The sequence below is a fragment of the Klebsiella sp. JN_Kp122 genome (assembly GCF_040062085.1).
GTDB lineage: Bacteria > Pseudomonadota > Gammaproteobacteria > Enterobacterales > Enterobacteriaceae > Klebsiella > Klebsiella aerogenes.
On the sequence record NZ_JBEAHW010000045.1, the window covers coordinates 1 to 176645 of the forward strand.

General features: G+C 54.5%; 162 protein-coding genes, 1 other RNA gene, 8 pseudogenes and 1 other annotated feature. Of the genes and pseudogenes, 76 read left to right on the forward strand and 95 right to left on the reverse strand.

Annotation, left to right across the window (positions count from 1 at the left end; genetic code table 11):
* Window positions 1-272 (forward strand): molybdopterin dinucleotide binding domain-containing protein (locus ABLU78_RS19220; protein WP_348820653.1); only part of this gene is annotated, 272 nt, incomplete at its 5' end.
* A gap of 175 nt (window positions 273-447) precedes the next feature.
* Here the strand turns inward: ABLU78_RS19220 and ABLU78_RS19225 are convergent.
* The 3 genes from ABLU78_RS19225 to ABLU78_RS19235 all read right to left on the reverse strand — a co-directional run bounded on the left by ABLU78_RS19225 (window position 448) and on the right by ABLU78_RS19235 (window position 5225).
* The gene (locus ABLU78_RS19225; protein WP_015366918.1) at window positions 448-906 is read right to left on the reverse strand and encodes a (2Fe-2S)-binding protein; all 459 of its coding nucleotides are present in this window, start codon (window positions 904-906) and stop codon (window positions 448-450) included.
* A gap of 43 nt (window positions 907-949) precedes the next feature.
* Window positions 950-4165 carry a molybdopterin cofactor-binding domain-containing protein gene (locus tag ABLU78_RS19230; RefSeq protein WP_048228692.1) on the reverse strand — a complete coding sequence of 1072 codons (3216 nt, stop codon included), beginning with the start codon at window positions 4163-4165 and terminating at the stop codon, window positions 950-952.
* A gap of 289 nt (window positions 4166-4454) precedes the next feature.
* A complete protein-coding gene (locus ABLU78_RS19235; RefSeq protein WP_015705204.1) occupies window positions 4455-5225 on the reverse strand; it encodes a DeoR/GlpR family DNA-binding transcription regulator in 771 nt (256 codons plus the stop codon).
* A 92-nt stretch (window positions 5226-5317) separates the two neighbouring features.
* On the opposite strand from ABLU78_RS19235, the gene ABLU78_RS19240 reads away from it, so the two are divergent.
* The 8 genes from ABLU78_RS19240 (at window position 5318) to ABLU78_RS19275 (ending at window position 12828) form a co-directional block, all read left to right on the forward strand.
* Complete coding sequence (locus ABLU78_RS19240) at window positions 5318-5701, forward strand: glyoxalase/bleomycin resistance/extradiol dioxygenase family protein (RefSeq protein ID WP_015366921.1); 384 nt, start codon at window positions 5318-5320, stop codon at window positions 5699-5701.
* A 29-nt stretch (window positions 5702-5730) separates the two neighbouring features.
* A complete protein-coding gene (locus tag ABLU78_RS19245) occupies window positions 5731-6381 on the forward strand; it encodes a CatA-like O-acetyltransferase, family 1 (protein WP_015366922.1) in 651 nt (216 codons plus the stop codon).
* A 183-nt stretch (window positions 6382-6564) separates the two neighbouring features.
* Window positions 6565-8268 (forward strand): ABC transporter substrate-binding protein, encoded by a 1704-nt coding sequence (locus ABLU78_RS19250; protein ID WP_015705202.1) that lies wholly within the window; start codon window positions 6565-6567, stop codon window positions 8266-8268.
* Window positions 8269-8311: 43 nt separating this feature from the next.
* Window positions 8312-9268 carry an ABC transporter permease gene (locus ABLU78_RS19255; protein ID WP_047053882.1) on the forward strand — a complete coding sequence of 319 codons (957 nt, stop codon included), beginning with the start codon at window positions 8312-8314 and terminating at the stop codon, window positions 9266-9268.
* A gap of 2 nt (window positions 9269-9270) precedes the next feature.
* Complete coding sequence (gene opp4C, locus ABLU78_RS19260) at window positions 9271-10218, forward strand: oligopeptide ABC transporter permease (protein WP_047056252.1); 948 nt, start codon at window positions 9271-9273, stop codon at window positions 10216-10218.
* Window positions 10215-11195 (forward strand): ABC transporter ATP-binding protein, encoded by a 981-nt coding sequence (locus tag ABLU78_RS19265; protein ID WP_048228691.1) that lies wholly within the window; start codon window positions 10215-10217, stop codon window positions 11193-11195. Before opp4C ends, ABLU78_RS19265 begins: the two co-directional genes overlap by 4 nt.
* Window positions 11192-12160, forward strand: a complete 969-nt coding sequence (locus tag ABLU78_RS19270; protein WP_048228690.1) for an oligopeptide/dipeptide ABC transporter ATP-binding protein — start codon at window positions 11192-11194, stop codon at window positions 12158-12160. Before ABLU78_RS19265 ends, ABLU78_RS19270 begins: the two co-directional genes overlap by 4 nt.
* Before the next feature lie 122 nt (window positions 12161-12282).
* On the forward strand, window positions 12283-12828 hold the full coding sequence (locus ABLU78_RS19275; protein WP_015366928.1) for an anti-virulence regulator CigR family protein: 546 nt from the start codon (window positions 12283-12285) through the stop codon (window positions 12826-12828).
* Window positions 12829-13151: 323 nt separating this feature from the next.
* Here ABLU78_RS19275 and ABLU78_RS19280 read toward each other — a convergent pair whose 3' ends face one another.
* The gene (locus ABLU78_RS19280; protein ID WP_048228689.1) at window positions 13152-15551 is read right to left on the reverse strand and encodes a membrane-bound PQQ-dependent dehydrogenase, glucose/quinate/shikimate family; all 2400 of its coding nucleotides are present in this window, start codon (window positions 15549-15551) and stop codon (window positions 13152-13154) included.
* Window positions 15552-15871: 320 nt separating this feature from the next.
* Window positions 15872-16786: a DUF535 family protein gene (locus ABLU78_RS19285; protein ID WP_045385954.1), complete on the reverse strand. Its 915-nt coding sequence runs from the start codon at window positions 16784-16786 to the stop codon at window positions 15872-15874.
* A 314-nt stretch (window positions 16787-17100) separates the two neighbouring features.
* On the opposite strand from ABLU78_RS19285, the gene ABLU78_RS19290 reads away from it, so the two are divergent.
* Window positions 17101-17241 (forward strand): hypothetical protein, encoded by a 141-nt coding sequence (locus ABLU78_RS19290; RefSeq protein WP_015705194.1) that lies wholly within the window; start codon window positions 17101-17103, stop codon window positions 17239-17241.
* A 46-nt stretch (window positions 17242-17287) separates the two neighbouring features.
* Here ABLU78_RS19290 and ABLU78_RS19295 read toward each other — a convergent pair whose 3' ends face one another.
* Entirely contained in the window at window positions 17288-18178 is an 891-nt protein-coding gene (locus ABLU78_RS19295) for a LysR family transcriptional regulator (protein WP_048228688.1), read from the reverse strand.
* A gap of 140 nt (window positions 18179-18318) precedes the next feature.
* On the opposite strand from ABLU78_RS19295, the gene ABLU78_RS19300 reads away from it, so the two are divergent.
* Genes ABLU78_RS19300 through ABLU78_RS19325 form a run of 6 tightly spaced genes read left to right on the forward strand, consistent with a single transcriptional unit; the run spans window position 18319 to window position 24043 of the window.
* Entirely contained in the window at window positions 18319-19026 is a 708-nt protein-coding gene (locus tag ABLU78_RS19300) for a CoA transferase subunit A (protein ID WP_047053877.1), read from the forward strand.
* A gap of 2 nt (window positions 19027-19028) precedes the next feature.
* Window positions 19029-19697: a CoA transferase subunit B gene (locus tag ABLU78_RS19305; RefSeq protein ID WP_015366933.1), complete on the forward strand. Its 669-nt coding sequence runs from the start codon at window positions 19029-19031 to the stop codon at window positions 19695-19697.
* Entirely contained in the window at window positions 19694-20875 is a 1182-nt protein-coding gene (locus ABLU78_RS19310; RefSeq protein WP_015705191.1) for an acetyl-CoA C-acetyltransferase, read from the forward strand. The genes ABLU78_RS19305 and ABLU78_RS19310 overlap by 4 nt, the downstream gene beginning before the upstream one ends.
* Window positions 20876-20886: 11 nt before the next feature.
* Complete coding sequence (locus ABLU78_RS19315) at window positions 20887-21810, forward strand: 3-hydroxyacyl-CoA dehydrogenase family protein (protein WP_048228687.1); 924 nt, start codon at window positions 20887-20889, stop codon at window positions 21808-21810.
* Window positions 21811-21857: 47 nt separating this feature from the next.
* Window positions 21858-23249 (forward strand): GntP family permease, encoded by a 1392-nt coding sequence (locus ABLU78_RS19320; RefSeq protein WP_015705189.1) that lies wholly within the window; start codon window positions 21858-21860, stop codon window positions 23247-23249.
* A gap of 23 nt (window positions 23250-23272) precedes the next feature.
* Window positions 23273-24043, forward strand: coding sequence for a 3-hydroxybutyrate dehydrogenase (locus ABLU78_RS19325; RefSeq protein ID WP_015366937.1), 771 nt, complete (start codon window positions 23273-23275; stop codon window positions 24041-24043).
* 63 nt (window positions 24044-24106) lie between these two features.
* Here the strand turns inward: ABLU78_RS19325 and ABLU78_RS19330 are convergent, their stop codons facing one another.
* Window positions 24107-24979: a LysR family transcriptional regulator gene (locus ABLU78_RS19330; RefSeq protein WP_048228686.1), complete on the reverse strand. Its 873-nt coding sequence runs from the start codon at window positions 24977-24979 to the stop codon at window positions 24107-24109.
* A 106-nt stretch (window positions 24980-25085) separates the two neighbouring features.
* On the opposite strand from ABLU78_RS19330, the gene budA reads away from it, so the two are divergent.
* The 3 genes from budA to ABLU78_RS19345 are packed head-to-tail and all read left to right on the forward strand — an operon-like array spanning window position 25086 to window position 28347.
* On the forward strand, window positions 25086-25865 hold the full coding sequence (gene budA, locus ABLU78_RS19335) for an acetolactate decarboxylase (protein WP_015705188.1): 780 nt from the start codon (window positions 25086-25088) through the stop codon (window positions 25863-25865).
* Between the two features lie 9 nt (window positions 25866-25874).
* Window positions 25875-27554: an acetolactate synthase AlsS gene (gene alsS, locus ABLU78_RS19340; protein ID WP_015705187.1), complete on the forward strand. Its 1680-nt coding sequence runs from the start codon at window positions 25875-25877 to the stop codon at window positions 27552-27554.
* 22 nt (window positions 27555-27576) lie between these two features.
* Window positions 27577-28347 carry a (S)-acetoin forming diacetyl reductase gene (locus ABLU78_RS19345; RefSeq protein ID WP_015366942.1) on the forward strand — a complete coding sequence of 257 codons (771 nt, stop codon included), beginning with the start codon at window positions 27577-27579 and terminating at the stop codon, window positions 28345-28347.
* Between the two features lie 184 nt (window positions 28348-28531).
* Here the strand turns inward: ABLU78_RS19345 and ccmI are convergent, their stop codons facing one another.
* The 4 genes from ccmI to ABLU78_RS19365 all read right to left on the reverse strand — a co-directional run bounded on the left by ccmI (window position 28532) and on the right by ABLU78_RS19365 (window position 35207).
* Window positions 28532-31237 carry a c-type cytochrome biogenesis protein CcmI gene (gene ccmI, locus ABLU78_RS19350; protein WP_116328533.1) on the reverse strand — a complete coding sequence of 902 codons (2706 nt, stop codon included), beginning with the start codon at window positions 31235-31237 and terminating at the stop codon, window positions 28532-28534.
* Between the two features lie 79 nt (window positions 31238-31316).
* The gene (locus ABLU78_RS19355; RefSeq protein WP_026612333.1) at window positions 31317-32660 is read right to left on the reverse strand and encodes a cytochrome c; all 1344 of its coding nucleotides are present in this window, start codon (window positions 32658-32660) and stop codon (window positions 31317-31319) included.
* 10 nt (window positions 32661-32670) lie between these two features.
* A complete protein-coding gene (locus ABLU78_RS19360) occupies window positions 32671-34455 on the reverse strand; it encodes a GMC family oxidoreductase (RefSeq protein WP_032714351.1) in 1785 nt (594 codons plus the stop codon).
* A gap of 2 nt (window positions 34456-34457) precedes the next feature.
* Window positions 34458-35207: a gluconate 2-dehydrogenase subunit 3 family protein gene (locus tag ABLU78_RS19365; RefSeq protein ID WP_026612334.1), complete on the reverse strand. Its 750-nt coding sequence runs from the start codon at window positions 35205-35207 to the stop codon at window positions 34458-34460.
* A gap of 511 nt (window positions 35208-35718) precedes the next feature.
* On the opposite strand from ABLU78_RS19365, the pseudogene ABLU78_RS19370 reads away from it, so the two are divergent.
* Window positions 35719-36080, forward strand: a pseudogene (locus ABLU78_RS19370) (VOC family protein).
* A 7-nt stretch (window positions 36081-36087) separates the two neighbouring features.
* Here the strand turns inward: ABLU78_RS19370 and ABLU78_RS19375 are convergent.
* The 5 genes from ABLU78_RS19375 to ABLU78_RS19395 form a co-directional block, all read right to left on the reverse strand.
* Entirely contained in the window at window positions 36088-37158 is a 1071-nt protein-coding gene (locus tag ABLU78_RS19375; protein WP_032707866.1) for an ABC transporter ATP-binding protein, read from the reverse strand.
* Window positions 37151-38920, reverse strand: a complete 1770-nt coding sequence (locus ABLU78_RS19380; RefSeq protein WP_045361202.1) for an iron ABC transporter permease — start codon at window positions 38918-38920, stop codon at window positions 37151-37153. Before ABLU78_RS19380 ends, ABLU78_RS19375 begins: the two co-directional genes overlap by 8 nt.
* A 125-nt stretch (window positions 38921-39045) precedes the next feature.
* Window positions 39046-40134, reverse strand: coding sequence for an ABC transporter substrate-binding protein (locus ABLU78_RS19385; protein ID WP_032707865.1), 1089 nt, complete (start codon window positions 40132-40134; stop codon window positions 39046-39048).
* Between the two features lie 221 nt (window positions 40135-40355).
* Window positions 40356-40622, reverse strand: a complete 267-nt coding sequence (locus ABLU78_RS19390; protein ID WP_162866928.1) for a hypothetical protein — start codon at window positions 40620-40622, stop codon at window positions 40356-40358.
* Complete coding sequence (locus ABLU78_RS19395) at window positions 40600-41127, reverse strand: DUF2778 domain-containing protein (RefSeq protein WP_071596086.1); 528 nt, start codon at window positions 41125-41127, stop codon at window positions 40600-40602. The genes ABLU78_RS19390 and ABLU78_RS19395 overlap by 23 nt, the downstream gene beginning before the upstream one ends.
* Window positions 41128-41476: 349 nt before the next feature.
* Between ABLU78_RS19395 and ABLU78_RS19400 the strand changes: the two genes are divergently transcribed.
* The gene (locus ABLU78_RS19400) at window positions 41477-42568 is read left to right on the forward strand and encodes a malate/lactate/ureidoglycolate dehydrogenase (RefSeq protein WP_116328531.1); all 1092 of its coding nucleotides are present in this window, start codon (window positions 41477-41479) and stop codon (window positions 42566-42568) included.
* A gap of 244 nt (window positions 42569-42812) precedes the next feature.
* A complete protein-coding gene (gene fdhF / locus ABLU78_RS19405) occupies window positions 42813-44963 on the forward strand; it encodes a formate dehydrogenase subunit alpha (protein ID WP_015705180.1) in 2151 nt (716 codons plus the stop codon).
* A 219-nt stretch (window positions 44964-45182) separates the two neighbouring features.
* On the opposite strand, the gene ABLU78_RS19410 is transcribed toward fdhF, so the two are convergent.
* Entirely contained in the window at window positions 45183-46190 is a 1008-nt protein-coding gene (locus ABLU78_RS19410) for an AraC family transcriptional regulator (RefSeq protein ID WP_032707863.1), read from the reverse strand.
* A gap of 279 nt (window positions 46191-46469) precedes the next feature.
* Between ABLU78_RS19410 and ABLU78_RS19415 the strand changes: the two genes are divergently transcribed.
* Both ABLU78_RS19415 and ABLU78_RS19420 read left to right on the forward strand, forming a co-directional pair.
* A complete protein-coding gene (locus tag ABLU78_RS19415) occupies window positions 46470-48071 on the forward strand; it encodes an aldehyde dehydrogenase family protein (protein WP_032707862.1) in 1602 nt (533 codons plus the stop codon).
* Between the two features lie 368 nt (window positions 48072-48439).
* The gene (locus ABLU78_RS19420; protein ID WP_047036659.1) at window positions 48440-48883 is read left to right on the forward strand and encodes an acetyltransferase; all 444 of its coding nucleotides are present in this window, start codon (window positions 48440-48442) and stop codon (window positions 48881-48883) included.
* A gap of 19 nt (window positions 48884-48902) precedes the next feature.
* On the opposite strand, the gene ABLU78_RS19425 is transcribed toward ABLU78_RS19420, so the two are convergent.
* The 3 genes from ABLU78_RS19425 to ABLU78_RS19435 form a co-directional block, all read right to left on the reverse strand.
* A complete protein-coding gene (locus ABLU78_RS19425; RefSeq protein WP_048228685.1) occupies window positions 48903-49487 on the reverse strand; it encodes a helix-turn-helix domain-containing protein in 585 nt (194 codons plus the stop codon).
* Between the two features lie 322 nt (window positions 49488-49809).
* Window positions 49810-50430, reverse strand: a complete 621-nt coding sequence (locus ABLU78_RS19430; RefSeq protein WP_072001148.1) for a histidine phosphatase family protein — start codon at window positions 50428-50430, stop codon at window positions 49810-49812.
* A gap of 252 nt (window positions 50431-50682) precedes the next feature.
* On the reverse strand, window positions 50683-51231 hold the full coding sequence (locus ABLU78_RS19435; RefSeq protein WP_015705173.1) for a GNAT family N-acetyltransferase: 549 nt from the start codon (window positions 51229-51231) through the stop codon (window positions 50683-50685).
* A 339-nt stretch (window positions 51232-51570) separates the two neighbouring features.
* Here ABLU78_RS19435 and ABLU78_RS19440 point away from each other — a divergent pair, with 339 nt between their 5' ends.
* Both ABLU78_RS19440 and ABLU78_RS19445 read left to right on the forward strand, forming a co-directional pair.
* The gene (locus ABLU78_RS19440) at window positions 51571-51927 is read left to right on the forward strand and encodes an ASCH domain-containing protein (protein WP_161798772.1); all 357 of its coding nucleotides are present in this window, start codon (window positions 51571-51573) and stop codon (window positions 51925-51927) included.
* 202 nt (window positions 51928-52129) lie between these two features.
* Window positions 52130-52348, forward strand: a complete 219-nt coding sequence (locus ABLU78_RS19445) for a hypothetical protein (RefSeq protein WP_015366962.1) — start codon at window positions 52130-52132, stop codon at window positions 52346-52348.
* A 315-nt stretch (window positions 52349-52663) separates the two neighbouring features.
* On the opposite strand, the gene ABLU78_RS19450 is transcribed toward ABLU78_RS19445, so the two are convergent.
* Complete coding sequence (locus ABLU78_RS19450) at window positions 52664-53266, reverse strand: TetR/AcrR family transcriptional regulator (RefSeq protein ID WP_015705172.1); 603 nt, start codon at window positions 53264-53266, stop codon at window positions 52664-52666.
* 138 nt (window positions 53267-53404) lie between these two features.
* Here ABLU78_RS19450 and ABLU78_RS19455 point away from each other — a divergent pair, with 138 nt between their 5' ends.
* Complete coding sequence (locus tag ABLU78_RS19455) at window positions 53405-53806, forward strand: RidA family protein (RefSeq protein ID WP_015705171.1); 402 nt, start codon at window positions 53405-53407, stop codon at window positions 53804-53806.
* Between the two features lie 341 nt (window positions 53807-54147).
* Here ABLU78_RS19455 and ABLU78_RS19460 read toward each other — a convergent pair whose 3' ends face one another.
* Window positions 54148-54534 carry a nuclear transport factor 2 family protein gene (locus ABLU78_RS19460; RefSeq protein WP_170926287.1) on the reverse strand — a complete coding sequence of 129 codons (387 nt, stop codon included), beginning with the start codon at window positions 54532-54534 and terminating at the stop codon, window positions 54148-54150.
* Window positions 54535-54633: 99 nt separating this feature from the next.
* On the opposite strand from ABLU78_RS19460, the pseudogene ABLU78_RS19465 reads away from it, so the two are divergent.
* The 3 genes and pseudogenes from ABLU78_RS19465 to ABLU78_RS19475 all read left to right on the forward strand — a co-directional run.
* A pseudogene (locus ABLU78_RS19465) lies at window positions 54634-54852 on the forward strand (AraC family transcriptional regulator); the annotation flags it as partial.
* A gap of 99 nt (window positions 54853-54951) precedes the next feature.
* The gene (locus ABLU78_RS19470; protein WP_032706210.1) at window positions 54952-55404 is read left to right on the forward strand and encodes an AraC family transcriptional regulator; all 453 of its coding nucleotides are present in this window, start codon (window positions 54952-54954) and stop codon (window positions 55402-55404) included.
* Between the two features lie 728 nt (window positions 55405-56132).
* Window positions 56133-57365 (forward strand): hypothetical protein, encoded by a 1233-nt coding sequence (locus tag ABLU78_RS19475; RefSeq protein ID WP_015705169.1) that lies wholly within the window; start codon window positions 56133-56135, stop codon window positions 57363-57365.
* A gap of 41 nt (window positions 57366-57406) precedes the next feature.
* Here the strand turns inward: ABLU78_RS19475 and ABLU78_RS19480 are convergent, their stop codons facing one another.
* The 5 genes and pseudogenes from ABLU78_RS19480 to ABLU78_RS19500 all read right to left on the reverse strand — a co-directional run bounded on the left by ABLU78_RS19480 (window position 57407) and on the right by ABLU78_RS19500 (window position 61808).
* Entirely contained in the window at window positions 57407-58006 is a 600-nt protein-coding gene (locus ABLU78_RS19480) for a M13-type metalloendopeptidase (RefSeq protein ID WP_071647585.1), read from the reverse strand.
* 187 nt (window positions 58007-58193) lie between these two features.
* Window positions 58194-58421 (reverse strand): annotated as a pseudogene (locus ABLU78_RS19485) (GNAT family N-acetyltransferase); the annotation flags it as partial.
* A gap of 257 nt (window positions 58422-58678) precedes the next feature.
* Window positions 58679-59332, reverse strand: a complete 654-nt coding sequence (locus tag ABLU78_RS19490; RefSeq protein WP_015705166.1) for a LysE family translocator — start codon at window positions 59330-59332, stop codon at window positions 58679-58681.
* A gap of 204 nt (window positions 59333-59536) precedes the next feature.
* Window positions 59537-60565, reverse strand: coding sequence for an alpha/beta hydrolase (locus ABLU78_RS19495; RefSeq protein WP_045412727.1), 1029 nt, complete (start codon window positions 60563-60565; stop codon window positions 59537-59539).
* Between the two features lie 13 nt (window positions 60566-60578).
* Window positions 60579-61808 carry an MFS transporter gene (locus tag ABLU78_RS19500; RefSeq protein WP_323806312.1) on the reverse strand — a complete coding sequence of 410 codons (1230 nt, stop codon included), beginning with the start codon at window positions 61806-61808 and terminating at the stop codon, window positions 60579-60581.
* 295 nt (window positions 61809-62103) lie between these two features.
* Here ABLU78_RS19500 and ABLU78_RS19505 point away from each other — a divergent pair, with 295 nt between their 5' ends.
* From ABLU78_RS19505 to ABLU78_RS19535, 7 genes are all read left to right on the forward strand, one after another.
* Window positions 62104-63003, forward strand: a complete 900-nt coding sequence (locus ABLU78_RS19505) for a LysR family transcriptional regulator (protein ID WP_015366976.1) — start codon at window positions 62104-62106, stop codon at window positions 63001-63003.
* Window positions 63004-63042: 39 nt separating this feature from the next.
* Entirely contained in the window at window positions 63043-63732 is a 690-nt protein-coding gene (locus ABLU78_RS19510; protein WP_015705163.1) for a YafY family protein, read from the forward strand.
* A 70-nt stretch (window positions 63733-63802) separates the two neighbouring features.
* Window positions 63803-64549 carry an SDR family NAD(P)-dependent oxidoreductase gene (locus ABLU78_RS19515; protein WP_015705162.1) on the forward strand — a complete coding sequence of 249 codons (747 nt, stop codon included), beginning with the start codon at window positions 63803-63805 and terminating at the stop codon, window positions 64547-64549.
* A gap of 202 nt (window positions 64550-64751) precedes the next feature.
* On the forward strand, window positions 64752-65327 hold the full coding sequence (locus ABLU78_RS19520; protein ID WP_020079054.1) for a TetR/AcrR family transcriptional regulator: 576 nt from the start codon (window positions 64752-64754) through the stop codon (window positions 65325-65327).
* 72 nt (window positions 65328-65399) lie between these two features.
* Complete coding sequence (locus tag ABLU78_RS19525; RefSeq protein WP_020079055.1) at window positions 65400-66563, forward strand: efflux RND transporter periplasmic adaptor subunit; 1164 nt, start codon at window positions 65400-65402, stop codon at window positions 66561-66563.
* Window positions 66560-69883 carry an efflux RND transporter permease subunit gene (locus ABLU78_RS19530; protein ID WP_348820654.1) on the forward strand — a complete coding sequence of 1108 codons (3324 nt, stop codon included), beginning with the start codon at window positions 66560-66562 and terminating at the stop codon, window positions 69881-69883. Before ABLU78_RS19525 ends, ABLU78_RS19530 begins: the two co-directional genes overlap by 4 nt.
* A gap of 153 nt (window positions 69884-70036) precedes the next feature.
* Window positions 70037-70426 carry an AraC family transcriptional regulator gene (locus ABLU78_RS19535; protein WP_072032850.1) on the forward strand — a complete coding sequence of 130 codons (390 nt, stop codon included), beginning with the start codon at window positions 70037-70039 and terminating at the stop codon, window positions 70424-70426.
* 176 nt (window positions 70427-70602) lie between these two features.
* Here the strand turns inward: ABLU78_RS19535 and ABLU78_RS19540 are convergent, their stop codons facing one another.
* Both ABLU78_RS19540 and ABLU78_RS19545 read right to left on the reverse strand, forming a co-directional pair.
* Window positions 70603-71094: a DUF523 domain-containing protein gene (locus ABLU78_RS19540; protein ID WP_015705161.1), complete on the reverse strand. Its 492-nt coding sequence runs from the start codon at window positions 71092-71094 to the stop codon at window positions 70603-70605.
* A 55-nt stretch (window positions 71095-71149) separates the two neighbouring features.
* Window positions 71150-72313, reverse strand: a complete 1164-nt coding sequence (locus ABLU78_RS19545) for a M20 aminoacylase family protein (RefSeq protein ID WP_348820655.1) — start codon at window positions 72311-72313, stop codon at window positions 71150-71152.
* 257 nt (window positions 72314-72570) lie between these two features.
* On the opposite strand from ABLU78_RS19545, the gene ABLU78_RS19550 reads away from it, so the two are divergent.
* Complete coding sequence (locus ABLU78_RS19550; protein WP_026612337.1) at window positions 72571-73770, forward strand: MFS transporter; 1200 nt, start codon at window positions 72571-72573, stop codon at window positions 73768-73770.
* Between the two features lie 54 nt (window positions 73771-73824).
* Here the strand turns inward: ABLU78_RS19550 and ABLU78_RS19555 are convergent, their stop codons facing one another.
* The 8 genes and pseudogenes from ABLU78_RS19555 to ABLU78_RS19590 form a co-directional block, all read right to left on the reverse strand.
* A complete protein-coding gene (locus ABLU78_RS19555; RefSeq protein ID WP_032712613.1) occupies window positions 73825-74547 on the reverse strand; it encodes an amino acid ABC transporter ATP-binding protein in 723 nt (240 codons plus the stop codon).
* Window positions 74534-75298 carry an amino acid ABC transporter permease gene (locus tag ABLU78_RS19560; RefSeq protein WP_048228682.1) on the reverse strand — a complete coding sequence of 255 codons (765 nt, stop codon included), beginning with the start codon at window positions 75296-75298 and terminating at the stop codon, window positions 74534-74536. The genes ABLU78_RS19555 and ABLU78_RS19560 overlap by 14 nt, the downstream gene beginning before the upstream one ends.
* A gap of 62 nt (window positions 75299-75360) precedes the next feature.
* Entirely contained in the window at window positions 75361-76128 is a 768-nt protein-coding gene (locus ABLU78_RS19565; RefSeq protein ID WP_020079063.1) for a basic amino acid ABC transporter substrate-binding protein, read from the reverse strand.
* A 95-nt stretch (window positions 76129-76223) separates the two neighbouring features.
* Complete coding sequence (locus tag ABLU78_RS19570) at window positions 76224-77123, reverse strand: MurR/RpiR family transcriptional regulator (RefSeq protein WP_015705156.1); 900 nt, start codon at window positions 77121-77123, stop codon at window positions 76224-76226.
* Window positions 77120-78072: pseudogene (locus ABLU78_RS19575) on the reverse strand (iron-siderophore ABC transporter substrate-binding protein). Before ABLU78_RS19575 ends, ABLU78_RS19570 begins: the two are co-directional and overlap by 4 nt.
* Window positions 78073-78083: 11 nt before the next feature.
* Window positions 78084-79136 (reverse strand): iron ABC transporter permease, encoded by a 1053-nt coding sequence (locus ABLU78_RS19580; RefSeq protein WP_045366961.1) that lies wholly within the window; start codon window positions 79134-79136, stop codon window positions 78084-78086.
* Window positions 79133-80158: an iron ABC transporter permease gene (locus tag ABLU78_RS19585; RefSeq protein ID WP_032705702.1), complete on the reverse strand. Its 1026-nt coding sequence runs from the start codon at window positions 80156-80158 to the stop codon at window positions 79133-79135. Before ABLU78_RS19585 ends, ABLU78_RS19580 begins: the two co-directional genes overlap by 4 nt.
* Window positions 80155-80976, reverse strand: a complete 822-nt coding sequence (locus ABLU78_RS19590; protein WP_032707830.1) for an ABC transporter ATP-binding protein — start codon at window positions 80974-80976, stop codon at window positions 80155-80157. The genes ABLU78_RS19585 and ABLU78_RS19590 overlap by 4 nt, the downstream gene beginning before the upstream one ends.
* A gap of 505 nt (window positions 80977-81481) precedes the next feature.
* Here ABLU78_RS19590 and ABLU78_RS19595 point away from each other — a divergent pair.
* Window positions 81482-83554: a TonB-dependent siderophore receptor gene (locus tag ABLU78_RS19595; protein ID WP_080945094.1), complete on the forward strand. Its 2073-nt coding sequence runs from the start codon at window positions 81482-81484 to the stop codon at window positions 83552-83554.
* 95 nt (window positions 83555-83649) lie between these two features.
* Here ABLU78_RS19595 and ABLU78_RS19600 read toward each other — a convergent pair whose 3' ends face one another.
* The 7 genes and pseudogenes from ABLU78_RS19600 to ABLU78_RS19630 form a co-directional block, all read right to left on the reverse strand.
* Entirely contained in the window at window positions 83650-84426 is a 777-nt protein-coding gene (locus tag ABLU78_RS19600) for an ATP-binding cassette domain-containing protein (RefSeq protein ID WP_045361226.1), read from the reverse strand.
* Complete coding sequence (locus ABLU78_RS19605; protein WP_046884227.1) at window positions 84420-85415, reverse strand: ABC transporter permease subunit; 996 nt, start codon at window positions 85413-85415, stop codon at window positions 84420-84422. The genes ABLU78_RS19600 and ABLU78_RS19605 overlap by 7 nt, the downstream gene beginning before the upstream one ends.
* Window positions 85396-86433, reverse strand: coding sequence for an ABC transporter substrate-binding protein (locus ABLU78_RS19610; RefSeq protein WP_045385876.1), 1038 nt, complete (start codon window positions 86431-86433; stop codon window positions 85396-85398). Before ABLU78_RS19610 ends, ABLU78_RS19605 begins: the two co-directional genes overlap by 20 nt.
* Window positions 86430-87404: an ABC transporter substrate-binding protein gene (locus ABLU78_RS19615; protein ID WP_015366990.1), complete on the reverse strand. Its 975-nt coding sequence runs from the start codon at window positions 87402-87404 to the stop codon at window positions 86430-86432. The genes ABLU78_RS19610 and ABLU78_RS19615 overlap by 4 nt, the downstream gene beginning before the upstream one ends.
* A gap of 5 nt (window positions 87405-87409) precedes the next feature.
* Window positions 87410-88504 (reverse strand): acyl-CoA dehydrogenase family protein, encoded by a 1095-nt coding sequence (locus tag ABLU78_RS19620; protein WP_045385974.1) that lies wholly within the window; start codon window positions 88502-88504, stop codon window positions 87410-87412.
* A gap of 85 nt (window positions 88505-88589) precedes the next feature.
* Window positions 88590-89643, reverse strand: a pseudogene (locus ABLU78_RS19625) (LLM class flavin-dependent oxidoreductase); the annotation flags it as partial.
* Between the two features lie 144 nt (window positions 89644-89787).
* The gene (locus ABLU78_RS19630; RefSeq protein ID WP_020079075.1) at window positions 89788-90681 is read right to left on the reverse strand and encodes a LysR family transcriptional regulator; all 894 of its coding nucleotides are present in this window, start codon (window positions 90679-90681) and stop codon (window positions 89788-89790) included.
* Window positions 90682-90788: 107 nt separating this feature from the next.
* Between ABLU78_RS19630 and ABLU78_RS19635 the strand changes: the two genes are divergently transcribed.
* Both ABLU78_RS19635 and ABLU78_RS19640 read left to right on the forward strand, forming a co-directional pair.
* Window positions 90789-91394, forward strand: coding sequence for a cysteine dioxygenase (locus ABLU78_RS19635; protein WP_045385871.1), 606 nt, complete (start codon window positions 90789-90791; stop codon window positions 91392-91394).
* Window positions 91387-92967, forward strand: a complete 1581-nt coding sequence (locus tag ABLU78_RS19640) for a rhodanese homology domain-containing protein (protein ID WP_045385868.1) — start codon at window positions 91387-91389, stop codon at window positions 92965-92967. The genes ABLU78_RS19635 and ABLU78_RS19640 overlap by 8 nt, the downstream gene beginning before the upstream one ends.
* A 54-nt stretch (window positions 92968-93021) precedes the next feature.
* On the opposite strand, the gene ABLU78_RS19645 is transcribed toward ABLU78_RS19640, so the two are convergent.
* Complete coding sequence (locus tag ABLU78_RS19645; RefSeq protein ID WP_045385866.1) at window positions 93022-94425, reverse strand: DUF1996 domain-containing protein; 1404 nt, start codon at window positions 94423-94425, stop codon at window positions 93022-93024.
* Between the two features lie 80 nt (window positions 94426-94505).
* On the reverse strand, window positions 94506-95225 hold the full coding sequence (locus tag ABLU78_RS19650) for a polyphenol oxidase family protein (RefSeq protein WP_015366997.1): 720 nt from the start codon (window positions 95223-95225) through the stop codon (window positions 94506-94508).
* A gap of 136 nt (window positions 95226-95361) precedes the next feature.
* On the opposite strand from ABLU78_RS19650, the gene ABLU78_RS19655 reads away from it, so the two are divergent.
* The 3 genes from ABLU78_RS19655 to ABLU78_RS19665 are packed head-to-tail and all read left to right on the forward strand — an operon-like array spanning window position 95362 to window position 98163.
* Window positions 95362-96420 carry an ABC transporter substrate-binding protein gene (locus tag ABLU78_RS19655; protein ID WP_015366998.1) on the forward strand — a complete coding sequence of 353 codons (1059 nt, stop codon included), beginning with the start codon at window positions 95362-95364 and terminating at the stop codon, window positions 96418-96420.
* Window positions 96410-97417: an iron ABC transporter permease gene (locus ABLU78_RS19660; protein WP_048228679.1), complete on the forward strand. Its 1008-nt coding sequence runs from the start codon at window positions 96410-96412 to the stop codon at window positions 97415-97417. Before ABLU78_RS19655 ends, ABLU78_RS19660 begins: the two co-directional genes overlap by 11 nt.
* On the forward strand, window positions 97414-98163 hold the full coding sequence (locus tag ABLU78_RS19665) for an ABC transporter ATP-binding protein (protein WP_048228678.1): 750 nt from the start codon (window positions 97414-97416) through the stop codon (window positions 98161-98163). Before ABLU78_RS19660 ends, ABLU78_RS19665 begins: the two co-directional genes overlap by 4 nt.
* On the opposite strand, the gene ABLU78_RS19670 is transcribed toward ABLU78_RS19665, so the two are convergent.
* The 4 genes from ABLU78_RS19670 to ABLU78_RS19685 all read right to left on the reverse strand — a co-directional run bounded on the left by ABLU78_RS19670 (window position 98147) and on the right by ABLU78_RS19685 (window position 103047).
* Entirely contained in the window at window positions 98147-98887 is a 741-nt protein-coding gene (locus ABLU78_RS19670) for a substrate-binding domain-containing protein (protein WP_032707819.1), read from the reverse strand. The genes ABLU78_RS19665 and ABLU78_RS19670 overlap by 17 nt on opposite strands.
* 58 nt (window positions 98888-98945) lie before the next feature.
* On the reverse strand, window positions 98946-99782 hold the full coding sequence (locus ABLU78_RS19675) for a shikimate 5-dehydrogenase (RefSeq protein ID WP_015367002.1): 837 nt from the start codon (window positions 99780-99782) through the stop codon (window positions 98946-98948).
* Window positions 99783-99797: 15 nt separating this feature from the next.
* Window positions 99798-101120, reverse strand: a complete 1323-nt coding sequence (locus ABLU78_RS19680; protein WP_048228677.1) for an MFS transporter — start codon at window positions 101118-101120, stop codon at window positions 99798-99800.
* A gap of 76 nt (window positions 101121-101196) precedes the next feature.
* Window positions 101197-103047: a sugar phosphate isomerase/epimerase and 4-hydroxyphenylpyruvate domain-containing protein gene (locus tag ABLU78_RS19685; RefSeq protein WP_048228676.1), complete on the reverse strand. Its 1851-nt coding sequence runs from the start codon at window positions 103045-103047 to the stop codon at window positions 101197-101199.
* Between the two features lie 127 nt (window positions 103048-103174).
* On the opposite strand from ABLU78_RS19685, the gene ABLU78_RS19690 reads away from it, so the two are divergent.
* Window positions 103175-103813, forward strand: coding sequence for a TetR family transcriptional regulator (locus ABLU78_RS19690; RefSeq protein ID WP_015367005.1), 639 nt, complete (start codon window positions 103175-103177; stop codon window positions 103811-103813).
* 26 nt (window positions 103814-103839) lie between these two features.
* Here ABLU78_RS19690 and fumD read toward each other — a convergent pair whose 3' ends face one another.
* Together fumD and ABLU78_RS19700 are read right to left on the reverse strand one after the other, a co-directional pair.
* Complete coding sequence (fumD, locus tag ABLU78_RS19695; RefSeq protein WP_015367006.1) at window positions 103840-104052, reverse strand: fumarate hydratase FumD; 213 nt, start codon at window positions 104050-104052, stop codon at window positions 103840-103842.
* Between the two features lie 235 nt (window positions 104053-104287).
* On the reverse strand, window positions 104288-104419 hold the full coding sequence (locus tag ABLU78_RS19700; protein ID WP_161799851.1) for a hypothetical protein: 132 nt from the start codon (window positions 104417-104419) through the stop codon (window positions 104288-104290).
* A 137-nt stretch (window positions 104420-104556) separates the two neighbouring features.
* On the opposite strand from ABLU78_RS19700, the gene pykF reads away from it, so the two are divergent.
* The gene (gene pykF / locus ABLU78_RS19705) at window positions 104557-105969 is read left to right on the forward strand and encodes a pyruvate kinase PykF (RefSeq protein ID WP_015705134.1); all 1413 of its coding nucleotides are present in this window, start codon (window positions 104557-104559) and stop codon (window positions 105967-105969) included.
* Window positions 105970-106281: 312 nt separating this feature from the next.
* Window positions 106282-106518, forward strand: a complete 237-nt coding sequence (locus ABLU78_RS19710) for a major outer membrane lipoprotein (protein ID WP_002908860.1) — start codon at window positions 106282-106284, stop codon at window positions 106516-106518.
* Between the two features lie 60 nt (window positions 106519-106578).
* On the opposite strand, the gene ABLU78_RS19715 is transcribed toward ABLU78_RS19710, so the two are convergent.
* From ABLU78_RS19715 to sufA, 7 genes are all read right to left on the reverse strand, one after another.
* On the reverse strand, window positions 106579-107565 hold the full coding sequence (locus ABLU78_RS19715) for a L,D-transpeptidase family protein (RefSeq protein ID WP_020079084.1): 987 nt from the start codon (window positions 107563-107565) through the stop codon (window positions 106579-106581).
* A gap of 100 nt (window positions 107566-107665) precedes the next feature.
* Entirely contained in the window at window positions 107666-108082 is a 417-nt protein-coding gene (gene sufE / locus ABLU78_RS19720) for a cysteine desulfuration protein SufE (protein WP_048228675.1), read from the reverse strand.
* Between the two features lie 11 nt (window positions 108083-108093).
* Window positions 108094-109314 (reverse strand): cysteine desulfurase SufS, encoded by a 1221-nt coding sequence (gene sufS / locus ABLU78_RS19725; protein WP_048228674.1) that lies wholly within the window; start codon window positions 109312-109314, stop codon window positions 108094-108096.
* Entirely contained in the window at window positions 109311-110582 is a 1272-nt protein-coding gene (gene sufD, locus ABLU78_RS19730) for a Fe-S cluster assembly protein SufD (RefSeq protein WP_015367011.1), read from the reverse strand. The genes sufS and sufD overlap by 4 nt, the downstream gene beginning before the upstream one ends.
* Window positions 110557-111303 (reverse strand): Fe-S cluster assembly ATPase SufC, encoded by a 747-nt coding sequence (gene sufC / locus ABLU78_RS19735; protein ID WP_015367012.1) that lies wholly within the window; start codon window positions 111301-111303, stop codon window positions 110557-110559. Before sufC ends, sufD begins: the two co-directional genes overlap by 26 nt.
* A 16-nt stretch (window positions 111304-111319) precedes the next feature.
* Window positions 111320-112807 carry a Fe-S cluster assembly protein SufB gene (gene sufB, locus ABLU78_RS19740; protein ID WP_015705129.1) on the reverse strand — a complete coding sequence of 496 codons (1488 nt, stop codon included), beginning with the start codon at window positions 112805-112807 and terminating at the stop codon, window positions 111320-111322.
* A 2-nt stretch (window positions 112808-112809) separates the two neighbouring features.
* Window positions 112810-113187: a Fe-S cluster assembly scaffold SufA gene (sufA, locus tag ABLU78_RS19745; RefSeq protein ID WP_015367014.1), complete on the reverse strand. Its 378-nt coding sequence runs from the start codon at window positions 113185-113187 to the stop codon at window positions 112810-112812.
* Window positions 113188-113548: 361 nt separating this feature from the next.
* Between sufA and ABLU78_RS19750 the strand changes: the two genes are divergently transcribed.
* On the forward strand, window positions 113549-113950 hold the full coding sequence (locus ABLU78_RS19750) for a hypothetical protein (RefSeq protein WP_032707813.1): 402 nt from the start codon (window positions 113549-113551) through the stop codon (window positions 113948-113950).
* Between the two features lie 46 nt (window positions 113951-113996).
* Here the strand turns inward: ABLU78_RS19750 and ABLU78_RS19755 are convergent, their stop codons facing one another.
* The gene (locus tag ABLU78_RS19755; RefSeq protein ID WP_047045971.1) at window positions 113997-114794 is read right to left on the reverse strand and encodes an MBL fold metallo-hydrolase; all 798 of its coding nucleotides are present in this window, start codon (window positions 114792-114794) and stop codon (window positions 113997-113999) included.
* Between the two features lie 178 nt (window positions 114795-114972).
* On the opposite strand from ABLU78_RS19755, the gene ABLU78_RS19760 reads away from it, so the two are divergent.
* Window positions 114973-115572 (forward strand): hypothetical protein, encoded by a 600-nt coding sequence (locus tag ABLU78_RS19760; protein ID WP_046884213.1) that lies wholly within the window; start codon window positions 114973-114975, stop codon window positions 115570-115572.
* A gap of 496 nt (window positions 115573-116068) precedes the next feature.
* Here ABLU78_RS19760 and ABLU78_RS19765 read toward each other — a convergent pair whose 3' ends face one another.
* Window positions 116069-116317 (reverse strand): GlsB/YeaQ/YmgE family stress response membrane protein, encoded by a 249-nt coding sequence (locus ABLU78_RS19765; protein WP_015367020.1) that lies wholly within the window; start codon window positions 116315-116317, stop codon window positions 116069-116071.
* A gap of 168 nt (window positions 116318-116485) precedes the next feature.
* On the opposite strand from ABLU78_RS19765, the gene ABLU78_RS19770 reads away from it, so the two are divergent.
* Window positions 116486-116674 carry a YegP family protein gene (locus tag ABLU78_RS19770; RefSeq protein ID WP_015705124.1) on the forward strand — a complete coding sequence of 63 codons (189 nt, stop codon included), beginning with the start codon at window positions 116486-116488 and terminating at the stop codon, window positions 116672-116674.
* 47 nt (window positions 116675-116721) lie between these two features.
* Here the strand turns inward: ABLU78_RS19770 and menI are convergent, their stop codons facing one another.
* Together menI and ABLU78_RS19780 are read right to left on the reverse strand one after the other, a co-directional pair.
* On the reverse strand, window positions 116722-117132 hold the full coding sequence (menI, locus tag ABLU78_RS19775) for a 1,4-dihydroxy-2-naphthoyl-CoA hydrolase (RefSeq protein WP_015367022.1): 411 nt from the start codon (window positions 117130-117132) through the stop codon (window positions 116722-116724).
* Complete coding sequence (locus ABLU78_RS19780) at window positions 117129-120185, reverse strand: FAD-binding and (Fe-S)-binding domain-containing protein (RefSeq protein WP_015367023.1); 3057 nt, start codon at window positions 120183-120185, stop codon at window positions 117129-117131. Before ABLU78_RS19780 ends, menI begins: the two co-directional genes overlap by 4 nt.
* 218 nt (window positions 120186-120403) lie before the next feature.
* Here ABLU78_RS19780 and ydiK point away from each other — a divergent pair, with 218 nt between their 5' ends.
* Both ydiK and rprA read left to right on the forward strand, forming a co-directional pair.
* Window positions 120404-121528, forward strand: coding sequence for an AI-2E family transporter YdiK (gene ydiK, locus ABLU78_RS19785; RefSeq protein ID WP_015367025.1), 1125 nt, complete (start codon window positions 120404-120406; stop codon window positions 121526-121528).
* A gap of 170 nt (window positions 121529-121698) precedes the next feature.
* Window positions 121699-121806: antisense sRNA RprA (rprA, locus tag ABLU78_RS19790), an RNA gene on the forward strand.
* An 85-nt stretch (window positions 121807-121891) separates the two neighbouring features.
* On the opposite strand, the gene ppsA is transcribed toward rprA, so the two are convergent.
* Window positions 121892-124270 carry a phosphoenolpyruvate synthase gene (ppsA, locus tag ABLU78_RS19795; protein WP_015367026.1) on the reverse strand — a complete coding sequence of 793 codons (2379 nt, stop codon included), beginning with the start codon at window positions 124268-124270 and terminating at the stop codon, window positions 121892-121894.
* A 76-nt stretch (window positions 124271-124346) separates the two neighbouring features.
* On the opposite strand from ppsA, the gene ABLU78_RS19800 reads away from it, so the two are divergent.
* From ABLU78_RS19800 to hemP, 4 genes are all read left to right on the forward strand, one after another.
* Window positions 124347-124457, forward strand: coding sequence for a hypothetical protein (locus ABLU78_RS19800; protein WP_072201375.1), 111 nt, complete (start codon window positions 124347-124349; stop codon window positions 124455-124457).
* Between the two features lie 143 nt (window positions 124458-124600).
* Window positions 124601-125434, forward strand: a complete 834-nt coding sequence (locus ABLU78_RS19805) for a pyruvate, water dikinase regulatory protein (RefSeq protein WP_015367027.1) — start codon at window positions 124601-124603, stop codon at window positions 125432-125434.
* Window positions 125435-125588: 154 nt separating this feature from the next.
* Complete coding sequence (locus ABLU78_RS19810) at window positions 125589-126635, forward strand: 3-deoxy-7-phosphoheptulonate synthase (protein WP_048229279.1); 1047 nt, start codon at window positions 125589-125591, stop codon at window positions 126633-126635.
* Window positions 126636-126805: 170 nt separating this feature from the next.
* The gene (gene hemP / locus ABLU78_RS19815; protein ID WP_026612342.1) at window positions 126806-126985 is read left to right on the forward strand and encodes a hemin uptake protein HemP; all 180 of its coding nucleotides are present in this window, start codon (window positions 126806-126808) and stop codon (window positions 126983-126985) included.
* A gap of 28 nt (window positions 126986-127013) precedes the next feature.
* Here hemP and selO read toward each other — a convergent pair whose 3' ends face one another.
* The 4 genes from selO to ABLU78_RS19835 all read right to left on the reverse strand — a co-directional run bounded on the left by selO (window position 127014) and on the right by ABLU78_RS19835 (window position 130416).
* Window positions 127014-128456: a protein adenylyltransferase SelO gene (gene selO, locus ABLU78_RS19820; RefSeq protein WP_048228672.1), complete on the reverse strand. Its 1443-nt coding sequence runs from the start codon at window positions 128454-128456 to the stop codon at window positions 127014-127016.
* 113 nt (window positions 128457-128569) lie between these two features.
* On the reverse strand, window positions 128570-129034 hold the full coding sequence (locus tag ABLU78_RS19825; RefSeq protein ID WP_015367031.1) for an NlpC/P60 family protein: 465 nt from the start codon (window positions 129032-129034) through the stop codon (window positions 128570-128572).
* Between the two features lie 81 nt (window positions 129035-129115).
* Window positions 129116-129865 (reverse strand): vitamin B12 ABC transporter ATP-binding protein BtuD, encoded by a 750-nt coding sequence (btuD, locus tag ABLU78_RS19830; protein ID WP_048228671.1) that lies wholly within the window; start codon window positions 129863-129865, stop codon window positions 129116-129118.
* On the reverse strand, window positions 129865-130416 hold the full coding sequence (locus ABLU78_RS19835) for a glutathione peroxidase (RefSeq protein ID WP_015367033.1): 552 nt from the start codon (window positions 130414-130416) through the stop codon (window positions 129865-129867). Before ABLU78_RS19835 ends, btuD begins: the two co-directional genes overlap by 1 nt.
* A gap of 231 nt (window positions 130417-130647) precedes the next feature.
* Here ABLU78_RS19835 and ABLU78_RS19840 point away from each other — a divergent pair, with 231 nt between their 5' ends.
* Window positions 130648-131448, forward strand: a complete 801-nt coding sequence (locus tag ABLU78_RS19840) for a MetQ/NlpA family lipoprotein (protein ID WP_015367035.1) — start codon at window positions 130648-130650, stop codon at window positions 131446-131448.
* Window positions 131449-131484: 36 nt separating this feature from the next.
* On the opposite strand, the gene btuC is transcribed toward ABLU78_RS19840, so the two are convergent.
* Entirely contained in the window at window positions 131485-132471 is a 987-nt protein-coding gene (btuC, locus tag ABLU78_RS19845; protein WP_015367036.1) for a vitamin B12 ABC transporter permease BtuC, read from the reverse strand.
* A 127-nt stretch (window positions 132472-132598) separates the two neighbouring features.
* Complete coding sequence (locus ABLU78_RS19850) at window positions 132599-134032, reverse strand: hypothetical protein (RefSeq protein WP_015367038.1); 1434 nt, start codon at window positions 134030-134032, stop codon at window positions 132599-132601.
* Window positions 134033-134309: 277 nt separating this feature from the next.
* Between ABLU78_RS19850 and ABLU78_RS19855 the strand changes: the two genes are divergently transcribed.
* From ABLU78_RS19855 to ABLU78_RS19865, 3 genes are read left to right on the forward strand one after another with little or no spacing between them, the layout of a single operon-like run.
* Window positions 134310-135224 (forward strand): LysR family transcriptional regulator, encoded by a 915-nt coding sequence (locus ABLU78_RS19855; protein WP_015705115.1) that lies wholly within the window; start codon window positions 134310-134312, stop codon window positions 135222-135224.
* 38 nt (window positions 135225-135262) lie between these two features.
* Window positions 135263-136528, forward strand: coding sequence for a D-amino acid dehydrogenase (locus ABLU78_RS19860; RefSeq protein WP_323133888.1), 1266 nt, complete (start codon window positions 135263-135265; stop codon window positions 136526-136528).
* Window positions 136525-136878: a RidA family protein gene (locus tag ABLU78_RS19865; protein ID WP_080968042.1), complete on the forward strand. Its 354-nt coding sequence runs from the start codon at window positions 136525-136527 to the stop codon at window positions 136876-136878. Before ABLU78_RS19860 ends, ABLU78_RS19865 begins: the two co-directional genes overlap by 4 nt.
* 57 nt (window positions 136879-136935) lie before the next feature.
* Here ABLU78_RS19865 and ihfA read toward each other — a convergent pair whose 3' ends face one another.
* From ihfA to ABLU78_RS19910, 9 genes are all read right to left on the reverse strand, one after another.
* On the reverse strand, window positions 136936-137235 hold the full coding sequence (gene ihfA, locus ABLU78_RS19870; RefSeq protein ID WP_015367042.1) for an integration host factor subunit alpha: 300 nt from the start codon (window positions 137233-137235) through the stop codon (window positions 136936-136938).
* A gap of 4 nt (window positions 137236-137239) precedes the next feature.
* Window positions 137240-139627 (reverse strand): phenylalanine--tRNA ligase subunit beta, encoded by a 2388-nt coding sequence (gene pheT / locus ABLU78_RS19875; RefSeq protein WP_015705112.1) that lies wholly within the window; start codon window positions 139625-139627, stop codon window positions 137240-137242.
* Between the two features lie 15 nt (window positions 139628-139642).
* Window positions 139643-140626: a phenylalanine--tRNA ligase subunit alpha gene (gene pheS / locus ABLU78_RS19880; RefSeq protein ID WP_015367044.1), complete on the reverse strand. Its 984-nt coding sequence runs from the start codon at window positions 140624-140626 to the stop codon at window positions 139643-139645.
* 63 nt (window positions 140627-140689) lie between these two features.
* Window positions 140690-140814 (reverse strand) — a sequence feature (Phe leader region).
* The gene (pheM, locus tag ABLU78_RS19885; RefSeq protein ID WP_001386830.1) at window positions 140765-140809 is read right to left on the reverse strand and encodes a pheST operon leader peptide PheM; all 45 of its coding nucleotides are present in this window, start codon (window positions 140807-140809) and stop codon (window positions 140765-140767) included. Its footprint overlaps the feature before it by 45 nt.
* A 118-nt stretch (window positions 140815-140932) precedes the next feature.
* Entirely contained in the window at window positions 140933-141289 is a 357-nt protein-coding gene (gene rplT, locus ABLU78_RS19890; RefSeq protein ID WP_004102963.1) for a 50S ribosomal protein L20, read from the reverse strand.
* Window positions 141290-141339: 50 nt separating this feature from the next.
* Complete coding sequence (rpmI, locus tag ABLU78_RS19895) at window positions 141340-141537, reverse strand: 50S ribosomal protein L35 (protein WP_001124225.1); 198 nt, start codon at window positions 141535-141537, stop codon at window positions 141340-141342.
* A 90-nt stretch (window positions 141538-141627) separates the two neighbouring features.
* Window positions 141628-142170 (reverse strand): translation initiation factor IF-3, encoded by a 543-nt coding sequence (gene infC, locus ABLU78_RS19900; RefSeq protein WP_004189469.1) that lies wholly within the window; start codon window positions 142168-142170, stop codon window positions 141628-141630.
* Window positions 142171-142173: 3 nt separating this feature from the next.
* Window positions 142174-144102 (reverse strand): threonine--tRNA ligase, encoded by a 1929-nt coding sequence (gene thrS / locus ABLU78_RS19905; RefSeq protein ID WP_015367045.1) that lies wholly within the window; start codon window positions 144100-144102, stop codon window positions 142174-142176.
* Window positions 144103-144535: 433 nt separating this feature from the next.
* Entirely contained in the window at window positions 144536-145294 is a 759-nt protein-coding gene (locus tag ABLU78_RS19910; protein WP_015705111.1) for a YdiY family protein, read from the reverse strand.
* 357 nt (window positions 145295-145651) lie between these two features.
* On the opposite strand from ABLU78_RS19910, the gene pfkB reads away from it, so the two are divergent.
* The 3 genes from pfkB (at window position 145652) to ABLU78_RS19925 (ending at window position 147921) form a co-directional block, all read left to right on the forward strand.
* Entirely contained in the window at window positions 145652-146584 is a 933-nt protein-coding gene (pfkB, locus tag ABLU78_RS19915; protein ID WP_048228667.1) for a 6-phosphofructokinase II, read from the forward strand.
* A gap of 86 nt (window positions 146585-146670) precedes the next feature.
* A complete protein-coding gene (gene ghoS / locus ABLU78_RS19920; RefSeq protein WP_015367048.1) occupies window positions 146671-146955 on the forward strand; it encodes a type V toxin-antitoxin system endoribonuclease antitoxin GhoS in 285 nt (94 codons plus the stop codon).
* A gap of 105 nt (window positions 146956-147060) precedes the next feature.
* Window positions 147061-147921: a fructosamine kinase family protein gene (locus tag ABLU78_RS19925; protein WP_015705109.1), complete on the forward strand. Its 861-nt coding sequence runs from the start codon at window positions 147061-147063 to the stop codon at window positions 147919-147921.
* 43 nt (window positions 147922-147964) lie between these two features.
* Here the strand turns inward: ABLU78_RS19925 and tonB are convergent, their stop codons facing one another.
* On the reverse strand, window positions 147965-148705 hold the full coding sequence (gene tonB / locus ABLU78_RS19930) for a TonB system transport protein TonB (protein WP_015367050.1): 741 nt from the start codon (window positions 148703-148705) through the stop codon (window positions 147965-147967).
* Between the two features lie 210 nt (window positions 148706-148915).
* Between tonB and ABLU78_RS19935 the strand changes: the two genes are divergently transcribed.
* The gene (locus tag ABLU78_RS19935; RefSeq protein ID WP_015367051.1) at window positions 148916-149212 is read left to right on the forward strand and encodes a YciI family protein; all 297 of its coding nucleotides are present in this window, start codon (window positions 148916-148918) and stop codon (window positions 149210-149212) included.
* Between the two features lie 157 nt (window positions 149213-149369).
* Window positions 149370-149522: pseudogene (locus ABLU78_RS19940) on the forward strand (SOS response-associated peptidase); the annotation flags it as partial.
* On the opposite strand, the pseudogene ABLU78_RS19945 reads toward ABLU78_RS19940, so the two are convergent.
* Window positions 149521-149637, reverse strand: a pseudogene (locus ABLU78_RS19945) (transposase); the annotation flags it as partial. The pseudogenes ABLU78_RS19940 and ABLU78_RS19945 overlap by 2 nt on opposite strands.
* Before the next feature lie 190 nt (window positions 149638-149827).
* On the opposite strand from ABLU78_RS19945, the gene ABLU78_RS19950 reads away from it, so the two are divergent.
* Genes ABLU78_RS19950 through ABLU78_RS19960 form a run of 3 tightly spaced genes read left to right on the forward strand, consistent with a single transcriptional unit; the run spans window position 149828 to window position 152739 of the window.
* Complete coding sequence (locus tag ABLU78_RS19950; protein WP_015367055.1) at window positions 149828-150163, forward strand: SMR family transporter; 336 nt, start codon at window positions 149828-149830, stop codon at window positions 150161-150163.
* Window positions 150164-150184: 21 nt separating this feature from the next.
* Window positions 150185-151459, forward strand: coding sequence for an MASE1 domain-containing protein (locus tag ABLU78_RS19955; RefSeq protein ID WP_048228666.1), 1275 nt, complete (start codon window positions 150185-150187; stop codon window positions 151457-151459).
* A 2-nt stretch (window positions 151460-151461) separates the two neighbouring features.
* Window positions 151462-152739 (forward strand): peptidase, encoded by a 1278-nt coding sequence (locus ABLU78_RS19960; protein ID WP_032711425.1) that lies wholly within the window; start codon window positions 151462-151464, stop codon window positions 152737-152739.
* Window positions 152740-152843: 104 nt separating this feature from the next.
* Here ABLU78_RS19960 and ABLU78_RS19965 read toward each other — a convergent pair whose 3' ends face one another.
* Complete coding sequence (locus ABLU78_RS19965; protein ID WP_020079105.1) at window positions 152844-154397, reverse strand: MFS transporter; 1554 nt, start codon at window positions 154395-154397, stop codon at window positions 152844-152846.
* A 266-nt stretch (window positions 154398-154663) separates the two neighbouring features.
* Between ABLU78_RS19965 and ABLU78_RS19970 the strand changes: the two genes are divergently transcribed.
* Window positions 154664-155845 (forward strand): oligogalacturonate lyase family protein, encoded by a 1182-nt coding sequence (locus ABLU78_RS19970; protein ID WP_048228665.1) that lies wholly within the window; start codon window positions 154664-154666, stop codon window positions 155843-155845.
* Window positions 155846-155847: 2 nt separating this feature from the next.
* The gene (locus ABLU78_RS19975; RefSeq protein WP_032711423.1) at window positions 155848-156168 is read left to right on the forward strand and encodes a cupin domain-containing protein; all 321 of its coding nucleotides are present in this window, start codon (window positions 155848-155850) and stop codon (window positions 156166-156168) included.
* Window positions 156169-156394: 226 nt separating this feature from the next.
* On the opposite strand, the pseudogene ABLU78_RS19980 reads toward ABLU78_RS19975, so the two are convergent.
* Window positions 156395-156667: pseudogene (locus ABLU78_RS19980) on the reverse strand (transposase); the annotation flags it as partial.
* Window positions 156668-156751: 84 nt separating this feature from the next.
* Window positions 156752-156925 (reverse strand): YciY family protein, encoded by a 174-nt coding sequence (locus tag ABLU78_RS19985; protein WP_086538044.1) that lies wholly within the window; start codon window positions 156923-156925, stop codon window positions 156752-156754.
* A gap of 144 nt (window positions 156926-157069) precedes the next feature.
* Here ABLU78_RS19985 and cls point away from each other — a divergent pair, with 144 nt between their 5' ends.
* Both cls and ABLU78_RS19995 read left to right on the forward strand, forming a co-directional pair.
* Window positions 157070-158530 carry a cardiolipin synthase gene (gene cls, locus ABLU78_RS19990; protein WP_045374302.1) on the forward strand — a complete coding sequence of 487 codons (1461 nt, stop codon included), beginning with the start codon at window positions 157070-157072 and terminating at the stop codon, window positions 158528-158530.
* Window positions 158531-158564: 34 nt separating this feature from the next.
* Window positions 158565-158894 (forward strand): HI1450 family dsDNA-mimic protein, encoded by a 330-nt coding sequence (locus ABLU78_RS19995; protein ID WP_015367064.1) that lies wholly within the window; start codon window positions 158565-158567, stop codon window positions 158892-158894.
* A 68-nt stretch (window positions 158895-158962) separates the two neighbouring features.
* On the opposite strand, the gene ABLU78_RS20000 is transcribed toward ABLU78_RS19995, so the two are convergent.
* From ABLU78_RS20000 to ABLU78_RS20030, 7 genes are all read right to left on the reverse strand, one after another.
* A complete protein-coding gene (locus ABLU78_RS20000; RefSeq protein ID WP_020079110.1) occupies window positions 158963-159829 on the reverse strand; it encodes an ion transporter in 867 nt (288 codons plus the stop codon).
* A gap of 16 nt (window positions 159830-159845) precedes the next feature.
* A complete protein-coding gene (gene oppF / locus ABLU78_RS20005; protein ID WP_015367066.1) occupies window positions 159846-160850 on the reverse strand; it encodes a murein tripeptide/oligopeptide ABC transporter ATP-binding protein OppF in 1005 nt (334 codons plus the stop codon).
* On the reverse strand, window positions 160847-161860 hold the full coding sequence (locus tag ABLU78_RS20010) for an ABC transporter ATP-binding protein (RefSeq protein WP_015705106.1): 1014 nt from the start codon (window positions 161858-161860) through the stop codon (window positions 160847-160849). Before ABLU78_RS20010 ends, oppF begins: the two co-directional genes overlap by 4 nt.
* A gap of 11 nt (window positions 161861-161871) precedes the next feature.
* Window positions 161872-162780 (reverse strand): oligopeptide ABC transporter permease OppC, encoded by a 909-nt coding sequence (gene oppC / locus ABLU78_RS20015; RefSeq protein WP_015367068.1) that lies wholly within the window; start codon window positions 162778-162780, stop codon window positions 161872-161874.
* A 14-nt stretch (window positions 162781-162794) separates the two neighbouring features.
* Window positions 162795-163715: an oligopeptide ABC transporter permease OppB gene (gene oppB, locus ABLU78_RS20020; RefSeq protein ID WP_015367069.1), complete on the reverse strand. Its 921-nt coding sequence runs from the start codon at window positions 163713-163715 to the stop codon at window positions 162795-162797.
* An 84-nt stretch (window positions 163716-163799) separates the two neighbouring features.
* Window positions 163800-165431: an oligopeptide ABC transporter substrate-binding protein OppA gene (gene oppA / locus ABLU78_RS20025; protein WP_015367070.1), complete on the reverse strand. Its 1632-nt coding sequence runs from the start codon at window positions 165429-165431 to the stop codon at window positions 163800-163802.
* A gap of 750 nt (window positions 165432-166181) precedes the next feature.
* A complete protein-coding gene (locus tag ABLU78_RS20030; protein ID WP_015367071.1) occupies window positions 166182-166829 on the reverse strand; it encodes a YchE family NAAT transporter in 648 nt (215 codons plus the stop codon).
* Between the two features lie 478 nt (window positions 166830-167307).
* Between ABLU78_RS20030 and adhE the strand changes: the two genes are divergently transcribed.
* Window positions 167308-169986 carry a bifunctional acetaldehyde-CoA/alcohol dehydrogenase gene (adhE, locus tag ABLU78_RS20035; RefSeq protein WP_015705105.1) on the forward strand — a complete coding sequence of 893 codons (2679 nt, stop codon included), beginning with the start codon at window positions 167308-167310 and terminating at the stop codon, window positions 169984-169986.
* Between the two features lie 183 nt (window positions 169987-170169).
* On the opposite strand, the gene tdk is transcribed toward adhE, so the two are convergent.
* Window positions 170170-170790 carry a thymidine kinase gene (tdk, locus tag ABLU78_RS20040; RefSeq protein ID WP_015705104.1) on the reverse strand — a complete coding sequence of 207 codons (621 nt, stop codon included), beginning with the start codon at window positions 170788-170790 and terminating at the stop codon, window positions 170170-170172.
* Between the two features lie 549 nt (window positions 170791-171339).
* Here tdk and hns point away from each other — a divergent pair.
* Window positions 171340-171747, forward strand: a complete 408-nt coding sequence (gene hns / locus ABLU78_RS20045; protein WP_004103116.1) for a histone-like nucleoid-structuring protein H-NS — start codon at window positions 171340-171342, stop codon at window positions 171745-171747.
* Window positions 171748-171872: 125 nt separating this feature from the next.
* Here hns and galU read toward each other — a convergent pair whose 3' ends face one another.
* The 3 genes from galU to rssA all read right to left on the reverse strand — a co-directional run bounded on the left by galU (window position 171873) and on the right by rssA (window position 174976).
* Window positions 171873-172775 (reverse strand): UTP--glucose-1-phosphate uridylyltransferase GalU, encoded by a 903-nt coding sequence (galU, locus tag ABLU78_RS20050; RefSeq protein ID WP_048228664.1) that lies wholly within the window; start codon window positions 172773-172775, stop codon window positions 171873-171875.
* A 198-nt stretch (window positions 172776-172973) separates the two neighbouring features.
* Complete coding sequence (gene rssB, locus ABLU78_RS20055) at window positions 172974-173987, reverse strand: two-component system response regulator RssB (RefSeq protein WP_020079113.1); 1014 nt, start codon at window positions 173985-173987, stop codon at window positions 172974-172976.
* Window positions 173988-174076: 89 nt separating this feature from the next.
* Window positions 174077-174976, reverse strand: coding sequence for a patatin-like phospholipase RssA (gene rssA / locus ABLU78_RS20060; protein WP_015367078.1), 900 nt, complete (start codon window positions 174974-174976; stop codon window positions 174077-174079).
* Between the two features lie 110 nt (window positions 174977-175086).
* Here rssA and ABLU78_RS20065 point away from each other — a divergent pair, with 110 nt between their 5' ends.
* Both ABLU78_RS20065 and purU read left to right on the forward strand, forming a co-directional pair.
* Window positions 175087-175545 carry a YchJ family protein gene (locus tag ABLU78_RS20065; RefSeq protein ID WP_026612345.1) on the forward strand — a complete coding sequence of 153 codons (459 nt, stop codon included), beginning with the start codon at window positions 175087-175089 and terminating at the stop codon, window positions 175543-175545.
* A gap of 44 nt (window positions 175546-175589) precedes the next feature.
* Window positions 175590-176432: a formyltetrahydrofolate deformylase gene (purU, locus tag ABLU78_RS20070; RefSeq protein ID WP_015705100.1), complete on the forward strand. Its 843-nt coding sequence runs from the start codon at window positions 175590-175592 to the stop codon at window positions 176430-176432.
* Window positions 176433-176645: the final 213 nt, after the last annotated feature.

Genomic DNA, 176645 nt, shown 5'->3' on the forward strand with positions numbered 1-176645 from the left:
TGTGGGTCAATTCGCGTAAGGGCCGCATCATCACCCGCGCGCAGGTCAGCGATCGACCGAATAAAGGCGCGGTGTACATGACCTACCAGTGGTGGATCGGCGCCTGTAACGAGCTGGTGTCGGAGAACCTGAGCCCGATAACCAAAACGCCGGAGTACAAGTACTGCGCGGTTAACGTTGAGCGGATTGCCGATCAGCGCGCGGCGGAGCAGTACGTGATCGAGGAGTACAACAAACTAAAAGCCCGCCTGCGCGAAAGCGCGATGGGTTAAGGTTCGGCGGCCTTACCCGATATTCGGCCCCTCCCCGGTGGCGCTTACGCTTACCGGGGCTACCGACCGAATACCGAACCGTAGCCCGGATAAGGCGCTATGCGCCGCTATCCGGGAACCCTCCCCCGGTGGCGCTTACCGGGGCTACTAACAAAACAGAAGCCCCGTTACAAGATCACGATTTAATCGCGTGTTGAATGGAATCAATAATCGGCTGATAGCCGGTACAGCGGCACATATTGCCTTCTAATACATCCTTTATTTGCGCTTCGTCCGGATGCGGCTCTTTGGTTAATAATTCGGTGGCGCTGACCAGTACTCCCGGCGTACAGAACCCGCACTGCACGCCGCCCTTCTCAATAAATGCATCCTGTAATTTTTGCGTAATCGGATTATCGTTTAACCCTTCGAGCGTCTCGATCTCCGCTTCATCACACTGTTCGGCCAGTACCAGACAAGAACAAACGGCGTTACCGTCCATCAGCACCGTACAAGCGCCGCATTCGCCAATCGAACATCCCTCTTTGGTGGCGGTAAGATGCAATGTATCCCGCACCAGATCCAATAGGCGCATATTGCCTTCTACTTTTGCTTCCACCAGCTTGCCGTTTACCTTCACTTTAATTGTGCTCATAGCTCTATCCTGTACAGGGCGCTCTGGCGCCCTGATTGAATCATTAAATCCCTGAGGCCCGTTGCGCCTCGGCCATCATGTCGCGGAACATATTGACGAACACCGGCTGCTTATATGCCGCCGACCAGCGCTTACCAATGGCCGCATAGATAAGCTTGTCCAGCACCTCGCAGGCGCTATTAATCGTGTCGCTATTTAACGGTTTCCCTAGCAGACAGCGTTCAATATCCAGTAACCGCTGCGGCTTGCTGAACAGCGCGCCGTCCACCAGACGGCAGTAGCTCACCGTGCCATCATCAGCAAAATCGAGCAGCGCGCTCAGGCTCTGACGGGTGATGTTGAGCGCGTTGCGCCGCCCTAACTGGTGATAGAAACCTTTAGCCCGCGGGCGCACCGGCGGCGGCAGTATCACTTTGGTCAGCAGTTCATCCGGCTGGCGCTGGGTCTTGTAGCCGGACAGCAAGAACTCGGCCAGACCGAGGGTGCGTACGCCATTTAGCGAGCGCAGCTCGATGCGCGCGTCATAGAGGATGGCAGGCGGAATGGAATCGCCGCAGGGCGCGGCGTTGACGATATTGCCGCCGATGGTGGCGCGGTTGCGGATCTGGTGCGAACCGACGGTATGACAGGCCTGCACCAGCAGCGGGTAACGTTCGCGCAACAGCGGATGATCGGTAATACGGTTAAAGGTCATCGCTCCGCCAATGATGACCTCATGGCTGACCGGATCTTCGCTCACCTGCGTCAACTCCGGCAGACGGGAAATATCAACCAGCCGCATCGCGCGGGTTTGCAGACGCCCCTGCACAATTACATCGGTACCGCCGGCGATAGCCGTCACGCCCTCTTGCGCCAGCAGAGTTAACGCCTCCTGCAGGCTTTTCGCGCGAGTCACTTCCACGTCAGTGAGGCGCAGCACCTGCTTCTTGTTTTCCGCCTCCAGCATCATTTCGCTTTGGCGAACCGGCTTTTTCAGGTTGTAGCCGAGGATCACCTGTTCAAGAGTCAACGGTAATTTATTAAACCGCGTCTCGAGGGCAAAACTCACCGCGTTGTTGATAGCCGCCGCCGCCAGTTCAGTGGCTGGTTCGCCGATCCCCTTCGCCCCCAGAGGCCCGGCGATATCCGGGTTTTCTACGCCGATAATCGTCATCGGCGGAATATCTTTCATCGTCGGCAGCAGGTAGCTGTCGAAGTTTTCTGATTTGACCTGGCCATTTTCAATGTTGAAGTCTTCCAGCAGCGCGTAGCCAAAACCCTGCGCCACGCCACCGTAAACCTGACCTTCAAACCCCACCGGGTTGAGTACCCGGCCCACGTCATGGGCGGCGGTAACATGCAGCAAATCGGTTTTACCGGTGCTGGTGTTCACTCTTACCTCAGCCACCTGGCAGCCGTAAACCCAGGTAAAGTACGGGCTGCCGCAGCCTTTTTCTTCATCCCAGTGAATGGGCGGCGGCACAAACCAGCCGTATTCGGTCAGGCTGACGCTGGCCCATTTGGTTTTATTAACCGCGGTTTTGAAATCAATACGCCGTTCACTGTCCTGGACGTTGATGATAAAGCCATCCTGCCACAAGGTTTCAGCCAACTCGCGGGTGCCGATGCTGTCGCCGACGACGCTGAGAATGCGGCGTTTTATCTTGTCCGCGGCGTCAAGAATCGCCCCACCGCCGACCATAGTCCCACGAGTTGCCGCCGTCGATCCGCCGTCGCCGATAACCGAGGTCGGCGGTTCCATAAAATGCAGTTCCGATAGAGGAATACCAAAGGCTTCCGCGGCGATTAGCGACATCGCGGTTTGCAGACCCTGACCGTTTTCAGAAACCGATGTCGCCAGATTGACGCTGCCGTCCTCATTCACCTGAATGAGCGCCGTCGAGGTATCTACCCCTTCCGCGCCGATGGAACAACCACGGTAGCTCAGCGCCAGGCCAATGCCATAGCGATAAACACCGCCTTTTTGGTTCAATTCACGATAGTGCTGGCGTTTTGCCGCAAATTCCGAGGCATTCACCGCCTTACTCAGGACTTCAGTCGCCGAGACGGTGTGTTTATCAAATCGCTGCCCGGTGACCGAGATATCGCCCTGACGCAGCGCGTTCACTTCACGCACCGCCACCGGCGAGAGATTGAGCACGTCGGCAATTTCATCCATAAAGGATTCGTTGGCGTAAACCACCTGTGGTGAACCGAAACCACGCATCGCCGAGGTATAGCTGTTGTTGGTATAGACGGCTTTGACGTCGATATGCACGTTATCAATATTGTACGGCCCAGCGGCCTGCACCGAAGAACGCCAGGTGACGAACGGTGAGGACGCCGCATAGCCGCCGCTATCGGCAAGAATATCGATTTTGATCGCCAGAATACGCCCGTTGTCGTCCACCCCGGCGCGATACTTCATTTTATAGGGGTGGCGCTTACAGCTTTCGATAATGGACTGCTCGCGGGTGTAGGTAAATTTCACCGGACGACCGGTCAGGCGCGTCATCAATGCGCAACGGCAGGCCAGATGATCGATGATGTCATCTTTGCCGCCGAACGAGCCGCCCATCACCGCGCGCTTGACGTTAATCTGGCTTTGCGGGCAGCCCATAAACTTAGCCACGAAGCTGCGTACGCGGTGCGGGTTCTGAATAGAGCCGGAGATAATCAGGCTACCATCGGTAGGATCAAGCCAGGTCAGTACGACTTCCGGTTCGATGTAGGCGTGTTCCTGGAAGCCCACTTCATATTCACGTTCAATCACGTGACTGGCTTCGGCAAAGCCTTTGGCGATGTCGCCCTTAACGGTGTGGTGATGGGCGGCGATATTATCGCTGCGCTCCGGGTGAATTCGCCGGGCGTCAGGCGCCAGCGCGGCTTCTACGTCCGTTAGCGGTTCATAAGGCGTATAGCGCACATGTATTTTATCCGCCGCTTCACAGGCGGCTTCATAACTGGTTGCCGCCACCACGGCGACGACATCGCCGTGGAAGACTACCTCGTCTTTGACAATAGGCAGATAATCCTTGACGATGATCCCCACGACCGGTGTACCGGGAATATCCTGCCAGGTGGCGATTTTTACCACGCCTGCAACATTCAGCGCCTCGCTAAGATCTATCGCCTCGATTTTCCCGGCGGGTATATCCGCAAAGCGGCAAACGCCATACAGCATGTCCGGTAAGGTAATATCGTCGCCATAAACGGCCGTTCCTTTGACTTTCGCCAGTCCATCCACGCGCCGTAGCGGCGCTGAAGGTGAAGCACACATAACAGTCCCCTCAATGATTATCCGTTGCGGGCAATCCCGGGTTCGCTAAACGTCGCGCTATCCATAACCCATGGGAAAAGCCACTTCACCGATAACAAATCCAAGATTTGTGCCAGAAATCAATGAGGTGCTGCGTAAGCTTCGTTTTTGTGAGTCGCCGCGCAAAATACGGCTAAAGTGCGGAGAAAATAGCGCTACTAAGGCCGCAGCCCGCAGACCAGAAACATTTCGCCGCCATTTTTATCAAAGTGATAGCCCGGTTTTCTCAAATTAATAATTTGCCCGTGTACTAGACGGTATAGATACGGATCTCGTGTTCACGGAAAGCATCCCGGTATTTACGGCTAATGTTTTCCTCCACGACCAGCACGTCAATGGCGCTGCTTTCAGCTACCACAAAACGCGCGACGGCGGGGATTTTATCTGAGGTTAAGCCAACGATAATCTCACTGCACTGTTTGATAACCGCTTTCTTAAATTCACAATCGGCGTGATCAAAGCCGGTTAAACCTGACTCCGGAGCCATCGCGCAGCCGCCAATAAACCCCTGATCGAAGAGGATCCCCTGCACCTGGGCCACCGCCGATGCGCCGACACAACCGCCTGCCGCGCGTTGCACCAAACCTCCGAGCATCACAACCTCGTAAAGCGGTTTTTTAAGCAGAACCGCCGCGATTTCCGGAGAATTGGTAACCACGGTTAAGGCCAGTTCGCCCGGTAGCGCTTCCGCCATGGCCAGATTGGTGGTGCCGGTATCAATAAAAATACAGCCGCCCGGTTTCACTAGCTGTGCGCATTTCTGTGCGATTCTGCTCTTTGTTGCCCTGTTTTTCTCTTTACGTTCGTTGTACTCCATGGATTCCGGCAGGGTCATCACCGCGCCGCCGTAGACTTTCTTACAATATCCGTCTTTGCTCAACTCATGAAGATCGCGGCGAATAGTGTGTTCAGAGACCTGTAAGCGCTGGGCCAGATCGGCGCAGACGACCCTACCGTCCTCCTGCAGGATCTGACAAATCAGCGCTTGTCGTTGCTGAGGGAAAGCTGCATAATCGAGCACAACAACTCCTTAAAATAAACATAACGAGCAGAAAAGAGCATAATCGTTCACTTATGCGCATGCTGTCAACCCGACCCTTTACGAGGTAAACCATGAAAGTTGCCCATATCGCCCTCTGGACCCGCCATCTTGAGCAGCAAGCACGCTTTTGGGTGGAGTTTTTTGCCGGTGAAATCAACGAAAAATACCGTAGTAAAACCAATCCTGGTTTTGAATCCTACTTTGTAAAAATTGGCTCTGACGTGGCCATTGAGTTAATGACCAAACCCGGTTTACATGACTCGACCCACGATAACAACCATACGGGGTGGGTGCATCTGGCGATCGCCGTCGGCGGCACGGAACAGGTGAATGCGTTAGCCAAACGCGCTGAAATGGCGGGAATTTTAGTCTCTGCCCCACGCACCACCGGCGATGGCTATTATGAGGCGGTTATCAAAGACCCTGATGGAAACCTGGTGGAAATCGTCGCATAGTAAGGCAAATCCACATGAAGGAGTCGACCGTGGCACATTATCGCGTTATTGATAAAGCGAGCTGGCCTCGCCTGGATCACTTTACGTTCTACCGTACCTTTGCCAATCCCAGCTTCAATCTGTGCGTGCCGGTAGAAGCGCAACAGTTGTACACCTGCGCGAAAGACCGGGGCGTTTCCTTCTTTCAACTGGCGTTATTCGGCCTGTTGCGTGCGGCCAACGCCGTACCGCAGTTGAAACAGCGCCTGCGCAACGACGATATCATCGAATATGACGCCATCTCGGTGATGACGCCGATCATGACGGCCAGCGAAGGTTTTCGCCAGGTATGGTGCGATAACGCCGCTGATTTCCCCGCGTTTAGCGCCGCCGCAACGCCGCGCATTGAGGCCGCAAGAAGCACCAATCCCTCACCGCTTATTGTGGAAGAAGAAAATTTCTTTTGCGCCAGTTGCCTGCCGTGGCTGCACTTCAGCGCCATGACCCATGCGGAATACTACGTGGGCGCGGCGGTGCCCGCCCTGACGTGGGGGAAACTGAAAAATGGCATCATTCCGGTTGCCGGCCGATTTAATCACGCTTTTGTGGATGGCCTGCACGCCAGCCGTTTTTATGCCGAAGTTGAATATTATTTCGCTAACCCGCAGGCCCTGTGGCTGCCGGTTGAGGCCCGCGATTAGCTGCCGCGGCATAAAGAACAATCCACTATGACTTCCCCGAAAACCGGCATTATATTGCCGGTTTTTTGCTAATGCGAAATGGCTATAAACCATAGCGTTTCGTTGTTAGACAGTATTCAGCGCGCCTCTTATCTTCGTCATGAATTGTAAATAACAACGCAATCATTTGATGAGGTAGCACTTTTGTCCAGATTACGGCAAGGATTAAAAACCCGACAAACGCGCTTCGCGCTGGCGCTGAAAGTGGCGTTGCTCGGTAGCATGGTGGCATTTTCTTCTGTCGCCAACGCCGACGATATTCTTAAAGAAGGGATCACTCCCGCAACCGATGCCAGCCAGATCCCGGCCAGCGCCAAACTGCGTAAAGACACGGTAGTGGCCGGCATTTCCGAACCGCAGGGGATCTTTAACCCTTACTTCTTCGTCAACGGTTGGGATGAGAACGTCACCAACGTTATTTTCTCGCGCCTGATTGACTGGGACAGTCAGGGGAAGCTGGTGCCGGGGCTGGCTGAGAGCTGGACGGTGAGCGCGGATAACAAAGTCTATACCATCAAATTACGCCCAAACCTGACCTTCAGCGACGGATCGCCACTCACCGCGGAGGATGTCGCCTTTACGCTGACCGTTCTTCTCGATCCGAAATATGACGGCGATACCGATATTACTCTGGCCAATATCGCCGGCGGCGCAGAATATAAAGCCGGCAAAGCCGATAGCGTGAGCGGCCTGAAAGTTATCGATCCGCTGACCTTACAGGTTACTACCACCCAGCCGGGCGCGACAACGCTAGCGAAAATCGGCGGTCCGGTATTATCGAAAGCCTGGTACGGCAAAGGGTATCAACGCGGAAATCTGGATTATCTTCGTTCTCTGCACGGAAAACCGCTGGGTAACGGTCCTTATGTCTACGATAAATATATTCCCGGGCAGGAGATTCGCTTCCACGCCAACACGCATTTTTATCGCGGTACGCCGCCAACGCCGCGCTTTATCTATCGCGTGACCAATCCGTCTACCAATTTCCAGCTATTCCAGACCGGCGAAACCGACTACGACGCCTTCACCTCGCGTCCGGATGATATTGAGCAGCTTAAGATGCTCGGTTTTGCCAATATCAACCTGTACGGCTCCAGCGACTACAGCCAGGTGGAGTTCAACCTCCATCGCCCGGCACTGCAGGATAAAAAAGTGCGTCAGGCGCTGATTTACGGGCTTGACCGCCAGAAATTAATCGACGTGGTGTATCAGGGATACGGCAAGGTAGCCATTGAACCGATCGCGCCTATTTCCTGGGCCTTCAATGCGCAGGGCGTCAACCCCTACCATTACGATCCGGTGCAAGCGAAAAAACTGCTCGATGAAGCGGGCTGGCTGCCTGGCGCCGATGGCATCCGCGTGAAAGACGGTAAGCGGCTGGAATTGACCCTACTGGCGAGCAAAAAAGTCATTAACGATGCGCTGATCCCAATTGCCAAAGAGAACTGGCGGCAGATAGGCGTGCTGCTGAAACCGCAGGTGGTTGATTTCAACGCGCTGATGGCGCAGCGCAAAGCGGGTAATTACGATTTGGCGTCGTTCAGCACCAGCACTCTCAACGATCCGCATGACGGCGTGTGGGACTTCTACAGCAGCGAAGCCAAAGAGTCGGGCTACCACAACGCTGAAGTCGATAAGCTTATCAATGCGGGCAACGCAGTGCTGGATGTCGAACAACGCAAGCCTATCTATCACCAGCTGTATCAGGTGCTGGCCGAGGATCCGCCGGTTATCCTGCTGGGATACCGGGAGATTCTTTCCGCCAGCAGCGCCCGGGTGACCGGCTTTAAGCCGGATATCTATAACGGCCTCACCGGCAGTTTGCCGGACGTGAAAATCGTGAAGTAAATCCCCCAGCCGCCGGCCTCCCGGCGGCTGATGTGAGAATGTTATGAAAAATTTCATCCTGAGGCGCCTATTGCAAACGCTGCCGATGCTGCTGCTGGCCTCCTTTATCATTTTTATGCTCTTTGCTAAAACTCCCGGCGATTTTATCGATGGCAACATCACCTTGACGGCCGCCCGCGCCGCCGAACTGAAGGCGATATACGGTCTCGACCAGCCGCTCTTCACCCGCTACCTTCACTGGCTGGGACAACTACTGCGCGGGGATTTAGGCTTCTCGCTGCAATACCAGATCCCGGTCAGCCAGTTACTGAACCAGTACATCTGGAACTCCTTCCTGCTGGCAAGCGTGGCGCTGGTCTTCTACTGGGGTATCGGCCTGACGGTTGGCGTTGTCTCCGCGCTCAGACCTAATTCATGGTTCGATCATCTGGTGAGTATCGCGGTGTTTGCCGCCATGTCCTTTCCCACCTTTTTCCTCTGCCTGCTGCTGATTAAGTGGTTTGCCGTCGACCTGCACTGGCTGCCGGTAGGCGGGATGACCAATACCGGCAGCGACGATAACGGCTGGCAGTATGTGCTGCAGGTCGCCGCCCATCTGGTACTGCCGGTACTGGCGCTGGTGATGCTGCAGGCCGGCAGCCTGACGCGCTATTTTCGCGCCAGCATGCTTGACGTGGTGAAGATGGATTTCATTCGTACCGCCCGAGCTAAAGGGCTGCGAGAACGCACGGTTATCATGAAACACGCGCTGCGCAATGCGCTACTGCCGGTCATCACCCTGCTTGGCTTCGAACTGCCGGGATTGTTCTCTGGCGCCATCATTACCGAAAAAGTATTTAACTGGCCGGGTGCCGGGCACATTCATATCGATTCGCTGGCCGCTCGCGATTATCCGGTATTGATGGGGTTTACCCTGTTTCTGGCGGTGCTGACGATCATCGGTAATTTACTGGCCGATGTGCTCTACGCGTGGGCCGATCCGCGCATTCGAGTGAGGTAATGATGATAACTTCCCTGTTTGGTTACCGTCGCCGCCTGCGCCAGGCGACAATCCCCGCGCTTGCGCAAATAACCCCCTCTCCATGGCGTCAGGCATGGCGCCAGCTGCGCCGCAACCGGATGGCGATGCTGTGTTTAATCCTGCTTGCGGTGATGGCCACGTGGTGCGTACTCGGACCGATGTGGTCGCCGTGGAAAGATGACGCCACCGATGCGCTGATGATCAACAAACCACCCGGCGCCGAACACTGGTTAGGTACCGATTTTCTTGGCCGCGATATCTATACGCGTTTACTGCTGGCCGGGCGCATTTCACTGATAATCGGCCTGCTGACCATGCTGCTGTCGGTGACGCTTGGCTATCTACTGGGTGCGCTGTCGGGCTATGTCGGCGGACTCACCGATAAACTGATTATGCGGCTGGCCGATCTGGTGATGACGATCCCCAGTTTGCCTTTATTAATCGTCGCCGGCGCGATGCTCTCCGAGCTCGATTTTTCGCCGGATTCCCGCATCTGGATGGTGGTGATTATGCTCAGCCTGCTGGAGTGGCCAAAGCTGGCGCGGCTGGTGCGCGGGCAGTGCCTGTCGCTACGCGAGCGCGATTTTATGCTGGCGACGCAGGTTCTGGGACTGTCGGCGCGCCGCCGCCTGTTTGGCCACCTACTGCCCAATACCATCCCGATTCTGGTGGTGATGGCGACAATGGCGGTCGCTAACGCCATTCTGAGCGAATCGGCGCTGAGCTACCTTGGCCTTGGCGTAGTACCGCCGACGCCGTCGTGGGGCAATATGATGGATGCCGCCAACAGCCTGATTGATTTTCAGCGGCGACCCTGGCTATGGATGCCTCCTGGGATTGCCATCTTTATTACCGTCATTGCTATCAACGTGCTGGGCGACGGCCTGCGCGACGCGATGGACCCGAAAATGAAACAGAGGCTGAAATGAGCACGCCATTAATTTCTTTTAAGCAACTTTCGGTCTCTTTCGCTGCTGAAGGGAGCCGGGTGCGCGCGGTACAGGAAGTCTCTTTTTCGATTCAGGCCGGGCAAACGGTAGGTATCGTCGGTGAGTCCGGCTGCGGCAAAAGCGTGACCGCCATGTCGCTAATGGGCCTATTGCCTCCCCAGGCCGCACGCATTGACGGCGGCGAGATCCTTTTCGAAGGACGCGATCTGCTCAAGCTGAAAGCGCGTCACATGGCCGACCTGCGCGGCAACCAGTTGGCGATGATCTTCCAGGAGCCGATGTCGGCGCTCAACCCGGTACTGACCATAGGCGAACAGCTCTGCGAGCCGCTCATCCGCCACCGCGGCGACTCGCCGAAAGCCGCCTGGCAGCGTGCAATACACCTGTTGAACGAGGTGGGACTGGCGCGCAGCGAAAGCCTGATGGCGTACTATCCACACCAGCTTTCCGGCGGCATGCTACAGCGGGTAATGATCGCCATGGCGCTGAGCTGCGGGCCGCAATTATTGATAGCGGATGAACCAACTACCGCGCTGGATGTCACCGTGCAGGCGCAGATCCTGCGTCTGATACGTGACCGCGCGCGCGAAAGCCAGATGGCGATGCTGCTGATCACCCACGATCTGGGGGTGATCGCGCAGATGGCCGAAAGGGTCGTCGTAATGTATGCCGGGCGGATTGTCGAACAGGGAACCACCGTCGAGGTGCTGCGCCAGCCCCAGCACCCCTATACCCGCGGACTTATCGCCTCGCGTCCGGTGCCGGGCACGCGCCGCCGGCGGCTTTACTCCATTCCCGGTCAGGTGCCGGATCTCGCGCAACTGCCTGCGGGCTGCGCGTTTGCCGATCGCTGCCAACAGGCAACAGCACGCTGCCGTCAGGACATCCCGCCACTTTTAGGGTCCTCGCATCAGGCAGCCTGTTTTTATAGTCAATTCGCGGAGTCGATGGCATGAACCAGCCCTATTTGATTGAAGTTAATGGCTTGAAAAAGTATTTCCCGCTGCGCGACGGCCTGTTCGGCCAGCAGACCGGCGAACTGCGCGCGGTCGATGACGTCAGTTTTAATATCCGTCCGGGAACGATTTTCGGTCTCGTCGGAGAATCCGGTAGTGGTAAAACCACCGTTGGCCGCACCTTGCTTGGATTGTATGAAAAGACCGCTGGCAGCATTAAATTCCGCGGTCAGGAGTTATTCGAACTGTCAGCGGCGGCAATGCAGGCCCTACGACCGAAAATTCAACTGGTGTTTCAGGATCCCTATAGTTCACTGAACCCACGCATTCGCATCGGCGAGGCGATTGGCGAGGCGATGCTGCAGCATAAACTATGCACGCGCGCTGAACTCTATGAGAAAGTCATTGCGGTGATGAAGATATGCGGGCTGGCGCCTCAGCATTACCACCGTTTTCCGCATGAATTTTCCGGTGGTCAGCGGCAGCGCATCGGCATCGCCCGCGCGCTGATTCTTAATCCGGACTTTATCGTCGCCGATGAACCCATTTCCGCACTCGATGTGTCGATTCAGGCGCAGATTATCAATCTATTTGCCGACCTGCGCGACGAGCGTGGCGTCACCTTTCTATTCATCTCCCATGACCTCGGAGTCGTGGAGCATTTGTGCGACGACGTGGCGGTGATGTACCTCGGCCAACTGGTGGAAACCGCCAGCCGCGATGCGCTGTTTAGCCGCCCTCTTCATCCCTATACCCAGGCGCTGCTGGCCGCGGTACCCACACTCGATCCCGAAAGCGAACCGCAGGCGGTCGTCCAGGGGGAAATCCCGGATCCGTCGCGCCCGCCTGAGGGCTGCCGGTTTTCGTCACGCTGCCCGCAGGCAAGTGACCACTGCCGCCGTCAGGCGCCGACGCTTCGTGAAATTTCGCCTGGACACCTGGTCGCCTGTCATTGGGCAGGATAACGATGATCAGAAAAGGCGAGGCATATTTTCTGCGGAGTATAAAAATAAGAAAACATGACATTGTTAAGGTTATGCGCACGTCATATCTTCAAAGCGTGTACTTCACTTTAAGGAACACCCTTATGATTAAGCGTCGCACTCTCAAATCTGCACTTGCGGCGGTTATTTCGCTCGCCGTCCTTGCCGCGCCAGTTTATGCCAACCCTGGTAATGGCAACGGGGGTGGCGGAGGTCATGGCAATAGCGGCGGAGGTGGCAACCACGGTAATAGCGGTGGAAACCACGGCAATAGCGGTAACCATGGCAACAGCAGTGACCACAGCAACAAAGGCCAGGGAAATGATAAGTCGAAAGAGGATCACGGTAACCGTAAAAACTACGGCAAACCCGACCATGTCGACTCTGATATTAGCTTCTCGCGAGCCCGTTCTCTGGCGGTGAATTATGGTCTGGTAGGTTATCAGGCGCTACCGCCGGGTATTGCAAAAAATGTGGTTCGCGGCAAACCATTACCTCCAGGTATTGCCAAAAAAACGTTGCCGGCATCTATGATTAACGATCTGCCTTACTACCCGGGTTATGAATGGCGCGCAGTGGGCGATGATTTAGTGCTGGTTGCGTTAAGTACCGCAATCGTCACTTCCGTCATTAACGGCGTTTTTGATTAATTTTTACACCTTTCAGGCTACACGCCGAACGTCAAAAAGGCCCATCACCAGGATGGGCCTTTTTTTGCTTTATGCGACAGGGAATAATGAGGATCCAGACGGACTGGCGGAAAGCGCTAAGAATGTGCAATGGATTTTAATGATTTGAGAGTAGAGAAAACCACGGGTTCGCCGATGTCTCTGGCCTACGTCAATGCCGCAGGGCAGCGTATTGCGCAGAGTGATATTCAGAGAGTAAAAGTCCAGCATTGCCCCATGCTACCTCCCCCGGCTGTCAGCCAGGAACAGGTCCCGTTTACCGGGACCTGTTTCGTTTAGAGAGGTTATTCCTCCAGCGCGTAGGCGATGATATCGTCACCGACGTCCGGCGAGTGGCTGGCGCCGCCGGCGGAAATCAGCACGTACTCTTTGCCGGTTTTCGGCGATTTGTAGACCAGCGGCGCCGCTACCGCGCCAACCGGCAAGCGAGCGCGCCACAGCTCTTTACCGCTGGCGGAATCCAGCGCCCGCAGATAGTTATCCTGGGTACCGGCGAAGAACACCAGGCCCGAGGCGGTGGAGGTTGGGCCGCCCAGCGTCGGCATTCCCAACGGGATATGCAGATGGGTTTTCATCCCCAGCGGCCCGGTATCTTCTACCGAGCCCATCGGCACCTGCCACATGAGCTGACGGCTGTTCAGGTCAATAGCGCTCATGGTACCAAACGGCGGGGTATTACAGGGCACGCCCAGCGCGGACTGCAGGATGTCGATACGTACGCCGCCGTAAGGCCCGGCAACTTGCGGGCGAACGGTGCCCATAAAGCCAGGGACTTCGTCGGTGGAGACTTTGTATTTCGCCATCTCTTCTTTGCGCACCAGCGACATCCGCAACGGCATACGCATATCGTTGACGAACAGCGTGCCGGTACGTTCATCGATGGTGATGCCGCCCCAGTTCATGCCGCCGAGCAGGCTTGGCCACTCGATATACGGTTTCTCTGACGGCGGCGTATACATGCCAAGGTAGGTCGACTCTTTAAAATCGATACGGCACATCAGTTGGTCGAACGGCGTCACGCCCCACATTGATTTTTCGCTCAGCGGCTCGACGCCTAACTGCGGCATGCCGGTAGAGAACGGCTGGGTGGCAGACAGATGTTCGCCCTCCGCCCCCTGATGAGCGACGGGCAGTTCTTCGACGCGGGTCACCGGTTTACCAGTGCGGCGATCGAGCACGTAAATCTGTCCGGTTTTGGTGGTCTGGATCAGAACCGGGACGTCCTCGCCCTGCTCGTTTTTCATGTGGAACAGTACTGGCTGCGATGGCAGGTCGTAATCCCAGATATCGTGGTGAACGGTCTGGAAAACCCATTTTGTTTTACCGGTACTGGCATCCACCGCCACCACCGCGGAGCCATATTTCTCTTTCGCTTCATTACGATCGCCGCCCCAGTAGTCCGGCGGCCCGTTACCGGTCGGCAGATAAACCAGATTCAGCTCTTTATCAAAGCCGGGAATGGTCCACACGTTCGGCGTTTCGAGCGTATAAACGCGGCCTTTTTCCGGGTCGGTGATATTTTCCGGCTTGCCGACATCCCAGGCCCAGACGACTTTACCATCGCGTACGTCAAAAGCGCGTACGACCCCGGATGGCTCGCCGTGTACGATATCGCGTACCCAACCGCCCAGCACCGCAATATGCCCCATGATCACCGGCGTTGAAGTCGGATGGTAGCGTTTGCTGTTTTCGGTGTCGCCCATGCCCTGCTTCAGATCCACGCTGCCGTGGTCGCCGAAGTCAGCGCACAGTTCGCCGGTTTTTGCATTCAGCGCCAGCAGGCGCGCATCCACGGTCGATACCATGATCCGCTGCGGACACTGTTGCAGCGCCGGGCTCGCTTTTTCTTCCGCGCTGAGCGTATCGTCGCTCTGCACATCATAGTAACCCACGCCGCGGCAGGTCACATGTTCCGCCGTCTGCGCGTGCGGGTCAAAGCGCCAGCGCGCCTTGCCGGTATCGGCATCAATGGCGGTCACCACGTTAAGCGGCGTACAGGAATACAGCGTATCGCCAATTTGCAGCGGCGTATTTTCGTCAACGCCAATGGCCGGGCCGGTCAGGCGGCGGCCTGTGTGGTAGGTCCAGGCGACTTTCAGCTTATGAACGTTTTCCGGGGTAATATCTGTATACGGCGCAAAACGGGTGCCGGAGGCATCGCGGCCGAAGAACTCCCAGTTATCGCTTTTTGCCGCCTGCGTCGCGCTGTTGCCGCTCGCCGCTTTCACGACGCCATTATGGATGCCGCCGTGCGGGTAGAATGCCGAAACCAGCGTCGCCAGCAGCGCAATAAAGATAACCGTCGCGCTCCAGTTCGCCAGACGCACGCGAACCACCGGCATCGCCGCCGCCAGCCACAGAGCCAGCATCAGCATCAGCGCAGGAACCACCAGACGAGGGATCAAGCCCCAGTAGCTGAGCTGCACTTCATACAGCGCCCAGGCCAGCGTAAACAGAAAGGTAAGAACAGCAAGAGGAAGCGCGTATTGACTACGAGTGAAGTAACCGACGGCGATGATGAGATAAGCGAGACCGGCTAACAGATACCAGGCGCTGCCGCCGAGCGAGAGCAGCTTGCCCCCCCAGATAGTTAAGAAAATCCCAATGCCAAAACTCAGTAACACAAAAAGCAATCGGTATATGGTGAAGAAGATCCTTCGACCATGACCTTTTTGTTCGTCCATATTTCATCCCATTCGACATATGTCGATATAACCAAAGCATTTATTTTAAAGCGCCGATCGATAAGCGATGCCGTACAGCGCAGTTAACCTGTTGGTTGGACGCCCCAAACCAGGGCGAAGAACGTAAGAAAGTATATGGACATGTAAATTTTATGTAAAATTTAACCGCATAAAATGTTTAAAATATTTTAACTTATAAACTGAATTTGATAGATGAGCAGGTTGTATAGGAGAGTGGTGTTAAGCAGGAGCCGCGGGGAGAGAGATAGCATCTATCATGGGTGCCGACCCGCCGCCCCCGGCGAATCGGCAATCCAGTATTAAGGTTTGTTGGCGCTTTCACCAACGGTTATCTTCTGTAATGCGGCGATCAGATCCAACTGAGCCTGTTCTTTTAAACTTTCACGTTTAATAAACTGGCTGCGATGTTTACTTTTCACCTCTTCCAGACTTTTTTTAATCTCTTGTGCAGGTAATTTGTACCAACCACGCCGCTGCTTCTCGCCGCCGATTTCTAACCACAACTCTGAGTAACTGGCTTTCACCTTGTCGCTCTTCACATGGTAGTCGCTGTCGATGGCGTAGATCTCACGAATATTAAAGTGGCGCAATAACCCGTACAGCAGAGTGATAATCAGGTTTTTTGGCCGCGTGCCATAGAGCTCTTTGGTCAACGCCTTCACTTCATCGTTGCTAATGTCTTTACCGCCCTGAATACCGCCAATCCACGCACTACCCTGATCGGTGCAGGAAAAACAGACGCTATATACGCGTTTATTTTCAAAGAACATCTGCAGCATCAGTTCCCCCTCTTCCTGGAACGGCGAGGCCAGAAGTTTCACTTCCAGGCTGGTTCCATTCTTCAACGGGATGGTAATCATCGAGCAACCGAACGACGATACATTATACAACTGCGGTAATATTTCCGCCTGAAAGCTTTTTTCAATAAAATTCAACGCACCATGGGCAATATTCAGTTTAGCTCTTTTCGACATTCGCTTATTTAAATATGCCTTAAAAGGCTTATCTTCAAAATGTACCAGCCCCGGCGTCGCGCTGGTCAATTTTGCACATGTGTATGTCTGGCAAAGCCGTTGATATTCCTTGTACTTACCTCCTGTTAAAGGTATTTCGCGACATTTTCGCAATACCTTTTTATATTTAAGTTTTACGTGACAAATGACTTTATTATTTCTCCGCCATTCTTTGATGGCAGATGCTGTTATCGATACCATTGATCAAGGTCCATAGACTCATCCATAATCGCGGCCATATTACCATATCTGAAACGGGTCAATCGTTATTTACTGGTTCGTTGTCATTTCATTTAAGAAACAATCCGAAAATTATCACTTTATGCTTTCATATAATAAATGAATAATGTCAACTATGAATAATAGCGGTTATTGACTAATACCCCTCCACTCCGCTACCAAAAACAAGCTGACGATTAACGCTCTGTGCGATAGCTTCGGGCGCGGGGTGCAACCTTCCATCGTTTTGACCTATACTCTGCCGACAGTCAAAAAAGTAGCAAAGTGGGTAACTCATGGAAATTGATCTCGACAACCTGGTCTTTAGCGGCCTGGAAGAAGCGGAAGAGCGTAACGCTGAACGCCTGGACGAAGCGGATAAAAAAGCGCAGGCGATTGTTGCCGATGATGATTGCGGCGATGCCTGCAAAATCTAATGATTAAACCGGCTAACCAGGCCGGTTTTTTTTCGCCTGTAACTGCCTAAGCGGGCAAAAAGCCCTTTAGCGTTTCCAGCAGCGCCTGCGCCGCCTTCGACAACTGCATATGTCCGGCATGAATAACGCCAATGCACTTTTCAATCGGCGGCTCGCTTAACGGTAGACAAACCGCTCCCAGCGACTGCATCTGCGACTGGCATAACGCAGGCACCGCGCTGCCGCCCAGACCGCTGGCGACCATCCGCCCGACGGTGACCAACTGATGACTTTCCAGCGCCACGTCCAACTGGCTACCGCTACGCGCCAACTCTTCTTCCAGCATCAAACGCACCGCCGATGGCCGCTGCAGGGTTATAAAATCCAGTGTCAGCAGTTCACGCCAGCTCAACTGCTTTTTACTCGCCAAAGGCGACGTTTTCGGCACGATCGCCACAAAGCGATCCACCGCCAGCGGCGTAAACAGCAGATTGTTGCCGGGCGATGGCTCAAACGCGATCCCCATCTCCACCCGGCCTTCGCGCACCATCTCAATGACCTGCTCATTAATCACGTCATGCACCGTTACGTTGACTCCCGCATAGCGGTCGCGGAAGGCTTTTAGCACTTCCGGAAGCACGTTAGTGGCAAACGACGGCATCGCGGCGACGGAGATCTTTCCCCGCTGCAGGGTGAAACTTTGCCGCATCGCCTCTTCGGCATTATCCCAGTCCGCCAGCAGCTGGCGGGCCATCGGCAGAAAGGTTTCTCCCTCCTGGGTTAAGGTCACTTTGCGGGTGCTGCGCTGCAGCAATGCCCCGCCAAGCGCCTCTTCCAGCCCCTTGATGGTCAAACTCAGCGCCGGCTGCGACAGGTTCAGACGCTCGCTGGCGTGGGCGAAGTTAAGAGTGTGAGCTACCGCTAGAAACGCGCGTAACTGTTTGACACTCATTCTCATTTTTCTACCTGTTAACTAATTGAAAGAATTTAGTTAACGATAAATTAATAAAAAAACCAAATGAGTGGGTCACAAATTCAAAATTATCAAATCAGTCCGCGCCCTTAATGATAGAGCCATCGCAAGGCAGGAGAAAAATGATGGCAGGACTGGATAAGCGCGTCGCCAGCTATGAAGCGGCGCTGGACGGATTAACCGATGGCATGACGTTACTGGCCGGCGGCTTCGGCCTGTGCGGCATCCCGGAAAACTTAATCGCCGAGGTCAAACGCCGCCAGGTACAGGGCCTGACGGTAGTTTCTAATAACTGCGGCGTTGATGGCTTTGGTCTCGGCATGCTGCTGGAAACGCGCCAGGTACGCAAAGTCGTGGCCTCATACGTTGGCGAAAACGCCCTCTTTGAACAACTGGTACTGAGCGGCGAACTGGCGGTGGAACTGACCCCGCAAGGTACGCTTGCCGAGAAAATTCGCGCCGGCGGCGCCGGGATCCCCGGATTCTATACCGCGACCGGTTACGGCACGCCGGTAGCGGAAGGCAAAGAAGTGCGTCAGTTCGACGATAAACATTACATTCTCGAAGAAGCCATTCGCGGCGATTTCGCCCTTGTAAAGGGCTGGAAAGCCGACTGGTACGGCAACGTGGTCTACCGCCATACCGCGCAGAATTTTAACCCGTTGATGGCCACCGCCGGGCGGATCACGGTAGTGGAAGTCGAAGAAATCGTCGCGCCGGGCGAACTTCCCCCTTCCGCCATCCATACGCCCGGTATTTATGTCGACCGGCTGATCGTCGGGCAATTCGAAAAACGTATTGAACAGCGCACGCTGCGCGCCGGAGGGAACTGAATATGTTAACTCGCGAACAAATGGCGATGCGCGTCGCCCAGGAACTGCGCGACGGCGATTATGTCAATCTCGGTATCGGCATTCCCACGCTGGTCGCTAACTATATTCCTGCCGGTATTGAAGTGATGCTGCAGTCGGAAAACGGCCTGTTGGGGATGGGCGAATTTCCCGATGAGTCAACGATTGATGCCGACATGATTAACGCCGGCAAGCAGACCGTTACCGCGCAAACCGGGGCGGCTATCTTTGACTCCGCCCAGTCCTTCGCCATGATCCGCGGCGGCCACGTCGATCTCACGGTCCTCGGCGCTTTTGAAGTCGATGTCGCGGGTAATATCGCCTCGTGGATGATCCCGGGAAAAATGGTGAAAGGCATGGGCGGCGCCATGGATCTGGTGGCCGGCGCGCAAAACATCATCGTGGTGATGACGCACGCCTCGAAAAACGGCGAATCCAAACTGCTCCCGCAATGTACTCTGCCGCTCACCGGTGCAGGCTGTATTCGCCGGGTACTCACCGATCTCGCGCTACTGGAAATTAGCGACGGCGCCTTTGTTCTGCGCGAATACGCCCCCGGCGTCAGCATTGACGAAATTGCCCGTAAAACGGCCGGACGGCTGGTCATTGCCGATGACGTCCGCGAAATGCGCTTCACTAAGGAGGCAATATGAAAGAAGTCGCTATCGTCTGCGCGCTACGTACGCCAATCGGCAGTTTTCGCGGCGCCTTGTCTTCCCTTTCCGCCGTCGAGCTTGGCGCCGCCGTAGTGCGTGGTCTGCTTGAACGCACACAGCTACCGGCCAGCGCCGTTGACGAACTGATTTTTGGCCAGGTATTAACCGCCGGCTGCGGACAGAATCCGGCGCGGCAAACCGCGCTGCGCGCCGGGCTACCGGTTGAAACTCCGGCCGTTACCGTCAATCTGGTTTGCGGTTCCGGGCTGAAAGCTGTGCAACAGGCGGTACAAGCCATTCGCAGCGGCGAGGCGGAGATAGTGATAGCCGGCGGCCAGGAGAGCATGAGCAATGCTCCGTATCTGGTTCAGGGCGCGCGCGATGGCCTGCGCTTCGGCCATGCCAGCATGCAGGACAGCATGATTCAGGACGGATTATGGGATGCGTTTAACGACTATCACATGGGCATCACCGCCGAGAATCTCGCCGACGCCTTTGATATCTCCCGCCCCCAGCAGGATGCCTTCGCCGCCCTTTCGCAGCGCAAAGCCGCCGCCGCGATAGCCGCCGGGCGCTTTCAGGCTGAGATAGTGCCGCTTAGCGTCCCTCAGGGTAAAAAAGCGCCGCGCATGGTGGACGCAGACGAACAGCCGCGCCCGGAAACCAGCGAACAACAGCTGGCGCAGTTGCGCCCTGCCTTTCGCACGGAGGATGGCAGCGTCACCGCGGGCAATGCCTCTTCGCTCAACGATGGCGCGGCGGCAGTCTTATTAATGAGCGTCGATAAAGCGCGGCAGCTTGGCTTGCCGGTGCTGGCGCGAATTGTCAGCTCTGCGGTGGCCGGCGTCGATCCGTCCGTGATGGGTATCGGCCCGGTAAGTGCTTGCCGGAAGGCGCTGCAGCGCGCCGGTTGGTCGCTGGACGAGGTGGATCTCATCGAAGCCAACGAGGCCTTTGCCGTGCAGGCGCTGGCCGTTGGCAAATTGCTGGAGTGGGACAGCCAGAAAGTCAACGTCAACGGCGGCGCTATCGCGCTCGGCCATCCGATTGGCGCCTCAGGATGTCGCATTCTGGTTAGTCTGCTGCACGAGATGCAGCGCCGCGATGTCAGCAAAGGCCTGGCGACGCTTTGCGTCGGCGGCGGTCAGGGTATCGCGATGACCATCGAACGTTAACAGGAGCCACTATGTTTACACCACAACTGGCGGTACTGGGCGCCGGCCTGATGGGCGTCGGCATCGCCTGTCATTTTGCCCGCCACGGCCACACCGTACACCTCTACGACACCGACCCGGCGCGCGTTAGCGAGATTCCAGGCGTCGCCGCCGCCATTTTGCGCGAGCTCGAAGAGTGCGAGCAGTTTGATGCCGCTCAGCGTACGGCGGTGCTCTCGCGCCTCTCCGGCACCACGGCATTAGGCGATCTTGCTGACGCGACCTTGCTGATCGAAGCGATTCCGGAACGTCTGGCGCTCAAGCACGCCTTATACCGCGAACTGGAAACCTTAATAGCCGACGAAGCCATTATCGCCAGCAACACCAGCGGACTACCGCCCGATCGGTTGGCGCAGGGTATGCGGCATCCGGAACGCTTGTTAATCGCCCACTTCTGGCATCCGCCGCATTTTATCCCGCTGGTGGAAGTGGTGCCGGGCAGCGCAACCCTGCCGCATCTCGCCAACCAGGTCAGCGATTTTTTATCTTCCTGCTCGCTGGAAGCGGTAGTACTCAACCGCGCCGCGCCGGGGTTCGTCGGCAACCGACTACAGTTCGCCCTGCTGCGCGAAGCGCTGCATATCGTTAAGAGCGGCATCGCTTCGCCGGAGGTGGTCGACAAAGTGATGCGCGCCTCGCTCGGCCGCCGCTACGCGATGGTCGGGCCGCTGGAAGCCGCCGATATGACCGGTCTGGCGACCGTCCAGGATATCTGCCAACACCTGCTGCCGGAACTGGCCACAGGCAGCGACATGATGTCGCTGGTCGCCGACAAGGTTGCGCAAGGCGCTACCGGCGCCCGCAGCGGCCAAGGTTTTTATCACTGGGATGAGACCCGGCAGAAACGAATACAGTCGCGCCGTGAGCATCAGCTGCGCTACGCCCTGAAACCGTAACTTCTCGTTTTGTACCCCGACAATAACAATGATAGTGAGGAGTCGTAATGAGTGTGTTGATTGCCCTGGCCGCGTTGGCATTACTGATGCTGGCTGCGTATCGTGGATACAGCGTTATCCTGTTTGCCCCTATCGCCGCGCTTGGCGCGGTCCTGCTTACCGACCCGAGCGCGGTAGGCCCGACCTTTACCGGCCTGTTTATGGAAAAAATGGTCGGTTTCGTGAAGCTCTATTTTCCGGTATTTCTGCTCGGCGCCGTCTTTGGCAAGCTGATTGAGCTATCGGGCTTCTCGCGTTCCATCGTCGCCGCCGCGATTCAAATTCTCGGGCGTCGACATGCGATCCCGGTGATCGTGCTGGTCTGCGCCCTGCTGACCTACGGCGGTGTTTCGCTATTCGTGGTGGCATTTGCGGTCTATCCCTTTGCCGCCGAACTGTTTCGCCAAAGCGGTATCCCGAAGCGACTGATCCCGGCAACCGTCGCGCTGGGCGCATTCTCATTTACCATGGATGCCCTGCCGGGCACCCCGCAGATTCAGAACATTATCCCCACCAGCTTTTTTGGCACCAACGCCTGGGCAGCCCCCTGGCTTGGATTGATAGGTTCACTGTTTATCATCACCTTCGGTTTACTGTGGCTGGAACGACAGCGGCGGAAAGCGCTCGCGAATGGCGAGGGATACGGTACCGATCTGCAAAACGAGCCGCAGACGCCGGATAACATCAATCTGCCGCATCCGCTGATCGCCATTGCCCCGCTGCTGCTGGTTGGCCTGCTGAACCTGCTGTTTACCCGCTGGATCCCGCAATGGTACGGCGCCAGCCACGAGCTAACGCTGCCAGGGCTTGCCAAACCCATCGTCACCGAGGTCGGCAAAATCACCGCTATCTGGGCCGTCGAGGCCGCGCTGCTATCCGGTATCGTCGTGGTGCTGGTGTTCGGTTTTCGTAATATTCGCGGCCGTCTGGCGGAAGGCAGCCGTACGGCGGTCGGCGGCGCGATCCTCGCGGCGATGAATACCGCCTCGGAATATGGTTTCGGCGCGGTGATTGCCGCCCTGCCGGGTTTTCTGGTGTTGTCGAAAGCACTGACCGCCATTCCCAATCCCCTGTTAAACGAGGCGATTAGCGTAACCGTACTGGCGGGGATCACCGGCTCCGCCTCCGGCGGGATGAGCATCGCGCTGGCGGCAATGTCCGATACCTTCGTGGCCGCCGCCCACGCCGCTAATATTCCGCTTGAGGTACTCCACCGCGTCGCTTCAATGGCCAGCGGCGGCATGGATACCCTGCCGCATAACGGCGCCGTCATCACGCTGCTGGCAATCACCGGTTTAAGTCATCGCCAGGCATACGGCGGCATTTTCGCCATTACGCTTATCAAAAGCCTCGCGGTTCTGTTTGTCATTGCCGTGTTCTATTTAACCGGTATTGTCTGATGCCTGATTTAAGGAGTAACGAAATGAATTTAAACGGTAAAACAGCGCTGGTCACCGGCTCCACCAGCGGTATTGGTTTAGGCATTGCCAAAGTGCTGGCGCAGGCCGGCGCGCAGCTGGTGTTGAATGGTTTTGGCGACAGCACGAGCGCGCGAGCCGAGGTTGCCGCGCTGGGTAAAATTCCCGGCTATCACGATGCCGACCTGCGCGACGTCGGGCAAATTGAAGCGATGATGCGTTATACCGAAAGCGAATTTGGCGGCGTCGATATTGTGATTAATAACGCCGGTATCCAGCATGTGGCGCCAGTGGAGCAGTTCGCGGTGGAAAAATGGAACGATATTCTGGCGATAAATCTGTCCAGCGTCTTCCACACCAGCCGACTGGCGCTGCCGGGCATGCGCGAGCGCAACTGGGGGCGGATTATTAATATTGCCTCCGTGCATGGGTTAGTCGCCTCGAAAGAGAAATCCGCCTATGTCGCCGCCAAGCATGGGGTGATTGGCTTTAGCAAAACGCTGGCGCTGGAGACCGCGCGTACCGGCATTACCTGCAACGCGATTTGCCCTGGCTGGGTGCTGACGCCGCTGGTTCAGCAGCAGATCGATAAACGTATCGCTGAGGGAGCCGACCCGGAGCAGGCCAGAGCGCAGCTGCTGGCTGAAAAACAACCTTCCGGAGAATTCGTAACGCCGCAGCAACTGGGGGAAATGGCGCTATTTTTATGCAGCGACGCCGCCGCGCAGGTTCGCGGCGCGGCGTGGAATATGGATGGCGGCTGGGTGGCGCAGTAACGGGTAACCCAACGGAGAAAAGGTCAGCGTATCTCCGTCGGGTCGCGCTATGCCCCCCGGGAATTAGAACATCTCTAAAAATCGCTTCACCGTGCGCGAGCGCTCAAAACGCCGCCAGGCGATGGCAATATCGGTCTTGACCGGCGTCCCCTGTATCGATTGATAGCTGACGTTGGGCAGCGCGATACAGGTCATCGACTGCGGCACCAGCGCGAAACCAAATCCGGCGTTAACCATACTCAGCGACGATGAAATCTGCGACGACTGCCTGGCGCGGTTCATATCGATACCGGCGCGCAGGCAGCTATTGAACACCAGCTCATACAAACCCGGCGCCACTTCGCGCGGGAAGAGGATCGGCGCGACGTCCCGCAACTGTTCCAGCGCCAGCGTCGGTTCCGCTGACAATGGATTATCGCGCGGCAGCGCAATGACCATTGGCTCTTCATCAATGATACGCAAGTTAAACGCCTTACTGCTTTCACACGGCAATCGGACAAAGGCGATATCGATCTCCGCCTCGCTCAGCGCCGCCATCAAATTTGCCATGTTGCCCTCCCGCTGATGGAGGACGACGCCTGGGTGATCGAGCTGAAAACGGTGCAGCAAGGTGAAGATTTGTGGATGGAAAGCATCAGAACTGGTAATGCCTAACGACAGGCTGCCGTTCATTCCGCGGGCAATGCCCTTGGCCTTTTCCAGCGCCGCATCGCTCAGCGCGAGGATTTGGCAGGCATCTTCATAAAAGGACTCCCCGGCTTCGGTCAGCTCCACCCCGCGGGTTAGCCGACGCAACAGCGGAGTGCCAACCTCTCGCTCAAGCCGCTGAATTTGCTGACTTAACGGTGGCTGCGAGATACCCAGTTCTTTCGCTGCCCGGGTGAAGTGCCGCGTCCGGGCGACGGCGACAAAATAGCGTAGATAACGAAGTTCCATATCGAAAACGTCTCAAACCAGCATGGTTTCTATATTGGAACTGTGAGCTGAATCGGGTCAACCTTTATTTAACCTTTCTTATATTTGTTGAACGAGGAAGTGGCTCATGAATCATGCTTCAGATTGCACCTGTGAAGAGAGTCTGTGTGAAACGCTACGCGCGTTTTCCGCTCAGCATCCCGATAGCGTGCTGTATCAAACTTCGCTGATGAGCGCCCTGCTCAGCGGCGTCTACGAAGGTACCACCACTATTGCGGACCTGCTGAAGCACGGTGATTTCGGGCTCGGCACTTTTAATGAACTCGACGGCGAGCTGATCGCGTTTAGCAGCCAGGTTTATCAACTGCGTGCCGACGGCAGCGCGCGTAAAGCGCGTCCGGAACAGAAAACGCCGTTTGCAGTGATGACCTGGTTTCAGCCGCAGTACCGTAAAACCTTTGACCATCCGGTCAGCCGCCAGCAGCTGCATGAGGTTATTGACCAGCAAATTCCTTCCGACAATCTGTTCTGCGCGCTGCGAATCGATGGTCATTTCCGCCACGCCCATACCCGCACCGTGCCTCGTCAGACGCCGCCCTACCGGGCGATGACCGACGTGCTCGACGATCAGCCGGTTTTCCGCTTTAACCAGCGTGACGGCGTACTGGTCGGTTTTCGGACCCCCCAGCATATGCAGGGAATTAACGTCGCCGGCTATCACGAACACTTCATTACCGATGACCGCCAGGGCGGCGGCCACCTGCTGGACTACCAGCTCGACCATGGGGTATTGACCTTCGGCGAAATTCATAAGCTGATGATCGACCTTCCCGCCGACAGCGCGTTCCTGCAGGCCAATTTGCATCCCGATAATCTCGATGCCGCCATCCGTTCAGTAGAAAGTTAGGAGGTTCACATGGACAAACAGTATCCGCAGCGCCAGTGGGCGCACGGCGCCGATCTGGTCGTCAGCCAACTGGAAGCGCAAGGCGTACGGCAGGTCTTCGGGATCCCCGGCGCTAAAATCGATAAGGTTTTCGACTCGTTGCTGGACTCCTCAATCCGCATTATTCCGGTACGTCACGAGGCCAACGCCGCCTTTATGGCCGCCGCGGTCGGGCGCATTACCGGCAAAGCGGGCGTCGCGCTGGTGACCTCCGGACCCGGTTGTTCCAACCTGATAACCGGGATGGCCACCGCCAATAGCGAAGGCGACCCGGTGGTGGCGCTGGGCGGCGCGGTCAAACGCGCGGATAAAGCCAAACAGGTACACCAGAGTATGGACACGGTGGCGATGTTCAGCCCGGTCACCAAATACGCGGTAGAAGTGACCTCGCCGGATGCGCTGGCGGAAGTGGTTTCTAACGCTTTTCGCGCCGCCGAGCAGGGTCGCCCGGGCAGCGCCTTCGTCAGCCTGCCGCAGGATGTGGTCGATGGTCCGGTGACCGGCAAAGTCCTGCCCGCCAGCAGCGCGCCGCAGATGGGCGCCGCGCCTGACGAGGCAATCAATCAGGTTGCGAAGTTGATTGCCCAGGCGAAGAATCCGGTGTTCCTGCTTGGATTAATGGCCAGCCAGACGGAAAACAGCGCCGCGCTGCATCGTTTGCTGGAAACCAGCCATATTCCGGTCACCAGCACCTATCAGGCCGCCGGGGCGGTCAATCAGGATAACTTCTCGCGCTTCGCCGGGCGCGTCGGGCTGTTTAACAATCAGGCCGGTGACCGCTTATTGCAACTGGCCGACCTGGTTATCTGCATCGGCTATAGCCCGGTGGAATACGAACCGGCGATGTGGAACAGCGGCAACGCGACGCTGGTACATATCGACGTACTGCCCGCCTATGAAGAGCGTAACTACACGCCGGATGTCGAGCTGGTGGGCGACATCGCCGGCACGCTGAACAAGCTGGCGCAAAATATCGATCATCGGCTGGTGCTCTCGCCGCAGGCCGCTGAAATCCTCCACGACCGCCAGCATCAGCGCGAACTGCTTGACCGCCGCGGAGCGCAGTTGAATCAGTTTGCCCTGCACCCGCTGCGCATCGTTCGCGCCATGCAGGATATCGTCAACAGCGACGTCACGCTGACGGTCGATATGGGGAGCTTCCATATCTGGATCGCCCGCTATCTCTACAGCTTCCGCGCCCGTCAGGTGATGATCTCCAACGGTCAGCAGACCATGGGCGTCGCCCTGCCGTGGGCCATCGGGGCCTGGCTGGTCAATCCGCAGCGCAAAGTGGTCTCGGTCTCCGGCGATGGCGGTTTTCTGCAATCCAGCATGGAGCTGGAAACGGCGGTCCGCCTGAAAGCCAACATCCTGCATCTTATCTGGGTCGATAACGGCTACAACATGGTCGCCATCCAGGAAGAGAAAAAATATCAACGCCTGTCCGGCGTCGAGTTCGGTCCTATGGATTTTAAAGCCTATGCCGAATCCTTCGGCGCGAAAGGGTTTGCGGTGGAAAGCGCTGAGGCGCTGGAGCCGACGCTACGCGCGGCGATGGACGTCGACGGCCCGGCGGTGGTCGCCATCCCCGTGGATTACCGTGATAACCCGCTGCTGATGGGCCAGCTACACCTGAGTCAAATTCTTTAAGTCATCACAAAAGGAAATGGAAATGAAAAAAGTCGCACTTGTCACCGGCGCCGGTCAGGGCATTGGTAAAGCTATCGCGTTACGCCTCGTGAAGGACGGTTTTGCTGTGGCGATCGCCGATTACAATGACGTCACAGCGAAAGCCGTGGCGGATGAAATCAACCAGCACGGCGGCCGGGCAATCGCGGTCAAAGTCGATGTTTCCGACCGTGAGCAGGTGTTTGCCGCCGTCGAACAGGCGCGAAAAACGCTGGGCGGATTCAACGTTATCGTCAACAACGCCGGGGTTGCGCCATCGACGCCTATCGAATCCATTACGCCGGAGATTGTCGACAAGGTCTACAACATCAACGTTAAAGGGGTGATCTGGGGGATTCAGGCGGCAGTCGAGGCCTTTAAAAAAGAGGGTCACGGCGGCAAAATCATCAACGCCTGTTCGCAGGCCGGCCACGTCGGCAACCCGGAACTGGCGGTCTACAGCTCAAGCAAATTCGCCGTACGCGGTTTAACGCAAACCGCTGCCCGCGACCTGGCGCCGCTGGGTATTACCGTTAACGGCTACTGCCCGGGGATTGTGAAAACGCCGATGTGGGCCGAGATCGATCGTCAGGTATCCGAAGCGGCGGGTAAACCTCTGGGCTACGGAACTGCCGAATTCGCCAAACGCATCACCCTCGGCCGCCTGTCTGAGCCAGAAGATGTCGCCGCCTGCGTCTCTTATCTCGCCAGCCCGGATTCCGATTATATGACCGGTCAATCGCTGCTGATCGATGGCGGGATGGTATTCAATTAATAAAAAATAAGCTCTGACATGGTTTGCCCCTGCCTGTTCGCAGGGGCTTTTTTTCGTCTATTACGCCGTTATTTTGCCGGGTGGCGGCTACGCCTTACCCGGCCTACCGTTCGCGCGGTCACTGCCATTTGTAGCCCCGGTAAGCGACAGCGCGACCGGGGAGTAGTGCAGAAAAAGCAAATATTTACCGCGCCTGCTGCTGCGCCTGCGCCAGCTGGCGGGCAATCGCCTCGCGGCGGGCATCGCCCTCCGGCAACAACATCAGCAACTGCTGTAGCGCCGCTACCGCCTGCGGATAGTCTTCATTGCGTACCGCGCTGAGCGCCAGCATCTCCAGCACCGGCAGGTTTTTCGGCTGCCGCTGATGCAGATCGCGCAGCAACAGCTCGCCCATCCGCATCTGCGCGTTATCGCCCGCCCGCACCAGCGCGCTGGCATAATCAAAACTTGCCGCCGGGTCATCCGGCGCCAGCTTATGCGCCCGCCCGAACGCGCCGATCGCCGTCTCGCCATCGTTTAGCAGCAGACCGAGCCGCCCAAGCAGTTGCCAGCCGGCAAGATCGTCAGGGCTAGCCTGCAGATGGCTGCGCAGCCCAAGCCGCAGCTGGGCCAACTCATCCATCCGCAGCGGCGTCGCGGTCGGATCTTTCGCCTGCGCCAGCAGCGCGGGATAATGGCGCTCGCTCTGTCGCCACAGCAGCACCTGACCCACATCGCTGGTTTTCAGATAGAGCCCGCCGCTGACAAAGACCAACAATAGCGCCCCCGGTAGCAGCAACCAGCGGCTAAGCGGCCGAACGCGCGTCTGTTCCTGCGGCGAGATATCCGCCAGCAACGTACGTTGCAGCTCGACAATCATCGCCTCATTACCGTCAGTACGCTCCTGCTCCAGTTCGCGCAGTCGGGACTGGTACAGCGAGCGGTTAATGTCATTGCGATCCACTGCTGTTTTCTGTTGCCGCGACCGGCGGTAACGCGGATCGAGCATACAGCACAGCCCACCCAGCGCCATCAGTACGCCGCCGTACCAGATCCAGCGTACGAACGGTTTGTAGTACAGACGCACCGCCCAGCTGCCATCATCCAGCTCTTCGCCCAACGCGGCGTAAAGATCGCGGGTAAACCCGCCGCTGATGGCCGCTTCGGTCATCATCATCCGGCTGGCGGTGTAAAAGCGTTTTTCGGCATACAGCGTGGCTTCCGGGCGACCATTGCGGCTGACGGCAATCACGCCCTCGCCACCGCTCCAGTTCGGCCCGACGATATTACGCACGCCCTTGAAGACGAAGTGATAACGATGAATATCGAGGCTGTCGCCAGCCCGCATGCGGACATCGCGCTCAATGCTGTAGTTCTGGCTGAAGGTGATGCCAATGACAGTTACCGCCACGCCGACATGGCCGAGCACCATTCCCCACTGGCTGCGGGTTAAGGTGCGCAGGCCGCGCCAGAAGCCGTGGCGATGCGTGGCCCGTTCGTGGACTTCAATCAGCGCGAAGATAAGCACCCATAGCGCCATCATCAGGCCGATGACCGCCATCGCGGTGATGCGGTCCTGAAGAAGCCATGGTAACGCCAGTGAAAGTGACAACGTCACGACAAGTGATATCGCCAATCGTTTAAGCTGTTTACCAGGCTCATCGCGGCGCCAACGAATCAGCGGCCCCAGCCCCAGCAGCAGCGCAAACGGCGCCATCAGCGCGGTGAACATGGTATTGAAGAAAGGTTCGCCGATCGATATCGTCCCCAGCCCCAACGCTTTATGCACCAACGGCAGCAGCGTGCCTAACAGCACCACCAGCATCGCGGCCATCAGCAGAATATTGTTGCCAAGCAGGAACGACTCGCGCGACCAGAGCGTATGTTCCACTCGCGCCCGCACTCGCCCACCTTTCACCGCATACAGCAGCAGCGAGCCGCCAATCGCGAGGGTCAACAAGGCCAGTATAAACATCCCGCGCGCCGGATCGGAGGCAAAGGAGTGCACCGAAACCAGCACGCCGGAACGCACAAGGAAAGTCCCCAGCAGGCACAGCGAGAAAGCCGCCAGCGCCAGCAGCACCGTCCAGGCGCGGAAGCTGCCGCGCTTTTCGGTTACCGCCAGCGAATGCAGCAACGCGGTGCCGACCAGCCACGGCATAAACGAGGCGTTTTCCACCGGGTCCCAGAACCACCAACCGCCCCAGCCCAGTTCGTAATAGGCCCACGCCGAGCCCAGCACGATCCCAAGTGTCAGGAACATCCACGCCGCCTGCGTCCACGGGCGCGACCATCGCGCCCACGCGGTATCCAGCCGTCCCGCCAGCAGCGACGCAATCGCGAAGGCGAAGGCCACCGAGAAGCCAACGTAGCCCATGTAGAGGATCGGTGGATGAAAAATCATCCCGATATCCTGCAGCATAGGATTGAGATCGCGGCCATCTACGGGATACAGCGGCAGGCTGCGGCTGAACGGATTGGAGGTGAACAGGATAAAAAGCAGGAAACCGAAGGCGATCATTCCCATCACCGCCAGCACCCGCGCTACCGCGTCGGGCGGCATCTGGCGACTGAAGAGCGCGACGGCGAACGTCCACACGCTGAGCAGCAGCACCCACAGCAGCAAAGAGCCTTCGTGCGCTCCCCAGGTGGCCGCCACCCTGTACCACACCGGCAGCGCGCTGTTGGAGTTTTCCGCCACATAGCGCACGGTGAAATCATTGATTACAAAGGCATGCACCAGCAGCGCAAACGCGCCGATGATGCAGATAAACAGCGCGCAGGCCAGCGGCCGGGCTAATGCCATCAGCCATCGTTCCTGGCGCGCTGCGCCCCATAGCGGAAAGATACTTAGCAGCAGCGCCAGCCCTGCCGCCAGACACAGCAGGTAGTTGCCCAGTTCCGGCATCATGGCTGTGTCCCCTGTTGTTCAGGTGTCATCACGTTTTTTACCTCAGGCGGGGCGAATCCAGTGCCCCGCCCCGGCCCAGTTACTCTGCAGCAGCCGGCAGTTTCGAGACGTCGGCGTTACCTAACGCCTTCTCATCGCGAATCATCGACTTATCTTTTCGTACTTTCGCCACATCGCTGGCGCTCACCGGCGGCGCGTTGTTGCCCCAACTGGTGCGGATGAAGTTGACCACATCCGCAACCTGTTGATCGTCAAGACGCCATCCGAATGACGGCATGGTCAGGTTCGAGACCGCATCCTTCACCGCCGGCGTGGTGTTGCCAGTCAGAATGATGTGAATCAGCGAGGTCGCATCTTCGGTCTGTACCACCGGGTTGCCTTTCAACGACGGGAACGCGCGTTTATAACCGACGCCGTCGGTACGGTGGCAGGCAGCGCAGTTATCGACGTACAGCGCCGCGCCGGTTTTGCTGTCATCGCCTTTCCACAGATCTTTCGCCACGCTATCTTCCACCGGAGCTGGCGTCTGTTTACCGCCGCGCGGCGGTAACGACTTCAGATAGCGAGCAATAGCGGTGATATCGTCATTCGAGAGATACTGCAGGCTGTGCTCAACCACGTCGCTCATGCCGCCGAAGACCACGGATTTATCATTGCGCCCGGTTTTCAGGAACTCGGCCAGTTCGGCCTCGCTCCAGCTCCCCAGCCCGTCGCGATTTTCACCGCGCAGGCTGGAAGCTACCCAACCGTCAATCGGCGCATTGCTACCCGCCAGGTAATCATCGCCTTCACTTTCGCTAAGCGCTTTTTCCTGCATCGTCAGGCTACGCGGGGTGTGGCAGGCGCCGCAGTGGCCAAGGCCTTCCACCAGGTAACGGCCGCGCTCCAGTACCGGGTCCACCTGCGGATTGGCGACAAAATCGCTCGGGGACGGAGCGAAGATGCCGCGCCAGAACGCCAGCGGCCAGCGCATCGACAGCGGCCACGGAATGTCCGTATCTTTGTTAGCGACATTTACCGGCTCCACGCCGTGCATAAAGTAGGCGTACATGGCACGCATATCCGCTTCGTTGATACGGGCAAAGGAAGGATACGGCATCGCCGGATAGAGCGTTGAGCCGTCTTTACGCACGCCTTTACGCACCGCGTCGTCAAACTCTTCGAAGGTATAACCGCCAATACCGTGCGCTTTGTCCGGCGTGATGTTGGTGGAATAAATGGTGCCGATCGGCGTTTCCATCGGCAGACCGCCGGCAAAAGGTTTGCCCTCTTTACCGTTGGTGTGGCAGGCCACGCAGTCGCCGGCGCGCGCCAGATATTCGCCCTGCTTAATCAGATTGCTGTCCGCAGGCGCCTCTTCGGCGAACGCCGCGCAGCTTAACGCACCGAGAACCAGTGCCGATAACCATTGCATTTTCATGATTTGCTTTCCCTTATGCCTGCACCAATGGACCCGGATTTCTCAGGTACTGTTCGCGGATAGCCTTCGCCGACCAGTAGGCCAGCGCGGCAACGGTCCCCGTCGGGTTGTAGCCCAGCCCCTGTGGGAAAGCGGAAGCGCCGATGACGAAGACGTTATGCACGTCCCAGCTCTGCAGATAACGGTTCACCGCGCTGGTTTTCGGATCTTCGCCCATCACCGCGCCGCCGTTCATATGGGTGGTCTGGTAGCTGGTGGTGTCAAAGTGGCTATTGGCGTTTTTCGGGCTGCCGAGCATATATTTCGGCTTCATCGCTTTGGCGATCGGCGCCATCTTATCGAACATAAACTGCGCCATCTTGATGTCGTTTTCCTGCCAGTCGAAGGTCATGCGCAGCAGCGGCTGACCAAAGACGTTTTTGTAGTTCGGATCGAGATCGAGATAGTTCTGGCGATAGGACTGATGCGCGCCGTGGGCATCCATCGACAGGTGGTGGGTGTAGGTGTCGGCCACCGCCGATTTCCATTTACTGCCCCACGCAGGGGTACCCGGAGGCACCGGCACGCCGGAGATAGGCTTGGTCCCCGCCTGGTTGACCCAGAACGGCGAACCGCCGACGAAGCCCGCCGCGCCGTGATCGAAGTTATCGGCGTTGAAGTCATCGACGCCGACGCCGTTGCCGCCCGCGCCGATGAACGGGTTGGTGAAGGTATCTTTATCGAAAATGGCCTTGATAGTGGTCATGTTCTGATAGGCGAAGTTACGCCCGACCACCCCTTCGCCCGTCTCAGGATTGTACGGTTTACCGATCCCGGAAAGCAGCATCAGATGCACGTTATGGAACTGGAAGGCGCCGATAATCACCAGATCCGCCGGCTGTTCCATTTCACGGCCCTGACCGTCGACATAGGTCACACCGGTGGCGCGGGATTTATCGTCGGTCAAATTGACCTTCAGCACGTTGGCGTTGGTACGCAGTTCAAAGCGTTTTTCCTGGCGCAGCGCCGGCAGAATGTTAACGTTCGGCGAGGCTTTCGAATACATGTAGCAGGCGTAGCCGCTGCAGAAACCGCAGAAGTTACACGGCCCCATTTGTGCGCCATACGGGTTGGTATAGGAGTCGGAGGTGTTTGCGGAAGGCAGGTTATAGGGATGATAGCCCACTTCCAGCGCCGCTTTTTCAAACAGCTGCGCCGACCAGGTATTTTTCTGCGCCGGCAGCGGGAAATCGTCCGAGCGATCCGGCGCGAAGGCGTTACCGCCGCGGCCTTTACCGACAACCTTCCCTTTAACCGACCAGGCGGTACCGGAGGTGCCAAAGACTTTTTCCGCTTTATCGAAGAACGGTTCCAGTTCGTCGTAGGTGACGCCGAAATCCTGGATGATCATATCCTGGGGAATGAAGTTTTTGCCGTAACGCTCTTCATAATGGCTGCGCATACGCAGTTCGATCGGATCGACGCGGAAATGCACGCCGGACCAGTGCAGACCCGCGCCGCCAACGCCGGTTCCCGGCAGGAAGGCGGCCAGTTGGCGATAGGGTACCGCCTGCTGGCTGCTGTTGTGACGAATCGTCACCGTGCTTTTAGAGAGATCCTGGAACAGCTTGCGGCGGATGTTATAGGTCAGCTCATCGATAACCTGCGGATAAGCGCCGTCCGGCCAGGTATCGCGCATCGGGCCGCGCTCCAGCGCGACGACGTTGAGCCCCGCTTCCGTCAGCTCTTTGGCCATGATCGCGCCAACCCAGCCAAAGCCAACGATCGCCACATCGGTTTTTTTCAATACGGTCGCCATGATTACGCCCTCTCCCCATTAATTGATACCGGCGGGAAGGGATAGCGTTCGCCTCGTTCAACCCAGTCCATAAAGTCGGCGCGCGCGCCGGGAAAATTAATCAGCGTCCAGCCGACCATGCCTTTATTGCCGCCATGGATAGGGTCGCTGAAGAAGCCTTCGCGGGTGTTTTGCAACAGATAGGAGAAAAACAGCGAGGCCGGGAGCTGTTTGAACTGCGCCTTGCCGGATTCCCACAGACCGAGCGCCTCATCCTGCTGTTCGCCGCTCAGTTCAGCAAAGCTCTTGTGATACTGGTTTTGACACCACTCTTCGGCATCGGCGATACCGAGGTTATAAATCTGTTTTGGTACCAGCGGCAGCTGGTAGCCCATCTCTTTCGGCACGTCGGGGTTAAATGGCCCCTGCATATACCAGATGGAACCGGTGGCATAAGGGGTGTTAAGCTGGCGGTCGATAAACTCCGGCACACCGGCCTCTTTGGCGCCGGGACCGAGTTCATCGGCCGGGATTAAGCGAGCGACGGCGGCGTTGATAAACAGCCACTCGCGATCGTTGAAGAATTGCGGCTTCCAGTCGCTGGATGTCGCGTTGCCACCGGCTGAAGGTGCGGAGGCCGCCTGTGCCGTGGCGCTCGCCGCCACGCCAATGGCGCCCACGCTGCCGCCGCCGATGACTACCGTTGGAATCAAGGCCATTGATTTTACTAAAAAATCACGCCTTGAATTGTTGGTTTTCTCGCTCGACATAATCACATTCCTGTCAATTAAAAATACTGTTTTGTCGCTTACAAGCCCAGCAAATCCCGCTCTGGTACCGATACCATTGAACTGTTGCGAAACAGACCGTCTGGCTTTGGCCAATAAGACGTACAATAAATCGCCAATAGCGATAAGATTTATAGGGTTATCGTTTGGATATTAGACGATTCTCAACGCAACGCGGGAAAATGGCGCAAATATTCACCGGGTTGTCACGATAAGATCGGGCATTTAATAACCTGAGTGCGGTAAGTCATGCGGAAATTTCGCGCCTTTGGTTTTACCAAAGCGCCAATAAAGGGTGATATGTATCACATTTGTTATTTTTTGTTTATGGTACATGGCGGATTAAGCACCTGTAAATACTCGCTTAATGAATAATTAAACAATTCGAGCTGTTAAATTAGTTAATCACCGTTGTTAATTAAATCGATACTGGTTCCCTTATCAATTTAACGACACGGTGATGTCGTACAGATATTCCCAACCACAAGGAGAATTTATGTTCGATCATGTCAAATTTGGCGTCAGTGATTATGCCGCGAGCAAGGCATTCTTTTTACAGGCGCTGGCGCCGCTCGGCGTGACGCTGGCGGGCGAAGGCGAGCCGGCTTACGGCGCGGAGCTAGCTGGGGCAAACGATGCCTCTATCAAAGCGAAGATAAACCCGCGCCGCTGCATATCGCCTTTTGCGCCGAGAGCCGCGAGCAGGTTGATGCCTTCTGGCACGCGGCGCTGGCCGCCGGAGGCAAGGATAACGGCGCGCCGGGATTACGACCTAATTACCACGCCAATTACTACGCCGCCTTTGTCATTGCGCCAGATGGACACAATATCGAAGCGGTGTGTCATCTGGCGCCCTGAGCAAAGTTTATCGCTGCGGAAAAACCCACACATCATCCGCGGGCAGCGTCAGATGACAATGTTCGGCATCACGCAGGGCCGTGCCGTAGGCGCGAATCGCAAAGTCATCGCCCTCGGTGCGGAACAGATATTCCCACCGATCGCCGAGGTACATGCTGGTCAGCAGCGGAAGTTCCAGGCTGTTATCCTGCGGCGAGCAGTCAAGGCGCAGCCGTTCGACGCGGATCACCGCCGTCGCCGGCTGACCGACGCTGACCCCCTCGCCCGCGCGGCCCCATAGCGCCCAGCTGGCGCCTTCAACTCGCGCGCGTCCGTCCTCCAGCGCCGTCACCTTACCGTGCAGGCGGTTATTACTGCCCATAAACTCGGCGGCAAACAGGGTGGCCGGATTGCCGTACATCTCCTGCGGCGTCCCCTGCTGTTCAATCACGCCGTTGTTAAGCAACAAAATGCGATCGGAGATCGCCATCGCTTCATTCTGATCGTGGGTGACCATCAGCGCCGACAGGCCCAGCTTAATAATGAGCTCGCGCAGGAATACCCGCGCCTCTTCGCGCAGCTTGGCGTCGAGGTTAGATAGCGGCTCATCCAGCAGAATAACCGGTGGGTTATAGACCAGCGCCCGTCCTATGGCCACGCGCTGCTGCTGGCCGCCGGAAAGCTGATGCGGATGCCGATTACCGAGATGTCCCAGACCTAGCTGCTCGAGAACGCTCTGCACCCGCTGTTTAATCTCGCCGCTGGCCACCTTACGCAGTTTCAGCGGATAGGCCACGTTGTCGAATACCGTTTTATGCGGCCACAGGGCGTAGGACTGGAACACCAGCCCGAGATTACGCTCTTCCGCCGGGATCTCGCTACGCGGACTGCCGTCATAAACCACGTTATTGCCGATGGTGATCCGCCCGGCGGTCGGTTTCTCCAGCCCGGCGACCGCGCGCAACAGCGTGGTTTTCCCGCTACCTGAAGGGCCAAGCAGCGACACCACTTCCCCGCGTTTGAGCTCCATCGACACCCCTTTCAGCACCGGGTTGTCGCCATAGGTCAGATGCAGATTGTCTACCGATAACTCAATCATGTAATTTCACTCCAAAGCGCAGGGCGATACCCAGACCGACTACCACCAGCAGAATATTGATAAACGATAGCGCCGCGACGATATCAATGGCGCCCGCCGCCCACAGAGAGACCAGCATCGACCCGATCGTTTCGGTGCCTGGCGACAACAAATAAACGCCGGTTGAATATTCGCGTTCAAAGATCAGGAACATCAGCAGCCAGGAGCCGATAAGCCCGTAGCGCGCCAGCGGAACGGTGACGTGGCGGGTGATTTGCCCGCGAGAGGCGCCGGTGCTACGCGCGGCCTCCTCCAGCTCCGGCGCCACCTGCAGCAGCGTTGATGAGATAAGGCGCAGGCCGTAGGCCATCCACACCACCGTATAGGCCAACCAGACGCTGAAAATGGTGTTGCGCAGCGCGCGCAATTGCACGATAAGGTGTTCGCGCAGCCAGTCGGCGACCGGCAGCGCCGAGAGCCAGCCGTTTTTCAATGACTGATCGAGCCACATCGGCACAAACAGAAACACCCACAGAAACGCCAGACCGGCCAACAGGCCCGGCACCGCGCGCGGTACCAGCACGCTGTAGTCGAGAAAGCGCGTGACGTTATCCGGTTTACGGTGCATGGCGATACCGACAAACAGATAGCACACCACCGCCAGCGCGCCGCCGATAATCCCGATCGCCATCGAGTTGACGATCGCCCGCAGCAGATTCGGCTGCTGCCAGATGTTGCGGAAAGTCGCCAGCGACAGCTCATCCCATAATGAAACGCCAACGCCCCAATTGGAAATAAAGGCCCGTAGCGCCACACCCAGTAGCGGAACGCCGATGGTTACCGTCAGCCACGCCACCACGACCGCGCCCGCGACCCAACGCCATTTCCCCAGCGGCAAGGCGCGCGACTGCGACGCTTTACCTTTCATGGTCACGAAGCGGTTGGCGGTACGCATCAACCGGCGCTGCAACATCACCAGCGGAATGGTAATGCAGATTAACACCACCGCGACCGCCGCCATCAGATGGTAAGAAGGCGTTCCCAGTTTATTGGTCAACTTATAGAGATAGGTCGCCAGCACCATGTTGCCCTCCGGATCGCCGAGCACCAGCATCAGGCCAAAGACCTCAAGGCCGAGGAAGAACAGCAGCACGCAGGCGTAGAGAATGGACGGCCGTACCATCGGCAGGCTCACCGAGGTCATCACCTGCAGCGGCGTGGCGCCGACGGTACGCGCCGCCTCTTCCACGTCCGAACCGACGCTGCGCAGCGCCGAGGAGATATAAAGATAGGCATGCGGGACGTGCGTTAAACCGGCGATTACTACGATGCTAAACATCGAGTAGATATTCCACGGCACAAAACCAAGCCACGCTTGCGCCCACTGCGACAGGAAACCGACCGGCCCGGCGGCCACCACGTAACCAAAGCCCAGCACCATCGGCGAGACGAAAATCGGCACCAGGATCAGCGGCTCAATAAAGCGCCTGCCGGGTAAATCGGTACGTACCATTAAAAAGGCCAGAATGCCGCCCAGCGGAATCGCGATAATGACCAGACCAAAAGCGAGGATAAATCCAGAGCGTAAGGCCAGGTAAAAATCCGGGTCGGTAAAAATAAAACCGAAGGCTTCGAGGCTCCACTCTTTCGAGCGGGCAAAAAATGGTGCGGAAAGAAAACTTTGCGCCACGATAAATAATAGCGGAACGTAAATTACCAGTGCTGCTATCAATACCACCATGCCACGCGGTAGCCCTTGCCACTTTCTGCGTAAAATGTTCATCTTTAATTCCCCTGGCAAAGTGCAGAGATAAATTATCAAGAAGAGATAATGAGTACTTATTTACTGAATACTGATACGATCATTCCCCCGGATACATTCCAGGGGAAGTTTCACAGGTAATTACTTTATTTCGCAGCAGCGGCGCGCCATTGCTTAATAAATTCCAGACGCTGTTTGGGTTGCAGATATTGCAGCAGGCTTTCATCCACCGGAATCGGCTTCAGCGCATTGCCCAGTAATTTCGTCATCCCGTCGATATCATTTTTACCTTCAATGTCGTTGCGAATTGACGGGATATCGCCCTGAGAGGCAAGAATCGTTTGCCCTTTTTCCGACAGTACATAGTCGAACCACAGTTTCGCCGCATTAGGATGCCCTGCTTCCGCGGTGATAAATGAGACGCGGGACAGCACCAGCACGTAGTCTTTCGGATAGGCGATGCCTAATGACGGGTCGGTTTTAGCGCGCGCTTCGGCATAGGATCCCAGAATGTTATAGCCGATCAGGTTTTCACCGGAGGAGACGCGCTCCATCATGGTGCCGGTAGAGGACTGCACCGTCAGGCCGCCTTTGGCGATATTCGCCAGGTCGGCAAAGTAATTGCCGTCAGCCTTGCTATCCTGCACCGCCAGCATAAAACCAAGCCCCGATTTCTCGATATCGTAGGTGGTGACTTTGCCTTTAAATTTATCAGCCTGCCCGGCGATAAGTTTGGCCAATGCGGTATGTGAATCCGGCACTTCATTTTGTGGGATCAGCCGTTTGTTATAGATAAAGACCACCGGCTCATAGGTTGTGCCGTAGGCTTTTTGCTGCCAGACCGCCCATTTCGGCAGCTTGCCAACTTCTGGTGAAGCGTACTCTTGCGCATAATCGGTGGCTAATTTCAGCGCCGTGTCCATGGAAGAGCTCCACACCACGTCGCCGCTACCGCCGCCGGCGGCTTGTTCACTAATATAACGGTTGTACAGCTCGGTGCTGTTCATATCGTTATATTCAACTTTAATCCCAGGATATTGCGCTTCAAAGCCTTTAATTAACGGCCCTGCCGCTTTGGTGTCCGTTGTGGAATAAACCACGACTTTGCCCTCTTTCACCCCGGCATCAACGACTTTTTGATAATCTGCCGGGTAGCCCTGCGGCAGCTCCGCCAGCGCGGAGTACGAGAAGACTGTCGTCAGTGAAACCACTAAACCGCCGATTTTCTTATACATAAAATCAACCCTTAAGCATCAATAATTAAACACAAATTTAACATATAGTGCTACAACCCCCTCTGCAACGCTGGGGGAAGGGTTTTTATGGCTTTTGTGACAGTGGTGTAGTTTAAAAAGTGGTGTTTATGGAGTTTATTCAGCGAATAGAGAAAACAGCGAGCGAGGTCACAGATTAATGCCGCAGCGTCACGAAGCGATTACCGCCAATGGCAAAGCCTTTATTTGCATTTCTTCAGGACCATTCGAATAAAGAAAAACAGGAGCAGCGCATACAGCAGCGCCATTACCAGGATGGTAATAAAAGAAATGGGATCTGCTCCTGATTCATATGGTTGACTGAGACGGGAGTTAAACAGGCACCAGGTATGATCCATCACCCAAAGCGTGATGCCATTTAGAGGTTTACCATAGCTGCTAAGCCATAAGGCAAAAAGAAAACATACCGCAAATAGTAATGAATTCTTAATGTACTTCACAACTGGCATAGTCTCGGCTCCCCTGAACATCTACGTAACCATAAGCCAATAAACCCGATCGAGAACCCGGTACTTTCACTTTAGATGTTCTCAATAATGTTTGCCTAACAATATAAAAATCATTTCTATCCACAAATGTTATACAACCTTGCGACAGACCGCCTCCATCTGGCCTTAAAGGATGAAGTCGGAAACTACCTCTTAAGACCCCATTAATCAAAATACTATCAGTCATCGTTTGAGCGCTAAATAACCCAAACCATTCACTGTGGTCATTGCCTGTTATCAGATCCCCTACCCACGCTCTAAACTGATTAGTCCTCGACCCAACAGGCCGATCTACTATCCAATATTTCCCGACTGGTATGGCACTATTCGGTCGAAATGCACAGTTGGCAAGATTAGTATATGGATTTTGACCGCTAAAAACTCTGTAGTTACCAACGCCATAAACATGCAGGATTGCGTATCCATCTTTATCGAAATTATCGTATGTCATCCTCATTATTTGCATGTATTCCCTTATTCTATCAGGCTTGGTATTTATTACATCAACTGAACGGAATCAATACGATACCTCTTTTATCGCTCCATCACAATAAAATTGCTCAAATAAAAAACCATCACATAACGCTATTCAGAGTAATATTAAATTTACTCCTGACAATAATAAATGTACCTTTTACATATTCACCTAATATTACATTCAAAACCATTTTGCCGGGCGGTTTCGTCAAAATGAACCATGCCAATAATCTCCCTATTCAGTGAGAGATATTTATCGCCTTGATCTTCTGCGCCTTGCGGCGCAGCATGGAATGGCAAACGCAACAAAACAACAACATACATTGAGGAGACTATCCGTGCCTACAGGACATCGCTTTCGCCCCACGGAGCTGCACCACTTCGTCACCACCCTGTTCACGCAGCTGGGCAGTACGCCAACCGAAGCCGCGCTGGTCGCAGACCACCTGATCGCCGCCAACCTTGCCGGACACGATTCGCACGGCGTCGGCATGATCCCGAGTTACGTAAAATCCCATAGCGAAGGTTTTTTGCAACTTAACCGCCATGCCAGCGTGATGAAAGACGCCGGCGCCGTCGCCACCCTTGATGGCAACGCCGGTTTTGGCCAGGTCGTTGCCCATGAAGCCATGCAGTTGGGGATTGAAAAAGCCAAACAGCACGGCCTCGCCGCCGTGGCGCTGCGCAATGCTCACCATATCGGGCGCATCGGTTACTGGGCGGAACAATGCGCGGCGCAGGGGTTAATATCCATTCATTTCGTTAGCGTCGTCGGCGACCCGATGGTGGCGCCATTTCGCGGCAAAGATAGTCGCTTCGGCACTAACCCACTCTGCGTGGTCTTCCCGCGTGAAGGCCATCCGCCGCTGCTGCTCGATTACGCCACCAGCGCCATCGCTTTTGGCAAAACCCGCGTCGCATGGCATAAAGGCGAAGCGGTGCCTGCCGGCTCATTGATTGACTCTCGCGGCGAACCGACCACCGATCCGGCGGTGATGCAGACCTCGCCGCTTGGCGCCCTGCTCACTTTTACTCAACATAAAGGCTATGCCCTGGCGACGCTCTGCGAGGTGCTCGGCGGCGCGGTCTCGGGTGGGCAAACGACCCATCAGGACAGCCTGCAGGGCTGCGTCGACGCCATCTTCAACTGCATGACTACCATTATTCTCAGCCCGGAAGCCTTCGATGCGCCGCAGATGCAGCGCGAAACCGAGGCCTTTATCGACTGGTGTAAACAGTCGCCGCACGATGCCGATACACCTATTCTGGCGCCGGGTGAGTGGGAAGCGGCCAATCGTCAGCAGCGGCTGGCAAACGGTATTCCGCTCGATGCCAGTAGCTGGCAGGCGATCTGCGCCGCCGCGCGGCAGGCCGGGATGTCGCAGGAGACGTTGAATCAACTGCAGCAGAACATGGAAGTCAACGCTTAACCTCAATCCCCGCGGGGCGATCGTCAGCCACAGCGTCCCGCGTCATCGTCACTTATGACGACATCCATGATTTTCCCGCGTCTTCATCACCTTCATCCCGCGTCATCAGCGCTATCTTCACTTTGGCACGCATTATGCAATCGATTTGCATCGCACGACGATCGACGTCGCGCGTTTGCTGACGGTAGCCTGCCGGGCCCGGCGCGCTATCGCCCTATCTTCACTGTTAACAGGTCTGTTACTGATGAATAAAATTACCAGCGTGTGCCCCTATTGCGGGGCGGGTTGTAAACTCAAATTGGTTGTCGAAAATGATAAAATCATTCGCGCCGAGGCCGCCGACGGCGTCACCAATCAAAACCAGCTATGTCTGAAAGGCTACTACGGCTGGGATTTCCTCAATGACACGCAGCTTCTCACGCCTCGCCTGAAGCAGCCGATGATTCGTTATCAGAAAGGCGGCCCGTTCACTCCGGTCAGTTGGGAAGAAGCGATTCGCTACACCGCCGCTAAGCTCCGCGAGATCAAGGCCAAATATGGCCCGCGCGCCATCATGACCACCGGTTCGTCCCGCGGCACGGGGAATGAAACCAATTACGTGATGCAGAAATTCGCCCGTGCGGTACTCAATACCAATAACGTCGACTGCTGCGCCCGCGTTTGCCACGGGCCGTCGGTCGCCGGGCTGCAGGCTTCGCTCGGCAATGGCGCGATGAGCAACTCGATAAGCGATATTGAGAACTCAAAATGTCTGCTGGTCTTTGGCTATAACTGCGCCGATTCTCACCCTATCGTGGCGCGAAGGGTATTGAGAGCCCGCGACAACGGCGCGAAAATCATCGTCTGCGATCCGCGGCGCATTGAAACCGCCCGCATCGCCGACCAGCATCTGCAGCTCAACAACGGCAGCAATATGGCGCTGGTCAACGCCTTCGCCTATGTCCTGCTGGAAGAAGATCTCTACAATCACGATTACGTTGAGCGTTATACCGAAGGGCTGGAGGCCTACCGCGAGGCGGTGAAAGACTACTCTCCCGAAGCCGTGGAAGCACTGGTCGGCGTCCCGGCGCTGGCCATTCGCCGGGCGATGCGCACCTTCGCCGCCGCCCCTTCCGCCACCATTATGTGGGGAATGGGCGTAACCCAGTTCGGCCAGGCGGTTGATGTCGTCCGCGGTCTCGCCAGTCTCGCGCTGCTGACCGGCAACCTCGGGCGGGCTAACGTCGGCGTCGGCCCGGTCCGTGGACAAAATAACGTCCAGGGCGCCTGCGATATGGGGGTGTTACCCAACCAGTTCCCGGGCTATCAGGACGTCACCGACGCCGCGGTGCGCGCCAAATTCGCCAATGCCTGGGGCATCGATCCGGCGCTGATGGATACGCAAATCGGCACCCGTATCACCGAAGTCCCGCATAAAGCGCTGGCGGGAGAAATCAAAGCCTACTACATCATGGGCGAGGATCCGCTGCAAACCGAGGCCGATCTGGGTCTGGTACGCAAAGGGATGGAAGCGCTGGATTTTGTGGTAGTGCAGGATATTTTTATGACCAAAACGGCGGAAGTGGCTGACGTGCTGCTGCCGGCGACGTCCTGGGGCGAGCACGGCGGCGTCTTTACCTGCGCCGACCGCGGCTTCCAGCGTTTCGAACAGGCTATTCCGCCCACAGGTAACGTGAAACGCGATTGGGAAATTATCAGCCTGCTGGCCAGCGAGATGGGCTATCCGATGCATTACGCCAGTAACCAGCAAATCTGGGATGAAATGCGCGAACTCTGTCCGCTGTTCTACGGCGTAACCTGGGAGAAAATGGGCGACATGGGCCACGTGCAGTGGCCGTGCCCAACGCTCGATCACCCCGGTACGCCATGGTTGTATCAGGATAATCACTTTGATACTCCATCGGGCAAAGGGCAACTGTTCGCCGCGCCGTGGCGCGCGCCGGCGGAAACGCCGGACGATGATTTCCCGCTGGTGCTCTGCACGGTGCGCGAAGTCGGCCATTACTCCTGCCGTTCAATGACCGGCAACTGCGCGGCGCTGCAGTCGCTGGCGGACGAACCTGGCCGGATCCAGATGCACCCTGCCGATGCCGAGCGGGCAGGTATCGCCGATCGTCAGCTGGTATGGGTGAGTTCGCGGCGCGGCAAAGTGATGACTCGCGCCGATCTCAGCGAGCGAATCAACCCCGGCGCGGTGTATATGACCTACCAGTGGTGGGTTGGCGCCTGTAACGAGCTGACCCAGGATAATCTGGATCCTATCTCGAAAACCCCGGAAACCAAGTACTGCGCGGTGAAGGTAGAGGCTATTGCCGACCAGGACTGGGCGGAACGGTACGCGTGGACGACCTATAGCCTGATGAAGGCGCGGTTAAAGGCGGCAGCTAACGCCTGAGGGTGAATTCAGGGAGAGGCTTAGCTTCTCCCTGATATCTGACGTTGACCGGATTGACATAAAAATAGGTCTTCTTTGGCAGGCCTGCTTTATGAAAATCTGTTGTCCCGTTCAGGGATCTGCCAGCAGGGACTGAAGTATAAAGCCGCCCACCCGTCCTGGGACGCCGGCAAACAGGGCTTTCTCCTGTTCGGTAAGTTAAGACATGGTGTGTTTTCCTCAATTCAAGCGCATGGCATGACGGACGCTGTCAGGTGTTTTTCCAGTCCACCCCTGGAATGCGCGATAAAAGGAATTGGGATCTTCGAATCCAAGGAGGAAAGCGATCTCTGCGCCGGACATTGTGGTATTTGCCAGGTAGTGTCGGGCAAGGCTCTCCCGCACCATATTGACCAGGGCGCGAAAGTTTTCCCCCTCCTCCTCAAGCCGACGTTGAAGCGTACGCTTACTCAAGCCCAGTCGTTCCGCGGCCTTCTCAATGGTAGCCGCATTACCAGGCAACAGCTCCAGTAAGACAGCACGCACGCGTTCCGCCGTCGACGCCGTCGAATCAAGTTCACTGAGCCGTCGGCGAAGATCGGGTTCGAACGCGTGAAACATGCTTTCGTTGACCGTCAGGAATGGACGCAAAGCATCCACAGCGGCGAAAGCGATAACTGGATACTCTCCCTTTTGCACAGGTACGCCGAAGAAATTCTCGTAACGCCGGAGATAACGACTGGACGGAAGTTGCGGCAGGATAACGCGATGCGCCTTAATGTGCTCACGGGTAGCCAGTCTGGCTAGTCGCACGAAAAACGCAATCTCGGCCACTTGCAGCGAGTAAGGTACCTCGGTTTGTATCGACAACCAGCGAGGCGTCACGACCAGCTCGCCTGCGTCACCCGTATTGACTTCCAGGCTCATGGGCGCCACCAGTTGCTTGTATTTGGCGAGGCGCTGCAAAGCCTGTACCAGATTCGCGCTGCACAGGGCAGCGAACAGTGGTGGGTTGAAAGAATCAGCCGAGAGAATCTCGACGAGGCGTAAGGGAAACATGGCATCACTTGCCTCAGCCTCTAAAGCGCGCCAGAAACGAAAATAGTCTTCGCCAGAAAGCCCCTGTCTTGTACGGGAGAGTAAATCGTCTGGAAGGCCGGCCCGACGTAATACATGGCCAGGCTGAACACCTAAGTCCTTCAGTATTGCCAGCCAGCCAATATCCATGGGAAAAGTTTTGTTTTGCACCTTCAGAACTCCGTCACTATTGCTCTTTCAACCGACGCTCAGAGTATAGAGCAGTCGTGCGCTTAACCCCCGTCAAACCGCGCCACAATGACTGCACGTTGCGCCAATCTGTAACATCCACGACTCAACTCCCTGTGCTGGCATCTCTCGCATTAAAATTGGCGCAGATTGCCAGAGCGTTGTCGTGGCTTGCTTCCTATAGTGAGATGTAAACATCACACCAGCCAGGACACGTTCCACCTGTCCTGGCGGTCCAATCTGAACAATAGAGAAATCCCCATGAATGCTACCGAAGCTATCGACCAACTGGATCCCCAAAAATGGACCACAACATCTCCCGCAGAACGTTTGCGTCTGCTGGAGGAAATCCGTGCGAACCTGAAGAAGTACGGTGATGACCTCGCCTTCGCCGACAGCAAGATGAAGAATGGCATCCTCGGTGCGCCTCTTTTTTCATACCCAATGTCTAAGGTTGCTACCGTCGTTCCTATGGCGAGTACCGTCTCGGCAGCCATCATCCTTTATGAATCCATTCTCGACGGCAAGATGCCACAGCCGCTGAGCGTGGAAAAAGTGAGTGAGGATCTCTACGACATTTATGTCTTTCCGCAGGAGCGGAAAGACAAGTTGATGTACGCGGATCAGAAGAGTCGCATTCGTGTGAAAGGCGCACCGAAACAAATCAATCCGATGGAAAAGCCCGCGGGTATTATTGCCGTGCTGGGTGCCGGTAACTACAGCTCAGCGCTCGAGGTGTTGAAAGCGATCTTCTTCGAGAACTGTGCGGTCGTACACAAACCGCATCACCTGAACGAAGAAACCGACAGGATTTGGGCAAAGATCATGCAGCCGCTGATTGAGCGGCGCGTTCTGAGCTTCTGCGATACCGATCGGGGACATGATCTGACAGTAGACCCCCGCCTCTCCAGGATCTACTTTACTGGTGGAACCGCGACGGCCGAGGCTATCATGTCAGCGACAGAGACGCCGCTGATCTCCGAATGCGGCGGTAATAACCCATGCATCATCGTGCCGGGCGACCGGCCATGGACAAAGAAGGAAATTGAGCACCAGGCAGTGCAGATAGCCACCATGGCAAAGTTCAATGGTGGCGCGAACTGCGGTCGTCCCCAAACTCTGGTGACAAGCAAGCACTGGCCGCAGCGCAAGGAATTCCTCGACGCGCTGCGGGTCGCTATCTCGGAGACTACTCCGGCCATGGGTATGTACTACCCCGGCGCCGACAAGGTCGTGGATGGTTTTCGACAGGCCTATCCCGATGCGGAAGTACTGAGCCCCGAGGGCGGCAAGTATCCGCATTCCGATGTCATATTACTCACAGACGTCGAGCCCGGTGGCTACGCCACTTCACATGAAGCGTTCAGCCTGGTGCTCGCTGAAGTGCCGCTTGACCTGCCAGCCAATGCCGCGCACTTCCTCCCCGGCGCCGTCAAGTTCGCCAACACCCAGCTCCTGGGCACGCTCGCCAGTGCGATACTTATCGATGAGGACACCAGAAAGGCCCATCAGAAATTACTCGAGCAAGCGGTGTCTGACCTGGAATATGGTGCGGTCGCCATCAACAGCATGCCGTCCTTCATTTTTCTCAACCCCTATCTTACCTGGGGTGGAAATGAGGCAGGCAAGACGTTCGTTTCTGGTCGCGGCAACTTTGGCAACCTACTCAATTACGAGAACGTTGAGAAATCGATCATGGAGGCAAAGTTTATGTCACCAGGGCACATGCTGTACACCAACAAGCGAGCATTCGACAATATGGCTGGAAACATGGCGAATTTCGCAGTCGAGCCTACCTGGATGAACCTGACCTGTCTGATGGGGGACGCCATCCGCGATAGCTTCCGTAAAAAAGATTTCTGAGTCAGTAGAACGTATCGGCCTGAAAGGCCTTATCCATTGCCCCTTACTCGACTATCTTCTAGCGAGTCTGCTTCGTAGCCTGAGCAGTGAATGTGACCTTGAGGACATGCATAGGGTGAGCTCCACAACAATAAATCGGAACTCATCGCGGCTTTCCACAATAAATCGTGGTGCTCGAACGGCTTGTACGCCAGTTCGAGCGCTATCAGGCCAGAGCCGGTCGTGGCATTCTGCACCTGAAAGTGAGTCTAGCAACGATAGACTTGACGACACCTTCACTATTGTGAATTTAATTACACCATAGTAAATTAATGGGATTATTTTTGTAGGTAATTACCCAAAAACATGTCCATTTTAAGGAAAAAAAGATGATAAAAATCAGAATGTCACGACCTTCTGAAGCGGAAGACATCATCCAAATTTGGAAAAGTTCTGTCGATGCTACGCATGATTTTCTGTCAGCACACGACCGGCAAGAGATCGAAAAAGAGGTGGTCGGCTTTTTTTCGGAAACTCCTGTATGGGTAGCGACAAATGATGAAGACCAGCCACTCGGATTTATGTTCTTACATGATGGTCACCTGGAGGCCCTGTTCGTAGATGCTGCTGCTCGCGGGCTTGGCGTCGGAAAACAGTTGATATCCCATGCCCTTGCTCTTCATCCTGATTTAAGCGTCGACGTCAATGAACAAAACCAACAGGCTGTCGGGTTTTATCACCATATGGGCTTTCAGGTTTCAGGACGCTCCGGGCAGGATAGTCAGGGAAGACCTTATCCCCTGCTGCACCTGCGTAAAGGGAATGGCGTCTAACCGTTTAGCAGGGGAAATATCATCTGTTTTTTTGGCTAAACGCAACGATGTATGTACAGTTCTGTTCGCTATCCGGGTTAGTCATTTGGCACTCGCCTGCAAAGGTAAGAGCAAGACAATCACCCGCTTGCAAATGATGAGTCTGATGATTGATCCTAAAATCAAGGTTGCCGCTCAGCATCCAAAGTGTTTGCCCACAAAGATGCTCAATAGCGGAAGCGGGGATCGTCAGTTGACCCATTGCAGGGATTTCAACTTTTATCAGTTCCGGGCTGGCGCCCGCCGGGGACAATGTCCAACGAATAATGCCTGATTGTTCATCTGTCCAATGCTGCTGCTGGTGAGCGAAACGAACCAGCGAATTCTGATGTTGCTCAAGCTCGGCGAAAAGTTTTGATAGCGTAATATTCATGGCGTTGGCTAAACGACTAAGGATAGTCGCGCTGGGACTTGACACGCCTCGTTCAATCTTACTAATCATCGCCTGGCTCACGCCTGAGCGTTGAGCAAGTTCCGTTACCGTCCAGTTACGAGCTTTCCTGTGCTTTAGTAATAACTGTGCAATGTCGCTATCTACTATCTGATTTTTCGCTGTTTTATCCATTTCACCCTCACTTTCGCCAGCCTGATTATGCCATTACCTAAATTAGGCTGGAATCATTGATTGGGTCAGTGTGAAAAAGTCAGGTTTCAATGGATGGACAATTATCTTTAGCACCCACGTCATCAGAAGAGCATGAGTTTGCGATGCCCGCATCCGGCACAACGCGGGTAAGTTAATCCGAGTTCTTCGTTTCATAGCAACGTCCCCCCTTGATTAAGGATAGCGTTGCATCGACCCGTTGAACTCACAGCGAGGAGTGAACATTGTGCTTAAATAATGATGACTCTGGCAGGATGGGTTTTCAATGCCTGGAAGGTAGCCACTAATTCAGGTGACGTAAATGTGTAGCAATCCCCCACTTTAGGCCAATACATTTTCCATTAATCAGGTCGATAACAGAATAACTTGCATTGGGATGAGCATAGCGAGGGAAACTATCGACAGTCCCTTCTTTAAGAATTGCCAGAGTGCCCTGACTGACATGCCCGTGAGACACAATACATATTGTTTGTTGATGTGATGAGGTATCTTCCAGGTTTTGTAAAAAACGCATAACTCGCTGAGAAGCATGCGCCAGTGACTCCCCCCCTGGTGGACAATACTCTGCATCAAGCCTGAATAATGCATTTGCATAGTTTGGATGTTTTTGTCTGAGTAGTTCTAACGGCATACCTTCAAACTGACCAAAGGCCTGCTCTTTAAGGGCCGGTTCAGCCGTCAGTGAACAATGAAAGTGTTCAGCCAGGCTTTGCCCCATTTGCCAGGCACGCCCAAGCGGAGAAGCGTAAACACGCTCTATTTGATACTCACTTGCACTAAACGCTGCTAGTAGGACGGATGTTTCACGCAAACCCCGACAGGTCAAGGAGCTATCGCTGTGCCCCTGAATAATTCCTTCCCAATTCCACTCTGTTTCTGCGTGTCGAACAAGTATCAATTTCATCGTTAGCTGGCCATGCTCGTTGTTGATCAAAATGTCCCAACTGCGCGATGTCAAACACACACCGTTGAAGCAGCGGAAGGCTTTCCTGTTGTGGAAATAATGAACAAGTGTAGCTTATTGCCGTTATGCAGCGGCTCTGGGTGTGGGGCGCTGAATTTTATCCGTAGTTAACTTCCGCTTTTGGCACGGAGCGGACGTGTTAACGAAGCTGAAGGTCCGCTGGGAGCGCTTAGCGGACATGCCATCAGCTTATCAGCCACCTTTACGAGCATTCCATTCATCACGTGTGATTTCCCATAGCTCGGAATCCAGCAGACCGCTGACATATGCTTTCTTTTCAGTCCTAATGAGCCGCATGCCACTGCTTTGTGAGATACGTTTGGAGCGGTTATTGAGAGCCGCTTTCGGCGCACGCAATATAGTCTTATTTAAGGAATTGAACCAATAATCTGTAGCTGCGTTACAGGCCTCACGCATAAAACCTTTGCCCTGATGCTCCGGTGCTAACCAAAATCCTCGGTTGTTATCCTCAACATCATAAAGACAGATTAAACCTACCATGTTGTCAGGTGTTTCACGATGCCTAATAGTCCAGATCCAAGCGATTCCATTTGCTATATCAGGCAAGGCAACGTTATTGACATAATTCTCGGCGCCATTATCCGGATAGGGCCACGGTACTGATGAGACCATGTACCGAACAATCTCCCAGCGAGGATAAAGTATCTGAATTTGTGAGGCATCTTCTGAGGATAATGGTTTTAACAGTAAGCGTTCTGTATAGAGTATAGGTATTGGCATCAGCACTTTTCCTTCCTGAACTTAGTGTCTATTACTGTTTAAGCCATTAAATAGCTATCTCAATGTATCTTGATGTACAGAAAATATCCATACAATAGGAGGCGCGGTTAACAAGCAGTCAGGGGCAGTTTTTGGCACTGCGCGGATGAACCAACTGAGTTTAAGCTCCAGTCTGAGCGAAGAGCAAACCACACTATCTGAGGTAACGTATTACTGTTAATGGTGAACCCATTAACGCTAATACTATTATTACTTTTTTTCATCAACGGTTAGGCAGATGCATTAATGGTTAAGCTTAAGGAAATAGAAATGAAATATCCAGGCGCAGGGGCCTGGCAAATGGGAGACAGTCCAGAACTGGCAAGCGAGCTTGCTAACCTTATTAAAAAAGGAATCAAAACGGCCTCTTGTGGATCTTTTGCCTCTTACCAACAGGAAGAATCTGCTCCGAGGATTGGCAGCTATAACATAATTCTTGATGGACAGAATGTCCCGGTATGCGTGATCCGGCTGGTTTCGCTACAATTGGTGCGTTTTTGCGATATTAATGAGGAGTTCGCTCGCAAAGAGGGTGAAGGCGATTTAAGTCTTGAATACTGGAAGAAAGAGCATCAGCGATTTTTCATCCGTGAAGGTCATTTTTCTGAGGATATGGAGTTGATCGCAGAAGAATTCGAAGTGGTAGAGGTGCTGTAATCGGAGATAAAATTGCTGATGTTTATCTATCACCCTTTTCATAAACGTCCGCTCCTGGCACGAAGCGGTCAGCATGCAGGATCACCAGAACTGTCATGACAAAAGAAGATGTTGTCCTCTAACGAATGCAGGATTTATTCTCTGCCTTTCTTATTCGAAGTAATATAACGTGTGGTTTGATTGACATTACTGGAGGTATAACATGTTGGTTTATAATGTCTTTGGTCGATACCTTGGCATTCTGCGTAAGAATGAGTGCTGGTTGGTTTTTCGAGTAGATCTGACAGAAAGAAAGTATTCCCGTATCTATGACGTTGTTATTCCAGATGATCTGGCAGAAGATGAAATTGCAGGCTGGTTAGATGATATTTTCCATGAAGCTGCAACCGAACGTCATCCAGATGTTAAACGCATCGAATAATTAATTGATCAAATTATCAATATCCGCTTCTGGCGCGACGCGGACTGCCTGAATAGCCGTACGATCTCTATGAATGAAAGGTGGAGTTTAGCTTCTCGGGCCTGTTTATACACAATCGGGCTGGCTGTATTGTAACGTCCGAAAAATCTGGTAAAACATTGCTACACAAAATTCTTTACTATCAAGATTCGTGAAGGCCGTATTGAACCGGCCTTATGTGATTTTCAGACTGAATTACTGACCCGAGAGAATCGAAGCCGGAACAAGCGGCACGGAGCTCAACTTATTAACGAACCTTCAGGTTGAGAATGGAGGTTATGGGTGCTTGCCCTCTTCCAGCAGGCCATTTACCAGCAGGGTGAAAACCTGAATCGCTTTTGGTAAAGCATGCTGCGGATCTTCACTGGCAGCCACCCACTGAGCGGCATTCAGTGCAGCTCCATTTAGCAGCCAGGCGGTAGCATCCACATCTACCGGCTTGATTAAGCCGCGTTCAATCAGATCTGAAATGCTCTCTCGGGTGGCGTCAAGGCAGTTGTTCTGACTCGGCCATTTCGTAGGATCGCCAAGAAAAGCCGGGCCATCAAGCAGAACGATACGCCGGACTTCTTCATCCAGAGCCATTCTGATATAGGCTATCCCTTCAGCCAGAAGCTTTTGCTGGTCATCCCTGAACTGTGTCGCTGCACTCTTGGCACTTTGTGCCATTTCTGAGTCAATCTGGGCAACCACAGCGGCAAGCAACCCTTTTTTGTCCCCAAAATTATGGTACAGAGCCCCACGCGTCAGGCCAACGCTGGCAGTCAAATCATCCATTGATGCTGCTGCAAACCCTTTTTCGGCAAAGGCTTTTCGTGCGGCTGTAATCAACTTCGTGCGGGTTTCTTCCATCGTTTCGGCGCGGCGTTTGGCAGCCATGCGGACTCCTTGCAATATACGCAGCGTATGAAATTTGACATACGCCGCGTATGTGTGGTTAAGTTTACATACACTGCGTATATTAATTGATTTATTTATGTCACGCACGGCTTCACACATCCGAAAAAAGGATACGTTATGAACCAACCGAAACCTGTTTTCCCGGCGAATCGCCACGCTCTCTATGAGAAGCATGGTTATTCTGCTGCGATCCGCTCTGGTGATTTACTGTTTGTATCCGGTCAGGTGGGTAGCCGGGAAGATGGTAGTCCTGAGCCCGACTTTGCAACGCAGGTAGAACGTGCCTTTGAAAACCTCAAGGCCACTCTTACCGCCGCAGGATGTTCGTTTGAAGATCTTATCGATGTGACAACCTTTCATACCGATCCGGAGAGTCAGTTTTCAACCATTATGCAGGTGAAACAAACCGTTTTTCCGAAGCCGCCATATCCCAACTGGACAGCCGTGGGGGTTAACTGGCTGGCGGGATTTGATTTTGAGATAAAGGTTATCGCCCGGATTCCGGAACATCAGCTTTAAAAACTTCACACACAGATATCAGGAGGCCTGATATCTGTGTGTAAATCTGTTTTTGACACAAAAGTGGCTCGATAAAACCTAGGTTAAAAAGTTAAATTATTCGCCTGTATCAAGGTTAAACTGTAAAGGGTAGTCCATACAAGCCGGCTCCTTCACCTGACTGTTTCCGATACCATGTTGCCTGTGTGCCATCCTCTCCATTACCTGATATTGCTGATGCCTGGCCGCCGTTGCACATGCGTGGTTAGGAAGAATCCGTATCCATTTTAATTCAACACACTTTTGAGAGCTTGTTAAATACCTCAGGGCATGAAGCGGGCATTTTAACATTTAAAATTCTCTTACCTTACGTTACCTAAACCCCGATCGCTCTCCACACCTTGAAGCATTAGCGTCGCTTCTTCGACACGAATAAAGCGCCCGTCATCATCTGTTTCAGCGAACATATAAACTTCCATATCCACCTCTTCACCATTATGCTTGGTACACAAAACGCGATGCCTGGTGGCATAGAGATTCCCGTCACGAAGCTCATCGCAAACTTCTATTTTGCCGGATGCGATGATTTCCCGGAGTTTACGTGCATGCTGAGCAAAGCCATCCAAACCTTCCCACTCGTTATTAGTACGCTGGCGGTAAACGGGACTGAAATGACGATTGAGTATCAGGTCCAGTGGCACCTCCTGTTGATTGAGAATTTCATCCAGCACGGTAGTAATAGTCATTATTTTCATGGGTGATCCTCTGTGAAAGTGATGAATACTTTACAATCGACTGAATGGCTTAAGTACGGTATAAAAGACATAAAATACCGTAAACAAGTCAAAATGAATGATCCATTAATTACATTCGAGCCGGCCTTCGCTTCAGAGGGGCAAACTTTAGTCGTCGCGGTACGCGAGTCTGATGTAATACGGGAAACGCCAAATCACCATCACAGCTGTGGACAGCTACTCGGTTCGAGGCATGGGCTACTTACGGTCGATGCCGGAAATTGTCGCTGGGTGGTACCGGCGACACATGCCGTCTGGATACCTCCGGATGTTCCGCACGGCCTGCGCTCGCATGGCCCGTATTCAGGATGGAGTGTTTATGTATCTGCCCAAGCCTGTAGCGGACTACCTGATAAGCCTTGTGTTCTCTCAATAACAAATCTGCTGCGTGAAGCGATAACGCGAGCGGCCTCATGGAAAGATGTAAACCTTAACGCGTCCCAAAAACGTTTAGCTGGTGTCATCCTTGATGAAATTGGCTCTCTTCCTGAGGTCAACCTGGGGCTTTCAATGCCCCAGGATATCCGACTACTCAGAATTGCGCAGACACTGTCAGATAACCCGGACGACGACCGCAGGCTCGAGGAATGGGCAGTCTGGGCCGGAATGTCATCACGTACGCTTACACGGCGATTCCGTGCAGAAACCGGTTTTAGTTTTAATGAATGGCGACAGCGCATTCGGTTACTCAGGTCTCTTGAACTTCTGGCTGCGGGTAAGCCAGTGACGGCAATTGCTCTGGACCTTGGATATGATAACGTGAGTGCCTTCATTGCCCTGTTCCGACGGATATTCGGCACCACCCCGGGACGTTTTAAAATTTAAACCTCTAACTCTGCAGCCCCACACTAGATATTTAAACATGGCAGTGACATTGCAAAATCACAGCGACAGAGAATCAGGAATATTTCTGGCTCTTCTCAAAGAGTGGCAATCAGTACTGACGATACATATTCCACAGTGTCTGCATGCAGCAGGCTCTTTTTGAGAGTGAAGCTCAGGGTTTACTGCAGAATAGATAAAGTACAGTGTAAAACCCAGGCTGGCGACAGCACCGAGACGGCACATATAAAACGGAATCGCCCTATCCCTCGGCCAGCCAAACTCCGTGCCCGACTTTGTTATAGCGGACCTGTACTCAAGATGGTTCAGGATGAAATCTGAGCATGACTGCCACGATTACGTCAGTGAGTAGACTGCTTTGTCCTGCTTTTTTATGGCCTGCCAGTACGTCAGCGTAGTGTTCTTAACGTAACATCACACCTCTGTTCCACCTGGCCAATTCAGTCAACGACTACGAGGTGGCAAATAATGTTGACCGCCTGTGAGGCCGCTGCGATACATCTCCCTTGTATGCATTGACAAAAGCACATACTTGTTATATTTGCATTATTTATCATAGGTTAAATTTGAGGATTGTTCGTGATGTGATGCTCCATACATAAGCCCATAACATTATTTTTAACTGCCTACCCGAAAGGATGTATTGCCTGGCTGAAAGCTAGCACGCATCAGGTAAGCAAAGACTTGTTTAGCTTATACGGACATCAAGAATGATTCGAGCACTCATGAATGCCCTGGCAGGAAAGCCATGGCTGATGTTACTTGGTATATCTTTCATTATTTCCTCTGTCGGGAATGGCATTACCTATATTGTTGTTTTTAGCGAACTGATTCGGCTCGCTGCCCCGACAACCTCCCTTGCTTTAGCGTATGTGCTTTCAACTGTTCCTGGCTTAATCGGAAGTAAGGTTGGAGAGTATTATTGCCGTACTGGCAACCCTTTCTCCATTCTTGTCGTGGGCGAATTTTTAGGCATGGCAGGCTTGAGCGCCCCTTTTATGGCTGTGTTAAACGGCTCAATTCCTCTTTTTCTTATCGCACAAACCGTGTCAGCCTTCATCATCGGCATGACGTTCCCTGCTATGAGTAAGATATTTAAAACCGGGTTAAGTGAAAAGGAATTACCCGTTGCGACCACACTGGAAACCATTATCTTTGCATGTAATGTTATTTTTGGTGTTGGACTGGGTTTGTTACTATTGGGGCATGTTACCGTAATACACCTGCTGATCATTGACCTAGCCAGCTACGCCCTGTCAGTCATCATGCTATTGAGCGCTAAAGGCAAGTTCAGGAATATTTTCCATTATATAGAACAAAAAGATGCAGTTATAAGATGGAAAGAAATCAGTAACACTCAGAAACGAGGTATCCTGCTATTACCCCTATTGGCATTCGCAGGAGCCCCGGCGATGGCGTTACTGCCAGGGCTGGTTCCAACGAATCTTACCGGTCATGAAGCTCAAGCAACAGCTTTGGCTCTTCTTTTCTCTCGTAGTTTAGGGCAACTCATCGGCCCGTTACTGCTTAATCCTGAGCGTTTTGAGAAAAATAGTAATAATAATAGCCTGCTATTGGGATGTCTGTTTATTTTTGTGGCATGCTATGGTCTGATCCCTTTTTCAACCTCATCTTACCTGGCATTGGCACTGGTCTTTATTGCACATATTTTTTCAAATGTTGTTTTCTCGCTCGCGGTATATTCAGTATTGAAAAAATTTGATGAAAATCATGTGGCTGCTGCTATGGCTAAGAGCTACCGATGGCAGATGATGATCACTGCAATAGTCTCTATAGGTGCCGGGTATAGTTCGGATTACCTTGGGGTAATATACGCGCTTTATGCCTTCAGTGGCTCAGGCTTTTTGCTAATTGTAATCTTCTCATTTGTCGAAAAATATTTTTCTCCAAAGACACGGTCAAACAACCTCGAGCTGGAATAGTAGAAAGGCTACACAGCCTGAGGGCTGTGTAGCCTTATAAATTAAAATAATTCAATCGCCTGAATCCCCTGATTCACGCTTTCGTCTCCGGAATATCGCCTCGCAAGATAATGAAGACATCCTATTGCACGAAAGCGTGCAGGAGCATGGGGACCGCTGGTTAACAACTTACGCATGATATTTTCAGAGGCATATTCACGCCAGAGCATTAACAGACTGGTCTGGAAAGCTTCACGTAATTCACTAGTTTCTTCCTGAGACAGCCTCTGAAGCGTTTTCCAGGCAATATCGCAACCAGATAAATCAGCCAAGCATTCTCCCTTGGTCAGAAGCCCATTAATGTAGTTTCCGGGAAGGACTTCTATATTGCTGTAAAAATCAGCGATTACATTTGCTTTTTGAATAAAATTAGCTTCATCCTGTTGTGTCCATAGCATGTTTAAATTTCCATTTTCGTCAAAATAGCAACCTTCATCGTCGAGAGCATGACTTATTTCATGGGCAATAATAATTCCGATAGAGCCATAGTTATATCTGATCCCGAGGTTGCTCATAAGCAATGGTGACTGTAAGACAGCAGAGGGGAGTATGATTTCATTTTTACGTCTGTTGTAGCAAGCATTAACTTCATATCCGTACATGTCACAGAGGTGAGGGTTAAAAGGTCCATTCAGGCAATCACTTTAATGCCTGAACTTTTCCTCTTTTATTGCTAGTACTGTTTCTAGCGGGGTCGAAAATGAATGGTTACGCAGGCAAGGACGAAGCCCGACAGCAAATTAATGGTTACATATTGAACTACTACAACAGCGTCAGACCTCACCATTATGTTGCTTTTTCAAAAACAGCCCAGTATCCATAACCTAAAGCTTGCCAGTGACCTATGTAACGTAACAAGCGGGCCCATACTGCTTCTGCCGTGGGAACTTCTCCGCCATTTATCTTAACCATTTCTGGATCAGCCCAGCATGCCTGAAGAGCGGAAAAATCCTCTAACGTGAAATGTTTTAGAATTAAGCGCTCAGTCTCTAGCTGAGGTGCCTGCTGAAAAATCATTATATCCCCTTGAATAGTCAGGTTACATAGTCTGGTTTATTAGAATAAATTGCAGCCAGCCTATAGCATTAACATAAAATCAACAATGTCTTCTTCCCACAATAAATCATTTGTACGCATCACTAACGGCAATCGGTCAATATAAATGATGCTCCAGAACTAAACTGTCCGCTCCTGGTACAAAGCGAACCAACCAACTGAATTTAAAATCCTGTCTGAGCGAGAAGCGGACACAGGATTTACCGGTTCTGTATAACCTAACGGATAGATTTTGATACTATGCCGGACCCGCTAAACAACATGCGGATACCCAGGCCAATCATGACAACACCTGTAAATCGTTCCTGCCATTTGATAACGCCTGGGTGTTTACCTAGCCAGTTACCAAATGTGCCTGATGCCATCGCGACTGACCCCAGAGACACGATTCCTGCCAGCTTTTGGATACTGCCAAGGACAAGCAATTGCAGCCAAACTGGACCCGCTGCGGGATCAACAAATTGAGGAAGAAAAGCAAACATGAACAGCAGGGATTTTGGGTTAGTCAGGCTGTTCAGAGCGCCTTCCTTAACGGCATTCCAGTCAGAAATTTTTGCCGTTTTTCGCAGCCGCGTATCAGTACCTGAAGTCGCAATCATTTTTATGCCCAGCCACATCAGATAAGCCGCACCGATCCACCGTAACAGATCCAGCGCAACCGGCCAGGCATGAACAACGGTTACCAGCCCGAGGACAAGAAAAGAAACTTGCACAAAACCTGCTACAAATACATTGCCCAGGACCGTAAGCAGCGCAATACGTCTTCCCTGACCGACACCTCTGGCGATAGTCAGCATCATGTCTGGCCCAGGAGAAATCTCCAGCAGCGTCAGCGCGAGAAGGAAAGTTATAAACGTTTCGATGGAAGGCATCGTGATTGAGTCCAGAAAAATATTTCCGCTACGTTACCTCAGTCCGATTCATGCCGAAAGCGGAATATATTGCAGCGTCCGCCTTTGGCACTACACAGACATTTCATCTCTCAGTGATGCGGCAGCATTTTGTCCTTTTGAGCAAATTACGCCCCACTACCGACCCGAAGGCCGGTAGCTGTTGATACAACCTATTACCACGCGTTATTTCAGGTTGTTGCGGAAAAAGTCCGTTAGCTTGTCGAAGGGGATCACATCCGTGCGGTCATACAGATCGACGTGCCCTGCCCCCGGAACGACATACAGCTCTTTAGGTTGACCGGCGCGCTTAAAAGCGTCCTCGCTGAACTCTTTTGAATGGGCCTGGTCACCGGTAATAAAGAGCATCGGACGCGGCGAAATGGTTTCAATATCATTGAACGGGTAGAAGTTCATAAACTTACCGATACTACTCAGCATCGGTTTTGTCGTCAGTTCCTCTTTCTCGCCCTGCGGGGTATAACCGCCGCGTTCGGTGCGATAGAAATCAAAGAACTCGCGCTGAATTTCCGGCGTGGAAGCGTCCAGCTTATTCACAGTGCCCGGAATATAAGTTTTCTCTCCTCCTTTGAATTCGGCAAACCGCTGCTCAATGGCCGACTGGATAAAGGCCTTACGCTGTTCCAGCGTCTGGGAGTGGTTTAGGCCGTTACGAAATGCGGCGCCCATGTCATACATGCTGACGGTGGCGATAGCTTTCATACGCGGGTCAATTTTCGCGGCGCTGATGACAAAACTTCCGCTGCCGCAGATGCCCAGCACGCCGATATTATCTGGATCAATAAACGATTGTGTACTGAGGTAATCCACCGCCGCGCTGAAATCATCCGCGTAGATTTCCGGTGAAATCAGGTGCCCCGGCTTGCCTTCGCTTTCTCCCCAGAACGAGAGATCGATCGCCAGCGTAACAAACCCCTGCTCTGCCAGCCTCTGCGCATACAGGTTTGCGCTTTGTTCCTTGACCGCGCCCATTGGATGACCAACGACGATCGCCGGGTTTTTGGCGTTCTGATTTAACGTTTTCGGCATAAACAGATTGCCGACCACGTTCATTTGATATTGATTTTTAAAAGTGACTTTCTGCTGCGTCACTTTTTCGCTTTTATAAAAGTTATCAGCGCCTCTGGACATATCCGCAGCCGAGGCGGCAAATGCGCTGATGAACATTCCCAGGGCTAACGCAAATTTATTCATGATAGTTTCCTTGTCAGGACGAGTGTGATGAAAGACCATCGGCAGACGCGTCTGCACGTGAGGTCAGGAAAAGCAGTACGGTTGCGATAATCAACATCGCGGCGCTGGCCAGGAAGGTGCTCTTGTAGCCATGATGGTCGAACAGCACGCCCCCCACGGTGGATCCCAGCGCAATGGACAACTGCACCATCGCCACCATCAGCCCGCCGCCCGCTTCGGCATTCTGCGGGAACGTGCGTGGAACCCATGCCCACCATCCCACGGGCGCGGCAGTTGAAATAAACCCCCACAGCCCGAGCAAGGCCGTCACGATGGCCGCCTGGCTGCCAAACGCGATCAGGGCCAGCGCGACGGTCGCCATCAGCACAGGAATGGCCATTAGCGTCGGGTAGAATCCGCGCTTCAATACCCGGCCAATCAGCGTGGTGCCGATGAAACCCGCGCTCCCGATGACCAGCAGGATGAGAGTCACCGCTGAGGCGTCCACCTTCGTGACCGTCTCAAGGAAAGGCCGGATATAGGTAAAGAGCGTGAACTGCCCCATAAAGAAGATCCCCACACCGAGCATGCCCAGCATGACCACCCGACGGCGTAACAGTGCAAAGACGTTGCCGGCCCCCGCTGGCTGGCGGGTAACCTGCATGGAAGGCAGGCTGAGCAGTTGCCAGATAAACGCGACGATGGCGACGGGTAACAGGCAGAAAAAGGCTCCCCGCCAGCCGATGACGGAACCCAGCCAGCTGCCCAGAGGCGCGGCCACAACGGTTGCCAGCGCATTGCCGCTGTTAAAAATGGCCAGGGCCAGCGGAACACGGTGCACCGGCACCAGACGCATCGCTGTCGCCGCCGACATCGACCAGAACCCGCCGACCACGATGCCAATCAGGGCCCGGCCGGTCATATAGGTCAGGTAATTAGGTGCCATCGCAATGACGCCCCCCGAAAGTGCCATGATGCACGTCAGGCCAAGCAGCAGGTTTTTCCGGTTAAGCGTGCCTGCCAGTCGGGAAATAAACAGGCTAGTCACCACCGCAAACGCGCCGGAAATAGCGATCCCCTGCCCGGCCATGCCTTCGGTGACGTTTAGGGACTGCGCCATCGATGTCAGGAGGCTGACCGGCATAAACTCGGAGGCGATCAGGGCGAAGACGCACAGCGTCATAGCAAACACGCCGCCCCAGTGCGCCTGTTGTTTTTCACTTGCTCCGTTCTGGTTTTTGGTTTCAGTTTTCTGATTACGCATTTAGCCTTTCTTTTCCGTTGATAATGGAATGCCCTTCCCCTTCTGAAACGGCGACGTGGGGGATAAGCGCGTGAGTTAAAGAGAACGATGGATATGGAAGGCGCGACGGCTCAATCCGCAGCCCTGAGCCCGGCAGAGAGGAGCATCAGCAGGGACGTCTTACGGTGAGCATTTTCCATCTCGTTTAGCGTTGACTTTTTCATCGCATTATTGTTACCAATAGGCAGCGGTGAAACTAGCTAATGAATGCTTAATAGCTTTATAAGTAAAATTTATAAATAGCCCGGGAACCAATATGGCAAGACGCAACCTCAACGATTTACTCTCTTTCGTCACCGTGGCGCGGGAAGGCAGCTTCACGCGTGCCGCCGCGCAGCTTGGCGTGACCCAGCCTGCGCTGAGCCAGGCGATTTCCGGGCTGGAAGAGCGAATGCAAATCCGCCTACTGACGCGGACCACCCGCAGTGTGTCCCCGACGGCGGCCGGGGAACGCCTGTTGCAATCGGTGGGCCATCGTATTGATGAGATAGAGGCTGAGCTGGACATGCTGACTGAACTGCGGGACAAGCCTGCAGGAATCGTCCGCATCACCTGCGGGCCGAACGTGCTGAAAACGACTCTGCTGCCCAAGCTGGCGCCGCTGCTCCGCGAATATCCGGATATTCATATTGAGTTTGATGCTAATCACGGATTCCGGGATATCGTGGCGGATCGGTTTGATGCGGGCGTGCGGCTTGGCGATACGATTGATAAAGATATGATAGCGATGCCAATCGGCCCGAAACTGCGCATGGCAGCAGCCGCCTCGCCAGATTATTTCGCACGATACCCGGTGCCGAAAACGCCTCATGATCTGACGCAGCATCAGTGTATTAATATGCGCATGGTCCGCTCCGGCGGGATTTATGTCTGGGAATTCGATCACGAGGGAGGAGAGTTGAAGGTCCGGGTTAATGGACAGTTGACGTTTAACACGTCGGATCATGTTGTCGACGCCGCCCTGGCAGGGTTAGGCATCGCCTTTTTACCTGAAGAGGAATTCGGCTCACACATCAGAGAAGGTCGTCTCGTACGCGTGCTTGAGTCCTGGTGTCATCCTTTTCCGGGCTACTATCTTTATTATCCCAGCCGCAAACAGCCTTCCCCAGCCTTCTCACTCGTTGTTGATGCGCTGCGCATGAACGGGAAACTTTAGGTTTAAGATTTTTTCGCTGTATCAGAATGGACTTATCAAATGACCAGAACAGAGAGGCTTCTCGAGTTACTACAGATATTAAGAGCGCAAAGATATCCCATCACGGCATCCACGCTCTCAGAAAGATTAGGGATAAGCGTACGTTCACTTTATAGAGATATAAAAACGCTGCAGCATCAAGGGGTGCGCATTGAAGGTGGGGCCGGAATGGGTTATATCGTTAAGTCTGACTTTCATTTGCCACCCTTAAATTTTTCGCATGAAGAAATCAATGCTATTACCCTTGGGCTAAATTGGGTATCTCATAACACAGATGATGATTTCAAAAACACAGCAAGGAATGCGCTTGCTAAAATACACGCCGTCATCCCCGACGAATTAAAAAGCCTTATCGAAAGCCAATCTTATTTAATCGGCCCTTCAGAAAGTAATGAGGTCTTTTTCAAAGACATTCGCGATGCTATTAAAAAGCAAAAGAGAGTCCAAATAAAATATTGTGACAAGAAAGGCACTGACTCTTCTCGTGTTATATGGCCCATCGGATTGGCATATATGCAGTCATGTTGGCTTTTGGTCGCATGGTGTGAGATGAGAAATGATTTTCGTCATTTTAGAACTGACAAAATTGCAGAGATGGCACAACTGGACTCTATATACAGGGAAAGCCGGATGGCTTTATTGAAAAAATGGAGAATAAAAGAAGGGATCGCCGAGGAGAAAGAGTACTGACAAAAACTGTCACAGCTATTTTGTATACTCCCCCAGATGCAAGACTCAATTCTACGTCATAGGGGGAAGGATGAATTTCCAGAATAAAGTTGCTGTCATCACAGGAAGCACGACAGGGATAGGTGAGGCAGTCGCAGAGCAATTACACCAACATGGTGCTAAGGTCGTTATTGTCTCCCGCTCGCCAGAGCAGGCCATCAAAAAAGCGAAACAATTATCTTCACAGGGGCAACAGGCGCTGGGGATCGGATGCGATGTGTCGCAACCTGAACAAGTACAGAAAATGATTGCTGAAGTGATCAAACATTTCGGCAGACTTGATTATGCTGTAAATAATGCGGGCATAACAGGTGAGCATGGTAAAAATATAACAGAACAGACGGTTGAAAACTGGGACAAAGTTATTGCCACTTCATTGAGCGGCGTTTTTTACTGCCTAAAATACGAAATACCTGCAATGATGAAGTTTGGCGGCTCTATCGTTAATTTATCTGCAGTCAATGGTCTGGTTGGTATTCCAGGATTAGCGCCCTACACCGTGGCTAAACACGGTATCATCGGTTTGACCCAAACCGCAGCATTAGAGTTTGCAACGCAAGGCATTCGAATCAATGCCGTCGCTCCGGGCTATGTCCAAACGCCACGAATGAGTGAATTTCCTGACAATATCGTACGTAGTTTCGCCAATAGCCACCCTATGAAGAGGATGGCAAAAATGCGGGAAATAGCAGACTTCATACTGTTTTTGCTGTCAGAAAATGCGGCGTTCTGTACCGGCGGCGTTTATCCCATCGATGGGGGTTATTTAGCTGAGTGAACTATTCCTGAGTCCTTTTAAACTGCAAAAATTGCCTCAACCAGTGCCTTACGCGGCGTCTCACCGCTTCGCCGGACTCAATCAGGGTTAAACCGGGAGACTAACCCCGCCGCCTCCCCCGGCTTAATGATTCATCGCCACTCTTGCGTAATATTTCGCACTCCCTATAATAAAGTGATTACTTTTTTAAAAGGTGTTACCAATGGCCCGTCCCCGTAGTGAAGAAAAACAGCAGGCATTGCTACGTGCCGCCACCGAAATTTTTGCCGAGCAAGGGTTAGCAGCATCCACCGTAACGATCGCCAGAAAAGCTTCCGTTTCAGAGGGTACCCTGTTTCACTATTTTGAAAATAAAGACGCGCTGATAGGCGCGGTAGGTGACTATCTCCTTGATGAAATGGAGAATATGCTGGCTCGAAGTTTAGCGTCAGCTTCGCCGGAGACAAATAAGATTCAGATCGGCTGGAACGCTTATATTGATTGGGCACTGGAGAACCCGGAAGCCTACGCCACCAGCAACAAGTTAATGGTCTCCGGAAAGCTATCTGAGCAACAGATGGAAAGAAGTATGAGAATCGGGGAATTTACTATGCCTCAACTCGCATCGATAGAGGGGTTAGATGCCACGCAATCATCTGAGTTTCACGGAATGATTTCCACGGTCATGGCCAATGGTGTGATCGACCTGGCCGCGCAAAAACCTTACCTTACAGAGGCCTATAAGCGCGCAGGCTATGAGGCCATGCTCCGGGCTATCGAACTTGATGGCAGTGTATAACTGCCTTTTTTTCTCCTTTTAAATGAGTGCGTACTCACGCTATTAAATATATACATGCCAGGATTAACAATCATGATGCAAATGCCTCCCCCTTTCTCCCGGTCGCGGATTTTACCCGCACTCATGCTGATTCCCATGTTGATGGTGTTAACTGCATGCGATGGGTCCGCGGAGACAACTTCTCAGACGACAACTAAATCGGTCCTGACCGTAACCGTTGTGACACCCGAGAGACGCTCAGTGCCTCTCTCCATAGCCGCAAGTGGTGCCATTGCTGCATGGCAGGAAGCCATCATCAGCCCTGAAGCAAATGGCTTACGCGTGGAAAAATTACTGGCTGAAGAGGGTGATGTTGTTCGTAAAGGACAACCACTGGCGGAGTTTTCTCATGATACCGTTATGAATAATTATCTGCTGGCTATTGCGGAGCGCAACGAAGCTAATGCCCTCGCGCAGAATGCGCAGGCAGATGCTCTACGCGCTCGAAAATTACGAGGCACAGGTACGCTCAGTGAGCAGGATATCCATAAATTATTGACTCAGGAGTTGGCGACAAAAGCGCGCCTGGAGTCGGCAAAGGCACGGGTGGACGCGCAAAAAATATATCTCGACCAGACCGTGCTTAGGGCGCCTGATGACGGTGTGATTTCCAGCCGCCTGGCAAGCATCGGTTCCGTCCCGGGCCAAAATACAGAGATGTTCCGACTTATTCGACAGGGCCGATTTGAATGGCGAGCTGAATTATCTGCAGAACAGCTAGAAAAAGTCTTCCCGGGTCAGAAAGCGCAAATAACCTCCCCCGGCGGACATACATGGAACGGAGTGGTACGCCTGGCCTCCACCACTATCGATGCCTCTTCACGACGGGGAATCGCCTACGTGGATATTCTCTCTCATGAAATCAAAGACTCCAAATCCGTTCGGCCAGGTTCGTGGGTCAACGGCGAAATCGTTTTGGGTGACCACCAGCGTTGGACCGTACCGCAATCAGCCATCATTGCACGCGATGGGTACCATCAGGTATTCATTGTGAATGACAATCTGCAGGTAAAAGCGCTAAAGGTCAGCGTTGGTCGCGTACTGGACGATCGGCAAGAAATTGATTCTGGCCTAAATGGTACGGAACAAATAGTCGCGAGCGGAGGCGTATTTTTACATAGTGGCGATACCGTGCAAGTAGATGACGGTGTAACGTCTCCTGGCAGGGTCGAAGAGATTCAGGAGGCGAACCCGTGAATATTTCCACATGGTCCATTCGCAACCCTATACCTCCTATCCTGCTCTTTCTGGTCCTGAGTGTTGCGGGTTTTTATTCCTTCCGGATGATGAAGATTCAAAGCTTCCCTGATATGGACGTCCCCACCGTTACGGTCTCTGCCGCACTTCCCGGAGCCGCTCCGCCACAGCTTGAATCAGAGGTGGCGCGCAAACTGGAGGATGCTATCTCTTCGGTGCAGGGCCTGAAAGATATGCGTACCACCATCCAGGATGGTCTGGTCAATATGTCTGTTGAATTCCGGCGGGGAAAACCGGTCCAGGAAGCGGTGGATGATGTGCGCTCGGCCGTTCAGGGCATACGTACAGATTTACCGGCAGATCTTCGGGATCCGGTCGTCCGTAAGCTCAATATTACGGGAAAACCGATTCTGGCATTTACCGTCAGCTCCAGCAAGATGGATGAAAGCGAACTCTCCTGGTTTGTTGACAATACCCTTTCCCGGCGTCTTCAGGGCTTGTCGGGCGTGGGGACGGTTACCCGTGTTGGTGGCGTCGATCGTGAGATACAGATTGAGCTGGATCCGGTCAAATTGGAGGCCGCAGGTATCACAGCAGCGGAGGTTTCACGCCAGTTACGTGATGTTCAAATGGAGGCGACTGGCGGTAATGCCGAGTTTGGACATGGAAAGCAACCGCTTCGTTTTTTTGCCCGCGTCAAAAACATTAATGACTTATCAGCACTTGAACTACCGCTGCCCGGCGGGAAGCACTTTCGCCTGGACAATGTCGCCACAATCAAAGACACGATTGCAGAACGCCGCGCGCTGGCTTCGCTTGATGGTCAGAAGGTGGTTGGATTCGAAGTCACACGCGCTAAAGGCGCCGGTGAAGTAGAGGTCGGAGACAACATAGCCCAGGCATTAAGACAGATAAAAGCAGAATGGCCTGATCTGCAAATTACCCAGGTCTATGATTTTGTCCAGCCGGTTCAGGAAGAGTTTGATGCATCCATGCATATGATCTACGAGGGCGCCATACTGGCGATCCTTGTTGTATTCCTGTTTCTGCGTGACATTCGGGCGACCTTAATTTCGGCAGCCGCCCTGCCGCTGTCAATTTTACCCGCCTTTATCGGTATGGACGCGATGGGCTTCTCTCTGTCCATCGTAACTTTGCTGGCCCTGTCACTGGTAATAGGCCTTTTAGTTGATGATGCGATTGTAGAAGTTGAGAACATCGAAAGACACATTGGTATGGGTAAGCCCCCCTACCAAGCAGCAATTGATGCCGCCTCTGAAATTGGACTTGCCGTTGTTGCAACAACCTTTGCGCTGATCGCGGTCTTTCTGCCAACGGCTTTTATGCCCGGCGTTGCCGGAAAGTTCTTTCAGCAATTTGGCTGGACAGCTGCGCTGGCCGTTTTTGCCTCTCTGATAGTGGCTCGCTTGCTAACCCCGATGATGGCGGCGTATCTGATGAAGCCGCACGTGCGCCCGCAGCGGGATCCATTCTGGATGGCGGCATATCTGCATGCTTGTCACTGGACATTACGACATCGCTGGCTCACTTTGTCGCTGGCGGGAGGATTTTTTATTGGCTCATTGATGCTTATCCCTTTACTTCCTAAAGGGTTCTTCCCCGCTGACGATAATTCGCAAACCCAGGTGACGCTGGAGCTGCCTCCCGGCGCCACAATAGATCAAACACAAGCCCTGGCGGAACAGGCCAGGCATCGTCTGGGAAATCTCCGTCATATTCGTCATATCTATACAACCATTGGTGGAGGCGCGACGGGAAGCGATATCATGGCGGCCGACGGCAATAGTGATGTAAGGATGGCAACGCTTACGCTATTGCTGGATCCTCGTAAAGAACGACCAGAGAAACACATTATTGAGAACGACATTCGTGCCGCAATGGCCACATTGCCAGGGACACGTAGCAAGGTTGGTTTTGGTGCTTCTGGTGAAAAGTATCAGTTGGTGCTGGTTGGAGATGATCAACAACTGCTCTCTAAAACAGCAGAAGCGGTATTACGCGATTTGCGTCAAATTCCCGGCCTGGGAAACATCACTTCCAGCGCGGGGCTTACCCGTAATGAAATTATCCTGCGGCCCAATTTCTCCAGGGCAGCAGAGCTTGGCGTGTCAGGAGCAGCGATTGCCGATACGCTGCGTATAGCGACGGTTGGCGACTACGACCAATTTTTGTCTAAATTCAATGTTGAGCAACGCCAGATCCCCATTGTCGTCAAGTTATCAAAGGCGCTGCGTGAACATCCACAACAGCTCGAGAAGCTATTGGTCCCAGGAACCAAGGGGCCCGTGATGCTCGATCAAGTTGTCACGCTGGAACAGGGTAGCGGGCCTGCACAGATTAATCGCATCAATCGGGCACGCAGCATCTCGCTGGATGTAGAGCTTTCAGGTATGGAACTGGGAAAACTGACCGCAATGGTATCGACGCTCCCCTCTATCCAGAATTTACCGCCAGGCATACATCAACTCACTCAGGGTGATGAAGACATGATGAATGAACTTTTTGCTGGCTTCGCGACCGCCATGGTTGCCGGGATTCTGGCCATATATGTCGTACTGGTTCTCCTGTTTAAAGACTTCTTCCAGCCCATCACCATTCTGGTAGCGCTCCCGTTATCCTTGGGAGGGGCGTTTGTTGGACTGCTACTTGCAGGCCAGGCGTTTTCGATGTCCTCGCTGATTGGTTTGATCATGCTAATGGGGATCGCCACTAAGAACTCGATCCTGTTGGTTGATTATGCGATTGAATCACGTCGCGGACACGTTAGCCCGGATGGAGCCACAATCGTCAGACCTTTCAGCAGAACTGAGGCAGTGCTTGACGCCTGTCATAAACGCTCGCGCCCGGTCATCATGACAACGCTGGCAATGGGCGCAGGTATGCTTCCGGTTGCCATGGGCTTTGGCAGTGCGGATCCCAGTTTCCGCAGTCCAATGGCGGTAGCGGTTATTGGAGGGTTAATCACCTCCACCGTGTTGAGCCTATTGGTTATTCCTGTGGTCTATACCCTGATTGATGATCTTGAGAAAGGAATACGTAAGTTACCTGCGCTGGTGCGTGAGAGTAAATTGAGTTTCAGGAAGAAAGCAGGTTTTACCATGCTAGGACTGGTGCTGGTGTACTGGTTAGCTTTTCCGTTTATTCCTTTACTCAATATTCCCAATAAAATTGTTGTCGTTTCGATCGTCGCTGTAGTTGGTGAAATCCTGTTTATATTCGCCGTTACGCTTCTCGGTAAAGAATATTGGAATAAGATTAAGGCATGGCTGCGAAAGCGATTATTCAATCGAGGGAATTAATTTATCTTAAAAACCTTGGTTAGCCTTGCATCAGAATTAACTACTTATATCAATAATCATGGGGGGTAGCGATGACCTGCCCCCGCAATGATCAAATAAGGCATAGCCATTCGCCTTAACCTTTGTGAGAAAAATGGTCTCAGTGTGGTGTTTATGAATATGTTAGAGAAAATTGAAAATCCCGTTCCTTATCAGACGATAAAAGACATTGTCACCTGGATTGAAGAGGATCTTACCCGCGCCATGCCTGTCATAAAAATTTCAGAGAAATCAGGCTATTCTCCATGGTATCTACAGCGCCTCTTTAAAAAAGTGACTGGATATACACTTGTAGGTTATATTCGGGCCAGGAGAATGACCGTTGCTGCAGAATTACTCAGAAGCAGTACATTATCTATTTCCGAGATTTATCTACATGTCGGCTTTGACGATCATTCGTCTTTTTGCCGTAATTTTATGAGACATTTTGGTGTTACCCCCTCAACTTGCAGATCAAAACCTGAGAAAATATCGTCTAAAGTTATAATTCCTCCTGACCTCTAAGATAGATGACTGTTTATCCCGACTGCTTCGTAACCCAATTAATATATTCCCAAATAAAAAGACAACGGTTGCTTCGAAATATCTACACCTTATATAGGTTCATTTCATAAGGCTTTAACGTCGGCTATGTCGAGGTGTGAACCTCATACAGTTCGACGTTAACCCTGGGGAACCGCTCATTCCCGTTCTTCTATCCAGCTCACAAGCTCCGCAAACTGAGCTTCTGAAAATACCGCGATGCCATGCTCACTGAGCAGTGACGCCGCCACTCCCATACCCGATTTACGCTGATTACTGAAAGAACCATTATAGATAAACTGACTGCCGCACGTAGGACTACCATCAGTTAACAATGCGGCGGTACAACCTGCTTCTTGTGCTGCTCGCAGAGCCAGCCAGGCTCCCAGTTGATAATGCGGCGTAACATCCCTTCCCGTATTTTCAATTATTCTGGCTTGTCCACTCATTACGTCTCTCCCATCAGCCGACACGATCTCGGCAGGTGGTCGCGGAACAGGTAGCCCGGCAGCCAGCTCAGGACAGTGGATTACCAGGCGCTGCTCCCGTTGCCAGCGAGCAAGTTGATGGGTCATCTGCGCTTTCTCTTTTCCGTTATAACGGACTTTAAGGCCCATCAGGCAGGCACTGACCAATATTTTATTTATCATTTCTTTGTTGGCCCCCGGAGACCGTTCACCCGCGCTTTCCGCGGCACACGAAAACTTAGCCCTGCCCGGCAGGCAGCAGTGATTCCACCAGCGCCGTCCACAGCGCCACGCCCGGCGCCAGTAGATCGTCGTTAAAATCGTAGCTGGCATTGTGTAGCGGCCTGGAGGGCGTCTCGCCGTCTGTGCCTATCCAGAAATAGGCGCCGGGACACACTTCCAGCATGCAGGCAAAATCCTCCGACGCCATGGAAGGATTGATCTGCCAGTGCACCGCGGCTTCGCCGAGCTCGGCCTGCGCCACCTCGCGCACCTTCAGCGCCTGTTGCGCATCATTTTTGGTCACCGGATAGCCCGGATACCACGAAATCTGACCGTCAACGTCGGAAACCTGCGGCTGCGTATGCACGTACTGCTCAATCAGGTTTTTTACCCGCTCGCGCACCGTATTGCTCAGGCAGCGAAAAGTCCCGCGCAGCACCACGCGGTCCGGCAGCACGTTGATCGCCTCACCGCCGTTTATCTGGGTAATGCTGACCACTGCGGAATCCTGCGGCGACAGGCGGCGCGACGGAATCGTCTGCAGCGCCATAATCAGCTGGGCGGCGGCGACGATAGGGTCGGCGCCGCTCTCCGGCATCGCCGCATGGCAGCTTTTACCGGTGAGCGTTATCTCGAAGGCATCAAGCGAGGCCATCATTGCCCCGGGATTCACCGCCACATGCCCCAGCGGCAAGCCTGGCCAGTTGTGCAACGCGTAAATGGCGTCCATCGGGAAGCGCTCGAACAACCCCTCTTCCACCATTTTGCGCGCGCCGCCGAGGTTCTCCTCCGCGGGCTGAAAGACAAAATGCACGGTGCCGCCAAAGTTGCGGGTCTGGGCAAGGTGCGCGGCGGCAGCCAACAGCATGGCGGTGTGGCCGTCATGACCGCAGGCATGCATCACGCCAGCACGACGCGAACGATATTCCACCGTCCCCTGTTCAGCGATCGGTAGCGCATCCATATCGGCGCGCAGGCCAATCACCGGCCCCGGGCCGTTCTCAAGCGTCGCGACGACCCCGGTACCTGCCAGCCCGACATGTACCTGCAGGCCGAACGAAGCCAGTAGCCCGGCAACCCGACGCGAGGTCTCCTGCTCCTGGTACCCGAGCTCCGGATGAGCATGAAAATCGCGACGCCAGCCGATAGCTTCGGCAATCAGTGAAGACGATACCGCCATGTCCTGTTCCTTCCATTACTGAATGAGTGGTCCCCGTCCTGCTGCTTCCAGGCGGCACCCTTCGTTATATCCTTTCGCCCCCGCGGCTGACAACTTCAGCGATGATGATTTTTGTCTATTCACCAGCGGATCGTTTTATCGATATCAAAAATAGTAGCTATTCCAGCGGTGACTTCCGTCAGCTGATTAATTATCATGCAGACTGGTCGGCGTCTTGCCGGATTATCCACCTGCAACCTTCCGTTATCGGGAATACAATGTTTAACCCAGACCAGAATCGCCTGGCCCCCACGCTGGCGATGATCATGGCCGCTTCACTTGTGGGATTTATCACCGGCTATACGGTGCCATTAATCAGCCTTGAGCTGGCGCAGCAGCAAGTTGCTCCGCTTTATGTCGGCCTGCTGGCCGCGCTGCCGCCCGCTGGAATGATGCTCTCTTCTTTTCTTTCTCCCGCGCTGTGCCGTCGTTTTGAAATGGGCGCGTTGCTCAGCGTTAGCCTGATCCTGCTGGCGTTGGCGACCATCGCCTCCTGCATGACCACCGACATGACGCTGTTGCTGGTGCCGCGTCTGCTGACCGGACTCGCCTCCGGCGTCATTATCGTATTGGGGGAAAGCTGGATAACCGGCGGCGCGGCGGGCAGTAATCGCGCTACTCTCACCGGCATCTATGCCTCGGCCTTTACCGGCTGCCAGCTCGCCGGCCCGCTGCTTATCTCCGTCGGCCCCGCCTGGCAACACGCGGCGCTGATGGCCATTGTCGCCATTACCGCCGTTTGCCTGCTAATGCTGCGTCATCTGCCGCGCGGCAGTCGCGAAAGCCTTGCCGAGCGCGCCAGCTGGCGCAGCCTGGGGGCGTTTCTACCGGTGCTGGCCTCTGGGGTATTCTGCTTTGCCTTCTTCGACGCCAGTATTCTCGCGCTACTGCCGCTGTACGGCATCGATAAAGGTTTAAATGAAACGATGGCGGTACTGCTGGTCACCGTCGTCCTCACCGGCGACGCTATGTTCCAGGCGCCGCTGGGCTGGGTTGCCGACCGCTTCGGCATCCGTCGCGTGCATCTTATCTGCGCGGTTGTCTTTAGTCTGTCGCTACTGGCGCTGCCGTTTATGCTCGCCTCGCGCGTACAGCTGATGGCTATCTGCCTGCTACTCGGTGCCGCGGCGGGCGCGCTTTACACCCTGTCGCTGGTGCGGGCGGGGAAAACCTTTAGCGGGCAAAAGCTCATCATGATTAACGCCCTGTTTGGCTTTTTCTGGTCCGCCGGTAGCGTGGCCGGGCCGATTGTCAGCGGCATGCTGATCGGCGTCTCCGGCTATGACGGCTTGATCATCACCCTGTTCGCCAGCGGCGTGCTGTTCCTGCTAATCCAGTGCCTTAGCAAGAATGAAAAAACGCTGCTCGCCAATGAGCAGGAAGAAGACATGGAAGAGGCTACCGAGACCGCGCAATAGCGGAGGTTGTTGATAACGGGCAGGCGGGGATCCACCTGCCCGTTTTGCTTATGGCTACAGCACCTTACTGAGGAAGGCGGCGGTGCGCGGATTGGTCGGCGCGCTAAAGATCTGCGCCGGTTTACCCTCTTCCTGAATCACCCCCTGATCGATGAAAATCACCCGGTCGGCCACTTCGCGGGCAAAGCCCATTTCGTGGGTCACGATCACCATCGTCATCCCTTCGCTGGCGAGATTTTTCATCACTTCCAGCACATCCCCTACCAGTTCCGGATCCAGCGCTGACGTGGGCTCATCAAACAGCATGATCGATGGCTTCATTGCCAGCGCACGGGCAATCGCTACCCGCTGCTGCTGACCGCCGGAGAGGCTGGAAGGCCAGGCATCGCGCTTATCGCTGAGTCCCACCTTCGCCAACAAACCTTCCGCCAGGTCGACCGCCTGTTGGCGCGGCATGTTGTGCAAATTCATCGGCGCCATCAGCAGGTTTTCCAGCACCGTCATATGCGGGAACAGGTTAAAGCGCTGGAACACCATGCCAACGCTTTCACGCATCTTGTTGAGGTCGGTCGTCCGGTCATGGGCGGCAAAGCCGTTGACCACCACTTCGCCTTCGCTCACGGTTTCCAGCGCATTCATACAGCGCAAAAAGGTGCTTTTGCCGGAGCCGGAGGGCCCGATAATGCACACCACTTCCTGCGGTTTAATATCGCAACTGATGCCGCGCAGCACGTGGCTATCGCCAAAGCGCTTATGTAAATTATTAATGTGAATCACTTTTGCCAAACCTCTTTTCCAGACGGTTAACCAGCTGCGCCAGCAGGAAGGTAATGACCCAATAAACCAGCGAGATCGTCAGGTAGGGCTCCCAGTAGGTGGCGTACGCTCCGGAGACGGTTCGCGCCGCGTAGGCCAGATCGGCAAGCCCGATCGCCGAGGCCAGCGATGAGTCTTTAACAATAGCGATAGCGTTGTTGCCAAGCGGCGGCAGAATGCGGCGAAATGCCTGCGGCAGGATCACTTTACGCATGGTTTTCCACCACGGCATACCCAGCGCGCGCGAAGCTTCCATCTGCCCTTTATCGATAGACTGGATCCCGGCGCGGAAAATCTCCGACACGTAGGCCCCGGCATTAAGGGTAATCGCCACGATACAGGAGAGGAACGCGCCGTAGTTAGAACGCAGTTCGCGGGCGAAATCGGCGCTCATTATCCCGCTGGTGACCAGCAGGCCGTCGCGCGGGTTAATAAACAGCGGCACCAGCGCAAAGTGGACCACCATAATCTGCACAAACAGCGGCGTACCGCGGAAGGCGCTGACGTAGAAGCGCACCGGAAACTGCACCAGATAACGCAGAATATATTTCCATGGCCCGTGCTCGGCCTTCGCCATCCGCCCCAGTCCAAGCATTAACCCCCACAACGTCCCGAGGATCACGCAGATAATGGTACATTTAATCGTCATCAAGGCGCCGTCCATAAACAGCGGGCCATATTCCTCGATGATCTCCCAACGGAATCCCGTCATAGTCCTTCCCTAAAAAATACGGCCATCGCCTGAGCGACAGCCGCGGTCACTGAAAATTGGTGTTATTGCGCAGGCAGCGTCGGCACGTTGTCATCGAACCAGGTTTTATAGATTTTGGCGTAGGTGCCGTCGGCAACGATTTTCTGCAAACCGGCGTTGATTTTGCCCAGCAGTTCACTGTTACCTTTAGCGACGGCGATGCCGAAATACTGGCGCTCAAATTTAGCGTCAGGCACCAGCTTGAACTGCTTTTCCGGATGCTGCTTGATGTAGTATTTAACCACCCCGACGTCGCCTACCGCAGCGCTGACGCCGTCTTCAAACAGCTCCTGCAGCATGAGTGGCGTATTGTCGAAGCGCTTAATGGAGGTGCTGTTTTTACCCAGTTCCTGCGAAACCACAATATCGCCAGTGCTGGAGTTCACCACGCCGACTTTTTCGTTTTTCAACGCCGCCAGCGAGTTCACTTTTGAACCTTCCGGCACCACAATCGACTGCTCGGCCGGGAAGTACGGCGCGGAGAAATCCACCATCTGTTTGCGTTTATCGGTGATAGTAATACCCGAGATGATAATGTCGCGATCGCCGGTGCCCAGGGTGGCGAAAATACCCTCCCAGGGGGTGTTGACCAGTTTGACGTCAAAACCTTCGGCCCTGGCGATCGCTTTAATGATATCGATATCAAAGCCTTCCAGCTGCTTTTGGCTATTTTCGAATTCAAAGGGACGGTAGGTGCCGCCAGAACCGACGGTATAGGTTTCCGCAGCCGCCTGTCCGGCTGCCGCCAGCGCGGCCATCATGAAACACGCTTTGAGCAAATTCTTGACCATGAGATGTCCTTTTTATGCATTTATTTTGCATAAAAATACACACACTTAGCATAGCATGCAACCGGAAAGCATCGGGATAGCGAATTATCTTTTGTTCAACCGCGTTGACCACCTGATTTGCCTATGGCTCGATGCAATTCATTGATTCGCTTCATTGATTTGACCGTCTTTTGCGGCGTAGTCGAGGCAACGGACAGCACGATCATCTCAAGGCAAATCAGCACCGTACCGTGCAGCGGCACTCGCCCGTTATCGCCGCCGCGCGGAACATCAATCACCACCTGTGCCAGTTGACTGAAGCGCGAATCCAGCGCCTGGGTGAGTAATATCGTCGGGATCCCCAGCCGCTGCGCCTCGCGCAACGTGGTCATGCCCTCCCGGTGCGGTGATTTTTGCCCCATCATAATCAGCACGTCGCCGCGCTGCAGGCTAATCAACTGCTCAGCAAGACTGAAGCCGGTACGGTTGAGGGTACAGGCAGGTAAGCCAATACGATTAAACAGACGCGCGGTGTACTCGGCGAGGATCCCCGACGCCCCGATGCCAAATATCGCCACCTGACGCGCATCCCCCAGCAGCGCCACCGCCTGGGCTACCGCCGCGCGATTGTCCGCACGCGATAGCACCTCACAGGCGCGTTGATGCCCATCGAGCACAAAATCGATGCTGGAATTGACATCACAGGAGAGTGCCCCCACCGTCGAGCGCATCTTTTCCGACGAGGTCGCAGACGGCCCGAACCAGCGCGCCATGGTCTCTTTTAATTCGCGTAGCCCGGCAAAACCCAATGCCTGAATTGCCCTCACCACGGTGGCATCGGAGGTGTGAGTAGCGGTGGCGATCTCCATCGCCGTGCGTTCCAGTACCACCTCGCGATTATCATTAATGTAGTTTGCCACTTCGCGTAAACGGGGCGAAAGTTGATGCGCGCGGGCGCGAAAACGCTCGCCAAACAGATCGACTCTCCCCTTCTCTTTTTTCACTCCCGCTTTCATTTCGCCCCCGTCGGAATCGGCCGCCCGGCGATGTGCGACCGCACCTGAGCAACCATCAGCGTCAATGCGGCATACGAATTAGAAATAACCTCTTCGCGCGGCAACAAAATATAGCGGCCGGTGCGGCAGGCGCGCATAAAGTCACACCAGCCGGGCATTACCGCCTCCATGGCCTTTAGCTCATCCTGCGGCTTACCGCCGGTGTCCGAACGCCAGGTCGCGAAGACAAAATCGGCATCCAGTTCCGGTAGCTGCTCGGCGCTGACGTCGATCCGCTGGCCATCGGGGATCTTGTCGATCAACGGCGGGAAGCGGAACCCGGCGTCACGCAGAACTCGCCCCAGCGCGTGATAGGAGTAGTGTACCGTCACCTTGCCGTTATTCGCCTGTATCACCGAAACGCGGTACTGCTGCGGGTCGACCGTGGCCTTTAGCTGTTTAATTTGTTCCTGATAACGACGTTCAAGCACCGCCAGCCGCGCCTGGCTGCCGGTGAGCTGCGCCAGTTTGCGGTAAATCCGCGGCGCGCTGCCCTGCAGGTGATCGATACTGACCGTCGGCGCGATTTTCGCCAGTTGCTCCACCGAGACATGGCGGCTCGGCTCGGTAATAATCAGATCCGGCTTCGCCGCAGCCACGGCTTCAAGGTCAATATCGGCGGTGCCAATAAAGCGAATCTCGCTATTGTCGAAATCGACGCCGGTCAACTGGGCGCTGGAACGCAGGTAGTGGCTGCCGTCAGGGCGCGTGCGGCCATGGCTGGCCACCGGCGGTACCCCAAGCTCAATTAGCGGGATGGTAATATCGAGATCGTGCATCGAAACGATACGCTGCGGATGCAGCGGTACGCTCACCGTACGACCTAAATCGTCGGTGAAGGTTTGCGAATCGGCAGCCGCGGCAGCGCCCGCGCACAGCACCAGCAGAGAAACGAACCAACGCATAACAATCCTTTTTGATTTACAGGGCGTCACGGCGACGCCAAAGCAGAGCAATAAAAAATGGGCACCCCACCAGAGCAATAACAATCCCCGCCGGGATCTGCAGCGGCGCAAACGCCAGCCGCCCCAGCGTATCGGTTGCCAGCACCAGCAACGCGCCAATCAGCGCGCTGCCGCAGAGTAGCGCCACCTGACCGCCGCGCAGGACGAAACGCGCCATATGCGGCGCCATCAGGCCGACAAAACCCAGACTGCCAACGCAGGAAACGCTGGCAGAGGTCAGCAGCACGGGGGCGAAGAAACGCAGTAGCGTGAGCTGCGGCAAACGCACGCCAAGACCGATGGCGGTACTGTCACCCAGCAGCGCCACATCCGCCGCGCGGGCGGTGCAGAACAGAATCAATGCGCCAGGCAGCGCCCAGCAAAACGCCACCGCCAGCAGCGGCCAGGTCGCCGCGTGCAGGCTACCGGAGAGCCAGATCATCGCCGTCTGTACATCGCGTACGTCGGCGGTGGTCATAAAAATGCCAACCGCCGCCGCCAGCGTCCATGACACACCGATGCCAATCAGAATAAAGCGCGGACGTGAACAATCGCGCGCCAGCGCCAGCACCAACAGCGCCACCAGCACGCCGCCGAGCATTCCCGCCAGCGGCCGCCACGCCAGCCCTACGGCCGGGAAGAACAAAATTAGCGCCAGTACCACAATGCAGGCTCCCTCTTTGACGCCAATAAGGCCGGGGTCCGCCAGGCCGTTACGGGTAATGCTCTGCATCGCCGCCCCCGCCAGGCCAAGCATGGCGCCGCACAGCAGCGCCATCAAAATTCGCGGCAGGCGAATGTCAAACAGGATAAAGCGTTGCTGCTCGCCAATCTGCTCCGGCGCCAGCAGCGCACGCGCCCATGTCGAAGACGGCAGCGGGAAGCTGCCGCGGCTGAGGCTGTAGAGCCCCAGCGTCAGCAAAATGAACAGGATGAAGGCGGCAATTTTTAATGCCGCCGGACGTAACAATAGGCGGGTTGAACCCATCGCCAGAGGCCGAAATCCGGCGCGATGAACGGCGCGTTTCATTTAAAAAACCTCGCGGCAATAAAGATAAACAGCGGCGCGCCCACCAGCGCGGTCATCGCGCCGGTCGCCAGTTCCTGCGGGGCGACGATCGTACGGGCAGCGATATCCGCCAGCACCAGCACCAGCGCCCCTACCGGCGCCGCCAGCGGTAACGCCAGACGAATATCTTGCGTTATCAGACGGCGCACCACGTGTGGCACCACCAGCCCGACGAACCCTATTGGTCCGGCGACCGCCACCGCCGCGCCGCACAGCAACGCAATAGCGGCCAGCCCCAGCAGCCGGGTCTGCACCAGATTCACCCCCAACCCCAGCGCCACTTTATCGCCCAGCGCCAGCACGTTCAGACGTGGCGCGAGAAGCAGCGCCAGTCCCATGCCAGAAAGCGCCGGCACCAGCGCCGCCTGTAGAGTAGCCCAGTTCAACCCGGCCAGATCGCCGGCAAGCCAGGTGCGCATCGCCAGCAGCGTTTGTTCGTCAAGAATTAATATCGCCGCCGTCACCGCCGAGGCAAACGCCGAGATCGCCACGCCGCATAGCGTAATGCGCAGCGGCGTCGCCCCGCCGCGCCCGGCAGAGGCCAGCGCCATTACCCCGCCGAACAGTAGCGCCGCGCCACAGGCGGCGGTTAGCGGGCGAGCTGCCGGAAAATCGCCGACAGAGAGGCCCAGCGCCGAGGTCGCGACCACCGCCAACGAGGCCCCGGCGTTGAGCCCAAGGATATGCGGCTCGCCAAGCGGGTTGCGGATCACCGTCTGCAGCAGCACCCCGGCAACGCCAAGCGCCGCGCCGGTCAACAGCGCCGCTGCCAGCCGAACCAGACGTAAATCAACAATAATACGGTGATCGAAGTTCCGCGGGTCGTACTCGATCAGCGCCTGCAGGACCGTCTGCGGCGCGATCCAGCGGGCGCCTAAACCAAGATGAATCAGCGAACCGGCGATTAGCATCAGGGTTAATAGCAGCATGGCCAACCGCGGACGAGTACGACGCCGCGTGGCGTACAGCACGGCGGCGCTCATCGGGCAACGGCCTGGGGTGCGCGAAACGGCATAAAGAAAGGTTTGCCGGTTTGCGGATTGATTGACATCTGCACATCAACATCAAAGACGTTTTTAATCAGTTCGGGGCTGCAGATTTCCTGTTCTGAAATGGTCCCGGCTATCCGCCCCTTTTTGAGAAATACCAGCAGGTCGGCATAGTTCACCGCAAAGTTCAGGTCGTGAAGCACCGTCACTACCGTGCGGCCATGTTCGCGGGTCAGGCTTTGCAGCAGTTCAAGAATTTCGACCTGATAGCGCAGGTCGAGCCAGGTAGTCGGCTCATCCAGTAATATGGTTTTCGTCTGCTGGGCCAGCGCCATCGCTATCCAGCAGCGCTGACGCTGGCCGCCGGAAAGGCTATCGACCGCCAGATGGGCGAATTCGGCGGTGCCGGTTAATAGCAGCGCCTCTTCCACCGCCTGTTCATCGGCTGCAGACCACTGGCGCATCAGCCCCTGCCACGGGTAGCGCCCGCGCGATACCAGTTCGAACACCGTGAGCCCTTCCGGCGTCAGCGGCGATTGCGGCAGGATCCCCAGCTGGCGGGAAACCGTTTTGGTCGGCATGTCGTGGATGGCCTTTCCGTCCAGACGCACGCAGCCGCCGAGCGGTTTTAGCATCCGGGCGATGGTCGATAACAGCGTTGATTTGCCTGAGCCGTTAGCCCCGGCAAGCACCGTCATTTTACCGCTGGGGATCGTCAGGTTAATGTCATCGACGATAAGCGTCTGGCCATATCCGGCCGACAGGGATTCCAGGACGATCCCCTTTTCTGCAGGGTTTACCCGCTGTGGCATAACTCGCTCCTGCGCCGCAGCGTTCCGGCATCAGCCCTCGACGTTCTGCAGTCAAATCAAAATAAATCTCATTCTCTTTTGATCATGAAGGGGATGAATGTAGTAGTCAATACTGTGCTTCATGTTGCTTCCTTCACGTTGACCATCTCGTGAAGAGACAAAATGAATTTTATGAATAGTGTTTATAATCAATAAAATAATAGCATCTTACCGCCTACTACAGGCTGCGAAATCGCGCTTTTCTTCTGCGATGATTTTTTATCTTACATAACATTTACTACTACATTTCTTCGTGTTTGAATGATTCTCAATTACATATCTGAAGGCGCGTTCAGACGCTTAACAGATAGGTTTTATTTTCAGGGCAATGATTTTATTGGCTTTATCTGACCGCAAAGGCAGATTCGTTCACGAGAAACAGATAATGACTCAACCCCATGTCGCCTGCAGGACATTGCAAGGGCGCGCGCTTTTTTCGCTTCTTTTTTTAGCCTCACCGGGATTAATGGCCGCAGAAAATAACGCGGCAAAGAATACAAAGGATGTTGAGGACACTATTACCGTGGTGGCTGACGGCCGCCAGCAGAACGCCACCAGCGGTTATCAGCCGCTGAGTTCGTCCACGGCGACATTGACCTCAATGCCGCTGCTGGATATTCCGCAGGTGGTGAATACCGTCAGCGACCGGGTGCTGGAAGATCAGCACGCTACCTCGCTGGATGAAGCATTGTATAACGTCGCCAACGTAGTGCAGACCAATACCCTCGGCGGTACCCAGGATGCCTTTACCCGCCGCGGCTTCGGCGCCAATCGCGACGGTTCTATCATGACCAACGGCCTGCGTACCGTTTTGCCGCGCAGCTTTAACGCCGCTACCGAGCGGGTTGAAGTCCTGAAGGGCCCGGCCTCGACGCTGTACGGTATTCTCGACCCCGGCGGGCTGATTAACGTTGTCACCAAACGCCCCGAGCGCCAGTTCTCTGGTTCGGTTTCCGCCACCTCCAGCAGTTTTGGCGGCGGCACGGGTAGCTTCGACGTGACCGGACCGATAGAAGGAACTCGTCTGGCCTATCGACTGATCGGCGAATATCAAAATGAAGATTACTGGCGTAATTTCGGCAAGAACAAAAGCAGCTTTATCGCCCCTTCCCTGAGCTGGTTTGGCGATAGCGCGACCATTACCGCTTCGTATTCACATCGCGATTACAGCGCCCCTTTTGACCGCGGCACCATTTTCGACCTCGATACCGGCCACGCGGTCAACGTCGATCGTAAAACCCGTTTCGATGAAGCCTTTAATATCACCGATGGTTATTCCGATATTGCCCAACTGAATGCCGAGTACCGTCTTAACAGCGCCTGGACCGCGCGCTTTGATTACAGTTACAGTCAGGATCACTACAACGATAACCAGGCCAGGGTAATGGCCTATGATTCTGCGACCGGCAACCTGACTCGCCGGGTCGACGGCACGCACGGCTCGACGCAAAAGATGCATTCCACCCGCGCCGATCTACAAGGCAATGTGGTCATCGGCGGCTTTTATAATGAACTGCTGACCGGCGTCGCCTATGAGAATTACGATCTGCTGCGTACCGATATGCTGCGTTGTAAGAACGTGAAAGGCTTTAATATTTATCATCCGGTTTACGGCACTCTTGATACCTGTAATACCGTTTCCACTGCCGATAGCGATCAGCGCATCAAGCAGGAGAGCTATGCGACCTATCTCCAGGACGCCCTGTATCTGACCGACAACTGGATTGCCGTGGCCGGCGTACGCTACCAGTATTACACCCAGTACGCCGGTAAAGGCCGTCCGTTTAACGTCAATACCGATAGCCGCGATGAGAAATGGACGCCGAAGGCTGGGCTGGTTTACAAGGTAACGCCAAACGTGTCGCTGTTTGCTAACGTCGCCCAGTCGTTTATGCCGCAGTCGTCGATTGCCAGCTATATCGGCGAACTGCCGCCGGAAGAGTCCACCTCTTACGAAGTCGGCGCAAAATTCGACCTTTTAGAGGGTATTACCGCCAATATCGCGTTATTTGATATTCATAAACGTAACGTGCTGTATACCGAAAGTATTGGCGACGAGACGGTGGCGAAGACCGCGGGTAAGGTTCGCTCGCGCGGTGTGGAGGTGGATCTGGCGGGCTCGCTCACCGATAACCTCAGCGTCATCGCCAGCTACGGCTATACCGATGCCAAAGTGCTGGAAGATCCCGATTATGCCGGTAAACCGCTACCGAACGTGCCAAAACATACCGGTTCGCTGTTCCTGACCTATGACATTCATAACGTCTATAACAGCAACACCCTGACCGTTGGCGGCGGCGGCCACGCGGTCAGCAAACGTTCCGGCACCAACGGCGCGGATTATTATCTGCAGGGCTATGCGGTGGCCGACATCTTCGCGGCCTATAAAATGAAGCTGCAGTATCCGGTAACGCTACAGATGAATGTGAAGAACCTGTTCGATAAGACCTATTACACCTCGTCAATCGGCACCAATAATCTCGGCAACCAGATTGGCGACCCGCGTGAAGTGCAGTTTACGGTGAAAATGGATTTTTAAACCTTCCCCTGCCCCGGATAGTGGCGCGCTGCGCCTTATCCGGGCTACTTCTCCCCAACCCCTGCTGCGGGGAAATACCGGATAACGCATTTGGCTTACCAATCCTCTTCCTGGCCGAGGATACGCAAAATATCCTGCCGATGCTGCAATAGCAGCGGATTGTCGCGATGGCGGGGAAACGCCAGAGGAAGCGTAAATTCAGCGATAATGCGCCCCGGCCGCGGCGACATCACCAGTACTCTCTCGCAAAGCAGCAACGCTTCTTCAATATCGTGAGTGACCAGCAGGCTGGTATAACCCTGCTGCTGCCACAGCGCAATCAGCTCGCGCTGCATGCTGATGCGAGTGAGCGAATCCAGCTTACCCAGCGGCTCATCAAGCAGCAGTAAACGCGGTTCATTCAGCAACGCGCGCGCCAGTGCCGCACGCTGCGCCATCCCGCCGGAAAGCTGCCGCGGCCACGCCTCGCTAAACGCCTGCAGCCCGATGCGCGAAATCAGCGCGTCGGCCTTCGGCTCCAGCCCCTTTTTCCCCTGCGCCTGCGGCCCCAGCAGCACGTTCTGCCGCACCGTCAGCCACGGATAAAGCGTCGGGTCCTGGAAAACCAGGATCCGTTCCGGCCCCGGCCCGTCCATCGCCGCATCATCAATCTCAATATGCCCGCTTTGCTGTGGCTCCAGCCCCGCCAGCAGGCGCAGCAGCGTCGATTTACCGCATCCTGAGGGGCCAAGCAGGGCGACACTTTCTCCTGGGCGCAGCTGCAGGCTGATATTTTCCAGCACCGGCACCGTCTGTTTGCCCAACGTAAAAGCATGATGAAGATGACGTACCGCCACCGCAGCGCCGGTCGAAATTGTCTGGGCACTTACCATTGCATCCCTCCGCGCTGCCAGCTCAGCAGCCGATCGCGAATCATAAATAGCCCGCTAATCAGGCCGGAACATAACAACGCCATTACAAATAGCGCCGCGTACATATTCGGATAGGCCGCCCATCCCTGCGCCCATTGCAGATAAAAACCGATCCCGGATTTGACGCCGACCATTTCGGCGACAATCAGCACCGAAAACGACGCGCCAAGCCCCATAAATAAGCCGACAAACACGTTCGGCAGCGCGGCGGGGATCGCCACGCGCAGGATCAGAAATCGCTGGCTGGCTCCCAGCGTTCGCGCCACGTCATACCACGCTTTATCGATACCGATGACCCCGGACCAGGTCAATACCGTGACCGGGAACCAGGTGCTGAGCGCAATCAAAAACACGCTGGCGCCGAAGCTGGAAGGAAAGATAAACAGGCACAGCGGCAGCAGCGCGGTGGAAGGCACCGGCCCCAGCAGGCGTAAAATTGGATGCACCCAATAGCCAATACGCTGAGACCAGCCAATCGCCAGCCCGCTGATAAACCCGCAACTGGTGCCAAGCAGCACTCCGAGCCCGAGCAGCCCCAGCGAATGCAGCAGGCTATCAAGCAGCCGCGGCCAGTCATCGTGCAGCACTTCAATCAGCGCCTGCGGCGGAGCGAAAAACGGCACCGGCAAAAACGCCGTCTTGGCCGTCAGCCCTTCCCATATCGCGAAGAGCACCGGCAGTAGCGCCAGCCATTTTCCGGCACGCTGCAAACGCGCGCCCCGCTGGCGCCAGTAACGGTAACTCAGCGTCAGTAACAGCAGTCCGCCGCCGAGAGTGAACTGCGCCAGCGCCCACTCCTCGCTAAACGGCCAGCGCCGACCGGCATCGGGCCAGGCCTGCGTGAACAGGCCGCCCAGCAGCCATAGCGCGGCGGCAAGCCCGCCCTCCGTCCAGATCAGAGCGCCGAACCCCGGTCGGGCGAGCGCGCGGTCAGGAGAAAACGTTGACATAAATACTCTCCGCAAACTGATGAGGATCGGTTCCCGGTTTGATGACCTGAACCCGCTGCAGATCCACGGCATACTGCGTCAGCTCTTTAACAAAAGCCTCGCCCACCGCATGATGACCGTGCCCCTGGCCGTGAAGAATGCCGCTAACCTCCGCTTCGTTAGTATTTAGCGCATGGGTGAGAAAAGATTGCGCCACGCTTTCCGGATGCGCGGCGGCATAGCTGTGGGCTTCCAGAATCGCCTGGGTAAGCGCGGCCGCCGCCGGTTTATGATCGCGCGCAAGGGCACCGCTGACGCCCAGCACGCAGCAGCTGAGATTGGCATAATCGCCGGTCATATTGCTGGCGATTAGCTGATATTTCCCGGTTTCCAGCAGACGATAGCTAAAGGGCTCGCTGCCGCTAATGGCGGCGATTTCGCGCTTATCCAACGCCACGCTGAGCAGGTCTGCCGGATAGACTTTCCACTGCACATCGCTTATCGGGTCGATGCCGTGGCGTTTCAGCAAGATGGCGAAGAAGTTTTTATCCGGCCCGGCCATATCGGTAACGCCAATGGTTTGCCCTTTCAGACTCTCCAGCGCGCCAAAAGGCGAGTTTTTGGCCGTCAGCAGATTCAGGCAACCGCCGTGCGTTCCGGCGGTAAGTTTGACGTCAAAGCCCTGCTCCAGCGCCTTCAGCCAGCGTAGCGCCATGCCTACCCCGGCGTCGGCCTTGCCGGTGGCAATCGCTTCCAGCAGGACATCCGTCGAGTTACCAAAGTTAACAAACTCAACGTCGAGGTTATATTTACTAAAAATCTTCTGCTGCTCAGCGACGGCGACCGGCGCCAGGCACACTGCGCTTTTGTTAATCGCCAACTTGATTTTATAAGGCTGCGCCAGACGCAGCGCCGGATGTTCATCGCCGCTCGCCATCTCCGCCATATCGTGAGCCCATAGCGGCACATACGCCCCGGCCAGCGCCAGGCCACCGGTAAACTGTAAGAAACGACGACGGGTAAAACGTGTGGTCATCATGGCGCCGCCTCCGCATGAACCGGCGTGACCGGCACGTTAAAGCCGTGATCAAATGTCGGCGTTACATCGAGCTTTGCGCGAATGAGGCCGTTGGCAAGATAAAAGTCCGCCGTCGACTGCTGCTGGGCGACCGTCGGCGCGTCCAGCCGCTGCCACTGCGACTGGCGGTTGGCAAACTGCGCGCGGGCGATATCCGCCGGGAAACGAATGATCTCCCCCAACGTTTTGCCATAGCTATCGAGATTGGCGTAAGCCCAACGCTCGGCGCCGGCCAGTCGGGTAAGATAATCCTGAAGCGCCGCGCGCTTTTGCGGATCCTTCAGCGCATTATCGGTGGCGGCCAGAAAGGTATTACCCGGCAGCAGCCCTTTGCCGCTCACCAGAATCTGCCCTTCAGCGGTTTTCACCAGTTGCGTGGTATAGGGCTCCCAGGTCGCCCAGGCATCTACCGAACCGTTAAGCAGCGCGACTTTTGCATCCACCGGGCCAAGGAATACCCACTGTACTTCCTTCGGCGAAACACCCGCCTGCTCCAGCGCTTTCAGCGCCACAAAATGGCCAATCGATCCTTTCCCGGTGGCAATGCGTTTACCTTTTAAATCCGCAGCGCTTTTTAAAGCGCTGCCGGGAGGTACCAATACAGCGGTCCCCGCCGGGTTGCTCTTATCGACGGCAATCGCTTTTACCGGCGCGCCGTTCGCCAGCGCGAACAACAGCGGCGCATCGCCGATAATCCCCACGTCAACCGCGCCAGCGTTGAGCGCTTCAGCCAGCGGCGCGGCGGCAGGAAACTCGGCCCATTTAATATCGTAAGCGAGGTTTTGCAAGGCGTTAGCGGCCTCCAGTTGTGACCGCATGCCGCCTTTTTGATCGGCAATTCTAAGTGTGATTCTTTCCTGAGCTGCAACATAGCTGCTCAGCGTCAATAGCATTAGCGCCCCGGCTATGCGGGTAAAATGGGGTATGCGCATCTGAATTATCCTTGTTGTTGAAAAGCGTGTTTACCCGCCGCCTGCCACGCGCTGTCGTTCTGCGGCGTATGTACCCGCCCGCACAGGACGTTGCGATAGTGACGTTCCAGAGGATGTTGCCGGCTTAAACCATGATTTCCGGTGAGTTCAAGCGCCAGGTTGACCGTCTGAATGGCGTTGTCGGTGACAGTGACTTTCGCCAGATTGGCCTCAATAACGGAAAAGCCGAGCTTCGCGGCATTCTCCAGCAGCGCGCGGTTAACCAGCAGCAGCCCTTCGATCTGCCCCACTTTTTCCTGTACCCGCGGCAGGCTGGAAAGCGCTTGCCCAAGATTGCCGGGGACCCGCGCGCCGAGCCACACGACAAGCCAGTCGCGCGCCGCACGGGCCACGCTATCGTAAATCGCCGCCAGTAGCGCCGTATGACGGTTGGCAAACAGACGAAATTGTTCGGCGTCCGGCGCGGGCGGCTCGTCGGTGGGCCAAACGTCTACCGCGTGCCCGGCGGACACCTGCACGTTTTTCAGCACCACCTGGTGACTGCCGGTGGCCCGCATGCCGAGGTGATCCCAGCTTTTCACTACGCTGATGCCCTCGCTGTCGGCAGGAACCAGCCAGCTACCGACCAGCGGCGGGTTGTCGTCACTGCGCGCCCACAGCGCCAGCCAGCTCAATCCTTCGATACCGGTGGTATAAATTTTGTGGCCGTTAATCAGCCAGCCCCGACTGTTACGGCTGGCTATCGTTTGCGGCAGGCCGCCGCGCGCCGGAGAGCCCTGATCCGGTTCGACGCGCAGGCTATTGATCAACCCGCCGTTTGTGAGCGCATCATCAAATACGCGCTGGCGTAGCGGCTCTGCCCAGTGCGTATTTTCCGCCAGCCGCAGATGATGCAGATACTGCATGCAGACAATCAGCGCGGTTGCCGGTTCGCCCCAGGCGATGGCGGCGATAGCCTGTTGCAGCTCGGCTAAACTGGCACCAGGTCCGCCGTACTGCTGCGGTACGGCAAGGCTTAAAAATCCGCGTCGGCGCAGAACGTCAATATTGCGATGGGGAAAATCGCCGCTGGCATCAAGGCTGGCCGCCTCTTCCGCCATCAGTTGGCGGATCTCGGCAAGCTGCCGTGGCCAATCTGCGATTGGGCGATGACTCACGATGCACGCTCCGCCGCGGCGCGCAGCGCGGCTTTTTCGCGGGTAATCGGCAGCAGCGCTTTGCCATACTCCTGCGCATCGTTCAGCGGATCGAATCCGCGGATCAGGAAGTTACGCACGCCGAGGTCGTAGTAGTCGAGCAGCGCATCGGCAACCTGCTCCGGCGTACCGACCAGCGCGGTGGAGTTGTGGCCGCCGCCCACCAGCTGCGCGATGCCGGTCCACAGGCGTTTATCCACCACCTTGCCCTGCGCCGCCGTAGCCCGCAGACGCTGCGCGCCAACGCTATCGGGCTTGGCTTTAAAGCCCCCGTCGTTCTGCGCCGCCCGCTCGGTGGCGACATGCAGAATATGCTCGGCCTTCTCCCAGGCTTCCGCTTCGCTATCGGCGATAATCGGCCGGAACGACACGCTGAAACCGATCTCGCGCTGATGTTTTGCCGCTTCGGCCCGTACCCGCTGGATAGTTTCCGCAGTCTGCGCCAGCGACTCCCCCCATAGCGCGAAGACGTTAGCGTGTTTACCGGCAACCGTAATTGCCGCTTCCGACGAACCGCCGAAATAGAGGGGAATATGCGGTTTCTGCAGCGGGCGAATCGCTGACCAGGCCTGTTGCGCCTGATAAAAATCATTGTCGATGTCCACCGGCTGTTCGGCGGTCCAGACTTTGCGGATGGTATCGAGGAAGGCGTCGGTGCGCGCATAGCGCTGGTCGTGGTCGAGATAATCGCCGTCACGGCGCTGCTCGGCATCATTGCCGCCGCTGATGATATGTACCGCCAGCCGGCCGCCAAGCAGATGTTCAAGAGTGGCGAATTTACGCGCGGCGAGAGTTGGCGAGACAAAACCGGGGCGGTGCGCCAGCAGGAAAGCTATCTTTTGCGTCGACAACCCTGCCAGCGCGGTCACCAAAAAGCCGTCGGGTTGATCGGACCAATGCCCCACCAGCAGACGGTCAAACCCCGCGGCTTCATGTGTTTGCGCGAAGCGCACAATATAATCACGGTCAAAAATCGGCCCTACCGGGGCGATGGTTTCTGACGACAGGCGGTGGCCGATCATGCCTAGAAACTGAATGCTCATACAGAACTCCTGGTAGCAAGGTAATGAATGGGCCGCGGCGGCGGCGCGTTTTCATTACCCTATACACAGGCACTTAATGAGCGAAATGCATTTTTATCATAACTTAATATGCAGAATAAGCATTTAAAAATTTATAGATATCTTTCAGTCAGATGCGTTAAGTTGCTGCACAATTTTTCCGGCAAAAAAAGTCAGCGGCTGGCTCAGATTAGCCAGATTCTGCGCGTTTACCAGCCACAGATGCACTTGCGGCTGAAAATCCGCGAGCGCAAGCGTGGCCACTTCATCGCGCCACGGGCTGGCGGCCAGCGCGGCGCGAGGCACCAGTCCAAGCCCCAGTCCCTGCGCCACCAGGCTGATTTGCAGCTGGGCGCCGGCGGTCTCGACGTTCAGCGCAAGCCGCAGCCCCTGCGATTGCAGTTCGCGGATTAGCCCGGCCCGCAGGCCGCAGCCGTCGGGATTCAGTACCCAGCCTCGCTGCGCACAGTCGCGCAGCGCCCCGGCGTGCAGTCGCCAGCTTTTCGCCGCGATGACCACGATATCCAGCGGACACAGCAGCCTTCCGCTGTAGCCGTCAGCAAAGCGCTGCTGTTGTGGTCCCATCGCCAACACGCCATCCAGTTCGACGCTCTCCAGCCTTTTTTGCAGCAGCCCGCTCCAGCCGCAGGTCACCTGCGGTTCCAGGGCCGGAAACTGCTGGCGTAGCGCGCTCAGCGCCGGCTGGAGGGCGATTTCCGCCACGCTCTGCGGCACGCCGAGTCGCAGAACGCCCTGCGGTTCCGCCTCCGGGTCAAGCAGACCGTACAGCTTTTTGGTTTCCCGCTTAATGCTCAGGCACTGCTCATACACCCGATGCCCGGCGGCGGTGAGCGTCAGGGGCCGGGTCTGGCGCTCCAGCAGCGTCACATTGAGGGTTTGCTCCAGACGCTGAAGCCGACGGGTAATGGCCGATTGGGTAATGCCGAGATATTCCGCAGCCTGGTTAAGAGAGGAAAACTGCACGGTAGCCAGCAGGGCATCAATGTCATCGATACGCATACAATCCTTAATGTGATTTTTGCATATTAACATATGCGGAAATTGCATTTTAATTATATTAACGCCTTTGCTAGCGTAATGACCAGTCCCGACAACAGGAAACCACCATGACTGCACCGCGAGTGGAAAAATTACGCCAGTTTATTCAAGACCTTGATGCTCTGCATCGCCAGTTTACCGATGAGGCCACCCTGCTCGACGCCGTCGCCGTGCGCCTGGCTGCGCTGGTGCAAAAAGACGACTGGTTGCCGGAAGAGTACACCCTGCCGCATCCCCACCATTATCAGCAATATTTGCTGCATGCCGATTCCGGCCAACGTTTTTCGATTGTCAGCTTCGTCTGGGGGCCGGGGCAATCGACGCCGATCCACGACCATCGGGTCTGGGGAGCCATCGGTATGTTGCGCGGCGCGGAGGAGAACCAGCGCTACCGACTCGACGAACGCGGTTTACCGATCGCCAATGGTCCTGCTGAACGGCTTTCTCCCGGCAAGGTAGAAAAAGTCTCTTCCCGCGATGGCGATATTCATCGGGTGAGTAACGCGCTCGCTGACCACGTCTCAATCAGTATTCACGTCTACGGCGCTAACATCGGCAGCGTCCGGCGTGCTGTTTATACCGCGGATGGGATCGCCAAACCTTTCGTCTCCGGTTACTCCAACCGTCACTTGCCCAATATCTGGGATCTCTCAAAGGATAATGAATATGCCTGACTACAATTATCGCCAGCCAGCCGAGGTACGCCAGGCGCTAATCGATGGCGCAGAAGTGGCGCTCATCGATGTTCGCGAAGAGGCCGTATTTGCCACTAACCATCCGCTGTTTGCCGCTAATTTGCCGCTCAGCAAGCTGGAGCTTGAGATTTTTCGCCGCGTGCCGCGCCTGACGACGCCGATTACCCTCTATGATAACGGCGAAGGTCTCGCGGAGCAGGCCCTTGAACGGCTGCAACGCTGGGGCTATCAGGATGTCGCGCTACTGGCAGGCGGACTGACGGGCTGGCAGCGCAGTGGCGGCGAGCTCTTTCAGGACGTTAACTCACCGAGCAAAGCGTTCGGCGAGCTGGTAGAGAGCGAGCGCCAGACGCCCTCGTTGAGCGCCGAGGAAGTGAAGGCGCTGATCGAGGGTCCACAGCCGGTCGTGGTGGTCGATGCGCGTCGTTTTGATGAATATCAAACGATGAATATTCCCGGCAGCATCAGCGTGCCCGGCGGGGAGCTGGCGTTACGCATCGAAGGCCTGCTGCCATCGCAGCAAACGCCGGTTATCGTTAATTGCGCCGGCCGTACCCGCAGCATTATCGGCAGCCAATCGCTACGTAATGCCGGTTTAGCCAATCCGGTTTACGCGCTGCGCAACGGCACCATCGGCTGGACCTTAGCCGGACTGGAGCTCGAGCACGGCCAGCAGCGGCGCTACGACGCCGATTTCCGCGCCTCAGCGCAACGCGTGGCTGCAGTGACGCAGTTGGCCGAGCGCGCTGGCGTGGCCTTCATTGATGCCCCGACTTTAGCCCGCTGGCAACAGCAGCCGAGCCGCACCACCTATCTGTTTGATGTTCGCAGCCCCGAGGAGTATGCCGCAGGCCATCTGCCGCACAGCGTGAATGCGCCCGGCGGCCAGCTGGTGCAGGAAACCGATCATTATGCCAGCGTACGCGGAGCACGGATTGTGCTGGTCTCCGATGATGAGATACGCGCGCCGATAGCAGCGTCCTGGTTAGCGCAGATGGGCTGGGAAGTGGCGGTTTTACGCGATGTCCGCGTGGAGCAATTGAGCGAACGCGGCGTTCCGCCCGCCAGCGTACCGCCGGCGCCGCAGGCTGAGGAGATAACCCCAGCGCAGTTAGCGGAACAATTGCGTGAACCCGGCACCGTGGTACTGGATTTCACCACCAGCGCTAACTATGTCGCACGGCATATCCCCGGCGCCTGGTGGCTGGCGCGTTCACAGCTGCGTCAGGCGCTTGAGCTCATCCCTCCCGCAAAACGTTACGTTGTCACCTGCGGCAGCAGCCTGCTGGCCCGCTATGCCGTGCCTGAAGTCGCGGCATTGACCGGTAAGCCGGTACAACTATTAAGCGGCGGGACGCTGGCGTGGATTGATGCCGGGCTGGCGTTGGAACAGGGCGAGACGCATCTGGCAACGCCGCGCGGCGATCGCTATCGACGGCCTTATGAAGGAACCGATAACTCCGCTGAGGCAATGCAGGCTTATCTCGACTGGGAGTATGGCCTGGTGGAACAGTTAGCGCGCGACGGTACCCACGGCTTTAAAGTGTTGTAAGTCACAAACCCGGTGGCGACACGGCCACCGGGAATAGCTTACCTTTATTGGAAATTAAATTTCCGGGGTGGTTTTAAAGCCAACCAGCATCAGGATCGGCTGCTTCTGCGCCGCTGCGGCGTCAAACTGATAGTGGTTGCCCTGACGGTCGCCGCCGATGTACCAGGAGATCTCGGTTTTCCCTTCCGCCAGCGCCTTACGCACTGCTTTATCGATATCCACCATCCGATACTCACGAGATGAATTGAGATACAGTTGAGCATCAGAGTTGTAGCTGCAGGCCGGCCGATGCTTCCAGGTCACGCTCGCCGCGCTCCAGTCATTACTGGCCGGGTAGAAGAAGATCTGGTCCGCGCCGTTAGTTTCCACTTTGCCGCCGTACAGACGCAGGCGATATTTAAACAGCGACGCATCCTGATCTTTCGGCAGCGCCGGGATTTTAAACTTCACCAGGGTCAGGGTTTCCGGGTTGCTGGTACGGCCGCCGTTCTTCCAGTTATCGGAAATCTGCAGCGCTTCAGGCGCCCCGAAGTTAACATTCGGCTGCGCGCTCTCGACCACCGCGTTTTCTTCCGCCAGCGAGAAGCTATAAGGCACGTTGGTCCCGCAATCCATGCCTTCATTCATACAGTGTTCGGTCATGAAGTGCGCGCCCTCGACCGTCCAGCCGTTCATGAAATCAGCATGGGCGGTATAGATACTGCCCCACTTCTCTTCACGTTTATCGCCCTTCATAACCGGGTCCATCGACAACTCAATTTTTGCCGTGTCCAGTGATTTAATCTGCGGCAGCACGTAGGCGATATTCATATTAACCGTCGGGATTTTTACCGGATAGTCGGCCGGGCAGGCGCCGTTGACATCATAGGCGGCGTTGCTGTGACCGTGGCTCGGCTTCAGGTTGACGCCATCCCAGCAGTTGGGGAACTGAATACCGATATTAAACTGCACCGCGTCGCCCGCTTTACGTAGGCCGCAAACCTCACCTGCCTTGTTGCTATAGCCTTTACCGTTGGCGCACAGGAAGGTTATCCGTGAGCTCGGCGCGGAGCCGTGGTGGTCGCCAGCCAGCAGCTCTAACCCCGACGGGAAAGGATGCAGCGGATACTGTTCGACTTTGGTCGCCTGGTAATAGGTTTTCTGATAAGCCGGAGTGACAATTTGTCCATCCGGCAACTTCATTGACGGCGCCCAATAGGCGGAACTATCGGCCTTGTTATCACAGGTGGTTTCCGGCTGCGCGCGCAGGGTTTGATAAGTTGAGACCGCGTCGGTGTGGGTATTGCCGAAGAAATCATGCCACATCGCCTGGTTTGGCATACCGAACATCATAATCGCGTCGTCGCCAAGAGTGTGGCTGTAACCGCATACCGCCTGGGCTTGCGGTCCTGCATGGGCGGAAAAAGCGCTGGCGGCCAGCAGCGGGGTCAGGGCCAGTACAACTGAGTTAGCTTTCATTTTACGATCCTCCTTGTTTGAAGGACCGTAGAGATAGCAAGCGTGCGCCAATGTTACACATCAGCAAACATCATTTTATCTCATTCGCGCATAATCCATGAATACTGGAAGGTTTTCGCCGCCGGAAAATGGGTGCGCCGACGGTACGAGCCGAGCGCCTGCGGCGTGCAGTAGGTACAGCTTCCCAGCCATTCGGTATTTTCCGCCGCCACCCCGGCCTGTTGCAGCACCCGCTGCGCCAGCGCGCGGAGATCGAACCACAGATTATCGTTCCCGGTCGCCTGCGCTTGCCCGGTTTCTGGCGGGGCGAGGCGCTGATGAAACAGCTCGTCATTGTACCGTTTTGCCAGCTTGCCCGCCGGCATGGTCAACAGCAACTGATAAAACTCGGCCGAAACCTCATAGCAGCAGGCGTGAATATGCGGCCCGCAGACCACCACAACGTCTTCTATTGCCACATGATGCTGGCGAAATAGCGCCAGGCTGTTTTCGATAATGCCGCTGGCCGCTCCTCGCCAGCCGGCATGCACGCTGCAAACATAGCGCCCATCCCGCGAGGCCATTAACAGCGGTAAACAGTCGGCGGTGACGACGCCGACCTTTTGCCCACGCAGAGCCGTAAATACAGCATCGGCATGCGGCCGCTCTGCCTGCGGCCCCTGATAATGATGAACAACATTGCCGTGCACCAGCTTAACCGGCGCCATTTCGCTGTACGGAAAAGCGGCGGTTTCGTGCACATCGAGAAAAGCGTAACGAATACCGGGGATATCACTTAATAAGCGGGATGGATAAGACATAACGGCGCATGAATGGATTGGTGGTGGATTTACCGTAGGTCAAAGCCGCTCGATACGCAAGATGTGGATGCTTTGTTCCCGGTATCGCTATATAATTTAATATATATCGCTTATTCTTATCCAACCGGGTTAATCCATGTCACCACACCGTTTACTTTTGGCGCTAACGTTGTTCAGCGCCAGCCTGTTCACCAGCCAGGCCTTTGCCGACCGCACCGTCACCGACCAACTGGGCCGCCAGGTTACGCTGCCGGACCACATCACCCGCGCGGTCGTCCTGCAGCACCAGACGCTAAATCTCCTGGTCCAGTTGAATGCCGGCGACGATATCGTCGGCGTGTTAAGCAGCTGGAAAAAACAGCTCGGGCCGCAGTTTGTCCGCTTTATGCCCGCTATTGAAAATCTGCCGACGCCGGGCGATTTAACTCAGGTCAATATCGAAAGCCTGCTGGCGCTGCATCCGCAGGTGGTGTTCGTCGCCAATTACGCGCCGCAGGCGATGATCCAGCAGATCCAAAACGCCGGGGTTCCGGTCGTTGCGATATCCCTGCGTCAGGACGCGGCGGGCGAGAAAAACAAAATGAACCCGACAATGGCCAATGAAGAGCAGGCCTATAACGACGGGCTTAAACAGGGGATCCGCCTGATTGGCGAAGTCGTCGAACGCCAAAACCAGGCCGAAGCGCTGATTGATTACACCTTTGCGGCGCGAGCAGAAGCTAACGCTCCGGTCGCCGGTATCCCTGACAGCCAGCGGGTGCGCGTGTACATGGCCAATCCAGATCTCAACACTTACGGCTCCGGCAAATATACCGGTCTGATGATGAAGCATGCCGGGGCGCTGAACGTTGCGGCCGCGACGGTTAAGGGTGCCCGTCAGGTCTCGCTGGAACAGGTTCTGCAGTGGAACCCTGAGGTGATCTTCGTCCAGGACCGCTATCCGCAGGTGGTCAAACAGATTGAAAACGACCCGCAATGGCAAGCGATAGACGCGGTGAAAAACCACCGGGTATGGCTGATGCCGGAATACGCCAAGGCCTGGGGCTACCCAATGCCGGAAGCGCTGGCGATAGGCGAACTGTGGATGGCAAAAAAGCTCTATCCTTCCCGCTACCGGAACGTCGATGTCGATGCGAAAGCGCAGGATTACTATCAACGCTTCTACCGCGTGAAATGGACGCCGAATGCGCAGTAACCTTCACTGGGCCCTGCTGCACGGCGGACTGGCGGCGGCGACGTTGTTTATCGCTATCGTTTCGCTATGCCTGGGGCAGTACCACCTCAGCCTGAATGAGGTCTTTCATGAGCTTACGCATGGCGCGCCCGATAGCGGCATCGCCGGGCAGATAGTCTGGTCAGTCAGGCTTCCCAGGGTAGTGATGGCGCTGCTGGCCGGCGGCTCGCTGGGGCTATGCGGCGCGACTTTACAAGGCGTATTCCACAACCCGCTGGTCGACCCGCATATCATCGGCGTGACCTCCGGCTCCGCCTTCGGCGGCACGCTGGCGATCCTGCTGGGTTTTGACATCATATCGATGATGGGGTGTACCTTCTTCTTCGGCCTCGCCGCGCTGGTGTTGGTTTATCTGATTGCCAGGCTGCAAGGGCGTGAAAACACGCTAGCGCTGATCCTTTCCGGCATTATTCTCAGCGGTTTCTTTGCCGCGCTGGTCAGCCTGATGCAGTACCTTGCCGACACGGAAGAAACCCTGCCGAATATCGTTTTCTGGCTGCTCGGCAGCTTTGCCACCGCTAACTGGCATAAAGTGCTGTCCATGGCGCTGCCGGTCGCCGTCGCCGCCGTTATCCTGCTTAAGCTGCGCTGGCGTATCAACCTGCTGGCGCTGGATGATAAAGATGCGCGCGGTCTTGGCGTTTCGGTGACCACATTGCGCCGCGGAGTGTTGGTTTGCTGCGCGGTGCTGGTCGCCGCCCAGGTCGCGGTCAGCGGCAGCATCGCCTGGGTTGGGCTGGTGATTCCGCACCTGGCGCGCCTGCTGGTTGGCGCCGATCACCGCCGACTGCTGCCAACGGCATTCTGGCTCGGCGGCGCGTTTATGGTGGTGGTGGACGACCTGGCGCGCACCTTAACCCAGGCGGAGATTCCGATTGGCATTATTACCGCCCTGCTCGGCGCGCCGCTGTTTACCCTTTTACTCATTCGGTCCCAACGCCGCGGAGTGGCCCAATGAACATTTCATTATCACTGGACGCCCTGCGCTATGGCCATCGTCAGCCGCTCTTCTCCCCACTATCAATGCAGTGCCGTCACGGGCAAATCTGGGCGATACTGGGCGCCAATGGTCGCGGCAAAAGCACGCTAATGGATACCCTGACCGGCGTTCTGCCGCCGCTCGGCGGAAAGTTTAGCGTAGAAGGCGGCATCGCCATCGTGCCGCAGTCGTTTCGTCCGGCATTCGGCTGGCAGGTACGCGATGTAGTACTGATGGGGCGCGCCCGCCACGTCGATCTGTTCGCGCAGCCGGGGCCGGAAGATGAACGGGAGGTTCAACAGGCGCTGGCGCAGTTGGGGATCGCCGCGCTGGCCAATCGGCTTTTTCGCGCCCTGTCCGGCGGACAGCAGCAGTTGGCGCTCATTGCCCGCGCGCTGGTCAGTGAGAGTCAGAATATCCTGTTAGACGAACCCTGCTCAGCGCTGGATCTGGCCAATCAACAGATTGTGTTACAGCTGATTAGCGACCTTGCTCATCGGCAGAAGCGCACCGTGATGTTCACCACCCATGATCCGACTCACGCCCTGCAGGTCGCCAGCCATACCCTGCTGCTGTTGCCCGGCGGCGAATGGCTGGCGGGAGAGTCGTTCGCGGTGCTCAGCGAGACAAACCTGCGGCGCGCCTACGGGCTACCGGTCCACAAAATCGATCATCCCGGTAGCGAGGTGCCGTTACTGGCGCCTCAGTTTACGATCCATCGTTAACGGCCAAAAAACCTGCCGCGCGCAGAAAATTCTGCCCTTCCTCAGCGGTAATAAAGCGCCGTAGCTGCCGCGCGGCGGCGCTCTCCTCAATTTCTGCCAGCTGATATTCGCAGCGAATATTCCACGGCTCGGGAATGAGTAACGTGCGAAACTGCGCGCTCTCCGTCATCTGAACCGCATAGTGGGCGTAGCCGATAAACAGATCGGCAAAGTCTTCGCCAATTAGCCATGCCCCTGCGGTAGCGCCCGACGGTACAGTGAGCGACGCCCGACCGCCGACCAGCTGCTGCGCCCGGGCCATCAACGTCCGTCCGAGGCCCGGATAGCTGGCCTCAAGACGGGCAAAAAGCTGCCAGGTGTAATCACCGGAAGGATCGCAGCCCGGTGTCGAGGTCGCCAGCCGCAGCCGAGAATCGTGCAGTAACGCCAGCCAGTCAGCGCGATCGGTATCAGGCGTGCGGCGCACGGTCAGCATCAGTCGGTTAGCGGCAAACGAACAGCATTTTATCGCAAGCCCGGCTTGCAGCAGCGCCTGAGGGTGTTCGGTATTCGCACAGGCGAACAGCGAGCAGCGTTCGCCGCCTTCAATGCGTTCGCGCAGCAGGCCGGCCGGGCCAAACTGCGCCTCGACCTGAATGCCGCTAAGCTGCTGAAATCGCGCCAGCAGCGGGAGGAAAGCGCTTTTCAGGCTTCCCGCCGCCAGCAGCGTCAATGAAGGGGTCATCACACGAATCGCTATAAAGATGAAAATATAGCGCCAGGATAACGCCATTTTTGTTGATTCAGTAGCGAATTTCCGCCCGTTCGCGCAGCTGTTCCGGCGTCGCCACCGGCAGCTGGAAGAACTCGAGATAGGCCGGAATCATTTCGAACAGCATATCGGTACCGCGCTGAATCGGACACCCCAGCGCCTGCGCCGCCCGCAGTAGCGGAGTATATTCAACGCTCATCACCACCTCGCCGACCCAGGTACGCGGCGACAGGCGCGAAACGTCCAGCGGTAGCGGATCATCCGCTTTCATGCCCAGCGGCGTGGCGTTGACCACCAGATCCTGCGCGGCGGGATCGCGCTGCATCAGAACGATCTCCAGACGCGGATAGTGCTGATGCAGCCGTTGCGCCAGCGCCTCGGCGGCGGATAAAGAGGTATCGAACAGCGTCAAGGTACTGACCCCTGCGGCCGCCAGCGATGCGGCAATCGCCGAGCCGACGCCGCCGCAGCCGAACACCTGCGCCCGCGCTCCTTGTGGTTGAAAGCCCTTGCGCTTAATCCCCAGCACAAAGCCTTCGCCATCGAACATATCGCCGCGCAGGCTGCCGTCGGCTTCGCGGCGGATGGCATTGCAGGCGCCGGCGATTGCCGCCGTCGGGCTCAGTTGGTCTACCAGCCCGCAGGTAGCCATTTTATGCGGCATGGTGACCAGCGCGCCGACGATGTTAGTCATGGAAAACAGCGCTGGCACCAGCGCCGCGTAATCCTCCGGCTTCACCCCCATCGGCACCACTTTGACGTCCGCCTCGCAATGGGCCAGCCATGGGTTATAAATCATCGGCGCTTTAAAACTGGCGGTCGGATAACCAAGATGCGCTATCAGCCGCGTATGACCACTAATGATCATGCCCTACTCCTGTTGTTACTGCGAAAGTTCGATGCGTTTGACATCGCCAAGGATAAACAGATAGGCCACTACGCCAAGCAGCGCCGCGCCGCCGATATAGACCAGCGCGTAGAAAAAACTACCGGAAGCGGCAACGATAAAACCGATAATCAGCGGCGTGAGGATCCCCGCCAGATTGGTGCAGAAATTAAAGATGCCGGCGGTTATCCCGCCCATCCCCTGCGGCGCGATATCGGAGATTAGCGTCCAGCCAAGGCCAACCATACCCTGACCGAAAAAGGCAAAAGACATCATCAGGATCACCGCCAGGTCGCTCGGCAGCCAGTTGGCGGAAATAATGCTGCTGGCCATCATCAGTCCGACGACGATAGGCAGCTTACGCGCCAGATTGGCCGAACCGGTGGCTTTCAACAGCTTGTCGGAGAGCCAGCCGCCAAACAGCACGCCACCCGCCGCGGCGAGAAACGGCAAGATGGCGAAGAAGCCTACTTTCAACCACGCCATGTGGCGCTCGGTCGCCAGGTACGTTGGAAACCAGGTCAGAAAGAAGACCAGCACGGTATTACCGGCGAATTGACCGACGCTGGCGCCAATCACCTGTCGTTTTGCCAACAGCTGGCGCACCAGCGGCCAGCTAAAAGCGTTTTGCTGCTGCTGCGCGCTAGCCAGTCCGCCGCCACGAAGAATATGTTCGCGTTCACTGTCGCTCAGGCGGCTGTCCTGATGGGGTTCGCGGTAGCAACGCCACCAGACCAGCGCGAACAGGATGCCAACAACCCCGACGCTGATAAACAGCGCGCGCCAGCCGAAGCTGCCCATAATCCAGAACAGCAGCGGCGAGAAACAGGCCAGCCCGAGATATTCACCGACGGTGTAGACCGCCGTGGCCTTCGCGCGCTCCTGCTGTGGAAACCAGGTACTCACTACCCTGCTGTTGACCGGAAAACAGGGCGCTTCACTGACGCCAAGCCCGAAGCGACACAGCAACAGCGTTTTCAAGCCAATCGCCATACCGTGAAATAAGGTGAACAGCGACCACAGCGCCAATGAGAGGAAATAGGTCACCTTATTGCCGAAACGATCGAGGAAAATACCGCCGGGGATTTGCGCCAGCGCGTAGGTCCAGGCAAAGGCCGAAAAGACAATTCCCATGATGGCGGCATCAATGCCGAGCTCGGCGGTCAGTTTCGGCGCGGCGATACCGAGCACCGTGCGGTCGAGATAGTTAATCATCGTGCCGACGGCCAGCAGCGCCAGGATCCCGATACGCCGCCGGGAGCGAGGCGCGGTGGTCGCGCTATCCGCCGCCGTCGCCTGGTTATGGCTATAAGAGTTCATAGTCGTTTCCTGTCTTGAGTACAGATGAATGTTGTTATTGTGTTTGCGATGTTGTGTGGTGAACCATTTGCTACGTTTAACTGTACTGCATCGCCGAAAGGCGGACGGCGGCATTTACCGCGCCGTACTGGGCGTAACCGTCGCGCCGTTCGGTCAATTCGAAGAAGAAACGCCCCGCCGCGAATGGACGGGTATAAAGGTGGAGGAATTCGCCGCCGCGGGTATCACGGTCGTAGAGAATTTGCAGGCGTTGCAGCGTCTCTACCTGCGACTCTCCACCGAAGCGCGCCAGCAGATCCTCATAGTAATTCGCCGGGATCGGTAGCGCGTTCAGCGCGGCCTGCGGCAGATTTTCGAGCGTTGCGGGTAAATCGCGGCAGGCAAAAGCGGCGTGCTGTAGCCCGGCGCCCTGATAACAGGCGACCGAACGCGCTATCTGCGTGGCTCGACTTTGCGAAATATTCAGCGCCAGACGGATATTGCCCTGCGGGCTATGAACCGCCAGGCTGCGCACCAGGCCGTATGGGTCGGGCAACGTCTGTTCGTGTTCGAGACTGAAGCCGAAAACCGTACGGAAAAAGATAATCCAGTTGTCGCGGCTATCGGCCTCCATGCCTAACGCCAGATGGTCAATACCGCAGTAGTCGTCGCGCGGCGCGTCTGCCTGCAAATGAAAATCGCGGGCGTAGATGTCGTCACCGGTTTCAACCAGGTAGATCAGGCTGCCATCCGGGGCGCAAACCGCCGGGATCGAACTCTCATTAGGACCGGCATCCCCCTGCCAGGTGGCATAACCGTAGGCGCGGGCGCGCTCCACAACCGGTGCGCTGTGGCTCACCCGCAGCGCCATTGCGCACAACGAGATGCCGTGACGCTGATGAAAATGGTCGGCCCAGCTGTGCGGCTGCGCGTTAACAATCACCCGCGCCTCGCCATTACGCCAGAGCGCAACCTGCTTGGAACGATGCTTGCCCTGAAGCTTAAAGCCCAACTGCGTCAGGCGCTGGCCAAGCGCGACAGACTCCGCCGGACTGGCGGCGAACTCAATAAACTCCAGACCGTCATAGTGCGGTAGCGCAGGTGGCGAAAATAACGCCGCGTCGCTATCCGCAAGCTGCCGACGGGTCTGCTCTTCGAGCCACAGCAACGAACGATAGCCATCTTTCGCCGTGGCACCCGTGGGCGAGGCGCGAAAGCCGTCATTGAAAATCTCCAGCGACCAGGGTCCGCGATAGCCGCAGCGGGTCAGTTCACAGGCGAAATCCACCAGCGGCAGTTGTCCCTGGCCAGGGAAGCAGCGGAAATGACGGCTCCATTCGAGGACATCCATCTTCATCAACGGCGCGTCGGCCAGCTGCAGGAAGGTGATTTTCTCAACCGGCACCTCGGCAAGGCCTTGTAGATCATCACCGAGCGACAGAATATGGAAACTATCAAGAACGATGCCCATCGCCGGGCTGTTAACCCGCTGCACCCGTTCCCATGCCTGACGCCAGCGGTTAACGTGAGTACCCCACGCCAGCGCTTCGTAGCCAATGACAACCCCCTCCTGCTCGGCGAGATCGGCCAGCGCGCGCAGGTCGGCGACCTGCAGTTCGATATCGGCCGAACAGTCCGGCTGGACGTTGCTACAGAGCAGCATGGTGTCGCAACCCAGTTCATGCATCAGGGCGAATTTCCGCTTCGCCCGCTGCAGGTTAGCGGCAAACTGCGCGCGGCTGGCGCCCTCGAAATCGCGAAAGGGTTGAAAAAGGGTGATTTTTAGCCCTAATTCAGCGGCAAGGTTGCGAATATCGCGCGGCGTGCCCGTATAATAGAGCAGATCGTTTTCAAAGATTTCAACGCCCTGATAACCGGCCGCGGCGATAGCGTGCAGCTTTTCGGGTAAAGTTCCGGATATCGAGACGGTAGCGATGGAACGCAACATAAGAGTCCTCGGGTCATCATTCGACATGAGCACTGACTATGTATCATTTGGTTCACAGGCGCCAGATTTGGTTGCTAAATTGTGATCATTATGTGTATTTTTTGTCTCCATAGAAAAAGGAGTCGTTATGTCCCTCGTTGCTCATGATGAAGCACAATCCCTGAAAGAGCGCATCTTTGCCGCCGCCATCACCGTGTTTGCCGAATATGGCCTCCCCGGCGCGCGTATGGAGCAGATCGCCATCGAGGCGCAAACCACCAAGCGCATGGTGGTCTACTACTTCAAGAGCAAAGAGCAGCTGTACCAGGCGGTACTGCAACATGTGTATGCGCGGATCCGTGAAACGGAACAACAGCTGGGGCTGGAGCACCTGCCGCCGGTCGAGGCGCTGGTGCAATTGGTGAAATGGAGCGTGCGCTATCACGCCACTCACGCCGACTACATGCGAGTTATCTGTATGGAAAACATGCAGCGCGGCAAGTGGTTGAAGGGTTCCGGGGAGCTGAAACCGCTGAACCGTACCGCGCTGTCGATTATCGAAGATATTCTGCAACGCGGCCAGCAACAGGGGATTTTCCAGGCCGGTCTGCAGGCGCGCGACGTGCATCGGCTGATCAGTAGTTTTAGCTTCTATCAGGTATCGAATTTTTATACTTTTAGCAGCCTGTATCTCGACGATCCGCTGCCTGAAATCGACGACGAAGCAATGGTTTCACACCACTGCGAGATTGCGGTAAAAGCGGTGATTCGGTTCGTTATCTCTTAAGCATTACTTATGTCGGGGCGCGGGGTTTAGTGCCCCGACAACGCGTGAATCACCCTTTCCATCGCCTCGCGGGTGAGCGCTGAACGTTCAATTTTGCTATTTGCCAGCGCGGTGCGTACGACACCGGCAATAACAATATGTTTCGGCTCCTGACCAAGATCGCGCATTTCCAATACCACCTTACCCACTACGCGGCACATTTCCTGATAGAGTTCGTCGTCTTTCGCTTTATTTCCCATTATTAAGACTCGTAAATTATCATTATCAATCAATTCATTATTGATACGATTTTATAATAAAGCAAACTGCGCTATTTTTTTTCACTCAATGAAGCGTTTTACTGCCTTTAATAGGTTTGTAAATGTGATAAAACACCGTTTAATCTGATCCGCTGCGGCAAAAGTCTGTTGCAGCTTCGCGAGCGAATCGTGTGAATTTTGTTACATTAATCACACTAAAAATGAAACGCCGTTTTTATTTTCCTTTTTCGTTTCGGCAGCGTATAATGCGCCTCGATTCTTTCTTGAATGGTTTCAGCGCATTGGACTGCACAAAAAAACGTACAAAACATTGCCACTTTTCATGGGCTGAACCGCCAGCACACATTCTTCTGCACGCTCTTTTGTTGTCACCTATCCTTAGAGCGTGGCATTGCAACTTTCGTAACACAGGTTTGACTCCGCGGCAGTGCGCCCCCGGAGCGAGATTTCCATATCCTTCACAACTTAAAGACTAAGACTGTCATGAAAAAGACCAAAATTGTTTGCACCATCGGTCCGAAAACCGAATCCGAAGAGATGTTGACCAAAATGCTGGACGCGGGCATGAACGTCATGCGTCTGAACTTCTCTCACGGCGACTATGCGGAACACGGTCAGCGCATCCAGAACCTGCGCAATGTGATGAACAAAACCGGTAAGAAAGCCGCAATCCTGCTGGACACCAAAGGGCCGGAAATCCGCACCATCAAGCTGGAAGGCGGTAACGACGTCTCCCTGAAAGCGGGCCAGACCTTTACCTTTACCACTGACAAGTCCGTGGTCGGCAACAATGAAATCGTTGCGGTGACCTACGAAGGCTTCACCACCGACCTGAGCGTCGGCAACACCGTACTGGTCGACGATGGTCTGATCGGCATGGAAGTGACCGCGATCGAAGGTAACAAAGTTATCTGTAAAGTGCTGAACAACGGCGACCTCGGCGAGAACAAAGGCGTTAACCTGCCGGGCGTCTCTATCGCTCTGCCGGCGCTGGCTGAAAAAGACAAGCAGGACCTGATCTTCGGTTGTGAGCAAGGCGTTGATTTCGTAGCCGCTTCCTTTATCCGTAAGCGTTCTGACGTGGTTGAAATCCGCGAGCACCTGAAGGCGCACGGCGGCGAAAACATCCAGATCATCTCTAAAATCGAAAACCAGGAAGGCCTGAACAACTTCGACGAAATCCTCGAAGCATCCGACGGCATCATGGTTGCGCGCGGTGATATGGGCGTTGAAATCCCGGTTGAAGAAGTTATCTTCGCACAGAAGATGATCATCGAAAAATGTATCCGCGCGCGCAAAGTCGTTATCACCGCGACCCAGATGCTGGATTCCATGATCAAAAACCCGCGTCCGACCCGCGCTGAAGCAGGCGACGTCGCTAACGCCATCCTCGACGGCACCGACGCCGTAATGCTGTCCGGCGAATCCGCGAAAGGTAAATACCCGCTGGAAGCCGTTACCATTATGGCGACCATCTGCGAGCGTACCGACCGCGTGATGACCAGCCGTCTGGATTACAACAACGACAACCGTAAACTGCGTATTACCGAAGCGGTTTGCCGCGGCGCTGTTGAAACCGCTGAAAAACTGGAAGCGCCGCTGATTGTCGTCGCTACCCAGGGCGGTAAATCCGCGCGCGCCGTGCGTAAATACTTCCCGGACGCCACTATCCTGGCGCTGACCACCAACGAAACTACCGCTCGTCAGTTAGTCCTGAGCAAAGGCGTAGTACCGCAGCTGGTGAAAGAGATCGCCTCTACTGATGATTTCTACCACCTGGGTAAAGAGCTGGCGCTGCAGAGCGGCCTGGCGCGTAAAGGGGACGTGGTTGTGATGGTTTCCGGCGCGCTGGTTCCAAGCGGCACCACTAACACCGCCTCCGTGCACGTGCTGTAATAATTTACAGGTTATTTTATCTTTTTTTAAAGCGCTCCAGTCGGGGCGCTTTTTTTTATTCATTCACTAGCTGTTCTTAATAAAAATGCAAATCGGATTTTACTATTTAATAAGAGATTATCTAAGATGAATCCGATGGAAGCCTTCTGTTTTCACAGCGCTTTTTAAACTAGATCTACGAATTCGATGCTTCTTTGAGCGAACGATCAAAAATAAGTGCATTCGGGTAAAAAAAATATTCTCATCCCAAAAAAGTTTGTGTAATACTTGTAACGCTACATGGAGATTAACTCAATCTAGAGGGTATTAATAATGAATCGTACTAAACTGGTACTGGGCGCGGTAATCCTGGGTTCTACTCTGCTGGCTGGTTGCTCCAGCAATGCTAAAATCGATCAGCTGTCTTCTGACGTTCAGACTCTGAACGCTAAAGTTGACCAGCTGAGCAACGACGTGAACGCAATGCGTTCTGACGTTCAGGCTGCTAAAGACGACGCAGCTCGCGCTAACCAGCGTCTGGACAACCAGGCTCACTCTTACCGTAAGTAAGAGTTCTGGTAATAAAAATGGCGCACATTGTGCGCCATTTTTTTTGCCTGTTGTTTTACCCTACTGCGTCAGTTTAGTGTCATTCTGCTGGCTGTTCTGTGCCGACAGCTCGGTCGTCGCGCTGCCCGCCCCTTCAGAAACCACCACCGGATAGCCCGCTCTTCGCGACAGCGCTTTTTTCAGTTGCAGGTCATCCACCGCTTTATCGTCAGAAAAGGCGTGAAACGCGGCAGGAAGCGTGTAAGAGATTGTCCGGGTATTTTCCCCTTCAGTTTGCGAAAGCGGCCTGTGGACCTCTACATAGCGTTTACCATCGGGTTCTACCGCGAACTTCACCGGCTGATTGATAATCCGTACCGGCGTGCCGGCGCGCACCTGGCTGAACAGCGCCTTGATGTCGTCAGCGTTCATTCGCATACAGCCGGAACTCACCCGTAGCCCGACGCTATCAGGCGCATTAGTGCCGTGGATCAGATACTCGCCGTTACCGTAGGCCAGTCGCAGCGCGTAGCGGCCTAATGGGTTATTGGGCCCGGCGGGGATCACCGGCGGCAGCTTAATGCCCTTCTCCAGCGAGCGCGCGCGAATACCGGCAGTCGGCGTCCAGGTCGGGTTAGGGATTTTCTGCCCGACGCGGGTGGTCATCTCCGGCGTTTCCAGCCCCAACTGGCCAATGCCGAGCGGATAAACCTGCACCTGATTTTGCCCCGGCGGGAAATAGTACAGCCGCAGCTCGGCCAGGTTGACGACAATGCCTTCACGCGGGACATCCGGCAGCAGCATCTGCGATGGGATTAAGACCCGTGTGCCCGGCTTCGGCTGCACCGGCGCAATCGTATCGTTGGCTTCAAGAATCAGCATCGCCGCCGTGTCGAAATGGCGGGCGATAGCCTGCAGGTTGCGATCCCCTTCCTGTACCGTCCAGTATTGGTTTTGGCCAATCAAACGGCTGTTGGCCGGGGGAAGCGGATAATCGACAGCCCAGGCGCCGTGCTGCGCGCTCAGAGCTGCGAGAAGGGTCATTGCGATGAGAGACGCGCGTTTCATACTGAGATTCCTTCTTTCGCTGATAAAACGCCAGGATCTGCGCGGCGACGAAAGCGTTCGCCTTCGTCGCACGTAACAGAATGAAATCTACCTGTTTATTCTAGCTAAGATTTGCGGCTTTCGCGCGAATTGCGCGGATCATCGCTTCAAGGCCCTGCGAGCGGGAGGGGGTAAGATGTTGGGTCAACGCCATTTTTTCAAACCACGGGCGTACATCGAATTCGCTAATATCCTGCGCGGTCATGCGGTCATAAAGGATGAATACTACCGAAATCAGCCCTTTGACGATGGCCGCATCGCTATCGCCGCGTAGGGTAATCACGCCGGATGGCTCCTGCTCCATCACGATCCACACCTGGCTTTGGCAGCCCTGAATAATATTCTGCGCGATGTGTTCTTCCGCGCTGAGCGGCGCCAGGCGTTGGCCGAGTTCAATGATGTAGAGATACTTCTCTTCCCAGTTAGCGCAGCGAGAAAAGTTGCGCAGCAATTTGTCTTTGTCTGGTAATGCCGCCATAGTCGCGTCCTTTAACCCAGTAATTTGTGGATCCGCTGCAGCCCGGCCACCAGCCGATCCACCTCTTCCATCGTATTGTACATCGCCAGCGACGCCCGGCACATCGCCGGAACCTGATAGAACGCCATCAGCGGCATCGCGCAATGGTGTCCGGTACGCACCGCAATACCGTAGTTATCGAGAAAACTGCCGACATCGTAGGCATGATGTTTCCCGAGGTTAAAAGCGATAACGCCCAAACGATGTTGCGGGCCGTAAAGCGTCAAATCCGGCACCTTTTTCAGCTCCTCGAGAGCATAGCGCATCAGCGTCTGCTCATATTCGCCGATCTGCTCAAGCCCAATCTCGCTGACGTAGTCCAACGCGGCGCCGAGGCCAATAATTCCACCGGTATTCGGCGTGCCGGCTTCAAAGCGCCACGGCGCTTTCGCCCAGGTGGTGCCATCCCTCAGGCTGACGGTGGCAATCATCGACCCGCCGCCTTCCCACGGCGGCATCTCCTGCAGCAACGCTTCTTTGGCGTACAGCACGCCGATCCCGGTCGGCCCGTACAGCTTATGCGCCGAGAAGACGTAAAAATCGCAATCCAGCGCCTGCACATCCACCGGGTGATGCATCACCGCCTGCGCGCCATCCACCAGCACCTTCGCGCCATGCTGATGCGCCAGCGGGATCAGCGCCGATAGCGGGTTTTCTGTCCCCAGTACGTTCGACACCTGGGTTATCGCCAGCAGCCGGGTGCGGTCGTCAAATAGACCGGGAATAACATCGAGTTGTAGGGTACCGTCCTGGTTGAGCGGGATCACTCTTAGCTCGGCGCCGACGCGGGCACAGAGCATCTGCCACGGCACGATATTGGCGTGGTGTTCCATTTCGCTGACGATAATATTATCGCCGGCCCCGACGTTAGCCCCGCCCCAGCTATTGGCTACCAGATTGATGCCTTCGGTGGTACCTCGTACGAACACCAGCTCTTCCGGCGAGCGGGCATTAAGAAAAGCGGCCGCCTGCTGGCGTACCTGCTCCATCCGCGCCGTCGCTTCGGCGCTCAGGGTATGGATACCACGATGGACGGCAGCGTAACCATGGCGATAAAACTCGGCTTCGGCGTTAATCACCGCTTCCGGTTTCTGCGCGCTGGCGGCGCTATCGAGATAAACCAATGGTTGGCCGTTAACCTCTCGGCTCAACACCGGGAAATCGGCGCGCAGGCGTTCTACTGAAAATGTCATGCATCCCCTCCCGGCAGGCGCTTGCCAATGCGCGCCAACACCTGTTGTTTCAGCGCGTCATCGCTAATGGCTTCAGTAAGTTCGGCGGCGAAGGCGTAAAGGATCATCTGCTGCGCCGCCTGTTGTTCGATGCCGCGCGAGCGCAGATAGAACAGCTGTTCGTCATCGATACGACCGACGGTGGCGCCGTGGCTGCATTTGACGTCGTCCGCGTAAATTTCCAGCTGCGGTTTGGTATCGACTTCCGCCAGCCTTCCCAACAACAGATTGTTATTGGTCATCTGACCATCGGTTTTCAGCGCGTGTTTCGCGACGTTAATCAGGCCATTAAATACCGCCCGCCCCTTATCGCTGACGATGGTTTTGTGTAGTTGACGGCTGTTGCAGTAGCCAACGCGGTGATCGAGCCAGGTACGGCTGTCGCAGACCTCGTTTTTCACCGGCATCGCCAGCGAGTTAATGCGCAGATTGCTGTTTTCACCGGCCAGACGGGTACTGGTATGGTGTCGTAACACCGCGCCGCCCAGCAGGAAGCTGCTGCTGAATGCCGAAGCATCGCGGCCAAGCAGCAGATCGTTATGGGCGAAGTGGTAGCTTTGCCCATTTTCAAACGCCAGCTTGATATGCTGCAGATGGGCGTTGTCGGCGACAGACATCGTCAGGCGTCCGCCGGTGAAATGCCGCTGCTCATCAAGGCTAATATAGTGTTCGATGATGGTCGCCTGCGCCCCGCTCTCCAGCGCCAGATGATGGCGATAGTGAGCGGTATTAAGCTCGTCGCCGGCCAGTCCACTGGTAATGTGCATCAGCAGCAGCGGTTTCTCCGGGCGCTGATTGCGCTTCACGTCGATGCGGGTTACCGTCTGCGCCAGACTTTCGGTGAGATGAAGAAACACTTCCGGCTGTACCGCATCCGGCAGATGCTGGCGCTGGTTATCAACGCTAACGTCAAAACCGCTAGCGGTGAGATCGTCGCTGAGCGCCGGGCTGAAGCGGCCATCAATAAACACCATCCGCCAGGCGTCGAGGTTGAGCGCCAGCGCGTCGCGCTGCGCCACGCTGAGTGTAGCCGGCGTCGCAACAAACGTGCCGCTTAGCAGCGCGTCCAGCGGTGTATATTTCCAGTTTTCATGTTTGCGCGTCGGCAACCCCAGGCGCAACAGCTGTTGCAAATGCTGATTGGCCTGCGGCGTGCGTTCTTCGCCCTGTGCTTCAAACAGATGATGCCACTGCTGCAGCGCGTTACTGCTGTTCGGTAAGCCAGCCATAGCCCTGCTCCTCCAGTTGTTTAACCAGAGTGAAATCGCCCGACTTGACGATTCGCCCCTGATACAGCACGTGGACATAATCCGGTTTGATGTAATCAAGGATACGCTGATAGTGGGTGACGATAATAAAGGCGCGTTTGCCGTCACGCAGTGAGTTAACCCCCTCCGAGACAATCTTCAGGGCATCAATATCCAGCCCGGAATCCGATTCATCGAGGATACACAGCTCGGGCTCAAGCACCGCCATTTGCAGAATATCGTTGCGTTTTTTCTCGCCGCCGGAGAAACCAACGTTCACCGAACGAGTTAGCAGATCTTCCGGCATCTTCAGCAGTTTGATCTTCTCTTCCATTAAATCCTGGAAATCGAAACGATCCAGCGCCTCCAGGCCGCGATAGGCGCGTACGGCGTTGAGCGCGGTTTGCAGGAAAAACTGATTACTGACGCCTGGAATTTCCACCGGATACTGAAAAGCCATAAAAATGCCCTCCCCGGCGCGATCCTCCGGGGCGAGTTCGAGCAGGTCTTTGCCCTTAAACTCGACGCTGCCGCCGGTGACTTCGTAATCCTCCCGTCCGGCGAGGGTAGCCGAGAGCGTACTTTTCCCTGAGCCGTTAGGGCCCATGATCGCGTGGACTTCGCCGGGGCGCACCTCAAGGTTCAGCCCGCGCAGGATCTCTTTGTCTTCTACGGCGACTTGCAAATCTTTAATACTTAACATCTTTTTTCCTTAATTATCAGCCGACGCTATGTTCAAGGCTAATAGCCAGCAATTTTTGCGCTTCGACGGCGAACTCCAGCGGCAATTCTGAGAACACGTCTTTACAGAATCCATTGACGATCATTGAGATCGCATCATCTTCGCTAATACCCCGCTGCAGGCAGTAAAACAGCTGGTCTTCACCAATCCGCGAGGTGGTGGCTTCGTGTTCCAGCTGGGCGCTGTTATTGCGGCATTCGACATACGGGAAGGTATGCGCCCCGCAGTCCGGGCCGATCAGCATCGAATCGCACTGGGTGAAGTTCCGGGCGTTCGTCGCGGTCGGCATAATTTTGACCAGTCCGCGATAGCTATTCTGGCTGTGTCCGGCGGAGATCCCTTTCGAGATGATGGTCGAACGGGTGTTCTTGCCGATATGGATCATTTTGGTCCCGGTATCCGCCTGCTGATGGCCGCTGGTCAACGCCACCGAGAAGAATTCGCCGATCGAGTTATCGCCGCGCAGAATGCAGCTCGGGTATTTCCATGTTATAGCCGAACCGGTTTCCGACTGGGTCCACGACATCTTGCTGTTTTCGCCTTCGCACAGCGCGCGCTTGGTGACGAAGTTAAGGATGCCGCCGGTATTGTTGTCGCCGGGGAACCAGTTCTGCACGGTGGAGTACTTCACTTCCGCATCTTTATGAATGATGACTTCAACCACCGCCGCATGCAGCTGATAGCTGTCGCGTACCGGCGCCGAGCAGCCTTCGATATAGCTCACGTAGCTACCCTCGTCGGCGACCAGAATCGTACGTTCAAACTGGCCGGTTTTCTCGGCGTTGATGCGGAAATAGGTCGACAGCTCCATCGGACAGCGCACACCTTTCGGCACGTAGATAAAGGTGCCATCGGAAGCGACCGCGGCGTTCAGCGCAGCGAAGAAGTTGTCGTTGCCCGGCACTACGGTACCGAGATACTTTTTCACCAGTTCCGGATGATCGTGAATCGCTTCGCCAAAGGAGCAGAAGATGATCCCCTGCTCCGCCAGCTTCTCGCGATAGGTGGTTGCCACCGATACCGAGTCGAAAATGGCGTCCACCGCGACTTCTTTGCCTTCGCGTACCGGTACCCCGAGCAGGTTAAAGGCTTCCTCGACTTCATTTGTCAGGAAGGTGTTTGCCCCGGTCTGTTGCACCGCGCCGGGCTCCGAGGCGCAGGTCTCGTCGCAGTTGCCGCAGGATGGCGCCGAGTAGTAGCTGTAATCCTGATAATTAAGCTTATCGTAATGCGCTTTCAGCCAGTGCGGCTCCTCCATCTCCTGCCAGGCCTTAAAGGCGTTGAGACGAAATTCGAGCATCCACTCCGGTTCATTACGACGAGCGGAAATCGCGCGTACCACCTCTTCATTAATGCCTTTGGCCAGCTCATCGGTTTGTAGCTGGGTAAAAAAGCCTTCTTTATAGTTGAGCGGGCCGCCGGTCCAGCTTTTGACATCGTCAGTTGCTTCAGTATTTCGAGACATAGTTACTCCGCCTGAACCCCGAAGCTTTCGCCGCAGCCGCATTCGTGCTGCGCTTTCGGGTTATGAAACTTGAATATTTCATTTAAGCCTTCGCGAACATAATCCAGTTCGGTACCGTCAATGAACGGCATCGCCTGCAGCGGCGCAAACAGCTTGGCACCGTCGCGTTCAAACAGCAGATCGTCGTCCGCCGGCTCGGCAATCATTTCCAGCACGTAGCCAAAACCGGCGCAGCCGCTGGTTTTAATCCCCAGGCGCAGTCCCTGTTTGTCCGGCTGTTTGTGCATCAGATCGCGAATATGGGCCGCCGCAGCGGGGGTCATCGTTAGCCCCTGCCAGTTGAAATCGTCAGGATTAAAGGTGTTTGTTTGTAGTTCCATCGCTCTACCTCATCGAGTGCCGCCATCGGGCCATACCCTCATGTTAGTGATAATGATTATCACTTCAACCCTGCCGGAGCAGGGGTATTCGGCCATTTCGCCCGTTTCTGCGCTTTTCTATAAGCATAGACCCTGGTGAAGGGGTTATCAGGAAGCAATTCTTATATTTAATAGATTGATAAATAATAAGTTATTGAGAATAAGAGCACAGGCGAAGCGGCAATGGAAAAGATGTATCGAAAATACCGATTTATGCGATAGAGACCGGAAATGGCACTTTTCGTCAGGGTTGGGGATATGAAGGGGGTTAATCTACCGCAGAAAATCACAGGATAAGCAGGTCGTTCATAAAGGAACTCTAATGACGAAGGTCACGAAATTTAGTTCGCTCGCGGTTTTGGCTGTCGTGTTGTGCGGGATATATAAAACCGCGTCGATTGCCATGGCGGCTAGCGCCGATTACTCGCGCGCGGACTGGCTCACCTTCTATCTGATTGCACCGAGCGAAGTTAAACATGCCCCCCTCATCAATGACAGCACGCCGATTCACTTCAGGGCTGCTGATGGCGCCTCCCCCCAGATAGACGAGATTGAATACGCCAGGGATACGGACGAAAACATCTTGTCTGAATACCTACGCGCTTTAGGTTATCGCCAGGAAAAAGATCCGGTATTCGGCACCCGCTGGTCTTTGCAAGGCACCGATAAAAGCGCCTATATTGCTGCGACTGAAAATTCAATCAGGCTGACGTTTACGGATTGAAATACCTGAGACAACGGATAGCAGCTGGCGTTGTCGAACTCCCATCTTACTTTCGCAAACAAGCAACATACTTTTCCCCGCTGCGACGGACGATCTCCCCGGCGTTATTCAGAATCTCCCGCCCCTCGAACGCGCCGTAGATTTGGCTGAATTTCACGCCAGCAAGGCGATGAATGATATCAGTAACCGTTGATGACGGCAGCGGTAGCATATTGGGATAGCTCCACATGAAAGAAACGGCGTTTGCTCCGGGCGCCACCTGGACAATATCGCCGGATAATAGCAGGCCGTCGCCCTGCGCCCAGTGCAGGACGCAGCCACCAGCAAAATGCCCCCCCAGGCGAATCAGACTGGCATCGGCCGTCAGTTGCAGGCTATCGCCCTCCCAAAAGGTAATCCACGGGCTGTCGCGCATGACCCACTGGCGGTCATCCCCGTGCAGATAGATTGGCGCCTTGAACTCCGCCGCCCAATCCTGCATACAACTGTAGTAATGCGGATGCGAGATAGCGATGGCTTTCAGCCCACCCAGCGCGGAAACCAGCGTTTTTGTCGCCTCATCGAGGTTGGCGATGCAGTCCCATAGAATATTGCCCTGCGGCGTACGCAGCAGAAATGCCCGCTGATTAATGGCAAAGCCAGGAATAGTGCGAATGCTAAAAAGCGCGCTGTTATGCTGTTGCCACTTATTGCTGTGCGATGCGGTGAGCTTATTTAATGCAATCCACTGCTGGCCGCCCACCGGAATAAATTGCCGCTCGTCTTCGCATATCGGGCAATGTTGCGGAGGGTTTTCGCTAAATTTATATGAGGTACCACAAGCTTTGCATAGCGTAATCGTCATCTCTTTCTCTCTATTCCAGCATCCGATAACAAGCATGGCACAGCTTATTTTAGCGGTGTGGCAGATTGTGCAGAGCGCAAAAACCTACCTGCTTTGGTAGCGTTCTGTGTTTTTTATCGTTTGTCATAACGGGCATAATCAACCGGCACCAGTAGATGAACGATCGCCGGGAAAAAGGATGCGCAAATTTACAGCACTAATATTAATGGGGTTACTTACCGGCTGCTCGGTTAACGCGCCGCAAAGCGCGCAATACAATGCCGAGTACTCCCAGCGCCAGGATATACGCACGCAGAACGTATATCGATTTAAGATCAAACCGCTGCAACCCAGCGGCGGAAAATATTGGGGTGCGGATAATTTAACGCAGGTTTTTTACGTCAGTGATAAAAATGCCGCAGCCATTGAATTACGTTTCAATTTCCCCACCGCCACGCTGCAGGCTTCATCGTTAGACGAGCAAGGGAAAGTAGTAAGTACTCAAACGTTCGCCTTGTTAGCCGAATCCGCGACGCCGCCATCGGGTTCGGACACGAAGTATTTATATCTGACGAAAAGTGGCGAGTTACTTAGCAAATGGAAAAACTGTACTCCGGATATGAGCGTGGGTTGTAGTTGGGGGGGACATCAAATATTTATCACCCACAGCGCCGATCTGGCAGTGCAGTATGCAACCGGTGGCGCGGGTTTAGCTTTTCTGCTGATTCCATTTTACAATTCCGAAGCCCGGCTACAGATTTTCGCCAAAGCGCCAATCGGCGCAGCTGGCGACGAATAGAACGATTCAATTTTGTGATGCGATCGGTTAATTCTTAAAAACAGGGTTGGTTTAGGCAGCGTTTACTCATGTACAATTCGCGTCGTTTGTAAATGTTTACCGATGCAAAGTCGGATTATGGTTTACGGGAGCGAGTGTCGTACAGGATGATTGATATCAGTATTATGTCGATGTGCATGGTAGTGCTGCTGGTGATGAGCGTGTTGCTGGAGTAACCCTCCCCCTACTGTTTTTGTCAGCTTATGTAACCCCGGGATTAAACATAAAATTACCTCGCTGCTTCTCCAGCCGGGAAGCAGTCAGGCTGCGCCTTACCATCCTGCAAAACGGAGTTTACGCCCTTTGTCAGGAGGCAGCCGAAAAAATTTGCCAAAATGGGTTCGCCCGCGGGTATCCAGCGGGCTTTTTTTTGTTTACGAGCGTCTGTCGCGGGCATAAAAAAACCGCCGTGGTGAACGGCGGTTTACTGTTTCAGAGTGAATATGCGCTCGGCGTATTAACTCTTCACTTTACGGTAGATAAACAGCACAACGATTGCGCCAATCACCGCCACAACAAAGCTGCCGAAGTTAAAACCGTCAACCTTGCCAAAGCCGAATAACGTACTGATCCAGCCACCGACTACCGCACCGATAATACCGAGGATCACGGTGACAATAAACCCACCGCCGTCTTTGCCCGGCATAATCCACTTAGCCAAAATACCAGCGATCAGACCAAAAATGATCCAGGAAATGATACCCATGGTTAACTCCATCCTCTTTGTTACCGTGAAAGTATTTCGTAATTAAAATAGTAGCATAATTACAACGAATGATTTAACAAATATATATTTATTAGATGATTGCTTGCCGTTTCGCTAGCCCTGGTCTACAGATTATTCAGTGCTCGTTAATAACGAAAGGGGTGAAGAATGGGGTATTACGTACTGAAAAAGTCTGATAAGAGCGTCCCACAGCCGTGGTATTTTCTGCTGAAGGCGGACAACCATGAGACCATCGCCACCAGTGAGATGTACTCATCGAAAGATGCGGCCAAAAAGGGCATCGCCTCGGTACAGAAAAACGGTGTCAGCGAGGTCATTAAGGACGAAACGCAATAAACAAGAAGGGGATGCAAGTGCATCCCCTTAAATTATTCTGCCGACCGCTACACCACGGCGGTGGTCAGTCGTGATGAGCAGCACAAACGCCCCTGCTCATCGGAGATATCGATTTGCCACACCTGATGGCGCGACCCCACATGTAGCGCGGTACAAACCCCACGCACCCGCCCGCTGCGTACCGAACGAATATGGTTGGCATTCACTTCCAGGCCGACCACTTTCTGTTCCCCTTCGGTACACAGATAGCCCGCGACCGAACCCAGCGTTTCAGCAAGAACCACCGATGCGCCGCCGTGGAGCAGGCCAAATGGCTGATGTGTGCGGTGATCCACCGGCATCGTCGCTTCAATGGCGTTATCGCTGATGGCCACAAAGTGAATATCCAGCAGGCCAACCATGTTCCCCTCGCCCATCGCGTTAAGCTGCGCTAGCGAAGCCTGACGTTTCCAAATCATCCGATAATCTCCAGCAGAGCCTGCAGCGGGTGACGCACTCCGCTGCCTTCGATACGCTTCACCTGACTGCGGCAGGAATAACCGGTAGCCAGACAGCGGCTGCGCGGTAAACGCGCCATCGCCTGCTGCCAGGAAAGCGCGTAAATCGCCAGCGAGTTGGCATGGTTTTTCACTTCATGACCATAGGTACCGGCCATACCGCAGCAACCCGTACTGATGTACTCCATTTTCGCCCCAAAACGGGCAAATATTTCCGCCCACTGTTTGGGCGCGGCCGGTAGCGCCGTCACTTCCGTACAGTGGCCAAACAGATACCAGGGTTCGCCGCTATTGTCCTGGCCGGCCGATGGCGCTATCGCCTGGGTCAGCCACTCATGCGCCAGCATCACGCGAAAATCGCCGCGTTTCTCGCCCAGCGTCTGGTTATATTCATCGCGATAGCAGAGCACCAGCGCGGGGTCGACGCCAACCATCGGTATATCCAGCCGCGCTACGCGGTTGAGAAAATCAGCGGTTTTCTGCGCGGTACGCGCAAAGCGCGTCAGGAACCCCTTGATATGCTGCGCTTTACCGTTCGGCGAGAACGGCAACAGCACCGGCTGATAGCCAATTTTTTCAATCAGGCGGACAAAGTCAGCCACCACCTGCGCTTCGTAATAGCTGGTAAACGGATCCTGTACCACCAGCACCTTCTTCGCACGCTGTTCGACGCTCATCGCCTCCAGATCCTCAAGCGTGGTATTGGCGGAACGATGGCCTGCCAGCTGCTGCTTGAGCGACGGCACGGAGAGCAACGGTAGATCGACCATACCGATATGTTTTTCCGACAGCTTGCGCATCCACGGCTGATTGATAAAGAAGTTGAATGTTTTTGGCGCCTGGGCCATCAGCGGCGCGTAGGACTCGACCGTCGCAACCAGATGGTCGCGTACCGGACGCAGGTAGCGGCTGTGATAAAGCTGCAGGAAGCGGGAACGGAATTCCGGCACGTCAATCTTAATCGGACACTGGGTTGAACAGGCCTTACAGGCCAGACAGCCGGACATGGCCTCTTTCACTTCATGTGAGAAATCATATTCGCCTTTACGCGCATGCCAGCTGTTGCGGGTACGCTCGATCAGGGCGCGCAGGCTTACACCTTTCTCCGGGAGTTCTTGCTCCAGTTTGTTCGGGTCTATCCCGCGGTCGGCCAGCAGGCGTAACCATTCGCGCACCAGCGTCGCGCGGCCTTTCGGCGAATGGATGCGCTGATTGCTGACCTTCATTGACGGACACATCGGGCTTTTTACATCGAAGTTAAAGCACAGACCGTTGCCGTTACACTCCATCGCGCCGCGCCAGGCGCTACGCACGGCGATGGGAATTTGGCGATCGTAGGTGCCGCGTTTCACCGCATCGACTTTCATCATCGGCGCGTCAACGCCTTCGGGCGGGCAAATTTTCCCCGGATTCAATCGGTTATCCGGATCAAAAGCGGCTTTCACTTTACGCAGTTCGCTATATAACTCCTCGCCAAAGAAGGCCGGACTGTACTCGGCGCGGAAACCTTTACCGTGTTCGCCCCACAGCAGACCGCCATATTTGGCCGTCAACGCCACCACCTCGTCGGAGATCTGCTTCATCAGCACCTCCTGCTGCGGATCGCACATGTCCAACGCCGGACGAACGTGCAGCACGCCGGCGTCGACGTGTCCAAACATGCCGTAGCTCAGACCATGTCCGTCGAGTAAAGCACGAAACTCGGTGATGTAATCCGCCAGATGCTCCGGTGGCACGCAGGTATCTTCTGCAAAAGGAATCGGTTTAGCGGCGCCTTTAGCATTGCCCAGTAGACCTACCGCCTTTTTACGCATGGCATAGATGCGCTCGACACCATCGAGTTCATGACAGACCTGCCAGCCAATCACCCCGGCGGCGCCCTGCGCCATCAGCTCATCAAGACGCTGACACAGGGTGGTTACCTGGCCATCTATTAATTCAGCATCATCACCGGCAAACTCAACGATATTGAGCCCCAGCATCTCTTTTTCCGGCACATCGGCGATCAGTTCGCTCACCGAGTGCCAGACGATATCTTCGCGCGCCAGATTAAGGACCTTCGAATCGACGGTCTCCACCGACAGCGCCTTTGCTTCAACCATGAAGGGGGCGTTACGCAGCGCCGAATCAAAAGAGTCATATTTGACGTTGACCAACCGGCGTACCTTCGGCAGACGCGTAATATCGAGCCGCGCTTCGGTAATAAATGCCAACGTGCCTTCGGAGCCGGTCAGAATGCGCGTCAGGTCGAACTCGCTCATCTCATCATTGAACACGTGACGCAAATCGTAGCCGGTCAGGAAGCGGTTCAGTTTTGGGAATTTATCGATGATCAGCTGACGCTGCGCTTTGCAGCGCTGATAGACGGTACGGTAGATGCGGCCAATCGCTGACTGCTCGCGCCCCAGCGTTTCCGCCAGCGCGGCGGGAATGGGTAAGGTATCAAGGATATCGCCACCCATGAGCACCGAGCGCACCCCAAGCACATGATCGGAGGTTTTACCGTAGACCAATGACCCCTGTCCGGAGGCATCGGTATTGATCATACCGCCGAGCGTCGCGCGGTTACTGGTCGACAGTTCAGGGGCAAAGAAATAGCCGTAGGGCTTAAGAAACTGGTTAAGCTGGTCTTTGATTACCCCGGCTTCGACCCGCACCCATCCCTCTTCGGGGTTGATTTCGATAATACGGTTCATATAGCGCGACATATCGACGATAATCCCCGCGTTCAGCGCTTGACCATTGGTGCCGGTACCACCGCCGCGTGGGGTAAAAATCAGCGATTTAAAGCGTGGCTCCGCCGCCAGTCGCGCCAGTAAAGCGACGTCTGCGGTGGAACGGGGAAACAGAATGGCGTCCGGCAACAGCTGATAGACGCTGTTATCGGTCGCCATGGTGAGCCGGTCGGCATAGCTGGTGGCGGTATCGCCGGTGAAACCTTGTTGCTCCAGTACTTGCAAAAAATTCAGCACCAGCTGAACGACGCCCGGCGCTTGAGAAATCTGTGGGATCATGACGCTTGACCCTGCCTGAATATGTTGTGTTTAGAAGATGTAATAATGTGCAAATTAAACGTTTGCGTGGCGCACTCAACTTTTTATCACATTTTTTTCATATCCGCCCACGAGATTTACGGGCAAAATCAGGCGCGCGAAATTATTGATATTATTATCTGTACATGGAATTACGCTGCGTCAGCATTGAGACGCGACTGGAAAGGTAAATTTTCTCTATGATTAACCAACATCAGCCCCGGGACATACCGCAAATTCTGCTGTCGGTGCTGTTTTTGTCCCTGATAATTATTTCCTGCCTGTGGGTTGTGCAACCATTTATTCTCTCTTTTGCCTGGGCCGGTACCGTGGTCATCGCCACCTGGCCGGTGCTGCTGCGTCTGCAAAAGCTGCTGTTTGGCAAGCGCTCGCTGGCGGTGCTGGTGATGACGCTGCTGCTGTTTTTGCTGTTCGTTATTCCTATCGCCTTATTGGTGAATAGCCTGGTCGATAATAGCGCCCCGCTGATCAAAATCGTCAGCACCGGCCAGGTAACGCTGCCGGATTTCGCCTGGCTGAACTCGATTCCGCTGATCGGCGATAAACTCTATTCCGCCTGGCATAGCCTGCTGGAGATGGGCGGCGCGGCGATTATGGCTAAGGTTCGCCCTTATATTGGCGCCACCACCACCTGGTTTGTCGGCCAGGCGGCGCACATTGGTAAACTTCTGGTTTACTGCGGACTGATGCTGTTGTTCAGCGCCCTGCTTTACTGGCGCGGCGAGCGCGTCGCCTATGGTTTCCGCTACTTCGCAACCCGTCTGGCCTCGAAGCGTGGCGATGCCGCGGTGGTCCTCGCCGGACAGGCGGTACGCGCCGTAGCGCTGGGCGTGGTTGTCACCGCGCTGGCGCAGGCGGTGCTCGGCGGTATCGGGCTGGCGATAAGCGGCGTGCCTTATGCCGCGCTGTTGACCGTGGTGATGATTTTCACCTGTCTGGTACAGCTGGGGCCGCTTATCGTGCTGGTCCCCTCAATTATCTGGCTATACTGGACCGGCGATACGACCTGGGGCACGGTGCTGCTGGTGTGGAGCTGCGTGGTGGGTACGATGGATAACGTGATTCGCCCGGTATTGATTCGCATGGGCGCCGACCTGCCGATGATTCTGATCCTCTCCGGCGTTATCGGCGGCCTGATCGCCTTCGGGATGATTGGCCTGTTTATCGGTCCGGTGCTGCTGGCCGTCTCCTGGCGTCTTTACGACGCCTGGGTGCAGGAAGTGCCGCCACCGCCGCTGGACCCGGATCTGGTTCTGGCGGAGCTCGCCGAGCTTAATGCCAGCCATAACAAAAGCGAAAAGTAACCGAAAGGCGGGGAAACCCGCCTTAAACTTAAGCTAAATTTATCAATCCCCCGCCACTTCCGGCATATTCATGTTCCAGCTCGATATTTACCTCTCATATTCTTCACACTGATTTAACTATTGAGAAGAATCCGATCGACGCCAACAGCCCTGATGCCTACTATTAGCCCACGGTTATAGATCAAGATATTGATTTATAAGCATGGAAATCCCCTGAGTGAAACAACGAATTGCTGTGTGTAGTCTTTGCCCATCTCCCACGATGGGCTTTTTTTTACGTCAAAACCAACCATCGCGAAACGTTGCTGAAGGCAAAAAAAATCCCCGGCATCTCTGCCAGGGATTGGGCTATCCGCGTTGAACTTATTTATTCAGTTCAGCCAGACCTAACCAGGTTTGCACCACGGTATCCGGGTTCAGGGACAGGCTATCGATCCCCTCTTCCATCAGCCAGGCGGCAAAGTCTTCGTGGTCGGACGGACCCTGGCCGCAGATGCCCACGTATTTGCCCTGTTTTTTCGCCGCGCGGATGGCCATCGACAGCAGCGCTTTCACCGCGTCGTTGCGTTCATCAAACAGCTCAGACACGACGCCGGAGTCGCGATCGAGGCCCAGCGCCAGCTGCGTCATGTCGTTCGAGCCAATCGAGAAGCCATCGAAGTACTCGAGGAACTGCTCCGCCAGCAGCGCGTTCGACGGGATTTCACACATCATGATGATCTTCAACCCGTTCTCGCCGCGCTTCAGTCCCTGACGTTCCAGCTCTTCGACCACTGCTTTCGCCTGCGCCACGGTACGTACGAATGGCACCATCACTTCCACGTTGGTCAGGCCCATGTCGTTACGCACGCGTTTCATGGCTTCACACTCCAGCGCGAAGCAATCGCGGAAGCTTTCTGAAACGTAGCGTCCGGCGCCGCGGAATCCGAGCATCGGGTTCTCTTCTTCCGGCTCGTAACGCTCGCCGCCCACCAGGTTGGCGTACTCGTTAGATTTGAAGTCGGACAAACGCACGATCACCCGTTTCGGGTAGAAGGCGGCGCCAAGGGTAGCGATCCCTTCGGTCAGGCGGCCAACGTAAAACTCTCTCGGTGAGTCGTAGCCTTTCATCAGCTCGCGGATTTCGTTCTGCAGGCCCGGCTCCTGGTCGTCAAACTCCAGCAGCGCGCGCGGGTGAACGCCAATCATGCGGTTGATGATGAATTCCAGACGCGCCAGGCCCACGCCTTCATTCGGCAGGCAGGCGAAGTCAAAGGCGCGATCCGGGTTGCCGACGTTCATCATCACTTTCAGCGGCAGATTCGGCATCTCGCCAACGCTTGAGCTCTTCACGCTGAAGTCCAGTAGCTCCGCGTAGACATAGCCGGTGTCGCCTTCAGCGCAGGAAACGGTGACGTTCTGGTTTTCCTGGATGCGATCGGTCGCATCGCCGCAGCCGACCACCGCCGGGATGCCCAGCTCACGGGCGATAATCGCCGCGTGGCAGGTACGCCCGCCGCGGTTGGTGACGATTGCCGAGGCTTTCTTCATGATCGGTTCCCAATCCGGGTCGGTCATGTCGGTGACCAGCACGTCGCCAGGCTCAATGCGGTTCATCTCACTGATATCGTGAATAACCTTGACCGGGCCGGCGCCGATACGGTGGCCGATAGCTCGACCTTCGGCAATGATCTGCCCCTGGGCATGCAGCGTATAACGCTCCATCACCTGACCGCGCGAACGAACCGTTTCCGGGCGCGCCTGGACGATAAACAGCTTACCGGTATGGCCATCTTTCGCCCACTCGATATCCATCGGGCGACCGTAGTGCTTCTCGATCTGCACCGCCTGCTTCGCCAGCTCTTCCACTTCCTCGTTGGTTAACGAGAAAACATCGCGCTGCGCCTGCGGCACATCTTCGATGCGCACCTGCTTGCCGTGTTCCTGAGTCGGCGCATAAACCATACGGATTTTTTTCGACCCCATGGTACGGCGCACGATAGCCGGACGATTAGCCGCCAGGGTCGGTTTATGGACGTAAAATTCGTCCGGGTTCACCGCGCCCTGCACCACCATCTCGCCTAGCCCCCACGCCGAGGTGATAAACACCACCTGGTCGAAACCGGACTCGGTATCGATGGAGAACATCACACCGGAGGAGGCCAGGTCGGAGCGCACCATCCTCTGCACCCCGGCGGATAGCGCCACGCCGCGGTGATCGTAACCCTGATGCACGCGATAGGAGATCGCGCGATCGTTAAACAGTGAAGCGAATACGTGCTTCACGGCAACGAGCACGGCGTCAAAGCCCTGCACGTTGAGGAATGTCTCTTGCTGACCGGCGAAGGAAGCATCCGGCATATCTTCCGCCGTCGCGGAAGAGCGCACGGCAAACGAGGCCTCGGCGTCATCGGCGGACAGCAGGTCATAAGCTTCGCGAATCGCGTTTTCCAGTTCGCTCTGGAAGGGGGTGTCGATGATCCACTGACGGATCTGCGCGCCCGCTTTCGCTAATGCGGAAACGTCGTCAATGTCGGTTTCATCCAGCAGTGCATAAATGCGCTGGTTAACACCGCTTTGGTCCAGGAACTGATCGAAAGCATCAGCGGTGGTGGCGAACCCGTTTGGTACGGAGACACCCATACCGGACAGGTTAGTAATCATTTCACCAAGGGAGGCATTTTTGCCCCCAACTCTGTCTACATCATTCATGCCGAGTTGGTTATACCAAAGCACCAGCGGTGACGAGCCATTGTTGGACATCGAGACAATCCTTTTGTGATTTAATACAAATTATAGAAAACACACGATCGACTACGGTATTCATCCTGACATATTTATGCCGCTGAAAAAAACGGTGAATCGTTCAAGCAAATTAATTTTCTGTTTTTCGGATTGTTTTCCAGAATTGTCTAACTCTATGATTAAAATGAAATCTATTGATATTTGATACAAATAATGGGCAAAATCAGAAACTGGACCTGCCATTTCATTAAAAACAAAAATAGCGTTTCATTTTTTTAAGTGAGACAAAGGTTAAAGCTCTGTGCTTAAATTTACTCTGCTTTTAGATAATTATACCGGATGGTCAAAATGGACAGTGCTGTAGATCGCCACGTATTTTATATTTCTGACGGTACCGCTATTACGGCGGAAGTTTTAGGCCATGCGGTAATGTCGCAATTCCCGGTGGCTATCAGTAGCGTAACCCTGCCGTTCGTCGAAAACGTCAGTCGCGCCCGGGCGGTTAAAGAGCAAATCGATGCCATTTTTCAACAAACCGGCATCCGGCCGCTGGTCTTCTATTCCATCGTTATCCCCGAAATTCGCGACATTATTTTGCAAAGCGAGGGGTTTTGTCAGGATATCGTGCAGGCGCTGGTAGCCCCGCTGCAACAAGAGTTACATCTGGATCCCACGCCGGTGGCTCACCGCACCCACGGCCTGAATCCCGGTAACCTGATTAAATACGATGCGCGTATCGCCGCCATCGATTACACGCTTGCCCACGATGATGGCATCTCGCTGCGCAATCTCGATCAGGCGCAGGTGATCCTGCTCGGCGTTTCGCGCTGCGGCAAAACGCCGACCAGCCTGTATCTGGCCATGCAATACGGTATTCGCGCCGCTAACTACCCTTTTATCGCCGACGATATGGATAATCTGGTTCTCCCGGCCTCGTTAAAGCCGCTGCAGCACAAGATGTTCGGCCTGACGATTAACCCGGAGCGACTGGCGGCAATCCGCGAAGAGCGCCGGGAAAATAGCCGCTACGCCTCGTTGCGCCAGTGCCGCATGGAAGTGACCGAAGTCGAAGCGTTGTACCGCAAAAATAAGATCCCCTGCCTCAACAGTACCAACTATTCGGTAGAGGAAATTGCCACCAAAATCATGGATATCATGGGGCTGAATCGCAGGATGTACTAATACACTAGTACATAATTGAAAATTTGTTTATGCTATCGCTCGTGGCCTATACAGGATCATGCCCTGCTCTTGCAATAAGCAGGGATTGGTTTATCGTGATGCGCATCACTTCCCGGCATTTTCGCCGCGGAAGAAACAGATTTTTGAGACCCCAATGAATAAAACAGACGAATTGCGTACCGCGCGCATTGAAAGCCTGGTAACGCCCGCGGAACTGGCGCAGCGCCATCCCGTGTCGGCCGAGGTTGCCGCCCACGTCTCCACCTCCCGTCGGCGGATTGAAAAAATCCTCAACGGCGAAGACCGCCGCCTGCTGGTAATTATCGGCCCCTGCTCCATTCACGACCCTGAAGCGGCGCTGGAATATGCGCGCCGCCTGCAGGGCATGCGCGAACGTTACCAGCCGCAGCTGGAAATTGTCATGCGCACCTATTTCGAAAAACCGCGCACTGTCGTGGGCTGGAAAGGTCTTATTTCCGACCCCGATCTCAACGGCAGCTACCGGGTCAATCACGGTATCGAACTGGCGCGTCGTCTGCTGCTGCAGATCAACGAGCTGGGTATCCCAACCGCCACCGAATTCCTGGATATGGTGACCGGGCAGTTTATCGCCGATCTGATTAGCTGGGGCGCCATCGGCGCGCGCACCACCGAAAGCCAAATCCACCGCGAGATGGCCTCGGCGCTCTCCTGCCCGGTTGGTTTTAAAAACGGAACCGACGGCAACACCCGTATCGCGGTCGACGCGATACGCGCCTCGCGCGCCAGCCATATGTTCCTGTCACCGGATAAACAGGGCCAGATGACCATCTACCAGACCAGCGGTAACCCGTACGGCCATATCATTATGCGCGGCGGTAAACGGCCAAATTATCATGCTGCGGATATCGCCGCCGCCGGCGAAGCGCTACGCGAATTCGATCTCCCTGAGCAACTGGTCGTCGACTTTAGCCACGGCAACTGTCAGAAGCAGCATCGCCGTCAACTGGAAGTGTGCGCCAATATCTGCCAGCAGATCCGCGAGGGCTCCACCGCCATTGCCGGGATCATGGCGGAGAGCTTCCTCGCCGAAGGGACGCAAAAAGTGATCCCCGGTCAGCCGCTGATCTGGGGCCAGTCGATTACCGACCCGTGCCTGAGCTGGGAAGATAGCGAAAAAATGCTCGCTGAACTGGCTGCAGCCACCGCTACACGGTTGTAATCCCTCCCCCCGCCGCGCTCGCGGCGGGATTTCACAGCTAGCCGTTCATCCTCTGCGCAATAACTACCTGAAATGGTAAGCAACAACAAAAAAGGCTTGCCGTGAAAATTAACATTACTGATAATGATTATCATTGTTGCTTTTATTTTTATTTTGGTGCTATGACGCGTATGGATAACACTGCCACAGCTGAGAAAACGAAAGACAATGCTCCCTATCCCCTTGCCAGCGATCGCCAAATCAGCAGCCGGACGCTGTTGGGTGCGGAAGGTCGCGTGGTGATCGAACATGACGGCCAGCGCTATCTGTTGCGCCAGACCCACGCCGGTAAGCTAATTTTGACCAAATAAAACCCCGCGCGATGGCGAGGCTTTACGGTTAGCTGGAGCAGCTCACTTCCAGATGTTTACCCCAGTCAGGCGGGCGGCTGGCATAATCATCTGTACGATCGGCAAACGGCTGCGCAAGGGCTTCATGCAGACGTTCCAACTCGCCCATGTCGCCATCTTCGGCTTTTTCTATCGCCCGCTGCGCCAGCCAGTTGCGTAGCACCACCGCCGGGTTGACGCCCTGCATCCGCAACTGGCGTTCGCTATCGTCGATCTGTTCATCGCGCAGCCGCGCCCGGTAGTCGGCAAACCAGCTATCAAACGCCGCGCGGTCGATAAATTCATCGCGCAGCGGCGATGCCGCGCTGTGCTGCTCGCTTTGGCTCAGCATCCGGAAGGTACGGGTGTAGTCACTCCCTTCACGCTCCATCAGGCTGAACAGTCCATCAAGCAGTGTGTTATCGCCGGTTTGCTGAGTATAGAAGCCGAGTTTGTCGCGCATGCGGCGGCCGTAGGCGGTCAATAAGGCATGCTGATAGTCATCCAGCGCCGCGTTCAGCGCGTCGGCGCTGATAAACGGCGAGAGCGACTGGGCCAGACGCTGCAGGTTCCACAACCCTACCGCCGGTTGGTTATCAAAGCTATAACGCCCCTGATAATCAGAGTGGTTGCAGATAAACCCGGGCTGGAAATCATCGAGGAAGCCATACGGACCATAATCCATGGTAAGGCCAAGAATCGACATATTGTCGGTATTCATCACCCCGTGGGCAAAGCCAACAGTCTGCCAGCTGGCGATCATTTCCGCGGTACGCGTGACAACGTCACGGAACCAAAGAATATACTTATCCGCCTCCTGCTGCAGCTGCGGCCAGTGGTGTTCAATCACATAATCTGCCAGCTGCTGCACTTTTTCCGCTTCGCGACGATAGTAAAAATGTTCGAAATGACCGAAGCGGACGTGGCTTTCGGCGATGCGCATCAGCATGGTGCCGCGTTCTTCGCGTTCGCGGTAAACCGGCGTGTCGCTGGTCACCATCGCCAGCGCGCGGGTGGTTGGGATCCCCAGCGCATGCATTGCTTCGCTGGCAAGGCTTTCGCGGATAGTCGAGCGCAGTACCGCCCGGCCATCGCCCATTCTCGAATAGGGCGTCAGACCGGCGCCTTTAAGATGCCAGTCAAAACGTTGACCATCCGGCAACTGCTGCTCGCCAAGCAAAATGCCGCGCCCGTCGCCAAGCTGACCGGCCCAGGCGCCAAATTGATGGCCGCTATAGACCTGCGCCAGCGGCGACATCCCTGGCAGCACCGCTTCGCCTCCCCAGACGCCCGCCCCATGTTGCGGATTAAATAACGTCTCCGGGACGCCCAGCGTTTGCGCCAGAGCGGTGTTGCGCCAGATGAGACGCGCGTTATCCAGCGGCGTGGGCGCCAGTGAAGTGTAAAAACCCGGCAGCCGATCGCGCCAGTGAGTAGTAAAAGACAGGGTCATGGTTCCTCCTGCCGCCAGTGTAGTGCCTTCAACAGGGGATTAACACGGGCGAACTGCAGGGTTATGGCAATTAAAAAAGGGAGCTCTCGCTCCCTTTTCTCGCCAGATGCGGGTTAAATGCGCCTCGCCTGCCAGAATTTCTTATTCCAGTAGACGTTGTCCAGCGACGAGCGGGTTACGCCCTGACTGGTGGAGGCGTGAATAAATTGATTGTCGGTATCATAGATACCGACGTGCAGGCCGCTTTCGCCGGAGCCGGTTTTGAAAAACACCAGGTCGCCGGGCAACAGATCGCTTTTATCAATACGGGTGCCGATTTCCGCCTGCTCGCGAGTTTCCCGCGGCAGCTGCATGGCGAATTTGTCACGGAACGTGCGTACCACAAAGCCCGAGCAGTCGACGCCGCGTGGCGTCATGCCGCCATAGCGGTACGGCGCGCCGCGCCAGTTGCGCAATTGCTCATTGAGATTGGCTACCACGGTAATGGAATCAGCCAGCCGTGGATTCGGCGGCGGCGCGCGGTGGCTGCTACAGCCTGCCAGCACCATCGCCGCAATAAGAATGAACCACACACGCATCTCAGACGATTCCTCTGTTCCCTGTCCTGTTATTGCAATAATTTAGCCTGTTTAGCGGCTTACAGGCAAGATCCTTACCCGCTACTGTGACGCCACGAGCATAAGATGACCCGCGACTTCCACCCGCTGGAAAGCGATATGATAAGCGGCGGTCAAATTCTCTTCACTTAACACCTCATACGTTTCCCCGCAGGCAATCATCTGCCCCTCACAAATGAGCCACGCCCTCTGCGCATGACGTAATGTATGGTTGAGATCGTGGCTGCTCATCACGATAGCGATCCCCAGCGCGCACAGCGACGCCAGCACGTTATCCAGCGCCGCCTGCTGCGCCACATCAAGGCTGTTCATTGGTTCATCCAATAACAACAGTTGCCCGGCTGGATTCGCGCGCCGGTGAATCTGCAGGATCACCGCCGCCAGACGCACCCGCTGCCACTCGCCGCCGGAGATCTGGTTGACCTGGCGCCCCAGCTTATCGCTTAAGCCCAGTTGCCCGGCAATCTCGTTGAGCAAATCCTGCGGGGCGCTATCCTGCATATGTAACGACAGATAGTGCCACACCGGCATCGCGAAGGGCGGGAGCTGCTGCTGGCTCAGATAGGCGCGATGGCGGGCAAGCTCCGCTGCGGGCCACTGAGCCAGCGCCCGCTGGTTAAGCGTAATCAAACCGGGACCGCTGGTCAGCCCGGCCATGCGCGCCAGCAGGGTACTTTTGCCGGCGCCATTCGGCCCCACCAGATGGACTATCTCTCCGGGCCGCACGTCAGCGGTAAACGGCGACAGCCGCCCCGCTTCCGCTACATCCTGTAGCTGCATCAAAAACGGCATTATTGCGCCAGCGCTCCTTTTACCGCAGCCAGCAGTTGCGGATCGTCCGGCGTCATATCCGGCGAGAAACGCTGAATGACCTGGCCATCGCGGCCAACGAGGAATTTTTCAAAGTTCCACAGGATGTCATCAACGTACAACGGCGCTCGGCCTTTACTGGCCATCCGCTCATAAAACCCGCTCCCTTCCGGCGCGACGGCCTTCGGGGCAGCGGCAATCAATTTTTGATACAGCGGCGCGCGATGTTCGCCGTTGACGTCAATTTTACTGAATAGCGGGAAGGTGACGCCGTAGGTCATGCTGCAGAACGTTTTAATCTCTTCTTCGCTGCCCGGCTCCTGGCCGAGAAACTGGTTACAAGGGAAGCCAAGGACGCTAAATCCCTGCGGGGCAAACTCTTCTTGCAGCGCTTCCAGTTGCTCATACTGCGGCGTGAGGCCGCATTTTGAGGCCACGTTGACGATCAGCAGCACCTTTCCGGCGTACGCTGCCAGGGTGGTTTTCTCGCCATCGATGGTCGTCACTTCGGTATTAAGAATGTCGTGTTGCATAGCCTTCCCTCAGTCAATAATGCAGGTTAAAGAGATCCCTATCTACTGTAGCGGATTCAACGCGCTTGATTCTACTTTGATTCGCGGGCAAATGTCGCTTGATGTGACAGCGCTGCGCTTGCCGACGGCAACATGAATTCCTCTCAATATCCGCAGCGGACAAATCAGTGTACAGTGTGAAAAGTATGTAATAGTGTTTCGTTACTTGTTAATTTAAGAGAGTTTTTAGAGATGAAGAAGTTGTTAAGCTCGGTGTTAATAGCCACATCGGTGGCGCTGTTATCCGCCTGCTCTCCGGACGATAACAATAAGGTTAAAGTCGCGATCAATACCGGCCCGGATGAAGCTATCTGGAAAGTCGTAGAGCAGGTAGCAAAAGATAAATATAACCTCGACGTTGAGGTTATCTCTTTCAATGATTACGTCCTGCCGAATGAAGCGTTAAATAATAAGGATGTCGACGCTAACGCTTTCCAGACGCTGCCCTATCTCGAAGCGCAGTCGAAAGAGCGCGGCTATAAATTCGCCATCGTCGGTAAAACATTCGTCTTCCCGATTGCCGCCTATTCGCGCAAAATCAAAAATATCAGTGAACTGCCTGACGGCGCGACCGTCTCTATCTCTAACGAAACCACCACGCTTGGTCGCAGCCTGCTGCTGTTACAGGCGCAAGGATTAATCAAGTTGAAAGACGGCGTAGGCTATCTGCCCACTACGCTGGATATCATTGATAACCCGAAACACCTGAAGATTGTTGAAGTCGATACTCCGCAGCTGACCCGTACGCTCGACGATCCGAACGTTACGCTTGCCATCATCAACACTAATTTCTCGGCGCAGGTCGGTTTATCCGCCGCCCGCGATGGCCTGTTTATGGAAGGCCCGGATTCACCTTATGTCAATGCGATTGTGGCGCGCGAAGATAATAAAGACAGCAAGAAAATTCAGGAGCTGAAAGAGGCCTTCCAGACCAGGGAAGTCGCCGATAAAGCGCAGGAAGTCTATAAAGGCGATGCCATCAAAGGCTGGTAAGCGTCCCCCGACGCCGTCCATGCTGACGGCGTCTCCCTACCCCCGTCGCCCTGAACGCAGCAGCAACCAGATGAACACCGGCGCCCCCAGCGTCGCCGTCACCACGCCGATCGGTAATTCCGCCGCCGATAACGCCAACCGGGCGATGATATCGGCGCCGAGCAGCGCGCTGGCGCCCGCTAACAGGCAGGCGGGAAGCAGCACCCGATGATCGCTCAGGCCGCACAGGCGCAAAATATGCGGGATCACCAGACCAATAAAGCCAATCGCCCCCGCCAGCGCCACGCTGACGCCGACCAGCCAGCCGGTGGCCACCACCAGTAATTTCCGCCATAGCCACAGCGGCAGGCCGAGCTGACGCGCCGAGACTTCGCCCAACGCCAATAAATTCAGCGGCTGCGACTGCCAGCATACCCACAGCAGAACCGGTAGCAGCGCCAGCATCAGCCACAGTTGCTGCCAGTCGACACCGCCAAAACCGCCCATCATCCAGTACATCAGCTGGCGCAGGTCAAAAGAGGTTGAGAAATAGACCGCCCAGGTCATCAACGCGCTACAAATAATACCGAGCGCGACGCCCGCCAGCAGCAGACGGCTGGTGGACAGGTGACGCCGGGCGAAACGGAGCAGAATAAAGGTAATCAGCAGCGCGCCGGCAATGGCGCACAGCCCCAGCGCCCACATGGGTAACACGCCGTGTCCTAACAGCACGGCGGCAATCAGCCCAACGCCCGCGCCGTTAGAGACGCCCAACAGTCCCGGTTCCGCCAGCGGGTTTTCAAACAGCGCCTGCATGATCGCGCCGGAAAGCGCCAGCGCCGCCCCCACTAACAGCACCGCCAGCGTGCGGGGCAGACGGATTTGCCAGATAAACAGCTCGCCTTTGGCGCTAAACCACTCCTGCGGCGGGATCCATTGGTCGCCGGCGCACAGGCTAATAGTCAATGTGACGAGCAGGATCAGCGTTAAGGCGGTTAGCCAACGACGGTTATGGCGCTGTTGAATATCGGCAAAGGTCTGCATAAGTCCCGGAGGCAAATGAGCGAGGTGATTGATTTTACGGTGACGATGGCGGGGAGAAAAGGAAAAACTCAGAGTCATCACCACGCTGGCGCCAGCGCTCCTCGTGACGCCAGCGTGGGAATGGAATTTACACCAATACCTGGAACAGTAACGCGAAGAGAATGATATTCGCCACCACAATCGCCCAGCCGTTATACAGCATGTATTTCAGGTGGGTAGACTGCGCCAGCCCCATTTGACCAAACATATCCGAAGAGGGGAATGGGCCAAACCAGTCGACCTGCGAAGAGGCCAGTAACACCGCGGTAGTCCCCTGCGGCGGCACGCCGGCGGCCATTAGCATCGGGCCGAAAATTTTGTGGGTGAAGGTCATCTGCGCCACCGCCGCCCCCGGTACGTGGCCAATAATATTGAAAGCGAAGATGCAAAAGCACAGCCAGGCAGGCGAAATACCTTCCAGCAGTGGCTGGGTATAGTCGAGCAGCCCCTGATAGGCATGAAGGCCATCCATCAGCTCCAGGATCGGGTTATACAGCCAGTAGAGGATAAACATCCACACCAGACGGCCACAACCGTGGTACAGCGCCTGCAGGATCTGCGTCGGACGCAGGCCGCCCACCAGCCCGGTAATCAAGGCCACCAGCAGCATCACGATAATCGCAAAGCTGAATCCGGCTTTGATCACCACGCCAATGACCGCCATCACGATAATCGTTGCCGCGAAGGCCAACGCGCTGAGCTTACGCCGACGCAGCTGCGCGGCGCTCAGTGCTTCTGTTGGCTTCTCCGTGAGATCGACTTCATAGCGCAGTTTTCCTTCGGTCATCTTCTGGATCCGCCCCGCCATCACCCAGCCGGCCAGCAACGTCACCGCACTCATCGGCAGCCCCACGTACAGCAGATAATCCGGATAGCTTAATCCGCCGAGGCTCAGGATAGTCACGGTGCTGGGGGTAAACGGCCCGGTAAACAATCCCACGGATCCGGCGGTCATCATCAGCGCGGCCACCGTCGGCGGAGTCAGGCGTACCGCTGCCGCCACCGGGATGATCACCGCGACAATAATCGCGTTACCACCAGCCATCGTCCCCAGCGAGCCGCAGATTAAAATCGAGGACACCACAATGCCAAACTTCACTCGGGTCTGGCTGGACAGGCCGATGCGGTGAACCACAAATTTCACTAACTCAACCGCGGCGCCGGTACGGGTGGCGACTTCGCCCACCCCGGCGCCGAGCATAATAATCAGCCCGACGGTGGCGATAAATGAACCGGTGGATTTCGCCAACATGGTGCCCATTTCCGGCAACCCGGTGGAGGTCATAATCATGGCGATAATAATTGAAGAAATCACCGCCAACACAATATCGACGCCGACTAGCGACAGCACCGCTAACGCCACTAATGGCGTAAAGCCCAACAGGCCGAGTTCATTACTCGGGCGGCCATGGCACCACCACGCGGTCAACACAAACAGCACCAATAACAGGCCAATAATAACGTTTTTTCTTGTGATATTTCGTCTGGCGAGCGTATTGCCAGCGAGCGTTGAGTCACTCATATAACTCCTTAAAGCCATTAGAACCGACCGCGATTGCAGGTTGGCGTATTCGGGCCTGCTCAGAAAATATCCCCCCTCGTTATCATTATTGGCTTCATGGCCTGAGGGTTTGTAGGGTACAAAGGGAATGGTTCTGAGAACGTAAAAGACCGCCTGAAGACGGTACCAGCAGCACAATATGTAACCGGAGCGCTGATTGGCGATTAAATTTATGTTAATTTAGTGTTAGTAGAAAATGACTTTTTATCGGCAAGCTATAACCCTGAGTTAACTGTTCATGAAACTGCGCCATCTGGAAATCTTCTACGCCGTGATGACTTGCGGCTCTCTTTCACGTGCGGCGGAATCGCTGAATATCTCCCAGCCGGCCGCCAGTAAAGCGTTAAAAAACGCCGAGCTTAAGCTCGGTTTTAAGCTGTTTCAGCGGGTACGGGGCAAGCTGCTGCCAAGTAGCGAAGCGCTCACACTTTTTGAAAAAGCGCAGAGCATTTATCAGGATCTCGATAACCTGCGCCTGCTGGCCGATAATCTGGCCCGCGACCCGCGCGCCAAGATCACCTTAGGCTGTTTACCAAGCCTTGGATTAAGCCTGGTGCCGGAGCTGGTGACCGATTTTTATCAACAAAACAGTAATCTGGTGATGACCTTAACCACCGAGCATACTGAGACGCTGGTCAAGAAATTGGATCTGCGCGAAATAGATTTAGCGCTGACGCTGCAGCCGGTCCAGCAGGGGGAGATCATCACCACCCTGATTGCCGAAGTGCCGCTGGTCTATATCGACCGCGACTACCGACAAGGCGCGGTGGACATCAAAGAGATCGATCAGCAGCGCTGGATCTCGCCGGGGCCGCATTCGCTCTCTGCCGCCATCGCCACCCGCCGTGATTTTTCCACTACCCGGCTTAATGTACAGACCTACTACATGGCCACCGAGTTCGTGAAGCGCGGTATCGGCTGCAGCATCACCGATATCTTCTCGGCGCGACATAATCTGTCGCCGGAGATGATTCACCCGATTACGCCGCCAATGAAAATCAACCTTTGCCTGCTGCGTCGCGCCGATGTTTCGCTCAGCCCAATCACACAGAAATTTGTCGATTTTCTGTGTAAACAGCTGCGTCAACAGCTCAAAGAAATTAACCTGCAGTTATACCCTGACCATAAAAAGTCAATTGCGCCGCTGGGGTAAATGCTTTGACATAACCGCAAGATATTTATCAGCGGTGGATATATCAGGTTATGAAAAAACGCATTGTGATTATCGGCGGCGGCGTGGTAGGGCTGGCCACCGCCTGGGTATTAATTAAGAGCGGACACCAGGTGCAGCTACTGGAGCGCAACGCCGAGCCGGGCAGCGCCACAAGTTTCGCCAACGGCGGGCAATTAAGCTACCGCTACGTGGCGCCGCTTCCCGACCGTGGCGTCCCCCTGCAGGGGATTAAATGGATGGGCAAAGCCGATTCGCCGCTGAATATGCGCCTGCAAATGTCTTTCCAGCAGTGGCGCTGGCTGTTGCAGTTCCTGCGCGCCTGCAATAGCCAAAGCAACAAAATTAACGGCGATCATATTTTACGCTTATCCCTGCTCAGCCGTCAGGTTATGCAGTCGTGGCTTGATGAAGATAATCTTGCTGATTTTCACTGGCGGCGTAGCGGTAAACTCATTATCCATCGCCGGGAGTACGACTTTCATAAAGCGGCGAAAGGGATTAATCCCCAGTATCAGCATGCCCTGAGCGCCGAAGCCTGCCTGCAGCTGGAACCGGCGCTGAAACACATCAGCCATTCGCTACAAGGCGGGATTTATTCACCGGGAGATGAAACGGCAGACTGCCATAAATTCTGTCTCGCCCTGCTCGACAAACTCAATGCCAGTAGCAACTTCAGCCTGCTCACCCACTGCGAGGTGCTGCGACTCAATAAGCGCGACGGGCGCATCAGTTCGCTTGAGACCAGCCGCGGTACAATAACCGGCGATGATTATGTCGTCGCCGCCGGCAACGGTAGCGGCCCACTGCTGGGTCATCTGGGCGTGCGCGTGCCGCTGTGCGCGCTGAAGGGATACAGCCTGACCCTTCCCTACCCTAAAGAGGCCGGAATCGCGCCGGATATCAGCGTGACCGACTACGGACACAAAATCGTTTACGCCCGCCTGGGCGATCGGTTACGCATCGCGGCGATGGTGGATATCGGCTACGACGGTGAAGAAATACGGGATAGCCGCGTTCAGGCGCTGAAAAATATCGTCGCGAACAGCTTCCCCGATCTGCAGGGGCTGGATGAGGCTGAAGCCTGGACCGGTATGCGCCCGTCGACGCCAGCGGGCCCACCGATGCTGGGGCGCGCCGGATACCAGAATCTGTGGATGAATCTCGGCCAGGGTAGCCTTGGTTTTACGCTCGCGGCCGGCAGCGCCGTGATACTGGGAGCACTCCTCGATGGCGAAGCGCCGGCAATTTCTTTAGATGGTCTGACATGGAAACAATCCGCATGACAATTATTCGTAATAATCCGCAACCCCGACTTACCGCCAGCGTCGAGTACGGCAACCTGGTGTTTCTCTCCGGCCAAACGCCGAAAAGCAGCGCTGATGATATTGCGCTGCAAACCCGCGAAGTACTGGAGAAGATCGACGCCCTGCTGGTCGCCGCCGGTAGCGACAAGCAGCACATCCTTTCCGCACAGATCTGGCTTAAAGATATCTCACGCGATTTTGCCGCGTTTAATGAGGTCTGGGTGGCGTGGATGCCGGAAGGCCATAGCCCGGCGCGGGCGGCCGTTCAGGCCGAGATGGCGCGGCCCGACATCCTGGTGGAAATCATGGTCACCGCCGTAAAAGCGTAAGATAAAACAGGTAAGAAAAAAGGCCGCATAGCGGCCTTTTTAATTAGTCAGTCCAGATTATTTCTCTCTGGGTGAAGCGTTTTCGACACGGCTTTTTAACTTCTGTCCGGGTCTGAAGGTCACCACACGCCGGGCTGTAATGGGAATATCTTCCCCCGTTTTCGGGTTACGTCCCGGGCGTTGGTTCTTATCACGCAAATCGAAGTTGCCAAACCCGGAGAGTTTTACCTGTTCTCCGTTTTCCAGAGCACGACGGATCTCTTCGAAAAACAACTCTACCAGTTCTTTGGCATCCCGCTTGCTAAGCCCAAGCTTATCAAACAGATATTCTGACATTTCAGCTTTTGTAAGCGCCATAGGTTCAATCCCTCAATGATGCCTGGAATCGCTCTCTTAATGCCTCTACACATTTGGCAACGGTAGCGGCAATCTCCTCTTCTTCGAGTGTACGGCTGGTATCCTGAAGGATCAGGCTAATCGCAAGGCTCTTAAAGCCTTCCGCCACACCCTTACCACGGTACACGTCAAATAAGTTTACGCCAACTACCTGATTTACGCCAACTTTCTTACATTCGGCCAAAACATCAGCTGCAGGGACGTTTTCCGCGACCAGTACCGCGATATCGCGACGGTTTGCCGGGAAGCGAGAAATTTCGCGCGCCTGAGGCACCACGCGGTCTGCAAGCTTGTTCCACTCGATTTCGAACACCAGAGTGCGGCCGTTGAGATCCAGTTTACGTTCCAGTTCCGGATGAACAACCCCAATGAAACCAATGCGTTCACCTTTCAGATAAATCGCCGCGGATTGTCCCGGATGCAGTGCGGTAGCCGCTTCTGCGCGGAATTCGATATCGGCTAATTTACCGGTCAGATCAAGAACAGATTCCAGATCGCCTTTTAAATCATAGAAATCGACGGTTTCTTTTGCCAGGTTCCAGTGTTCTTCGTAGCGGTTACCGCTAATCACCCCGGCCAGCATCACATCCTGACGAATGCCCAGCGGCGCCTGAGTATCCGGCACGAAGCGCAGACCGCTCTCAAAGATGCGCACGCGGCTCTGTTGACGGTTCTGGTTGTAGACGACGGTGCCCAACAGGCCGGTCCACAGCGACAGGCGCATCGCCGACATTTCGCTGGAGATCGGGCTTGGCAGAATCAGCGCCTCTTCACCGGCGTGGATTAGCTGCTGTACTTTCGGGTCAACGAAGCTGTAGGTAATCACTTCCTGATAACCTTTGTCGTTCAGCAGCGTTTTCACGCGCTTCAGCGACAGATCCGCTTCACGGTGGGTTCCCATAATCAGACCCGCCTGTACCGGCTCGTCAGGAATGTTGTTGTAGCCGTAGACGCGGGCCACTTCTTCAACCAGGTCTTCTTCGATCTCCATATCGAAACGCCAGCTTGGCGCAACGGCCTGCCACTGGTCCTGACCAACGGTCACTTCGCAACCCAGGCGCTGCAGAATGTCGCTAACCTGCGCGTCATCGATATGATGGCCGATCAGGCGATCCAGCTTGCTGCGGCGCAGGGTGATGGTGGCGCGTTTTGGCAGCGTCTCTTCGTTGGTTACATCGATAATCGGGCCGGCTTCACCGCCGCACAGGTCGATCAGCAGACGGGTCGCACGCTCCAGCGCTTTATACTGCAGTGCTGGATCGACGCCGCGCTCGTAGCGATGGGATGCATCGGTGTGCAGGCCATGACGGCGCGCGCGACCGGTGATAGACAGTGGGCTGAAGAACGCGCATTCCAACAGTACGTTCTGGGTTTCATCGTTAACGCCGGAATGTTCGCCGCCGAAGATACCACCCATCGCCAGCGCTTTCTTATGGTCAGCAATAACCAGCGTATCGCTATCGAGCTTAGCTTCAGAGCCGTCCAGCAGCACCAGCGTTTCGCCCTCTTTCGCCATCCGCACCACGATACCGCCTTCAATGCGGTCGCGGTCAAAGGCATGCATCGGCTGGCCCAGTTCGAGCAGCACGTAGTTGGTCACGTCAACCACCGCATCGATGGAACGGATACCGCAGCGGCGCAGTTTCTCTTTCATCCACAGCGGGGTCGGCGCTTTGACGTTGATGCCTTTCACCACGCGGCCCAGATAACGCGGGCACGCCTGCGGCGCCTCAACCTGAATCGGCAGCACGTCGTCAATGGTCGCGGCAACCGGAGTGATTTCCGGCGCGTTCAGCGGCGCTTTGTTCAGCACAGCGACATCGCGCGCCACGCCGATGATACCCAGGCAGTCGGCGCGGTTTGGCGTAACGCTGATTTCGATGGTGTTGTCGTCAAGCTTGAGGTATTCGCGAATGTCGGTACCAATCGGCGCATCGGCCGGCAGTTCGATGATACCGCTATGATCGTCGGAAATACCCAGCTCGGAGAAAGAGCACAACATCCCTTCTGACGGTTCACCGCGCAGTTTCGCCGCTTTAATTTTAAAATCGCCCGGCAGTACGGCGCCAATGGTCGCGACGGCCACCTTCAGGCCCTGACGGCAGTTTGGCGCGCCGCAGACGATGTCCAGCAGACGCTCGCCGCCGACATTGACTTTAGTAACGCGCAGTTTGTCAGCATTCGGATGCTGGCCGCACTCGACCACTTCACCGACGACCACGCCGTTGAAGCTACCGGCCACCGGCTCAACGCCGTCAACTTCCAGGCCCGCCATCGTAATCTGATCGGACAGCGCTTCGCTGTCGATCGCCGGGTTAACCCATTCGCGTAACCACAGTTCACTGAATTTCATTGTTCTGTCCTGCCCTTATTTAAACTGTTTGAGGAAACGCAGATCGTTTTCGAAGAATGCGCGCAAATCGGTCACGCCATAACGCAGCATGGTCAGACGCTCCATGCCCATGCCGAAGGCGAAGCCGGAGTAAACTTCCGGATCGATGCCGACGTTACGCAGTACGTTCGGGTGCACCATGCCGCAGCCCAGTACTTCCAGCCATTTACCGTTTTTACCCATCACGTCAACTTCTGCAGACGGCTCGGTGAACGGGAAGTAGGACGGACGGAAGCGTACCTGCAGATCTTCTTCGAAGAAGTTATTCAGGAAATCGTGCAGGGTACCTTTCAGATTGGTGAAGCTGATGTTCTTATCAACAATCAGACCTTCCATCTGATGGAACATCGGGGTGTGGGTCTGATCGTAATCGTTACGATAGACGCGGCCCGGCGCGATAATACGAATTGGCGGCTGCTGGTTTTCCATGGTGCGGATCTGCACGCCAGAAGTCTGAGTACGCAGCAGACGGGTCGCATCGAACCAGAAGGTATCATGGTCGGCGCGAGCCGGATGGTGACCCGGAATGTTCAGCGCATCGAAGTTATGATAGTCATCTTCGATTTCCGGGCCAGTCGCCACGGTAAAGCCGAGTTCGCCGAAGAAGTTTTCGATACGGTCGATGGTGCGGGTAACCGGATGTAAACCACCGTTTTCGATACGGCGACCCGGCAGCGAGACGTCGATGGTCTCTGCCGCCAGACGGGCATTGAGCGCGGCGCCTTCCAGCTCAGCCTTACGCGCGTTCAGCGCCTGCTGCACCTGCTCTTTCGCTTCGTTAATGACCGCACCCGCTGCCGGGCGCTCTTCCGGCGGCAACTCACGCAGGGTGGTCATTTGCAGGGTCAGATGCCCTTTTTTACCCAGATATTCAACGCGGACGTTGTCCAGCGCGGCAACATCTGATGCCTCGTTAATGGCTGCCTTGGCACTGGCAACCAGCTCTGCGAGATGTGACATGGTTTTCCTCATTATGTCGGTGCAGACACCGGTTTTAGTGAAATAAATATCCCGAATCTATATACGAAAAAAGCCTCCACAGGGGAGGCTTTCTGGCGCTGTTTTCCGTTTCTTCTTTCACGCGCTAGCCTCCTGAGTTCAGGTGCTAAAGTAAAAAAAGAAGCGGAAAATAGCAGCATTCATGCTTGCATTACCTTGTCTGGTAAGAAATGTCAGACCTGTATTGAAAAGCCTGCACGGATAAAAGTCAATGTATTGATAGTGTTGAAACGAAAAGAGGGAGACAAGCTCCCTCTTTCAACTGGCTTATGCCAGAGCTGCTTTCGCTTTTTCGACCAGAGCGGTGAACGCTAATTTGTCGAATACGGCGATGTCAGCCAGGATCTTACGGTCGATTTCAACAGAGGCTTTTTTCAGGCCGTTGATGAATTTGCTGTAAGAAATACCGTTCTGACGTGCTGCTGCGTTGATACGCGCAATCCACAGTTGGCGGAACTGACGCTTTTTCTGACGACGGTCACGATAAGCGTACTGACCAGCTTTGATAACAGCCTGGAAGGCAACGCGGTATACGCGAGAACGCGCACCGTAGTAACCTTTAGCTTGTTTCAAAATTTTCTTGTGACGTGCACGGGCAACTACACCACGTTTTACGCGAGCCATATGTGCTCTCCTGTATCTATTCTAATTAAAAAGTTAAAAGGGTTAACGACTTATGCGTACGGCAGGCACGCGATTACCAGGCCCAGATCGCCTTTGGAAACCATGGCTTTCGGACGCAGGTGACGTTTACGCTTGGTAGCTTTTTTGGTCAGAATGTGACGCAGGTTAGCGTGCTTGTGCTTAAAACCACCTTTACCGGTTTTTTTGAAGCGCTTTGCAGCACCGCGTACGGTCTTAATTTTTGGCATTTTAATAACTTCCACTTCGCATTGTTAATAAACGAAACAAAGGCGAACAAACCAGTGAGCCGAAGCCCACCGGAATGTTACTTGATGGCCTTACTGTTTCTTCTTCGGAGCGAGCACCATGATCATCTGGCGGCCTTCGATCTTCGTTGGGAAGGATTCGACTACTGCCAGTTCAACCAGATCGTCTTTCACGCGATTAAGCACTTCCATACCGATCTGCTGGTGGGCCATCTCACGACCGCGGAAACGCAGCGTGATCTTGGCCTTATCGCCATCTTCGAGAAAGCGAATCAGGCTGCGGAGTTTTACCTGATAGTCACCTTCATCAGTACCAGGGCGGAATTTAATTTCCTTAACCTGGATAACTTTCTGCTTCTTCTTCTGTTCCTTAGAAGACTTACTCTTTTCATAAAGGAACTTGCCGTAGTCCATGATACGACAAACTGGCGGTTCGGCGTTAGGGCTGATTTCAACTAAATCTACTCCAGCCTCTTCAGCCTTTTCGATAGCTTCTCTCAGACTCACAATACCCAGCTGCTCACCTTCCAGACCAGTTAAGCGAACTTCCTGGGCGCGAATCTCGCCATTAATACGATTCGGACGTGCCGTTTGAACTCGTTTTCCGCCTTTAATACCTTATTCCTCCAGTTGTTGAAGACTGCGGCTGCGAATCTCTTGTTGCAGCTTCTCGATCACTTCATTTACGTCCATGCTGCCGAGGTCTTTACCGCGACGGGTACGCACGGCCACTTTGCCGGCTTCGACTTCTTTGTCGCCACAGACCAACATATACGGGACACGACGTAAAGTGTGCTCGCGGATTTTAAAGCCAATCTTCTCATTTCTCAAGTCCGCTTTTACGCGAATGCCCGCATTTTGTAGTTTACGCGTCAATTCGTTAACGTATTCAGACTGAGAATCAGTAATATTCATGACCACTACCTGCACTGGCGCAAGCCAGGTTGGGAAGAAGCCAGCGAACTCTTCGGTCAGGATGCCGATGAAGCGCTCCAGCGAGCCGAGAATCGCACGGTGAATCATTACTGGTACCTGACGCTCGTTGTTTTCGCCAACATAAGAGGCGCTTAAACGCTGCGGCAGGGAGAAGTCCAGCTGTACAGTACCGCACTGCCATGCACGATCGAGGCAGTCATACAGGGTAAATTCAATTTTCGGGCCGTAGAACGCCCCTTCGCCCAATTGATATTCAAATGGGATGTTGTTTTCTTCCAGCGCCACCGCCAGATCCGCTTCCGCGCGATCCCAGGTCTCATCGCTACCGATACGTTTTTCCGGGCGAGTAGACAGCTTGACGACGATTTTCTCGAAGCCAAAGGTGCTGTACATATCATAAACCATACGAATACAGGCGTTCACTTCATCGCGAACCTGATCTTCAGTACAGAAGATATGCGCGTCATCCTGAGTAAAGCCACGAACGCGCATCAGGCCATGCAGCGCGCCCGACGGTTCGTTACGGTGGCAGCTACCGAATTCAGCCATACGCAACGGCAGATCGCGGTAAGATTTCAACCCCTGGTTGAAGATCTGCACGTGACCCGGGCAGTTCATCGGCTTAATGCAGTATTCACGGTTCTCGGAAGAGGTGGTGAACATCGCATCTTTGTAGTTGTCCCAGTGGCCGGTTTTTTCCCACAGCACACGGTCCATCATGAACGGGCCTTTAACTTCCTGATACTGATACTCTTTCAGTTTCGAACGAACGAAAGTTTCCAGTTCACGGAAGATAGTCCAGCCATCATTGTGCCAGAACACCATACCCGGCGCTTCTTCCTGCATATGATACAGGTCAAGCTGTTTCCCGATTTTACGGTGGTCACGCTTAGCGGCTTCTTCCAGACGCTGCAGGTAGGCGTTCAGCGCTTTTTTATCTGCCCAGGCGGTGCCGTAGATACGCTGCAACATTTTATTGTTGCTGTCGCCACGCCAGTACGCGCCAGCGGTTTTCATCAGTTTGAAGTGATGGCAGAAACGCATATTCGGTACGTGCGGACCGCGGCACATATCGATATATTCTTCGTGATGATACAAGCCTGGCTTGTCATCATGGCCGATGTTTTCGTCAAGAATAGAAACTTTATAGGGTTCGCCGCGCTTCACGAAGGTTTCACGCGCTTCGTGCCAGCTGACTTTCTTCTTGATGACATCGTAGTTTTTCTCGGCGAGCTCGTGCATACGTTTTTCGAGCGCGTCGATGTCTTCCTGAGTCAGGGTGTGGTCCAGATCGACATCATAGTAAAAACCGTTGTCGACAACCGGGCCAATGGCCATTTTAGTGTTCGGCCACAGCTGTTTGATCGCATGACCTAACAGATGAGCGCAGGAGTGACGAATGATCTCCAGACCGTCTTCATCTTTTGCGGTGATAATAGAAAGCGTGGAGTCAGTTTCAATCGGGTCGCAGGCGTCAACCAGCTCACCGTTTACACGTCCGGCGATGGTGGCTTTCGCCAGGCCTGGACCGATATCCAGAGCGACATCCATCGGGCTAACTGCGTGGTCGAAATGGCGTTGGCTGCCATCAGGAAGCGTAATTACAGGCATTTTATGTCCTTATTTGCAGTGGTGCCCCACACGAAAGAGCACATACAAAACAATATAATCATAATTATCAACGAGTTGTGGCTCAGCTCCCGCTTCACTCTGCGAAAATATGAGTACGCCCGTCTATCTATTGAACCGCCCTCACCTGCAGCCGCTCGTTGATAACACCGAGGGTTAGTGTACACATCATTACTGCGCGATTAAAGTCGCAATAACTAAATGGTTATTCTTATTTTAAATAGCAAGGGGCGCTGACAATTTGTCGAGGCAATTCCCGCTTAAACCACGCGGTTAATTAACCGATCAATTACCTGAAATGAAGAGATAAATACCACCACCGCTAAAAAGCGAAATGAAAAAATCATCCGTTATAGTGAGTATTCATACCCGGCAGGAAATAACAGGAATCAGGCCGGTTGCCCGGCCTGAAAAATTACATTTTATAACCGAGCGATAAGGTGGTGCGGCGGTCGGTATGCTCCGGCGCCGAAGCCGGCGGCTGCGAGTTCCACGTCAGGTTATAGGCGACACGCAGCGCAAAGTGGGCGTTGATTGCCACATTTAATGCGCTTTCCGAGTTCAGCGTCGTGTCTTCAGCGCCGAATACCGAAACACCTTGAGTAAATTTGGCGTTATCGGTCATCTGCCATGCCCAGGTGCCGGAGGCGTACCCCAGCGGCTGAGTTTCGTTATCGCCATCGGTATACTCGTCGTAACGCACGCCCGGACCAAATTCAAAACGCAGGCTGTGAACCGGGCCGTTGAGGATCTGGCGACCATAACCGGCAGTCAGCACGTCGCGCTGTTGATAGCCGTTGTAGCGATCGGTCAGCCAGCTGGCCTGGCCAAATACATAGTTCATATCGGTCAGGTTATAACGACTACGGCCGCCCACGGCATATTTCTCCGAAGAGCGTTGATCGTTAGAGGACGTGTTGCTCGCATTGCCCCACAGTGACCAGGCCGTGGTATCGCCGTACCAGGTCAGCGTGGAGTCAGCGGTCATTGAGGAGCTTTTCGTGTTGCCGGACTGAGCGAGATAACCCGCATTCACAGCACCTTCGAAAGGTTTTTTGGCAGTGGAAGGGTCATCCATGACGGTAAAAACGGAATCATCGGCCAGTGCGTTTACAGACGCAAAAAGCCCCCCCGCCAGCAATGCCGCTGCGGGTACTGTCTTCAAAAGCTTCATTATAACTCTCTAAAATACATATCTTCAGGACAGTACAAATGATGAATGGACCAGCGATCCCTTCATTTAATTTAGAGTCCGTACAACATTTAAGGAGACCAGGCAGGTCCCGGAAACTTTCGCGAGGCGCGCTGAATGCGAGTCCTAAGAAAGGCGCTTGATTATAAAAAAGCACGAATAACTTAGCAATCAGTTGCTATTTCGTTTTTTGAATAAGACGGTTCCCAAAACAATCTTTATTTCATAAAGATAAAAACCCAGACATCTTTGTAAATCCATCGTCCGCCCCGCTTCCCCTCACTCCATTTCGGTGCCATGCTTAAAAAAGCAGCTTTATTCGTATTAAGGAGGAACAGGATGACCAAAATTTATACGCTCACGCTGGCCCCATCACTCGACAGCGCAACGCTGACGCCGCAAATTTACCCCGAAGGCAAATTACGCTGTAGCGCACCGGTATTCGAACCTGGAGGCGGCGGGATCAACGTCGCCCGGGCCATTACCTTTCTGGGTGGTAAAGCGACGGCGATTTTCCCGGTTGGGGGCGCCACCGGCGAGCATCTTACCGCCCTGATGGCAGACGAGCAGGTCCCGGTCGAAACAATAGAAACTCGCGACTGGACGCGGCAGAACTTACATGTGCATGTCGATGCCAGCGGTGAACAATATCGCTTTGTCATGCCCGGCGCGGCGCTAACCGAGGATGAGTTCCGCCGCCTGGAAGAGAAAGTGCTGGCGATTGAGGCCGGTTCGCTGCTGGTTATCAGCGGCAGCCTGCCTCCCGGAATCAGCGTCGAGCATCTGACTCAACTGGTAAAAAACGCGCAGCAGCACGGGCTACGTTGCATAATCGACAGCTCCGGCGATGCGCTGGCCGCCGCGCTGGATGTCGGCAACATCGAGCTGGTCAAACCGAACCAGAAAGAGCTTAGCGCGCTGGTACAGCGCGACCTCAGCCAGCCTGACGACGTGCGTAATGCCGCGCTGGAACTGATCCGCTCCGGAAAAGTACGCCGGGTTGTGGTTTCGCTGGGTCCGCAGGGGGCGCTGGGAGTTGATGCCACCGGCAGCGTACAGGTGGTGCCGCCACCGATGAAAAGCCAGAGCACCGTTGGCGCGGGTGACAGTATGGTCGGCGCAATGACGCTACGTCTGGCGGAACATGCCTCGCTTGAGGATATGGTCCGCTTTGGCGTTGCCGCTGGTAGCGCCGCCACGATTAACCACGGCACCCGCCTGTGTTCATTAACCAACACGCAGAAAATCTACGATTACCTGTGTGGCCGCTAGTATCGCCCCCCTTCACCCGGGTGAAGGGGGTCAATTCGCTACCATGGTCTATGCTAGAAATTCCATGCATAACAACAGAGTGAAAAATGAGCAACGATATTACCGCGCACGTGATCACCGTTAAGTTCCAGGAACAAGCGCTGACTGAGATTAATGAGCTCAGCAATCATTTCATTCGCGCAGGTTTCGTCCTGACGCTCAACGACGATGATGGCAAAACCCATGATTTAGGTACTAACACATTTGGCCTGCTGAGCGCACAAAGCCCCGAAGACGTTCGGGCATTAAGCGCAGGTCTCGCGGAAGCCGCTTTAGGCAGGCCGGCAGAGATCGCCATCACCACATTTAGCGAATGGTTAAAAGCTCAATAAGTGCGATCGCCATCGTGGAAGACGTCAGTTGTGCGTTAGCTCGAACTTTACGGCCAGGTTATACGCTAACCTTATGATATGGTGGAAAACATGGGGAGAGACAGCATGTGGCAAGCTATTAGCAATTTGTTAAGCGAGCAGCACACTGACGGCGCTGAAATCGAACTGCGCAACGAGCTACCCGGCGGAGAGATCCATGCCGCCTGGCATTTACGTTTTGGCGGAAAAGATTATTTCGTCAAATGCGATGAACGCGAACTGCTCCCCATTTTTACCGCGGAGGCGGACCAGCTGGAGCTGCTCTCGCGCTGTAAAACCGTCAGCGTTCCACAGGTTTTTGCCGTCGGCAGCGACCGGGATTACAGTTTTCTGGTGATGGAATATTTGCCGCCGCGACCGCTGGACGCGCATAACGCGTTTCTGCTTGGTCAGCAAATCGCCCATTTACATCAGTGGAGCGACCAGCCGCAGTTTGGCCTTGATTTTGACAACGATCTGTCGACGACCCCGCAGCCGAATGCCTGGCAGCGCCGCTGGTCAACGTTTTTCGCTGAACAACGCATTGGCTGGCAGCTGGAGCTAGCGGCGGAAAAAGGACTGCACTTCGGCGATATCGACAACATTGTCGAAAGTGTACAGCAGCGGCTCAGCAGCCATCAGCCGCAGCCTTCTTTATTACATGGCGACTTGTGGTCCGGGAACTGCGCGCTAGGGCCCAATGGGCCGTATATTTTCGATCCGGCATGTTATTGGGGCGATCGCGAATGCGATCTGGCAATGCTGCCTCTGCATCCGGAACAACCGCCGCAGATTTACGATGGCTATCAGTCGGTCTCGCCGCTGCCCGCTGGTTTCCTTGAACGGCAACCGATTTACCAGCTATACACTTTACTTAATCGGGCAATTCTGTTCGGCGGCCAGCACCTGGTCACCGCGCAAAAAGCGCTCGATGAAGCCCTGCAATAGGCGTAAAAAAAGGCCCTCAAAAGGGCCTTTTTCATCAGCGAGCTTAATCCATTTTTACGCCGTTTAAGCGGAATTTGATGTTCATCGTCAAACCCGTTCCCGGCCTGCCTGCCTCGTAGCGCCATTTGCGCATCGCGGTTTTGACATCACGCTCAAACATATTGGCCGGCTTCGCAGAGAGTATCTGGATATTCTCCACCCGACCATCGGCGGTGACATCAAATTTCACGCGCACGTCACCTTCAATACGCAGCGCCTGCGCACGTTGCGGGTAAGACGGGTCGCCGCGTTTCAACGCTTTAGGACCGCTCGGCGCGGTGGTCATCGGTTTTGCCGTTGCCGCCGTGGTACTCGGGGCAGTACGCGCAGGCGCCGTATTGTTATTCTCAAACGGCGAGACCGGGCGCGGCTCAGCGGGCTTCACCTCGCGTTTCGGCTCGACTTTTTTCTCCGGCTTTGGCTTCGGCTTGGGTTTGGGTTTGGGCTTCGGCTCCGGTTTGTGGATAACCACTGGCGCCTCTTTTGGCGGCTCAGGCACCACTTCAGGCTCCGGTTCCGGCTCCGGTTCAACAACGGGTTCAACGACCGGCTGCGCCGCCTGCGGAGGCTCTAAATCCGCCGGCGCCACCATCGTGATTTCGATTGGCTGTGAAGGCGAAGGCTTTTCAATAACCTGATGTACCGAGGTATAAAGCAACCCCGCCACAACGGCACCGTGGATAGCCACGGACAGCAGCGTTGGCCACGGAAAGCGGCGAGGTAAATCAAGGGTCATTGCGCTCATAGTCGTTTCTGTTGAAAAATGATGCCGTGATTTTAAATGCAAATAGCAATCATATTCAATAAGACGTGTTATCTTGCATCAAATTTTGCCTCGTTTTGTGGAAAAAAACCGGCGTGCCGTGGCATGCTAAAGGCGTGCGCATCTTACATTGCTGCCCATAACGCTTTCACGTCACGTGATTTGCCTATTTTTTGATTAAGGAGCCTTGCCGTGCTTTACGTCATCTACGCAGAAGATATCGCCGATTCTCTGGAAAAACGCCAGGCGGTGCGCCCTGCCCATCTGGCGCGCCTACAACTATTACATGATGAAGGCCGTTTACTGACCGCAGGCCCGATGCCCGCGGTGGATAGCAATGAACCTGGCGCGGCAGGATTTAGCGGCTCAACGGTTATCGCAGAATTTGAATCGCTGGAAGCGGCGCAGTCCTGGGCCAACGATGACCCCTATATCGCCGCGGGCGTCTATCAGCACGTCTCGGTGAAACCTTACAAGAAAGTATTTTAGTTAAGCAAATTAGCTAGTTAATATCAGTAAGATATACCAATCATAATATAGCGATCATTCTGTAAAGGACGCATTTAGGTACACTAAGTGCAGAATGGTCGCCCTTCCTTGGATCCTCGATACGTCTTCACTTTCAGTCTGACCACTGGAGGTTGATATGTGCGGACGCTTCTCCCAGTCAATGACCCGTGAAGATTATCTTTCCTGTCTTGCCGATGAAGCCGATCGTGACATCGCATATGACCCGGAGCCGATTGGTCGATACAACGTCGCGCCCGGTACCAAAGTTTTGCTTCTGAGCGAACGCGATAGAACGTGGCATCGGAAATGCCCTGCTTACCGCAGACCTCCGGCACGGACGTCTCCAGTTCAGCCTGCTTCAGGGCAAAAACCATCTGTTCTTCGGTGAATCGTGACTTTTTCATCGGCACCACCTCCGTTCAGGGAGTGTAGATCATGCCGGCATTCTGTTTCTGAATGGTGCAGGATTTCGGGTCAGGGTCACAGCCGCAGTGTTCATGCAACCTTTCGTACCGGTATTGATCAACAGGTGGCCAATTCCGGGTTTGTTTCCTATTTTTTAAACCAGAACCCTTTCTTTAAGGCAATGAGGTCATGCTGAACACGTGGATCATCCTGATTGTGGCCATCGCGGCCGAAACCTTTGCAACAACCATGGTCAGAGCATCAGAAGGATTCACACGCCTGCTTCCTTCCCTTGGGGTCGTCGCCGGTTATGCCGTGTCATTTTACGGACTCTCTCAGGTCGTTAAGGTCATGAATCTGGGGATCGCTTACGCGATATGGGCCGGCCTGGGCATCTTTCTTGTCTCCATTTTTTCCTGGTTTCTCTTCGGCCAGAAGCTTGATCTTCCCGCCATTGCAGGGATGGGCTTGATACTGTCGGGGGTGGTGGTCATTCAGCTGTTTTCCTCCACCGTCACGCACTGATATTATCTGCAGGTACTGGATATGCCGAAACGTATACAGATTGCAGAAAAAAACTATCTTCCTGCCCTCATTATCTGGCCCGTCATTTATCTTATTCTGGCTTTTATCTCTCTGAAACTGGACGATCCGCAAAATCGTGTAGCGATGGTCTGGTTTCCTGCCGGGGCTGCTGTCAGCGCTTTCCTTTCTCTGCCGCGACGATTCTGGCCCGCAATGTATATCGTGCTCTTTGCTGCCCGCGCAGGGATGGATCTGCTGATGCGCCATTCTTCGGAAACATCCCTGATACTTTCCCTGATTTCAGTCAGTGGTGACGTTACAGTGGCGCTGGCCGTACAGCACTACAGTCGTAGACAGGATGATTTTCGTAAGGTGTGTGTCTGGCTAATCAGTACCCTGATCATCAGCGCGCTGGCTGGTATGGCAGCAGCAGGATGGCTGTCTTCGCGTCATCCCGTGTCTTTTGCGGATACCACTGCTTTGTGGTGGGCGGCAAATGTCAGCGGCAACATCGTCGCCACTACCATACTGACAGGTCTGACATGGGAGCCAGCCCGGAAGGCAACAGGGGACGTCGTAAAGACCCTCGCCAGCGTGCTGTTGGTCGCGGTGATTGCCATACTCATTTTCTCTTCCCCTTCCGGGGAAGAGTCCCGGGCGGGGCTCATTTACGGACTGGCCTGCTTGCCGGTCCTGTTGACTGCTGTCGTCCCGGTCATCGCCGGTGCCCAGGCCGGCGCGCTGGCTTTTCTGGCACTGAGCATCGTTGTGGTTTCCTTTTCATGGCACCAGACAGGCCCCTTTTTTATTAAAGGCCTGGATCCGGGCGAACCGCTGCTTCTCGCTCAGGGATACCTGTCCGGTACGGCCATCCTGACTATCTTTGTCCGGCTGTTACTGCGGTTGCCGGATAAGCTAAACGGTCCGGGGCGTAAGCAGATGCATCACGAAGAAACCGCCTTTCGCATGGATATCCGAAGTGGCCGGATCGACTGGGATCTGCAGGGAACACCGGTGCTGGCAGATACGGTGGCACACCTGCCTGACAGAAAAATCCTGCTCCAGAGCGTGGATACTGCTGTCAGGCAACAGTTAACATCACGCTGGGAACAGGCGATCCGCGGCCTGCCCGTAGGCGGATCGTTGATATTTCGGCTTACATTGCCGGGAGATGAGCACGTAATGATCTGCGAGCGGGGACTATTCTTTTTGCCCGGTACAACAGGTGGATTCCTCGTCGGATACTGGTTACCCGCCAGTGGTCCGGTTTCCGTTATCCGTCCGGAGGACCACTGAATATGCTGCAGATTGCACTGCTTTTATGCGGCCGACGTTTTATCGGTGGCAACCGGTACCTTCTTACTGCTGCAGGTCTGATGTGGGGTCTTTTCGGTTTTCTGGTACTGGCGGACGGTATGCTGGGAGCACGCTATTTTCCGCTCGGACTTTTTGGCTGGTTTCTTTTGTGCGAGAGTCTGTTAACGCTTGTTGCGTCATCCGGTGCCACCGGGGCTAAGCGAGGAATTTATCTGTTTAAAGGTGGGATTATTGGAGCCGTGGCCCTGCTTATTCTGTCAGGATATTCAGGCAGTAATCTCCTCCTGGCTATCATACTGGGATTTATCTGTTTGTTGTCCGGCGCTTTTCAGGTTGCTGCCGCCTGGGTGGTTCGTTATCCGTACTGGAGACGCGCGCTGGCTGGCGGGATGTGTCAGATCCTGTATGCGGTATTCCTTTTCCAGCCCTATCCCACTCATCATGATGGAACGGTTCCTCAGTTCATCGGGGCGCTGATGCTGCTCAGTGCCGTTGACTGCATTCTGCTTGCTTTTCGGCTCCGAAGTCTGGCCCCGGGGGTGACTATTTTTGATGTCCAGTCTCCGGACAGCACAGGATACGCGCCGACAAATACAGAACCACAGCATCCCTGTCAGGAAGAAGTGGCGTTGGAAGCGACAGAGCTCCGGGTTCTGGTCTGGACACCGGAAGGTTCTGCTACCCAGGACACTCTCCCCCGGCCAGTGATGAATCGCTATATTGCAGCAGTGGATTCTGCCGGGGTCATTTCTACCGGACATGCCGCGCTGGAGATGCAGGATATCTATATCAGTCTTTACCCGGCAGTGGATATAGATCGGTCCCCTTCGGAGTTTTTTCGCACACTCCGGGCCGTACGGGAGAATAATGTACCCGGAAAATTTCAGGACAGTTACGCATCAGAGTCCGCCGCCTGGTGTGAAGCCGACAGACAGGTTTGTTTTCATACTTTCAACGCGGTATCACTCCGGGCATTCGCTACATACTATCGCCGCCAGGAAATATATAACCTTACCTGGCGAAATTGCTCCAGCAGTGTGGCATACGCACTTGAAGCCGCGTTAGATGGTGTGCTGTGCAACCGGAGCGGCTGGTCGGTTTTTTTACGGCTCTTCTTGCAGCCGGAGCTCTGGATCGCAGCACAACTCCGCCGCCGTGCCACTACCATGGCCTGGACTCCCGGGCTGGTTCTGGATTATTCCCGCGCATTGCACGGGCTGGTTCATCCGGCCAGACTGAACTGGTTTCGCAAACTATGAGATGCAACGGCGTCAGGAAAAGGTGCTCCTTCCGGGCGGTAGAAGAAACATCACCGGCTTCTGACTCCGCCTCCCTCCCGAGCCCTGACAGAAACCGGTATACCTCAGGGTTGTCGGGTCGTGCCGGCAAGTGGTGTCCTGTCAGGATGCTTGTTTCTGCCATCGCAACAGACGGTAGTGTTACCCCAGCATTGTTCATACGGAAAACCGATCAGGGCTTCCATGACGGCACGAACATCCGCTGTGACATGTGAAATCTGGCCACCAGCCCGGATACGTGCCACCTCAGCAAGCACCACCAGATGTGCCTTCCGGTTCAGCTTCATCTGCGCGCTGAAATAAATCCCCGCGAGAGCCAGTGCAATCACACCGACGCAAAAGACCAGCGCAATAGCCATTACCGCACTTTCCGGCTGGGTTTGCGATTTAGACTGGAATCCATAGAAACTCAGGATCGCTCCCATAGTAAACACAATCACAGAGCGCACAAGTTTACCGGAGAAGGTCATCGTGCCGGCATAGATCCCCTCGCGGCGGCGTCCGGTAAAGACTTCGTCAACATCAGCGAGAAAGGTATACACAGTCCAGGGAATGTAATACACCCCGCCCGTACCGATCCCGAAAACAACGGTAATCGCCAGCATCGCCGCAGTGGCATACTGTTGAGGTAGGTGGAAAAAATAGAGCGCGGCATAACACAGTACGGAAAAAATAACGATACCCAGCGCAAGTATATAGGGCTTGCTGAACCCATGTTTTACGCAGATAGCAATAAAAATAGCTGTGGAAAAGAGCTGAAGTACGGAGTTCAGGCTGCTCAGTCCGGATACCATGGTCGGATCATACTGCAGGACAAAAATGATAAAGTAGGTAAAGACAGAAGCAAACAGCCACTCTGCCCCGAAGCCGCACAAATACATACCCAGATGTTTGCGAAAAACACGCAGTGAAAAAGTCGATCTCATCTCCCTCAGCAATGCCAGCATTGCATGGCTGAGCGTGGTGTTTTCTTCACTTTCCGGCGAAGCATCTGCGGCCGGGCGCTCCCACGAGTAATACCAGAGTGTCCCCATCGCCACACATAAAATCACCCCATATGTCAGGGCGGTGTAAAAAAATGGGGTGGCCGATTCTTTACCGTAAACAAGAATGAACTGGCCCGGAATGAAAGCGGCGAGAAAGTTGGCTACTTTACCAAAAATAGCTTTAAAACCAGTGAGTTTAGATCGTTTCGCGAAATCTGCGGTCATTTCAGTGGCGAGTGTTTCATAGGGCACCATGACAGAGGTGTAGATCAACTCAAACAACACATAGGTACAAAGGTAATACCAGAAACCAAATCCATCGATCCACAGCAGGGGGTAGACCATCATCAGGGGGATGCCCAGCAGAATGAAGAACCGGCGGCGGCCAAAGCGTTTACCGAGACGCGTTTTGCCGAAATTATCTGAAATATATCCCATGAGCGGATTGCTGATGGCATCAATAATACTGGCAACCGAAAAAATAGCCGAAGCCTGCAGCAGTGTCAGACCACAAAAGGTGGTGTAAAAGTAAAGTAACCAGATACCGGCAATGGCCAGTGCCCCGCTACCCAGCAAGTTACCCCCTCCATATGCGAGTTGATGCCTGAAAAGAACTGGCCTTTCTGTCTTCATAACCCTGCCCTTTGTTATCAAACAAGAAACGAAATAGCGTTTTATATTTTATGAATCTGTGTTTTATAGTATGGGTAGCCGTAAAGAAAGGTGAGTATGTTCACATTAAAAACATTGCTAAGGGCGCTTCTGAAGAAATTGTGACCGGGGTTACATTTCCATCATCGGTACTGGACATTTCCCCTCGACAGAAAAGATACTTTGTTTTTATTATTATGAAACGCAATTTCATAATAAAATTTCCTTCTGTAATGCAGGGGCTAGTAATGGCTAAGGGTTCAACGATTCAGTTACATTTTCACCATTTCAGTGACCCGCATACCGGGGCTCGGATAACGCGTCTGACACCACCAGATGTGATATGTCATCGCAACTATTTCTATCAAAAAAGCTTTACACGTGACGGCAGCAAACTCCTGTTTGCTGCTGAATTTGACGGTCATCGCAACTATTACCTGCTGGACCGGCAAAAACAGACCGCCGTTCAACTTACACACGGTCGTGGTGACAATACTTTCGGTGGCTTTTTGTCGCCCGACGATCGCAGCCTTTATTACGTGAAAAACGAACGGGAATTACGTCGTGTCAGTCTGGATGATTACAGCGAACATACGATCTATACGGTACCGGAGGAATGGGTTGGCTATGGCACCTGGGTAGCAAACAGCGAATGTACGCGTCTGGTCGGTATCGAAATTGCCCGTGATGACTGGACACCGCTCACCGACTGGCAAAAATTCCGGACGTTTTATCTGCGTCGTCCGCATTGTCGCCTGTTGCAGGTGGATCTGCATAACGGTTCCACGCGGGTGATCCATGAAGCGAACGAATGGCTTGGACATCCCCTCTATCGACCTTACGACGACAGTACGGTGGCATTCTGTCATGAGGGACCTCACGATCTTGTGGATGCACGCATGTGGCTGGTCAACGAAGACGGGAGTAACGTACGCAAAGTGAAAACGCATGCGCCGGAAGAAAGCTGTACCCATGAGTTCTGGGTACCGGATGGTTCCGCACTCCTCTACGTTTCATACTTTAAAGGTCATTCCGAGCGTTACATTCGCCGCTTCTCACCACAAACCGGAGAAGACAGCAGCCTGATGACAATGCCGGCCTGCTCACATCTGATGAGCAATGCCGATGGCACGCTGCTGGTGGGTGATGGCTCGGGTACCCCGGTGGATGTACAGGATACCTCAGGGCATGTCATCGAAAACGATCCCTTTCTCTATCTCTTTGACACCCGAACCCGCCGCTATGCGCCACTGGCAACACATCAGAGTTCCTGGCAGGTGCTGGACGGCGACCGGCAGGTTACCCATCCGCATCCCTCTTTTTCACCCGACGACCGGGACGTGTTATTTACATCTGATTTCGAAGGCCTGCCGGCCCTTTATCTTGCACAAATACCGGATACTCTGGTCAGTTCACTTGGTAAGGAGTAACTATGTTTATTTTTAGGGCCGAGACTTCGGAGGAAGATCTCGGTAACGGAGTACGCAGGCGGATTCTGGCGCACAGTGGTTCGCTGATGGCGGTCGAAGTACATTTTGAAAAGGGTGCTGTCGGGTCACTCCACCAGCATATTCACGAACAACTGACCTATGTGCTTTCCGGGCGCTTTGTGTTCACCATTGGCGATGAGACTCGTGAGGTGAAAGCCGGTGACACACTCTACAAACAACCGAATATCATACACGGTTGCGAGTGTCTGGAGGCAGGTATATTGCTGGATACTTTTACGCCACAGAGAGAGGATTTTCTGTAAGAGGCATGGTTTGACGTGGAGTCAGAGGAACCTGTAAAGAGCGGGAGAAGCCAGTGTGTAAGTATCCAGCATAATCGTGCCATTCATAAATGCAAAATGACGAACGGCATCGCTATTCTCTGCGCAGGTCCTGCAGCAGTGTTCCGTATTCCGCGTGAATGACGCTGGAAAATTCACGAATGTTAGCCACCGGGGCCGCTGTCTTGTGCCTGTCCGGTATCACGCACTTGCGATAGCCATAGACGCAGCCAGACTCAAGCCAGAACTGTTTGATCTGCCCGGTCAGCATCTGGTCTGTCTGGAGACGGCGGATCCCGGCCTGAGCATCTGACTGTTCATTATGAGTGGAAGAATCCGGACCGTACTTCTTTATCCAGGCCTAAAGACTGTGAGTGGTGATATCGAGACGTGTTGCAACACTGGAAACAGAATGACCACGATCAACAACCTGTTTGACTGCTTCAATTTTAAACTCTTCAGAATAACGCTTACCGCTCATGGGCACCTCTCTTTAAGTCATCTTCAATGACTCTGAGGTGTCTGTTAAACCCGCGGCGATTCACGGTGCCTTTAATTTTTACTCTCAGAATTCAGAGAAGGTGAACAGCAAAGCATGACGTTGCCGTTTGACCAGGCACTTCCTGATTGAAAGAATCCGCATGTTGCGGCGAGATTGGGCTTCCAGCCAGCGCGATTTACGGCGACTTACCTGTCTAAGCATTCGCCAGCGCCCTACTTCCGTTCTACTACGCTTCATTGCTACTACTCTACGAGTGAAAAACAGCCCTCATTATAAACCGATGAATCTGTCTGACCATCGCTTTCGCTGCGTTTTTATTTGCCAGATGGATGATGATGCGTAAACTCATGGCATCGGGCTATTCAAAAGGATTTTTCATCTATGACAACCTTTTACACGGTCGTAAACTGGCTGGTCATTCTGGGGTACTGGCTGTTGATTGCCGGCGTGACATTACGCATTCTAATGAAACGCCGCGCGGTACCTTCCGCCATGGCATGGTTACTGATTATTTATATCCTGCCGCTGGTGGGAATTATCGCTTACCTCTCCTTCGGCGAACTGCATCTTGGTAAGCGTCGAGCCGAGCGCGCGCGCGCCATGTGGCCCTCCACCGCCAAATGGCTAACGGACCTGAAAAGCTGCAAACATATCTTTGCTGAAGAAAATAGCCCGGTTGCCGAATCGCTGTTCAAACTCTGTGAACGTCGCCAGGGGATCGCCGGCGTTAAGGGTAACCAACTGCAGTTACTAACCGAATCCGATGACGTGATGCAGGCGCTGATTCGCGATATTCAGCTCTCACGACACAATATCGAGATGGTGTTCTATATCTGGCAGCCCGGCGGAATGGCCGATCAGGTCGCCGAGTCGCTGATGGCCGCCGCGCGTCGCGGCGTGCATTGTCGGCTAATGCTCGATTCAGCCGGCAGCGTCGCCTTCTTCCGCAGCCCGTGGGCGGCAATGATGCGTAACGCCGGTATCGAGGTGGTTGAAGCGCTTAAAGTTAATCTGATGCGCGTGTTCTTACGCCGCATGGATCTACGTCAGCATCGTAAAATGGTGATGATCGACAACTATATTGCCTACACCGGCAGTATGAATATGGTCGATCCGCGCTACTTCAAACAAGATTCCGGCGTCGGTCAGTGGGTCGATCTGATGGCGCGAATGGAAGGCCCGGTGGCTACGGCAATGGGGATTGTCTACTCCTGCGACTGGGAAATTGAAACCGGCAAGCGAATTTTACCCCCGCCGCCGGACGTCAATATCATGCCGTTTGAAGAGGCTAACGGGCATACCATTCATACTATTGCTTCCGGCCCCGGCTTCCCGGAAGATTTGATTCACCAGGCGTTGTTAACTGCGGCTTATGCGGCGAAAGAACATCTGATCATGACCACCCCCTACTTCGTCCCCAGCGATGACCTGCTGCACGCCATCTGTACCGCCGCCCAGCGCGGCGTCGAGGTCAGTATTATTATGCCGCGCAAAAACGACTCCCTGCTGGTAGGCTGGGCCAGCCGCGCCTTCTTCACTGAACTGCTTGCTGCTGGGGTGAAAATTTATCAATTCGAAGGCGGCCTGCTACATACCAAAAGCGTGCTGGTAGATGGCGAACTGAGCCTGGTCGGTACCGTTAATCTTGATATGCGCAGCCTGTGGCTCAATTTCGAGATCACGCTGGCGATCGACGACGTGGGCTTTGGCGGCGACCTGGCGGCGGTGCAGGACGATTACATCTCCCGCTCGCGCCTGCTGGATGCAAAACTGTGGGCCAAACGACCGCTATGGCAGCGGATCGCAGAGCGACTGTTTTACTTCTTCAGCCCGTTGCTGTAAAACGTGCCCATCAGATGCTTAACGGGTAGCAATCATGGATATGGATTTAAACAATCGCCTGACCGAAGACGAAACGCTCGAACAGGCCTACGATATCTTTCTTGAGCTGGCGGCCGATAACCTCGACCCGGCGGATATCATTCTTTTCAATCTGCAGTTTGAAGAGCGCGGCGGCGCCGAACTGTTTGACCCGGCGGAAGACTGGCAAGAGCATGTCGATTACGACCTCAACCCAGATTTCTTCGCCGAAGTCGTTATTGGCCTGGCCGATACCGATGGCGGCGAGATCAACGATATTTTCGCTCGCGTTCTGCTATGCCGGGAAAAAGATCACAAGCTGTGCCACATTCTGTGGCGCGAATAAGCATTAAGCTAATGCGCCTGTAGAAAAGCCTGCCGACGGTAACATCGGCAGGCTTTTTATTTTATACGTTATTGCGGTAATTCTGTTCCGCAGGCGTGGCAGAAACGGGCATTTTTATCATGCTCGGCGTTACTGCAGTTTGGGCAAACGCGGCGGGCACGTCGGTTTTGCAGCGCCGTCGTCATATGCGTCGTAATCAGCCCGGTCGGGATGGCGATGATAGAATAACCGATGAGAATAAGCACCGAGGCGAGTATCCGCCCTAATGGCGTATGCGGTGTAATGTCGCCGTATCCCACGGTAGTAATGGTGACGATTGCCCAGTAGACCGAGGCATTTAAGGTGGTAAACCCGTATTGCGGCCCTTCAATTAAATACATCAGCGAGCCAAAAATCACCATCACAATAGCAATAAACGAGTAGAACAGAATGAGCTGGTGACGGGCGCTGACGATAGCCCGCCAAAAAATATTCAGCGACGGCATAAAGCGCAGCAGTTTAAGAATACGCAGCGCGCGGATAACCCGCATGGCCCGCCAGGCAAAGACATACTCAAGGCTCATTTCCGGCCATAACCACATTACATACAGCGGCAGAACGGTCGCCAGATCGATAAATCCCCAGAAGCTGAAGATATAGCGCAGCGGATTCGGCCAGCTTATTACGCGTAAAATATATTCCACGGTGAAGACCGCGGTAATTCCTAATTCCAGCCAGACAAAAACATGCCATTCATCTAGCGACAGGTGATACTGCGAACCGAGTCCGGACTCAACAAAAATAATAACCACGCTCAACAGGGCAAATAAACCGCAAAGCCCTTCAAAACGGCGGCCGGAGCGACGAGTTTGATCGAAGAGTAGATGGTAAAGCCGCAAACGGGCGGCGGAAAGCGAAACTGCCACGTTAACCTCACAATAAAAAAGGGCTGACATCAGTCAGCCCGAGTGATTATAACGGGTCTACCTTCAGGCAGGAAACCGCATGGCGGAAACTGCCCTCCAGCACCGGCCGCGTTTTGGCGCATTCGGGCCCGGCCAATGGGCATCGGGTGCGGAATACACAACCCGATGGCGGATTAATCGGCGAAGGCAACTCCCCTTCCAGTAGTTGGATGGTTTTGTTTTTCTCCAGATCGGGATCCGGCACCGGCACCGCCGACATCAGCGCTTTGGTATAAGGGTGCAGCGGATTATGGTACACCTCATCATAGGTCCCCAACTCCACCGCGTGGCCTAAATACATCACCAGCACACGGTCGGAAATATGTTTTACTACCGCCAGATCATGGGCGATAAAAATCAATGATAGCCCCATCTCCCGTTGCAGTTGCTGTAGTAAGTTCACCACCTGCGCCTGAATGGAAACGTCCAGCGCCGAAACCGGCTCATCGCAAATAATCAACTTAGGCTCAAGGATCAGCGCACGCGCGATACCAATGCGCTGACACTGGCCGCCGGAGAATTCGTGCGGATAGCGGTTAATCAGGTTCGGCAGCAGTCCGACCTTCATCATCATCGCCTTCACGCGATCGCGCACTTCCTGACGAGGCATCTTCGGGTGATAGGTCCGCAGCGGTTCAGCGATGATTTCGCCAATGGTCATACGCGGATTCAGTGAGGCCAGCGGATCCTGGAAGATCATCTGGATATCACTACGCACATCGCGCCACTCTTCAGGTTTCATGCCCAGCAGGTCTTTACCCAGCCAGGCGACTTTACCGTCGGTGGCTTTCACCAGGCCGATAATGGCGCGGGCGAAGGTCGATTTACCGCAGCCGGATTCGCCAACCACCCCCAGCGTTTCGCCTTCATACAGGCGCAGAGTGACGCCATCGACCGCTTTGAGCGTTTTTGATGGCTGCCAGAACCATTGCTTGCCATCTTTAATATCAAAATGCACTTTCAGATCGGCAATTTCGAGCAGCACTTTTCTTTGTTCGATCACGGCGTTCATAGCAGGTCCCCCACCGGTTTAAAGCAGGCACGCAGGCGGCCTGGCGCAAACGACTCCAGAGGTGGAGCGCTATTACAGATTTCCATGGCATGCGGGCAGCGCGGCTGGAACGGACAGCCTTTCGGCAGACGCAGCAGGTTCGGCGGGTTGCCTGGAATCGTTAGCAAGGAATCGCCTTCGCCATCGAGACGCGGTACCGCATTGAGTAAACCGATCGAGTACGGGTGCGACGGTTGATAGAAGACGTCGCGCGCCTGACCGTATTCCATGGTGCGCCCGGCGTACATCACCAGTACCTTATCGCAGATCCCCGCGACCACGCCGAGGTCGTGGGTAATCATAATAATCGCGGTGTTAAATTCGCGCTTCAGCTCGTTGAGCAAGGTCATGATCTGCGCCTGCACCGTGACGTCCAACGCGGTGGTCGGTTCATCCGCGATCAGCAGTTTTGGCCGACATAACAGCGCCATGGCGATCATCACGCGCTGGCGCATCCCGCCGGAGAACTCGTGCGGGAACATCTTCATGCGCTTACGCGCTTCCGGCATCTTCACCGCATCAAGCATCCTTACCGACTCTTCAAAAGCCGCGGCTTTGCTCAGCCCTTTATGCAGCATCAGCACTTCCATCAACTGCTCGCCGACCCGCATATAAGGGTTCAACGAGGTCATCGGGTCCTGGAAAATCATCGAAATCTGTTCGGCGCGCAGCTTATTCAGATCGCGCTCGGGCAAATTAAGGATTTCGCGACCGTTAAAAGTGGCGGAACCGCTAATATGGCCATTCGCGGCCAAAAGTCCCATTAGCGCGAACGCCGTTTGCGATTTACCGGAACCTGACTCACCGACGATGCCTAAGGTTTCGCCGGCCCTCAGGTTAAAATTCAAATCGTTAACCGCTGTGACATCGCCGTCTGGCGTTTTAAACGTCACCCGAAGATCCTTCACATCCAGCAGCAGACCGCTTTGCTGCGCGGCCTGCGGCGCTTTAGTCATTTCAATTGTGCTCATGACGGCGCTCCTTAGCGGTCTTTCGGGTCGAGGGCATCACGCAGGCCATCGCCGATAAAGTTAAAACAAAACAGCGTTACCACCAGGAACCCGGCAGGGAACAGCAACAGCCACGGCGATACCTCCATTGAGTTGGCGCCATCACTGAGTAACGCGCCCCAACTGCTCAGCGGCTCCTGGGTCCCAAGGCCGAGGAAGCTCAGGAAGGATTCGAACAGAATCATGCTAGGTACCAACAGTGATGCGTAAACCACAACTACACCCAGCACGTTCGGCACGATATGACGAATAACGATATTCGCGGTAGAGACCCCGCCGACCTGCGCGGCTTCAATGAACTCTTTACGTTTCAGACTCAGGGTCTGACCGCGTACGATACGCGCCATATCCAGCCACGACACCATCCCGATCGCCACAAAGATCAGCAGGATGTTCTGGCCAAAGAAGGTGACCAGCAGGATCACGAAGAACATAAACGGGAAGGAGTTGAGGATTTCCAGTAAACGCATCATCACCGAGTCCACTTTGCCGCCGAGATAGCCGGAAAGCGAACCATAGAGAGTACCGAGGATCACCGCCACCAGCGCCGCGGCAACGCCAACCATCAGCGATATGCGCCCGCCAATCGCCACGCGCACCAGCAGGTCGCGGCCGGATGAATCGGTACCAAAATAGTGACCAGACTCCATATCCGGGGCATTGGACATCATCCCCCAGTCGGTATCGAAATAGGAGAACTGCGACAGCATTGGAGCGATAGTCACAAACAGTGCAATAATCACCAGCACAATCAGGCTGGCCACCGCCGCGCGGTTATGCATAAAGCGACGACGCGCATCCTGCCACAGGCTACGGCCCTCAACTTCCAGCTTCTCACTGAAGTGCTCCAGCGCCTCGCTGTTTTTCTTACTTAACATCATGGCGAACTCCGGCTTCAGTAGCGAATTTTCGGATCGATAACGGCGTACAGTACGTCGACGATCGCGTTAAACAGAATGGTCAGCGCGCCGACCAGAATCGTCAGGCTGAGCACCAGCGAGTAGTCGCGGTTAAGTGCCCCGTTGACGAATAACTGGCCAATACCTGGCAGGCCATAAATCGTTTCGATAACCATTGAGCCGGTGATAATGCCGACGAATGCCGGCCCCATATAGGAAAGCACCGGCAGCAACGCAGGCTTCAGCGCGTGGCGGAAGATAATTCGGCGCATCGGCAGGCCTTTCGCCCGTGCGGTACGGATGAAGTTGGAGTGCAAAACTTCAATCATCGATCCACGGGTGATACGGGCGATACTGGCAATATATGCCAGCGATAACGCCACCATCGGCAGGATCATAAATTTCAGCGCCCCGCCGTTCCAACCGCCGCCAGGCAGCCAATGCAACGTGATGGCGAAAATCATCACCAATAGCGGCGCCACCACAAAACTCGGTATGACGACGCCGGTCATTGCCACCCCCATCACCGCGTAGTCCCATTTGGTATTTTGTTTTAACGCGGCAATAACCCCGGCGCTGACGCCCAGGATTACCGCTAATAAAAAGGCAGCAAGGCCCAATTTGGCGGAAACCGGGAAGCTTGATGCCACCAGATCGTTCACCGAATAATCTTTATATTTAAAGGAAGGACCAAAATCACCGTGCGCCAGCTGCTTCAGATAATTGAAGTACTGGGTCATGATGGGGTCGTTTAAATGATATTTCGCTTCAATGTTCGCCATGACTTCCGGCGGCAGCGTACGTTCACCGGTAAAAGGACTGCCCGGCGCGAGGCGCATCATGAAGAAAGAGATAGTAATAAGGATGAATAGCGTCGGAATCGCTTCCAGACAGCGACGTAATATGAATTTTAACATTGCCCGTACCTTCTGGCCTGTGCCTATCGAGTGCGATGAATTCAGACACGGTGGGGCAAGCTCTGCCTGCCCCACGTCTTGCCATTAATGTTTGATAATATATAGGTTCTTCACGTAAATATTATCCAACGGGTCTTTACCGGTATAACCGCCAACCCACGGTTTAACCAGGCGCGCGTTCACATAGTAGTAAACCGGAACAATCGCGGAATCTTTATCCAACTGTTGCTCCGACTGCGCGTACAGCTCTGCGCGTTTCGCTTCATCGGTGACCTGCAGGGTATCGCCGATGATCTTATCAAATGCCGGGCTCTTATAATGCGCCGTGTTGTTAGAACTGTCGCTGAGCATGGTGTTCAGGAACGATGTCGGCTCATTGTAATCAGCACACCAGCCGGCGCGGGCGACGTCAAAGGTGCCTTGATGGCGGCTGTCGAGGAAGGTTTTCCACTCCTGATTTTCCAGCTTAACGTTAGCGCCAAGGTTTTTCTTCCAGATGGACGCCACGGCAATAGCCAGTTTTTTATGTAAGTCGGAAGTGTTATACAGCAGGTTAAAGGTCAGCGGCTTATCAGCGGTATAACCGGCTTCCGCCAGTAATTTTTTCGCTTCTTCATTACGCTTTTCCTGAGACCATTTGAACCACTCGGGTTCAACGAGTTTCATGCCGTCGGTGTATGGCGGGGTGTAACTGTAAGCCGGCAGATCGCCCTGGTTTTTCACTTTATTGACGATAATATCGCGATCCAGCGCCAGCTTAAGCGCGGTACGGACGCGTACATCGGTAAATGGCGCTTTCTGGTTATTGATTTCGTAATAATAAGTACACAGATAAGGATCGACGTGAACTTCTTTTGGGATCTCTTTTTTCAGCTTCTGGAACAGTTCAATCGGCATGTTGTTATAGGTCATGTCGATTTCGCCGCTGCGGTAGCGGTTCACATCGGTAACTTCAGAAGAAATTGGCAGGTAAGTTACCTGGTTAATAACCGTTTTAGCGTTGTCCCAGTAATTCGTATTACGCTCGAGCACAATACGTTCGTTCACCACCCAATCTTTTAGTTTATAGGCGCCGTTGGTGACGATATTCGCCGGCTGAGTCCATTTTTCACCATATTTTTCGATGGCGGCTTTTGGTACTGGGGAAACGGATGGATGGACAAGGAGTTTATAGAAATAAGGGACCGGCTCGCTCAGGGTGACTTCAAAGGTTTTGTCGTCGATCGCTTTGACGCCGAGATCGGTTGCTGGTTTTTTGCCGGCAATAATCTCATCGACGTTGGCGACATGGCCGTACTGGAGATAGCTGGCGTACGGTGATGCTGTTTTCGGGTCGGCCAGACGCTGCCAGCTATAAACGAAATCTTGCGCGGTAACCGGCGAACCATCAGACCATTTGGCATCTTTGCGAATATGGAAAGTCCAGACTTTAAAATCTTTGTTATCCCACGATTCGGCAACGCCAGGCACAGGATGGCCGTTAAGATCGCCAATCACTAACCCTTCAAACAGATCGCGGTTAACGTTGGACTCCGGTACACCTTCAATTTTATGCGGATCCAGAGATTGCACCTCTGCCCCATTATTACGCACCAGCGTTTGTTTATCCGCCAGTTGCACCCCGGCAGGAACATCCGCTGCCATAGCAACATTTGCGGTGATGAGCGCAGATAAAATTCCCGCCGCTACCAGACTTTTTTTAGTGATGATGGTCATGTGTTGTTACTCCACTCATTATAATTACTGGTTATTTAACCAGCCTGTTATTTTTCCCTTATAGGGATTCTGTACAGTGCAGGAGTCTTTGCCGCTGTCAGATTTTACTGCTTGCTATCACCGACTTATTTATTACGACCGCTCAAACGGCAGCCTTGACGTCGATTCTTTACCCCCTGTCCAGAGGGGAATGTCGGCACAACGAGTCATTTAATAATAATTCTCATTTGTGCATATTAGTTAGTTAGCGATCAGGCCGGAAAGTACCAAAACGATTTCTTGTCCGCCAATGCAATTTGCAAATATGTTACCGGATTCTCTTTTATTGTTTTTTTTAGCGTGCTTATCGTAAGACTTATAACGCCAAAAAAGAAAAAACATTGTTTTTAATCAGCAAGATAGGACCACCCTGTCGTTTTGCGGCCCGGCGCTGCGCGCGAAGTTGCTTTTTTGTACAAAAATTTAACAGTTGTCTATTTTTTAGCACATTAATCTGCTGTCTCAATGAAATTACTAATATCATTTCAATGATCCGACAGCAAGCGCCAGAGAATGGTGTGATGAAAATAACAGTGACGACAGGAGAAAGACAGTACGGCGAGATAGAATAAAATCAACTAACCATATGATAAATATAAAATTAAATCATCATTAGCAAAAGTTATCGTTTGTCTTTTTTATTAGTACCAGGAATAACTTTTGCTAATAATCTTTCAAACGCGGGGCCCAACCCCGCGCCTGATACACCGGCTATGCTGTCAATCCAGGAAACAACGCTTTAATCCCGGTAACAATAAACTCGATGCCTAAAGCCATCAGTAACAGCCCCATGATACGTGTAATGACGTTAATACCGGTCTGCCCCAGCAATCTGACTAACCATGGCGCCATGCGGAAAATTCCCCAACAACAGGCGGCAAACAACGCAATAGCGATTGAAAAACCGATCAGATGGGCAATCGAGTGATAACGCGTGCCCCACACGATCGTGGAACTAATTGCCCCCGGCCCCGCCATTAAAGGTAATGCCAACGGTACGACACCAATGCTTTCACGAATGGCCGTCTCCGACTTCTCTTGTTTATTTTGTTTATCTTCGCCGAGCTTGCCGCTGATCATCGACATGGCGATCGTCACCACCAGGATCCCGCCGGCAATACGGAAGGAATCAATTGAGATGCCGAAAATTTGTAAGATGCCATCGCCAAGAAAGAGCGAGGTAAGCAGGATGATACCCACCGACAGGTTAGCCGTCAGATTCGTCTTATTACGTACCAGCGCCGTCTGGTAACTGGTCATACTAATGAAAACCGGAATGATGCCAACCGGATTGACCAGCGCGAACAGGCCGATAAAAAATTTAAAATAAATAGCGAAATCAAACAACGGTAGGGTCACAGTGAACTCCGCAGCACCATTCAAAAAGGCTGTTGACAGTATCGGTACAAAATAATTGCGCAGAAGATACCCTTTTCATCGCCACAATTCATCTCAAATATGCAGCCGGGGTTTATTGATTTTATTTGTTATATATTTGTTTCGCGCATGCACTTTATTCATTAAATATGCATACCTTATCATTAACCTTGACTTGACTGGTTAATTATTGACCTGCTGAAAGGTATCAGCATCGCCAAATATTGATCCAAATCACGTAATTAATACTCAGAAGTGAGTAATCTTGGCTACATCAACAGAGTGAAAGGCCGAAGTACCTGAGTGCGTAGTGAGACAAAGCTTTTTTAGTAAATCAGTGGGTTCAAAGCGTTAGAAATCTTTACGTTAACATTTACATGCAAGCTGTTAACAGCCTGTCTATAATGTCGAATCGAGCTACTGTTTTACTAAAAAAGTTTAACATTATCAGGAGAGCATTATGGCTGTTACTAATGTCGCTGAACTTAACGCACTTGTAGAGCGCGTAAAAAAAGCCCAGCGTGAATATGCCAGTTTCACTCAAGAACAAGTTGATAAGATCTTCCGTGCCGCCGCTCTGGCCGCTGCAGATGCTCGAATCCCTCTCGCTAAAATGGCTGTTGCCGAATCCGGCATGGGTATTATTGAAGATAAAGTGATCAAAAACCACTTCGCTTCCGAATATATCTACAACGCCTATAAAGATGAAAAGACCTGTGGCGTCCTGTCTGAAGACGACACTTTCGGTACCATCACCATTGCTGAGCCAATCGGTATTATTTGCGGTATCGTCCCGACTACCAACCCGACTTCTACTGCTATCTTCAAATCGCTGATCAGCCTGAAGACGCGTAACGCCATCATCTTCTCTCCGCACCCGCGTGCTAAAGACGCGACTAACAAAGCGGCGGACATCGTATTGCAGGCAGCTATTGCCGCAGGCGCGCCGAAAGATCTGATCGGTTGGATCGACCAGCCTTCCGTAGAACTGTCTAACGCACTGATGCATCATCCTGACATCAACCTGATCCTCGCCACCGGCGGCCCAGGTATGGTTAAGGCCGCTTATAGCTCCGGTAAACCAGCTATCGGCGTTGGCGCGGGCAACACGCCGGTTGTTATTGATGAAACGGCTGATATCAAACGCGCTGTGGCGTCCGTACTGATGTCAAAAACCTTCGATAACGGCGTTATCTGTGCTTCTGAACAATCCGTGGTGGTTGTCGACTCCGTCTACGACGCCGTCCGCGAGCGTTTTGCCAGCCATGGCGGCTACCTGCTGCAGGGTAAAGAGCTGAAAGCCGTTCAGGACATCATCCTGAAAAATGGCGCGCTGAATGCGGCGATCGTTGGTCAACCAGCGGCAAAAATCGCTGAACTGGCAGGCTTCACCGTGCCAGCCACCACTAAGATTCTGATCGGCGAAGTTACCGACGTTGACGAAAGCGAACCGTTCGCTCACGAAAAACTGTCTCCGACGCTGGCAATGTACCGTGCGAAAGATTTCGAAGACGCGGTCAATAAAGCAGAAAAACTGGTCGCCATGGGCGGTATCGGTCACACCTCTTGCCTGTACACCGACCAGGACAACCAGCCGGCTCGCGTGGCCTACTTCGGCCAGATGATGAAAACCGCGCGTATCCTGATCAACACCCCGGCTTCCCAGGGTGGTATCGGCGACCTGTATAACTTCAAGCTCGCACCTTCCCTGACTCTGGGTTGTGGTTCCTGGGGTGGTAACTCCATCTCTGAAAACGTTGGTCCGAAACACCTGATCAACAAGAAAACCGTTGCTAAGCGAGCTGAAAACATGTTGTGGCATAAACTTCCGAAATCTATCTACTTCCGTCGTGGCTCACTGCCAATCGCACTGGATGAAGTGATTACTGATGGTCACAAACGCGCGCTGATTGTGACTGACCGCTTCCTGTTCAACAACGGTTACGCGGACCAGATCACTTCCGTACTGAAAGCGGCTGGCGTAGAAACCGAAGTGTTCTTTGAAGTTGAAGCTGACCCAACGCTGACTATCGTGCGTAAAGGCGCGGATCTGGCCAACTCCTTCAAACCAGACGTAATCATCGCCCTGGGCGGCGGTTCCCCGATGGATGCGGCAAAAATCATGTGGGTCATGTACGAGCACCCGGAAACCCACTTCGAAGAACTGGCGCTGCGCTTTATGGATATCCGTAAACGTATCTACAAGTTCCCGAAAATGGGCGTCAAAGCCAAGATGGTTGCCATTACCACCACCTCCGGTACCGGTTCTGAAGTTACCCCGTTCGCCGTAGTAACCGACGATGCAACTGGACAGAAATATCCGCTGGCTGACTACGCTCTGACTCCGGATATGGCGATTGTCGATGCCAACCTGGTCATGGATATGCCGAAGTCTCTCTGTGCCTTCGGTGGTCTGGATGCCGTGACTCACGCTCTGGAAGCTTACGTCTCCGTACTGGCTTCTGAGTTCTCCGATGGTCAGGCTCTGCAGGCGCTGAAACTGCTGAAAGAGTATCTGCCGGCCTCTTACCATGAAGGTTCTAAGAACCCGGTAGCCCGCGAACGTGTGCACAGCGCCGCCACTATCGCCGGTATCGCGTTTGCTAACGCCTTCCTCGGCGTGTGCCACTCAATGGCGCACAAACTGGGCTCGCAGTTCCACATTCCTCACGGTCTGGCAAACGCCCTGCTGATCAGCAACGTTATCCGCTATAACGCGAATGACAACCCGACCAAGCAGACCGCATTCAGCCAGTATGACCGTCCGCAGGCGCGCCGTCGCTACGCTGAGATCGCAGACCACCTGGGCCTGAGCGCTCCGGGCGACCGCACTGCGGCGAAAATCGAGAAACTGCTGGCATGGCTGGAAAGCCTCAAAGCTGAACTGGGTATTCCGAAATCTATTCGCGAAGCCGGCGTTCAGGAAGCTGATTTCCTGGCTCACGTTGATAAGCTGTCTGAAGACGCCTTCGATGACCAGTGCACCGGCGCTAACCCGCGCTACCCGCTGATCGCCGAGCTGAAACAGATTCTGCTGGATACCTACTACGGTCGTGACTTTGTAGAAGGTGAAGCGGCGGCTGTGAAAAAAGAAGCGGCTCCGGCCAAAGCTGAGAAAAAAGCGAAAAAATCCGCTTAATTCGCAGAATTGAAATGAACGAAGCCCCATCTATTGATGGGGCTTTTTTTATATTCGTACTTTATTAGAGTTTCATCCAGGAGTATTGTATGCAATGAATCTGGTGAAGTCGGAATAAAGGAACCGATTCCATAAAAGACAACAGGCGCCATTTAGACGCCTGAAGGTAATGAAATTACAGCATTATTCGCCGTGGCGCAGCTTACTTTGCACCTGAGTTAATGAACCGGTGCTTAACGCCTCTTTATAATGCTTACGGCATACGGAAACGTACCGCTCATTACCGCCAATCACTACCTGTTCTCCTTCATTGTATGGCCGCCCTTCCTGATCAAGGCGTAACACCATGCTTGCCTTACGGCCACAGAAGCAAATCGTTTTTAACTCAACCAGTTTATCCGACCATGCTAACAAATACTGGCTACCGCTGAATAACTCACCGCGGAAGTCTGTACGCAAGCCGTAGCACAATACAGGGATATCCAGCTCATCCACGACTTCTGAGAGCTCATGAACCTGTTCGCGGGTCAGGAACTGGCTTTCGTCCACCAGTACGCAATGGATGGGCTGGCGGGCATGTTCTGACGCTATATCGGCATATAACGATGTCTGAGGATTATACAGCCGCGCTGGTGAAGAAAGCCCGATTCGTGAGCTCACTTTGCCAGAACCAAAACGGTCGTCAATTTCAGCGGTATAAACGACGGTACGCATCCCTCGTTCCTGGTAATTGTACGACGACTGCAACAGCGCAGTAGACTTACCTGCATTCATTGCAGAATAGTAAAAATAAAGTTGTGCCATCGGCTGCGTAACCCCAATCAATGTGTTTTACCGCGCAATTGTATCATATATTACTGAGCCTACCGTGCTTTCACGGCGGTATTGCTGCTGGTTTAATGACAATGCTTTACAACAAATGAAACGGCCAGCGAAGGAATAGCGTTCAGACATCACCGTCACCACGGTAGCAGATACAAATCATTGTCGTTTTGTGCTTAAACCGCCATTCTCCAGACAACTATAATGGGTTTTGGTCGCCAATTTATATTAAACATCACCATAACTAATGCGCTAAAACTGAAGTGTGATATTTATCCACGTGAAGTATAAATTTACTCTCGAAACGCAGGAAAATCATCCTGACTCATGGTTTTAGCGTCAGTGCGTATGCTTAAGCTATAAGCGAGAAGATGTGAAGTCGCGCGAAAATTTAACTTAAATTATTTAATCAACCAGACAAATAACAAGTAATTTTGAATTCCTTACATTCTCCCCTATTGCACATCTGATTTTATCGCTCTATTATTAGTTCAACAAACCACCCCACAATATAAGTTTGAGATTACTACAATGAGCGAAGCACTTAAAATTTTGAACAACATCCGTACTCTTCGTGCGCAGGCAAGAGAATGCACCCTTGAAACGCTTGAAGAGATGCTGGAAAAATTAGAAGTTGTCGTTAACGAACGTCGTGAAGAAGAAAGCGCCGCTGCTGCTGAAATTGAAGAGCGCACTCGTAAACTGCAACAGTACCGCGAAATGCTGATCGCTGACGGTATTGATCCGAATGAACTGCTGAGCACTATGGCAGCAGTTAAAGCTGGCACCAAAACTAAACGTGCTGCACGTCCGGCAAAATACAGCTACGTTGATGAAAACGGCGAAACTAAAACCTGGACTGGCCAGGGTCGTACTCCGGCAGTCATCAAGAAAGCAATGGACGAGCAAGGTAAAACACTGGACGATTTCCTGCTCTAATTCGCTTTACGCTTGATATAAAAATCCCGCTTCGGCGGGATTTTTTTTATCGTTACACGCTGAAAGTATCAGGCATAAAAAAACCGGTTCGCTATCAGGCGAACCGGTTTTTCGGGTGGCGAATATTACTTCGCGACCACTTGCGCAAGCCAGGCTTTAAAGTCTTCGCCCAGAGTTTTATGGCGAACGCCATATTCTACGAAGGCCTGCATATAGCCGAGCTTATTACCGCAGTCATGGCTTTTGCCTTTCATGTGGTAAGCTTCTACGGTTTCTTTCTCGATCAGCATATCGATAGCATCTGTCAGCTGAATTTCATCACCGGCTCCCGGAGGGGTTTTCGCCAGCAGCGGCCAAATATCGGCGCTCAGCACATAACGACCGACTACCGCCAGATTAGACGGCGCGACGTCTGCTTTTGGTTTCTCAACAACGCCAACCATCGGCACGCTTTCGCCAGGCTGCAGGCTTTCGCCTTTGCAGTCAACAACACCATAAGCGGTGACGTCTTCAACCGGCTCAACCATGATCTGGCTGGCGCCCGTTTCGTCAAAGCGAACAATCATCTCCGCCAGGTTATCACGGGTCAGATCGGACTCATATTCGTCCAGAATCACGTCGGGCAGAATAACCGCAACCGGCTCATCGCCGACAACCGGATGCGCGCACAGCACCGCGTGGCCCAGACCTTTAGCCAGCCCCTGACGTACCTGCATAATGGTGACGTGCGGCGGACAGATAGACTGAACTTCTTCCAGAAGCTGACGTTTTACACGTTTTTCCAGCATCGCTTCGAGTTCGAAGCTGGTATCGAAATGGTTTTCAATAGAATTTTTCGAAGAGTGTGTCACCAGAACAATTTCAGTAATCCCAGCGGCGATACATTCGTTAACAACATATTGGATTAATGGTTTATCTACCAGTGGCAGCATTTCTTTCGGAATAGCCTTGGTGGCGGGTAGCATCCTTGTGCCTAATCCCGCTACCGGGATAACAGCTTTTCTTACTTTAGAATTAAGGGCAGCCATTGAAATCTCCTGGACTGTTCGTTTTTTGAACTTAATCGTCAATAAATAACGCATCGAGTATATCAGTCTGATCAGTTAAACCTGGTCTGAAAAGGTATGGATACCCTCGAATTAGGACTTTTACGCATAAAACGCAGTGATAGTACCACCGGAAATGTAGGCCCGGTAATCCCACCTACTAAAAATAGAGCGAATTGTTCAATCTGCAGACAACATCAAGCGTAAACGTCCCCCTGCTCCCCAAATTTGGCACTGCCAGGATGTGCAGCGCTGGCTAATTTGGTTGAGGTATGCGTTGCCCAACGTTCCTAATGGAACGCCGTTACTAATTTGAATTTTATGCTCTCCGGTATTCAACGTACCGTTAAGACCGGCAGAAACCAGAATCAAATTTTTTAATCCGCTGTGATAATAACCAACCAGCAATGGGAATTGACCCGGTAAATTGGCCTGGCGGAGTAATTGGTTAACTTGTTTTAACAATGCGCCCATTTCCGGCAGGCGCTGTCCCTGATGAGCAAGTTGTTCTTGCAGCAAACCATTAAACAAAGCGCGTAATAATAATGCCGCCAGAACGCCATTATCGCCAGCGCGGGTGACATCCAGGCAATAAAACGCCAGATCATTTTCTGATAACGGCGCAATATCCAGCACCAACCCCGGCTTATCCGCTGAGATAAGCTGACGATAATTGATACGACAATGGGAAATCTCCTGCTGCACCGGTGGCTGAAGTTCCTGTAATAACCTTGACGCCGCCAGGGGATCGCTAACTAACGCGTCCCAGTCTTCAAATAATCTCTCTTCCTCTTCAACTCGTGAACTAAACATTGTCGGGTAGAGACATGCATACACCGTTTCACGCAGGCGATTAAAATCTTTTACCGGCTTCAGTAAGACATCCTGCACGCCAAGACGTAATGCTTTAGCAATATCCGCCATGTTTTCGGTCGCTGAAATCATCAGAATCGGGAGCTGTTCACCCTGGTTGCGAACCTGCTCAACCAGTTCAAGGCCGTTCATCCTCGGCATCGAGATATCGCAAATCATCAGATCCGGTTTCGAAATCGCGATTTGCTGTAGCGCTTCAATGCCGTCTTCCGCCTGGCGGGTAGTCGCCCCCAGGGAAGTTAGCCAGCTATCAAGGAGAGAGCGGAAAACGGGTTCGTCTTCAACTATCAGAATCTGTTTTCCCGCCAATGGCTGCGTCATGTTCTCTCCCCTGGCTGACGATAATTAAATAGTGGCACGCTATTCACGCTATCGCCTGTCAGAATTTACTTAAGTGTTGGACAAGTGCGCTACGCGGAAGTGCGCACCAAGGGTAATAATTCATCCATTTTTTTCTCAACGGCCAGCTGTCCTGCGGCCATCGCTTCGCCAGCACGATGAAAATCAAGAGTGGAGATTTGCGGACAAAACGGCTGGAGCAGGATATCCGGCGGATCGCCTGCCATACGATTACGTTTCAGGCGATTTTCCAGCACCTGTATCGAGGTTGACATAATCTCCATCGCCGTGGGGGTTATTGTCGCACGACGAGAGCTCATTCTCCCCAACCGGGATCGCAGGCGGGAATGCCAACTTAGCTCTTCTATCGGCTCCGGACGCGGCGATTCGATTGATAACAGGTCCTGCTGCATAAGATGGGCGTCATGCTGGAGGTCGACGGCAATCACAATATCCGCCCCCAAAGCTCGCGTCAGTGAGACCGGGACCGGATTAACCACCGCGCCATCCACCAGCCAGTAGCCGTTATGCATCACCGGCGACATCAGGCCAGGCATACTACAAGAAGCGCGGACCGCCATGTGCAGATCGCCTTCCGTAAACCATAATTCGCGCCCGGTACTCAGATTAGTCGCCACGGCGGCAAAACGGCGTTCGCACGCTTCAATTTGCGCGACGGGCATAATTTGCCGGTATTGATTGAACACCCGCTCGCCACGTAACAGTCCGCCGCGCCGCCAGGAGAGATCCATCAATCGCAGCACGTCCCAGTTGCTAAAGGAGCTAACCCACTTTTCCAGCGCAGGGAGGCGATTGCAGGCGTAGGCCGCACCGACTAAGGCACCAATCGAACATCCCGCTACCACATCGACATCAACTCCCGCCCGATGCAGCGCTTTGATCACGCCGATATGCGACCAACCGCGCGCGGCGCCAGCCCCTAGCGCTAAACCAATCTTTAGCTTTCTCATTAGTACAGATACATATCCTTCCACTCCGAGCATGACATCAGCGCCATCGCTCAGTTAACATAATGCACTTTGGCGCTCTGGCGCCGTCATTCTTTTCCATGGAGGCGATTTTGTCGCAATTATGCCCCTGTGGCAGCGCTCTGGAGTATAGCTCATGTTGCCAGCGATATCTGACTGGCGGTCAGCTTGCGCCGAGCCCGTCACAGCTGATGCGTTCCCGCTATAGCGCATTCGTGATGAAAGATGTCGATTATTTAATCAAAACCTGGCATCCACACTGTGAGGCGCCACGCTTTCGCGCCGATATCGAAAAAGGCTTTGCCAATACGCAGTGGCTTGGTTTAACCGTTTTCGCAACCGATAACGGCCGTAGTTCCGATGAAGGCTTTGTCAGCTTTATCGCACGCTTTACTGAAGATAACCGTCCCGGCGCGATTATTGAACGTTCCAGATTCTTAAAAGAAAACGGACAGTGGTACTATATTGACGGCACCCGACCATTAATTGGTCGTAATGACCCCTGCCCTTGCGGCTCAGGTAAAAAATTTAAAAAATGCTGCGGCCAGTAAGGCCCGGCATCAGCAATTGCAAACACAACAGGATTTTCCCCGCGATGCATTCATTACAACGTAAAGTACTACGCACCATTTGCCCTGATCAGAAAGGCCTCATCGCGCGTATCACGAATATTTGTTACAAACACGAGCTGAACATTGTACAGAACAATGAGTTTGTCGATCATCGTACCGGCCGCTTCTTTATGCGTACCGAGCTCGAAGGCATCTTTAATGACGCCACCCTGCTCGCCGACCTCGATAGCGCGCTGCCGGAAGGCTCAATCCGTGAACTCAATCCCGCGGGCCGTCGCCGAGTGGTGATTCTCGTCACCAAAGAAGCTCACTGTCTCGGCGATCTGCTGATGAAAGCCAACTATGGCGGTCTGGATGTCGACATCGCCGCGGTTATCGGCAACCATGAAACGCTGCGCACGCTGGTAGAACGTTTTGATATTCCTTTTGAGCTGGTGAGCCATGAAGGATTGAGCCGCGAAGAGCACGACCAGCGGATGGGTGATGCGATAGCCGCCCACGATCCGGATTACGTGGTACTGGCAAAATACATGCGCGTACTTACCCCGGAGTTTGTCGCCCGCTTCCCGAACAAAATCATTAATATCCACCATTCATTCCTGCCAGCGTTTATCGGCGCGCGTCCGTATCATCAGGCCTATGAGCGCGGCGTGAAGATCATTGGCGCCACCGCCCACTACGTGAATGATAATCTGGATGAAGGCCCAATCATCATGCAGGACGTGATTCATGTCGATCATACCTATACCGCCGAAGATATGATGCGCGCGGGCCGCGACGTGGAAAAAAACGTCTTAAGCCGTGCGCTGTATCAGGTGCTGGCGCAACGCGTCTTTGTTTACGGTAATCGGACGATTATTCTTTAATCGACAGCGAAATGAATTGGTTAGCTTTACGGCGTTACGCGTAAAAATCAGGCAACCAGTTTAATTTTGTCAAAGGAATGCTTTACAGGGGCGCGTCATTTGGTATGATGCGCCCCGCTTCCCGAGAAGGGAGCAGGCCAGTAAAAAGCATTACCCCGTGGTGGGGTTCCCGAGCGGCCAAAGGGAGCAGACTGTAAATCTGCCGTCATCGAC

Bases quoted from the DNA above. Each gene is read 5' to 3' on its own strand.
- oppF (WP_015367066.1), bottom strand. From the start codon at position 160,850: ATGAACGCCGTGATCGAACAAAGAAAAGTGCTGCTCGAAATTGCCGAT.
- ABLU78_RS19395 (WP_071596086.1), bottom strand. From the start codon at position 41,127: ATGCAAATAATGAGGATGACATACGATAATTTCGATAAAGATGGATAC.
- ABLU78_RS19780 (WP_015367023.1), bottom strand. From the start codon at position 120,185: ATGATCCCACAGATTTCTCAAGCGCCGGGCGTCGTTCAGCTGGTGCTG.
- pheT (WP_015705112.1), bottom strand. From the start codon at position 139,627: ATGAAATTCAGTGAACTGTGGTTACGCGAATGGGTTAACCCGGCGATC.
- ABLU78_RS19585 (WP_032705702.1), bottom strand. From the start codon at position 80,158: ATGAGCGCCGCCGTGCTGTACGCCACGCGGCGTCGTACTCGTCCGCGG.
- ABLU78_RS19805 (WP_015367027.1), top strand. From the start codon at position 124,601: ATGGACAGTGCTGTAGATCGCCACGTATTTTATATTTCTGACGGTACC.
- ABLU78_RS19615 (WP_015366990.1), bottom strand. From the start codon at position 87,404: ATGCGCATACCCCATTTTACCCGCATAGCCGGGGCGCTAATGCTATTG.
- ABLU78_RS19265 (WP_048228691.1), top strand. From the start codon at position 10,215: ATGAGCACGCCATTAATTTCTTTTAAGCAACTTTCGGTCTCTTTCGCT.
- btuD (WP_048228671.1), bottom strand. From the start codon at position 129,865: ATGCCGTTTTTGATGCAGCTACAGGATGTAGCGGAAGCGGGGCGGCTG.
- ABLU78_RS19595 (WP_080945094.1), top strand. From the start codon at position 81,482: ATGGCCGCAGAAAATAACGCGGCAAAGAATACAAAGGATGTTGAGGAC.
- ABLU78_RS19955 (WP_048228666.1), top strand. From the start codon at position 150,185: ATGCCGAAACGTATACAGATTGCAGAAAAAAACTATCTTCCTGCCCTC.
- hns (WP_004103116.1), top strand. From the start codon at position 171,340: ATGAGCGAAGCACTTAAAATTTTGAACAACATCCGTACTCTTCGTGCG.
- tonB (WP_015367050.1), bottom strand. From the start codon at position 148,705: ATGAGCGCAATGACCCTTGATTTACCTCGCCGCTTTCCGTGGCCAACG.
- ABLU78_RS19660 (WP_048228679.1), top strand. From the start codon at position 96,410: ATGCGCAGTAACCTTCACTGGGCCCTGCTGCACGGCGGACTGGCGGCG.
- ABLU78_RS19280 (WP_048228689.1), bottom strand. From the start codon at position 15,551: ATGGACGAACAAAAAGGTCATGGTCGAAGGATCTTCTTCACCATATAC.
- ABLU78_RS19985 (WP_086538044.1), bottom strand. From the start codon at position 156,925: ATGAAGCGTAGTAGAACGGAAGTAGGGCGCTGGCGAATGCTTAGACAG.
- purU (WP_015705100.1), top strand. From the start codon at position 175,590: ATGCATTCATTACAACGTAAAGTACTACGCACCATTTGCCCTGATCAG.
- ABLU78_RS19825 (WP_015367031.1), bottom strand. From the start codon at position 129,034: ATGCGTGTGTGGTTCATTCTTATTGCGGCGATGGTGCTGGCAGGCTGT.
- ABLU78_RS19570 (WP_015705156.1), bottom strand. From the start codon at position 77,123: ATGAAAGCGGGAGTGAAAAAAGAGAAGGGGAGAGTCGATCTGTTTGGC.
- ABLU78_RS19390 (WP_162866928.1), bottom strand. From the start codon at position 40,622: ATGCCAGTTGTGAAGTACATTAAGAATTCATTACTATTTGCGGTATGT.
- ABLU78_RS19655 (WP_015366998.1), top strand. From the start codon at position 95,362: ATGTCACCACACCGTTTACTTTTGGCGCTAACGTTGTTCAGCGCCAGC.
- sufB (WP_015705129.1), bottom strand. From the start codon at position 112,807: ATGTCTCGAAATACTGAAGCAACTGACGATGTCAAAAGCTGGACCGGC.
- sufD (WP_015367011.1), bottom strand. From the start codon at position 110,582: ATGGCTGGCTTACCGAACAGCAGTAACGCGCTGCAGCAGTGGCATCAT.
- ABLU78_RS19525 (WP_020079055.1), top strand. From the start codon at position 65,400: ATGATGCAAATGCCTCCCCCTTTCTCCCGGTCGCGGATTTTACCCGCA.
- thrS (WP_015367045.1), bottom strand. From the start codon at position 144,102: ATGCCTGTAATTACGCTTCCTGATGGCAGCCAACGCCATTTCGACCAC.
- ABLU78_RS19290 (WP_015705194.1), top strand. From the start codon at position 17,101: ATGGAAATTGATCTCGACAACCTGGTCTTTAGCGGCCTGGAAGAAGCG.
- ABLU78_RS19480 (WP_071647585.1), bottom strand. From the start codon at position 58,006: ATGTACGGATATGAAGTTAATGCTTGCTACAACAGACGTAAAAATGAA.
- ABLU78_RS19455 (WP_015705171.1), top strand. From the start codon at position 53,405: ATGAACCAACCGAAACCTGTTTTCCCGGCGAATCGCCACGCTCTCTAT.
- ABLU78_RS19440 (WP_161798772.1), top strand. From the start codon at position 51,571: ATGGGAGACAGTCCAGAACTGGCAAGCGAGCTTGCTAACCTTATTAAA.
- ABLU78_RS19415 (WP_032707862.1), top strand. From the start codon at position 46,470: ATGAATGCTACCGAAGCTATCGACCAACTGGATCCCCAAAAATGGACC.
- btuC (WP_015367036.1), bottom strand. From the start codon at position 132,471: ATGCAGACCTTTGCCGATATTCAACAGCGCCATAACCGTCGTTGGCTA.
- ABLU78_RS19430 (WP_072001148.1), bottom strand. From the start codon at position 50,430: ATGAAATTGATACTTGTTCGACACGCAGAAACAGAGTGGAATTGGGAA.
- ABLU78_RS19750 (WP_032707813.1), top strand. From the start codon at position 113,549: ATGACGAAGGTCACGAAATTTAGTTCGCTCGCGGTTTTGGCTGTCGTG.
- ABLU78_RS19375 (WP_032707866.1), bottom strand. From the start codon at position 37,158: ATGATTGAGTTATCGGTAGACAATCTGCATCTGACCTATGGCGACAAC.
- ABLU78_RS19715 (WP_020079084.1), bottom strand. From the start codon at position 107,565: ATGAAACGCGCGTCTCTCATCGCAATGACCCTTCTCGCAGCTCTGAGC.
- rssA (WP_015367078.1), bottom strand. From the start codon at position 174,976: ATGAGAAAGCTAAAGATTGGTTTAGCGCTAGGGGCTGGCGCCGCGCGC.
- ydiK (WP_015367025.1), top strand. From the start codon at position 120,404: ATGATTAACCAACATCAGCCCCGGGACATACCGCAAATTCTGCTGTCG.
- ABLU78_RS19315 (WP_048228687.1), top strand. From the start codon at position 20,887: ATGTTTACACCACAACTGGCGGTACTGGGCGCCGGCCTGATGGGCGTC.
- ABLU78_RS19285 (WP_045385954.1), bottom strand. From the start codon at position 16,786: ATGGTATCGATAACAGCATCTGCCATCAAAGAATGGCGGAGAAATAAT.
- ABLU78_RS19855 (WP_015705115.1), top strand. From the start codon at position 134,310: ATGAAACTGCGCCATCTGGAAATCTTCTACGCCGTGATGACTTGCGGC.
- ABLU78_RS19605 (WP_046884227.1), bottom strand. From the start codon at position 85,415: ATGTCAACGTTTTCTCCTGACCGCGCGCTCGCCCGACCGGGGTTCGGC.
- ABLU78_RS19970 (WP_048228665.1), top strand. From the start codon at position 154,664: ATGGCTAAGGGTTCAACGATTCAGTTACATTTTCACCATTTCAGTGAC.
- ABLU78_RS19710 (WP_002908860.1), top strand. From the start codon at position 106,282: ATGAATCGTACTAAACTGGTACTGGGCGCGGTAATCCTGGGTTCTACT.
- fdhF (WP_015705180.1), top strand. From the start codon at position 42,813: ATGAATAAAATTACCAGCGTGTGCCCCTATTGCGGGGCGGGTTGTAAA.
- oppB (WP_015367069.1), bottom strand. From the start codon at position 163,715: ATGTTAAAATTCATATTACGTCGCTGTCTGGAAGCGATTCCGACGCTA.
- oppC (WP_015367068.1), bottom strand. From the start codon at position 162,780: ATGATGTTAAGTAAGAAAAACAGCGAGGCGCTGGAGCACTTCAGTGAG.
- ABLU78_RS19635 (WP_045385871.1), top strand. From the start codon at position 90,789: ATGACTGCACCGCGAGTGGAAAAATTACGCCAGTTTATTCAAGACCTT.
- ABLU78_RS19505 (WP_015366976.1), top strand. From the start codon at position 62,104: ATGGCAAGACGCAACCTCAACGATTTACTCTCTTTCGTCACCGTGGCG.
- ABLU78_RS19495 (WP_045412727.1), bottom strand. From the start codon at position 60,565: ATGAATAAATTTGCGTTAGCCCTGGGAATGTTCATCAGCGCATTTGCC.
- ABLU78_RS19925 (WP_015705109.1), top strand. From the start codon at position 147,061: ATGTGGCAAGCTATTAGCAATTTGTTAAGCGAGCAGCACACTGACGGC.
- ABLU78_RS19755 (WP_047045971.1), bottom strand. From the start codon at position 114,794: ATGACGATTACGCTATGCAAAGCTTGTGGTACCTCATATAAATTTAGC.
- rplT (WP_004102963.1), bottom strand. From the start codon at position 141,289: ATGGCTCGCGTAAAACGTGGTGTAGTTGCCCGTGCACGTCACAAGAAA.
- ABLU78_RS19560 (WP_048228682.1), bottom strand. From the start codon at position 75,298: ATGACGGGATTCCGTTGGGAGATCATCGAGGAATATGGCCCGCTGTTT.
- ABLU78_RS19300 (WP_047053877.1), top strand. From the start codon at position 18,319: ATGGCAGGACTGGATAAGCGCGTCGCCAGCTATGAAGCGGCGCTGGAC.
- ABLU78_RS19435 (WP_015705173.1), bottom strand. From the start codon at position 51,231: ATGCCAATACCTATACTCTATACAGAACGCTTACTGTTAAAACCATTA.
- ABLU78_RS20010 (WP_015705106.1), bottom strand. From the start codon at position 161,860: ATGAGCACAATTGAAATGACTAAAGCGCCGCAGGCCGCGCAGCAAAGC.
- ABLU78_RS19650 (WP_015366997.1), bottom strand. From the start codon at position 95,225: ATGTCTTATCCATCCCGCTTATTAAGTGATATCCCCGGTATTCGTTAC.
- menI (WP_015367022.1), bottom strand. From the start codon at position 117,132: ATGATTTGGAAACGTCAGGCTTCGCTAGCGCAGCTTAACGCGATGGGC.
- alsS (WP_015705187.1), top strand. From the start codon at position 25,875: ATGGACAAACAGTATCCGCAGCGCCAGTGGGCGCACGGCGCCGATCTG.
- ABLU78_RS19565 (WP_020079063.1), bottom strand. From the start codon at position 76,128: ATGGTCAAGAATTTGCTCAAAGCGTGTTTCATGATGGCCGCGCTGGCG.
- ABLU78_RS19230 (WP_048228692.1), bottom strand. From the start codon at position 4,165: ATGTGTGCTTCACCTTCAGCGCCGCTACGGCGCGTGGATGGACTGGCG.
- ABLU78_RS19545 (WP_348820655.1), bottom strand. From the start codon at position 72,313: ATGGCGGTATCGTCTTCACTGATTGCCGAAGCTATCGGCTGGCGTCGC.
- ABLU78_RS19610 (WP_045385876.1), bottom strand. From the start codon at position 86,433: ATGATGACCACACGTTTTACCCGTCGTCGTTTCTTACAGTTTACCGGT.
- ABLU78_RS19765 (WP_015367020.1), bottom strand. From the start codon at position 116,317: ATGGGTATCATTTCCTGGATCATTTTTGGTCTGATCGCTGGTATTTTG.
- ABLU78_RS19330 (WP_048228686.1), bottom strand. From the start codon at position 24,979: ATGGAACTTCGTTATCTACGCTATTTTGTCGCCGTCGCCCGGACGCGG.
- ABLU78_RS19500 (WP_323806312.1), bottom strand. From the start codon at position 61,808: ATGCGTAATCAGAAAACTGAAACCAAAAACCAGAACGGAGCAAGTGAA.
- ghoS (WP_015367048.1), top strand. From the start codon at position 146,671: ATGAGCAACGATATTACCGCGCACGTGATCACCGTTAAGTTCCAGGAA.
- oppA (WP_015367070.1), bottom strand. From the start codon at position 165,431: ATGACCATCATCACTAAAAAAAGTCTGGTAGCGGCGGGAATTTTATCT.
- ABLU78_RS19490 (WP_015705166.1), bottom strand. From the start codon at position 59,332: ATGCCTTCCATCGAAACGTTTATAACTTTCCTTCTCGCGCTGACGCTG.
- opp4C (WP_047056252.1), top strand. From the start codon at position 9,271: ATGATAACTTCCCTGTTTGGTTACCGTCGCCGCCTGCGCCAGGCGACA.
- sufA (WP_015367014.1), bottom strand. From the start codon at position 113,187: ATGGAACTACAAACAAACACCTTTAATCCTGACGATTTCAACTGGCAG.
- ABLU78_RS19620 (WP_045385974.1), bottom strand. From the start codon at position 88,504: ATGGCGGAAGAGGCGGCCAGCCTTGATGCCAGCGGCGATTTTCCCCAT.
- ABLU78_RS19270 (WP_048228690.1), top strand. From the start codon at position 11,192: ATGAACCAGCCCTATTTGATTGAAGTTAATGGCTTGAAAAAGTATTTC.
- ABLU78_RS19275 (WP_015366928.1), top strand. From the start codon at position 12,283: ATGATTAAGCGTCGCACTCTCAAATCTGCACTTGCGGCGGTTATTTCG.
- ABLU78_RS19520 (WP_020079054.1), top strand. From the start codon at position 64,752: ATGGCCCGTCCCCGTAGTGAAGAAAAACAGCAGGCATTGCTACGTGCC.
- ABLU78_RS19310 (WP_015705191.1), top strand. From the start codon at position 19,694: ATGAAAGAAGTCGCTATCGTCTGCGCGCTACGTACGCCAATCGGCAGT.
- cls (WP_045374302.1), top strand. From the start codon at position 157,070: ATGACAACCTTTTACACGGTCGTAAACTGGCTGGTCATTCTGGGGTAC.
- ABLU78_RS19255 (WP_047053882.1), top strand. From the start codon at position 8,312: ATGAAAAATTTCATCCTGAGGCGCCTATTGCAAACGCTGCCGATGCTG.
- ABLU78_RS19800 (WP_072201375.1), top strand. From the start codon at position 124,347: ATGCCGCTGAAAAAAACGGTGAATCGTTCAAGCAAATTAATTTTCTGT.
- ABLU78_RS19590 (WP_032707830.1), bottom strand. From the start codon at position 80,976: ATGCCACAGCGGGTAAACCCTGCAGAAAAGGGGATCGTCCTGGAATCC.
- ABLU78_RS19535 (WP_072032850.1), top strand. From the start codon at position 70,037: ATGAATATGTTAGAGAAAATTGAAAATCCCGTTCCTTATCAGACGATA.
- ABLU78_RS19965 (WP_020079105.1), bottom strand. From the start codon at position 154,397: ATGAAGACAGAAAGGCCAGTTCTTTTCAGGCATCAACTCGCATATGGA.
- ABLU78_RS19540 (WP_015705161.1), bottom strand. From the start codon at position 71,094: ATGATAAATAAAATATTGGTCAGTGCCTGCCTGATGGGCCTTAAAGTC.
- ABLU78_RS19325 (WP_015366937.1), top strand. From the start codon at position 23,273: ATGAATTTAAACGGTAAAACAGCGCTGGTCACCGGCTCCACCAGCGGT.
- rssB (WP_020079113.1), bottom strand. From the start codon at position 173,987: ATGACGCAGCCATTGGCGGGAAAACAGATTCTGATAGTTGAAGACGAA.
- ABLU78_RS19865 (WP_080968042.1), top strand. From the start codon at position 136,525: ATGACAATTATTCGTAATAATCCGCAACCCCGACTTACCGCCAGCGTC.
- ABLU78_RS19385 (WP_032707865.1), bottom strand. From the start codon at position 40,134: ATGTATAAGAAAATCGGCGGTTTAGTGGTTTCACTGACGACAGTCTTC.
- ABLU78_RS19690 (WP_015367005.1), top strand. From the start codon at position 103,175: ATGTCCCTCGTTGCTCATGATGAAGCACAATCCCTGAAAGAGCGCATC.
- ABLU78_RS19850 (WP_015367038.1), bottom strand. From the start codon at position 134,032: ATGAGTGACTCAACGCTCGCTGGCAATACGCTCGCCAGACGAAATATC.
- pheS (WP_015367044.1), bottom strand. From the start codon at position 140,626: ATGTCACATCTCGCAGAGCTGGTTGCCAGTGCCAAGGCAGCCATTAAC.
- budA (WP_015705188.1), top strand. From the start codon at position 25,086: ATGAATCATGCTTCAGATTGCACCTGTGAAGAGAGTCTGTGTGAAACG.
- ABLU78_RS19835 (WP_015367033.1), bottom strand. From the start codon at position 130,416: ATGCAACACGACATTCTTAATACCGAAGTGACGACCATCGATGGCGAG.
- ccmI (WP_116328533.1), bottom strand. From the start codon at position 31,237: ATGATGCCGGAACTGGGCAACTACCTGCTGTGTCTGGCGGCAGGGCTG.
- sufC (WP_015367012.1), bottom strand. From the start codon at position 111,303: ATGTTAAGTATTAAAGATTTGCAAGTCGCCGTAGAAGACAAAGAGATC.
- ABLU78_RS19450 (WP_015705172.1), bottom strand. From the start codon at position 53,266: ATGGCTGCCAAACGCCGCGCCGAAACGATGGAAGAAACCCGCACGAAG.
- ABLU78_RS19600 (WP_045361226.1), bottom strand. From the start codon at position 84,426: ATGGTAAGTGCCCAGACAATTTCGACCGGCGCTGCGGTGGCGGTACGT.
- ABLU78_RS19225 (WP_015366918.1), bottom strand. From the start codon at position 906: ATGAGCACAATTAAAGTGAAGGTAAACGGCAAGCTGGTGGAAGCAAAA.
- ABLU78_RS19675 (WP_015367002.1), bottom strand. From the start codon at position 99,782: ATGATCATTAGTGGTCATACGCGGCTGATAGCGCATCTTGGTTATCCG.
- galU (WP_048228664.1), bottom strand. From the start codon at position 172,775: ATGGCTGCCCTTAATTCTAAAGTAAGAAAAGCTGTTATCCCGGTAGCG.
- ABLU78_RS19680 (WP_048228677.1), bottom strand. From the start codon at position 101,120: ATGAACTCTTATAGCCATAACCAGGCGACGGCGGCGGATAGCGCGACC.
- ABLU78_RS19380 (WP_045361202.1), bottom strand. From the start codon at position 38,920: ATGAACATTTTACGCAGAAAGTGGCAAGGGCTACCGCGTGGCATGGTG.
- ABLU78_RS19960 (WP_032711425.1), top strand. From the start codon at position 151,462: ATGCTGCAGATTGCACTGCTTTTATGCGGCCGACGTTTTATCGGTGGC.
- pfkB (WP_048228667.1), top strand. From the start codon at position 145,652: ATGACCAAAATTTATACGCTCACGCTGGCCCCATCACTCGACAGCGCA.
- ABLU78_RS19475 (WP_015705169.1), top strand. From the start codon at position 56,133: ATGATTCGAGCACTCATGAATGCCCTGGCAGGAAAGCCATGGCTGATG.
- ABLU78_RS19640 (WP_045385868.1), top strand. From the start codon at position 91,387: ATGCCTGACTACAATTATCGCCAGCCAGCCGAGGTACGCCAGGCGCTA.
- ABLU78_RS19770 (WP_015705124.1), top strand. From the start codon at position 116,486: ATGGGGTATTACGTACTGAAAAAGTCTGATAAGAGCGTCCCACAGCCG.
- ABLU78_RS19630 (WP_020079075.1), bottom strand. From the start codon at position 90,681: ATGCGTATCGATGACATTGATGCCCTGCTGGCTACCGTGCAGTTTTCC.
- ABLU78_RS19910 (WP_015705111.1), bottom strand. From the start codon at position 145,294: ATGAAGCTTTTGAAGACAGTACCCGCAGCGGCATTGCTGGCGGGGGGG.
- ABLU78_RS19295 (WP_048228688.1), bottom strand. From the start codon at position 18,178: ATGAGAATGAGTGTCAAACAGTTACGCGCGTTTCTAGCGGTAGCTCAC.
- fumD (WP_015367006.1), bottom strand. From the start codon at position 104,052: ATGGGAAATAAAGCGAAAGACGACGAACTCTATCAGGAAATGTGCCGC.
- ABLU78_RS19515 (WP_015705162.1), top strand. From the start codon at position 63,803: ATGAATTTCCAGAATAAAGTTGCTGTCATCACAGGAAGCACGACAGGG.
- ABLU78_RS19420 (WP_047036659.1), top strand. From the start codon at position 48,440: ATGATAAAAATCAGAATGTCACGACCTTCTGAAGCGGAAGACATCATC.
- ABLU78_RS19810 (WP_048229279.1), top strand. From the start codon at position 125,589: ATGAATAAAACAGACGAATTGCGTACCGCGCGCATTGAAAGCCTGGTA.
- ABLU78_RS19975 (WP_032711423.1), top strand. From the start codon at position 155,848: ATGTTTATTTTTAGGGCCGAGACTTCGGAGGAAGATCTCGGTAACGGA.
- ABLU78_RS19510 (WP_015705163.1), top strand. From the start codon at position 63,043: ATGACCAGAACAGAGAGGCTTCTCGAGTTACTACAGATATTAAGAGCG.
- ABLU78_RS19320 (WP_015705189.1), top strand. From the start codon at position 21,858: ATGAGTGTGTTGATTGCCCTGGCCGCGTTGGCATTACTGATGCTGGCT.
- ABLU78_RS19550 (WP_026612337.1), top strand. From the start codon at position 72,571: ATGTTTAACCCAGACCAGAATCGCCTGGCCCCCACGCTGGCGATGATC.
- adhE (WP_015705105.1), top strand. From the start codon at position 167,308: ATGGCTGTTACTAATGTCGCTGAACTTAACGCACTTGTAGAGCGCGTA.
- sufS (WP_048228674.1), bottom strand. From the start codon at position 109,314: ATGACATTTTCAGTAGAACGCCTGCGCGCCGATTTCCCGGTGTTGAGC.
- ABLU78_RS19345 (WP_015366942.1), top strand. From the start codon at position 27,577: ATGAAAAAAGTCGCACTTGTCACCGGCGCCGGTCAGGGCATTGGTAAA.
- ABLU78_RS19995 (WP_015367064.1), top strand. From the start codon at position 158,565: ATGGATATGGATTTAAACAATCGCCTGACCGAAGACGAAACGCTCGAA.
- ABLU78_RS19840 (WP_015367035.1), top strand. From the start codon at position 130,648: ATGAAGAAGTTGTTAAGCTCGGTGTTAATAGCCACATCGGTGGCGCTG.
- ihfA (WP_015367042.1), bottom strand. From the start codon at position 137,235: ATGGCGCTTACAAAAGCTGAAATGTCAGAATATCTGTTTGATAAGCTT.
- ABLU78_RS19360 (WP_032714351.1), bottom strand. From the start codon at position 34,455: ATGGCGACCGTATTGAAAAAAACCGATGTGGCGATCGTTGGCTTTGGC.
- ABLU78_RS20000 (WP_020079110.1), bottom strand. From the start codon at position 159,829: ATGTCAGCCCTTTTTTATTGTGAGGTTAACGTGGCAGTTTCGCTTTCC.
- ABLU78_RS19700 (WP_161799851.1), bottom strand. From the start codon at position 104,419: ATGTGTGCTGGCGGTTCAGCCCATGAAAAGTGGCAATGTTTTGTACGT.
- ABLU78_RS19305 (WP_015366933.1), top strand. From the start codon at position 19,029: ATGTTAACTCGCGAACAAATGGCGATGCGCGTCGCCCAGGAACTGCGC.
- pykF (WP_015705134.1), top strand. From the start codon at position 104,557: ATGAAAAAGACCAAAATTGTTTGCACCATCGGTCCGAAAACCGAATCC.
- ABLU78_RS19445 (WP_015366962.1), top strand. From the start codon at position 52,130: ATGTTGGTTTATAATGTCTTTGGTCGATACCTTGGCATTCTGCGTAAG.
- ABLU78_RS19425 (WP_048228685.1), bottom strand. From the start codon at position 49,487: ATGGATAAAACAGCGAAAAATCAGATAGTAGATAGCGACATTGCACAG.
- sufE (WP_048228675.1), bottom strand. From the start codon at position 108,082: ATGGCGGCATTACCAGACAAAGACAAATTGCTGCGCAACTTTTCTCGC.
- ABLU78_RS19760 (WP_046884213.1), top strand. From the start codon at position 114,973: ATGCGCAAATTTACAGCACTAATATTAATGGGGTTACTTACCGGCTGC.
- ABLU78_RS19665 (WP_048228678.1), top strand. From the start codon at position 97,414: ATGAACATTTCATTATCACTGGACGCCCTGCGCTATGGCCATCGTCAG.
- ABLU78_RS19670 (WP_032707819.1), bottom strand. From the start codon at position 98,887: ATGACCCCTTCATTGACGCTGCTGGCGGCGGGAAGCCTGAAAAGCGCT.
- ABLU78_RS19240 (WP_015366921.1), top strand. From the start codon at position 5,318: ATGAAAGTTGCCCATATCGCCCTCTGGACCCGCCATCTTGAGCAGCAA.
- tdk (WP_015705104.1), bottom strand. From the start codon at position 170,790: ATGGCACAACTTTATTTTTACTATTCTGCAATGAATGCAGGTAAGTCT.
- ppsA (WP_015367026.1), bottom strand. From the start codon at position 124,270: ATGTCCAACAATGGCTCGTCACCGCTGGTGCTTTGGTATAACCAACTC.
- hemP (WP_026612342.1), top strand. From the start codon at position 126,806: ATGGATAACACTGCCACAGCTGAGAAAACGAAAGACAATGCTCCCTAT.
- ABLU78_RS19685 (WP_048228676.1), bottom strand. From the start codon at position 103,047: ATGTTGCGTTCCATCGCTACCGTCTCGATATCCGGAACTTTACCCGAA.
- ABLU78_RS19950 (WP_015367055.1), top strand. From the start codon at position 149,828: ATGCTGAACACGTGGATCATCCTGATTGTGGCCATCGCGGCCGAAACC.
- ABLU78_RS19580 (WP_045366961.1), bottom strand. From the start codon at position 79,136: ATGAAACGCGCCGTTCATCGCGCCGGATTTCGGCCTCTGGCGATGGGT.
- ABLU78_RS19645 (WP_045385866.1), bottom strand. From the start codon at position 94,425: ATGAAAGCTAACTCAGTTGTACTGGCCCTGACCCCGCTGCTGGCCGCC.
- rpmI (WP_001124225.1), bottom strand. From the start codon at position 141,537: ATGCCAAAAATTAAGACCGTACGCGGTGCTGCAAAGCGCTTCAAAAAA.
- selO (WP_048228672.1), bottom strand. From the start codon at position 128,456: ATGACCCTGTCTTTTACTACTCACTGGCGCGATCGGCTGCCGGGTTTT.